At 62.7% G+C, this 222,934-nt stretch carries 220 protein-coding genes, 5 tRNA genes, 10 pseudogenes and 1 riboswitch (2 of these 236 running past the window's edge); of the genes and pseudogenes, 108 read left to right on the top strand and 127 right to left on the bottom strand.

Features of this window, described 5'->3' with window-relative positions:
- The 6 genes from ACHMW7_RS18435 to gcvP all read left to right on the top strand — a co-directional run.
- Positions 1-461, top strand: the 3' portion of a protein-coding gene (locus tag ACHMW7_RS18435) for a DUF1345 domain-containing protein (RefSeq protein WP_395447002.1). 202 nt of this gene lie to the left of the window's left edge; the window shows 461 of its 663 coding nt (coding positions 203-663); its start codon lies beyond the left edge, outside the window; it ends in the stop codon at positions 459-461.
- 138 nt (positions 462-599) lie between these two features.
- Positions 600-1,457 carry a cytochrome b/b6 domain-containing protein gene (locus ACHMW7_RS18440; RefSeq protein ID WP_395447003.1) on the top strand — a complete coding sequence of 286 codons (858 nt, stop codon included), beginning with the start codon at positions 600-602 and terminating at the stop codon, positions 1,455-1,457.
- A 1-nt stretch (position 1,458) separates the two neighbouring features.
- Positions 1,459-2,250 (top strand): molybdopterin-binding protein, encoded by a 792-nt coding sequence (locus ACHMW7_RS18445; protein WP_395447004.1) that lies wholly within the window; start codon positions 1,459-1,461, stop codon positions 2,248-2,250.
- A 146-nt stretch (positions 2,251-2,396) separates the two neighbouring features.
- Positions 2,397-2,483, top strand: a riboswitch (glycine riboswitch).
- Between the two features lie 149 nt (positions 2,484-2,632).
- On the top strand, positions 2,633-3,733 hold the full coding sequence (gene gcvT / locus ACHMW7_RS18450; RefSeq protein ID WP_395447005.1) for a glycine cleavage system aminomethyltransferase GcvT: 1,101 nt from the start codon (positions 2,633-2,635) through the stop codon (positions 3,731-3,733).
- 5 nt (positions 3,734-3,738) lie between these two features.
- Positions 3,739-4,107 carry a glycine cleavage system protein GcvH gene (gene gcvH, locus ACHMW7_RS18455; protein WP_395447006.1) on the top strand — a complete coding sequence of 123 codons (369 nt, stop codon included), beginning with the start codon at positions 3,739-3,741 and terminating at the stop codon, positions 4,105-4,107.
- A 14-nt stretch (positions 4,108-4,121) separates the two neighbouring features.
- Entirely contained in the window at positions 4,122-6,932 is a 2,811-nt protein-coding gene (gcvP, locus tag ACHMW7_RS18460) for an aminomethyl-transferring glycine dehydrogenase (protein ID WP_395447007.1), read from the top strand.
- 112 nt (positions 6,933-7,044) lie between these two features.
- On the opposite strand, the gene ACHMW7_RS18465 is transcribed toward gcvP, so the two are convergent.
- Positions 7,045-8,217 (bottom strand): diguanylate cyclase, encoded by a 1,173-nt coding sequence (locus ACHMW7_RS18465; protein ID WP_395447008.1) that lies wholly within the window; start codon positions 8,215-8,217, stop codon positions 7,045-7,047.
- Between the two features lie 258 nt (positions 8,218-8,475).
- Between ACHMW7_RS18465 and parE the strand changes: the two genes are divergently transcribed.
- The gene (gene parE / locus ACHMW7_RS18470; protein ID WP_395451360.1) at positions 8,476-10,536 is read left to right on the top strand and encodes a DNA topoisomerase IV subunit B; all 2,061 of its coding nucleotides are present in this window, start codon (positions 8,476-8,478) and stop codon (positions 10,534-10,536) included.
- Between the two features lie 117 nt (positions 10,537-10,653).
- Here parE and ACHMW7_RS18475 read toward each other — a convergent pair whose 3' ends face one another.
- Positions 10,654-11,775, bottom strand: coding sequence for a DUF2336 domain-containing protein (locus ACHMW7_RS18475; RefSeq protein ID WP_395451361.1), 1,122 nt, complete (start codon positions 11,773-11,775; stop codon positions 10,654-10,656).
- Positions 11,776-11,924: 149 nt separating this feature from the next.
- Here ACHMW7_RS18475 and ACHMW7_RS18480 point away from each other — a divergent pair.
- Together ACHMW7_RS18480 and ACHMW7_RS18485 are read left to right on the top strand one after the other, a co-directional pair.
- Positions 11,925-12,378, top strand: a pseudogene (locus ACHMW7_RS18480) (MaoC family dehydratase).
- Entirely contained in the window at positions 12,378-13,259 is an 882-nt protein-coding gene (locus ACHMW7_RS18485) for an HpcH/HpaI aldolase/citrate lyase family protein (RefSeq protein ID WP_395447009.1), read from the top strand. Before ACHMW7_RS18480 ends, ACHMW7_RS18485 begins: the two are co-directional and overlap by 1 nt.
- 3 nt (positions 13,260-13,262) lie before the next feature.
- On the opposite strand, the gene ACHMW7_RS18490 is transcribed toward ACHMW7_RS18485, so the two are convergent.
- Genes ACHMW7_RS18490 through ACHMW7_RS18500 form a run of 3 tightly spaced genes read right to left on the bottom strand, consistent with a single transcriptional unit; the run spans position 13,263 to position 14,820 of the window.
- A complete protein-coding gene (locus ACHMW7_RS18490) occupies positions 13,263-13,868 on the bottom strand; it encodes a flavin reductase family protein (protein ID WP_395447010.1) in 606 nt (201 codons plus the stop codon).
- A gap of 5 nt (positions 13,869-13,873) precedes the next feature.
- Positions 13,874-14,458 carry a nitroreductase gene (locus ACHMW7_RS18495; protein ID WP_395447011.1) on the bottom strand — a complete coding sequence of 195 codons (585 nt, stop codon included), beginning with the start codon at positions 14,456-14,458 and terminating at the stop codon, positions 13,874-13,876.
- A gap of 14 nt (positions 14,459-14,472) precedes the next feature.
- Positions 14,473-14,820, bottom strand: a complete 348-nt coding sequence (locus ACHMW7_RS18500) for a hypothetical protein (RefSeq protein ID WP_395451484.1) — start codon at positions 14,818-14,820, stop codon at positions 14,473-14,475.
- Here ACHMW7_RS18500 and ACHMW7_RS18505 point away from each other — a divergent pair.
- Positions 14,705-15,566 (top strand): annotated as a pseudogene (locus ACHMW7_RS18505) (hypothetical protein). The gene ACHMW7_RS18500 and the pseudogene ACHMW7_RS18505 sit on opposite strands and share 116 nt — an antisense overlap.
- A complete protein-coding gene (locus tag ACHMW7_RS18510) occupies positions 15,532-15,744 on the top strand; it encodes a hypothetical protein (RefSeq protein ID WP_395447012.1) in 213 nt (70 codons plus the stop codon). The pseudogene ACHMW7_RS18505 and the gene ACHMW7_RS18510 overlap by 35 nt, the downstream one beginning before the upstream one ends.
- Positions 15,745-15,830: 86 nt before the next feature.
- Here the strand turns inward: ACHMW7_RS18510 and thrS are convergent, their stop codons facing one another.
- From thrS to yidD, 3 genes are all read right to left on the bottom strand, one after another.
- Entirely contained in the window at positions 15,831-17,807 is a 1,977-nt protein-coding gene (gene thrS / locus ACHMW7_RS18515) for a threonine--tRNA ligase (RefSeq protein WP_395447013.1), read from the bottom strand.
- A gap of 163 nt (positions 17,808-17,970) precedes the next feature.
- A complete protein-coding gene (blaOXA, locus tag ACHMW7_RS18520; RefSeq protein WP_395451362.1) occupies positions 17,971-18,768 on the bottom strand; it encodes a class D beta-lactamase in 798 nt (265 codons plus the stop codon).
- Between the two features lie 215 nt (positions 18,769-18,983).
- The gene (gene yidD / locus ACHMW7_RS18525) at positions 18,984-19,364 is read right to left on the bottom strand and encodes a membrane protein insertion efficiency factor YidD (protein ID WP_395447014.1); all 381 of its coding nucleotides are present in this window, start codon (positions 19,362-19,364) and stop codon (positions 18,984-18,986) included.
- Positions 19,365-19,695: 331 nt separating this feature from the next.
- Here yidD and ACHMW7_RS18530 point away from each other — a divergent pair, with 331 nt between their 5' ends.
- Positions 19,696-20,610, top strand: a complete 915-nt coding sequence (locus ACHMW7_RS18530) for a LysR substrate-binding domain-containing protein (protein WP_395447015.1) — start codon at positions 19,696-19,698, stop codon at positions 20,608-20,610.
- Here ACHMW7_RS18530 and ACHMW7_RS18535 read toward each other — a convergent pair.
- Complete coding sequence (locus tag ACHMW7_RS18535; RefSeq protein ID WP_395447016.1) at positions 20,607-21,047, bottom strand: iron-sulfur cluster assembly scaffold protein; 441 nt, start codon at positions 21,045-21,047, stop codon at positions 20,607-20,609. The genes ACHMW7_RS18530 and ACHMW7_RS18535 overlap by 4 nt on opposite strands.
- Before the next feature lie 235 nt (positions 21,048-21,282).
- On the opposite strand from ACHMW7_RS18535, the gene folE reads away from it, so the two are divergent.
- From folE to ACHMW7_RS18550, 3 genes are all read left to right on the top strand, one after another.
- Positions 21,283-21,921 (top strand): GTP cyclohydrolase I FolE, encoded by a 639-nt coding sequence (folE, locus tag ACHMW7_RS18540; protein WP_395447017.1) that lies wholly within the window; start codon positions 21,283-21,285, stop codon positions 21,919-21,921.
- Between the two features lie 37 nt (positions 21,922-21,958).
- Complete coding sequence (gene hisI, locus ACHMW7_RS18545; protein ID WP_395447018.1) at positions 21,959-22,414, top strand: phosphoribosyl-AMP cyclohydrolase; 456 nt, start codon at positions 21,959-21,961, stop codon at positions 22,412-22,414.
- A gap of 84 nt (positions 22,415-22,498) precedes the next feature.
- Positions 22,499-23,464 carry a patatin family protein gene (locus ACHMW7_RS18550; protein WP_395447019.1) on the top strand — a complete coding sequence of 322 codons (966 nt, stop codon included), beginning with the start codon at positions 22,499-22,501 and terminating at the stop codon, positions 23,462-23,464.
- Positions 23,465-23,562: 98 nt separating this feature from the next.
- Here ACHMW7_RS18550 and recJ read toward each other — a convergent pair whose 3' ends face one another.
- From recJ to ACHMW7_RS18575, 5 genes are all read right to left on the bottom strand, one after another.
- On the bottom strand, positions 23,563-25,353 hold the full coding sequence (gene recJ, locus ACHMW7_RS18555) for a single-stranded-DNA-specific exonuclease RecJ (RefSeq protein ID WP_395447020.1): 1,791 nt from the start codon (positions 25,351-25,353) through the stop codon (positions 23,563-23,565).
- A gap of 56 nt (positions 25,354-25,409) precedes the next feature.
- Entirely contained in the window at positions 25,410-26,384 is a 975-nt protein-coding gene (gene glpX, locus ACHMW7_RS18560) for a class II fructose-bisphosphatase (RefSeq protein ID WP_395447021.1), read from the bottom strand.
- Positions 26,385-26,575: 191 nt separating this feature from the next.
- Complete coding sequence (locus tag ACHMW7_RS18565; protein WP_395447022.1) at positions 26,576-27,892, bottom strand: homoserine dehydrogenase; 1,317 nt, start codon at positions 27,890-27,892, stop codon at positions 26,576-26,578.
- Between the two features lie 52 nt (positions 27,893-27,944).
- On the bottom strand, positions 27,945-29,162 hold the full coding sequence (locus ACHMW7_RS18570; RefSeq protein ID WP_395447023.1) for an LL-diaminopimelate aminotransferase: 1,218 nt from the start codon (positions 29,160-29,162) through the stop codon (positions 27,945-27,947).
- 48 nt (positions 29,163-29,210) lie between these two features.
- Positions 29,211-29,534, bottom strand: coding sequence for a hypothetical protein (locus ACHMW7_RS18575; protein WP_395447024.1), 324 nt, complete (start codon positions 29,532-29,534; stop codon positions 29,211-29,213).
- 167 nt (positions 29,535-29,701) lie between these two features.
- Here ACHMW7_RS18575 and ACHMW7_RS18580 point away from each other — a divergent pair.
- The 3 genes and pseudogenes from ACHMW7_RS18580 (at position 29,702) to ACHMW7_RS18590 (ending at position 33,090) form a co-directional block, all read left to right on the top strand.
- Positions 29,702-31,530, top strand: a pseudogene (locus ACHMW7_RS18580) (PHA/PHB synthase family protein).
- A 215-nt stretch (positions 31,531-31,745) separates the two neighbouring features.
- Positions 31,746-32,936 (top strand): D-Ala-D-Ala carboxypeptidase family metallohydrolase, encoded by a 1,191-nt coding sequence (locus tag ACHMW7_RS18585; RefSeq protein WP_395447025.1) that lies wholly within the window; start codon positions 31,746-31,748, stop codon positions 32,934-32,936.
- Positions 32,937-33,015: 79 nt separating this feature from the next.
- A tRNA-Glu gene (locus tag ACHMW7_RS18590) sits at positions 33,016-33,090 on the top strand.
- Positions 33,091-33,551: 461 nt separating this feature from the next.
- On the opposite strand, the gene ACHMW7_RS18595 is transcribed toward ACHMW7_RS18590, so the two are convergent.
- Positions 33,552-34,484 carry an ABC transporter permease gene (locus tag ACHMW7_RS18595; protein ID WP_395447026.1) on the bottom strand — a complete coding sequence of 311 codons (933 nt, stop codon included), beginning with the start codon at positions 34,482-34,484 and terminating at the stop codon, positions 33,552-33,554.
- Positions 34,477-35,199, bottom strand: a complete 723-nt coding sequence (locus ACHMW7_RS18600) for a hypothetical protein (RefSeq protein WP_395447027.1) — start codon at positions 35,197-35,199, stop codon at positions 34,477-34,479. The genes ACHMW7_RS18595 and ACHMW7_RS18600 overlap by 8 nt, the downstream gene beginning before the upstream one ends.
- A 134-nt stretch (positions 35,200-35,333) precedes the next feature.
- On the opposite strand from ACHMW7_RS18600, the gene ACHMW7_RS18605 reads away from it, so the two are divergent.
- Positions 35,334-35,507, top strand: coding sequence for a hypothetical protein (locus tag ACHMW7_RS18605; RefSeq protein WP_395447028.1), 174 nt, complete (start codon positions 35,334-35,336; stop codon positions 35,505-35,507).
- A gap of 49 nt (positions 35,508-35,556) precedes the next feature.
- Here ACHMW7_RS18605 and ACHMW7_RS18610 read toward each other — a convergent pair whose 3' ends face one another.
- The 11 genes from ACHMW7_RS18610 to ACHMW7_RS18660 all read right to left on the bottom strand — a co-directional run bounded on the left by ACHMW7_RS18610 (position 35,557) and on the right by ACHMW7_RS18660 (position 48,591).
- Positions 35,557-37,098 (bottom strand): ABC transporter ATP-binding protein, encoded by a 1,542-nt coding sequence (locus ACHMW7_RS18610; protein ID WP_395451363.1) that lies wholly within the window; start codon positions 37,096-37,098, stop codon positions 35,557-35,559.
- A 14-nt stretch (positions 37,099-37,112) separates the two neighbouring features.
- Positions 37,113-38,132, bottom strand: coding sequence for a BMP family protein (locus ACHMW7_RS18615; protein ID WP_395447029.1), 1,020 nt, complete (start codon positions 38,130-38,132; stop codon positions 37,113-37,115).
- Between the two features lie 235 nt (positions 38,133-38,367).
- The gene (locus ACHMW7_RS18620; RefSeq protein WP_395451364.1) at positions 38,368-39,237 is read right to left on the bottom strand and encodes an aromatic ring-hydroxylating dioxygenase subunit alpha; all 870 of its coding nucleotides are present in this window, start codon (positions 39,235-39,237) and stop codon (positions 38,368-38,370) included.
- Positions 39,238-39,544: 307 nt separating this feature from the next.
- Positions 39,545-40,336 carry a helix-turn-helix transcriptional regulator gene (locus ACHMW7_RS18625; RefSeq protein WP_395447030.1) on the bottom strand — a complete coding sequence of 264 codons (792 nt, stop codon included), beginning with the start codon at positions 40,334-40,336 and terminating at the stop codon, positions 39,545-39,547.
- Positions 40,337-40,462: 126 nt separating this feature from the next.
- Positions 40,463-41,503 carry a porin gene (locus ACHMW7_RS18630; RefSeq protein WP_395447031.1) on the bottom strand — a complete coding sequence of 347 codons (1,041 nt, stop codon included), beginning with the start codon at positions 41,501-41,503 and terminating at the stop codon, positions 40,463-40,465.
- A 330-nt stretch (positions 41,504-41,833) separates the two neighbouring features.
- Positions 41,834-43,108 (bottom strand): serine hydroxymethyltransferase, encoded by a 1,275-nt coding sequence (gene glyA / locus ACHMW7_RS18635; protein WP_395447032.1) that lies wholly within the window; start codon positions 43,106-43,108, stop codon positions 41,834-41,836.
- A gap of 77 nt (positions 43,109-43,185) precedes the next feature.
- Entirely contained in the window at positions 43,186-44,148 is a 963-nt protein-coding gene (locus tag ACHMW7_RS18640) for a 2-hydroxyacid dehydrogenase (protein WP_395447033.1), read from the bottom strand.
- Positions 44,149-44,154: 6 nt separating this feature from the next.
- Entirely contained in the window at positions 44,155-45,360 is a 1,206-nt protein-coding gene (locus ACHMW7_RS18645; protein ID WP_395447034.1) for an aminotransferase class V-fold PLP-dependent enzyme, read from the bottom strand.
- Positions 45,361-45,466: 106 nt separating this feature from the next.
- On the bottom strand, positions 45,467-46,330 hold the full coding sequence (purU, locus tag ACHMW7_RS18650) for a formyltetrahydrofolate deformylase (protein WP_395447035.1): 864 nt from the start codon (positions 46,328-46,330) through the stop codon (positions 45,467-45,469).
- On the bottom strand, positions 46,327-47,214 hold the full coding sequence (locus ACHMW7_RS18655; protein WP_395447036.1) for a methylenetetrahydrofolate reductase: 888 nt from the start codon (positions 47,212-47,214) through the stop codon (positions 46,327-46,329). The genes purU and ACHMW7_RS18655 overlap by 4 nt, the downstream gene beginning before the upstream one ends.
- A gap of 120 nt (positions 47,215-47,334) precedes the next feature.
- The gene (locus ACHMW7_RS18660) at positions 47,335-48,591 is read right to left on the bottom strand and encodes an aminomethyltransferase family protein (RefSeq protein WP_395447037.1); all 1,257 of its coding nucleotides are present in this window, start codon (positions 48,589-48,591) and stop codon (positions 47,335-47,337) included.
- Between the two features lie 43 nt (positions 48,592-48,634).
- Between ACHMW7_RS18660 and ACHMW7_RS18665 the strand changes: the two genes are divergently transcribed.
- The 5 genes from ACHMW7_RS18665 (at position 48,635) to radC (ending at position 52,028) form a co-directional block, all read left to right on the top strand.
- Entirely contained in the window at positions 48,635-48,781 is a 147-nt protein-coding gene (locus ACHMW7_RS18665; RefSeq protein ID WP_395447038.1) for a hypothetical protein, read from the top strand.
- Between the two features lie 485 nt (positions 48,782-49,266).
- Positions 49,267-49,488: an alkylphosphonate utilization protein gene (locus ACHMW7_RS18670; RefSeq protein WP_280223190.1), complete on the top strand. Its 222-nt coding sequence runs from the start codon at positions 49,267-49,269 to the stop codon at positions 49,486-49,488.
- A 72-nt stretch (positions 49,489-49,560) separates the two neighbouring features.
- The gene (locus tag ACHMW7_RS18675) at positions 49,561-50,241 is read left to right on the top strand and encodes an SH3 domain-containing protein (protein ID WP_395447039.1); all 681 of its coding nucleotides are present in this window, start codon (positions 49,561-49,563) and stop codon (positions 50,239-50,241) included.
- A 159-nt stretch (positions 50,242-50,400) separates the two neighbouring features.
- Entirely contained in the window at positions 50,401-51,228 is an 828-nt protein-coding gene (gene map, locus ACHMW7_RS18680; RefSeq protein ID WP_395447040.1) for a type I methionyl aminopeptidase, read from the top strand.
- Positions 51,229-51,275: 47 nt separating this feature from the next.
- A complete protein-coding gene (gene radC, locus ACHMW7_RS18685) occupies positions 51,276-52,028 on the top strand; it encodes a DNA repair protein RadC (protein ID WP_395447041.1) in 753 nt (250 codons plus the stop codon).
- A 91-nt stretch (positions 52,029-52,119) separates the two neighbouring features.
- Here radC and tig read toward each other — a convergent pair whose 3' ends face one another.
- Positions 52,120-53,580 (bottom strand): trigger factor, encoded by a 1,461-nt coding sequence (tig, locus tag ACHMW7_RS18690; protein WP_395451365.1) that lies wholly within the window; start codon positions 53,578-53,580, stop codon positions 52,120-52,122.
- 342 nt (positions 53,581-53,922) lie between these two features.
- On the opposite strand from tig, the gene ACHMW7_RS18695 reads away from it, so the two are divergent.
- The 3 genes from ACHMW7_RS18695 (at position 53,923) to ACHMW7_RS18705 (ending at position 56,961) form a co-directional block, all read left to right on the top strand.
- Positions 53,923-54,008 (top strand) — tRNA-Leu (locus ACHMW7_RS18695).
- Between the two features lie 51 nt (positions 54,009-54,059).
- Positions 54,060-55,304 carry a glycosyltransferase family 4 protein gene (locus tag ACHMW7_RS18700; RefSeq protein WP_395447042.1) on the top strand — a complete coding sequence of 415 codons (1,245 nt, stop codon included), beginning with the start codon at positions 54,060-54,062 and terminating at the stop codon, positions 55,302-55,304.
- A gap of 91 nt (positions 55,305-55,395) precedes the next feature.
- Positions 55,396-56,961 carry a glycosyltransferase gene (locus ACHMW7_RS18705; RefSeq protein WP_395447043.1) on the top strand — a complete coding sequence of 522 codons (1,566 nt, stop codon included), beginning with the start codon at positions 55,396-55,398 and terminating at the stop codon, positions 56,959-56,961.
- Positions 56,962-56,973: 12 nt separating this feature from the next.
- Here ACHMW7_RS18705 and ACHMW7_RS18710 read toward each other — a convergent pair whose 3' ends face one another.
- Positions 56,974-57,582 carry a GDYXXLXY domain-containing protein gene (locus tag ACHMW7_RS18710; protein ID WP_395447044.1) on the bottom strand — a complete coding sequence of 203 codons (609 nt, stop codon included), beginning with the start codon at positions 57,580-57,582 and terminating at the stop codon, positions 56,974-56,976.
- Positions 57,579-58,682: a DUF2157 domain-containing protein gene (locus ACHMW7_RS18715; protein ID WP_395447045.1), complete on the bottom strand. Its 1,104-nt coding sequence runs from the start codon at positions 58,680-58,682 to the stop codon at positions 57,579-57,581. The genes ACHMW7_RS18710 and ACHMW7_RS18715 overlap by 4 nt, the downstream gene beginning before the upstream one ends.
- A 223-nt stretch (positions 58,683-58,905) precedes the next feature.
- On the opposite strand from ACHMW7_RS18715, the gene ACHMW7_RS18720 reads away from it, so the two are divergent.
- The 3 genes from ACHMW7_RS18720 to ACHMW7_RS18730 all read left to right on the top strand — a co-directional run bounded on the left by ACHMW7_RS18720 (position 58,906) and on the right by ACHMW7_RS18730 (position 60,132).
- Positions 58,906-59,046, top strand: a complete 141-nt coding sequence (locus ACHMW7_RS18720; RefSeq protein WP_082496386.1) for a DUF1127 domain-containing protein — start codon at positions 58,906-58,908, stop codon at positions 59,044-59,046.
- Between the two features lie 50 nt (positions 59,047-59,096).
- Entirely contained in the window at positions 59,097-59,237 is a 141-nt protein-coding gene (locus ACHMW7_RS18725; RefSeq protein ID WP_018427695.1) for a DUF1127 domain-containing protein, read from the top strand.
- 619 nt (positions 59,238-59,856) lie between these two features.
- Entirely contained in the window at positions 59,857-60,132 is a 276-nt protein-coding gene (locus ACHMW7_RS18730) for a hypothetical protein (RefSeq protein ID WP_395447046.1), read from the top strand.
- 82 nt (positions 60,133-60,214) lie between these two features.
- On the opposite strand, the gene ACHMW7_RS18735 is transcribed toward ACHMW7_RS18730, so the two are convergent.
- Positions 60,215-60,811, bottom strand: a complete 597-nt coding sequence (locus ACHMW7_RS18735) for a hypothetical protein (RefSeq protein WP_395447047.1) — start codon at positions 60,809-60,811, stop codon at positions 60,215-60,217.
- A 90-nt stretch (positions 60,812-60,901) separates the two neighbouring features.
- On the opposite strand from ACHMW7_RS18735, the gene trmFO reads away from it, so the two are divergent.
- Positions 60,902-62,311, top strand: a complete 1,410-nt coding sequence (gene trmFO / locus ACHMW7_RS18740; RefSeq protein ID WP_395447048.1) for a methylenetetrahydrofolate--tRNA-(uracil(54)-C(5))-methyltransferase (FADH(2)-oxidizing) TrmFO — start codon at positions 60,902-60,904, stop codon at positions 62,309-62,311.
- A 13-nt stretch (positions 62,312-62,324) separates the two neighbouring features.
- The gene (locus ACHMW7_RS18745) at positions 62,325-62,843 is read left to right on the top strand and encodes a GNAT family N-acetyltransferase (RefSeq protein ID WP_395447049.1); all 519 of its coding nucleotides are present in this window, start codon (positions 62,325-62,327) and stop codon (positions 62,841-62,843) included.
- Positions 62,844-62,858: 15 nt separating this feature from the next.
- Here ACHMW7_RS18745 and ACHMW7_RS18750 read toward each other — a convergent pair whose 3' ends face one another.
- The 6 genes from ACHMW7_RS18750 to yajC all read right to left on the bottom strand — a co-directional run bounded on the left by ACHMW7_RS18750 (position 62,859) and on the right by yajC (position 68,505).
- Complete coding sequence (locus ACHMW7_RS18750) at positions 62,859-63,809, bottom strand: sterol desaturase family protein (protein ID WP_395447050.1); 951 nt, start codon at positions 63,807-63,809, stop codon at positions 62,859-62,861.
- Complete coding sequence (locus ACHMW7_RS18755; RefSeq protein WP_395447051.1) at positions 63,809-64,246, bottom strand: hypothetical protein; 438 nt, start codon at positions 64,244-64,246, stop codon at positions 63,809-63,811. The genes ACHMW7_RS18750 and ACHMW7_RS18755 overlap by 1 nt, the downstream gene beginning before the upstream one ends.
- An 83-nt stretch (positions 64,247-64,329) precedes the next feature.
- Positions 64,330-65,130 carry a phytoene/squalene synthase family protein gene (locus ACHMW7_RS18760; RefSeq protein WP_395451366.1) on the bottom strand — a complete coding sequence of 267 codons (801 nt, stop codon included), beginning with the start codon at positions 65,128-65,130 and terminating at the stop codon, positions 64,330-64,332.
- Between the two features lie 34 nt (positions 65,131-65,164).
- Entirely contained in the window at positions 65,165-65,554 is a 390-nt protein-coding gene (locus ACHMW7_RS18765; protein WP_395447052.1) for an Mth938-like domain-containing protein, read from the bottom strand.
- Positions 65,551-68,115 (bottom strand): protein translocase subunit SecDF, encoded by a 2,565-nt coding sequence (gene secDF, locus ACHMW7_RS18770; protein ID WP_395447053.1) that lies wholly within the window; start codon positions 68,113-68,115, stop codon positions 65,551-65,553. Before secDF ends, ACHMW7_RS18765 begins: the two co-directional genes overlap by 4 nt.
- A 51-nt stretch (positions 68,116-68,166) precedes the next feature.
- Positions 68,167-68,505, bottom strand: coding sequence for a preprotein translocase subunit YajC (gene yajC / locus ACHMW7_RS18775; protein WP_395447054.1), 339 nt, complete (start codon positions 68,503-68,505; stop codon positions 68,167-68,169).
- Between the two features lie 181 nt (positions 68,506-68,686).
- Between yajC and ACHMW7_RS18780 the strand changes: the two genes are divergently transcribed.
- Positions 68,687-69,559, top strand: a complete 873-nt coding sequence (locus ACHMW7_RS18780) for an ATP-binding protein (protein WP_395447055.1) — start codon at positions 68,687-68,689, stop codon at positions 69,557-69,559.
- 142 nt (positions 69,560-69,701) lie between these two features.
- On the opposite strand, the gene ACHMW7_RS18785 is transcribed toward ACHMW7_RS18780, so the two are convergent.
- The 14 genes from ACHMW7_RS18785 to ACHMW7_RS18850 form a co-directional block, all read right to left on the bottom strand.
- Positions 69,702-70,991, bottom strand: a complete 1,290-nt coding sequence (locus ACHMW7_RS18785) for a peptidoglycan DD-metalloendopeptidase family protein (protein WP_395447056.1) — start codon at positions 70,989-70,991, stop codon at positions 69,702-69,704.
- 176 nt (positions 70,992-71,167) lie between these two features.
- Positions 71,168-71,821, bottom strand: coding sequence for a protein-L-isoaspartate(D-aspartate) O-methyltransferase (locus ACHMW7_RS18790; RefSeq protein ID WP_395447057.1), 654 nt, complete (start codon positions 71,819-71,821; stop codon positions 71,168-71,170).
- Positions 71,818-72,576 (bottom strand): 5'/3'-nucleotidase SurE, encoded by a 759-nt coding sequence (surE, locus tag ACHMW7_RS18795; protein WP_395447058.1) that lies wholly within the window; start codon positions 72,574-72,576, stop codon positions 71,818-71,820. Before surE ends, ACHMW7_RS18790 begins: the two co-directional genes overlap by 4 nt.
- Position 72,577: 1 nt before the next feature.
- Positions 72,578-73,882 (bottom strand): serine--tRNA ligase, encoded by a 1,305-nt coding sequence (gene serS, locus ACHMW7_RS18800; RefSeq protein ID WP_395447059.1) that lies wholly within the window; start codon positions 73,880-73,882, stop codon positions 72,578-72,580.
- Complete coding sequence (gene tatC / locus ACHMW7_RS18805) at positions 73,875-74,828, bottom strand: twin-arginine translocase subunit TatC (RefSeq protein ID WP_395447060.1); 954 nt, start codon at positions 74,826-74,828, stop codon at positions 73,875-73,877. The genes serS and tatC overlap by 8 nt, the downstream gene beginning before the upstream one ends.
- A complete protein-coding gene (gene tatB / locus ACHMW7_RS18810; protein ID WP_395447061.1) occupies positions 74,825-75,511 on the bottom strand; it encodes a Sec-independent protein translocase protein TatB in 687 nt (228 codons plus the stop codon). Before tatB ends, tatC begins: the two co-directional genes overlap by 4 nt.
- Before the next feature lie 137 nt (positions 75,512-75,648).
- The gene (locus tag ACHMW7_RS18815) at positions 75,649-75,867 is read right to left on the bottom strand and encodes a twin-arginine translocase TatA/TatE family subunit (RefSeq protein ID WP_115732237.1); all 219 of its coding nucleotides are present in this window, start codon (positions 75,865-75,867) and stop codon (positions 75,649-75,651) included.
- A gap of 35 nt (positions 75,868-75,902) precedes the next feature.
- Positions 75,903-77,006, bottom strand: coding sequence for an ABC transporter ATP-binding protein (locus tag ACHMW7_RS18820; protein ID WP_395447062.1), 1,104 nt, complete (start codon positions 77,004-77,006; stop codon positions 75,903-75,905).
- A 39-nt stretch (positions 77,007-77,045) separates the two neighbouring features.
- Positions 77,046-77,780, bottom strand: a complete 735-nt coding sequence (scpB, locus tag ACHMW7_RS18825) for an SMC-Scp complex subunit ScpB (RefSeq protein WP_395447063.1) — start codon at positions 77,778-77,780, stop codon at positions 77,046-77,048.
- A complete protein-coding gene (locus ACHMW7_RS18830) occupies positions 77,777-78,577 on the bottom strand; it encodes a segregation and condensation protein A (protein WP_395451367.1) in 801 nt (266 codons plus the stop codon). Before ACHMW7_RS18830 ends, scpB begins: the two co-directional genes overlap by 4 nt.
- 368 nt (positions 78,578-78,945) lie before the next feature.
- Entirely contained in the window at positions 78,946-80,787 is a 1,842-nt protein-coding gene (locus ACHMW7_RS18835; protein ID WP_395451368.1) for an SPOR domain-containing protein, read from the bottom strand.
- A gap of 10 nt (positions 80,788-80,797) precedes the next feature.
- The gene (locus ACHMW7_RS18840) at positions 80,798-82,138 is read right to left on the bottom strand and encodes a hypothetical protein (protein ID WP_395447064.1); all 1,341 of its coding nucleotides are present in this window, start codon (positions 82,136-82,138) and stop codon (positions 80,798-80,800) included.
- 106 nt (positions 82,139-82,244) lie between these two features.
- Positions 82,245-84,002: an arginine--tRNA ligase gene (gene argS, locus ACHMW7_RS18845; RefSeq protein WP_395447065.1), complete on the bottom strand. Its 1,758-nt coding sequence runs from the start codon at positions 84,000-84,002 to the stop codon at positions 82,245-82,247.
- A gap of 62 nt (positions 84,003-84,064) precedes the next feature.
- A complete protein-coding gene (locus ACHMW7_RS18850) occupies positions 84,065-85,285 on the bottom strand; it encodes a deoxyguanosinetriphosphate triphosphohydrolase (RefSeq protein ID WP_395447066.1) in 1,221 nt (406 codons plus the stop codon).
- 71 nt (positions 85,286-85,356) lie between these two features.
- On the opposite strand from ACHMW7_RS18850, the gene erpA reads away from it, so the two are divergent.
- The 3 genes from erpA (at position 85,357) to ACHMW7_RS18865 (ending at position 87,084) form a co-directional block, all read left to right on the top strand.
- Entirely contained in the window at positions 85,357-85,704 is a 348-nt protein-coding gene (erpA, locus tag ACHMW7_RS18855) for an iron-sulfur cluster insertion protein ErpA (RefSeq protein WP_395447067.1), read from the top strand.
- 2 nt (positions 85,705-85,706) lie between these two features.
- Positions 85,707-86,084: a VOC family protein gene (locus ACHMW7_RS18860; RefSeq protein WP_395447068.1), complete on the top strand. Its 378-nt coding sequence runs from the start codon at positions 85,707-85,709 to the stop codon at positions 86,082-86,084.
- Positions 86,085-86,178: 94 nt separating this feature from the next.
- Positions 86,179-87,084, top strand: a complete 906-nt coding sequence (locus ACHMW7_RS18865) for a DMT family transporter (RefSeq protein ID WP_395447069.1) — start codon at positions 86,179-86,181, stop codon at positions 87,082-87,084.
- A gap of 45 nt (positions 87,085-87,129) precedes the next feature.
- On the opposite strand, the gene ACHMW7_RS18870 is transcribed toward ACHMW7_RS18865, so the two are convergent.
- Positions 87,130-88,614 (bottom strand): nucleobase:cation symporter-2 family protein, encoded by a 1,485-nt coding sequence (locus ACHMW7_RS18870; protein ID WP_395447070.1) that lies wholly within the window; start codon positions 88,612-88,614, stop codon positions 87,130-87,132.
- 138 nt (positions 88,615-88,752) lie between these two features.
- On the opposite strand from ACHMW7_RS18870, the gene xth reads away from it, so the two are divergent.
- The gene (xth, locus tag ACHMW7_RS18875) at positions 88,753-89,544 is read left to right on the top strand and encodes an exodeoxyribonuclease III (RefSeq protein ID WP_395451369.1); all 792 of its coding nucleotides are present in this window, start codon (positions 88,753-88,755) and stop codon (positions 89,542-89,544) included.
- A gap of 61 nt (positions 89,545-89,605) precedes the next feature.
- Here the strand turns inward: xth and ACHMW7_RS18880 are convergent, their stop codons facing one another.
- The 10 genes and pseudogenes from ACHMW7_RS18880 to ACHMW7_RS18925 form a co-directional block, all read right to left on the bottom strand.
- Positions 89,606-90,058 carry a hypothetical protein gene (locus ACHMW7_RS18880; RefSeq protein WP_395447071.1) on the bottom strand — a complete coding sequence of 151 codons (453 nt, stop codon included), beginning with the start codon at positions 90,056-90,058 and terminating at the stop codon, positions 89,606-89,608.
- Positions 90,059-90,133: 75 nt separating this feature from the next.
- Positions 90,134-90,951: pseudogene (locus tag ACHMW7_RS18885) on the bottom strand (tetratricopeptide repeat protein).
- The gene (locus ACHMW7_RS18890; RefSeq protein WP_395447072.1) at positions 90,938-91,369 is read right to left on the bottom strand and encodes a hypothetical protein; all 432 of its coding nucleotides are present in this window, start codon (positions 91,367-91,369) and stop codon (positions 90,938-90,940) included. The pseudogene ACHMW7_RS18885 and the gene ACHMW7_RS18890 overlap by 14 nt, the downstream one beginning before the upstream one ends.
- Positions 91,370-91,660: 291 nt before the next feature.
- Positions 91,661-92,797, bottom strand: a complete 1,137-nt coding sequence (locus tag ACHMW7_RS18895; protein WP_395447073.1) for an outer membrane protein transport protein — start codon at positions 92,795-92,797, stop codon at positions 91,661-91,663.
- 367 nt (positions 92,798-93,164) lie between these two features.
- Positions 93,165-95,948: a valine--tRNA ligase gene (locus tag ACHMW7_RS18900; RefSeq protein WP_395447074.1), complete on the bottom strand. Its 2,784-nt coding sequence runs from the start codon at positions 95,946-95,948 to the stop codon at positions 93,165-93,167.
- A 140-nt stretch (positions 95,949-96,088) separates the two neighbouring features.
- A complete protein-coding gene (locus ACHMW7_RS18905) occupies positions 96,089-96,853 on the bottom strand; it encodes a DUF2497 domain-containing protein (protein WP_395447075.1) in 765 nt (254 codons plus the stop codon).
- 228 nt (positions 96,854-97,081) lie between these two features.
- The gene (locus tag ACHMW7_RS18910) at positions 97,082-98,461 is read right to left on the bottom strand and encodes a TolC family outer membrane protein (protein ID WP_395447076.1); all 1,380 of its coding nucleotides are present in this window, start codon (positions 98,459-98,461) and stop codon (positions 97,082-97,084) included.
- Between the two features lie 165 nt (positions 98,462-98,626).
- Complete coding sequence (locus ACHMW7_RS18915) at positions 98,627-99,301, bottom strand: protein-L-isoaspartate O-methyltransferase (RefSeq protein WP_395451370.1); 675 nt, start codon at positions 99,299-99,301, stop codon at positions 98,627-98,629.
- Positions 99,302-99,385: 84 nt separating this feature from the next.
- Positions 99,386-99,459, bottom strand: a tRNA-Cys gene (locus ACHMW7_RS18920).
- 251 nt (positions 99,460-99,710) lie between these two features.
- The gene (locus tag ACHMW7_RS18925; protein WP_395447077.1) at positions 99,711-99,974 is read right to left on the bottom strand and encodes a hypothetical protein; all 264 of its coding nucleotides are present in this window, start codon (positions 99,972-99,974) and stop codon (positions 99,711-99,713) included.
- Between the two features lie 199 nt (positions 99,975-100,173).
- Between ACHMW7_RS18925 and ACHMW7_RS18930 the strand changes: the two genes are divergently transcribed.
- The 3 genes from ACHMW7_RS18930 (at position 100,174) to ACHMW7_RS18940 (ending at position 101,868) form a co-directional block, all read left to right on the top strand.
- Positions 100,174-100,248, top strand: a tRNA-Asn gene (locus ACHMW7_RS18930).
- A gap of 539 nt (positions 100,249-100,787) precedes the next feature.
- Complete coding sequence (locus tag ACHMW7_RS18935; protein ID WP_395447078.1) at positions 100,788-101,027, top strand: hypothetical protein; 240 nt, start codon at positions 100,788-100,790, stop codon at positions 101,025-101,027.
- 61 nt (positions 101,028-101,088) lie between these two features.
- Complete coding sequence (locus ACHMW7_RS18940; protein ID WP_395447079.1) at positions 101,089-101,868, top strand: hypothetical protein; 780 nt, start codon at positions 101,089-101,091, stop codon at positions 101,866-101,868.
- A 47-nt stretch (positions 101,869-101,915) separates the two neighbouring features.
- Here the strand turns inward: ACHMW7_RS18940 and ACHMW7_RS18945 are convergent, their stop codons facing one another.
- Entirely contained in the window at positions 101,916-102,848 is a 933-nt protein-coding gene (locus tag ACHMW7_RS18945) for a glutaminase (RefSeq protein WP_395447080.1), read from the bottom strand.
- Between the two features lie 317 nt (positions 102,849-103,165).
- Between ACHMW7_RS18945 and ACHMW7_RS18950 the strand changes: the two genes are divergently transcribed.
- The 4 genes from ACHMW7_RS18950 to ACHMW7_RS18965 all read left to right on the top strand — a co-directional run bounded on the left by ACHMW7_RS18950 (position 103,166) and on the right by ACHMW7_RS18965 (position 108,166).
- Entirely contained in the window at positions 103,166-103,309 is a 144-nt protein-coding gene (locus ACHMW7_RS18950; RefSeq protein WP_395447081.1) for a hypothetical protein, read from the top strand.
- Between the two features lie 380 nt (positions 103,310-103,689).
- Positions 103,690-105,477, top strand: a complete 1,788-nt coding sequence (locus tag ACHMW7_RS18955) for an SARP family transcriptional regulator (RefSeq protein ID WP_395447082.1) — start codon at positions 103,690-103,692, stop codon at positions 105,475-105,477.
- 48 nt (positions 105,478-105,525) lie between these two features.
- Positions 105,526-106,485, top strand: coding sequence for a phospholipid phosphatase (locus ACHMW7_RS18960; RefSeq protein WP_395447083.1), 960 nt, complete (start codon positions 105,526-105,528; stop codon positions 106,483-106,485).
- A gap of 10 nt (positions 106,486-106,495) precedes the next feature.
- Positions 106,496-108,166 carry a S8 family serine peptidase gene (locus tag ACHMW7_RS18965; RefSeq protein ID WP_395447084.1) on the top strand — a complete coding sequence of 557 codons (1,671 nt, stop codon included), beginning with the start codon at positions 106,496-106,498 and terminating at the stop codon, positions 108,164-108,166.
- 128 nt (positions 108,167-108,294) lie between these two features.
- Here the strand turns inward: ACHMW7_RS18965 and ACHMW7_RS18970 are convergent, their stop codons facing one another.
- Entirely contained in the window at positions 108,295-109,443 is a 1,149-nt protein-coding gene (locus tag ACHMW7_RS18970) for a pyridoxal phosphate-dependent aminotransferase (protein ID WP_395447085.1), read from the bottom strand.
- Between the two features lie 136 nt (positions 109,444-109,579).
- Here ACHMW7_RS18970 and ACHMW7_RS18975 point away from each other — a divergent pair, with 136 nt between their 5' ends.
- The 6 genes from ACHMW7_RS18975 (at position 109,580) to aat (ending at position 114,906) form a co-directional block, all read left to right on the top strand.
- Entirely contained in the window at positions 109,580-110,980 is a 1,401-nt protein-coding gene (locus ACHMW7_RS18975) for a M48 family metalloprotease (RefSeq protein WP_395447086.1), read from the top strand.
- Between the two features lie 53 nt (positions 110,981-111,033).
- Positions 111,034-111,852, top strand: a complete 819-nt coding sequence (locus ACHMW7_RS18980) for a DsbA family protein (protein ID WP_395447087.1) — start codon at positions 111,034-111,036, stop codon at positions 111,850-111,852.
- A 131-nt stretch (positions 111,853-111,983) separates the two neighbouring features.
- Positions 111,984-112,418: a type II 3-dehydroquinate dehydratase gene (gene aroQ, locus ACHMW7_RS18985; RefSeq protein WP_395447088.1), complete on the top strand. Its 435-nt coding sequence runs from the start codon at positions 111,984-111,986 to the stop codon at positions 112,416-112,418.
- 29 nt (positions 112,419-112,447) lie between these two features.
- On the top strand, positions 112,448-112,915 hold the full coding sequence (gene accB, locus ACHMW7_RS18990; RefSeq protein ID WP_395447089.1) for an acetyl-CoA carboxylase biotin carboxyl carrier protein: 468 nt from the start codon (positions 112,448-112,450) through the stop codon (positions 112,913-112,915).
- A gap of 17 nt (positions 112,916-112,932) precedes the next feature.
- A complete protein-coding gene (accC, locus tag ACHMW7_RS18995; protein ID WP_395447090.1) occupies positions 112,933-114,276 on the top strand; it encodes an acetyl-CoA carboxylase biotin carboxylase subunit in 1,344 nt (447 codons plus the stop codon).
- A gap of 12 nt (positions 114,277-114,288) precedes the next feature.
- A complete protein-coding gene (aat, locus tag ACHMW7_RS19000) occupies positions 114,289-114,906 on the top strand; it encodes a leucyl/phenylalanyl-tRNA--protein transferase (protein ID WP_395447091.1) in 618 nt (205 codons plus the stop codon).
- A gap of 9 nt (positions 114,907-114,915) precedes the next feature.
- On the opposite strand, the gene ACHMW7_RS19005 is transcribed toward aat, so the two are convergent.
- The 3 genes from ACHMW7_RS19005 to ACHMW7_RS19015 all read right to left on the bottom strand — a co-directional run bounded on the left by ACHMW7_RS19005 (position 114,916) and on the right by ACHMW7_RS19015 (position 116,436).
- Complete coding sequence (locus ACHMW7_RS19005; protein ID WP_395447092.1) at positions 114,916-115,290, bottom strand: hypothetical protein; 375 nt, start codon at positions 115,288-115,290, stop codon at positions 114,916-114,918.
- Positions 115,291-115,359: 69 nt separating this feature from the next.
- Positions 115,360-115,770: a DUF2155 domain-containing protein gene (locus ACHMW7_RS19010; protein WP_395451371.1), complete on the bottom strand. Its 411-nt coding sequence runs from the start codon at positions 115,768-115,770 to the stop codon at positions 115,360-115,362.
- 267 nt (positions 115,771-116,037) lie between these two features.
- Entirely contained in the window at positions 116,038-116,436 is a 399-nt protein-coding gene (locus tag ACHMW7_RS19015) for an NADH:ubiquinone oxidoreductase subunit NDUFA12 (RefSeq protein WP_395447093.1), read from the bottom strand.
- Positions 116,437-116,593: 157 nt separating this feature from the next.
- Between ACHMW7_RS19015 and ACHMW7_RS19020 the strand changes: the two genes are divergently transcribed.
- From ACHMW7_RS19020 to panC, 3 genes are all read left to right on the top strand, one after another.
- Positions 116,594-117,076 (top strand): hypothetical protein, encoded by a 483-nt coding sequence (locus ACHMW7_RS19020; RefSeq protein WP_395447094.1) that lies wholly within the window; start codon positions 116,594-116,596, stop codon positions 117,074-117,076.
- A 132-nt stretch (positions 117,077-117,208) separates the two neighbouring features.
- Complete coding sequence (gene panB / locus ACHMW7_RS19025; protein ID WP_395447095.1) at positions 117,209-118,045, top strand: 3-methyl-2-oxobutanoate hydroxymethyltransferase; 837 nt, start codon at positions 117,209-117,211, stop codon at positions 118,043-118,045.
- Entirely contained in the window at positions 118,042-118,887 is an 846-nt protein-coding gene (gene panC / locus ACHMW7_RS19030) for a pantoate--beta-alanine ligase (RefSeq protein ID WP_395447096.1), read from the top strand. The genes panB and panC overlap by 4 nt, the downstream gene beginning before the upstream one ends.
- A 12-nt stretch (positions 118,888-118,899) precedes the next feature.
- On the opposite strand, the pseudogene ACHMW7_RS19035 reads toward panC, so the two are convergent.
- The 5 genes and pseudogenes from ACHMW7_RS19035 to ACHMW7_RS19055 all read right to left on the bottom strand — a co-directional run bounded on the left by ACHMW7_RS19035 (position 118,900) and on the right by ACHMW7_RS19055 (position 123,136).
- Positions 118,900-119,392: pseudogene (locus tag ACHMW7_RS19035) on the bottom strand (GNAT family N-acetyltransferase).
- 4 nt (positions 119,393-119,396) lie between these two features.
- On the bottom strand, positions 119,397-120,899 hold the full coding sequence (gatB, locus tag ACHMW7_RS19040; RefSeq protein WP_395447097.1) for an Asp-tRNA(Asn)/Glu-tRNA(Gln) amidotransferase subunit GatB: 1,503 nt from the start codon (positions 120,897-120,899) through the stop codon (positions 119,397-119,399).
- A gap of 160 nt (positions 120,900-121,059) precedes the next feature.
- Positions 121,060-121,326 (bottom strand): sensor histidine kinase, encoded by a 267-nt coding sequence (locus ACHMW7_RS19045; protein WP_395447098.1) that lies wholly within the window; start codon positions 121,324-121,326, stop codon positions 121,060-121,062.
- On the bottom strand, positions 121,320-122,390 hold the full coding sequence (locus tag ACHMW7_RS19050; RefSeq protein ID WP_395447099.1) for a histidine kinase dimerization/phospho-acceptor domain-containing protein: 1,071 nt from the start codon (positions 122,388-122,390) through the stop codon (positions 121,320-121,322). Before ACHMW7_RS19050 ends, ACHMW7_RS19045 begins: the two co-directional genes overlap by 7 nt.
- Entirely contained in the window at positions 122,387-123,136 is a 750-nt protein-coding gene (locus ACHMW7_RS19055) for a MipA/OmpV family protein (RefSeq protein ID WP_395447100.1), read from the bottom strand. Before ACHMW7_RS19055 ends, ACHMW7_RS19050 begins: the two co-directional genes overlap by 4 nt.
- 447 nt (positions 123,137-123,583) lie before the next feature.
- On the opposite strand from ACHMW7_RS19055, the gene ACHMW7_RS19060 reads away from it, so the two are divergent.
- Positions 123,584-123,841, top strand: a complete 258-nt coding sequence (locus ACHMW7_RS19060) for a YjhX family toxin (RefSeq protein WP_395447101.1) — start codon at positions 123,584-123,586, stop codon at positions 123,839-123,841.
- A gap of 50 nt (positions 123,842-123,891) precedes the next feature.
- Here the strand turns inward: ACHMW7_RS19060 and ACHMW7_RS19065 are convergent, their stop codons facing one another.
- Positions 123,892-124,323, bottom strand: a complete 432-nt coding sequence (locus ACHMW7_RS19065) for a CBS domain-containing protein (protein ID WP_395447102.1) — start codon at positions 124,321-124,323, stop codon at positions 123,892-123,894.
- Positions 124,324-124,425: 102 nt separating this feature from the next.
- Positions 124,426-125,160, bottom strand: coding sequence for a rhomboid family intramembrane serine protease (locus ACHMW7_RS19070; RefSeq protein WP_395447103.1), 735 nt, complete (start codon positions 125,158-125,160; stop codon positions 124,426-124,428).
- A gap of 381 nt (positions 125,161-125,541) precedes the next feature.
- On the opposite strand from ACHMW7_RS19070, the gene ACHMW7_RS19075 reads away from it, so the two are divergent.
- The 3 genes from ACHMW7_RS19075 to ACHMW7_RS19085 all read left to right on the top strand — a co-directional run bounded on the left by ACHMW7_RS19075 (position 125,542) and on the right by ACHMW7_RS19085 (position 128,058).
- A complete protein-coding gene (locus tag ACHMW7_RS19075) occupies positions 125,542-126,180 on the top strand; it encodes a PAS domain-containing protein (protein ID WP_395447104.1) in 639 nt (212 codons plus the stop codon).
- Positions 126,181-126,297: 117 nt separating this feature from the next.
- Positions 126,298-126,915 carry a PilZ domain-containing protein gene (locus ACHMW7_RS19080; RefSeq protein WP_395447105.1) on the top strand — a complete coding sequence of 206 codons (618 nt, stop codon included), beginning with the start codon at positions 126,298-126,300 and terminating at the stop codon, positions 126,913-126,915.
- 537 nt (positions 126,916-127,452) lie between these two features.
- A complete protein-coding gene (locus tag ACHMW7_RS19085) occupies positions 127,453-128,058 on the top strand; it encodes a transglutaminase-like cysteine peptidase (protein WP_395447106.1) in 606 nt (201 codons plus the stop codon).
- 217 nt (positions 128,059-128,275) lie between these two features.
- Here the strand turns inward: ACHMW7_RS19085 and ACHMW7_RS19090 are convergent, their stop codons facing one another.
- A complete protein-coding gene (locus tag ACHMW7_RS19090) occupies positions 128,276-128,809 on the bottom strand; it encodes a gamma carbonic anhydrase family protein (RefSeq protein WP_395447107.1) in 534 nt (177 codons plus the stop codon).
- Positions 128,810-129,019: 210 nt separating this feature from the next.
- On the opposite strand from ACHMW7_RS19090, the gene ACHMW7_RS19095 reads away from it, so the two are divergent.
- Complete coding sequence (locus tag ACHMW7_RS19095) at positions 129,020-129,745, top strand: hypothetical protein (protein ID WP_395447108.1); 726 nt, start codon at positions 129,020-129,022, stop codon at positions 129,743-129,745.
- 45 nt (positions 129,746-129,790) lie between these two features.
- On the opposite strand, the gene ACHMW7_RS19100 is transcribed toward ACHMW7_RS19095, so the two are convergent.
- Positions 129,791-129,994: a DUF3126 family protein gene (locus tag ACHMW7_RS19100; protein WP_055970710.1), complete on the bottom strand. Its 204-nt coding sequence runs from the start codon at positions 129,992-129,994 to the stop codon at positions 129,791-129,793.
- A 133-nt stretch (positions 129,995-130,127) separates the two neighbouring features.
- On the bottom strand, positions 130,128-130,976 hold the full coding sequence (gene cysE / locus ACHMW7_RS19105) for a serine O-acetyltransferase (RefSeq protein ID WP_395447109.1): 849 nt from the start codon (positions 130,974-130,976) through the stop codon (positions 130,128-130,130).
- A 129-nt stretch (positions 130,977-131,105) separates the two neighbouring features.
- Between cysE and ACHMW7_RS19110 the strand changes: the two genes are divergently transcribed.
- Both ACHMW7_RS19110 and ACHMW7_RS19115 read left to right on the top strand, forming a co-directional pair.
- The gene (locus tag ACHMW7_RS19110; RefSeq protein ID WP_395447110.1) at positions 131,106-131,888 is read left to right on the top strand and encodes an enoyl-CoA hydratase-related protein; all 783 of its coding nucleotides are present in this window, start codon (positions 131,106-131,108) and stop codon (positions 131,886-131,888) included.
- A gap of 1 nt (position 131,889) precedes the next feature.
- Positions 131,890-132,480, top strand: coding sequence for a hypothetical protein (locus ACHMW7_RS19115; protein WP_395447111.1), 591 nt, complete (start codon positions 131,890-131,892; stop codon positions 132,478-132,480).
- Here ACHMW7_RS19115 and ACHMW7_RS19120 read toward each other — a convergent pair.
- Genes ACHMW7_RS19120 through ACHMW7_RS19135 form a run of 4 tightly spaced genes read right to left on the bottom strand, consistent with a single transcriptional unit; the run spans position 132,477 to position 134,951 of the window.
- Positions 132,477-132,965, bottom strand: a complete 489-nt coding sequence (locus tag ACHMW7_RS19120; protein ID WP_395447112.1) for a hypothetical protein — start codon at positions 132,963-132,965, stop codon at positions 132,477-132,479. The two genes, ACHMW7_RS19115 and ACHMW7_RS19120, sit on opposite strands and share 4 nt — an antisense overlap.
- A gap of 33 nt (positions 132,966-132,998) precedes the next feature.
- Positions 132,999-133,775, bottom strand: a complete 777-nt coding sequence (locus tag ACHMW7_RS19125; RefSeq protein WP_395447113.1) for an alpha/beta fold hydrolase — start codon at positions 133,773-133,775, stop codon at positions 132,999-133,001.
- Positions 133,776-133,811: 36 nt separating this feature from the next.
- Positions 133,812-134,330 carry a DUF192 domain-containing protein gene (locus tag ACHMW7_RS19130; RefSeq protein WP_395447114.1) on the bottom strand — a complete coding sequence of 173 codons (519 nt, stop codon included), beginning with the start codon at positions 134,328-134,330 and terminating at the stop codon, positions 133,812-133,814.
- 24 nt (positions 134,331-134,354) lie between these two features.
- A complete protein-coding gene (locus tag ACHMW7_RS19135) occupies positions 134,355-134,951 on the bottom strand; it encodes a cold-shock protein (RefSeq protein ID WP_395447115.1) in 597 nt (198 codons plus the stop codon).
- 218 nt (positions 134,952-135,169) lie between these two features.
- Here ACHMW7_RS19135 and gloA point away from each other — a divergent pair, with 218 nt between their 5' ends.
- Positions 135,170-135,610, top strand: coding sequence for a lactoylglutathione lyase (gene gloA / locus ACHMW7_RS19140; protein WP_395447116.1), 441 nt, complete (start codon positions 135,170-135,172; stop codon positions 135,608-135,610).
- Positions 135,611-135,667: 57 nt separating this feature from the next.
- Here gloA and ACHMW7_RS19145 read toward each other — a convergent pair whose 3' ends face one another.
- Together ACHMW7_RS19145 and ilvA are read right to left on the bottom strand one after the other, a co-directional pair.
- The gene (locus ACHMW7_RS19145) at positions 135,668-136,207 is read right to left on the bottom strand and encodes a DUF1697 domain-containing protein (protein WP_395447117.1); all 540 of its coding nucleotides are present in this window, start codon (positions 136,205-136,207) and stop codon (positions 135,668-135,670) included.
- A pseudogene (ilvA, locus tag ACHMW7_RS19150) lies at positions 136,204-137,459 on the bottom strand (threonine ammonia-lyase IlvA). The gene ACHMW7_RS19145 and the pseudogene ilvA overlap by 4 nt, the downstream one beginning before the upstream one ends.
- Positions 137,460-137,612: 153 nt before the next feature.
- Between ilvA and ACHMW7_RS19155 the strand changes: the two are divergent.
- A complete protein-coding gene (locus ACHMW7_RS19155; RefSeq protein WP_395447118.1) occupies positions 137,613-139,070 on the top strand; it encodes a TrkH family potassium uptake protein in 1,458 nt (485 codons plus the stop codon).
- 181 nt (positions 139,071-139,251) lie between these two features.
- Complete coding sequence (locus ACHMW7_RS19160; protein ID WP_395447119.1) at positions 139,252-140,328, top strand: alpha/beta hydrolase; 1,077 nt, start codon at positions 139,252-139,254, stop codon at positions 140,326-140,328.
- A 76-nt stretch (positions 140,329-140,404) separates the two neighbouring features.
- Here the strand turns inward: ACHMW7_RS19160 and ade are convergent, their stop codons facing one another.
- Complete coding sequence (gene ade / locus ACHMW7_RS19165; RefSeq protein WP_395447120.1) at positions 140,405-142,216, bottom strand: adenine deaminase; 1,812 nt, start codon at positions 142,214-142,216, stop codon at positions 140,405-140,407.
- 123 nt (positions 142,217-142,339) lie between these two features.
- On the opposite strand from ade, the gene ACHMW7_RS19170 reads away from it, so the two are divergent.
- From ACHMW7_RS19170 to ACHMW7_RS19200, 7 genes are all read left to right on the top strand, one after another.
- Entirely contained in the window at positions 142,340-144,184 is a 1,845-nt protein-coding gene (locus tag ACHMW7_RS19170) for an ATP-binding protein (protein WP_395447121.1), read from the top strand.
- The gene (locus ACHMW7_RS19175) at positions 144,181-145,542 is read left to right on the top strand and encodes a sigma-54-dependent transcriptional regulator (protein WP_395447122.1); all 1,362 of its coding nucleotides are present in this window, start codon (positions 144,181-144,183) and stop codon (positions 145,540-145,542) included. Before ACHMW7_RS19170 ends, ACHMW7_RS19175 begins: the two co-directional genes overlap by 4 nt.
- 211 nt (positions 145,543-145,753) lie before the next feature.
- Positions 145,754-146,731 (top strand): tripartite tricarboxylate transporter substrate-binding protein, encoded by a 978-nt coding sequence (locus tag ACHMW7_RS19180; RefSeq protein ID WP_395447123.1) that lies wholly within the window; start codon positions 145,754-145,756, stop codon positions 146,729-146,731.
- 213 nt (positions 146,732-146,944) lie between these two features.
- Complete coding sequence (locus ACHMW7_RS19185) at positions 146,945-147,406, top strand: tripartite tricarboxylate transporter TctB family protein (protein ID WP_395447124.1); 462 nt, start codon at positions 146,945-146,947, stop codon at positions 147,404-147,406.
- Positions 147,407-147,416: 10 nt separating this feature from the next.
- Positions 147,417-148,928 (top strand): tripartite tricarboxylate transporter permease, encoded by a 1,512-nt coding sequence (locus tag ACHMW7_RS19190; RefSeq protein ID WP_395447125.1) that lies wholly within the window; start codon positions 147,417-147,419, stop codon positions 148,926-148,928.
- A 104-nt stretch (positions 148,929-149,032) separates the two neighbouring features.
- Complete coding sequence (locus ACHMW7_RS19195; RefSeq protein WP_395447126.1) at positions 149,033-149,884, top strand: alpha/beta fold hydrolase; 852 nt, start codon at positions 149,033-149,035, stop codon at positions 149,882-149,884.
- 19 nt (positions 149,885-149,903) lie between these two features.
- Complete coding sequence (locus ACHMW7_RS19200) at positions 149,904-150,602, top strand: hypothetical protein (protein WP_395447127.1); 699 nt, start codon at positions 149,904-149,906, stop codon at positions 150,600-150,602.
- Between the two features lie 75 nt (positions 150,603-150,677).
- Here the strand turns inward: ACHMW7_RS19200 and ACHMW7_RS19205 are convergent, their stop codons facing one another.
- On the bottom strand, positions 150,678-150,971 hold the full coding sequence (locus ACHMW7_RS19205) for a hypothetical protein (protein WP_395447128.1): 294 nt from the start codon (positions 150,969-150,971) through the stop codon (positions 150,678-150,680).
- Between the two features lie 236 nt (positions 150,972-151,207).
- On the opposite strand from ACHMW7_RS19205, the gene ACHMW7_RS19210 reads away from it, so the two are divergent.
- From ACHMW7_RS19210 to ACHMW7_RS19225, 4 genes are all read left to right on the top strand, one after another.
- Positions 151,208-151,405: a hypothetical protein gene (locus tag ACHMW7_RS19210; RefSeq protein WP_395447129.1), complete on the top strand. Its 198-nt coding sequence runs from the start codon at positions 151,208-151,210 to the stop codon at positions 151,403-151,405.
- Positions 151,406-151,463: 58 nt separating this feature from the next.
- Positions 151,464-151,548: transfer RNA gene (locus tag ACHMW7_RS19215), tRNA-Leu, on the top strand.
- Positions 151,549-152,202: 654 nt separating this feature from the next.
- Positions 152,203-152,442, top strand: a complete 240-nt coding sequence (locus ACHMW7_RS19220; protein WP_395447130.1) for a DUF2188 domain-containing protein — start codon at positions 152,203-152,205, stop codon at positions 152,440-152,442.
- 105 nt (positions 152,443-152,547) lie between these two features.
- A complete protein-coding gene (locus ACHMW7_RS19225) occupies positions 152,548-152,901 on the top strand; it encodes an SH3 domain-containing protein (RefSeq protein WP_395447131.1) in 354 nt (117 codons plus the stop codon).
- A gap of 85 nt (positions 152,902-152,986) precedes the next feature.
- Here the strand turns inward: ACHMW7_RS19225 and ACHMW7_RS19230 are convergent, their stop codons facing one another.
- The gene (locus ACHMW7_RS19230; protein WP_395447132.1) at positions 152,987-153,979 is read right to left on the bottom strand and encodes an alpha/beta fold hydrolase; all 993 of its coding nucleotides are present in this window, start codon (positions 153,977-153,979) and stop codon (positions 152,987-152,989) included.
- 121 nt (positions 153,980-154,100) lie between these two features.
- Complete coding sequence (gene wrbA, locus ACHMW7_RS19235) at positions 154,101-154,730, bottom strand: NAD(P)H:quinone oxidoreductase type IV (RefSeq protein WP_395447133.1); 630 nt, start codon at positions 154,728-154,730, stop codon at positions 154,101-154,103.
- A 190-nt stretch (positions 154,731-154,920) separates the two neighbouring features.
- Here wrbA and ACHMW7_RS19240 point away from each other — a divergent pair, with 190 nt between their 5' ends.
- From ACHMW7_RS19240 to ACHMW7_RS19265, 6 genes are all read left to right on the top strand, one after another.
- The gene (locus ACHMW7_RS19240) at positions 154,921-155,661 is read left to right on the top strand and encodes a competence/damage-inducible protein A (RefSeq protein WP_395447134.1); all 741 of its coding nucleotides are present in this window, start codon (positions 154,921-154,923) and stop codon (positions 155,659-155,661) included.
- A 126-nt stretch (positions 155,662-155,787) separates the two neighbouring features.
- The gene (locus tag ACHMW7_RS19245) at positions 155,788-156,627 is read left to right on the top strand and encodes a universal stress protein (protein ID WP_395447135.1); all 840 of its coding nucleotides are present in this window, start codon (positions 155,788-155,790) and stop codon (positions 156,625-156,627) included.
- Positions 156,628-156,758: 131 nt separating this feature from the next.
- Positions 156,759-157,256 carry a xanthine phosphoribosyltransferase gene (gpt, locus tag ACHMW7_RS19250; RefSeq protein ID WP_184769017.1) on the top strand — a complete coding sequence of 166 codons (498 nt, stop codon included), beginning with the start codon at positions 156,759-156,761 and terminating at the stop codon, positions 157,254-157,256.
- A 248-nt stretch (positions 157,257-157,504) separates the two neighbouring features.
- A complete protein-coding gene (locus ACHMW7_RS19255) occupies positions 157,505-157,996 on the top strand; it encodes an NUDIX hydrolase (protein WP_395447136.1) in 492 nt (163 codons plus the stop codon).
- A gap of 641 nt (positions 157,997-158,637) precedes the next feature.
- Complete coding sequence (locus ACHMW7_RS19260) at positions 158,638-162,426, top strand: vitamin B12-dependent ribonucleotide reductase (protein WP_395447137.1); 3,789 nt, start codon at positions 158,638-158,640, stop codon at positions 162,424-162,426.
- Positions 162,427-162,440: 14 nt separating this feature from the next.
- Positions 162,441-164,126 carry an AIPR family protein gene (locus ACHMW7_RS19265; RefSeq protein ID WP_395447138.1) on the top strand — a complete coding sequence of 562 codons (1,686 nt, stop codon included), beginning with the start codon at positions 162,441-162,443 and terminating at the stop codon, positions 164,124-164,126.
- A gap of 43 nt (positions 164,127-164,169) precedes the next feature.
- On the opposite strand, the gene ACHMW7_RS19270 is transcribed toward ACHMW7_RS19265, so the two are convergent.
- Positions 164,170-164,352 (bottom strand): Rid family hydrolase, encoded by a 183-nt coding sequence (locus ACHMW7_RS19270; protein ID WP_395447139.1) that lies wholly within the window; start codon positions 164,350-164,352, stop codon positions 164,170-164,172.
- Between ACHMW7_RS19270 and ACHMW7_RS19275 the strand changes: the two genes are divergently transcribed.
- Positions 164,330-164,542, top strand: a complete 213-nt coding sequence (locus ACHMW7_RS19275; RefSeq protein ID WP_395451485.1) for a hypothetical protein — start codon at positions 164,330-164,332, stop codon at positions 164,540-164,542. The two genes, ACHMW7_RS19270 and ACHMW7_RS19275, sit on opposite strands and share 23 nt — an antisense overlap.
- Positions 164,543-165,116: 574 nt before the next feature.
- Here ACHMW7_RS19275 and ACHMW7_RS19280 read toward each other — a convergent pair.
- The 7 genes and pseudogenes from ACHMW7_RS19280 to ACHMW7_RS19310 form a co-directional block, all read right to left on the bottom strand.
- The gene (locus ACHMW7_RS19280) at positions 165,117-165,656 is read right to left on the bottom strand and encodes a chromate transporter (protein ID WP_395447140.1); all 540 of its coding nucleotides are present in this window, start codon (positions 165,654-165,656) and stop codon (positions 165,117-165,119) included.
- Entirely contained in the window at positions 165,629-166,243 is a 615-nt protein-coding gene (locus tag ACHMW7_RS19285) for a chromate transporter (RefSeq protein WP_395447141.1), read from the bottom strand. Before ACHMW7_RS19285 ends, ACHMW7_RS19280 begins: the two co-directional genes overlap by 28 nt.
- Before the next feature lies 1 nt (position 166,244).
- A complete protein-coding gene (locus tag ACHMW7_RS19290; RefSeq protein WP_395447142.1) occupies positions 166,245-167,879 on the bottom strand; it encodes an ABC transporter ATP-binding protein in 1,635 nt (544 codons plus the stop codon).
- A 2-nt stretch (positions 167,880-167,881) separates the two neighbouring features.
- Positions 167,882-168,817, bottom strand: coding sequence for an ABC transporter permease (locus ACHMW7_RS19295; RefSeq protein ID WP_395447143.1), 936 nt, complete (start codon positions 168,815-168,817; stop codon positions 167,882-167,884).
- Positions 168,783-169,700 (bottom strand): ABC transporter permease, encoded by a 918-nt coding sequence (locus tag ACHMW7_RS19300; protein ID WP_395447144.1) that lies wholly within the window; start codon positions 169,698-169,700, stop codon positions 168,783-168,785. The genes ACHMW7_RS19295 and ACHMW7_RS19300 overlap by 35 nt, the downstream gene beginning before the upstream one ends.
- 76 nt (positions 169,701-169,776) lie before the next feature.
- Positions 169,777-170,883, bottom strand: coding sequence for an ABC transporter substrate-binding protein (locus ACHMW7_RS19305; RefSeq protein ID WP_395447145.1), 1,107 nt, complete (start codon positions 170,881-170,883; stop codon positions 169,777-169,779).
- Positions 170,884-170,995: 112 nt separating this feature from the next.
- Positions 170,996-171,247, bottom strand: a pseudogene (locus ACHMW7_RS19310) (ABC transporter substrate-binding protein); the annotation flags it as partial.
- Between ACHMW7_RS19310 and ACHMW7_RS19315 the strand changes: the two are divergent.
- The gene (locus ACHMW7_RS19315) at positions 171,150-171,383 is read left to right on the top strand and encodes a hypothetical protein (RefSeq protein ID WP_395447146.1); all 234 of its coding nucleotides are present in this window, start codon (positions 171,150-171,152) and stop codon (positions 171,381-171,383) included. The pseudogene ACHMW7_RS19310 and the gene ACHMW7_RS19315 sit on opposite strands and share 98 nt — an antisense overlap.
- On the opposite strand, the gene ACHMW7_RS19320 is transcribed toward ACHMW7_RS19315, so the two are convergent.
- The gene (locus ACHMW7_RS19320; RefSeq protein ID WP_395447147.1) at positions 171,352-171,978 is read right to left on the bottom strand and encodes an RraA family protein; all 627 of its coding nucleotides are present in this window, start codon (positions 171,976-171,978) and stop codon (positions 171,352-171,354) included. The two genes, ACHMW7_RS19315 and ACHMW7_RS19320, sit on opposite strands and share 32 nt — an antisense overlap.
- A 130-nt stretch (positions 171,979-172,108) precedes the next feature.
- Between ACHMW7_RS19320 and ACHMW7_RS19325 the strand changes: the two genes are divergently transcribed.
- Both ACHMW7_RS19325 and ACHMW7_RS19330 read left to right on the top strand, forming a co-directional pair.
- Entirely contained in the window at positions 172,109-172,999 is an 891-nt protein-coding gene (locus tag ACHMW7_RS19325) for a LysR family transcriptional regulator (protein ID WP_395447148.1), read from the top strand.
- Between the two features lie 396 nt (positions 173,000-173,395).
- Positions 173,396-174,355, top strand: coding sequence for an aspartyl/asparaginyl beta-hydroxylase domain-containing protein (locus tag ACHMW7_RS19330; RefSeq protein ID WP_395447149.1), 960 nt, complete (start codon positions 173,396-173,398; stop codon positions 174,353-174,355).
- Between the two features lie 119 nt (positions 174,356-174,474).
- Here the strand turns inward: ACHMW7_RS19330 and ACHMW7_RS19335 are convergent, their stop codons facing one another.
- Together ACHMW7_RS19335 and ACHMW7_RS19340 are read right to left on the bottom strand one after the other, a co-directional pair.
- Positions 174,475-174,924, bottom strand: a complete 450-nt coding sequence (locus tag ACHMW7_RS19335) for a hypothetical protein (RefSeq protein WP_395447150.1) — start codon at positions 174,922-174,924, stop codon at positions 174,475-174,477.
- A 248-nt stretch (positions 174,925-175,172) separates the two neighbouring features.
- A complete protein-coding gene (locus tag ACHMW7_RS19340) occupies positions 175,173-175,664 on the bottom strand; it encodes an acyl-CoA thioesterase (protein WP_395447151.1) in 492 nt (163 codons plus the stop codon).
- 439 nt (positions 175,665-176,103) lie between these two features.
- Here ACHMW7_RS19340 and ACHMW7_RS19345 point away from each other — a divergent pair.
- Positions 176,104-176,569: pseudogene (locus ACHMW7_RS19345) on the top strand (hypothetical protein).
- Between the two features lie 38 nt (positions 176,570-176,607).
- Positions 176,608-176,991, top strand: coding sequence for a VOC family protein (locus ACHMW7_RS19350; RefSeq protein ID WP_395447152.1), 384 nt, complete (start codon positions 176,608-176,610; stop codon positions 176,989-176,991).
- Between the two features lie 44 nt (positions 176,992-177,035).
- Here ACHMW7_RS19350 and minE read toward each other — a convergent pair whose 3' ends face one another.
- From minE to ACHMW7_RS19370, 4 genes are all read right to left on the bottom strand, one after another.
- Entirely contained in the window at positions 177,036-177,305 is a 270-nt protein-coding gene (gene minE, locus ACHMW7_RS19355) for a cell division topological specificity factor MinE (RefSeq protein WP_395447153.1), read from the bottom strand.
- On the bottom strand, positions 177,302-178,117 hold the full coding sequence (gene minD / locus ACHMW7_RS19360) for a septum site-determining protein MinD (RefSeq protein WP_395447154.1): 816 nt from the start codon (positions 178,115-178,117) through the stop codon (positions 177,302-177,304). Before minD ends, minE begins: the two co-directional genes overlap by 4 nt.
- A gap of 17 nt (positions 178,118-178,134) precedes the next feature.
- A complete protein-coding gene (minC, locus tag ACHMW7_RS19365) occupies positions 178,135-178,830 on the bottom strand; it encodes a septum site-determining protein MinC (RefSeq protein ID WP_395447155.1) in 696 nt (231 codons plus the stop codon).
- A gap of 179 nt (positions 178,831-179,009) precedes the next feature.
- Positions 179,010-179,912 carry a LysR family transcriptional regulator gene (locus tag ACHMW7_RS19370; RefSeq protein WP_395447156.1) on the bottom strand — a complete coding sequence of 301 codons (903 nt, stop codon included), beginning with the start codon at positions 179,910-179,912 and terminating at the stop codon, positions 179,010-179,012.
- 103 nt (positions 179,913-180,015) lie between these two features.
- Between ACHMW7_RS19370 and ACHMW7_RS19375 the strand changes: the two genes are divergently transcribed.
- The 3 genes from ACHMW7_RS19375 (at position 180,016) to ACHMW7_RS19385 (ending at position 183,456) form a co-directional block, all read left to right on the top strand.
- Positions 180,016-181,125 carry an epoxide hydrolase family protein gene (locus ACHMW7_RS19375; protein ID WP_395447157.1) on the top strand — a complete coding sequence of 370 codons (1,110 nt, stop codon included), beginning with the start codon at positions 180,016-180,018 and terminating at the stop codon, positions 181,123-181,125.
- 221 nt (positions 181,126-181,346) lie between these two features.
- On the top strand, positions 181,347-182,051 hold the full coding sequence (locus tag ACHMW7_RS19380) for a lysoplasmalogenase (RefSeq protein ID WP_395447158.1): 705 nt from the start codon (positions 181,347-181,349) through the stop codon (positions 182,049-182,051).
- Complete coding sequence (locus ACHMW7_RS19385) at positions 182,032-183,456, top strand: coniferyl aldehyde dehydrogenase (protein ID WP_395447159.1); 1,425 nt, start codon at positions 182,032-182,034, stop codon at positions 183,454-183,456. The genes ACHMW7_RS19380 and ACHMW7_RS19385 overlap by 20 nt, the downstream gene beginning before the upstream one ends.
- Before the next feature lie 9 nt (positions 183,457-183,465).
- Here ACHMW7_RS19385 and ACHMW7_RS19390 read toward each other — a convergent pair whose 3' ends face one another.
- Together ACHMW7_RS19390 and ACHMW7_RS19395 are read right to left on the bottom strand one after the other, a co-directional pair.
- Positions 183,466-183,918 (bottom strand): DUF1801 domain-containing protein, encoded by a 453-nt coding sequence (locus ACHMW7_RS19390; RefSeq protein WP_395447160.1) that lies wholly within the window; start codon positions 183,916-183,918, stop codon positions 183,466-183,468.
- Positions 183,919-184,022: 104 nt separating this feature from the next.
- Positions 184,023-184,916, bottom strand: a complete 894-nt coding sequence (locus ACHMW7_RS19395; protein ID WP_395447161.1) for a DMT family transporter — start codon at positions 184,914-184,916, stop codon at positions 184,023-184,025.
- Between the two features lie 168 nt (positions 184,917-185,084).
- Here ACHMW7_RS19395 and ACHMW7_RS19400 point away from each other — a divergent pair, with 168 nt between their 5' ends.
- Both ACHMW7_RS19400 and ACHMW7_RS19405 read left to right on the top strand, forming a co-directional pair.
- Positions 185,085-186,155, top strand: coding sequence for a YeiH family protein (locus ACHMW7_RS19400; RefSeq protein ID WP_395447162.1), 1,071 nt, complete (start codon positions 185,085-185,087; stop codon positions 186,153-186,155).
- 16 nt (positions 186,156-186,171) lie between these two features.
- The gene (locus ACHMW7_RS19405) at positions 186,172-187,071 is read left to right on the top strand and encodes a LysR family transcriptional regulator (RefSeq protein WP_395447163.1); all 900 of its coding nucleotides are present in this window, start codon (positions 186,172-186,174) and stop codon (positions 187,069-187,071) included.
- Positions 187,072-187,078: 7 nt separating this feature from the next.
- On the opposite strand, the pseudogene ACHMW7_RS19410 reads toward ACHMW7_RS19405, so the two are convergent.
- The 3 genes and pseudogenes from ACHMW7_RS19410 to ACHMW7_RS19420 form a co-directional block, all read right to left on the bottom strand.
- Positions 187,079-187,841 (bottom strand): annotated as a pseudogene (locus ACHMW7_RS19410) (slipin family protein).
- Positions 187,838-189,220, bottom strand: coding sequence for a nodulation protein NfeD (locus tag ACHMW7_RS19415; RefSeq protein WP_395447164.1), 1,383 nt, complete (start codon positions 189,218-189,220; stop codon positions 187,838-187,840). Before ACHMW7_RS19415 ends, ACHMW7_RS19410 begins: the two are co-directional and overlap by 4 nt.
- 70 nt (positions 189,221-189,290) lie before the next feature.
- Positions 189,291-189,773 carry a GNAT family N-acetyltransferase gene (locus ACHMW7_RS19420; RefSeq protein ID WP_395447165.1) on the bottom strand — a complete coding sequence of 161 codons (483 nt, stop codon included), beginning with the start codon at positions 189,771-189,773 and terminating at the stop codon, positions 189,291-189,293.
- Positions 189,774-190,288: 515 nt separating this feature from the next.
- Between ACHMW7_RS19420 and ACHMW7_RS19425 the strand changes: the two genes are divergently transcribed.
- On the top strand, positions 190,289-190,552 hold the full coding sequence (locus ACHMW7_RS19425; protein WP_395447166.1) for a hypothetical protein: 264 nt from the start codon (positions 190,289-190,291) through the stop codon (positions 190,550-190,552).
- 187 nt (positions 190,553-190,739) lie between these two features.
- Here the strand turns inward: ACHMW7_RS19425 and ACHMW7_RS19430 are convergent, their stop codons facing one another.
- Complete coding sequence (locus ACHMW7_RS19430; RefSeq protein ID WP_395447167.1) at positions 190,740-194,036, bottom strand: autotransporter domain-containing protein; 3,297 nt, start codon at positions 194,034-194,036, stop codon at positions 190,740-190,742.
- 241 nt (positions 194,037-194,277) lie between these two features.
- On the opposite strand from ACHMW7_RS19430, the gene ACHMW7_RS19435 reads away from it, so the two are divergent.
- On the top strand, positions 194,278-195,069 hold the full coding sequence (locus ACHMW7_RS19435) for a DeoR/GlpR family DNA-binding transcription regulator (RefSeq protein WP_395447168.1): 792 nt from the start codon (positions 194,278-194,280) through the stop codon (positions 195,067-195,069).
- Positions 195,070-195,144: 75 nt separating this feature from the next.
- Here ACHMW7_RS19435 and ACHMW7_RS19440 read toward each other — a convergent pair whose 3' ends face one another.
- The 7 genes from ACHMW7_RS19440 to ACHMW7_RS19470 form a co-directional block, all read right to left on the bottom strand.
- Positions 195,145-195,540, bottom strand: a complete 396-nt coding sequence (locus ACHMW7_RS19440; protein ID WP_395451372.1) for a GFA family protein — start codon at positions 195,538-195,540, stop codon at positions 195,145-195,147.
- Between the two features lie 127 nt (positions 195,541-195,667).
- A complete protein-coding gene (locus ACHMW7_RS19445) occupies positions 195,668-195,895 on the bottom strand; it encodes a hypothetical protein (RefSeq protein ID WP_280223407.1) in 228 nt (75 codons plus the stop codon).
- Positions 195,896-196,146: 251 nt separating this feature from the next.
- The gene (locus ACHMW7_RS19450) at positions 196,147-196,611 is read right to left on the bottom strand and encodes an aminoacyl-tRNA deacylase (RefSeq protein WP_395447169.1); all 465 of its coding nucleotides are present in this window, start codon (positions 196,609-196,611) and stop codon (positions 196,147-196,149) included.
- Between the two features lie 242 nt (positions 196,612-196,853).
- Positions 196,854-197,786 (bottom strand): alpha/beta fold hydrolase, encoded by a 933-nt coding sequence (locus ACHMW7_RS19455; RefSeq protein WP_395447170.1) that lies wholly within the window; start codon positions 197,784-197,786, stop codon positions 196,854-196,856.
- 552 nt (positions 197,787-198,338) lie between these two features.
- Positions 198,339-198,806: an SRPBCC family protein gene (locus ACHMW7_RS19460; RefSeq protein ID WP_395447171.1), complete on the bottom strand. Its 468-nt coding sequence runs from the start codon at positions 198,804-198,806 to the stop codon at positions 198,339-198,341.
- 87 nt (positions 198,807-198,893) lie between these two features.
- Positions 198,894-199,142 (bottom strand): ParB N-terminal domain-containing protein, encoded by a 249-nt coding sequence (locus ACHMW7_RS19465; protein ID WP_395447172.1) that lies wholly within the window; start codon positions 199,140-199,142, stop codon positions 198,894-198,896.
- A gap of 102 nt (positions 199,143-199,244) precedes the next feature.
- Positions 199,245-199,751, bottom strand: coding sequence for a hypothetical protein (locus tag ACHMW7_RS19470; protein ID WP_395447173.1), 507 nt, complete (start codon positions 199,749-199,751; stop codon positions 199,245-199,247).
- 340 nt (positions 199,752-200,091) lie between these two features.
- On the opposite strand from ACHMW7_RS19470, the gene ACHMW7_RS19475 reads away from it, so the two are divergent.
- The 3 genes from ACHMW7_RS19475 (at position 200,092) to ACHMW7_RS19485 (ending at position 201,370) form a co-directional block, all read left to right on the top strand.
- Positions 200,092-200,262: a hypothetical protein gene (locus ACHMW7_RS19475; RefSeq protein ID WP_154383983.1), complete on the top strand. Its 171-nt coding sequence runs from the start codon at positions 200,092-200,094 to the stop codon at positions 200,260-200,262.
- Between the two features lie 66 nt (positions 200,263-200,328).
- Complete coding sequence (locus ACHMW7_RS19480; protein WP_395447174.1) at positions 200,329-200,913, top strand: hypothetical protein; 585 nt, start codon at positions 200,329-200,331, stop codon at positions 200,911-200,913.
- Positions 200,849-201,370 (top strand): DUF1176 domain-containing protein, encoded by a 522-nt coding sequence (locus ACHMW7_RS19485; RefSeq protein ID WP_395447175.1) that lies wholly within the window; start codon positions 200,849-200,851, stop codon positions 201,368-201,370. Before ACHMW7_RS19480 ends, ACHMW7_RS19485 begins: the two co-directional genes overlap by 65 nt.
- Before the next feature lie 3 nt (positions 201,371-201,373).
- Here the strand turns inward: ACHMW7_RS19485 and ACHMW7_RS19490 are convergent, their stop codons facing one another.
- From ACHMW7_RS19490 to ACHMW7_RS19520, 7 genes are all read right to left on the bottom strand, one after another.
- Positions 201,374-202,213 carry an alpha/beta hydrolase family protein gene (locus ACHMW7_RS19490; RefSeq protein ID WP_395447176.1) on the bottom strand — a complete coding sequence of 280 codons (840 nt, stop codon included), beginning with the start codon at positions 202,211-202,213 and terminating at the stop codon, positions 201,374-201,376.
- Positions 202,214-202,464: 251 nt separating this feature from the next.
- Positions 202,465-204,075 carry an NTP transferase domain-containing protein gene (locus ACHMW7_RS19495; protein WP_395447177.1) on the bottom strand — a complete coding sequence of 537 codons (1,611 nt, stop codon included), beginning with the start codon at positions 204,073-204,075 and terminating at the stop codon, positions 202,465-202,467.
- Positions 204,072-204,782 (bottom strand): XdhC family protein, encoded by a 711-nt coding sequence (locus ACHMW7_RS19500; protein ID WP_395447178.1) that lies wholly within the window; start codon positions 204,780-204,782, stop codon positions 204,072-204,074. The genes ACHMW7_RS19495 and ACHMW7_RS19500 overlap by 4 nt, the downstream gene beginning before the upstream one ends.
- Before the next feature lie 4 nt (positions 204,783-204,786).
- Positions 204,787-205,122: an XdhC family protein gene (locus ACHMW7_RS19505; protein WP_395447179.1), complete on the bottom strand. Its 336-nt coding sequence runs from the start codon at positions 205,120-205,122 to the stop codon at positions 204,787-204,789.
- A gap of 19 nt (positions 205,123-205,141) precedes the next feature.
- Positions 205,142-206,389 (bottom strand): VWA domain-containing protein, encoded by a 1,248-nt coding sequence (locus ACHMW7_RS19510; protein WP_395447180.1) that lies wholly within the window; start codon positions 206,387-206,389, stop codon positions 205,142-205,144.
- A gap of 155 nt (positions 206,390-206,544) precedes the next feature.
- Positions 206,545-207,474, bottom strand: a complete 930-nt coding sequence (locus ACHMW7_RS19515) for an AAA family ATPase (RefSeq protein WP_395447181.1) — start codon at positions 207,472-207,474, stop codon at positions 206,545-206,547.
- 20 nt (positions 207,475-207,494) lie between these two features.
- Positions 207,495-207,989 carry a flavin reductase family protein gene (locus ACHMW7_RS19520; RefSeq protein WP_395447182.1) on the bottom strand — a complete coding sequence of 165 codons (495 nt, stop codon included), beginning with the start codon at positions 207,987-207,989 and terminating at the stop codon, positions 207,495-207,497.
- A 153-nt stretch (positions 207,990-208,142) separates the two neighbouring features.
- Here ACHMW7_RS19520 and ACHMW7_RS19525 point away from each other — a divergent pair, with 153 nt between their 5' ends.
- From ACHMW7_RS19525 to purB, 5 genes are all read left to right on the top strand, one after another.
- Positions 208,143-209,210, top strand: a complete 1,068-nt coding sequence (locus ACHMW7_RS19525; RefSeq protein WP_395447183.1) for a branched-chain amino acid ABC transporter substrate-binding protein — start codon at positions 208,143-208,145, stop codon at positions 209,208-209,210.
- Entirely contained in the window at positions 209,210-210,220 is a 1,011-nt protein-coding gene (locus ACHMW7_RS19530; protein WP_395447184.1) for a P1 family peptidase, read from the top strand. Before ACHMW7_RS19525 ends, ACHMW7_RS19530 begins: the two co-directional genes overlap by 1 nt.
- Positions 210,221-210,303: 83 nt before the next feature.
- Entirely contained in the window at positions 210,304-211,014 is a 711-nt protein-coding gene (locus tag ACHMW7_RS19535) for a DUF2259 domain-containing protein (protein ID WP_395447185.1), read from the top strand.
- 41 nt (positions 211,015-211,055) lie between these two features.
- On the top strand, positions 211,056-211,550 hold the full coding sequence (locus ACHMW7_RS19540; protein ID WP_395447186.1) for a hypothetical protein: 495 nt from the start codon (positions 211,056-211,058) through the stop codon (positions 211,548-211,550).
- Between the two features lie 60 nt (positions 211,551-211,610).
- On the top strand, positions 211,611-212,912 hold the full coding sequence (gene purB, locus ACHMW7_RS19545) for an adenylosuccinate lyase (protein ID WP_395447187.1): 1,302 nt from the start codon (positions 211,611-211,613) through the stop codon (positions 212,910-212,912).
- Between the two features lie 101 nt (positions 212,913-213,013).
- Here purB and ACHMW7_RS19550 read toward each other — a convergent pair whose 3' ends face one another.
- The gene (locus tag ACHMW7_RS19550; RefSeq protein ID WP_395447188.1) at positions 213,014-213,304 is read right to left on the bottom strand and encodes a putative quinol monooxygenase; all 291 of its coding nucleotides are present in this window, start codon (positions 213,302-213,304) and stop codon (positions 213,014-213,016) included.
- 99 nt (positions 213,305-213,403) lie between these two features.
- The gene (locus ACHMW7_RS19555) at positions 213,404-214,306 is read right to left on the bottom strand and encodes a VOC family protein (protein WP_395447189.1); all 903 of its coding nucleotides are present in this window, start codon (positions 214,304-214,306) and stop codon (positions 213,404-213,406) included.
- 155 nt (positions 214,307-214,461) lie between these two features.
- On the opposite strand from ACHMW7_RS19555, the gene ACHMW7_RS19560 reads away from it, so the two are divergent.
- The gene (locus ACHMW7_RS19560) at positions 214,462-215,016 is read left to right on the top strand and encodes an RBBP9/YdeN family alpha/beta hydrolase (protein WP_395447190.1); all 555 of its coding nucleotides are present in this window, start codon (positions 214,462-214,464) and stop codon (positions 215,014-215,016) included.
- A gap of 51 nt (positions 215,017-215,067) precedes the next feature.
- Here the strand turns inward: ACHMW7_RS19560 and ACHMW7_RS19565 are convergent, their stop codons facing one another.
- Entirely contained in the window at positions 215,068-215,838 is a 771-nt protein-coding gene (locus ACHMW7_RS19565) for an HpcH/HpaI aldolase/citrate lyase family protein (protein ID WP_395447191.1), read from the bottom strand.
- 220 nt (positions 215,839-216,058) lie between these two features.
- The gene (locus tag ACHMW7_RS19570; RefSeq protein WP_184768969.1) at positions 216,059-216,379 is read right to left on the bottom strand and encodes a DUF1476 domain-containing protein; all 321 of its coding nucleotides are present in this window, start codon (positions 216,377-216,379) and stop codon (positions 216,059-216,061) included.
- 286 nt (positions 216,380-216,665) lie between these two features.
- Between ACHMW7_RS19570 and purC the strand changes: the two genes are divergently transcribed.
- The 4 genes from purC to ACHMW7_RS19590 all read left to right on the top strand — a co-directional run bounded on the left by purC (position 216,666) and on the right by ACHMW7_RS19590 (position 218,900).
- On the top strand, positions 216,666-217,433 hold the full coding sequence (purC, locus tag ACHMW7_RS19575; protein WP_108607864.1) for a phosphoribosylaminoimidazolesuccinocarboxamide synthase: 768 nt from the start codon (positions 216,666-216,668) through the stop codon (positions 217,431-217,433).
- 66 nt (positions 217,434-217,499) lie between these two features.
- On the top strand, positions 217,500-217,742 hold the full coding sequence (purS, locus tag ACHMW7_RS19580; RefSeq protein ID WP_395451373.1) for a phosphoribosylformylglycinamidine synthase subunit PurS: 243 nt from the start codon (positions 217,500-217,502) through the stop codon (positions 217,740-217,742).
- A gap of 1 nt (position 217,743) precedes the next feature.
- On the top strand, positions 217,744-218,418 hold the full coding sequence (purQ, locus tag ACHMW7_RS19585) for a phosphoribosylformylglycinamidine synthase subunit PurQ (protein WP_395447192.1): 675 nt from the start codon (positions 217,744-217,746) through the stop codon (positions 218,416-218,418).
- 74 nt (positions 218,419-218,492) lie between these two features.
- A complete protein-coding gene (locus ACHMW7_RS19590; protein ID WP_395447193.1) occupies positions 218,493-218,900 on the top strand; it encodes a hypothetical protein in 408 nt (135 codons plus the stop codon).
- A gap of 111 nt (positions 218,901-219,011) precedes the next feature.
- Here the strand turns inward: ACHMW7_RS19590 and ACHMW7_RS19595 are convergent, their stop codons facing one another.
- Positions 219,012-219,248 carry a DUF1127 domain-containing protein gene (locus tag ACHMW7_RS19595; protein WP_395447194.1) on the bottom strand — a complete coding sequence of 79 codons (237 nt, stop codon included), beginning with the start codon at positions 219,246-219,248 and terminating at the stop codon, positions 219,012-219,014.
- Between the two features lie 83 nt (positions 219,249-219,331).
- Between ACHMW7_RS19595 and ACHMW7_RS19600 the strand changes: the two are divergent.
- Together ACHMW7_RS19600 and purL are read left to right on the top strand one after the other, a co-directional pair.
- Positions 219,332-220,748, top strand: a pseudogene (locus tag ACHMW7_RS19600) (PLP-dependent aminotransferase family protein).
- Between the two features lie 134 nt (positions 220,749-220,882).
- Positions 220,883-222,934 carry the 5' portion of a phosphoribosylformylglycinamidine synthase subunit PurL gene (purL, locus tag ACHMW7_RS19605; protein ID WP_395447195.1) on the top strand. Its footprint extends 174 nt past the window's final position, so only the first 2,052 of its 2,226 coding nucleotides appear in the window; it begins with the start codon at positions 220,883-220,885; its stop codon lies beyond the right edge, outside the window.

A 222,934-nucleotide genomic window follows, 5' to 3' on the forward strand; every position in this document is an offset into this window, starting at 1 on the left:
AGGCCGACGAACCGATCTGGATCATCTTCCTGGTCACCATCGGCATCGTCGTGGTCGCCGTCGGCTCGCTGTTCGTCCTGATGAACGCAAAACAGGTCCCGCATCCGTACTGGCTGGCGTTTTCGCTGCTGTCGCTGCCGCTCGGCTGGCTGACCATTCATGCCATGGCCGCACTGCACTACGCCCGCCTGTACTGGAAAGGCGACAGCAAGGCCGTTGCGGCCTCGACGCGCAGCAGCAAACCGGTCGGCGGATTGATCTTTCCCGGCACGGAACGCCCATGTGGCTGGGACTTCCTCTATTTCGCGGTGGTTATCGGCATGACGGCACAGACAGCCGACACCAACATTTCGTCGACGCACATGCGCCAGGCGGCATTGGTCCATTCGATCCTGTCGTTCTTCTTCAACACCATCCTTGTCGCTGCCGCGGTCAACCTGGTTGTCTCGCTCGCCAGTTGAACCGGCTCACGCGAATATCATCGCGGCAACGAAACAATTCCCCATCTCCAAGCGTAATCATCTGCAAAGGGGCGTAAAATGTCGTCCCGCAATGGCTGATGCCATGGGAGATCAGGTGCGATGGAAAGCCAGGCACGCATGGCACAAGCTGCAGATGAGCGGCCTGCGCCAGCCTCCGACGATGGGCTCGTCTATCGCCAAACCCGCTGGACGCGCCTCACCCATTGGCTCTGGGCGCTGTCGTTGTTCTTCCTGCTGCTGAGCGGGCTGCAGATCTTCAACGCTCACCCGGCGCTCTATATCGGCAAGCAATCAGGGTTTTCGTTCAGCAATGACGTTCTAGTCATCGGCGCGGACGATAGTGCAACAGGAACAGTTGGTTACACGACAATCCTCGGGAATCGATTCAACACGACCGGTGTCCTCGGCCTGTCGGGACCGACCGACAATCCAAGTGCCCGCGCCTTCCCAGCCTGGGCGACGATCCCTTCCGGGCAGGACCTGGCCACCGGCCGTGTGGTGCATTTCTTCTTCGCCTGGTTGTTGTCAGGCACGTTGCTCGTCTGGTTGGTTGCCAGTGCCATCAACGGCCATTTGCGCCGCGACCTTGCGCCCGGTGTCGACGATCTGCGCCGGCTGCCCAAGGACATCGCCGACCACGCCAGGCTGAGGTTTCACCATAGCCGCGACTACAACACGTTGCAGAAACTGGCCTATGGCGGCGTGCTGTTCGTGCTGTTGCCACTGATGATCGTCACCGGTCTCGCCATGTCGCCGAGCATGAACGCCGCCGTGCCGTTCCTTGCCGACCTGCTCGGCGGACGTCAGACCGCGCGCACCATCCACTTCGTCACCATGGTGCTGCTTGTCGGCTTCTTCATTGTCCACATGCTGATGATCCTGGCTGCCGGTCCGATCAACGAACTGCGCTCGATCATCACCGGCTGGTATCTCACCGATCCACCTGCGAACGATCACCCGGAAGGGAGCGCCTGAGATGGCAAAGTTTCAGCTCACCCGTAGGCGCTTCCTCACTGCCGCAACGCTTGGGGCATCGACTGTCGCGTTATCGGGCTGCGATGCCTTCGACTTCCTGCAAGACCGCGACAGCAAAGTGCGCGACTTCCTCACCGGTGCCAACGACCTGACCTATCGCGCCCAGCGGCTGTTCGCTGGCCGCTCATCCCTCGCCCAGGAGTTCACCGAGGCCGACATCCGCCAGCCCCAGCGACCCAATGGCATCACCGCCCCCAATGACAGTGTCTACAAGGGACTGCAGGCAGGCGACTTCGTCGACTGGCGGCTCGAGGTCGTCGGCCTTGTCGAAAGGCCACTGTCGCTGACACGGCAGCAACTGATGGACATGCCCTCGCGCACCCAGATCACCCGCCACGACTGCGTCGAAGGCTGGAGCTGCATCGCCAAATGGACCGGTGTGCCGATGGCGCTTGTCCTCGATCAGGCCGTGGTCAAGCCACAGGCGCGCTATGTGGTGTTTCATTGCCTCGACACGATCGAGCAAAGCCTATCGGGGGTAGTCAAATATTACGGCTCGATCGACCTGATCGACGCGCGCCACCCGCAAACCATCCTCGCCTATGGCATGAACGGCATGCCGCTGCCGGTGGAGAACGGCGCGCCGCTGCGCGTGCGGGTCGAGCGCCAGCTCGGCTACAAAATGCCGAAATACCTGCAAAAGATCGAACTGGTCGATAGCTTCGGCGCCATGGGCCTCGGCAAGGGTGGCTATTGGGAAGACCGTGGCTACGACTGGTATGGCGGCATCTGACGGCGTCCGCTCGTTGGCGCCCGGGCGCGTCGGCTACCCGGAAGTATTGGATGGGACTATCCTACCGGTGAATAAGCACTGCGCCTCTAGGTGACAAAGTGTCGTGCTTGGGATATTGACGACTCGTCGAGGGCCCTCGCGGGCTCTACCTGTTTGCGGGAGAGAACAGCGAAAGCTGTCGCCGAAGGGGAAATCGCCCGAAATCTCTCAGGCAAAAGAACCGTAGACGGGAAAGACACTCTGGAAAGTCGGGACTTTGCTCCCGCGCCGAAGGTGTAAGCGCTGCCGACAGAGTTCCGGAGCGCGAGTTCTCTCAGGCTTCAGACAGAGGGGCACGGAATGGCCGCCACAGCGGCTGGACACGTGCGACTCTGGAGAAGACATGACGGGCGACCATACAAACCAACTACCCCTTGCAGACCTGCATTCCGCTGCCGGTGCGCGCTTTGGCGCCTTCGCCGGCTGGAACATGCCGCTGACCTACCCTGCCGGCGTGATGAAGGAGCACCTTCACACCCGCGAGCATGTCGGCCTGTTCGACATCTCCCACATGAAGCTGTTCGTGGTCAGCGGCCCCGGTGCCGCCGGCCTGCTCAACCGCGCCTGCCCGCTCGACTCCGCGGCACTCGAGCTCAAGCAGTCGAAATACACCTTCTTCCTCACCGAGACGGCCGGCATCATCGACGACCTGATCGTCACCCGCCTCGGCGAAGACCGCTTCATGGTCGTTGCCAATGCCGGCAACGCCGCGACCGACGAAGCGCATCTGCGCGCGCTGGCCAAGGATTTCGACGCCAAGGTCGAACCGCTTGACCGCGTCTTCATCGCGATCCAGGGACCGGAAGCCGCAACGGTGCTCGAAAAGGCCGGAATCGCCACCGATCACCTGTTTTTCATGCAGGGCTTCGAGCCGCGCGCCAACTGGTTCATGAGCCGCTCGGGCTACACCGGCGAGGACGGGTTCGAGATCGGCCTGCCGGAAGCCGACGCCCGCGAACTGCTTGCCAAGCTGCTCGGCGACGAGCGCGTCATGTGGATCGGCCTTGCCGCCCGCGACAGCCTGCGCCTTGAAGCCGGGCTTTGCCTGCACGGCAACGACATCACCCCCGACACCGATCCGGCAAGTGCCGGCCTGATGTGGGCGATCCCCAAGGATCTGCGCGCCGGCGGCAAGTTTATCGGCCAAGCCGCACTCGCCAAAATCCTCGCCGACGGTGCTGCGGAAAAGCGCGTCGGTCTCAAGCCCGAGGGACGCCAGCCGGTGCGCGCGGGTGCTGAACTGTTCGACGCCGACGGCAACCTTGTCGGCCGCGTCAATTCGGGCGGCTTCGGCCCTTCGGCCGGCTTCCCCGTTGCCATGGGCTACGTCTCGACAGCGCTCGCCAAGGCCGGAACCCGTGTCTTCGCCGACGTGCGCGGCACTAAGGTGCCTGTCGACGTCCATTCTCTTCCCTTCACGCAGCATCGCTATCGCAAAGGATGATTTCCATGACCAAGACCTATTACACCGAAGACCACGAGTGGCTGCGCGTCGAAGGCGACATCGCAACGGTCGGCATTACCGACTACGCCCAAGAGCAGCTTGGCGACCTCGTTTTCGTCGAACTGCCTGAGACCGGCCGCAAAGTTGCCAAGGGCGACGTCGCGGTCGTCGTCGAATCCGTCAAGGCGGCCTCCGACGTCTATGCACCGCTCGACGGCGAGATCATCGACGCCAACGCAACGCTCTCTTCAGATCCGGCACTCGTCAACTCTGCTGCCACCGGCGACGGCTGGCTGTGGAAGATGAAGATCGCCAATGCGGGCCAGCTCGAAGGCCTGATGGATGAAGCGGGCTACAAAGCCCATATCGGTTGACAGGATCGCCTGAGATGACCACTGCACCTTATCCCTTTTCGGCTCGCCACATCGGGCCCGGCCCAAAACAAACCCGCGCCATGCTCGCCGCCATCGGCGTACCCTCCGTGGAAACGCTGATTTCGCAAGCGGTGCCGAAGTCGATCCGGCTCGACCGCGCGCTCAACCTGCCTGCACCGGCAAGCGAACATGAAGCACTCGCCGAGCTCAGCGAGAAGATGGGCCGCAACAAGGTGCTGAAGAGCTTCATTGGTGCCGGCTATCACGGCGTCAATGTGCCTCCGGTCATCCAGCGCAACCTGTTTGAGAACCCTGCCTGGTACACCGCCTACACGCCTTACCAGGCCGAGATCAGCCAGGGCCGCCTGGAGCTTTTGTTCCACTTCCAGACGCTGGTCGCCGAACTGACCGGTCTGCCGGTTGCTTCCGCTTCGCTGCTCGACGAAGCGACCGCCGTCGCCGAAGCTGTCGGCATCGCGCTGCGCCATCACCGCGACAAGCGCAGCCGCGTCGCCCTTGCCGGTGCGGCGCATCCGCAGGTCCTCGACGTCGTTCGCACCCGCGCTGAGCCGCTCGGCACCGAGATTGATGGCGCGACCATCGACGACAACACCGCAGCGCTGATCGTTTCCTGGCCCGACACCAACGGTGTCTATGGCGATCACAAGGCTGCGATCGAAAAGGCCAAGGCCGTCGGCGCGATCGTCATTTTCGTCTCCGATCCACTCAGCCTGACCGTCACCGAAACCCCTGCCAGCCTCGGCGCCGACATTGCCACCGGGTCGATGCAGCGTTTTGGCGTGCCGATGGGCTTTGGCGGCCCGCACGCCGCCTATTGCGCCGTTTCTGACAAGCTGACCCGCCTGATGCCGGGCCGCCTCGTTGGCCAGTCGGTCGACAGCAAGGGCCGTCCCGGCTATCGCCTGGCGCTGCAGACGCGCGAGCAGCATATCCGCCGCGACAAGGCGACGTCGAACATCTGCACCGCGCAGGCCCTGCTCGCCAACATGGCGGCGTCCTACGCCATCTGGCACGGCCCGTCCGGCCTGCAGGCGATCTCCGAGCGCATCCACGCGCTGGCCAGCCGCCTCGCCGAAGGCCTGAAGGGCGCCGGCCTGTCGGTGCTCGGCGACGAGCGTTTCGACACTGTCACCATCGAAGCCAAGGGCAAGGCTGAAGCCTTCGCTGCTGAAGCCGAAAAGACCGGCCGCCTGCTGCGTGTCATCGATGCCGACCATGTCTCGGTCGCCTTCGACGAGACCTCGACCGCTGCCGATCTCGAGGCGATCGCCGCCCTGTTCGGCGCCAAGGTTCCGGCCGAGGCCAAGCGCTCGCTGCCGGGCAAGCCGCGCGGCAAGGAGTTCCTGACCCAGCCGGTGTTCCACCAGAACCGTTCGGAAACCGACATGATGCGCTTCCTGCGCCGGCTGGCCGACAAGGATCTGGCGCTCGACCGCGCGATGATCCCGCTCGGCTCCTGCACCATGAAGCTCAACGCCGCCGCCGAGATGATGCCGGTCAGCTGGCCTTCGGTCGCCAACCTGCATCCGTTCGCGCCGACCAGCCATTCGCTCGGCTACCGCGCGATGACCGACGATCTCGAAGCCTGGCTTTGCGAAATCACCGGCTTCGACGCGGTCAGCCTGCAGCCGAACGCCGGCAGCCAGGGCGAATATGCCGGCCTGCTGGCGATCCGCCGCTATCACCATTCGCGTGGCGAGACGCAGCGTAACATCTGCCTGATCCCGTCTTCGGCGCATGGCACCAATCCGGCAAGTGCGGCGATGGCCGGAATGGACGTGGTTGTCGTGCACTGCCTTGACGATGGCGACATCGATGTCACCGACCTCAAGGTCAAGGCGGAGCAGCATGCCGACAAGCTCGCAGCACTGATGTTCACCTACCCCTCGACGCATGGCGTGTTCGAGGAAGGTGCGCGCGACATCTGCGAGATCGTCCATGCCCATGGTGGACAGGTCTATTTCGACGGCGCCAACCTGAACGCGATGGTCGCACTTTCGCGTCCAGCCGACATCGGCGCCGACGTTTGCCACATGAACCTGCACAAGACCTTCTGCATTCCGCATGGCGGCGGCGGCCCCGGCATCGGCCCGATCGGCGTCAAGTCGCACCTGGCGCCGTTCCTGCCCGGCCATGTCGAAATCGGCAGCGCGCATGCGGTCTCGGCAGCCCCCTTCGGCAGCGCCTCGATCCTGCCTATCACCTGGATGTACATCCGGATGATGGGTGCTTCGGGCCTCAAGCAGGCGACGGAAACGGCGATCCTCAATGCCAACTACATCGTCAGCAAGCTCGAGGCGCACTATCCCGTGCTGTTCAAAGGCCGCAACGGTCGTGTGGCGCATGAGTGCATCCTCGACACCCGCGTGCTCAAGGAGCGCGCCGGCATATCGGTCGAGGACATCGCCAAGCGGCTGATCGACTACGGCTTCCATGCACCGACCATGTCGTGGCCTGTTGCCGGGACGCTGATGGTCGAGCCGACCGAGTCCGAGCCCAAGCACGAGATCGATCGTTTCTGCGAAGCGATGATCGCCATCGCCAACGAAGCGGCGAAGGTCGAAAAAGGCGAGTGGCCGAAGGATGACAATCCGCTGGTCAACGCGCCGCACACGGCAACCGAGACGCTGGCGGGCGAGTGGAAGCATCCCTACTCGCGCCTCGAAGCAGCCTATCCCGGTGGCGATCCCGACACTGTGGCCAAGTACTGGCCGCCCGTGTCGCGCATCGACAACGTCGCCGGCGACCGTAACCTGGTCTGCGCCTGCCCGCCGCTGAGCGAATATCTCGGCGCCGCGGAGTGACCTGACCGGCAGGCATCCTGATCGGCGGCGCACCTGACACGGGCGCCGCCGATTTGATTCTGAGAATAGATTCAATTGTTTGGAAGTCGCGCTTCAGGCGGGGTCGACGTTATCAGGCGAACAGCAGTTCCTCACGATAGGTCTCGCTGCTTGCGGTCTCGGCGGTGACGACGCGGTTGCGCCCAGCCCGCTTGGCCGCATAGAGGGCCGCGTCGGCCCCGAGCAGCATCTGCTCGACCGTCATGGCCTGCTCGTCCCCGAAGCATACCCCGACGCTGACTGTGCTGCGCAGCGGCCCGAGCTTGGTGGCAACGACTTCGGCACCAAAGGAAACACCGATCTTGCGCAGAACTTCGTAGGCCTCCACCACGGGAACGTCTGAGATGACGATAGCGAACTCCTCACCGCCGAGGCGGAAGCCCTCGACACCGTGCCGGGACTGCCGCCTCACAATGTCCGCAAACCGCTGCAGCACCCGATCGCCCACGGCATGACCGAAGACGTCGTTGGTGCGCTTGAAATGATCGAGGTCGACCATGGCCAGCGCCATGCGCGGTCCGAAGTGTGTGCGGCCGTGCAAGGAGTTGAGTGCCCGCCGGTTCATCAGCCCTGTCAGAGGATCGGTGAGGGTTTCTTCGGTCAACCGGCTCTGGGTACGCAAATGGTGGAAAGAGATGGTCAACGCGCCGAGTGCGGTCATGCAGGCAACGACGACCACCGTATTGACGTCCTCTGCCCAATTGCTGGGCACGCTTCCCAGTACCCACTGCTTCTTCTGGACGATGACGAACGCGCACAGCGCGAAGGACACGGCACTGCTGCCGGTGAGTAGCGAGACCGGGGCCAGCACGCGGCGGTCGACGTTCTTGCTGGTCCAGAACGCGGTAGCGATCATCACCAGTATCCCGGTGACCGCAGAATAAGCGATGACGAAGCCGAGGCCGTCGAAACCAGCTGCTGTCACCACCACCGTTAGCGCGATGATGGCGGCGACCGGCAGGGCTGCCGACCTCGACCAGCCGCGCTCGATATACTGGTCGGCGGAGGTGAAGACGACGAAGAAGCCGGCGACGAGCAGCGCCAGCATTGCCTGCCCCAGCCACGGCGAGGCATGACGGCCATAAAGCCAAAAGGCGATGACATGGGCGGCGAGAAGTAGTATCCCCACCGCCATCGTGAGAACGAAACGGGACTGACGCGCCGTCAGCCAGATCGCGACGAGCGTTCCGCTCAGGCACGCGCCCGACAGGGCCGTGGCGAGCAACAAGGAACCGAAGTCAAGCACGGGGGCGCGGCCTTCCTGATGTCCGAATGTTCGGGCAGCAGTTATTGGACATTCCGGCCTAGCCGCAACCTTGCATAGCCGCCGCGATCGCCACCGGGGTGCTGCGATTTCGGATAGCGTTTACGAATGGTTGCGCCAACCCCGCCAATTCGGGCATATCGAACTGGCGGTGTACGAACAGATCAGGAACTGTTGCCGGACCGGCAAAACTGGCAAACTCGACAAAGTGATTCGCAGCGCGGAAAAACCGTATTGAGCATGGACGACAACAGCGACCTTTTCGGCAATCTCGGCGCCCAGCCCGCACGCCCCGTCTCCCGACCTGCGGATCCTTTGGTGCAGGCGGCAGCGGCCAAGCGCCCGGCGCCGGCCGTCAAGGATGGCAGCGAAGGTTATGACGCCAGCCACATCGAGGTGCTGGAAGGGCTGGAGCCCGTGCGTCGCCGTCCAGGCATGTATATCGGCGGAACCGACGAAAAGGCGCTGCACCACCTGTTCGCCGAAGTCATCGACAACTCGATGGACGAGGCCGTCGCCGGTCATGCCACCTTCATCGAAGTCGAACTCGGCGCCGACGGCTATCTGACCGTGACCGACAACGGGCGCGGCATCCCGGTCGACCCGCATCCCAAATTCAAGGACAAGTCGGCACTTGAAGTGATCATGACGACGCTGCATGCCGGCGGCAAATTCGACTCCAAGGTCTACGAGACCTCGGGCGGCCTGCACGGCGTCGGCGTGTCGGTGGTCAATGCGCTTTCGGATGACCTCGAAGTCGAGGTCGCGCGCGGGCGTAAGCTCTACCGCCAGCGCTTTTCGCGCGGTGTCCCGCAGGGCGGGCTCGAACTGCTCGGCGACGTGCAGAACCGGCGCGGCACGCGGACCCGTTTCCATCCCGATCCCGACATTTTCGGCAAGGGCGCGCATTTCGAGCCGGCCCGCATCTGCAAGATGGCGCGCTCGAAGGCCTATCTGTTCGGCGGCGTCGAAATCCGCTGGAGCTGCGATCCGGCGCTGCTCAAGGAAAAAGACGAAACGCCTGTCAAGGCGGTGTTCCATTTCCCCGGCGGCCTCGGTGACTATCTCAAGGCTTCCCTCGGCGACGAGATGCAGGTCACCCGCGAAATCTTCTCGGGCAAGAGCGAGAAGCAGGGCGGCCACGGCTCTATGGAATGGGCCGTCACCTGGTATGGCGGCGACGGCTTCATCAACTCCTATTGCAACACCATTCCGACCGGCGACGGCGGCACCCATGAGATGGGCTTCCGCAACGTGCTGACGCGCGGCCTGCGTGCCTATGCCGATCTCGTCGGCAACAAGCGCGCCTCGATCATGACCAGCGAAGACGTCATGATCTCGGCAGCTGGCATGCTGTCGGTGTTCATCCGCGAGCCGGAGTTCGTCGGCCAGACCAAGGACAAGCTGGCGACCGTCGAAGCCATGCGCATCGTCGAGACCGCGATCCGCGATCCGTTCGACCATTGGCTCGCCGACAACCCGCAGGAAGCTTCCAAGCTGCTCGACTGGGTCATCGCGCGCGCCGACGAACGCGTGCGCCGACGCCAGGAAAAGGAAGTTTCGCGCAAGAGCGCCGTGCGCAAGCTGCGCCTGCCCGGCAAGCTCGCCGACTGCACGCAGAACGCCGCCGCCGGTGCCGAACTGTTCATCGTCGAGGGCGACTCGGCCGGTGGTTCGGCCAAGCAGGCGCGCGACCGCTCGATGCAGGCGATCCTGCCGCTGCGTGGCAAGATCCTCAACGTCGCAAGTGCCGGCCACGACAAGCTGACCGCCAACCAGCAGATCGCCGACCTGATCCAGGCGCTAGGCTGTGGCACCCGCTCGAAATACCGCGACGAAGACCTTCGCTACGACCGCGTCATCATCATGACTGACGCAGACGTCGACGGCGCCCACATCGCGTCGCTGCTCATCACCTTCTTCTACCAGGAGATGCCGCAGCTTATCCGCGACGGCCATCTCTACATGGCCGTGCCGCCGCTCTACAGCCTGCGCCAGGGCGGCAAGGTCGGCTACGCCCGCGACGACGCCCACAAGGAAGAGCTTTTGCGCACCGAGTTCAACGGCCGCGGCAAGGTCGAGATCGGCCGCTTCAAGGGCCTTGGCGAGATGATGGCGAGTCAGCTCAAGGAAACGACGATGGACCCGAGGAAGCGCACCCTTCTCAGGGTCGACGTGATCGATGCCGAAGACGTCACCAAATCGGCAGTCGATGCGCTGATGGGCACGAAGCCGGAAGCCCGCTTCCGCTTCATCCAGGATCGCGCCGAGTTCGCGCAGACAGACGTGCTGGACATCTAAGCGACGCCAGTTGCTTGGAATACGGCGCGCCCGGATGGACGCACAAAGGACACCCTGGATCTTGGAATCCACGCATCGTGCCTTCCGAAAATCGGTTCCGATTTTCGGGTAGGTCCGCTAGGCAGCCGCTATGGCCAGGGCATGGCTGCGCGCGTTTTCACGCAGGGCTTCGAGGTGGATCGACTTGACCAGCCCGGCCATTTCGCCTTCTGCGGCCTGACCGCCCAATTCCTTGAGCATCTGCCAGCTGACCTCCTGGGCGCCGGCCACACGGCGACCGTTGGCCACCTCGCGCCAGATCTTCAAGGCCCGCAGGATGATCGCATGCGTCGCTTCAGCCAGCCCGGCAGAGCGGAACAGCGCGGTTAGCGCGACATCCTGGCCTGCAGACAGCAGTGCCCTCACCCGCGGCTCATCACGGCCGGTCAGGACGACCAAAGCCGCGCCGAAGAAGTCAACCTTGCCATGGGCAAGGATGCGGATGATGAAGCTCGTGGTCAGATCCCCGCGCAAGCGCAGATGCTCGACCAATGCCATGTGCTCGTTGGCGCGGGTGCCTTCGATAAGCGTCAGCGAGGCCTTGACGCAGGCATCGCGGGTCACCTTTTCGGCGCGTGCGGCTCCCATCAAGGCCATGACAAACGGTGACGCCTTCAAGGCTTCGCCGAGCTTGACCAGCAGCAGGTGCCGGCAATCGGATGGCAAACGCCTATCGGCAACCAGAGCCTCGCGCACGCGCGCATCATGGCCGAAGCGTTCGGCCATCCGGCGAAAGCTCAGCGAGGCGATGTCGGCGCCGTAGTTCTGCAGCAGGACGACACAAGCCTCCGCCTCGCCGACTTCGGCGATCGCAGCCGCAAGCGACATCGAAACGACGGGCCGGTCAGCGACAAGTTTCTGGATGGCGGTCGAGCCCGATGCAACCCGGTCGATGAGATCGGCGTCGGTCAGCAGCGGCGAACGCGCAAGCACCATGGCCGCGACGTCGGGCTGATCGGACGCAAGTGCTGCAATGATCTGAAGCGGCGCATGCACGCTGATCGAAAGCGCTTCTGCCAATGCCTGGCGCACCTTCGACGACGGGTCATCGAGCAGCAGCGTCAGTGCTGCTTCGGCGGCACAACGGTCCTCGAACGGCATCTCGCGATTGACGTAGGCACTCGCCAATGCAGCTGCTGCCGCTACCCGCTCGCTCACCTTGGCGGTGTCTATCCATTTCAGGAAATGCGAGACCACCATTTGTTTTTTCACGCCCCCGGCAACCCGTGCCAAACCCCTGCGGCGACCCTAGGAAAAAAAGGTTTACGAACGGTTCACCATATCCGTTAACCCGCTTGCCGGGCAGCGAGGCAGCGCCTATCAAATCGGCACAACAGGAGGAACTGCCGATGGCCGGACTTTATCTTGAGGAATTCGTTGTCGGCCAGGTGATCCGGCATCAGCTCACCAAGACGGTCACCGAGAGCGACAACATGTTCTTCTCGACCATGACGCTGAACCCGCAGCCGCTGCATATCGATTTCGATTTTGCCACCAGGAGCGAATGGGGCAAGCCGCTGGTCAATTCGCTGTTCACACTCGGGCTGATGATCGGCATTTCGGTGCATGACACCACGCTCGGCACCACCATCGGCAATCTCGGCATGACCGAAACCACCTTCCCGCACCCGGTCTTTCATGGCGACACCATCCGTGTCGAGACGGAGGTGCTTTCGGTCCGCGAATTCGAAGTCGAAGACGGATCGTGGCATCGTCGAGTTCCTGCATTGCGCCTATAATCAGGACGGCGTGCTTGTCGCCAAATGCCAGCGCCAGGCGATGATGAAGAAGAAGACGGCCTGATGCGCTCCCTGCTGTTTGTTCCAGGCGATTCGGAAAAGAAGCTCGAACGCGGCTTTTCGTCCGGCGCCGACGTGGTCATCGTTGACCTCGAGGATTCGGTCGCCCCCGACAACAAGGCTCATGCGCGTGGCGTGTCGGCCGATTTCATCGCCAAGCGGCGCAACGAAACGCGGGCCGCAATTTACGTCCGCGTCAATGATCTGTCGACCGGGCTCACCGACGACGACCTCAGGGCGATCGTGCCGATCGCGCCCGATGGCATCATGTTGCCCAAGTCGAATTCCGGCGCCGACGTCCAGCATCTGTCGACCAAGCTGCGTGTGCACGAGGCGGAAAACGGCCTGCCGGACGGTGCCATCAGGATCATCCCGATCATCACGGAAACCGCAGCCGGCGTGCTGGCAACCGCAAGCTACGTCGGCGCAAGCGCCCGCGTCGCCGGGCTGACCTGGGGCGCGGAAGACCTGTCAGCGGCCATCGCTGCACGTGCGGCGCGCGACAGCGACGGCCGCTACACCGATGTGTTCCGGCTTGCCCGGACGATGACTGTCCTGGGAGCAGCAGCAGCCGACGTTGCCGCAATCGACACCGTCTTCGTCAACTTCAGGGATGGCGAAGGTCTGCGCGCCGAGTGTCTTGAGGCCGAACGCGACGGCTTCACCGCCAAGATGGCGATCCACCCGGACCAGGTCGCTGTCATCAACGAGGCGTTCACGCCGACCGCCGAGGCGGTGGCCCGCGCGGCTGCAGTCGTTGCGGCCTTCGAAGAGGCGGGCAATCCGGGCGTCGTCGGCATCAACGGCAAGATGTACGACCGGCCACACCTCAGGCTCGCCCTGCGTCTGCTGGCGCGCGCGCGCGCTGCCGGCGTCGTTGCCTGAGGCTCAGTCTTGCCAGCGCGGCCGGCGCATCGAGAAGATGGCATCGACCGTGGAATAATCCATGTAGCCGAGGCGCGAGACATTGCCGGCCTTGACGACATCGAACAGCCCGTCGGTCAGATATGCCTCGTCGATATGGACGCCGACGACCTCGCCGATGACGACGATGGCGCCAGTCTCCCGCCCATCGAGGCCCTTGGGTCGGAAGATGTCGGTGACCTTGCATTCCAGCGCTGCCGGCGCCTCGGCGACGCGCGGCGGCGCGACCAGCCGCGACGGCGCCGGCGTCAGCCCGGCATAGTCGAACTCGTTGACACCGCGCGGCGCGTTGACGGAACTCTTGTTCATCCTCTCGGCCAGATCCCGCCCGACCATATTGGCGACGAACTCTCTGGTTTCGCCCGCGAAGGTCGCGCTGTCTTTTTGCCCCTCTGACGAGAACCAGACCAGCGGCGGTTTGCCCGACAAGGCATTGAAGAAGGAATAGGGCGCGAGGTTCAGCGCCCCGTCCTTGCTTACAGTCGAAATCCAGCCAATCGGCCGCGGCGACACCAGCGCCTTGAACGGATCATGCGGCAGGCCGTGGCCTTTCGACGGTTCGTAGAACATTGCGCCTAGCCTTCCCAGGGGCCGGAATAGTCGCTGTAGAGCTTTGCCACGTCAGGGCGCGGACGCTCCTGCCCCGCACCTTCATAGGAGCCGATGTGGATGAAACCGATGACACGCTCATTTGGCGCAAGGCCCAGAAGCGCGCGGCCTTCCTCGACGTCCGAGTACCAGTTGCTGATCAGGTTGGTGCCATAGCCCAGCGCATTGGCAGCGGTGATCAGGTTCATCGCAGCCATGCCCCCGGACAGGAACATTTCCCACTGCGGGATCTTGGGGTGATCCTTGGGGCTCGAGACGACGCCGATGACCAGCGGCGCCCGCGAAAAGCGGCTGAGCTCCTGGTTGCGGCGACCTTCCGGCAGCGGCCCTTCCCGGCGCTCGGCAAGCTCGGCCAGCTTCTGGCCAATCTCGATTCGCGCATCGCCGCGATAAAGAATGAAGCGCCAGGGCTCCAGGCGGCCATGGTCAGGCACACGCGTTGCGGCGCGCAGCATCGTTTCTATGTCGGCGTCCGACGGCGCTGGCGCGCGCAGTTCGGGGATGGGGGCGGAATTGCGGTTCAGCAAAAAGTCGATGATCGGCGATGGCACGGCGCGGGCACTCCTTAGGTGTTGGGCTGAAGCGCCTGCCCGAAACGGCGGCTACTCTGGCAGCGGCGCATTGCGATTGAGAATCCATCGCGCCGAATAGCCTTGAAATTGCCACCGCCTTGCGCTTCAAACAAGGCATGTCTAGGGGACACTTCCGACTTTTCGTACCGATTCTCGGGTGCCGCACTGTCTACGGTGCTGCCTTGGGCGGCTTTTGCGCAGGACGGCGCATCGGCAATCGACGGATTGAGCCTTCCCGGCATATCGAGCTTTGCCTCGCCGCGCGGCGACGAATCCCTGGCAACCGGCACGCTCGGCGAAATCACGCTTACCGCGCAGCTGACCGACAAGGGTGGCGACATCAGCCGCGGCCTGGTCTGGCGCGTGTTTCCGCCCCGAGGCCGGCCCGGACGGCAAGCTGCCCCTGGTCGCCTCAGCTCAGGGCGGTACCAGCATGTTCCAGCTGCCGCCCGGCAGCTATCTGGTCCATGCCTCCTACGGTCGCGCCGGTGCCACTAAGCGCATCACCGTCGGCAAGCAAGGCAAGCGCGAGAGCCTTGTGCTCGATGCCGGCGGCCTCAAGCTGGACGCTGTTTTGTCCGGCGGCGTGCGCATCCCGCCGGCCAAGCTCAAATTCTCGATCTTCGAGGCCGACGCCGGCAGCGACGGCGAGCGTGCGCTGATCATCCCCAATGTCGCGCCCAACTCGGTGGTGCGTCTCAATTCCGGCACCTACCACGTCGTGTCGACCTATGGCAGCGTCAACGCCGTTATCCGCTCCGACATCCGCGTCGAAGCCGGCAAGCTAACCGAGGCGACCGTCGAGCACCGCGCTGCCGACGTTACCTTCAAGCTGGTGCGCGAGGCTGGCGGCGAGGCCATCGCCGATACGTCGTGGTCGGTGCTGACGGAATCCGGTGACCCGCTGCGCGAAGCCGTCGGCGCCTTCGCCTCGATGGTGCTGTCGGAAGGCGACTACACCATCATCGCCAAGAACCGCGACCGCATCTACCAGCGCGACTTCACCGTCGTTGCCGGCCGCAACCAGGACGTCGAAGTCGTCGCTTCGGAAGATGCCGCGATCGACCCCAACGAAGGCGCCGACTGAGCTCCTTCTGACGGTCGGCGGCACCAGCGCAACGTCAGCGGCGGATCAATTCACCTATATTGCAGCACCAACCGCCGGCAATGTCGGCGCCACCGCAGCCTACAACAACACCAACAATCCGATCGCGCTCAGCATAGTTGGTGGTGCGCCGACAAGCGTGGCGGTTGCGGCAAGCTGAGGTTCAACAAGTCGTTTTGATCGCAGAATCGCGGATATGAAAAAGGGCGGCATCACTGCCGCCCTTTTTTGCATCTCGTTGGCTGATCAGCCCTGTGCCGCGCGACGGCGATCGGGTGCGGTCGCTTCGTCACGCAGCGAGGCGATAGCCTCGTCGAGCCCCATCGACACCTTGTCGCGCGATCCGAGGCGACGCACATTGACGGTCGCCTCCTCCGCCTCGCGCTTGCCACAGACGAGAATGACCGGAACCTTGGCCAGCGAATGCTCGCGGACCTTGTAGTTGATCTTCTCGTTGCGCAGGTCGGCCTCGGCCGACAGGCCCGCCGCCTTCAACTTGGCAACCACCGAACGGGCATAGTCGTCGGCATCCGACGTGATTGTCGTTACCACCACCTGTTGCGGTGCGAACCACAGCGGGAAATGACCCGAATAGTTCTCGATCAGGATGCCGAGGAAACGCTCCATCGAACCGCAGATGGCGCGATGGACCATAACTGGCTGCTTCTTTTCCGAATCCGAGCCGATGTAGAAGGCACCGAAACGTTCAGGCAGATTGAAGTCGACCTGGGTCGTGCCGCACTGCCATTCGCGGCCGATGGCGTCACGCAGCACATATTCGAACTTGGGGCCGTAGAAGGCGCCCTCGCCCGGATTGATCGACGTCTTGATGCGATTGCCCGACTGCGCCTGGATGGTCTTGAGCACATTGCCCATGATTTCCTCGGCATGGTCCCAAGCCTCGTCCGAACCGACGCGCTTGTCCGGCCGGGTCGACAGCTTGACGCTGATCTCGTCGAAGCCGAAGTCGGCATAGGTCGACAGGATCAGGTCGTTGATGCGCAGGCATTCGGCGGCGAGCTGTTCTTCGGTGCAGAAGATATGCGCGTCGTCCTGGGTGAAGCCGCGCACGCGCATCAGCCCGTGCAGCGCGCCCGACGGCTCATAGCGGTGCACGTTGCCGAATTCGGCAAGCTTGACCGGCAGATCGCGATAAGACTTCAGGCCATGCTTGAAGATCTGGACGTGGCCCGGGCAGTTCATCGGCTTCAACGCAAAGACGCGGTCATCGTCGGTATCGTCGCCGGCTACCGTCACCTTGAACATCGCGTCGCGATACCAGCCCCAGTGACCCGAGGTCTCCCACAGCGACTTGTCGAGGACTTGCGGCGCGTTGACTTCCTGGTAGCCCTGCTGGTCGAGCCGGCGGCGCATGTAGCTGACGAGGTTCTGGAACATCTTCCAGCCCTTGGCATGCCAGAACACCACACCCGGTCCCTCTTCCTGGAAATGGAACAGGTCCATCTCACGGCCGAGCCGGCGGTGGTCACGCTTCTCCGCCTCTTCTAGCATATGCAGATACTGGTCGAGCTGCGTCTGGTCGGCCCAGGCCGTGCCGTAGATGCGCGTCAGCATCGGATTGTTGGAATCGCCGCGCCAATAGGCACCGGCAACCTTCATCAGCTTGAAGGCGCTGCCGATTTGCCCGGTCGAGGCCATGTGCGGACCACGGCACAGGTCGAACCACTCGCCCTGCGCGTAGATGTTGAGGTTCTGATCCTCGGGAATTGCGTCGATCAGCTCGAGTTTGTAGGCCTCGCCCTTATCGCGGAACACCTGCTTGGCCTTGTCGCGCGACCAGACCTCTTTGGTGAACGGCTTGTTGCGGCCAATGATCTCGCGCATCTTCTTTTCGATCGCCGGGAAATCCTCGGGCGTGAAAGGTTCGTTGCGGGCGAAATCGTAGTAGAAGCCGTTGTCGATGACCGGACCGATGGTCACCTGGGTTCCCGGCCACAGTTCCTGCACAGCCTCGGCCAGCACGTGCGCGGTATCATGGCGAATCAGCTCGAGCGCGCGCGGGTCGTCGCGGGTGACGATCTCGACCTTGCCGGACTTGCCGAGCGGGTCGGACAGGTCACGCACAGTGCCGTCAACGACGTAGGCTACCGCTTTCTTGGCGAGCGACTTCGAGATCGACTCGGCCAGCGCAGCACCTGATATCGCCGCGTCGTATTCGCGGACGGAACCATCGGGAAATGTCAGGGAAACGGAATTCGACAACGTTCTTCTCCTATCCAGTCCCGCAAACGAGCGCGGGTGGTTAAAAACCGGAAGCGTCCGGCACGAGCGGTCTTTTAGGGGGAGTTTTCATGCTCGTAAAGCCAGACAGCGGCGCTTTCGAGCTCCGCTGTCGTCTGTTGCATGGAGGCATGGAGCATCGAGTCTAGTTGGCCGATTCCATCAGTCCTGGCAGTTCTGCCAGGAAATTGGCGCGTACCTTTGGCCCGAGGAGCACTGAGCTCTTGCCGCTGTTGACGAACAGGTTGGCAAACACGATCTTTCGGCCGTTCTTTTCGGCCCAGCCGACGAACCAGCCGAATGGCCTGTTGCGGTCGGTTGCGCCGGCCTTGTTGGTCAGCCAGCCGGTTCCCGTCTTGCCCTTGACCTGCCAGTCGCCGGCCTGGAATGGCGGCAGTATGGTCTCGGTCATTTCGAACGCCTTGGCCGAAACCGGGAGATTGCGGTCGAGAATACGCCTGATGAAGACAGCCTGCTCATCTGGCGAAATCTTCAGCGACGAGCTCAGCCAGGAATGGGTCAGGCCATCCTTCTTGCCCGGATTGCCTGCTATGTCGCCGTTTCCGTAACCAAAGCTGCCGACGTAGCCTCCAAAACGCTCATAACCGAGCTTGCGGGTAATCTGCTGCGAGTACCAGACCACCGAATCCTTCTCCCATATGGTTGGGTCGACAGGCTTGTGGTCGCGCTTCACGGCGTTGAATTCCGGCTTGTAGTCCCAGCGCGGCGAGTGACCGTCGACGAGAACGCCGGCATCGTAGCCCATTAGCGCCAATGGCACCTTGAACGTCGACGCCGGGCTGACGCGCCGGTCGCAGGTGCCGTCGCGCCGCAGCGCGGCGCCGCTTTGGGCGTCGACAATCAGCGTGCATTGGAACACCGGCTTCAACTCAGCCGATTCGGCTGACGCCGGCTTTGGTATGAGGGAAACGGAGGCACACAGCGAAAGGACTGCGTAGAACGAAGACCGGCGAATTGTAGCAAGCACTGTCGTGACATCCTCTGTCGATTGGCGACAAAGTACTATGGGCGGCTATTGTCTCGAATATGACTTAACTTGGACTGAGCTGTCTTAGCCTGATCAAATCGTAAATCGCTCAATATTGGCATTAACTGATATGACGGCGATGCGCAGCACGGATCGCGCATCTGCCCGGCTCATTGCTCATGCGCCCGCCGACCGACCAGCCAATAGCGCCACGGCGCGTACCAGGCATAGGGCGCGCCAAGGCTCTCCGGCACCCGATCGATGCCATGCGTGCCCCATGGACCGCAACGCAGCACGCGAAACAGTCCCATCCACACGCCGGGCCACAGCCCATGACGCGCAATCGCTTCATGGGCGTATTCCGAACAGGTCGGCATATGCCGGCACGAATTGCCGATGAAGCCCGAAAGCGTCAGCTGGTAAAGCCGCACCAGCGCCGTGCCAAGCACACGGCCCGGCGTCCTGCGCCAGGGCCCGGCCCAGTTGCGGCCGCGTGCGGCGATGCCATGTCTATGGTCGTGGTCCATCGTCTCTGCCAATCGGAACGTCATCACCTATAAATGTCCATTCCGACATGCAGGCGCAATGTTTGCCATATAGGACCTCGCCGTTGCGGCGCCGTGTCACGCAAGCCAGCTAAACTTCGTCCTGCGGTGGGGGCACCGCCGGTGCGGAGCATCGAGTTGAAGCCGATCGGCGTCGCAGCGCTTCGCGCCATGTGCTGTATGGTCGGCCTGGAATGTCGCGATGCGGAACATCTCTGCGTAAGCGTTGAAGAGCGTTGGCATGGTCTTGCCTCCTTGATTGGGAGGATTAGACCGCCTCTAGCCGCCCGCTTCAAACGAGTATAACGTCCATCTTGGATAACCTGAGATTATGCGAATGAACCGCGGGCGGCTTCCGCTGACGGCATTGAGAAGTTTCGAGGCGGCCGGCCGGCACCTGAGTTTCAGCCGTGCGGCAGAAGAGCTTTTTGTCACCCAGGCCGCCATCAGCCGCCAGATACGCGAGCTGGAGACCTTCCTGCGCCAGCCGCTGTTCGTGCGCTACCACCGCCGGGTCGAACTGACCGAATCGGGCCAGAAGCTGTTGCAGCAGCTCATCAAAAGCTTCGACGAAATCGACCAGCGGCTTTCGCAACTGGCAACCAGACCCTTGCTTTCCGTCGTCAGCGTCAGTGTCGAACCGTCACTGGCCGCGAGCTGGCTTGTGCCGCGGCTCAACCGGTTTCGCGAAATGCGGCCCGATATCGACATCGCACTCGACGTCGATCCGCGCCTGATCGACTTCCGCAGCGACCAGGCCGAACTCGCCTTGCGCTTCAGCGCGCACAATACGTCATGGCCACGCAGCGAGGCGGAGCTATTGGCACCCGTCACCGATTCGCCGGTCCTTTCGCCGTTGCTGCTGGCTTCCGGCCCGGCGCTGGAATGTCCGGCCGACCTGCGCCGCTACACCCTGCTGCATGAAGAAAACCGCACGGGATGGGTGCGCTGGTTCGAAGCAGCAGGCGCCACCGAAGCGCCCGTCCCGGAGCGCGGGCCGCTGCTTGCCGATGCCGCATTGTCGAAACAGGCGGCGATGCTCGGCCACGGCGTGGCCTTGGGCGACCTGCTATTGGTGCATGAGGAACTCAAGGCAGGAACGCTGGTCAAGCCGTTCAAGACAAATGTCATCTGCGGCGGCTACTGGCTGGTGGCAAAAAGCTTGCGCAAGCTCTCCGAGCCTGCCCAATCCTTTGCCGACTGGATTCGGGCCGAATTCGCCGACAGTCTGCGCCTTATCGAGGATTGCTAAGCGGCAGCCTGCTTACGCTCGATCTGGCCGATGGCGTCGACCACCGCATCGAAGGTCAGCATCGTCGAGGCGTGGCGCGCCTTGTAGTCGCGCACCGGCTCGAGATACTTCAGGTCGCCGAAGCGGCCCTCCGGCGGCGTCCCGCCTTCCTTGAGCATGCGCAGCATCGTTTCGCGTACGGCGCGCAGTTCATCGGCACTGGCGCCTACGACATGTTCGGCCATGATCGACGACGACGCCTGGCCGAGCGCACAGGCCTTCACCTCATGGGCAAAGTCGGTGACCACCCCATCCTTCATCGCCAGATCGATCGTGACAGTCGATCCACACAGCTTCGAATGCGCCGTCGCTGTCGCATCGGGATGATCGAGCCGACCAAGCCGGCCGATATTGCCGGCAAAACCGAGAATTTTCGTGTTGTAGATGTCGTCGATCAACTTTTTTCACTCTGAGTGCGTGTTATGCGTAACTCTTGTCGCGGTCGCATCTTTCAATCGTCGTCTGCACCCATATATAATGGTGGCGCTCGCCTCCCGACAAGGCAGCAGAAACAGCATCGGGAGGAGAGCACGATGAGCAGCTTTGGGTACGGCACTATTTCGGTGGTCCCTAAAGTGGCTGTGTCCGTTCAACTCGTCCCTGCTTTGACAGGGACTACTGGAGACGCCTGATATGGATGCCGTTGCCAAGAAGCTGATGCCGCAATCAGTCTATATGGATAAGCCTGCGACCGACCGCCCGACGGAGGCGGAGGTTGAAGCCGCAGTGAAGGTGCTTTTGCGCTGGACCGGCGACAATCCGCAACGCGAAGGCCTGATCGATACGCCCAAGCGCGTGACCAAGGCTTTTCGCGAAATGTTCAATGGTTACGACATGTGCCCGGCCGACGAGCTTGGCCGTACCTTCGAGGAGGTGGCTGGTTATGACGACCTGGTCATCGTTCGCGACATAAAATTCCATTCGCATTGCGAGCACCACATGGTGCCGATCATCGGCAAGGCGCATGTCGGCTATCTGCCGGATGGCAAGGTTGTCGGGCTCTCCAAGATCGCCCGCGTCGTCGACATCTTCGCCCACCGCCTGCAGACGCAGGAAGCGATGACGGCGCAGATTGCCGGTGTCATCCAGGACGTGCTAAATCCGCGCGGCGTCGCCGTGATGATCGAGGCCGAGCATATGTGCATGGCCATGCGCGGCATCCGCAAGCAGGGTTCAACGACCCTGACCTCCACCTTTACCGGCGTTTTCCGGGACACCCCCGAAGAACAGGTCCGGTTCGTGACCATGGTGCGAGCCGGCGGCGGGATCTGATCGCCATTGCCGGTGCCCTCGACTTAGGACCCCGGCGATGACCCTGCAATTTCCCCAGGCTTCCAATGACAAGCTCGCCCTCGAAGAGGGCGAAGCGTTCACGCCGCGTTTCGACGCCAATGGCCTCGTCACCGCCGTCGTCACCGACGCGACCGACGGCGCGCTGCTGATGGTCGCGCACATGAATGCCGAAGCGTTGGCGCTGACCATCGAGACCGGCATCGCTCACTACTGGTCACGTTCGCGCGGCTCGTTGTGGAAGAAAGGCGAGACTTCGGGCAACTTCCAGCACGTCGTCGAAATCCGCACCGATTGCGACCAGGATGCCGTGTGGCTGCGCGTAAATGTTACCGGCCACGAAGCAACCTGCCACACCGGCCGGCGTTCCTGTTTCTATCGGGCGGTGGGGCACAAGGACGGCATAGCCACTCTCAGCGCGGACGGCAGCGCTCCCCTGTTCGATGCAGACGCGACCTACCACAAGAAAACGTGAACCGGCTTGCTGTTCCAGAACACATAGATTCACGATTTTAATACGGGTCGGGAGTAGTCTGTATCAGGGACAAGGGAGATTTTGATGCTCGAGTGGGCGTCATTTCATGCACGCGAAAACGTCCGGGAAGCCAGCGGCTTTTCTTCCGGCACGAGTTCGAACGCTCCCGAAACAGCCAAACAGAACGGCATTTCACTGGCGCTTGGCGGCGGTGCCGCGCGCGGCTGGGCCCATATCGGCGTGCTGCGTGCACTCGATGAAGCTGGCATTCGCATCAACATGATCGCAGGCACCTCGATCGGCGCGCTGGTCGGCGGATGTTATCTCGCCGGCAGGCTCGACGAGCTCGAGGAATTCGCCCGCAGCCTGACCAAGCGCCGGATCTTCGGCCTGTTTGACTTCAAGCTTGGCGGCAGCGGCCTGTTCGGCGGCATGAAGCTTGATGCCCGCATGCAGCATCACATGGGCAGCGTGAGCTTCGAAGATTTACCAAAGCCGTTCGTCTGCGTCGCCACCGAGATTCGCACCGGCCATGAGATCTGGCTGTCGAGCGGCTCGCTGATCAAGGCGATGCGCGCATCCTACGCCTTGCCTGGCGTGTTCGAGCCGGTTACCTGCAACGGCCGCGTGCTTGTCGACGGCGCCCTGGTCAATCCGGTTCCGGTTTCGGTCTGCCGCGCCAACGAACAGCCGTTGGTGGTGGCGGTCAACTTGCACTACGACCTGTTCGGGCGTGCCGCCGTCATCAAGCACAGCGCCGGCGAACTGGTGGTCGAACGCCCGGCGAGGCCCGGTGAGAGCCCCGCGTACAGCGATCGCGAAGCGCGGCTTGGCATCACCGGCGTGATGGTCGAGGCCTTCAACATCATCCAGGATCGCATTTCCCGCGCACGTCTCGCCGGCGATCCGCCAGACCTGTCGATCCAGCCCAAGCTCGGCCTGATCGGCCTGTCGGAGTTCCACCGCGCCGATGAAGCCATCCGCCTCGGCTATGAAGCTACCAAGGCGCAGATGGAAGAGATTCTCCGACTACAGGCGGTACTGGGTTAGAGCAGATCCCGAAAATGGGGCACTGATTTTCGGATAAGATCATGCTCAAAACAAGAACCTAGCGCCTCCACCCCGTTTCCATCGAGACGGGACAGGCCCTAAGGCCCTGCCAAAGCCGCGTCGATGATCCTGAACTGGGCGGTGCGGCTGCCATTCCAGTGATTGACCGAAATCGAGCCGGCGACATGGATCGCGCGATCGCGATTCCTGAACAGGAAGTCGCCGAGCGGCGTCTCCGCCGCCCTGAACGCCATCGCCTGCACCTTGCCGCCACTCTCGGAACGCAGATCGATGCGGATATGCGCCGTGCCGACAAGCCGCGCGTCGGCGATGCGGTGGCGCGGCAGAACAAAGACCGGCGGAACATGACCTGCCCCGAACGGCCCGGCCTTCTCCAGCGCATCGACAAGGTTCAGCGTCGCGCCTTCGGCAGCCAAGGCGCCGTCGATCTTGAGGCTCTCTTCGTCCTGGAGCCGGAACACGTCGGCCGCGGCGCGCTGCTCGAAAAAGGCCCGCAATTCGCCGAGCTTGGCGCGCTCGACGGTGATGCCGGCAGCCATGGCGTGGCCACCGCCCTTGACCAGCAAGCCGGCCTCCACGGCCTCGCGCACCAGGCGTCCAAGATCGAAGCCGGAAACCGAGCGACCCGATCCGGTACCCACGCCATTCGGATTAAAGGCGATGGCGAAGGCCGGGCGGCGGGCATGGTCCTTGAGCCGCGAGGCGAGCAGACCAACGATGCCGGGATGCCATGTGGTGCTCGCCGTGACCAGCACCGCCGGGCCAGGCCCGGCGCCAATCTCGGCATCGGCCTCGGCGCGCGCCTCGGCCAGCATTTCGGTTTCCATCGCCTGGCGCTCCTGGTTCAGGCGGTCGAGTGTTTCGGCGATCGTTCCGGCCTCGACCGGATCGTCGGTGGCGAGCAGCTTGCTGCCCAGGGCCGCGTCGCCGATGCGCCCACCGGCATTGATGCGCGGGCCAAGCAGGAAAGCGAGATGAAAGTTGCTGAGCGGTTCGCCGATGCGGGCAACACGGGCGAGTGCCGTCAGCCCGGGATTGTTCTGCTGGCGCATCGCCTGCAGCCCCTTGACGACAAAGGCGCGATTGACCCCGGTCAACGGCACGACGTCGCAGACCGTCGCCAGTGCCACGAGGTCGAGCAGCGACAACAGGTCCGGGCGCGGTGCATCCGGCAGCTTCGCGCGCAGCACCTTGGCGGTCTGGACCAGCGCCAGGAAGGTCACGCCGGCGGCGCAGAGATGACCCTGCCCTGAAAGGTCGTCATCGCGGTTCGGATTGACCACCGCACGCGCATGGGGCAGCGGACCGCCAAGCTGATGGTGGTCGAGCACGACGACATCGGCACCGGCTTCATTGGCCGCGTCGATGGAGGCAGCACTGTTGGTGCCGCAGTCGACGGTGATGATCAGGCTGGCGCCGCGGCCAATCAATTCGCGCATCGCATCGGGGTTGGGGCCGTAACCTTCGAAGATGCGGTCGGGGATATAGATCTCGGACTCGACGTCGAAATGCGTGAGGAAGCGGCTCATCAGCGCCGAAGACGACGCGCCGTCGACGTCATAGTCGCCGAAGATCGCAACCCTTTCCTGGCGCAGCACCGCATCGGCGATGCGCTCGGCCGCCTTGTCCATGTCGGTCAAGGATGCCGGATCGGGCAGCAGGTCGCGGATCGTCGGATCGAGAAAGCGCTCGGTGTCTTCGGGCGACACGCCCCGCCCGGCAAGCACGCGGGCGACGATGTCTGGCACGCCATGCCCCTGGGCAATGGCCAGCGCCAGCATGTCCTGGCGTTCGGTCAGCCGATGCTCCCATGAGACACCGGTGGCCGAACGCCGGACACCGAGAAAATTACGCTTTTCAGTCGCCATTCAGTTGAGGTCCACCCGCGTCGGATCGACCATAGGCGACCGGAACAAGCGCGTAATCAGAATTTTTCCAGATCCTGGTGGCGCGCCTTGATCTCACGCACCGTCTTGGAAGACGAGCGCAGCACGATGGTGTGGGTGGTGATCGAATCGCGGCCAAATTTGACCCCGGCAAGCATGTTGCCGTCGGTGACGCCGGTTGCGGCAAACAGCACATCGCCGCGTGCCATTTCCTCGATGCGGTAGACCTTCTTGGGGTCGGTAATGCCCATGGTTGCGGCACGGGCGACCTTTTCGGGCGAATCGAGCAGTAGGCGGCCGAGCATCTGGCCGCCGGTGCAGCGCAATGCGGCGGCGGCCAGCACGCCCTCGGGCGCGCCGCCAGTGCCGAGATAGATGTCGATGCCGGTTTCTTCAGGATCGGTCGTATGGATGACGCCGGCGACGTCGCCATCGCCGATCAGGCGGATGGCGGCACCGGTCGCACGCACGGCTTCGATCAGCTTGGCATGACGCGGGCGGTCAAGAATGCAGGCGGTGATCTCTTCGACCGGAACGCCCTTGGCCTTGGCGACGCTGGCGATGTTGTCGGCCGGCGAAGCATCGATGTCGATGACGCCCTCGGGATAGCCCGGGCCAACGGCGATCTTGTCCATGTAGACGTCGGGCGCGAACAGCAGGCTGCCCTTTTCGGCGATGGCGATGACCGCCAGGGCGTTGGGCAGGTTCTTGGCGCAGATGGTGGTGCCTTCAAGCGGGTCGAGCGCGATGTCGACATCCGGGCCGCCCGAGCCGACTTCCTCGCCGATGTAGAGCATCGGGGCTTCGTCGCGTTCGCCTTCGCCGATGACGACAGTGCCCTTGATGGCGAGGCGGTTCAATTCCTGGCGCATGGCGTCGACGGCGACCTGGTCGGCGGCCTTCTCGTCGCCGCGTCCGCGCAGCCTTGCTGCGGCAACAGCAGCGCGCTCGGTGACGCGCACGAGTTCCATGGTGAGAATCCGGTCGAGGCCGGCTACAACGCTTTTCGCCATAATGCTGGGTCCTGAAGTCGATGGGTTCGGAGCGCCCAAACCGGGCCGGCTCTTATTGTCAAACCCGCATGACAACGGCAAGACCTGTTGCCCGCTTTATCGAAAGCGAAACAATATCAATCGATTGAAAGGTAATGGCGCTTGACTTCCTGGCCGGGGGCACATTTGCGCCCCCGTGCCTCGACACCCGCCTAGCCGGCGCGCTCGATGCGGATGACCTGCGGCTTGTCGGTCAGGTGACCGTCCTTGGTCACGCCGTCGACAGCCTTGCGCACGGCAGCTTCTGTCGTTTCGTGTGTCACCAGGATGACAGTCTTCTGGGCAATGCCGCCCTCGGTGCCATTGGCGTGCTGGACAATAAATTCCAGCGAAATGTCGTTGTCGGCCATGCGCTTGGCGATCGCTGCGAAGACGCCAATACGATCATGCACGGTCAAGCGGATGAAGTAGCCGCCGGCATGGCTGCGCATCTGCGCCTTCTTGTAGGGTTTCAGTTCCTTGGCCGGACGGCCGAACACCGGGCCGTGCTGGAAGCCTGGCCGGCTCTTGGCGATGTCGGCGATGTCGCCGACAACGGCCGAGGCCGTTGCGTTGCCGCCGGCGCCAGGACCGGACAGCAGCAGTTCGCCGAGGATATCGGTCTCGATCGCCACCGCGTTGGTGACGCCATGAACCTGGGCGATGACCGAAGCGGTCGGCACCATCGTCGGGTGCACGCGCTGCTCGATGCCGCTTTCGGTGCGCTGGGCAACGCCGAGCAGCTTGATGCGGTAGCCGAGTTCAGCCGCCGCGCGGATGTCGGCCTGGGTGATGTTGGAGATGCCTTCGAGATAGATATCGTCGGCAGCGATCTTCGAGCCGAAAGCCAGGCTGGTCAGGATGGCGAGCTTGTGAGCCGTGTCATTGCCCTCGATGTCGAAGGTCGGGTCGGCTTCGGCGTAGCCCAGGCGCTGGGCGTCGGCGAGGCAGGCCTCGAAGGTCAGGCCTTCGGCTTCCATACGCGTCAGGATGTAGTTGCAGGTACCGTTGAGAATGCCGAAGACACGCGTGACGCTGTTGCCGGCCATCGCCTCGCGCATCGTCTTGATGACCGGGATGCCGCCGGCGACCGCCGCTTCGTAGTTGAGCAGCACGCCCTTTTTCTCGGCGATCTCGGCCAGTGCCACGCCGTGCTTGGCGAGTAGCGCCTTGTTGGCGGTCACGACATGGCGACCGGCATCCAAGGCGGCACGCACGCAAGCGCGAGCTGCACCCTCGTCACCGCCGATCAACTCGATGAAGACGTCGATATCGGCTTTCTCAGCCAGTTCGATCGGGTCGTCGAACCATTTGGCATTGCTCAGGTCGACACCGCGATCGCGCGTACGATCGCGTGCGGAGACGGCGGTGACGACGATTTCGCGGCCGCACTGGCGGGTGAGTTCGGCGCCCTTGTCGCGCAGCACACGCGCCACCGCAGCGCCGACCGTGCCGAGACCGGCAATTCCAACACGCAATGCTTCAGCCATGGTCGCGGCGCCTCTTACTTCAGTAGTTCTGGGAATGTGGTCGTGATGCCGCTCAGCGATGGGCTGCGAGCGGAACCACGTTGTTGGGATGTTTGGCGGTGGTTTGCAGGAAGCGCTTGATGCTGCGCGCTGCCTGGCGGATGCGGTGCTCGTTCTCAACCAGCGCAAGACGCACATAGTCGTCGCCGTGCTCGCCGAAACCGACGCCCGGAGCCACTGCCACATCGGCATGCTCGATCAAGAGCTTGGAGAATTCGAGCGAACCAAGGTGCTTGAACGGCTCGGGGATCGGCGCCCAGGCAAACATCGTCGCTGCCGGCGCCGGGATTTCCCAGCCCGCACGGGTGAACGAGTCGACCATCACGTCGCGGCGCTTGTGGTAGACCTCGCGCACTTCCGCGATGTCGGTGCCGTCGCCATTCAGTGCGGCGGTCGCCGCCACCTGGATCGGCGTGAACGCACCATAATCGAGATACGATTTCACCCGCGTCAGTGCGGCGATCAGGCGCTCGTTGCCGACGGCAAAACCCATGCGCCAGCCCGGCATCGAAAACGTCTTCGACATCGAGGTGAACTCGACGGTGACATCGATCGCGCCCGGCACCTGCAGCACCGAAGGCGGCGGATTGCCGTCGAAGTAGATCTCCGAATAGGCAAGGTCGGACAGGATGATGATGTCGTGCTTCTTCGCGAAGGCCACGACGTCCTTGTAGAAGTCGAGCGAAGCGACGAATGCCGTCGGGTTCGACGGGTAGTTGAGGATCAGCGCCAGCGGCTTGGGGATCGAATGGCGCACGCCACGCTCGAGTGCCGGGATGAAGCCGTCATTCGGTTCGGCCTGCAGCGAACGGATGACGCCGCCCGACATGATGAAGCCGAAAGCGTGGATCGGATAGGTCGGATCGGGACACAGCACCACGTCGCCGGGTGCGGTGATCGCCTGCGCCATGTTGGCGAAGCCTTCCTTCGAGCCCAGTGTCGCGACCACCTGGGTATCGGGATCGAGCTTCACGCCAAAGCGGCGGGCATAATAGTTGGCCTGGGCGCGGCGCAGGCCGGGAATGCCGCGCGACGACGAATAGCGATGGGTGCGCGGGTCGCGCACCACTTCGCACAGCTTGTCGACGATGGCAGTCGGCGTCGGCAGGTCCGGATTGCCCATGCCGAGGTCGATGATGTCGGCGCCGCGCGAACGGGCCGAGGCCTTCAGCCGGTTGACCTGCTCGAAGACATAGGGCGGAAGGCGGCGGACCTTGTGAAATTCTTCCATGTCAATTCCAGGTAATCGGGGGCTGCGCGATGCGTGCGCGATATACACTCATTTGCAGGCAGGGTCGATAGTCTCGCACTTGCCTTCGATGGCCTTAAGCGTGTCATCGCCGTGCTTTCTGGCCAGCGCGGTCATCGCCGCCGAGTTACCCCCGCCCGCACCCGCCTTGGCACCCTGGCGCTGTTGCGCGGCATGGAGTTCAGCAAGCTTGGCGGCCTTCTGCTCCTCGGTGAACTGTGCGGCGGCGACCTTCGGCGGAATATTGAGATTGGGGTAGGTTCCGGTGTCCTGCGCGCCGTGGCCGGTAGCCGGCGCAGCACTGCCGGCGGTCGTAGTGGTTGTGCTGGTGCAGCCGCTGGCGGCAACAGCCACTGCCAGCGCACCGGCTGACAACATCACGCGGGCGCAGAAAAAACATTCCGACCAACACTATATGTCATAAAGTTTCCCCGACAGGCGCGGTAGAGCGCGTTGGACCCGGTAAGACGTCACATGATACTATGTCAACAATGGGCGCTTTGGGAGGACCTGCAAGAACCATGGCGAAGGTAGACGATTCGGACAAGCCGAGTGGCGATTCCCCCTCCTCCGTCGAGCAATACCTCGTCAAAGATCCCGAGCGCTTTGCGCTGAACATGGCCCGCGTGATCGAGCAGGCCGGCAAGGCAGCTTCCGCCTGGGCCGAACCGCGCGAAAAAGGCGAACTCCGCGACACCGTCGCCGAGCCGATGGCCGACATGGTCAAGACCTTCTCCAAGCTCACCGAATACTGGCTGTCGGATCCGCAACGTGCGCTTGAGGCCCAGACCCGGCTGTTTTCCGGCTATCTCGACGTCTGGAGCAAGTCGATCCAACGGATGGGCGGCGAAGAGGTCGACGACGCGGTCAAGCCCGATCGTACCGACAAGCGCTTCCTCGATCCCGAATGGGGCCGCAACGCCTTCTTCGATTTCCTCAAGCAGGCCTATCTGGTGACTGCGCGCTGGGCCGGTGACCTTGTCGATCATGCCGACGGCCTCGACGAGCACACCCGTCACAAGGCCGGCTTCTACGTCAAGCAGGTCGCCAACGCGATCTCGCCGTCCAATTTCATCCTGACCAACCCGGAGCTGTTTCGCGAAACCGTCGCCAGCAATGGTGAAAACCTCGTGCGCGGCATGAAGATGTTCGCCGAGGACATTTTGGCCGGCAAGGGCGACCTCAAGCTCAGGCAGGCCGACTATACCGGTTTCGAGATCGGCAAGAACATCGCCACCACGCCGGGCAAGGTCGTCGGCCGCAGCGACGTCGCCGAAATCATCCAGTATGCGCCGACCACCGACAAGGTGCTGAAGCGGCCGCTGCTGATCTGCCCGCCATGGATCAACAAGTTCTACATCCTCGACCTCAACCCGCAGAAATCCTTCATCCGCTGGGCGGTCGAACAGGGCCATACAGTGTTCGTCATCTCGTGGATCAATCCCGACCAGCGTCATGGTCTCAAGGACTGGGAGGCCTATATTCGCGAGGGCCTGCAATACGGTCTCGACACGGTCGAGCAGGCAACGGGCGAGCGCGAGGTCAATGCCATCGGCTATTGCGTCGGCGGCACGCTGCTGGCGGCGGCCCTGGCGCTGTTGGCGCAAGAGGGCGACCACCGCATCCAGTCGGTCACCTTCTTCACCACTCAGGTCGATTTCACCTATGCCGGCGACCTCAAGGTCTTCGTCGACGAGGATCAGATCAAGGCGCTGGAAGGGGCGATGAAAGACAAGGGCTATCTCGACGGCACCAAGATGGCGACGGCCTTCAACATGCTGCGCTCGGGCGACCTGATCTGGCCCTATGTCATCAACAACTACATGCGCGGCAAGGAGCCGACGCCCTTCGACCTGCTTTACTGGAATGCCGATTCGACGCGCATGGCGGCCGCCAACCACTCCTTTTACCTGCGCAACTGCTATCTCGAGAACAACCTGTCGCAAGGCCGGATGGAACTTGCCGGCCGAACCATCTCGCTCGCCGACGTCACCATACCTGTCTACAACCTCGCCGCGCGCGAGGACCACATCGCCCCTGCCCGCTCGGTGTTCCTCGGCTGCCAGTATTTCGGTGGCGATGTCGATTATGTCGTCGGCGGCTCGGGCCATATAGCCGGCGTGGTCAACCCGCCTGCCACGGGCAAGTACCAGTTCTGGTCGAACGGCAAGCCATCAGGGGATTTCGATGCCTGGCTCAAGGGTGCGGCCGAGACACCCGGCTCGTGGTGGCCGCACTGGCAGCGCTGGATCGAAGCCAAGGACGATGCCCGGGTTGCGGCGCGCAAGCCTGGCATAAGCGGACGGGTGCTGAGGATGCCCCCGGCAGCTATGTGAAGGTACGCGTGTAACCAGCTGTCACAGGCAGTGAATTGACGCCCTTTACCAAGAGGGCGAAAACATGGCGCCTATCATGATCTCGCCTTAATTGGCGCCTAGCCCGCTATTTGGGGATCTTCGCCATAAGACTGGGTACCGCTTCTTGTTCAGAAGCGTGGTTGCGTAAACGTTCGATTTCAATCGCCAAGCGTGATCGTTGGCCTGCAGTGCATGAGAGGGGACCGGTTTGACGTCAGGACGACTGCAATTCGCAGACCGGAGATGTGGCGTTGCGCTGACCGTGCTGGTTTCGCTGCTTGCAGTGTCCTGTTCCTCGACGGGCGAACCGAATTTCGACCTGACAAATCCCGCAGCCAACGCCGCAACGACCACCGAAACAACCACGGCTCAATCGGCAACCGCCGCCGGCGCCCCCGCCATAGCCCAGGCGACGATGGGCCAAGCAGGCGACACCGCCCTTCCCGACCAGGTCGGTTATGTTCCGCTGGTCAAGCCCGGCAGCGAGAGCGCGGCGGAAGTTGCCCTCGCCAGTGCCGAGCAACCGCAGCAGCCTGCGACAGCGGAGCAGCCGAAGGCGGAAGCTGAGGCTTCCCAGACCGCGGACGCGAAAACGGCCAAACAGCCTGTGCAGCAGGACACCGGCTTCATACTGACCAACGGCCCGGCAGCCGAACCCGAAGCGCCCAAGAAGAAAGGGCTGTTTGCTTCGTTGTTCGGCTCGTCATCCGCCAAGGCAGCACCTGCGCCCGCCGAACAAAAGGCCAAACCGCTGATCGCCATGGGCGAAGAACCGGGCGACGCGAAGCCGAAAGCCGAGGCAGAAAAGGCCAAGCCGATCATCACGTTGGCCTCGGCGAAAGCCGACGCAAAGCCGGTGGAGCTTGCTTCGCTGGGCAGCTCGTCAGGCGGCGATTCGAACTGGGCGCTGCCCGGCGTGCGCACCACCGACCTGTTCGAGATCAAGCGCAAGTCTGGCCTCAATGACGACAGCGACGTCGACCTGCACGAGGACGAGGACCCGGGCCTGGAGCTCGCCTCAGCCGCCGGCATGGCGCGACTCGCCCCCAACGGCCTGCTCAAGCAGACCGAAAGCGTCGACGTCGCCTGCCTCAAGCCTTCGCTGGTTCGCATTCTCAAGGCAGCCGAGCAGCACTACGGCAAGAAAATGGTCGTGACGTCGGGCTACCGCAATCCGGAGCGCAATCGTCGCGCGCGCGGCGCCAAGAACTCGCAGCACATGTATTGCGCTGCCGCCGACATCCAGATTCCCGGCGTCGGCAAGTGGGAACTGGCGACGTATCTGCGCGCCATGCCCGGCCGCGGCGGCGTCGGCACCTATTGCCACACCAATTCCGTCCACATCGATGTCGGTCCGGAGCGTGACTGGAACTGGCGTTGCGGACGTCGCCGTGGATAAGCCAAAAAAATTTGGCGACGCAGCAAAAAGACGGGTTGCCTGTCGCGAACAAGCCAACTATACACCGCCTCACCTGAGCGCGCCCATCGTCTAGCGGTTAGGACACCGCCCTTTCACGGCGGTAACAGGGGTTCGATTCCCCTTGGGCGTACCAGGTTTTTCAATCACTTAGCTGAGACACTGCCAACTTCGGCAAATAACGGTCGATGGGCGCGCTCTGCATCCCCTGAAGTGACCCGGCAGTCCTCGCTTATCTGGACGCGTCGCTTTCCCCCTACTTGCATACGCCGGTTGGTGACTCTCGTAGGGGGCTAGGTCGGACATTGATCAGCCGTCGCCCATGCAGCGACGTGACGGCAACTGTGCTGCAAGGTCAGCGCTGGCCACACGCATCGAACGGCTTTCCGCCCTGCTCTACCTCATAGCCTGCAGATCACGGTGACGATTCTCGGCACCGCTGGCGGAGCCCCTCCGGCCGGCAGCCTGGCCGCCATTGCAAGCGAGAGACATCGCAGGATCAGATCCCCCATACCTGCCGCCCAACGACAGCAAAGCCCGGTCGAGCTCTCGCTTGACCGGGCTTGTGCATGTCGCTGCGATACAACTCCTTTGTCGCTACTCGCGGCTGTAGGGCACGCCAAGCGCTTCCGGCTGATGGGTGCGCGATCTGAGGCCGGCGAGCAGGACGAGCGAGGCGACATAGGGCAGGATCAGGAAGAAGTGGTGCGGGATCGACACGCCGACCACCTGCGCATGGATCGCCACCGCCTCAAGCAGGGCGAAGATGAAGATCGCGCCGACCACACGGAACGGCATCCAGTTGCCGGCGATGATGGCGACGACGACCAGCCAGCCACGACCGGCAATGAGATCGGGAACGAAGCGATCGGAGTAGCCCAGCATGAGGAAGGCACCGCCGAATCCCGACATCATGCTGCCGAACATGATCGCCAGGCACTGGCGCCAGCCGACACTCAAGCCCTTGACGTCGAGCGCCTTGGGGTTTTCGCCAACGCAACGGATCTCCAGGCCGTATTTGGTGCGGTAGAGGAAGAACCACACCGCGACCGGCAACAAGAAGGCGACATAGGTCAACAGCCGTTGCGAGAACAGGACCGGGCCGAGGAACGGAATATCCGACAGGATCGGAATATCGACCTGATCGAAACCGGCGAACTTCGGCGGCTCGCGGCCGATGACGTAGGTCTGGAACCAGAACAAGGTGAGTCCGGACGCCAGCAGGTTGAGCGCCAGGCCCGCGACGAACTGCTCCGCCTTCAGGACGATCGTGACGAACGACATGATCAGGCTGATCAGGGCACAAGCGAGCACCGCTGCAAGCAGCGCGAGCCAGGGCGAACCGGTGGTCGAAGCGACGACATAGGCGACCACGGCGCCGAGCAACATCGTACCTTCGACCGAGATGTTCCAGATGCCGGCGCGCTGGGTGACCAGTTCACCCATGGCCGAGAACAAAAGCGGCGTCGCGATCCGGACCATGCCGGCCAGGATGCTGATCAGCAGCGGACCTTGCAGCAGCTCAAGCATGGACTTTCTCCTCGATGCGCACCAGCTGAAGTTTTGTCGCGACCGCGGCGCACAGGAAAAACAGCAGCACCAGCCCTTCCATCGCCGAGACCAGGCCGGCGGGGGTTCCGCTTTTCAATCGCATGTAGATGGCGCCGCTCTTCAGCGCGCCGAAGAACAGGGCTGCGAGCATCACACCGCTGGGGCGAAGACCGCCGACCATGGCGACGACGATGCCCGAGCTGCCGATGCCAAGCAGCGTCTCGGCGCGAAGGCGATGCGATGCGCCGAACAGTTCGCCGGCGCCGGCGAGACCGGCAAGCGCACCCGACATCAGCATCACCACCAAAAGCAGGCGCCGGATGTTGGTGCCGCGGAAACGCAGCGCCGTCGGATTGGAGCCAAAGGCGCGGATCTCGTAGCCGAGCGAGGTGCGCTCCAGAAGGACGGCGCAGAAGGCCGCCGCAGCAAGCGCCAGGATAAAGCCGATATGCATCTTGCCGGAGCCCTGGCCAAGCAGGATCGGCCATTCGAGCAGCGGATTGACCGGCGACGACTGGTGATAGGCAACGGTCAGGCCGCTCTCCATCCACGGACCGCCATCAAGGAGATAGGCAAGGATGTAGATGACGATGTAGTTCAACATGACGGTCGAGATGACCTCGCTGGTGCCGAAACGGACTTTGAGGTAGCCGGCCAGCAGGCCGAGCACGCCACCGCCGACGAGTTCCGGCAATCGCAATCAGCAACCACGCCAGCCAGTACGGCAGCGGCGCCACCCACAGGCTCATCCAGTAGGCTGCCATCGCACCCGCAAAGACCTGCCCCTCCTGGCCGATGTTCCAGATCTTGGCCCGGAAGGCGATGACCGTGCCGAGCCCGACAAGCAGCAGCGGTGTTGCCTTGGCCAGCGAACCGTACAGGGCGTTCTGGCTGCCGAAGGCGCCAGTCAGCAGCGCCGAGAAGGCCTTCGCAGGATCGCCGCCCGAAAAGGCCAGCAAGACCGCCGACGTCAGGAAGGCGCATAGCATCGCCGCCGAATAGCAGGCGACATTCCAGCTCAGGCTGCTGCCCGAGCGTCGTTGAATTGAAATCATTGGACTGTCCGTTCAGGCTCTTTGGCGTCTCCCGCCATCATCATTCCAAGGTCGAGTAGCGACGTCTCTTCCGGGCGCACGATGCCCATGATCTTGCCCTTGAAGATCACGGCGACGCGGTCACAGAGGCGCAGCAGGTCATCGAGTTCCTCCGAGGCCAAAAGCACGGCGAAACCGGCCGCGCGCTTTTCCAGGATCTTCTCGTAGACGAACTCGGAAGCCGCGACGTCGAGCCCGCGTGTTGGCTGGTTGGCAAGCAGCAGCCCGCGCGCATGCAGGAACTCGCGCGCCAGGATGACGCGCTGCGCGTTGCCGCCCGACAGCCTTTCGACCGGCAGCTCGACTGATGCGGTCACCACCTTGAACTCCTCGATCTTGTTGCGAGCGAGCAGACCGAGCTTGCGCCGGTCGAGGAACGGCCCACGGCGATATTCGGGTGTGCGCTGCCAGCCGAGCACCAAATTCTCGGCGGTCCCGAATTCCGGGATCAGCCCTTCGAGAAAGCGGTCGTCAGGCACGAAGCCGACGCCACGGTCGAGCATCTCGCGCGAGCTTGGCGCGACGATCGCCTCGCCGTCGAGCGAAAAGCCTCCCGAGCTTGCTGCACGCACGCCCATCAGCACCTCGAACAACTCCTTCTGGCCGTTGCCGGCAACGCCGGCCAGACCAAGGACTTCATGCTTGGCGATGTCAAAACTGACATCCTTGAGCACGTCCTCGCCCCAGTCGCCCTTGGCGCAGACATTGTGCACGGACAAGAAATCGCCGGCCGGCGTTACCGAGCGGTCGCGGACATGCTTGGTCACCTTATGCCCGACCATCAGCGCGGTGATCGCCTCGGCTGTGCTGCCGGCCGTTTCGACTGTCGCCACGACCTTGCCCTTGCGCAGGATGGTGACGCGGTCGGACTGCATCACCTCGCGCAGCTTGTGGCTGATCAGGATGATCGACAGGCCGCGGCTGCGCATGCCGGAGATGATCCGGAACAACTGGTCCGACTGCTGCGGCGTCAAAACCGCAGTCGGCTCGTCAAGGATCAGCAATTCGGCGCCGAAATAGAGCGCCTTGAGGATCTCGACCCATTGCTGCTCGCCGACCGACAACTGCCAGATCTCGCGGTCAAGATCGATGTCGATACCGCACTCCGCACAGAGCGCTGACACCTTGCGGCGCGCTTCCGACTTGTTGAGGAAAACCCCGACATCGGAGCTGCCGACGATGATGTTTTCGAGAACGGTGAAGTTGGAGACGAGCACGAAATGCTGGTGCACCATGCCAATGCCGAGGCGAAGCGCATCGGCCGGCGAGTTCAGCTCGGCGGTCTTGCCCTTGAACACGATCTCGCCGCTGTCAGCGCGATAGTAGCCGTAGAGGCAGGCCGACAAAGTCGACTTGCCGGCACCGTTCTCACCGAAAAGGCAGTGTATCTCACCCTTGCGCACGTCGAGGCTGACGCCATCATTGGCGGCGACCGTGCCGAAACGCTTGGTGAGATTCTGGACCCTGAGCAGTTCTTCCGCCACCACAGGCCGCACCATTTGCGCCACGCAGTTCACTTCACTTCCGCCGTGTTCACCGCAACGACGAACTCGCGCGACAGGATCTTCTGCCGGGTCGCTGCAATTTCCAGCTTCACGGCTTCAGGCAGCTTGGCATCGAACTCATGGTAGGGTGCGATGTCGGTGCCGCCCTCGGCCATGGAAAACCACTTCGGCTCCACGTTGCCGCTAAACTGGCCACCTGCCTTGTGCTTCTGCCATTCGTCGACAAGCCACCTGAGATCGGGCTCCCAGTTGATCACCGCGCTGGAAGCAAGCGCTGTCGGTGCATTCTTGCTCTGATCGCTGATGTTGGCGAAGCACATTATGTTGTGCTCCACGCAGGGCTTGAAGTTGTCGGTCAGCATGAACACGACGTCGGCGCCGGAAGCGATCTGCACATTGGCATGTTCGGCCGCCAGCGCATTGTCGGACCAGGAGCCGATGAACGAAACGCGATGCTGGATGTCGGGACGGACGGAGCGCGCGCCGTCGAGATAGGCGTTGATCTGGTCGTTGACGTCGTCGGCGGCAAAGGTGCCGACCAGCCCGATGACACCGGACTTGGTCGTGCGGCCGGCGAGCATGCCGAGTAAATAGGACGGCTCGTGCAGGCGCTTGTAGAGCCAATACTGGTTGGCGCCGATCGGCACATTGCCGGAGCCGGCGACCACGAACATGATGTCGGGGAATTCGGCGTTCAGCTTCTTGATCTGGTCGGAATAGCGGCCATGACCCCAGATGATGTCGTACTCGCCACTTTCGGCGTAGAGGCGCATCGCATTCTCGGCGTCCTCGTTCCACAGTGGGTCGGTGTATTCCCAGGACAGGTCGACGGTCGGCGCGATCTCGCTTTTGATCTTGTTCAGGGAGTCGAGGAGCGTGCTGCACCAGCCGACATCGACGCTGCTCTCCATGATGATGACCATCTTCAATTTGGTCGGCTCTGCCGCAAAAGAATGGGCAAAGCCCGCCAGCAGGATTGCTCCCGCTGAGCCGAGAAGTGCCGTGCGACGGGTGATGTTCGGTGCCATGTTGGTTCCTCCATTCCGGCTCGAAAACTGTCCCATTCCGCCGGCTGCTCGCGTGTGGCCTGCATCGGGCCCGCAAAGCGGCGGAATTCCTGCACCAACGACGTTCCCCTTGGTCTTATCTGTCGTCGGTTTTCGGTCCTGCAACCATTAGCCCAAGCTTTCATGCCGGCCAGGGTGCAACAATGGCTGCTATTTCAGTCGGGCATATCCCTGATTAAACCCATTGGCTGCAAGTTCATGCGGCTCGACTGGCGTTGCCCAAGATGACGCCGTAGCGAAGGCCGCGATCGCGAAGCCAGCGGCGATAGGCAGCCGAAGCCGCGTCCGCCCGGATCGGCACTTCCGCTCGTGTGTCGAGCGGCAAGCGCTTCGGCACCTGGTTTTCCAGGATCGGCTTGTCCTGGCCGAGGATGGTCTGATGGAAGCTGCGCATCGCTGCGAGGTCGGTCACGTCGTCGACAAGGCAGATGACGATATGGACCAGCACGCATTCTTCGCTGACCGGCTGGCCAAACAAGGCAATGACGTCGCGGCGGTCGGCATCCGTCGAGCCGGTCTTGTAGAGCACTGCGCAAAACGGATGCGGGATGCGGTAAACATACTCCGTGTCCACGCCGCTGTCAGAACCGGCATTGGCCTGCGGCTGGTAGAACTCGCATTCGGTGACCAGGATTTCCGGCGGCTCCGGATAGACGGTGACCTTGTAGGGCTTGACCTCGGTGTGCGGCTCCTCGCCGAGGATGCCGGTATGGACGAATGGAAAATGGCCCATGTCAAGGAAGTTCTCGACCGCGCGTGGTGCCGACACGGCGACACGCGTGACACCCTGGACGATGATGCTGCGGTCGGTTTCGTTGAACTCTGCGATTTCGAACAGGTCACGTGGCGGATTGCCAAGCGTCGTCCATAGATAGCCAAAGCGCTCGATCATCGGCAGCGCCTCGTCGCCCCGCCATACGCCGAGCACGTCACCACGCCGCCCAACCTGGATCGCCTGGCCGAGCAGGATCGTCGAGATCGTCGCCTGAGCAGGCAACTCGTCGAGGGAGGCCACGACATGCCACTCGTCGAGAGCGATCGGATCTATCGAAGCGAGGTTTCCCATACTGGCCATCCGCAATACTCGTTCAGCACATAGCGGCCCTGAAACAGGCCGCAGGCGATAGTCGTTCGGTTCAGCGATTTCGGAGCGATTGCGGGCAGTGTTTGCCCGGCGCCGTAGCCGGCGGGCACCTGGGTGCCAATGTACAGTCGATCCTCCGCTGCCGGTCTGGCTGGTGTCTTCGGCGACAGCTCCGATCGGCAAGTGAAGAATTCCACGAATGACGCTCAAATCGCCATGCACGCGGTTGGCATTTGCATATCGCCAGTTCACCCGGCGGAAGAGATGCGCCGGTTAACCGAGCCGACGCCTAGGCGCCGCGCGCCTGCTCGCGCAGCTCCGTCGGCGAACAGTCGAACGCCAGCTTCACCTGGCGCGAGAAATGGTAGGGGTTCTTGTAGCCGACCTTGTAGGCGATCTCGCTGATCGACAGTCCGGTCCGCTGCAGCAGGTGGGCGCCATAGTCGACGCGGCAGCGCCAGAGATAACGTGCCGGCGTCATGCCCATATGTTTCTTGAAGGCCGAGACCAGATATTGCGGGCTGACCCGTACCTGTTCGGCAACATGTTCGATGGTGAGGTCGCCGGCAAAGTGCTCATCGAGGTAGCGTCTGGCGCGCAGGATCGTCTGCGGCACAGGCTTTTCCGCGGCAAGAACCCCGGCCTCGTAGATGTAGGCGCTGAGCAGCGCGTTGGTCAGCGCCTCGCGCAGCCCGCTGCGGCTGTCGCGGTCGCCGATGCCGAGGTCGACGCCAAGTTGCATGAGCGTCTGGACCTGGGGTGTCGCGTCGATGAACGGCGCGATCTTGCCGGCTTCCTGGTACAGCCAGCCGGCGTTCTGCGGCCGCCCGTCGCACCAGCTGACATGCGAGAATACACCCTCCTGCGCGATGTAGTTGTAGCGCTCGTGCGTCAGCGAGAAGGCGCATTGTCCGGCCTCAAGCCGGGTGATCCTGTCGTCGGCCTCGATCGTGGCGCTGCCGATATGGACGACGATGAAGGCGAGGTAGTCGCCCATGATCGGCCCGTACTGGCCGCCGGTCTCATAGGTCAGCTCCCCGAAGGTGTTTTCACGACTGAGATCGATCGGGGGCAGACGCATTCTGATCTTTCGCAAATGGGCGCGGGCCAAGGCTCGCCCCGGCCCGAATGCTTGGTGCGCATGATCATCGGAGCATTGCTCCGCCGGCGCAAGCCGGCGGAGCCGCGTCTGCCGGAACGGCTAGCGCTAGAACGATGCTTCCATGCGCACGAAGCCGCCTATCATGTCGGCGCCGTCGACGGCAAAATTGTCGTAGAAACCGATCTCCGGCGTGACCATCAGATCCGGAACGACCTGGTATGCAACATTGGCGACCGCAGCAAAATTCTCGTCTTCGTCATAAGATAGCTGGAAATTGACGGAGGCCTTGTCGGAAGCCTTGATCGTCGCGCCGCCCCACACCGCCCATCTGCCGCCCCAGATGCCATAGAACTGCGAATAGGGTGCACTGTCGTCGCTCTTGAGACCTGCCATCGCGAACGCGGAAACCGTGTCGCTGAAGGTCGCATCGAGGCGCAGCTTGCCTGACCACTCCTCCGACACCGAGTCGTATGCCGCGACCAGGGCGACCCCACCCCAGGATTGCGTATAGGACAGGCCAGCCACGACATGCGGCATGTCGCTGTCGACGACGAACGGGTCGTAGCCGGTTTCGAGCGAGAGAGCCGCGGTGAAGCCGTTTTCGTTCTTATAGGTGTAGGCGATCTGCGGTGTGGCGAACGGGCCATATCCGATCACGTCGTCCTTGGAGACATAACCCGCATAGTTGACGAAGGTGATGAACAGCGAGTCGTTCACGCCGATGCGCAAGCCGCCCAGTTCGATGATGGCGCTTTCGATCTCCATCGCCTGGTGGCCACCGTCCGAGTCGATGTCATGCTGGAAGTTGATGTGCATGTAGCGGCGGAACGTGCCGAGTTCGGTCTCTGAGCGGGCATCAATCTTCAACGCCGCGCGGGCACGCTTGAAGTAGGTGTCGCCACGGCCGTCGTCGTCGCGGTCGGCACCAAACAGGTCGCCCACGCCGATCTCGTAGCGAATGTAGCCGCCGACGCGCAGGCAGGTTTCAGTCCCCGGCAGATAGTAGAAGCCGGCGCCGTAGGTATCGCAGATCCTGACATAGCCGATCGGCTCCGGTTCGGCTGCGACCGCGGCATCCGCCGACTGAGCGCCATGGGGCGCGCCGATTGCCAGCACGCAGCCAAGCATGACTTTCCTGTAGTTCATTGTCCCGGTTCCCTCCCGTTTCGTAGCTGTTCTGGTTTTCATGCCGGGGCGGACATCCCCGAATGCAGGTGCAATCGCCATGGCTCCAGGACGTCCTCCCCGTCAGCGTCAGGCAGCACGCGTCATCCCCCGTCGCTTGACGGAGGTGCATGCTGCTTGCCGGTGATCGGCCAGCCTGGATGTTGGTGTGTGCGCCGATTGCGTTGTGACGTTAGGACAGGCTCGGCACTGTCCGAATGGCCGAGATACGCAAATCCATATCTGCAGGTAATGCACAAGAACCGATGCAGCAGCGACCAGGCTGCTGCATCGGCAGTCGGCTACCCAAGGTCAGATTGGGCGGCCTTCGTAGATCGGGAACTCCGCGCAGAGCCATTCAACAGCAGCGTGAACCGACTGCTCCTGCTCGGCGGCGCGCCCGGTGCCAACGGCGTCGAGCACGTTGGCTATCAGCGTGCCGACCTGGGCGAATTCGGCCTCGCGGAAACCGCGCGTCGTTGCCGCCGGCGTGCCAAGCCGGATGCCCGAGGTGACAGCAGGTGGCGCCGGATCGAACGGGATGCCGTTCTTGTTGCAGGTCAGTCCTGCTCGTCCGAGTGCTGCTTCCGCGTCCTTGCCGGAGATGCCCTTGCTGCGCAGGTCGACCAGCAGCAGATGCGTGTCGGTGCCGCCTGAAACGATGTCAAAACCGCGCGCCGAAAGTGTCGTGGCAAGCGTGCGCGCATTGGCAACCATCTGCCTGGCATAGTCCTTGAAACCGTCCTCGAGCGCTTCACCCAAAGCGACAGCCTTGGCGGCGATGACATGCATCAGCGGACCGCCCTGCAAACCAGGGAAGACCGCCGAATTCAGCTTCTTGGCGATGTCGGCATTGTTGGTCAGGATCATGCCGCCGCGCGGGCCACGCAACGTCTTGTGCGTGGTCGTGGTCACGATGTCGGCGACTTCCAACGGGTTGGGATGCACGCCACCGGCAACCAGTCCGGCAAAATGCGCCATGTCGACCATCATCAGCGCACCGACACTGTCGGCGATTGCCCGGATGCGCTGGAAGTCGATGATACGCGGATAGGCCGAACCGCCTGCTATGATCAGCTTCGGCCGCGTTTCAAGTGCCTTGGCCTCCAGCTCCTCGTAGTCGATGAGGCAGTCATCCTGGCGCACACCATACTGGACGGCGTTAAACCACTTGCCCGACAGCGTCGGCCTGGCGCCGTGGGTCAGGTGCCCGCCGGCGGCAAGTGACAAGCCCATGAAGGTGTCGCCGGGCTTGAGCATGGCGAGCATGACCGCGCCATTGGCCTGGGCGCCGGAATGCGGCTGCACGTTGACATGGGCCGCGCCGAACAGCCGGCTGGCTCGCTCGATCGCGGCGGCTTCGGCCAGGTCGACATACTGGCAGCCGCCATAATAGCGGTGGCCGGGATAGCCCTCGGCATATTTGTTGGTCATCACCGAGCCCTGCGCTTCGAGCACGGCGGGCGAGACGATGTTTTCGGAGGCGATCAGTTCGATTTCCGTCCTCTGGCGGCCGGTTTCGCGTGCGATCGCATCGGCGATCACCGGATCCTGGCGCTTGAGGTCGCGTTGGAAAAAGCCGGACATGCGTTCTTGTCTCCTGGCTACGAGATCGGCGGACGCGATTGAGCGCCCGCCATTGCTTGGTGTTGCGAAGTAAAGGGCTAGTTGACAGCGTCCGGCGGCGAGCGGCCTTCGAAGAAGGCGGTCAGGTTGTCGATCACCCGCATGCCCATGGCGATACGCGTCTCGTTGGTGGCACTGCCGAGATGCGGCAGCAGCACGACGTCGTCGCGTTCGGTCAGCGAGCGCGGCACCACCGGCTCGGTTTCGAACACATCGAGCCCGGCACCGGCGATGCGCCCTTCGTCGAGCGCATTGACCAGGGCGCGTTCGTCGATCACGTCGCCGCGGGCGGTGTTGATCAAGAATGCCGACTTCTTCATGCAGTTGAGGCGGCGGCTGTTGATCAGGTAGTGGTTTTCGCCACCGCCCGGACAATGCAACGACACGAAGTCGGCAGCCGCCAGCACGTCATCGACAGTCGCCAACTGGCGCGCCGGCATGCCCGGATCGGCAACCGGCTGGCTGTCGTAGAAGACGACGTCCATGCCAAAGCCATGATGGCAGCGCCGGGCCATGGCCTGGCCGATGCGGCCCATGCCAATGATGCCGATGGTCTTGCCGGTGACCTGGGTGCCGCACAGATGGGTCGGCCGCCAGCCGGTCCATTTGCCTGAGCGCAGCTCGCGCTCGCCTTCACGGGCGCGGCGGGCACACATCAACAGCAGCGTCATGGCAAGATCGGCGGTGGCGTCGGTCAGCACTGCCGGCGTGTTGGTGACGACAACGCCAGCGGTCTTCGCCGCCGCGATATCGATGTGGTTGTAGCCAACGCCGAAATTACCGAGGATCTTCGCCTGAACGTTTCCGGCAAACAGCTCGGCGCCGAGCCTGTCCGACACGGTCGGCAGCACGGCGTCGGCTTCCTGCAGCGCCAGGCGCAGCTCGCTCCTGTTGTATGGGCGGTCGGTTTCGTTGAGCCTGACGTCGAACTGGCTGGCCAGCCGCTCCTCGACTTCGAGAGGCCAGCGGCGTGTGACGATTACCTTCGGTCTGGTCATCATATCACCTCAAGCCGCGCGGTCTTGCTGCGGCTGCAGGTTGCCGGCGATCTCGGCGCGGTACCATTCCTGGGCAGCGGCAACGCCGGAACCGGCCTCGACCTTGGCGCCGGCATCGCGCAAAGACATTTCCGCTGACGCCAATGCCGCCAGGCACATCACCTCGTTGAGATCGCCGAGGTGGCCGATGCGGAAGACGCGGCCCGCGACCTTGCTCAACCCAGCACCGAATGAGGTGCGATACCTGGAATAGCCATTGGCGATGACATGCCGGGCGTCGATGTCGTCGGGCACGACGATCGCCGAAACCGTGTTCGACCACCACTTCTCTTCCTTGGCGCAGAGCCTCAGGCCCCAGGCATGCACGCCGCGGCGCACGCCTTCGGCGAGGCGATGATGGCGGGCGATGATGTTGTCGAGCCCTTCGGCAAAGATCAGGTCGAGCGACGCACGCAAGCCATGCAGCAACTGGGTCGGCGGGGTGTAGGGGAAGAAGCCAGTCGCAGACGACGCCTTCATGTCTTCGAAACTGAAATAGCAGCGCTCCATGCGAGATTGCTTGTGCGCCTCGATCGCCTTTTCACTGACGGCGAGGATACCGAGCCCAGCCGGCAGCATCAGGCCCTTCTGCGAGCCGGTGACGGCGAGATCGACGCCCCATTCGTCCATGCGGAAATCAATCGAGCCGATCGAGCTCACGCCATCGACAAACAACAGCGCGCCGTGGCCAGCAGCGTCGAGCGCCTTGCGTACGCCTGCGACGTCGGAGGTCACGCCTGTGGCCGTCTCGTTGTGGGTCGCGAACACCGCCTTGATGCGGCCTTGCCTGTCGTCGCTCAGGCGGCGCTGGTATTCCTCGACCGGCACGCCCTCGCCCCATTCGACCTCGATGCAGTCGACCTCAAGTCCGAGCCGCTGGGCCATGTCGACCCACAGATGCGAGAACTGGCCAAAGCGCGACATCAGCACGCGATCGCCGCGGTTCAGCGTGTTGGAGATGGCCGCTTCCCAGGCACCGGTGCCCGAACCGGGGTAGATGAAGACGGTGCCGGTTTCGGTCTTGAAGACCCGCTTCAAATCGGCAAACAGCGGCAGCGTCAGTTCCGGATAATCCGGCGCCCGCATATCCTGCATCGAAACGTTCATCGCCCGCCGGACAGCGTCGGGGATATTGGTCGGTCCGGGCACGAAAAGATGCGTGGTTCCATTCTTCATCGGATGTTCCTCCTGTTTGATAGTGACGCGCGACAAGCTGCGATCGCCGCTGGCGTCGGCGCCCGATTGGCGGGCTTGCATGCACTGGTTTTGGCGAGCCCCGCGACTAGGCGAACACCACCGTCTTGCGTCCGTTCAGCATGACGCGGCCTTCGATGTGCCGTTTGACGGCGCGCGCGAGCACGCGGCTCTCGATGTCGCGACCGGTGGCGACGAAGTCTTCGGCGCTCATCGAATGCGTCACCCGCTCGGTTTCCTGTTCGATGATCGGGCCTTCATCGAGATCGGCGGTGACATAATGGGCGGTCGCCCCGATCAACTTCACGCCATGCGCGTGGGCCTGGTGATAGGGCTTGGCGCCCTTGAAGCTCGGCAGGAACGAATGGTGGATATTGATCACCTTGCCAAACAGCTTGCCGGCGAGATCGTCGGAGAACACCTGCATGTAGCGCGCCAGCACGACCAGGTCGGCGCCGGTGTCTTCGACGACCGAGGCAATGCTCGCCTCCTGCTGCCGCTTGGTGTCCTGGCTGACCGGCAGCAGGTGATAGGGCACGCCCGCCCATTCCGCCGTCTCGCGGCTGGCGTCATGGTTGGAGAGGATCGCCACCACCTCGGCATCGAGCCAGCCGACGCGGATCTGGTAGAGCAAATGCAGCAGCGCGTGGTCGAACTTTGAAACCAGAATCACCAGCTTCGGCCGGCGCCCGCGATCGAGCAGCGCCGTTTCCATCGCAAAACGCTCGACCGCCTGTTTCAGCCCATCCTCGATGTTCTCCGTCGTCGTAAACGCGGCAGCGAAGGCGATGCGCATGAAAAAGCGGTTGGAGGTCTTGTCCCAGTATTGGCTGCTCTCGGTGATATTGGTGCCGAGATCGGCGAGCCGGCTCGTCACCGCAGCGACGATGCCTGGCCGGTCCTCGCATGACAGCCTGAGTACGAAAGATTGATGGACGGCGACCCGGCTCATCGCGCATCGAACCTCGGCCGACGGGCAGCCTGATATTCGCTGTACCAGGCAAGCGTCTTGTCCCAGCCGCCGAAGGGGAAGAAATGCAGGTGCAGCGGCCCCTTCGGCTCGGGATAGCTGGACGCGATGGCTTCGATGACGTCAGCCGGATTGCGGTCGGCGATGACGTTGAAGATGCCGCTGGCCGACCGCTTCAGCGCAGCAACGGAAGCGCCGACGCCGCACATCATGGCAAATTTGATCAGCTTGGCCAGGCTGGTCACACCGGCCAGTCCGACATGCACCGGAAGCTCCGGATACTGTTCATGCAGTCGGCAAGCCCATGCCCCCATCGCAGCGCCGTCGAAAGCAAACTGCGAGACCACCCTGGCATCGATGGAGCGGGCGTCGCAGATTTCGAGCTTGCGCCAAAGTGCATCCGTAATCTCTGCATCGGTGATGGCCGGATGCCCCTCGGGGTAGCCGGCGACGAAGGCGGTGCGGATCGTGCTGTTGCCAAGCACGGGATGCGCCAGCAACTGAGCCGCCTCGCTCATCGGGCCAGGGAAAAGTGCCGGATTGCCGCCAAGAAACAGCGCTTCGGTAATGCCGTTGCGGCTGTGCGCGGCGACGAGGTCGACATAGTCCTTCTCGGTCTTGAAGTTGCGCGCACCGAAATGTGGCACTGCGACATACCCCATTTCCCTGATGCGCAGCGCTGCTTCCACCTGCATCGCCTCGGGTTTTCCAGTAAGGTGAGTCAGGAACACGCGCGAGCCCAGTGGGAACTGCGACGCCTCGGGCGCAAAGCTGCGCGCCTGCTCAGGCGCAAGCTCGATCGACATGCCGGGCCCAGCAGCACGGGTTGATGGCCTGTCGGCAATGGCTTCACTTGTAACGGTCATGGTCTGCCCTTGGTCACTTGCGACCAGCCTGAGGCGTTCGCCGCCAAGGCAGCGCCACCAATTGTCCGGTTACCGGGCGAAACAAGCCGCCCGGCGGTTCATCGGGGAGGATGCGACGCGTCAGCCGTTGGCGCGCTTTAGCGACAGGAACGGCAACTCGGTGACACGCGCGGTGACGTCGATGATGTCGCCGTCCTTGTTCCAGCGCAGCGTTAATTGCGAGCCAACTTCCGCCGCCTTGCCGCGCAGATGTCCGAAGCCGATCATCTTGCCGATTGACGGTGCCCAGGCGACGCTTGAGGCATGCCCGACCTCAGCCCCATCGTGGAAGGCCGGCACCGGGTACCAGCGCACGCGCCGCAGGTTGCCAGGCGTGCCACCATCAAGGCCCTTGCCGCCGGCGGCTTGCGACCAGTCAATGTCGAGACCGACGAGTTGACGGTGATCGCCGGCTTCCGACATCCGCTGCAATGCGGCCTTGCCGACGAAATCGGACTTGCGCAGATCGACCAGACGGCCGAGGCCGAGATCGTATGGCGAAGCGCGGAACTTGCCGGCTGCCTGGATGCCGGCGCCGCCGTGGTCGGGGCCGGCGCTGGTGTAGTCGTAGCCGACGATCAGCAAGCCGGCTTCAAGCCGGGCCAGGTCGAGTGCCCAGGCGCCTGCGGGCAGGATGCCGAACGGCTCGCCCGCTTCCTGGACCGCATCCCACACGGCTGGGCCGTCGGCGGCCTTGACCCAGAGTTCATAGCCATGCTCGCCGGTGAAACCCTGGCGCAGGATTTCGACCTGCCGGCCGGCGATCGTCACGAAGCCGAGGCGTGAGAACGGCAATTCGTCAAAGGCATTGCCCGTCGCGGCTCTTAATACTTCACGCGAACGCGGCCCCTGCAGGGTGAGGATGCCGTAGTCGTCTGTGATATCGGTCACCTCGACGTCGAGGCCCTCGGCATGGCTCTTCCACCAAGTGAAACCGGGATCGGCCGAGACGCGGAAGGTGGTCTCGTCCATGCGGAAGACAAGGCCATCGCCGACGACATGGCCGTTCTCGTCGCACCACGGCGCATAGTAGATCTGGCCAACCTTGAGCTTGGTGATGTCACGCGGGATCAGGCTGTCCATCAGCTTTTCGGCGTCGGGGCCAGCGATGACATATTTCGACAGCGGCGACATGTCGCCCATGGCGACACGGTTGCGGATCGCAGCCAACTCCTCGACCATGTCGGAATAGGCGTCGACGACCATGTTCCTGTCCCAGCGCATCCACAGAGCGTTCTGGTTCAGCGGCGCCGTGCGCTCGACGAACGGGGTGCCGCGGAACGCGACCCTGGCATCGGCCGTGGCGCTCAGGCCAGTGATGAATTTGACGTCGTCCATCGAAGTTTTCCTCCAGGCCCCGACAACGGGGCAGCAATTACCGATGTCGGTGCGCATCGGTTTCCCCGACACGATCAAATTCACCTTAGCCATCGAAGAATTGGCGCTGGCATATGCCAGGCACTATTCCGTCATTGCTTTGGCGATGGCCCTTTCAATGAGCCGTTTTGATCGCGTCTATTGCTGTTGAGATTTTCATGGAGGAGCAAAATTCGGAATGCCCGGAGTTGCCGGACGCATACCTGAGATTCAAGTATGGGCGGCGCTGCCGCCGAAGCCCGCACCGATGTCGTGACGACGCCTTGCTGAACTTTCATCCACTGCCATCGTGGTGGTGGCACGGACTTTACGCTACGGTGCCGGACGCTCGCCTGCGCCGGGGCGATGCGCTCGAGCAGCCCAACCAGATGTGAACAATGCCCGCCATGAGAACCACCATCGCTCTGCTCGCCTGCCTGACGTTGACGGCCTGCGGCATGGCGAAAGCAGTGACAACCACCGGACAGACATTCGACAAATACGGGTGCCTGGCACGGGACTTCAAAGGTCAGCCGCCTTGCGATCCCGATGAGGCCGCCACGCCCAAGCCGTAAATACGGCCCGGCTCCCTTTACGGCGCCGCTTTGACCACCTATTCCGGCCGAAAGCATCGACGCGGCAGCGGAAGGAGGAACAATGTCCGACATCACAGTCAAAGACAGCAATGGCGCCCAGCTCAACGAGGGCGATTCTGTAACCCTGATCAAGGATCTGAAGGTCAAGGGAACCTCCGAGACCATCAAGCGCGGCACGCTGGTCAAGAACATCCGCCTCACCGGCAATGCCGGCGAGATCGAATGCAACACCAAGCAGGTCAAGGGCCTGGTGCTGAAGACCGAGTTTTTGAAGAAGGCGTAGTCCGTCAGGCTAGCGCCATCCGGAGGCGCCAGCGTCAACCCGGTTTTAAACTCTGAAGTCCAGACTCACACCATGTCTGGATTCGCCCTTCCCAAGTTGAGATGGCTGGTGCTCGGCGCGCTCGCGGCGGGCGGCTGGGCGATGACGCAGGATTTGCCCAGCAAGGTGCGATTCGACGACCGGCCGGCGAGAACCGCAAACAAGCCCAAGGCAGAGACCGCGCCGCGCAAGGAAGCGACGGTCCCCCGGCCGAAGGTCAATGTCGCGCCGCGCCCGCAAACAGATGTGGTGCGTCCCAAGGCCGACGTGGAGCCAAGCAAGCTGGCTGCCACGCCGAAGCCAAAGATGGACGTCGCATCCCAGAAGACCGCAGCGCCAGCCCGGCCCAAGGTGGACAGGCCACGCAAGCCGCTGGCAGAGATCGAAACCGCCTCGATCACACGCCCGCCGACACCCTTGCCGCGCCCAAAATCAACAGCCAAGGAAACGGCCGCGAAATCCGACAACACCAGCGCTGCCAGCCTCAACGTGCTGTACACAAGCACTTCGGTCTACCTGCGCCAGCGCCCCAACATGACCTCGCCCGTCACCTCCAGCCTGAAACAGGGCGAAAGCGTCAGGGTGTTCGCCCGCGACGGCAAATGGACACTTGTATCGGCCTCCGGCCGCAAGGGTTGGGTGCATGGCGACAATCTGCGGCCGGCCGATCCTGGCGCCCCTCGCCCCAAACAGACGCTCGGCCAGGCTCGCTAAGGCCAACACGCAGACTGAAGCGGCTGATTTCGTCGCTTAAACGGCGCATATCGCAGCGGTTCGGCCTTTGCGGGTTGAAACCGAACGCATCCGGTGCCAAATCTGCGGCAACGTTTCGCAAGTCGTTGCGAGCACCCAGGACATACCCGGCAGAGGTCAATGGTCAGCTATCTCGACGCCGCCACGGCGCCCCTCAGGAACACCGGCCAGATCCGTCTTTACGGAGCGGAGGCCTTTGAAGGCATGCGCAAGGCATGCGCGCTAACGGCCCAATGCCTCGACGAACTGGTCGATCGTGTCGCGCCCGGCGTCACCACCGACGCCATCGACCGTTTCGTCTTCGAGTTCGGCATGGATCATGGTGCGATGCCGGCCACATTGAACTACCGCGGCTACACCAAGTCGTCCTGCACCTCGATCAATCACGTCGTTTGCCACGGCATTCCCGACAACAAGCCGCTCAAGGATGGTGACATCGTCAACATCGACGTCACCTACATCCTCGACGGCTGGCACGGCGATTCGAGCCGCATGTACCCGGTGGGCAGCATCAAGCGCGCCGCCGAGCGCCTGCTTGAGGTCACCCATGAGTGCCTGATGCGCGGCATCGCCGCCGTCCGACCAGGTGCACGCACCGGCGCGATCGGCGCGGCCATCCAGACCTACGCCGAAGCCGAGCGCTGCTCGGTGGTGCGCGACTTCTGTGGCCATGGCGTTGGTGCGCTGTTCCACGACGCGCCCAACATCCTGCACTATGGCAACGTCAACGAAGGCGTCGAAATGCGCCAGGGCATGATCTTCACCATCGAGCCGATGATCAATCTCGGCCGCCCACATGTGAAGGTGCTGTCCGACGGCTGGACAGCGGTCACCCGCGACCGCTCCTTGTCGGCGCAGTACGAGCACACGATCGGCGTAACGGCGACGGGTTGCGAGATCTTCACCCTGTCGGCCAAGGGGCTCGACCGGCCGGGCCTGCCCGCATAATATCGCTTCACCGGCGCTAAAAGCTCGGCGGGGGCGACATACTGGGCATGGCGGGCGACGAGCACGACGAGCGTGGTTTCTTCGGCGAGCGGCCGCTTCCGCAAACCAAACGCGACGCCGTAGGGGAAAAACCTCATTATCTCGGCCACCGCGAGCGGCTGCGCGAGCGTTTCTCAGCGACCGGCGGCGACAGCCTCGCCGACTACGAGCTGCTTGAGCTTTTGCTGTTCAGGCTGATCCCGCGCGCCGACACCAAGCCTGTGGCCAAGGCCCTGCTTGCCCGCTTCGGCACGCTGGCCGAAGTGCTGGGCGCATCCGCCAACCTGCTGCAGGAAGTCAAAGGCGTTGGTCCGGCCGTCGCGCTCGACCTCAAGATCGTTACCGCCACGGCAAAACGCATGGTGCGTGGCGAGATCAGCGGTCGCGAAGTGCTGTCGTCATGGAACCAGGTGCTCGACTATTGCCGGGCCGCCATGGCGTTTGAACAGCGCGAGCAGTTCCGTATCCTGTTCCTCGACAAGAAGAACGTGCTGATTGCCGACGAGGTGCAGCAGCAGGGCACGATCGACCATACCCCGGTCTATCCGCGCGAGGTCATCAAACGGGCGCTGGAGCTGTCGGCGACAGCCATTATCCTGGTCCACAACCATCCCTCGGGCGACCCGACACCGTCGCGTGCCGACATCGACATGACCAAGACCATCATCGATATCGCCAAGCCACTCGGCATCTCGGTGCATGACCACATCATCATCGGCAAGAAGGGCTTTGCCAGCATGAAGGGCCTGCTGCTGATCTAGGTGGCAGCCGGAACACCCAAACAACCACCCAGAATCAAAAAGGCCGCCGGATCAACCAGCGGCCTTTTCGTTTCATGCCAGTAGCGTCGCCTTATTCGGCGTCGGCTTCCTTGGCCTTCTTCTTCGGAGCGGCCTTCTTCTTGGGCTCTTCGCCCTCGGCCTTGTCAGCCTTCTTGGCCGAAGCCTTCTTGGCCGGCTTGTCGGAAGCCTCGTCTTCGTCGTCGGCGAGCAGCTCTTCCTTGCTCACCTTCTTGTCGGTGACCGAAATCTGCGACAGCAGATGATCGACGACCTTTTCCTCGAACAGCGGCGCGCGCAGGTTGACCAGCGCGGACGGATTGTTGCGGTAGAAATCGAACACTTCCTGCTGCTGGCTGCCCGGGTAGCGGCGAACCGTGTCGAACAGGCCGCGCTGCAGCTCTTCGTCGGAAACCGTCACACCGGCCTTTTCGCCGATTTCGGCGAGAACCAGGCCAAGGCGCACGCGGCGCTCGGCCAGGCGCTGGTATTCGGCGCGGGCTTCTTCTTCCGTCGTCTCTTCATCGGCGAAGCTGCGGCCGGCGATTTCGAGATCGCGGGTGACCTGGCTCCAGATGTTGTTGAACTCGGCTTCGACGAGCTTGGAGGGCGCCTCGAACTGGTAGGCACCGTCGAGCTGATCAAGCAGCTGGCGCTTGACCTTCTGGCGGGTCATGGCGCCGAACTGGTTTTCGATCTGGCCGCGAACGATGTCACGCAGCTTCTCGAGCGACTCGAGGCCGAGGTTCTTGGCGGTCTCGTCATTGACCTCAAGCTTGCCGGGGGCTGCGATTTCCTTGACGGTGACGTCGAAGGTGGCTTCCTTGCCGGCGAGATGAGCAGCCTGGTAGTTCTCCGGGAAGGTCACGGTGACGAGCTTTTCGTCGCCGGCCTTGGCGCCGATCAGCTGGTCTTCGAAGCCGGGGATGAATTCCTTCGAGCCGAGCACCAGCGGCTGGTCCCCACCCGTGCCGCCGTCAAAGGCAACGCCGTCGATCTTGCCGACATAGTCGATGGTGACGCGGTCGCCATCAGCGGCCTTGCCGGTCTTCGGCTCGTAGGAGCGGGCCGATTCGGCGACGCGGTTGACCTGCTCGTCGATCTCGCTTTCCGGCACGTCATAGACCGGGCGCGACACCTTGATGTCAGTGAAATCCTTGATCTCGATCGCCGGGATGACTTCGTAGCTCAGCGAGAACTCGAAATCGGCGCCGCCGGCGAGGATCTTCTCGGCTTCCTTCTCGTCTTCGGTCATCACCACGTCCGGCTGCATCGCAGCCTTTTCGCCGCGGTCGGAGATGATCGTGCGGGTCGAGTCGGTGAGGATCTCGTTGACGACTTCGGCCATGAAGGACTTGCCGTAGACCTTGCGCAGGTGCTGCATCGGCACCTTGCCCGGACGGAATCCGTTGATGCGGACCTTGTCCTTGGCAGCCGAAAGCCGCTTCTCGAGACGGGCTTCCATGTCGCCGGCAGGAACCGAGACTTTGATCTCGCGCTTGAGGCCGGAGTTGAGCGTTTCGGTGACCTGCATCATCAAACCTTTGTTTTCACGTATGGCGCGGCGTAGACGGCGTCCTGCCGTTCAGCCTGCCGGAATTCGTTTGCCGGGGGTGGCTTCAAGTTCGCAAATCGGCATCCAGGCTCGCCGTTGCGGTCCGTTTGGTTCCGCCGTCTTCCAAAAGTGCGATAAGTTATTGTTTTTCCGACTTCTTATCGCGTCTTTCAGAGACGGTCCTTTGCGTCCCATCCTATTTGACAGGCCTTTTGTCACAGGCGGGGCCAATTTTCAACTATCTTCGCGGTTTCTCCCGGCTCGGGTCGTTTCGGCTCCGAGATTGACAGAATGATGGCGGCATGGGATTGGCGTTCGCATGCGGATGTGGCGGAACTGGTAGACGCCCTGGATTTAGGTTCCAGTGCCGAGAGGCGTGTAGGTTCGAACTCCTATCATCCGCACCATAGACGCTCTGCCCGGCGGACTTAAAACCTCTGAACGAGAGTGATCCAGCCGTGCACGTACAGACAAATCCCACAACTGCTGCTTCAACAATCGATGGAAACAGCCTGGCGCCTTCACGACGCACCCTGCTCGTTGCCTCTGACGCCGTATGGCCGCCCGTTTCAGGCGGGGACCTGCGCAATTGGCAGAATGCCCAGGCACTGGCAAAGCTTGGCGACGTCCTGGCGACGTCGGTCCACGCACCATCTGTACCCACCGAACTCGACGACACCCGCATCAGGACGCTGGCCCTTGCCAATGCCGCCGAGGCTGCGACCTCGCCGCGCCTGGCCAAGCGCCTGACACCCATCGACACGCGCATCCCGCAGATAGCGCTTTCGCGTCTGTTGGCGGCGGCGCGCGACTTCAAGCCTGACACCATCATTGTCGAAGGCATCCCGCTGTTCCCCCTCATCGCGCATCTTCGCGCCCTCGCGCCGACACTCGTGCTCGACATGCACAACATCGAGTCCGACCTTGCCCGGCAGATGATGCCGGAGACGGGTTGGCTGGCTGGACTGTTTTCGAAAAAAACCCGCCATATCAGGCGCATGCGCGACATGGAGTTGGGGTCGCTGCGCCTAGTGGACAAGGTCTGGGTCTGTTCCGAACAAGATCGCGACAGGCTGCGCAGCCTTTCCGGCGGCCGAGCCCTTGCCGATGTCATTCCGAATGGCGTTCCCCGGTTTGAGCTCATCCCCGAACAGTTGGTCGACCAGCCTGAGATGGCCAACGGCAAACCGACCCTGCTGTTCATCGGGCATCTCAATTATCCGCCGAACCTCGAAGCGGCGCGTCGGCTGGCGACGCAGATCCTGCCAAGGCTGCAAGCCAACCTTGGTGGCGCAAAGCTGATCATTGCCGGGCGCAGCCCTCACCACTCGCTCGCCAACGTCGCCGCCCTGCCCGATGTCGAACTCATCGCCAATCCCGACGATCTGGCGGAGCTTTATCGCCGCGCGCATCTGGCCATCGTGCCGCTTGTCAGCGGCGGCGGTACGCGCCTGAAGATATTGGAAGCGATGGCCTGGGGGCTGCCTGTCGTCGCCACGCGGCTGGCCGCAGAGGGCCTGGACCTCGTTGACGGGGTCGACATCGACTTTGCCGAAACTGACGACGAGCTCGCCGCACGCGCGGTCGCCCTGTGCGCCGACCCCGACTGGCTTCAGGTGCGACGCCTTCGTGCCCGCGAAACTGTCGCGCGACGCTTTGGCCCACAGGCCATCTCGGCCGCCGTAAGAGCCAGCCTCCTGTAAGCCCAGGGAGCGTCAATCGCAGCTTGATAAGGCTCGCCTAATAATGCCATGACTTCAGGTAACGCGCATCGAGGGGTTTGATTGGCATTGAATGACAATTCCCAGAATTCTGCACCAGACGTGGAAAACCGACAGCATTCCCGAGCAATTCCTCGCCTGGTCGAAGAGTTGGGAAATACATAATCCTAGCTGGCGGCGCATCTTGTGGAGCGACAGGATGCTGCTCGACTTCGTTGCCCAATATTATCCGGATCTTCTGTCGACCTATTGCAGCTACAAGGTCGGGGTTCAGCGCGCCGACGCTGCGCGTTACATGCTGCTGCACCATTTTGGTGGCGTCTATGCCGACCTCGATTGCGAATGCGTCGCACCGTTCGACGACATGCTGGATGAGAACCGCATTGTCTTGTGCAAGGAACCTGAGCGTCATTCGGACGCCCAAACGAAGCTTCGCAATCTGCCCTATCTTCTATTCAACGGAACGATGGCCAGCCCCAAGGGCCACCCGTTCTGGCAGCACCTGCTCGCCTATCTGCCCGTCGTCAAGGATGCGCAGGATGTCCTCGACGCCACGGGTCCATGCCTGTTGACGGCGGCGCAACTGAGCTTCTCTGACCAGGCGGCATTTGCGATCCACCCGAATTCGCTTTTCAGCCCGACGGATCGCCACGGAGCATCCGCCGAAGCCACCTCGTCGACGCTGTCCATTCATCACTGGGCCGGCACATGGTGGATCAAACCCAAGCCACCGTCGTTGCTGGCGCGCTTGCGGCGGAGCTATTACCAACTTCGCCACGAACTGACCAAGGGCGCGCAGCTCGACGTGGCCGCGGCACAAGCGGCAGTGGATACAACGGTCATCAATCGCCCCCCACCTTCGGGAAACAACATCGCCATATTGGTGCCGTTGAGCGATGCCGCCGACCATATCGCTCCGTTTTTCGCCGCCTTGGCCCTGATCGAACACCCGAAGGACTGTATCAAGCTGGTGTTTTGCGAAGGCGACAGCAGCGACGGCAGTTGGGAAAGACTGAGTGAAGCGACCGCTTCGCTCAACGGATACCGCGACATCGTGCTGCTCAAGAAGGACCTTGGCATCAAGATGGAAAGAACGAAGCGTTGGAAACTCAAGCTTCAACGCAAACGCCGCTCAGCGATCGCCGCCGTGCGCAACCATCTCATCAGCCACGGCATCGATGCCAGTGACGACTGGGCGTTGTGGATCGACATCGACGTCTGGCGCTATCCGTCCGATGTCGCAACGCGCCTGATCGGTTCAGGCAGCAGGATCGTTGTTCCGAATTGCACGGTCGTGCCGGGCGGCGGCAGTTTCGACCTGAACAGCTTCGCTACCATCCGCAGACAGAAAGACTATCGCTATTATCGGGCCATCCGCGACGGGCTCTATCAGCCGCCGGCGAAGGAAAACAGCCGGCTCTATCTGAGCGACCTGCGGCACCTGGACAGGGTGAACCTCGACGGCGTCGGCGGTACGATGCTGCTCGTCGACGCAGCGCTGCATCGCGGCGGCCTCAATTTTCCCGAGATACCCTACAAGTTCCTGCTCGAGACCGAGGGCTTTGCCGCCCTTGCCAACGATCTCGGCATCGTTCCGCTCGGCCTGCCCAAGATCGAGGTGCTGCACGTTCCCTGGTAAAGGGTCAGCACTTCAATAAAGCGGCTCCTCAAACAGCATCTGATCGCCGTCCATCAGCGCCTTGATCTGGCCGCTGCCGTCCTTGGCCACCGCAACCTTGATGCCGAAGCTGCGCAATTCGGGCTCCGCGCCGGAGTTGCGCTTGCGCATCTCCTCCTCGATCGCCAGCCCCTCGCCTTCTGGCACGTAGAACCGTTCGATGCCGTAGTCGACACTGATGGTCGAACCTGGCGTCAGGCTCCACCCGTTGGAGACCTGGCCAAGCAGATCGACCTCATCATTTGGCGCGGGCGACGCTGCGGCTCCCAGCCAGGCCGACGTCGCCCGCCAAAAGCCGTCGGCATCCTTCTTCAGGCGCACGACGATTGGCCCTTCCGCAGTCGCAGCTTCGCCCTGCGGCAAGTTGGCGACCTTCTCCACCTCTATGCGCGAGATGTCATAGCCCAGCCGGACATAATCGCCGCGCAGCAGGTCGCGCGGATCGACCGGCTCGACCTTGAGCAGGACTTCCTTGCCGTCGCGCAGGATGGCCGCGCGACCAACGATCATCCAGCCGAGGAAACCGATCTGGACCAGGGCGAGTACAATGGCAGCAATGACGAGCTTGTAGCGGGACATCATGCTGCTCCTTGGACCGGCTGTGATTTCATGCGCCTTTCAATACGGATAATCGCATAGGCGAGACCGGCGAGAATTATTGCAGCTGCGAAAAAGAAGCCCGCAGTGCCGAGCATGGAGCCGACGGTCACCATGTAGATGACGGCCAGCTCGAAGGCGAAGCCGACATAGGCGATCCAGCGCAAGCCGCGGCTCTCGCGGCCGAGGAAGACGATCACAGCTGCAATGACCGCCAGCGCCACAGCAGCAGCAATGACAAAGCCTCCGTCATCGATCTGGTCGAGTTGAACCATGCCCATGCCGGAAAGAAAGCCGAGCAGCGCATGCAGCGGTAGCCGCCCGCCAAGCTGGGCAATGCGTTCCGAAGCCGCAGGCGCGAGCGCTGCAACGGCGAGAAGGGCTGCCGAGACCAATGCAAGCACCAGCCCGACCTCCAGCGACTCGTAGTGAAAGCCGAGCAGCACTGCATAAAGAATGACCGACAGCGCGATCAGATGCCGGGCAGCGCGGCTCTGCGTCCAGAACGACAGCGCCCAGAACGCGGCCATGAATGCAATGAAAAGATGCGGGAACTCCGAGCGGCGGAACAGCTCGAAGCCCTTCGTCACCAGCCATGCATCGGCGATGCCGACTGCCGCGACCGTCAACGCGTTCGAGCGCAGCGCTGCCGCGGCGATGGCTGTACCTATCGACCAGGTGACGATTGCCGCCGTCTCGTCACCGGAGAAATGATACATCTGGCCGATCAGCGCGATGGAACCGCCAAAGGCAGCGGCTCCGATCAACCACAAGGCTTCGGCAATGCCACTATTGCCGCGCTGCTTGAGCAGGGCTCCACCGACATAGCCCGCGAAGATCACGGCGAACAACGCACATACCCGCCCCGCGCGCGGTATCGCTTCCCAGTTGGCGGCGACGAGGATCAGGATCGCTGCCGCAAACAGCAATGCCGCCATCATGGCGAGGATCGAACCAAAGTTGAGCCCATTGCGCTCATTGGCCTCGACATCGCGAACAAGCGCGTCGCCGGTTGCTCGGTCAACGAGCCCGCTGTCGACCCAGCGGCCGATGTCATTCTTCACCTTGGTGGCATAGCTCGCCATATGTCGCTTCCCCCTGCCCCGGCGGCCATATCAAGGCCAAGCCGTTGTCATCATGGCGAATTTCAGATTCGGTCACAATTATGACCGAAGGCTTAACGCCCATTAATGTTGCAATGCACAAAACGCATTGCTGCCATGCGAGCATAGCGCTTCAATTTTAGGCAAGGGCATCCTATCTACGCCCCGTACACAGAAGAGAAAAGAAGACGAACGGAAAACGAAGATGAACCTGATCCGCAATTACCGCAACTGGCGCCGCTACCGTGACACTGTCTCCGAGCTGAGCCGCCTGTCGAACCGTGAACTGACCGACCTCGGCATCACCCGCAGCGACATCCACTTCGTCGCTCGCAAGGCGATCTGACCGAAGCCGATCTACCCGACCTACCTGTCCGAACCGAAAAGAGAACTAAAATGAACTTGCTCCGCACTTACCGTAACTGGCGCGCTTATCGCGAGACGGTGAACGAGCTTGGCCGTCTGTCGAACCGCCAGCTTGCCGATCTCGGCATCAATCGTGGCGAGATCCAGTCGATCGCCCGCCGCGCTATCTAATTCAGAGCTTCCGTCAGGGTCGACCTCCTCCCCGACCCGGACGGATCAGGTCAGCTTTTTCCTCCCGATAAGCTGACCACCTTAACACACCCGCCAGACCTCCTCCCCTGGCGGGTGTAGTTAGCCAGAGAGTTTCGCCCTCTTTGATTGGCGAACAGAATTCAGCCTGCGTCGACCTCCTCCCCGACAAAGGCGAATAGGTCAGCTTCTTCCTCCCGATAAGCTGACCACCAAAAACGACACCTGCCGGTCCTCCCCCGGCAGGTGTTGTTACCAGGTGCATGCCCCCGAAGATCGAAATCGATTTTCGGAAAGGATCATGCACAAGCATACGTGCCAAAGCGTCCTTTGCGCGTCCGAACGCGCAGCGCTGTAGAGAGCTTCGCCCTCTTTGACTGGCGAACAGAATTCAGCCTGCGCCGACCTCCTCCCCGGCAAAGGCGAATAGGTCAGCTTCTTCCTCCCGATAAGCTGACCACCAAACACGACACCCGCCGGTCCTCCCCCGGCGGGTGTTGTCGTTTTGGAGCCTGTCAGGCCTTTGCCACCATTAGGTACTCAGCTGCCTAGGCCTACCACGACCTCTTTTGCTTTGGCATCTTGTGCCTAGCCGTAGCGCTTGATCGCAAATCCGCCTTTTGCGATGGGCGCGGATGACAAGGACCGGTTGGACAATTGCGAACAATGCGTCGGCGTCGGGGCCATACATGTACAAGCGGCATTCACCTCCGCCGTATTCATCACCGTCGAACTCGCCAACGGATTCCTTCTTGATAACGCGGTCCAGTTCATCGCCAAGTGCGTTAAGCACTTGCCGCTCTCGCTCGGATTCAAAAGGAACGTCAGTGAGCGGGATATGAACGATAACTGCCTGTTCTTCAGCCATCGTCTTTGAGGTGTTCACTACCGTCGCTAGCGCGGTGACCGCGAGCACAACGACGGTAGCTTTCCAACTGGACATCCCGCCCTCCCAATACCTAGTTCAGCGCGCCGCTTTCCAGCACGCCGCGTGACTTCCAGTCGCCGAGCCGAATGATGTCGGGCGCGCCACCCATCGGCGCATACCAGGAATCGACCACCCATCTTACGCCGTCGGGTGCCCGGATCACCGCCGTCCAGTGGGGATAACGACCATCAAGCAGGAAACCCCTGGAGTCCCTTGCCACAACCTCATGGTGCTTGAGCAGGCCTCGACCTGCGAGATAGCGCAACAGCGCATCGGTGTTGGTCGATTCATCGACGCAATCCATTTGCCCTTTCACCTTCGAAGCGCCGAACTCCGAGCGTGGCAGGTCGCGCACGCCGGTCACCTGCTGGGCCCGTTTCTCGAAATAGCTGACCGCCCTGGCGATCGCCTTGCGCTCGGCTTCTGGTGAGGCGCGGCCAGCTGCCAGGAGCGCTGCGAATTTGCTGTCGTCGCCGGGGCCGAAAACGAGTCGGGATCGAAATGCACAGCCATAGCCATGACAGATGTCGATGGACCTTGCCGGCGCAGCAGCGGCACGGTCCGTGACTAGACCGCCAACCATGATGCAAACGAGGCCGGCAAACAGGGTGATCGAACGTCTCGTCATGGCTACATCCTAGTGACTGTCCCGCATCTGTCGCAACCCGCAAGCTGCCCAATCGTTGCATTCCCCTGGCCAAGGGATTATTCCGGCGCGATGAGCACAAAACCTATTCACATCGTCGGCGGCGGCCTCGCCGGATCGGAAGCAGCATGGCAGGTGGCTTCGGCCGGCGTGCCGGTCATCCTGCATGAAATGCGCGGGGTACGCGGCACCGACGCGCACAAGACCGACAGCCTGGCAGAGCTTGTCTGTTCCAACTCATTCCGTTCGGACGACGCCGAAACCAACGCGGTCGGCCTGCTGCACGCCGAGATGCGGCTGGCCGGTTCGCTGATCATGAGTGCGGGCGACGCCAACCAGGTTCCGGCCGGCGGCGCGCTCGCTGTCGACCGCGACGGTTTTTCCAACGCCGTCACCGCCAGGCTCGAGGCCCATCCGCTGATCACTATCGTCCGCGAGGAGGTCACCGGCCTGCCGCCTGAGGACTGGGACCAGGCGATCATCGCCACCGGCCCACTCACCGCACCTTCACTGGCCGACGCCATCGCCGCCAGCACCGGTGCCGACGCGCTCGCCTTCTTCGACGCGATCGCCCCGATCATCCATTTCGACAGCATCGACATGAATGTCTGCTGGTTCCAGTCGCGCTACGACAAGGTCGGCCCAGGCGGCACCGGCAAGGACTACATCAACTGCCCGATGGACAAGGAGCAGTACGACAGCTTCGTCCAGGCGCTGCTCGACGGCCAGAAGACCGAGTTCAAGCAATGGGAAGGCACGCCCTATTTCGACGGCTGCCTGCCGATCGAGGTGATGGCCGAGCGTGGCCGCGAGACCTTGCGCCACGGCCCGATGAAGCCGATGGGCCTGACCAACGCCCATAATCCGACGGTGAAAGCCTATGCGGTTGTCCAGCTGCGTCAGGACAATGCACTTGGCACGCTCTACAACATGGTCGGATTCCAGACCAAGCTGAAGCATGGCGAGCAGGTTGACGTGCTGCGCATGATTCCCGGCCTCGAGAACGCCGAGTTTGCCCGCCTCGGCGGCTTGCACCGCAACACCTACCTCAATTCGCCGACACTGCTCGACCCGACGCTACAGCTCAAGACGCGGCCGGGCCTGCGTTTCGCCGGCCAGATCACCGGTTGCGAGGGTTATGTCGAAAGTGCCGCCATCGGCCTGCTTGCCGGCCGCTTCGCCGCTGCCGAGCGCCTCGGCCAGGCGATCAGCGCGCCGCCGGTGACCACCGCCTTCGGCGCTTTGCTCAATCACATTACGGGCGGCCACATCGTTTCCGACGATGAGCCGGGCAAACGCTCGTTCCAGCCGATGAACGTCAATTTCGGCCTGTTTCCGATCATGGAAGCCCCCAAGGTCGAAGGCAAACGCCTGCGCGGCAAGGAAAAGACAGTCGCCAAGAAAAAGGCGATGACGGCACGCGCGCTTGTCGATTGCCGCGCCTGGCTCGGCATCGCCGAAGCGGCACAAGCGGCGGAATAGAACAGGGCAGAAGATGGCTCCTCCCGAGACCGAGCGTCTGATCTTGAGGGAGATGCAACCGGAGGATTCGGCGGCGATCCTGGCGATCTTCGCCGACGACTATGCCCGACGCTTCTATCCTGAGATGACGACCGAAAGTGCTGCGGGCGAATGGATCGCAAGGAACTGTGACCGGTACCAGCGCGACGGATTCGGGCTGTGGGCAATCATCGACAAGGCGAGCGGTGCGCTGATCGGCGATTGCGGTCCGACCTGGCAGGATATCGGCGGCCCTCGGGCGCTCGAAATCGGCTATCATGTTGCACCGGCCTGGCGCGGCCGCGGCATCGCGCTTGAAGCCGCGCGCGCGGCGATTGCGTTCGGTTTTGCCGCAACGGACGAAAAGGAAATCGGCTCGATCGTCGCGCCGGACAATGTCGCCTCGGCAAGCGTTGCTCGACGGCTGCATCGCGACATGCGCTCCTACGTCAACGCCCGCGGCCTAGAGCGCTTTTTCTTCTTCACCCGACGCGACCAACACGCATCCACATAACACCTGCCAGCGAACTCATTCGCCCGGAATGGGCTGCCCCCCTGGCAGCCCAGGCTTGCCCGCTTCGCCAGGATTGCGCCTGACATAGGCGGCCTTCAGGCTCGCCGAGGTCTCGCGCGAACCGTCATGGCTCCAGCCCGGCGGCATGAACAGATAGCCCAGGCGCTGGCGGACGCTGAGCCCAGGCGCCAGCGCATCCCTGAACATGCCGATCCATTCGTGGAAGGCGACGCGAAGTGGATTGAAGGTGCCGATATTGTGGACGATGCCGTAGCGCGGCAGGTCCTCTTCGCGCTCCTCGACGAAGGTGCCGAATATGCGGTCCCAGATGATCAGCGTGCCGGCAAAATTGGCATCGAGATAGCGCGGGTTGGTGGCGTGATGCACCCGGTGATGCGACGGCGTGTTGAAGATGAACTCGACCCAGCGCCACATCCTGCCGATTGTCTCGGTGTGGATCCAGAATTGCCAGACGAGATTGAAGCCGTAGACGAAAGCGATGACGGCGGGATGGAAGCCGAGCAGCACCAGCGGCACCTGCAGGATGAACATGCCGGTGAACAGCCCGGTCCAACTCTGCCGCAACGCGGTGGACAGGTTGTAGTGCTGGCTGGAATGGTGGTTTATGTGCTCCGCCCAGACCCAGCGCACGCGGTGGGCGATGCGATGATACCAGTAGTAGCGCAGGTCATCGAGCAGGAAGGCCGTCACGAAGACCCAGATCGACAAGCCGAGATCAAAGAACCTGTATTGCCAGACCCAGAGCAGCGCCCAATAAGACAGCACCCCGAGCAATAGCCCGGCGACGACATTCCCGGTACCCATCATCAGGCTGGTCAGCGTGTCGCGCGTTTCGAAAGCGCCTTTGGCGCGGCCGGTTCGGACCAGCCAAAGCTCGATCAGGATCGCGACCACGAAGAACGGAATCGCAAGTTCCGTGACCTTGGGAAAATCATAGCTCTCCATCAGGCTTGCCTCCTAGCGCCTATGGCGCCCCCATTTCCTGAAAGCGTCGCCGCAAGGACACCCGCCGCCTCGTCGCCGGTAAAGCGGAAATCGCCGCCCTTCCAGGTGAAGTCGTGCAGCCTGAGCGACAAGGTTCGTTCATCGGGGGCATGCAGGGCCATGACATCAGCACTGGCAACGATGCGGGTCAGGAACTTGTCACCGATGCCGTGCACGACGCCGACAGCTCCATCGCCGAGCAGCAGGAAGGCCGTGCCTTTGTCTTCGGTCACGAATACCGTGCGGACCGTCGCTTCCGGATAGTCGGTGGCAAATCGCTGGCGCGCCTGGTCGGTTCCAGGTAATCGCGCCTGTGCGCTGCCGCCGCTGAGATGTACGGCGGCGACCACAGCCGATATGCCGATGACGACCATCGCCAGCAGAACTGGCAGGCTCATGATAACAAATGTCCTCCCGAAACCGCCCACTGGGGCGATTTCTTCGGCAGACTAGCATCGTTGACGTTTACGTCAACGACAGTCTAGCGCCACCCGCGGGAAGCGGTCGCGACCATGGTAAGATGCTTGCGCAGCGAGGACATGCCATCCTTGCCGCGCTCGACCCGGTCGAGATAGGCAGGCGTAAGCGACACCGGCAGGAAGGCCGGCCGCAAGGATTGCGGCAACGCCTTGGCGTGCCGCTCGAAGGCGCCGAGATGTTCGCGCGCCAGGGCAATCATCGCCTGAACCGCAACCGCTGATCTCGCATCTCCGCCGCCGGCGACAAATTCTTCCGGCGTCAGGCCAGCAGCAGCCAGGATGTCCTTCGGCACGTAGCATTGGCCGCGCGCACGATGCTTCGGTAGCAGGCGCAGCAATCCCGATATCGCCTGGGCGCAGCCGGCATGACCGGAAAGCTCGGCGTGTTTCGGCGCCTCTGGCGCATCGAGCACAAGTGCCGCCAGCTGGATCAGGGCAGAGGCGGTCTCGCCGCAATAACCCTCGAGATCGGTGCGCGACGGCATCGGGTCGTCATAGAGGTCGAAGATGCGAGCCTCGAGATAGTTGTCGAAAGCCGCGACCGGCAAACGGTAGGTCTCGATCGCCGCCATCAAGGCAGTGGCGACAGGATGCCCGGCGCCAGCTTCCCTGTCCCCTGAAGCGATAACATCGCGCCACCATTGTAGCCTGATCTCACCGGGCATCGGTTCGCTGACGCGATCGCGGATGGCCGATATCTCGGCATTGAAGGCGTAGAGCGCAAGAAGTGCCGGGCGTTTGTCGTCCGGCGCATAGAGTGCGGCGAGATAGCGGTCGCGGTCGGCAACACGCACCGCATCCATCAGGGCCTTCGCCGGGTCGCTGCTCGTGCGCACGTCAGTCGACAGCGATGAAGGCTGCCGCAACAGCGCGGTCTTCGGCGAGCAAAACGTTGTAGGTACGCACAGCCGCCCCCGTCGACATCGGGTCGGCCGAAATCCTGGCCGCCTTAAGCGCTGTGCGCAGTCCTTCCGGCAACCGGCGCAATTCCTTGCCCATGCCAACGAGCAGAATCTCCACGTCGCCGGCCTCGGCGAACAACCGGTCGAAATCCGCAGGCTGAAGCGCCAGCGGGTCAACAGGCTGCCAACCATAGATGCCCGATGGCAGGCACAGGATCGATCCGCGATGCGACATGTCAGCGAAGCGGAAGCCGCCGTCACCATAAGCGTCGACGGGCGCCCGTCCGGGGAAATGCGCCTCGCGAATGACCAGTCCTGCCATCACTTGCGACTGGACGGCTGGGCGCCAGTCGGCACCGCCAGCTTGCCCTTGTCCTCGGACTCGAAACCTTCAGGCCGCAGCCTGAACAGGATGAGCAGCGGACCAGCGACGAAGATCGACGAATAGGTGCCGACCACGATGCCGAAGATCATTGCCAGCGTGAACGACTGGATGACCTCGCCACCAAACAGGTAGAGCGAAATCAAAGCGAGCAGCGTCGTCACGCCGGTCAGCACGGTACGCGACAGCGTCTGGTTCATCGACAGATCGAGCAATTGCTCGATCGGCATCTTCTTGTACTTGCGCAGATTTTCCCGGACGCGGTCGTAGACGACGACGGTATCGTTGATCGAGTAACCGACGATTGTCAGGATCGCTGCGATACTGGTCAGGTTGAACTCGATGCCCGTGATGACATAGAGGCCGATCATCATGGTCACGTCGTGAATGGTGGCCAGGATCGCGCCGATGCCGAACTGCCACTCGAAGCGGAACCAGATGTAGATCAGCATCGCCAGCATGGCTGACACCACACCGAGCGTTCCGTAGAAGGCGAGTTCGCTCGATACCGTCGGTCCGACCGATTCGACACGGCGGAAATCGTAATCGTTGGCGAGTTCGCCGCGCACCTTCTCAACCACGCTCTGCTCGGCATTGTCGCCGGCCTTCTGGCCCTCAACCCGGATCAGCAAGGTGTTTGCCGCACCGAACTCCTGGACCTGAACGTCGCCGATATTGAGTTCGCTCAACCGTGCACGCACTTCGGACGAGCTTGCCTCGCCGCTCTTGGCCTGGACTTCCAGGCTGGTGCCGCCCTTGAAGTCGATGCCGTAGTTCATCTCGACGGTGAAAAACAAGGTCATTGCCGCAACCGACGCCGCTGCAGACAGCGTGAATGCGTAGCGGCGCAAGGCCATGAACGAGTATTTGGTGTTGTCGGGAACAAAGCGGATCAAACCCTTGGGCAGTTCCTTGGGCTTGGCGCGGCGCAGCCAGATCGAAACCAGCCAGCGGGTCAGCGTGAAGGCGGTGAACACCGTCGTCACGATACCGATGGCGAGCGTCACGGCAAAGCCGCGGACCGGGCCCGAGCCAAGAAAGAACAGGATGATCGCGGCGATGAAGGTGGTGAAGTTGGCGTCGACGATGGTCGCCAGCGCTCGCGAGAAGCCTGAATCGAGCGACTGCACGAGCGAGCGGCCAAGTTGCCGCTCTTCACGCACGCGTTCGTAGATGATGACGTTGGAGTCCACGGCCATGCCGACGGTCAAGACGATGCCGGCGATGCCGGGCATCGTCAGCGTCGCACCGAGTATGGAGAGGATGGCGATGATCAGCGCCACGTTTGCGGCCAGCGCGATATTGGCGATGATGCCAAGCGTGCCATATGCGACCAGCATGAAGCCAACGACGAGGATACCAGCGATCAGCGAGGCGAACTTGCCGGCGGCGATCGAGTCGGCGCCAAGGCTTGGGCCAACGGTACGCTCTTCAACGATGGTCAGATCCGCAGGCAGTGCGCCGGCGCGCAGCAGCACGGCAAGATCGTTGGCACTTTCGGCGGTGAAGCTGCCGGAAATCTGGCCCGAACCGCCAAGGATCGGCTCGTTGATCCGCGGTGCCGAAATCACCTGGTTGTCGAGGATGATGGCAAACAGCCGCCCGACGCCCTGCTGGGTCGCCTGGCCGAAGCGCGATGCGCCCTTGCCGTCAAAACGGAAGGAAACGACCGCTTCGCTGGTGCGCTGGTCAAAGGTCGCCTGAGCATCGGTGAGGTTTTCACCCGACACGATGACGCGGTTTTCGATCAGGTAGGGAACCGGCGGATCGTCCTGCGAATACATGATGGTCGAGCCTGCCGGCGGGCGGCCCTGCAAGGCCTCTTGCGGCGACATCGACTGGTCGACCATCTGGAAGGTCAGCTTGGCGGTCTTGCCAAGGATCTCCTTGAGACGGGTCGGGTCCTGAAGACCCGGAACCTGGACGAGGATACGGTCGGCGCCGGCGCGCTGGATGATTGGCTCGGTGGTGCCAAGTTCGTTGACGCGGCGGCCGATGACTTCAATCGACTGGGTGACCGCGTTGTTGACGCGGTAGTCAATGCCGGCATCGGTCAGCGTGTAGCGCAGAAGCCCGACCTCGGGCTCCTCCAGTGCGAGTTCGCTCACCGAACCGGTGCCGAACATGCTCGAGGAGATCGGCGACACGAGTGCGGCGAGCGCCTTTTTGGCTGCCTCCAGCTCGTTCGGATCGGTGATGCGGACCTGTATTGTGGTGCCCGTGCCGGTGAGACCGGTGTAGCCGATCTTGGCGTCGCGCAGCAGGGTGCGGATGTCGTCGCGGGTCGCCTGCAGCCGCTCGTCGACGAGGTCCTGCCTGTCGATCGAAAGCAGGATGTGCGAACCGCCCTGCAGGTCGAGGCCAAGCGTCAGCGCGCGCTTGGGAAACCATCCCGGAAGGGAATCGAGCTGAGACTGGGTCAGCATGTTCGGGATGGTGAAGATCACCCCGAGGAGCACGACGGCCCAGATCGAGAGTGTCTTCCAGCGCGAGAAATAGAGCATATGGCCTCGTCCGTTAAGGCTTGAAAGCGGTGCGTTTGGCCTCGCCTACGGTTATTTCTTGGCGTTCTGGTTGGCGATCGGCTCGCCCTTGACCCGAACATCGGAAATCGTCGCACGCAGCGCCGTCACCTTGAGACCGTTGCCCAGATCGATCTCGAGTTCATGGTCGTCGATGACCTTGCTCACCTTGCCGACGAAGCCACCGCCGGTGACGACCGTATCGCCGCGGCGGATCGCCGACAGCATCTCGCCACGCTTCTTGAGCTGGGTGCGCTGCGGACGAATGATCAGAAAATACATGACCACGAAGATCAGCACAAACGGCAAAATGCTGACGAGAACGTCGGGCGTTGCTCCGGTGGCCTGTGCGTATGCCGGCGTGACGAACATGAATGTCTCCTGAGAAAGTATCGGGATACCGCACATCGGGACCCCGGAAATGTGCGCGGAATATAGTCGCTCATACCACCAATGCAACTACGCTTGGCCCAAGCAGCGGCGCTTTTCCGCGCAATTTGAGCGTGTTACAGCGTCGCGCACAGCTAATATCTAGAGACTGACGGGATTGGCCATGGAAAAGACCATCGAAGCGCTCAACTCCAAACTGGATCTTCTGATCGCTGCGGTCGCCAGGCTTGCGCCGCCGTCCGCGCCTGAAACCGATATCGACAGCGCCGACTGCTATGTCTGGGCGGCGGATCCCGGCTTTCTTGAGCCCGTTCACCGGGTCAACCGCGTTGACATCGGCCTGATCAAGGGCGTCGACCGGGTCCGCGACATCCTCGTCGACAACACCGAGCGGTTCGCTTCCGGCCTGCCGGCCAACAACGTCTTGTTGTGGGGCGCACGCGGCATGGGCAAGTCGTCGCTGGTCAAGGCTGCCCACGCCACGATCAATGCCTCGGCCAAGACGACAACGCCGCTCAAGCTGATCGAGATCCACCGCGAGGATATCGACACGCTGCCGAAACTGATGAACCTGCTCAAGGCAGCGCCTTATCGCTTCATCCTGTTTTGCGACGACCTGTCGTTCGACCATGACGACACCTCCTACAAGTCGCTCAAGGCAGCGCTCGAAGGCGGCGTCGAAGGCCGGCCAGGCAATGTCATCTTCTACGCAACGTCGAACCGCAGGCACCTTTTGCCGCGCGACATGATCGACAATGAGCGCTCGACCGCCATCAACCCGTCCGAGGCGGTCGAGGAAAAGGTCTCCTTGTCCGACCGTTTCGGCCTGTGGCTCGGCTTCCACAAATGCTCGCAGGACGAATATCTCGACATGGTCAACGGCTATGCCCGCTACCATGGCTTCGATGGAGATGCCGAAACCTTGCGTGCCGAGGCACTGGAATGGGCAACGACGCGCGGCAGCCGCTCGGGCCGGGTCGCCTGGCAGTTCATCCAGGACCTTGCGGGCCGCCTCGGCAAGCCGCTCAAAGACTGAGCACCCGCCAAAACGAAAACGCCCGCCCCTGGTCGGGACGGGCTGATATGGCGGGGCTGGTGGAGGTCAGATGACCCGCTGCCGCATCGGCCCGAAAATCCCATTCGATTTTCGGAAAGCACGATGCGCAAACTAAAATCGACTATTCCAGATAGCCGCTCGGATCGACCGGCGTGGAATTCTTGCGCACTTCGAAGTGCAGCTTCGGTGCATCGGTGGAACCGCTCATGCCCGACAGCGCGATCTCGTCGCCACGCTTGACCTTCTGGCCGCGCTGGACCTTGAGTGAGCTGGCGTGACCATAGACGGTGACGAGGCCATTCTCATGGCGCACCAGAACGGTGTTGCCGAATTCCTTGAGCCCGTCGCCGGCATAGATGACGACGCCGTTTTCGGCGGCCTTCACCGGCGTGCCTTCCGGCACCGAAATGTCGATGCCATCGTTCGATTTACCGCCGCCCTTGCCGTAGTTGGCAACGACCCGGCCGCGCACCGGCCAGCGCATGCGGTCGATGCCGGTGGCATTCGGCGCGGCTTCAGCCGTTTCCTCGGCCTGCTGTACCAGCTTGTCCTTCTTCGGTGGCGTGTAAGCCGCGACAGCGGGCGCGTCGGCAGCAGGCTTGGCTGCTCCAGCACTGGGCTTCGGTGCGGCAGTGGCAGCCGTCGCGGTCACCACCGGATCGACAGCCGGAGCCGCCTTGGCAACCGTCGAGGTCGCACCTGCACCAGGTACCTTCAAAGACTGGCCGATGCGGATGCGGCCGTCCTGCAGGCCGTTGGCTTCCTTGAGCGCCGCGGTCGTGACACCGAGCTTCTTGGCGATGCGGTTGAGCGTATCGCCTTCGACGACCTTGTAGCCGCCGCCGGCACCCGCCGGCTTGGCATTGCTGTCAGTCGGCGAACCGAGCTGCGCGCTTGCGGTTTCCTTGGTCTTGGGCTGCTGCGGCAGCACCGCGACCTTGTCACTCGGCAAGGTCGCAGGCAGCTGCTTCTTGCCGGGCAGCTTGAGCGTGTTCTGATCTGCCGTCACCGGCTGAGCAACCGTTCCGGTCGTGGTGCGGTCGACAGCAGGTGCCAGCGCGGGAGCTTGCGCCGTCTGGACAGGTGCCGGAGCAAGCGCCGGAGCCTGAGCGACAGGTGCAGGCAGAGGCTGCGACGACACCGGCTGAAGACTGCCGCGACTGACCGAACCGGCATTGGCCGAGGCGACTGGCGCAGCCATCTGGGCATCACCAGGGAACGGCTGCTGCTGTGGCTGCTGATTGATGATTGATCGCTGGTTCGGCGTCGATGCGGTGAAGATGTCGTCGACACCACCGCCGCCGAAACGTGACACTCCGGAACTGCACCCTGCTGCCATGCCGGCAACCAGCAGAACGGCGCCGCCGCGCGCCAGAGAGCGATTATTAGCCTTCAAAATACTGAAACGCATCGCACTGACCCGCGCTTTACCCGATACCAACTAGGCTTGATTAAAGCGCGTTAATGTTACTGGTCGGTTAAGAGGATCAAATAAATCAAACGCTTCGCCAGCCAAGCCGACGCGTCCGCCGAGGCAGGCAAAAACCCCGGCTCGCGCAAGTTGCTGTGACAGTTTGTGAGACTGGCCTAGATGACGGCCGCAACGCCGCGGGCAAGCGGCTGTAGGCGCACGACGCCAATGTCTTCGCGTTCGAAGCGGCTGCCGATCTTGGTCAGCTTGCACAGCACCTGCTCGCCCTCTTCCGGTCCGATTGGCGCGATCATCGTACCGCCGCTCGACAACTGGTCGACGAACATGCGCGGATAGCTGTCGAAGGCAGCCCAGACCACGATGCGGTCAAACGGCCCTTCGCCCGGCAACCCGTTCGAACCGTCAGCCTGGCGGACATGCGCATTGCCAAGGCCGAGCATCTCGAAGCGCTGGCGCGCCTGCTCGGTCAGCGTCTTGAACCGCTCGACGGTGACGACGCGGCCGGCGAGCCGTGCCATGACGGCCGCCGTGTAGCCAGAACCGGTGCCGACTTCGAGCACGCGGTTGCCCGCCTCGATGTTGAGCGCCGAGATGACGGCCGCCTGGAGATCGGCTCCCTCGATCGCCTCGCCGCACTCGATCGGCAGCATGCGGTCCGACCAGGCGATGGAATGGAACTGGCCGGCGATGAAATCACGCCTGGGCGTCGCCTCGAAGGCGGCGATCAGGTTTTTCGGAACGATGCCGCGCCCACGCAGGCGAAGAAGAAAGGCGGCGAAGCCTTCACGGTCGTCCGGCATCATGTTCATGCAATTGCCTTGGCCAATTGGTCGCGCAGTTCATGCGCTGTCATGTCGAGCTTGAGCGGTGTGACTGAAATCTGCTTGTTGCGCACGGCGTGCAGATCGGTGCCCGGCTTCACCACCGGCTCGTCGCGACCGAAGCGCAGCCAGTAGTACGGCAGGCTGCGGCCATCGCGGCGTTCCTCGACCCAGATGCCGTAGGCCAGCTTGCCCTGGCTCGCCACGACAGGTCCGGTGACCTCTTCCGGCGGGCAATTGGGGAAGTTGACATTGAGCAAAACGCCGATCGGCAATTCGGTTGCGATCAGCTTGCGCAGCAGCGCGGGTGCCAACGCTTCGGCCGTTTGGTAAGGCACGATGCGCTCGTCATTTTCATAAATGTAGGCCTGGCTGAGCGCGATCGAACGGATGCCGATCAGCGCTCCTTCCATCGCACCGGCCACGGTTCCCGAATAGGTCACGTCGTCGGCGACATTCAGCCCGGAATTGATCCCCGAAAGAATCAGATCAGGTGGCTCCGGCAGGATCTTGCGTGCGCCCATGATGACACAGTCGGTCGGCGTGCCATTCACCGCGTAGTGTTTTTCACTGATCTTGCGCAGCCTGAGCGGCTCGGAGATCGACAGCGAGTGCGCATAGCCAGACTGGTCCGTCTCCGGCGCCACAACCCAGACATCGTCCGAAAGCTGGTTGGCGATCCGCTCCAGGACAGCAAGGCCTTCGGCGTGGATGCCGTCGTCGTTGGTCAGCAGAATGCGCATGTCACTTCGCTTCGATCTTGGTCAGGCCACCCATGTAAGGCAGCAGCGCTTCAGGAATCGTTACGCTGCCATCCTCGTTCTGGTAATTCTCGATGACTGCGATCAGCGCGCGGCCGACGGCGACGCCCGAGCCGTTGAGTGTGTGCACGAAACGCGTGCCCTTCTCTTCCTTCGGGCGGTAGCGGGCGTCCATGCGGCGCGCCTGGAAGTCGCCGCAGACCGAGCAGGACGAAATCTCGCGATAGGTGTTCTGGCCAGGCAGCCAGACTTCGATGTCGTGCGTCTTGCGCGCGCCAAAGCCCATGTCGCCGGTGCACAGCACCATGGTGCGGAACGGCAGGCCCAGGCGCTTGAGCACCTCTTCCGCGCATTCGGTCATACGGTCATGCTCGGCAAGCGCGCTTTCGGCATCAACGATCGAAACCAGCTCGACCTTGTAGAACTGATGCTGGCGCAGCATGCCGCGCGTATCGCGCCCGGCGGAACCTGCTTCCGAACGGAAGCACGGCGTGAGCGCCGTCATGCGCAGCGGCAACTGCTCATTCGGCAGGATCTCCTCGCGCACCAGATTGGTCAGCGGCACCTCGGCGGTCGGGATCAGGCCGAGCCGGCTGTCGCCATGCGGCACGAAGAACAGGTCTTCCTCAAACTTGGGCAGCTGGTTGGTACCGAACAGCACTTCGTCGCGCACCAGAAGCGGCGGCTGCACTTCGGTGTAGCCGTGTTCTGCCGTGTGCAGGTCGAGCATGAACTGGCCAAGCGCGCGCTCGAGCCGGGCAAGCTGACCCTTGAGAACGGTGAAGCGAGATCCGGAGAGCTTGGCGGCACGCTCGAAATCCATCAGGCCGAGCGCCTCGCCGATTTCGAAATGCTCCTTCACCCAGTTCGGGCGCGGCAGCACCTTGCCAACCGTACGCAGCACGACATTGTCGTTTTCGTCCTTGCCGACGGGTACGTCTTCAAGCGGCACGTTCGGGATCACGGCAAGGGCTGCGTCGAGTGCCTTGTCGAGTTCGCGCTCGCGACCCTCGCCGTCCTGGATGAAACCCTTGATCTCAGCGACTTCGGTTTTCAGCTTCTCGGCGAGCGCAGAATCACCATTGCGCATAGCGTTGCCGATTTCCTTGGATGCGGCGTTGCGGCGCTCCTGCGCCTCCTGCAGCTTCGAGACATGGGCGCGCCGCGCTTCGTCCTTTGCGATCAGATCGTCAACGGTGGCCCTCGCCGCCTCAGCCGACTGCCCGCGCTTGCCAAGTGCGTCGGCAAGGGCTCCAGGGTTCTCGCGAATCCATTTGATATCAAGCATTTAAAAGTTTCCGGTCGCGGCGGTTGTCAAAACGACCGCGACGGCGGATCGGGCTGTCAGCTGGCGTTCGTGCCGCTGCCTGTGCCTTCGAGCGGGGTCGATGTTGCTTGCGATTGCTCTTCTGCGGCGCTTTCGTCCGCATCCTGCTCTCGCTCGCCACTCGGTCCTGCTCGCGCTTTCTTTCGATCATCCGGGCGGTCCAGATGGAAATCTCGTAAAGAAGGATCGTGGGAAGGGCAAGGCCGATCTGGCTGACCGGATCGGGCGGTGTCAGCACCGCGGCCACCACGAAGGCAATGACGATCGCCCATTTACGCTTGTCGGCCAAGCCTTGCGAGGTGACCATTCCAACCCGCGCCATCAGCGTCGTCACGACAGGCAGCTGGAAAACCAGGCCGAACGAGAAGATCAGCGTCATGATCAGGCTGAGATATTCGGACACCTTGGGCAGCAGCGAAATCTGCACCTGATCGTCGGTACCGGCCTGCTGCATGGCGAGGAAGAACCACATCACCATCGGGGTGAAGAAGAAGTAGACCAGCGATGCGCCCATCAAAAACAGCACCGGCGAAGCGATCAGGAACGGCAGGAAGGCAGCACGCTCGTTCTTGTAGAGGCCGGGCGCCACGAACTTGTAGATCTGCGCTGCGATGACAGGAAACGCGATGACCAGCCCGCCGAACATGGCCAGCTTGATCTGGGTGAAGAAGAACTCCTGCGGCGCTGTGTAGATCAGCTCTACCTTGTGCGGATCGAGACCGGCCCATTTCGTCGCCCATTTGAACGGGATGACCAGCAGGTTGAACAGCTGCTTGGCAAAAAAGAAGCAGACCAGGAAAGCGACGAAGAAGCCGCCGATAGACCACATCAGCCGCGTGCGCAGCTCGATGAGGTGCTCCATCAGCGGGGCCGAGGACTTTTCGATCTCGTCGTCTTCGGCGCTCACGATGCTTTTCCTGCTTTGGTCGCCGTCTTGGCGTCGGTCTTCTTGGCGACGGTCTTCTTGGGCGCAGCAGCCTTGGCCGCGGTGGCCTTCGCTGCTGCAACCTTGGCCGGTGCGGCAGTCGCCTTGACGGCGGGTTTGGCTTCCGGCGCTGTCTTGGGCTTCGCTGCGGTTTTTGCCTTTGCGCCCGGCTTCAGCTTTTTCGCCTCGGCAGCAACAGGTGGCACCGGTGTCGCTCTGACCTCGGCAGCCGGGAACAGCGGCGCCGCTGCGGGCATCGCGTCCGGTCCGGCCACACCCGGCATGGCGGTTGCGCCGTTCTTCAGGGGCTCAGCCGGATGCGTCACGTCAGACGCAGGCTCGGTGGCTGCGGCAGGTTTCGGCTTCATCGCCGTATCGAGGCCGGCGCGCACATCGGCGGCTGCCTTTTCAAACGGATTGAGCTGCTTCCTGATCTCGTTCGCCGGATTGAGGCCCCGGAGCTCGTCGACCGACTTCTTGACGTCGTCGAGTTCGGCCTCTTTCAGGGCATCGTTGAACTGGCGTTGAAAATCGCCGGCCATGGACCGTGCCTTGGTCATCATCCGCCCCATGGTGCGGAGCATCTTGGGCAAATCCTTGGGGCCGACAACTACGATCATGACGACCGCGATCACCAGCATTTCGGTCCAGCCGATTTCAAACATGTCGATGCGATCCGGCTAGTGCATGCCCGCCAAAACCGTTGCCGATTTTCGCAAGGGATCAGGCACAGATTCAAGAAGCTCACAGCGTACCTTGCGCGTCCAGATGGACGCGCGGCGCTGTATCAGGAATGAGGGCCTCAGCTCTTGCTGGCCTTTTCCTTGGTCGAATTAACGGTCTCGTCGTTGCGATGCTCGACCGTCTTGGAGTCATCGGCTTCGTCGTCCGACATACCCTTCTTGAAGCTCTTGATGCCCTTGGCCATGTCGCCCATCAACTCTGGGATCTTGCCACGACCAAACAGCAGCAGCACGACGACCAGGACGATCAGCCAGTGCCAGATTGAAAACGAACCCATTGAACTCTCTCTTGAACAGTTTCCCTGCGATTGATCTAGGCTCTTTCGCTTCCGGATTCAAACACTAGAACATCCGCTTTCCGAAGCGACAGCCATATATCACGTGCTTTTGCGGACAAAGCGCCGCAGCGTATGCGCGCCCTTACCGGTGTCTCCGCGCCTGGCACCGCCAGCTCGAGCAATTCGACGACGCCGAGATAGCGCCTGGAAACGATGCGTGCCTGGGTTTCGCCTGACGTTTCGCTGACGTCGATGCCGGTCAGGCGGACCGCCACCGAGACCTGCGCGCCGTTGGCAATATCGGTTTCAACCTCGCCGACCGGCGTGTCGGCATAACCATCGACAACCCTTGAGGAAAAGACGTTGAGTTCGGAGAAGAAGCCAGCGACGAACAGATTCGCCGGGCGCAGGTACAGGTCGTCCGCCCTGCCCGACTGTACCAGCTTTCCATCCTTCAGCAGTGCGATGCGGTCGCCCATGCGCATGGCTTCTTCGGCATCGTGGGTGACGACGATCGCCGTTGCCCGGCTTTCGCGCAGGATTGCCAGCGTCTCGGCCCGTACCGAATCCTTGAGGCGCGAATCGAGGCCGGAGAATGGCTCGTCCATCAGCAATACCGCAGGGCGCGGCGCCAGCGCGCGCGCAAGCGCCACGCGCTGCTGTTCGCCACCGGAGAGCGCATGCGGATAGTTGTCGGCATAATGTGCGAGCCCGACGCGGGCGAGCGCGATCACCGCCTCGCGCTTGCCCTCCTCGCGCGACAGCGCGGTCAGGCCAAAACGCACATTGTCGAGAATCGTCAGGTGCGGAAACAGCGCAAAATCCTGGAAAACCAGGCCGATCGAGCGCTGCTCAGGCGGCAAGAACACCTGGGGACCAGCGATTTCCTTGCCATTCAGCAGCACCCTGCCCGATGCCTGCGCCTCGATGCCGGCAGCGATCCTGAGCAGCGTCGTCTTGCCCGACCCCGACGGGCCGAGCAGGCACAAGACCTCGCCCGGCTCGGCGGCAAGGCTGACGTCGCGCAATGTTTCCGCACCATTGGCGAAGGAATGGCGGATGTTCTCAAAGGCCAGACGCGCGGCAAAAGTCACGCCCGCGGTCACGCGGGATGCCGTCTTGGCTTGAATGGTCGTCACAGGATGGACCTCCGGGTGCCGGTTCCACACCGGCGCCGGTCAATCATCTGTGACGCGGGGTGTCAACAGACCAAGCTCTTCGAGGTCGATGTCGGTGAGCGGATCCTCGTCATCGGTGAGCAGGTCCGGATCGGACGGTGGCAGCGGCACCGAGAAGCCCGGCGGCATGCGCGACGACAACAGCCCTGCCCCCTTGAGTTCTTCCATGCCAGGCAGGTCACGCACCTCCTCCAGCCCGAAATGATCGAGGAACTTGTCAGTGGTGCCGTAGGTGACAGGCCGGCCCGGCGTCTTGCGGCGGCCGCGCATGCGCACCCATTCGGTTTCCATCAGCGTGTCGAGCGTGCCCTTGGAGGTCTCGACGCCACGGATATCCTCGATCTCGGCGCGGGTTACCGGCTGGTGGTAGGCAATCACCGACAGCACTTCGAGGGCGGCGCGCGACAGCTTCTTCTGCTGGATGGTGTCGCGGCTCATCAAGAAAGCGAGGTCGCCGGCGGTGCGGAAGGCCCATGAATCCGCGACCTTGACGAGATTGACGCCACGGCGCTCGTAGATGCGCTGCAGTTCGGCCATCGCGGCGGGAACATCGATACCTTCGGGCAGGCGCGACACCAGTTGCCGCTCGCTTACCGGCTCGGCGCTGGCAAAAACGATCGCTTCCGCCATGCGCACCGCTTCGGCCAGATGCAGCCGGGCCGCCGGGTTGCGTTCGACGCTCTCGCCATCCTCGTCGTCAAGGGAAAATGGGACGACGTTTGATCCTTCGGTCATGGCACACCTTCGGTCTGCAGGGCCGCGGGCTGGCGTTCACGCAGGTAGATCGGCGCGAACGGCGCGTGTTGGCGGATTTCGACACTTCCGTCGCGGACCATTTCCAGGCTCGCGGCAAATGAACTGGCAATCGCCGTTGCGCGCTCTTCCGGGCCGGTCATGTAGCGCAGCAGGAAATGATCGAGCGCGGTCCAGTCCTTCAATTCGCCGACCATGCGGGTCAGGATGTCGCGTGCCTGTTTGAGCGACCAGACGCCGCGCTTGGCGATTTGCACGTTGGTGATGGCCTGGCGCTGGCGCTGGCCGGCATAGGCGCTCAATAGGTCAAACAACGATGCCGAATACTCGTTGCGCTTGTCGATGATGACCAGTTCCGGCGCGCCGCGCTGGAAAACATCTCGGCCGAGCCGGTTGCGGTTGACCAGCCGCGAAGCAGCATCGCGCATCGCTTCCAGCCGCTTCAGCCGGAACTGCAGCACGGCGGCCAGTTCTTCGCCGCTCTCGCCCTCGTCGCCCGGCAGCTTGGGGATCAGGAGCTTCGACTTGAGGAAAGCGAGCCATGCCGCCATGACCAGATAGTCGGCGGCGAGCTCCAGCCTCAGCGCCCGCGCCTGCGACACGAAAATCAGGTACTGCTCGACAAGCGCCAGGATCGAAATGCGGGACAGGTCGACGCGCTGGCTGCGGGCGAGATGCAGCAGGAGATCAAGCGGGCCTTCGAAGCCGGCAACGTCAACGACCAGCGAGGGATCGTCGGTCATGCGGTCGTCAGCGTTCTCCGCCCACAGACGGTCCATCGGTGCTGGCTTTTGCGCCTTGCTTTCCAATGCTTCCGCCAAATCCGTGCCTTCTCCTTGAGAGGCTATGCAACTGCCTCGAAATAGTGTCCGAATTCCGCCTGCAACGCCTTCTCGGCACGCTCCCGCGACGTGCCGGCAGCTCTATCGCAATGAAGGACAAGATCGGTACCCGCCGCAAGGATTGCCGCAGCCTTTGCCCGGTAATCCCCAGAAAGCCTCGCATTCAAGGTGTCAGGCGGTGATTCGGTCATGTGCGGTAGCTTAGCGCCTTTTGGCCCGCGATAGAATCGGCCCGCTTTCCAGGACCTACAAACGACAACGGCGCAGCCAGGCTGCGCCGTTTTCTGAACCTGGAGCTTGATGGCTTACTTCGAAACGAAGCAGTTGCCACCGGCTGCCTTGTAGCTTTCGCACAGGCTGACCGCATCGTTGCGGGTGCCAGCCGGCACGCGAACGCGCCAGAACGTGCCCTTGCCGGCGATCTCGGCCTTGACGATGCTGACCTCGCGACCGTTGAGCACGCTGCCATAGCGGCGGGAGAGATCCGCATAGGTCGACTTTGCAGCGGCTTCGCTCGGCTGCGAGGCAATCTGCATTGCCCAGGCACCGGAAGCCACGGCCGTTGTCGGTGCCGACGGGGCGACGGCAGCCACCTGGTCGGGCTTGACCTCGCCGACGACATCGACCGGCTGTTCGGACGGGCGCTGTGGCGCGATCGGCGCCATGGACGGCGTGTTGGCCGACTGGACCGGCTTGGCGACAGGCGCAAGCGCCGGCTGGGCCGGCACGGTGCCAGTGGCTTCGCTTGCCGGCTCGGCAACGCGCTGCGGTGCCGGATCGGTAGGCTCGGCAGCGGCAACGGCAGCGGGAGCCGGCTCTTCACGCGGCACCAGCGTGCCATCAGGCCTCACCACCATGGTGCGAACCTTGCGCGGCGCAACGGCAGCCGTCTCGGTGCTGGCGTCGGGCTGGTCGGCCTGGGCCGTCTGCGCGACGCGCTCTTCCGACTTTGCAGTCGGTTCGGCGGCGACGTCGTCTTCGTTGAGCGGCAGGTTTTCGGGAACGTTCGCCTCGGCATCCTGTGCAGCCAGGTCGACCGGTTCCTCGGCATTGGTGACAAGCTTGTCTTGTGCGGGGGCACCATTGGTGGCGCCACCTGCGACACGGTCATAGACCTTGCTGTCCTGGTTCGGCACGGTCATGCCGCCGGGGTTTTCCGGCTTGATCTTGATCGGGCTATCGTCGGCCTTGACGATGACAGGCGCGCCAGCGCCCTCGTCGCCGCCAAACGACAGCGCAAAGGCACCGAGACCACCGACAATCGCGACCGTACCAACGATCGCTGCGATCATCATGCCGCGACGCGCTGGGCGGGGAGCCTGCGAACCGGGCAGCGCTTCCATCGCTTCATCGAAATCGGGGTCAAAATCGAACTCGTCATCCTGCTGGCGCGGCGCGTTGGCCTGGCCGTGCTGCGTGGCGCCGAGATCGAAGCCACCCAGGTCACCTTGCTGCTGGCGGACGGCATACATCGCAGCCGCACCCGCTGCGGCAGCGCCTGCCAATTCGATTGGCTGCGACGCGTCGCCATCGCGCAAGGTCTTGCGATCGAAGCCGGTGGCGTAGGGGTTCGCGGCGTAGCTCGACGAAGCGGCCTGCTTGCTGGCATCAGGCGCATTCATCTCGTTCATCAGGTTCGAGAAGTCGCCATCGAGATCGTCATAGGCTGGCGCCGGCGGCGCGTCGTCCTCGAACGACAGCTCGGGAATGTCGAGATCGTCGGCCAGAGCGACGGCCTTTTCCGGCACATCGACAGTCTCGATGTCGGGCGCGTCGTCAAAGGAGGAAACGGCCGCGAAAAGCTCGGCTTCCAGATCGTCCGGGTCGACAACAGGCTCCGTCGCATGCACATACGCTTCAGGCTCGGCCTGCGCATAAGCTTCAGGCACATAGGCCTCAGGCTCGGCTTGCGCGACATAGGTCGGGGCGACCGGGACATAGGCTTCCGGCTTGTGGATCGTTTCCGGCTGATAGCTCGACTGCGTTTCGACGGCTGCACGCGGCGCGACCGGGGTGCCCAGGCCCCAGTTGCGAGCCTGCTCATAACGCGAGGCGGCCAGCGGGCGCATCGGAGCGGCAGCAGCGACTGCTGTGACAGGCGCAATGACTTCGGCGACCTCAGTTACAGCACTACGCTCCAGAGCCATATCGAAGGCGTCATCGTCGAAGCTGACGTCGATGTCGGCCTGGTGGTCGTAGCTCGGCTCGGAATAGCCGGCTTCCGCCTGGATTGGAGCTGAATTCTTCGACAGCTGCGAATTCCTCGACCTGATGCGCGTCGTAGGACGGCGCATAGTCGGTGTCGTCATACGCTTGCGCCGCATCCTCGGCGGGCTGCTCGGGTGCCCACAGCGAGCTGGCAAACGCTGGCTCAGGCTCGGCCGCAACCGGCTCTACGACACGAAGCGGCGTCGGCTCCGACAGTGCCTTGGCCTGGCTGCTCATAGTGCCAAGCAGCGCATTCAGTTCATCTTCGAGGCTGTTGTCTTCAACCGCGGCCACCGGGGCAGCAACTTGAGCGACCTCGGGTTCATGGGCGGGCGCTTCGACGACCGGCTCGACGGCCGGCGCCGCATAAGCGACCGCTGGCGCATAGGTCGGCTCTTCATCACGAAGCGCATCCTGCAGGCGGCGCTCGAACTCATCGTAGTCCTGAGCCTGCGCGACGGGTGCTGCAACCGCTTGCGGCTCCTCGACCAGATCGGCATGCGAGAATTCAATCTCGGGCTCGGTTGCCTGATATTCGCCCAGCGTCAGCTGGTCGTCGGCAACGGCCTCGAGGCTGTCGTTCGCGTCATCAATGGCTGCGAAATCCATGTCGACATCGGCAAGAGCGACGTCGAATTCCGCATCGAGATCGACCTCGACTGGAGCTGCGTAAGAAACCGGAGCTGCGACCGGCTCGACAGGCTCTTCGGCCGCTAGCAACTCGTCTTCCATCGCAAAATCCTGCTCGAACGACGCTGCGACCGCATCGTCGAAATCGGCTTCAGGCGCGAAGGCGGGCTCCGGGGCAAAATTGACTTCAGGCGCAGGCTCATAGGCCGGAGCTGCGGCATAGACCGGCTCTTCCGGGCGAAGCAGTTCGTCTTCGAGCGAAAAATCTTCGAAGCTCGCCGCAACCGCGTCATCGAACGAGGCTTCGGAGGCGAACTCCGGCTCACGAGCGCGCTCGAAGGCAGGCTCTTCAGCCGGCGCATAGGCTACCGGTGCTTCGACCGGTGCATAAGCGACCGGTTCATCTGCCTGCGCATAGGCAACCTGCTCCGGCTCTGCGACGAGATCGTCGCCGGCCAGTTCGCCAAGCAGTTCCTTTTCCAGATCAATGCCGAAGTCGTCATCAACAGTCGGCTCGACACGGCCAGCGGGCGCACCAACATCCTGGCGCACCACGGGCTGGCGCGGATCGAAGCCCATGATCCTCGTCAATTCGGCGAAGGGATCTTCGTCGGCGAAATCATTCTTGTCTGCGATCTTCAGCTGGGTTCTGTCTGCCATTCTTTTTTCCCGAACTCTCGCACTTTTTTCGGACGCAATGAACGTCGCGTAAGGTTGGCCCTTACCAGCGCAATGTGGGCAAAAGGTGACATTCAGCTCCGGAAACCTAGCGCATTTCGGTCGGCGCATCCGCTCCGATCAACGCCAGGCCTGACGTCAAAACGTCCGAAACAGCCTGCACCAGCCCGAGTCTGGCATAGGTCAATTCTGGATCGTTAACCTTAACAAACCGTAAGTCGGGGTTGTCGGTGCCGCGATTCCAGTGTCCGTGGAAGGTGCTGGCAAGGTCATAGAGGTAGAAAGCCAACCGGTGCGGCTCCATCGACTGGGAAGCCGATTCGATCAGGCGCGGATACTCGGCAAGCTTCTTGACGAGCGCGATTTCGCCTTCGTCGGCCAGCCGTTCGACAGCGCCGATCAGGCCGGCACGCGCGAACTCCGCCCGGCCGAGCTGTTCCCTGGCCTGCCTGAACACCGAGTGGCAGCGCGCCGAAGCGTACTGCACATAAAACACCGGATTGTCCTTGGATTGCTCGGTCACCTTGGCGAAATCGAAGTCGAGCGGTGCATCGCTCTTGCGGTAGAGCATCATGAAGCGGATGGCGTCGCGGCCAACCTCCTCGACGACCTCGCGCAAGGTGATGAATTCCCCTGCCCGCTTCGACATGCGCACCGGCTCGCCGTCGCGGAACAGCTTGACCAGCTGGCACAAAAGCACGTCGAGCTTGACCGCACCGTCGGTGACGGCGCGCGCCAAGGCTTCCATGCGTTTGACGTAGCCGCCATGGTCGGCGCCCAGCACGAACACCAGTTCGTCGAAGCCGCGGTCGACCTTGTCCTTGAGATAGGCGACGTCGGCGGCGAAATAGGTGAAGGCGCCATCGGACTTGACCAGCGGCCGGTCCATATCGTCGCCGACCTCGGTCGAGCGGAACAGGGTTTGCTCGCGATCTTCCCAGTCGTCCGGCTTCTCGCCCTTGGGCGGCGGCAGCTTGCCCTTGTAGATGTGGCCCTTCAGCGTCAGGTCGCTGATCGCCGAGCGGATCGCCTTGGCATTGTCGGCGTGCAGCGTGCGCTCGGAGAAGAACACCTCGTGGCGCACGTTGAGCAGCGCCAGATCCTCGCGGATCATCACCATCATCGCATCGATGGTGCGATCCTTGATGATCGACAGCGCCTCGTCTTCCGGCTTCTGCAGCAGGTCGCGGCCGAATTCCTTGGCCAGCGCCTGGCCGACCGGTACGAGGTAGTCGCCCGGGTAGAGGCCGGCAGGGATCTCGCCGATCTCATCGCCCAGCGCTTCGCGATAACGCAGCATCACCGAGCGGCCGAGCACGTCGATCTGCACACCGGCATCGTTGATGTAATATTCCTTGGTCACGTCGTAGCCGGCGAAGCCGAGGATGTTGGCAAGCGCGTCGCCGACAACCGCACCGCGGCAATGGCCGACATGCATCGGCCCGGTCGGATTGGCCGAGACATATTCGACATTGACGCGCTTCTTGTTGCCAAAGCCGGAACGGCCATAGTCGGTGCCGCGCGACAAAAGATCGGCCAGATGCTTGTGCCAGAAACCGTCGTGAAGCTTGAGGTTGACGAAACCGGGCCCGGCAACCTCGGCCTTGGCCACATCGGCGTCCTTGGCAAGCTCGGCCACGAGGCGTTCGGCCAGCGCGCGCGGGTTCTGCCCGGTGGGCTTGGCCAGCACCATTGCCGCGTTGGTCGCGAGATCGCCATGAGTTGCATCGCGCGGCGGCTCGACGGCAATGCGCGTGAGATCGAGCACGCCGCCATCTTTAGGAGTCAATTCAAGCGCTTCGACGGCTTTGGTAATCCGCTCGCTGAAATCGGCGAAAATGTTCATGTGCTCGGCTCTGGCTGGCATTGCATGGCAACCGGCAAAATATGCCGGAAATTGCGCTCGGCCTAACTCAAATCGGGCGTATGGTCAAACAAGCGTCGGTGTTCCTTAACCGCGTAGGTATCGGTCATGCCGGCCAGGAAATCGGCAACGGCGCGTGCCTTGATGCGATCCTCTGCCCTGTCGAGGCCCTCGCGCCAGCCCTCGGGCATGGCACGTGGATCCGCGTAATAGGCGTCGAACAGGTCGCGCACTATGCGGTCGGCATCAGCCCGCACCCGCATCACGTCTGAATGGCGATACATGTTGCGGTAGAGAAAGGTCTTCAGCTCCTTCTCCGACGCTGCGATCTCCTCCGAGAAGGTCACCATCGCCTCGCCCGCCGCCCTCACCTCGTCAGCACTCTGCGGCGCCAGACGGGCGATGCGCGCGGCGGCGGTGGAAATCACGTCCTCGACGAAGATGGTGATCTGCCGGCGCATCAGTTCATGGCCGGTGCGCATCGCGTCGAGCGCCGGATAGCGCGCGCGTACGCCGCGCAAAATCTGTGCCGGCAGGCCGACGCCGTCGAGCATGTCGAGTGTCAAAAGGCCAGCGCGCAACCCGTCGTCGATGTCATGGGTGTTGTAGGCGATGTCGTCGGCAATGGCTGCACACTGCGCCTCAAGGCTGGCGAAACGGTCGAGTTCGAGGTCATGCAGTTCCGAATAGTCGCGGATCGCCTGCGGCACCGGCCCCTTCAGCCCCTTGCCGCTGGCGTCGGTCAGCGGACCATTGTGCTTGACCAGCCCCTCCAGCGTTTCCCAGGTCAGGTTGAGCCCGTCGAACTCGGCATAGCGGCTCTCGAGCCGCGTCACTACGCGCAACGACTGGGCGTTGTGGTCGAAGCCGCCCCAGGCCGCCATCTTGTCGTTCAGCGCATCCTCGCCGGTATGGCCGAACGGCGTGTGGCCGAAATCATGGACCAGGGCGATCGCTTCGGCGAGATCCTCGTCGCAGCGCAGCGCGCGCGCCAGAGCACGGGCAATCTGGGCGACTTCGATCGTATGCGTCAGCCGCGTGCGAAAATGATCACCTTCATGGGCGACAAACACTTGCGTCTTGTGCTTGAGCCGACGGAAGGCTGTCGAATGGATGATGCGGTCACGGTCGCGCTGGAACGGCGTGCGCGTCGGGCTCTCGACCTCGTCAAACAAGCGCCCGCGCGAATGCGCGGGGTCGCAGGCATGGGCAGCGCGCGGCCGGTAGCCGAAGCCGATATCGCCAAGTTGCCGTTCGCCTGCCATACTCCCCACCTGTTGACTTGCTACAGGTGGCTTCATACCTATCATAAGAAACCGAAAGCAAGGTGACGCCGATGGGCGCTGATGCCAAGACTGCCATGAAGGTCGACATGACCGAAGCCGCGGCCAAGCGGATAGCCAAGATCGTCGCCGGCGATCCCGGCAAGATCGCGCTGCGAATCTCGGTTGAAGGTGGCGGCTGTTCCGGTTTTTCCTACAAATTCGACCTCGTCGAAGGCCGCAATGACGACGACGTCGCCATCGAGCGCGATGGCGCGACGTTGCTCGTCGACGACATGTCGCTGATCTACATGGGCGGCTCAGTCGTCGATTTCGTCGACGACCTGATGGGCCAGTCGTTCCAGATCAAGAACCCCAACGCGGTCGCCGGCTGCGGCTGCGGCACCAGTTTCTCCGTCTAGCCATGCGCCGGCCGCAAGCGCTCCGTCAGGTGGCGCTTTCGGCCGGTCGCGACATCGACGCAACGCTCGCCTTCTGGCTCGACGTCTTCGGCCTTCCCGTTCATGCCCGCTACGACCCGCCCGGCATCGCCTTCATCATCGTCGGCGGCATCAGGCTGTTCTTCACCGGCGGCATACCGCAAGCGACAGTCTATCTCGACATGGACGACCTCGACGCCTTCTACGAAACCGCCTCCGACAACGGCGTCGCCTTCACCACGGCGCCGACGCTTGTCCACCGCGATGCGGCCGGTGAATTCGGCCCCGCCGGCGAATCCGAATGGATGGCCTTCCTGAAGGACCCGGCTGGCAATACGATCGGGCTGGTCGAGCGAAAGTAGGGGATGATTTTCACCCTGACACTTCGACAGCGATCGAAACATCGCATGAAGAGTCCGCGCTAGAACGGCCTGGTTCAATCCATCGGGACGCGCCATGCCAGCCAAGACCAACACGACCACTGAACTTGCCCTGCTTTTGTTGCTGGCAACGCTGTGGGGCGCCTCCTACACCTTCATCAAGATCGGTGTGGAGACCATTCCGCCGATTACCCTGATCGCTGTGCGCACGCTGATTGCCGGCTTGATTCTCTTGGTGGTCATCCGCTGGCGCGGCTTGCACCTACCGAAGGATGCCGCGACCTGGGGAAAGTTCCTGTTCCAAGCCTGCCTGAACAGCGCGATTCCGTTCACGCTGATTGCCTGGGCCGAACGCAGCATCGATGCCGGGCTCGCGGCGATCTTGAACTCGATGACACCGATCTTCGCATTCCTGCTCACCGTACTGATCACCCGCCACGAGCTGGTGACAGCGCGCAAGCTGTTCGGCGTGATCGCTGGCCTCGCAGGCACCTGCCTGATCATCGGCATGCAGGCCCTGGGCGGGCTCGGCGACCAGTTGTGGGCGCAGCTTGCCGTTGTCGCCGCAACCATCTGCTATGCCGGTGCAGCGATCTTCGGCAAGAGCTTCAAGGGGCTCGATCCGATGCTGCCGGCTGCCGGTTCGCTGATCTGCGGTGCGGTGATCCTGCTGCCTGTCAGCATCATCGTCGACCGGCCATGGACACTCAGCCCCTCGACTGACTCGACGCTGGCTTTGCTCGCGCTTTCGGTGTTTTCGACCGCACTCGCCTTCGCGATCTACTTCAGGCTGATCCACACGCTTGGCTCGGTTGGTACGACGGCACAGGCTTACATCCGCGTGCCGATCGGGGTGGCGATCGGGGTCGTCTTCCTCGGCGAGACCGTCACCACAACCGCTGGCATCGGCCTGATCTGTGTCATATCAGGCGTGATCGCGATGACGTTGCCAGGCAAAAAGCGCGCAGCCGCTGCTACGTGAAAAGTGGAGAAAGGGCCATTTTCCGGCCCCTTCTCTTTAGCAAGCTCACGCTTCCGACGCCATCGCCGCTTCGCGGATCTCGGCCTCATTGACCTTGGTGCCGTTGAAGAAGGCGTTCAGCACCACCGCCGAAACCGACGCCAGCAGAATGCCCGACTCGATCAGCGGGTGGATGTCGTGCGGCATCCACATCTTGAAGTCGGGGGCGACGAGCGGGATCATGCCGAAGCCGATGGAAACAGCGACCACGAACAAATTGTTGCGGTTGGTCTTGAAGTCGACATTGGACAGGATGCGGATACCGGTCGCCGCCACCATGCCGAACATCACCAGCCCCGCACCGCCCAGCACCACCGTCGGCAGCGCCTCGACCAGCGCGCCCATCTTGGGCACCAGTCCCAGGATCAGCAGAATCGCGCCGCCGGCAACGCAGACGAAGCGGCTCTTGACGCCGGTGACGCCGACGAGGCCGACATTCTGCGAGAAGGAGGTGTAGGGAAAGGTGTTGAACAGGCCACCGATGATGGTGCCCAGGCCATCGGTGCGCAGGCCCGCCGACAGCATCGGCTGGTTCACCTTGCGGCCGGTCATGTCGCCAAGCGCCAGGAACATGCCCGTCGATTCGATCATGACGACGATCATCACCAGCACCATCGTGATGATCAGGATCGGGTCGAAGATCGGCATGCCGAAACGCAGCGGCGTGATCAGCTCGAACCACTCAGCCGAAGCGACCTTGTCGAAATGCATCATGCCGAGTGAAGCGGTAAGCACACCGCCGATGAGGATGCCGAGCAGCACGGCGATGTTGGCGACAAACCCCTTGCCAAACTTGGCGATGACCAGGATCGACAGCAGCACGACCGCCGAGATGCCGACATTGACCAGCGGCGCATAGGCGGCGTTTGGCGCAGTTGCGGCGAGCGCCAGCTTGGCCGGGATCGGCGGTATAGTCGAGCCGGTGGCAGCCGCCATCTCGGTCACGGTCTTCAGCCATTCGGCATGCTCGGGCGCCACCAGCCGGGGCGCCGTCGGGCCGACCGGGTTGCCGAAGATCCAGTTGATGCCGATGCGCATCAGGGACGCGCCGATGACGACGATGATGGTCCCGGTGACGACGGGCGGAAAGAATCTCAACATGCGGCTGACCAGCGGCGCGATCAGGAACGCCACGATGCCGGCGCCGATGATGGCGCCGAAGATCATGCGGGCGCCGTCGGGGCCTTGGTTGGCGTTGGCCATGGCGACCATCGGGCCGACGGCAGCGAAGGTCACGCCCATCATGACCGGCAGCTTGATGCCGAACCACTGGGTCGCGCCGAAGGACTGGATGATGGTGACGAGGCCGCAGACGAAAAGATCGGCGGAGATCAGGAACGCGACCTGCTCCGGATCGAGCTTGAGGGCTCGTCCGATGATGAGAGGCACCGCGATTGCACCGGCATACATGACCAGCACGTGCTGGATACCGAGCGCAGCTAGGCGAGGCGCTGGAAGCACCTCGTCCACAGGATGAGTACTGTTGGACATGGCATTTGTTCCCCTTTTGCCAGCCGGTCCGAAGAATGCCGAAGAGGACCGGTTCCCTTCTCCCAAGGGATGGTGCAGGATCGTCTGGAACCGCCGTGCAGGCTATCAAGAATTGTTTGAAATCATCGCGTGAAATTCATGAAGATCGTCACCTGGAACATCAACGGTGTCCGCGCCCGTATCGAGAACCTTGTGCATTGGCTCAAGGAAAGCGATCCGGACATTGTCTGCCTGCAGGAAATCAAGACGGTCGACGAAGGCTTTCCACGCTTCGAGATCGAGGCGCTCGGCTACAATGTCGAAACCCACGGCCAAAAGGGCTTCAACGGCGTCGCCATCTTGTCCAAGCTGCGCTTCGACGAGGTCAATCGCGGCCTGCCGGGCGATGATGCCGACGAGCAGGCGCGCTTCATCGAAGGCGTGTTTTCGACCGACAAGGGCGTTTTGCGCGTGGTGTCGCTCTATCTGCCCAACGGCAATCCCGTCGGCACAGAGAAGTTCCCCTACAAGCTGTCATGGATGGCGCGGCTGGAGCGCTGGGCGGCAGAGCGGCTGGCACTGGAAGAGGCGCTCGTGCTTGCCGGCGACTACAACGTCATTCCCGAAGCCATCGACGCCCGCAACATCGAGATGTGGCTGGGCGATGCGCTGTACCAGCCCGAGACGCGGCAGGCTTTCCGCCGGCTGGTGAATCTCGGCTTCACCGAAGCGGTGCGCTCGGTCACCGACCAGCGCGACGTCTACACGTTCTGGGACTACCAGGCCGGTGCTTGGCAGAAGAACAACGGCATTCGCATCGATCATCTGCTGCTGTCGCCGGAAGCCGCCAACCGCTTCGCCTCGGCCTCGATCGAAAAGCATGTACGTGCCTGGGAAAAGCCGTCCGACCACGTGCCGGTGGCGATCGACCTCAGCCTTCAGGCGGCGTGAGAGGCCCGTCACCTGAATCTAGACGTCTAGTCGAGATGGGTGCCGACCGACTTGAGGCCATCTATGTCGGGTCGGATTCGGCAGTCCAACCTGCCAACAGCCGTTCGACCAGGAGTGCATCGTTCCAGACGCCGCGGATTGGCATCTGGCGTTGCTCTGTCGTGATCTCGCCGACAGCCCATTCGGTCGTTCCGTCCCAGAACCACCATACCCGAACCTTGCCCGTTGCCGGATCAACAACGCCCGTACGAAAGACAGGGAAAGTTGCGAGCTTGGCTGGCAACGGCACTGTCCCAACGACTGATACGAGCTTTCTGGCAACAGCAGCGCCAAGTGGAAAGAAGCACGAGAACTGGACGTCATGCGCCAAAATCTCGGCGGCATCGCTGGGGCGATCTTCATGAATTTTCCCCAGAACCCGAATGAGCGGGCCATATTGAGCATGCTTATGGGTAAGAACGGCATAGGCCGTTCCCTGAAGCGTTCCAATTTCTACTATGTCGCCAATCTTCAACCGCCCCATAAATCGACCTCTGGAAGCCCACCCAGTCGTGATGTGAGACGATCTTAACCTCGCCGGAAAGGCAAGCTACTGGTTGCCCTTGGTCAGGATGTCTTCGGCAAGCGAGATCGCCGTACGGCGATCGGATTCGTCGGCCAAGGCAAATGCCTCTTCCTGCATGCCGCGGATCCAGGGCTGGTCGGAGGGCTGGGCGCGCTCGAGCGCGGCCGTCATCATGGCGAGGCCGCGAACGACCTTACCGCTCTGGAACAACAGGTTGCCAAGCGTCGCCTGCGCGCCGGCATGGCCCTTTCCGCCGCCAGTTGCAGCCAGCGGCCGGCCTGCTTGACCGAAGCCTTCACGCCGCCGTCGCCCTTGAGGAACATCTTGCCCATCTCGTACTGGGCATTGGCATTGCGGTAGTTGGCGGCGGCGCGCATGTAATATTCCTGCGCGGCGACGGGGTTGGCCGAGACCGGGCTGCCCGGAATGCCTTCCTTCATGTAGCCACCGAGTGCCACCAGCGCGTCGGAGACGTAGCTCTCCTCAGGCGAGCCGGGCTCGACGTCCTGCTCGGCGATCTCGGTGAAGAACTTGAAGGCCTCGTAATCGTCCTGGGCGACGCCGTCGCCTTCGGCATACATGCGCGCGAGCTTCCAGGTGGCGCCGATCTGGCCGTTTTCGGCAGCGTAACGATAGGCCTCGACGGCCTGGTCCTTGTGACCGCTCTTGTAGGCGGAGAAGCCGAACTGGAACACAGCCCACGGGTTCGATTCCGGCTTCACGCCGGTCTTGTCGTCAAACACCTTGTCGTCGAACGCCAGCGCCTCGCCTGCGGCGCCCAACAGGGAGACCGCGACAAGCGCCGAAAAGGCTGATGCTCTTACCAACTCAGATATGCGCATACCAGTACGTTTCTTCCGCCCACCTTGGTGGGTGACCGTGGCCTCGCCCTGCGGCTTGGACACAATTCCAGATCGTGCCCGGCTTTTCGGCCGGGCCCGGATTCCACTCTTTTGCCCTCTCCACGCTTTCGCTGTCGGACCGCGCCAGGCAAGCCTCTGCAGCCATCTGCGCCAGGTCCACGACATCGATCACATCAAGATGCGCGTTGTTTTCGACCAAACTACGGCCAAGGCGTTGCAAGAAATCGTGATCGGCCGCCAACTGCGCAGGCGCGCCAGCGGAGTGTTTGGCAGCGCCAATACTTCCCCCGGCAGCGCGAACACTCGGAGCACGGCAGGAAAAGCGGCGCCCAAAGGCCGATGCGGCCGTCTTTCGACGGCTGGGCAGCTTGGCCATGAAGGTCGCCTTGGCGTTCATTTCTGTTCCTGCCGCGCAACCGCGGCCTTGCTGATGGTTTCCATTGCCAACGTCCCGAAACCGGGCGCTGGTCCGAAGACCTATTCGAGGTGCGCCGGGTTTATGGCGGGAAATTGGCAATGTCCCCGTCATGTTCCTTAGCCGATAGCTTGATTAAAAAGTGTTGCCGAATCGTCACAACTGTTGCCGACTTGCCGCGCCATGGTTTCTAAAACGGAAACGCGCGGGTCGGTGACGGCGCACAAAAAAGCCGGGCACGAGGCCCGGCTTTTCTTGATCAGATTGTGAAGCTTACCACTTCACGCTGTAGCCAGCAGAGACGGCGACGGACCAGTCGTTGCCGACGGCACGATTGAAGCCAAATGCCGGGTTGTTGGCCGGCACAGCAAGGCTGTACTTATCTTCGGTAGCGGCAGTCAGATAAGACAGACCGAGGCCGGCGCGCAGTTCGCCGCCGATCTTGTCCTTCATCGAAACACCAGCGCCGACCGTATAGGTGTCGCTCTGAAGATCCCAGCCGGTGCCGACACCACGATCCCAGGTCGCAAAGACCGTGCCGGAGATCGCATCGGTGAAGGCGTGGCCGATACCGCCCGTGACCGTCCAGCCGTCCTGCCAATTATAGGTATTAACCCGAGTGGTGGGGCCGGGATTGAACTTGTTTAGAACAAGCAAAAGTCGCTCATTCACCGACCAGTCTGTCCACTTCACACTACCGTATGCGAGCCAACCTGGAGCGATGCCGGACTGAACCTTCAACTCAACGCTCTGGGGAAGCTCCGCAAAGCCCTGCGCAACTGGCGCTCCGTTGGTCGTACCCTCTGCTGCCACATCGGTACCGGAGCGGTACATCAATTGAGCCCGCAGTGCGATTTCCGGAATTTCGTATGCAAGTCCAGCGCGCCAACCGATATCGTTGTCCTTCAGCTTAACTGAAACGGTACCGCTGCCGCCAAGCAGAGTGTAGTCAACGTTTTCGACAAAAAGCCCGCCGAGAAACGATAGGCTTCCCTTGCCCAACTCATACTTGAACGCGCAGGTGGCGCCGTATTCCGTGACCGTAAAATCTTCTTCGAGCTTCGCCAGCGTTCCATTGCCCGGGAAGCGATAGGTCACGCCGCCGCCATACGGCTGGCTCACTGTTCCTGCGCAGGACAGCTGGTCGAAAAACTTAAACTTCACAGCCGCCGACGGGACAACATAGGTGTCTGCAAAGTTATAGCGGGTACCGTCGGCGTAACCGTTGACGGTGAATTCGCGGTGCGGCTTGACCACGACAACGCTGGTACGCAGGTTAAAGTTGCCCTGCTCAAACAGGATGTCCGTATCGGCCGTGCCGCGCGAAAAGCCGCCGGCCTGGGCTGCGCCTGCCGCAACGATCGTCAGCGCCGTTGCCCCCAGCAGCGCTTTGAGACGCGAAATGTTCATGGTGGTCCTCTCCCGAATGCCTCGTGACGAGAATTGAACGAATTCAGCCTGCTCACGCAACATTGATTTTTTGCAAACGATGGCCGCCCCATGGCGGTGGCATGACGAGGGTCATCAGCTTCCGCTTACGCAAACGTCAATTTTAGCCAAATCCGCATCAATCAACCCTGAATCTCCAAGGAAATCCGGAACCGGAATGCAAAAACAGCCCGAAATCGGGCTGTTTTGGAGGCTTGTTACATTATGGCAACAATCGGGCGCAAAATAGTTACATTGGCCACAATTTACGCAGCGGCATGCCGTTTCTGGCAGCACAAGCAAAACCTGCCGCCACGTCATCGCGCGGCAGGTTTTGACCTTCGAATCGTCAGCCGGCGTCGCGGACGCGGGACAATGCGGTGTCGAGTTTTTCCTGCGTCCGGCGGTAGTCCTCGAGCTTCTCGCGCTCGGCGGCGACGATCTCTTCGGGCGCGGAAGCAACGAACTTCTCGTTCGACAGCTTCTTGTGCAGCCGGGCGATCTCTTCCGTCGTCTTGGCAAGCTCTTTCTGCAGGCGCGCGGCTTCGGCGCTGAGATCGATCAGGCTGCCGAGCGGCAGGCAGGCGGTGGCTTCGCCGGCAACGATCTGGGCAGCGCCCTTGGGCGCTGTCGCCTCATGCGTGATCTCGCCGACACGGGCCAGCCGGGCGATAGCCGACTGGTGCCGCTTCAGACGCTCCAGCGTCACGTCATTGGCACCAACGAAGACCAGCGGCGCGATTGCCGCCGGCGGCACGTTCATCTCCGAACGCACCGAGCGGATGCCGCTGACTAGGTCGACGAGCCAATTGATCTCAGCTGCTGCGCCCACGTCCTCGAAGTCGGGCGCGGGCCATGCAGCGTGGCACAGCAGCGACGTGCGCTCCTTGCCCTCGCCTGCTGTATGCGCCCACAGTTCCTCGGTCATGAACGGCATCATCGGATGCAGCATCTTGTAGATCTCGTCGAGCACGAAGGCCGCGACCGCCTGGCTTTCGGCCTTGGCGGCCTCGTCGTCGCCCATGAAGATCGGCTTGAGCAGTTCGAGATACCAGTCGCAGAAGGTGTTCCAGACGAAGCGGTAGGCCGCGCCCGCCGCCTCGTTGAAGCGGTAGGTGGTGATGGCCGCCGTCACCTCGCGCGTGGCGCGGGTCAGTTCGGTCAGGATCCAGCGGTTGACGGTGACTTTGGCGTCGTTGAGCCAGAATTCATCGTTGCGCGCGACGCCGTTCATCTCGGCAAAACGCGTGGCGTTCCACAGCTTGGTGCCGAAGTTGCGGTAGCCAGCGATGCGGGCAGGATCCAGCTTCACGTCGCGGCCTTGCGCCGCCATGATCGCCAGCGTGAAGCGCAGCGCGTCGGCGCCATACTCGTCGATCAGTTCGAGCGGGTCGATGACGTTGCCCTTCGACTTCGACATCTTCTGGCCGTTCTTGTCACGAACCAGCGCATGCACATAGACCGTATGGAACGGCTCTTCCTCCATGAAATGCAGGCCCATCATCATCATCCGGGCGACCCAGAAGAAGATGATGTCGAAGCCGGTCACCAGCACGTCGGTCTGGTAGTAGGTGTCGAGTTCCGGCGTCTTGTCGGGCCAGCCGAGTGTCGAGAACGGCCACAGCGCTGACGAGAACCAGGTATCGAGCACGTCCTCGTCGCGGGTCAGGATCTTACCCGGCTCGAAATTTTCGAGCTGCTCCTCGACCCAAGCCTTCCACGGTCCTTCAAGCGCCAGATAGTGCTGGATGGCCGCGTCGAGCGCCTCTTCCTCAGTACGTTCGACGAAGACCTGGCCGTCGGGGCCATACCAGGCAGGGATCTGATGGCCCCACCACAGTTGGCGCGACACGCACCAGGGCTGGATGTTTTCCATCCAGTCGAAATAGGTCTTTTCCCAGTTCTTCGGCACGAAGTTGGTGCGGCCCTCGCGCACCGAGCGCAGCGCAGGCTTGGCCATCTCGGCGGCGTTGACATACCACTGGTCGGTCAGGAACGGCTCGATCGGAACGCCGCCGCGGTCGCCATGCGGCACCATGTGCTTGTGCGGCTCGATCTTGTCGAGGAAACCGCCCTCTTCCATGATCTGGACGACGAGCTTGCGCGCCGCGAAACGGTCGAGGCCATGCAACTGGGCCCACACAGCATCGCGCATCTCGGTGCGTTCGACGCCTTCGAGGAACTCCTCGTTGTCGACGATGTTGATGTTGGCTTCGACAGTCAGGATGTTGATCTGCGGCAGGTTGTGGCGCTTGCCGACCTCGAAATCGTTGAAGTCGTGCGCAGGCGTGATCTTGACCGCGCCCGAACCCTTTTCCGGATCGGAATATTCGTCGGCGACGATCGGGATCTTGCGGCCGACGATCGGCAGGATGACGTGTCTGCCGACCAGCGCGGCATAACGTTCGTCGCCGGGGTGAACGGCAACCGCGGTGTCGCCGAGCATCGTCTCGGGCCGCGTGGTCGCGACCGTGATGTATGTAGCAGGGTTCTCCGGATCGTAGACCTCGCCTTCGACCGGATAGCGGAAGTGCCAGAGATTGCCGTTGATCTCATGCTGCTCGACCTCGAGATCGGAGATCGCGGTCAGAAGCTTCGGATCCCAGTTCACAAGGCGCTTGTCCTTGTAGATCAGGCCCTGCTTGTGCAGCGTGACAAACACCTCGACGACGGCCTTGGACAGGCCCTCGTCCATGGTGAAACGCTCACGCGACCAGTCGCAGGATGCACCCAGCCGCTTCAGCTGGTTGAAGATCATGCCACCGGATTCGTCCTTCCACTCCCAGACCTTGTCGACGAACTGCTCGCGGGTCAGGTCACGGCGATGGATCTGCTTTTCCATCAGCTTGCGTTCGACGACCATCTGGGTGGCGATGCCGGCATGGTCCATGCCCGGCTGCCACAGCACGTTCTTGCCGCGCATGCGCTCGAAGCGGACGAGAATGTCCTGCAGCGTGTTGTTGAGCGCGTGGCCCATGTGCAGCGAACCGGTGACGTTGGGCGGCGGGATGACGATGGTGAACGGCTCGGCACCTTCCGGCGCGCCGGCACCCGCCTTGAAGGCATCGGCATCTTCCCAGGCCTTGGCAATCCTGGGTTCGACTGATTTGGCGTCGTAGGTCTTCTCAAGCATCGGAATTGGTTCCGTTTTGGTCCGGATTTGTTGGTCCGGTGTAAATCGGATGGGTGCGGCCAAGTCAACAGTACGGCCAGCCGCAGCCAGAAACGAAAACGCCGCCCGAAGGCGGCGCTTTGATGTCGGCAAGGCCGAAATTACTGCGCGCCGCGCGCCACGCGTTCGATCTCTTCGCGTACCAGCCGCTCGACCAGCGTCGGCAGGTTGTTGTCCAGCCAGTCCTGCAGCATCGGCCGCATCATTTCGGTGGCAATGTCGTCGAACGACTTGCGGCTGCGCGCCGCATAAGCGTCGTTCAGTTCGCCAAAGGCCGCCGACACCTGGCGGCCTGCCTGCTCCGAGATGATCGCGGCCTTGGGCGCCAGCGACTCTTCGACAATCACGGGTTCCACAGGCGCCGCCACAAGCTGTGGCTCGGCTTTTTCGGCCTCGCGTGCAGGACCAGCCAGGCGCTCCATCTGCTCGACCGCCACGGTCGACTGCGGTGCCCAGCTTGCCGCAGACATGCGCGGTACCGCCGGCGCTTCGACAACAGGAGCCGGCGCAGGCGTTTCGGCGACGGGCGCTCGCGAAGGCATTGCAGTGGCTACCGTCGCCTTCGGCTCTGCCGACGGCCAGCGCGCGGAAGCGGCCTCGTCACGCCGGACCGTTTCGAGCTTTGCAGTCGCGGGCGTCACGTCAAGCGGCTTCGCCTCGACGGGCTTCGGCGCTTGAAACTCGGCACGAAATGCCTCGACTTCGATGATGTTGCGTTCGCCGCGGTCGTCGTCCTGCTCCGGGCGCATCTGCTCGAAGTCGACAGCCGGACGGCGTCCAGTGTCATTGTCTTCGATGATCCTGCGGATGGAAGCGAGAATCTCTTCCATCGAGGGTTCGCGCTGAGCGCTGCTAGCCTGGGCCATCGTCACATCCGCCGCCTTTGTGACAGGATACAAAACCGCCCGTCGAAACGGGCTTCGAATCAGAGCCCAAGCGTAGCTGACTGATTCCCCTTAGAGAATCCCCAATCGGGCACCCCCCGCCGATTTCAACAGAATACAGTGTTCCGGCAACTTGGTCGGCGAAATGAAAACGGGCGCCGGCTCCATTGGAGCAGGCGCCCGCCTGATTGGTTAGCTGGCTGCTGAAGGTCAGCGGCCGTCCGGCGTCCTCAGACCGATCCACTTGTCCTTGACGGCGTTGTAGTGCTCTTCCGGCTTGTACTTGGTGACCTGAAGGTTGAGCCGCTCGACCGAGAGATTGCCGGCGGCCGACAGGATTGCGTAGCTCGCCACCACGACGTCGCGTTCGGCGGTCGCCAGGTTGATCTGGGCGTCGATGACGTCGCGCTGCGAATTGAGCACGTCGAGTGTCGTGCGCTGACCGACATTACGCTCTTCGATGACGCCGTTGAGCGCCAGCTGAGCTGCCGAGATCACTTCGCGGTTCGCCGCCACCGCTTCACGCGCCGCGGTGTACTGCGTCCAGGCGGAGGTTACCGCCTGGCGGACCAGGTCACGGTTGACATCGATCTCGATGCGGGCCTGGCCCAGCTGTTCCTTGGACTGACGCACGGTCGCCGAGGCGCGGCCGCCCTGGTAGATCGGCACAACCAGCGTCGCGCCAATGTTGGCCGAAGTCGTCCAGCCGTCCGGCGAGGTGATGCTGTTGGGCGCATTGTCGCGATGCGTCTGGGAAATCCCCGCCGACGCCGAGACCTGAGGCAGCAGTGCACCCTCGGCCGATTTCACCGAAAAGCCGGCAGCGTCGGCCAGATGCTCGGTGGCCTGGATCGCCGGATGCTGTTCAGCCGCCAGGGCTGCCGCGCTATCGAGGCTCCTAGGCAGAAGCTTGGCGAGCGGCGATGCGGCCTTCAGATTCTTCGGCTCCTCGCCGACGAGCTTGCGATAAGTTGCAGCGCTGGACAAGGCAGCAGCGCGGGCCGCAGCCAATTGTGCCAAAGCCGCCGAACGCGAGGCATCTGCCTGCGCCACGTCAGTGCGGGTGCCCTCCCCCACGTCGAAGCGCGAGCGCGCGGCGCGGACCTGCTCGCCGAGGAACTGCAGATTGCGCTCTCTCAGAGCGGCGATCTGGCGATCGCGGATCACGTCCATGTAGGCGCTGGCCGCATCGAACAGGATGTTCTGCTCGGTATTGCGCAGGCTCTGATTCTGGGCACGCACACGCGCCTCGGCAGCGGCGACATTGTTCTTGGTCTGGAAACCATCGAACAACGACTGCTTGATCTCGATGCCGAACGAGCCGGTCGTCAGATGGCTCGTGGAGTCGCGCCGCGTCGTCGAATAGTCGATGCTGGCCGAGCCATTGATCGTCGGGCGCCAGCCGGACTTGGCGATCGCCACGCCTTCATCGGTGACGCGCACGCCGGCGCGGGCCGAATTGAGCGTCGAATTGTTCTGATAGGCCTTTGCCAAAGCTCCGAGGATCGTTTCCGCGGAGGCCGACAGCGGCGAAAGCGCCGTCGCGGAGACCAAGGCTACGGCAAACACACTTTTACGGAAAAACGACACGCGCGTCCCTCATTCATTCTGCGGCGAGCTGCCAGAAAGCAGCTGAAATGCCCCTCGCCGAAATCGACCTAAAGCACTGATTGTAGACTATTACAGTCCGGAATCAGTCCCCTCGTCCTCTGCTTAGATCATCACGACGCATGGCGCGCTGCAAGAAAAAGGAGATCAGAACTCAAATTCGCGTGTGCGATTGAAGCCGGGTAGTGGCTTAACTGCCGCATTGAAAGCACGGCGGGCCGTAACTACGTCGCCTGCCTTGAGGAAGACGCTGGCCACACCGGCATTGCCGCGCCCCTCGACGACCACCAGTCGCCCACCCTCCTTGAGCTGGGCAAGCAACACCTCAGGCACCTGTTCGACGCTGCCGCCGACAAAGATGACGTCGTATGGCGCCTCGGACGCGTAGCCCGCAGCAAGACCCCCGGAAACGACAACCACGTTGTCGTAGCCGAGCGACGAAAGCCTGGAGGTTGCCTTTGCCGCAAGCGTTGTGTCGCTTTCCAGCGCAATCACCGAACTGGCTAGGCGCGACAGCACAGCAGAGGAATAGCCCGTGCCGCAGCCGACATCGAGAACGAAATCGCTTGGCAGGATTTCGGCCAGCTGTGCCAGCTTGGCGAAGGGCGACGGCTCCATCAGATAACGCGGCTGATCGGCATCGGCGGTTACGCCGTAGCGCAGGTCCTCATCGATGTAAGCGAGCTCGCGCTGGCCATTATCGACAAATTCCTCGCGCGGCACCGACAGCATGGCGGACAGGATGGCGGCGTCGGTCACATCAGTGGTGCGGACCTGGCCGTCCACCATCTTCACGCGACGTTCGGAAAAATCAGCGTTCATGTTCAACCGGGCCCGCCTTCGGCGCGTGATGCGCAAAATATGACTGTACCCGAATGGGTCCCCGGCGGCGGTTGCCGAGGAAGCTGGAGGCCTCGCCCGGAATCGAACCGGGGTGCAAGGATTTGCAGTCCTCTGCGTAACCACTCCGCCACGAGGCCTCGCCGCTTCGGGCGTCTACACGGCTCCAATAGGTTGCCAGGATTCCGCCGTCAAGCGGGGAAGAATCTTTCCCGAAGGTTTTGACCCAAGGCAGTTACGGGAATCGATACCACAGGCTGCGGTCCGATCGGCGCCCTGCCCCTGAAACAAAAAGCACCGGCAACTTCAGGCAGGTATGGCCGAATCCTGAAAGCTTGGCTCCTGGCGACATTCGGACCCGCTTTGCGAATCCTCGAGGCGTCGCCGAGCGCTAGCTGGCGGGACGCTTGCGCCGCTCCCACCAGATGATCAGCTTGCGGCGCACACGGCGCACGACATGGAATTCGTGCGAGAGAATCAGCAGGCCGAGCGGGATCATCCAGAAGCCAAGCACCGGCAGGAAGCCGAGCAATCCCAGGAAGCAAAGCGCGACACCGATACCGATGCGCACCCCACGCGACCGCGGCATGGCGAATTCGCGGCCGAAGACAGAAATCTTGCGCTTTTGAGGTTGCTGAGGTTTTGGGCTGGTCATTGTCCCTGCATATCCGGTGATCCGTGTGCGCCCGAATGCCGCGCCAAGCCGACGAAGGCCCTTGCAAAGCCGTCATATGAGCCTGCGTTGGAGCGATTACCAGAAATGCTTCCGGGAAAAACACGCAAAAAGTTCGATTACCGCTTTGCAAATCGGATTACCGTTGCTATACGCCGCCTCGTTCACACCAGAGCGCTGTTCCCCGGTAGCTCAGTGGTAGAGCAACCGGCTGTTAACCGGTTGGTCGCTGGTTCGAATCCGGCCCGGGGAGCCACTTCATTCCTGAATGCGTTGAAGTTTCAAAAGCCAACTTCGCTTTGGCGAGGTTGCTCGCGGCTGTTTGCACCGCAGCGCAATCCCTCCCGCATGCTTGCAAACCTTGCGGTGCAAGGGCTGTGACTGCATGCTTCCATCTGGATGTGCCGCTAATCTCAGTATTGACGGGCCTCACACAATGTTTCAGCTCCAGCCGCTTGCCCAAAATGCGGCATCGCAACTAATTGCGCCTGCTGGTTTAAGCAACTTGCAATATGTTCGCGTTAGATATGCAACCATATCTACAGTCATTCCTATCGGGCGCAGAATGATACGCTTCCTTTCTCTGGACATTTTTTTCTCTGCTGGTGCCCGGATGCTCGGACAGCGATTCGCCACCGCAGGGTAATCCTGCTGATTCTTTGAAAACGGACCGCGTCGGCTACAAGGTCAGCTCGGGCGTGATTGTCGGCAAAAACAATTCGCTCAGTTGGCTCAAGGCTGTCGTCGCGGGCTACGCGCCCGTTGAGGGCGAGCGTCCAGCCAGGATCGGCTGGCTTGCAGCCGCTACGTCGAAATCCCGCTCATCTGAATGACGGCGATGACAAGTCGATCATGCCCGACAGCTGGGTTTCGCAACGGACGAAATATTACGACGCCATCGCCAAGGGCTGCGCCAAGATCCGCGCGCAGAACAAGAACTGCGCTGTCATGTCGGTGGCCATCAGCTCGACGCCACAGCGAGGCAGTTCGGCGATCAAGGTGAACGCCGGCGCACGATACGCTATCCTGCAGTGACAGGGTTGCCGGCACTGCTATCTGGCATGGCAGCCGCGCTCCCTCCGCTGCCCAGCTCCCCTTGACGAAACGGTACGCACCGTTTAGTCAAATTCATATAAAACGGACCGTTTCGTTTTATATGAAGAGGAGTAACTGCATGAATCTCGCCCAATTCGCAGGCATTGCCATCGCCGCGCTGCTGCCAATCGCGCTTCTTCAGCTCTCTCCAGCCATCGCCGGAAGTGAGACTGCTGCGAGCAAAGGCCTGCCCGCGGGAATGTCGGCGGCCGATACCGCAGCTTTTGCCGCCGGCGTCCTCGCAGCCCTGCCTGTCCCCACCGGCTATTCGAACATCGAACAGGGGCACGTCGGGGTCGATGGCGAAAGCGCCCTGCTCATCCGCATGGAGCGCAAGGACGGGCGCAATGCGGGCCTGGGCGGCGAACATTTCAGTGCCGTGGTCACCACCTCCGGCAAGCTCAAGGGGTTCACCCGAATGGACCTTGCCCTCCGCAACGGTGCCCTGCCCGACCAGGACGAAGCGCACGAGATCGCCATGCGCTTCCTGTCCGATCATGCCGCCGACCTGCTTCCAAGGCATGAGATCAGCTTCATCGCGCCGCATGACGAAGTGATCCGCGCCAATGGCGAGAGCACTGCGCTGACAGGCATGAAAGTGAAAATGCGGAACCGGGCGGACGGCCGCTGGTTCTGGGTCATCGTCGGTTCGGACCGTGAGGTCATGGCGTTCGAGCGCGACATTGTCTGGGCAAACCTGAAAGGTCGCCGTCAAACGGAAAAATGGCTGCATGACAGCTGGCTGGCTGAGCAACGCACCGGCAAGCGCAATGGCGCCTGACTGGCCGGCCATGCCGGCCAACAGCCTTGGCCCGCACGGGAGGCGCCTTAGCGCGAGGCGAATATCGACCAGTTCATCCGCTTGGTCAGCCGTTCCAATGCGATCGAGCCGAGCATCGAATTGCCGCGCGCGTTGAGCCCCGGCGACCACACGGCGATCGACGCCACGCCGGGCACGATCGCCAATATGCCGCCGCCGACACCGCTCTTGCCGGGAATGCCGACGCGGAAGGCAAATTCGCCCGAGCCGTCATAATGGCCGCAGGTCAGCATCAGCGCGTTGATGCGGCGGGCACGCTCGCTCGACACGATTGAATGCCCCGACGATTCGATCCGTCCGGCGTTGGCCAGGAATCGCCCGGCATTCGCCAACTGCAGGCAGCTCATGGCGACCGCACAGTGGTGGAAATAGACCCCCAGAGTCATTTCCGGAGCGTGGTTCAGGTTGCCGAAGCCCTTGAGATAATTCGCCAGCGCAAAATTTCGGAAACCGGTGGCACGCTCGGAATTGGCCACGTCACGATCAATGATGACCGAGTCGTCGTCGGCCACGGTGCGCATGAAGCTCAGCACCTCGCCGATCGCCTCGCGCGGCTGATGTCCGGAGAGCAGCACGTCAGAAACGACGATCGCGCCAGCATTGATGAAGGGATTACGTGGAATGCCGTGCTCAAGCTCGAGTTGGACGATGGAGTTGAAGGCCGTACCCGAGGGTTCGCGGCCGACGCGGTTCCACAGCTGATCGCCGACACGGCCAAGCGCCAGCGCAAGCGTGAACACCTTCGAGATGCTCTGGATCGAAAACGGCTCGTTGGCGTCGCCCGCCGCAGCTACCTCGCCGTCGTTCCCGACGACGGCAATGGCGAACTTGGCCGGATCGACCTTGCCGAGTTCGGGAATGTAGGACGCGACCTCGCCGCGCTGCGTCTGCGCAGCCATCTCGGCAACGATCTCGTTCAGCGTATCCTGGAGGCTGGGCATGGCACTTCCTGCAAGCTCTTCAACCGGCTCCAACCGGAACGCCGTTCTACATCAAGTCGCGCGCGCCGCCACCCGTACCACGCTTCATTGGCCAATCAGCATGTGCCCATGGTACCGCTCGTGCCGCGGCCATGGCGCAATCGTCAAAGAAGTGCCCGAACTGAAACTTTTGTAGCCTCGATTCACGTATCCCTCACGTTGCGTCAACACGGCGCTGTTACAAGCAGTCTCTAATGTTCGTTCAACCCATCACATGGAGAAGTAGCGACATGCGATTTTCAGATGTGCGTGAGAACCTGCGGAGCATCGGGGTTGTCATGAGCAAACGCGGAGAAACCATCCGGCTCAACTATTTCGGCGGCCTCGAAGAGACGGCGAAATATGCAACCGACCTGCAGGAAGCGCTTGCGCTTGGCAAAGAGCTCGCCGGCCCCCGCCGCCACAAATCATCGGGACGCTGAAGCGTCACGGACTGGCGACGCGACCGGGGCATGACCTGCCCGTCGCGATCGCCAGGGCGATTGTCGAGCCATTTGGCGCGTGGAGCAGGCAGTCGATGGCCCGTCACAACAGCATTTTACGGCTGCTTTGACGTTTCACTCACGCCGCAATCACCCCACCTCCCTAACGTCCTACCGAAATCAGGCCGGAATCACCTCCGGCAAGAGTGGTGAGGAACGCTGGAATGCTGCAGGTCTTGCCCGGTGCCAGAAGCATACAAGCACGCGCACTTGCCGGAATGTCGTTGTATGATCCCGATGCAAGTTGCGAGGGCCACAGGCGATTCGACCTGTGGTACCCTTTTCGGGAGCATGGACGACCTGCAGCGAAGGTCCGCACGATGGCTGGTGACGACGCCAGTACACTTTGCAATATCTATCTGTTCGGGGCGCTGGCCGTCACCGATGCCGGCGGCGCTACGTGTACGCCCAAAGCGCAGAAGTCGCGCGCGCTTGTGGCCATGCTGGCGCTTGCTCCACGCGGCGCCCGCTCACGCATCTGGCTTCGCGACAAGCTGTGGAGCGACCGAGGCGAGGAACAGGCCGCCGCGAGCCTGAGACAGGCGCTCGTCGACGTACGCAAGTCATTGGGCCCAATCGCCGACAGCATCATCATTTCGGACAACCATACGATCTCGCTCGATCTCAATCGGGTATCGGTCGATGCGCTGCAACTGCTCGATCCGTCGCGCCAGTCGGTGCCGAGCGAGGCCGAGCTCGAATCCTGGCCGGAACTGCTCGAAGGCCTCGACATCGGCGACCCCGAGTTCGAGGAATGGCTGATGCTCGAGCGGCAGGTCTGGCAAGGCCGGCTCGAAAGCGCGCTCGGACAGCGCGACGTCAGCCCCAAGGACAGGCGCAGCAACGGCCTCATCCCGGCACAGGGCCAGAAGCCCGGGCCGGATTCCTCCGATGGCGGAAACCGCAAATCCTTGCCGCTGAACGGCGGCCGGACCGGCTGGTCGGTGGCGCTTTTGCCGCCGGCTATATCGGGCGATGCCTTCGAGGCGGAATCGCTGCCCGACATGTTCGCCGAACTGCTGGTAAGGTCACTGCTCGAAGGCGGCGAACTCACCGTCTCCGACCTGTCGCGACCGGATCTCTCGCCGGGGCACGAACCGGATGCGACTTTCGATTCGGTGGCGCTGGCCATTCAGGTCCGCTATCGCTTCTCGGCCCACCAGGCCTACATCAGCGTCAGCGTCCATCGCACCGCCGATCGCAGCCTGCTGTGGATGGGCGGCGCCACCCTCGAACGGCGCGCGGTCGAGGCGGGCGAAACCTCGGCAGCGCACCAGCTCATCAACGAGGCGATGGACGAGTTGCGCAAATACTTCATTGCGCGCTCGGAACAGACCGACGACGCCATGGAAGCCGAGAGCCTCTATGCCGCCGTCAATGCCATGTTCCGGCTGTCGCGCAACGACCTCGTCATGTCCGAGGCGTCGCTTCGACGCATCATTGCCCAACGGCCGTCGTCACAGGCCTATGCATGGCTCGCCTTCCTGATGACTTTCCAGGTCGGCCAGCGGTTCTCCGACTCCGCCGTGGCCATCGAGCAGGCCCAGCACTACGCCCGCAAGGCGCTGGAGCTCGATTCCAGTAATTCGGTCACCCTGGCCCTCGTCGGCCATGTGCATTCGTTCCTGTTCGGCGAATACGATTACGCGTCGGGCCTGTTCGAGCGCGCCATCCGCGCCAACCCGACCCAGGTGCTCGGCTGGGACCTCTATTCGATGCTGCATGCCTATGCCGGCCAGCCGGACAAGGGCCTCAGCCTTGCCAACTGGGCACGCCATCTCGGCGCCTACAGCCCCTACCGCTATTATTTCGACACGTCGCGGCTGATCAACGCGACGCTGGCCGGCAATCACCGTGTGGCCATCGAAGCCGGTGAGCAGGCGCTGCGCGAGCGGCCCGATTTCAATTCGCTGCTGCGTTACCTCGTGGCGAGCCACGCCCAGCTCGGCGACGTCCGCGCTGCCCGCACGCTGCTCGACCGCCTGAACATCGTCGAACCCAATTTTTCGATCAGTTCGCTGATCGACGCCCGTTATCCGATCATGCGCACCGAGGGCGGCGCCAATCTGATCTCCGGCCTGATCAAGGCCGGCGTCAAAAAAACATGACCGGCGCGCCGAGCACCGCAAAATTCGATCAAATCAATGGGGAATTCAGTGTCTGGCAACGACAGTATCGCGCCTGTTGAGGGCGGTTTTTCACACTTTCTGGATCAGTATCGCTTCAAGATCGCCGGCGACGACGTGCTGCCTTGCGCGGCCACGGACCGGCCTCCAATCGTGCTGGAAACGAAGTTGGCATCCGGCGCCGAGGCGATGGTGATGGCGGCAGGCGTCGCTAGTGCCGTCATGAGCGCCGGCGTGCTGAACAAGGCCTCGCTCAACAAGAACAAAAACAAGAATAAAAACAAGAATAAGGGCGGCGCTGTTCATTCGGGTTCGGGCAGCGGTTCTCAGAGCAGTCTCATCCCGGCCTTCGAACTCAGGCGCCTGCACACATCGCCTTCTCCGCACGCGTTCACGGCGGCGCGCAAGTTTACCTGGGAGCAGCTCGACATCCCCCTGCCGCCCGGCCCCGATGTCACGCGGCTCGAAACCACTGTGATGCTTTCGCTCCAGGCCCGCGACCGCGAACGCTCACGCCGCAAGGAGGACATCGAGCGCGAAGCGACCCTCGATGTCTCGGACTTCACCAAGCCACTGGGCATCGACGGGATCAGCGGCTTCGACCAGACCGAGGGCCTGTTCCAGTCGATCCTGACGGCCTGCGAATATGTCGGGCTGATCTACAAGGCCAAGTTCAACCGCACGCGGCCCAACCAGGTCGAACCGCGCCTGCGGCTGATGCTGCCAAATCCGGCGCATCAGGCCTATCCGAGCAACCACTCGTTCCAATGCCATTCGATCGCCTTTGCCTTCAACGCCATCCTGCCGGAACATCCAGCGACGGAGGAGCTGTCGCGCATCGCCCGCAAGGTCGCGGAAAACCGCGAATGGGCCGGTCTTCACTATCCGAGCGACACCAATGGCGGCCGGGCGCTGGCGCAGCGCTTCCAGCCCTATCTGCGTGACGCCTTTATGGCGAACTATCTCGCTGCACAGCGCGAATGGCTCTGAGGGGGCGACCATGGCAAACGGCAATCAGCAGTTCTCCTTCCAGCATCCTCAGTCCTACTACTATCTCTGGCACCTTGCGGCGCTTGGCGTGCTCGATGCCACCTTCGGTCCGCTGACCCAGGGCGGCGAGGTCGACTTCTCCTCGCCGACCATCAACGGTACCGTCTGGGACACCATCAACGAGGCCTTCCCGGCGGCGACCGCTCCGGCGACAGTCGCGCTGATCGACGTGGGTGTCAGCCGCAGCCATCCCAACCTCAAGAGCCGGCTGGACGCGGTCAAGTCCATCGATCTGGTGAGCCATCCTTACGGCGCGAAATATGTCGCCGCGCCCGCCGCCAGCCCTTACGATCCGGAGGTCAAGGCCGCCTTCTTCACCGGCCTTTCGACAGCGGGCCTCGGCGCGCTCAATCTGACCGGCCCTGAAACGGCCTATCTCGGCAGCCTGTTGGCCGAACTGGTAGCGTCCGAAGGCGTCCTGCACACGCTGATCGAGGGCGACGAAACCTTTGGCAGCCACGGCACGGCTGTCGCGGGCCTTGTCGTTGGCGAACCTGCGGCAACCGTTGCGCCTGCGATTGCCCTGCCCGACGTACTGATCGCCGACGATGGCAGCGCTGTGCCGAACCCGAACCGCAACACGCTGCCCTATTTCGGCGTCGACCCGTTGTCGCGGCTGATCTCGATCAGGACCGGCTTCGAGCAACAGCCGGACCAGTTCATCGCCGCTTTCCTCTATGCTTTCGCCAACGGCGCCGACGTGATCCTGTTGCCGCGCGGCATTCCGGATCCGGTGCGCGGCGCCCTGAACGCCAAACCCGAGCTGTCGCAGGATCTCGACGACCGCACCAACTGGGAGCGTGCCGACCTGTTCGCGCGTCTCGAAGAGGCGACGCCGCCGGCGAGCGAAATCAGGCCGCATGCTGTCGGCAAGACCGCCAACCGAGATGTCGCCTGGAACATCCTGGCCAAGCTCATCGTCGCGATCAGCCGCAAGGTGCCGGTCGTCTGCGCGGCCGGCAATGACGGCGAAAGCCAGGTGATCTACCCGGCCAGCCTCGCAGCCGCCAACAACGGCATCATTGCCGTCGGAGCAGTGACACCCAACGGCTATCGCTCAGGCTACAGCAATTATGGCGCGAAGCTGACGCTCGTCGCACCGTCCGACGATTTCGAGATCTACAACCGGCACCAGCTGCGCGTCGACCGCACCGACCCGATGGTCGACCAGCACTACTACCATCCGGGCAAAGGCAAGGTCATTCCGCACAGCCACTTCTCGCTGCTGACCACCGACCTGCCCGGTACTTTCGGCTATGCCGGCGGCTCGGATCCCTACTCGTCGATCCTGCCGCCGCTCGACAACCAGGGCATAGGTGGCGGCTACTATACGGCCTTCGGCGGAACATCAGGTGCTGCCGCTCTTGTCGCTGGCGTCGCCGCTCTGACAGCACGCGCACACAAAGCCAAGCATGGCCCAGCGGCCAGGCTCGACGGCATGGCGTCCAAGGCCAACCTCATCGCCGCCTGCGATCAGAACGCTTCGGTGAAGCCGGGGACAACGCAGCTCACGCCAGACCCGATGAACGCCGACAACGAACCAGCGAAGGGCAAGGCATATTTCTTCGGCGCCGGCCTGCTCGATGCTGGCAAAGCGGTCGCAGCCGTGCTTGGCCCCTGACCCGGCACCCATAGCCTGTCGGAATGCGTACTGTGGGGGCTACGGCATTCCGGCACTCAGGTGGCAGAGCCCATCCTCCCCTTTGCCCCTGTCCGCCCCGTCGGTCCGACCGACGGGGCGGTTGCAGTTCAGCGCAGCCAGCGTTCGATGCGGTCCATCGCCTCGATCATCTCGTCATGGCTGCCGGCATAGGAGAACCGCATGAAGCGATGCCCTTCCCGCGGATCGAAATCCCTGCCCGGCGTTGCCGCGACATGGGCTTCGGCCAGCATGCGGCCCGCGAATTCCATGCTGTCATTGGTCAGCCGCGAGACGTCGCAGAAGGCATAGAAGGCGCCGTCCATCGGTGCTGCGAAGCTGAATCCCAGCTCCGGCAACCGTTTGGCCAGCAACTCGCGGTTCCAGGCGTAGCGCGCCTTGATGGCTTCGAGTTCGTCGGTGACGTTGAACGCCTCGATAGCGGCGACCTGCGACAGCTCGGGCGCGGAGATGTAGAGCGACTGCGCAATGCGCTCGACCGGCCGCACCAGCCGCTCGGGCAGCACCATCCAGCCGATACGCCAGCCGGTCATGCAGTAATATTTGGAAAACGAGTTGATGACGGTGACATCAGTGTCATAGGCGAGCGCCGTCACATCGGGCGCGCCATAAGCGAGCCGGTGGTAGATTTCGTCAGAAATCACAGCGATGCCGAGTTCGCGGGCAGCGTCGACCAGCGCCTTGAGGTCGCCGGCCGGCACGACAGCACCGGTCGGATTGGCCGGGCTGGCAAACAGCACGCCTTTCAGCGGCCTTTGCGCGTGCGCGGCGCGCAGGTGCTCGGCATGGAGGTAAGCCGCGCCCTCCAGTTCGATCTCGACCACGTCGAGGCCAAGCGCGCCCATGATGTTGCGGTAGGCCGGGTAACCCGGGGCGGCGATCGCGACGCGGTCGCCGACATCGAACATCGCAAGGAACGCCAGGTTGAAGGCTGCCGACGAGCCGGTGGTGACGGCGATTCGCGAAACCGGCACATCGATGCGGTAATGTTTGGCGTAATGCGCTGATATCGCCTTGCGCAAATCAGCGAGACCGAGCGCGTCGGTATAGCCGATGCGGCCAACCTTGAGAGCGGCCGCCGCGGCATCGCGCACCCGCTGCGGCGCCGGATCGGAGGGCTGCCCGACGGCCATCGAAATGACCGGCGCGCCCAAGGCCTTGAGCCTGTTGGCCTCCGCCAGAATGTCCATCGCATGGAATGGCTCGACTTCGCCGCGCCGTGAAATCGCAACCGCCATCTTCGTCCACTTTCTACTGTCGCTCGTCAGGCAATGTGCCGCACAAATGCCTGATTGATATGGGGATCACAAGTTGATGAGTTTTTTGAACCAGCCTTTTCACAGCCCGACGGCTCGTTTACGAGTGTTCCCCGCTATGCAGAGCATCACAAGTCTTTCGCGTTTCGTCGCAAGATCAACACGCGCGGTCACCGCACTTGCTATGTCGGCCGGGCTTGCGCTCGGCTCGACCGGTGCTGCCCATGCGCAGAACGTGCCGATCGTTCGCGACGCCGAGATCGAAGCGCTGGTGCGCGATTACGCCCGGCCGATCCTCAAGGCGGCGGGGCTTGCCAATTCGAACATCAACATCGTGCTCGTCAACGACCCGGCTTTCAACGCCTTCGTTGCCGGCCGGCGCATGTTCATCAACACCGGCGCGCTGATGACGGCGGAAACGCCGAACGAGATCATCGGCGTCATCGCGCACGAGGCCGGCCATATCGCCGGCGGCCACCAGGAACGTCTGCGCGACCAGCTGGCGCGTGCCCAGACCATGGCGATCGTCGCCGCCCTGCTTGGTGCGGGCGCGATGGTTGCCGGAGCCGCGACCGACACCAGCGGCCTTGGTGCTGCAGGTGCCGGCGTCGTCGCCGGCGGTTCGGAAATGGCGCGGCGCAGCCTGCTCGGCTACCAGCGCTCGGAAGAAACCACCGCCGATCGCTCGGCGATGACCTATCTCAATGCCACCGGCCAGTCGGCGCAAGGCATGCTGAAGACCTTCCAGCGCTTCCAGACCGCGCTGTCGCTATCGGGCGCGCGGGTCGATCCCTATCAGGTCAGCCACCCGATGCCGCGCGAGCGCATCGCCAATCTCGAGACGCTGGCGCGCGAGAGCCCCTTTTTCGACAAGAAGGACTCCGAGGCGCTGCAGCAGCGGCATGACATGATGCGGGTGAAGATCGCCGCCTACACCCAGGGCCAGGCAGCTGCCTCGCGGCTGCTGCGCAGCACCGACGGGCTCGCCTCGCGTTACGGCGACGCCCAGTCGACCTATCTGTTCGGCGACCTGCGCTCGGCGCTGACCAAGACCGATGCGCTGATCAAATCGCAGCCCAAGAACGCCTATTTCCACGAATTGCGTGGCGACATCCTGATGAAGTCGAACAAGCCGGCGGCGGCGGCGGAAGCCTATGCCGCGGCGGTCCGGCTCGATACGGCGAAGTCAGGCATCCTGCCGATCGCGCTCGGCCAGACCTATCTCGCCATGGGCACGCCTGACGCGCTGAAGAAGGCCGTCGTTGAAATTCGCAAAGGACTCGACCGCGACCGTGAGAACGCCTCGGGCTACCGCTACCTCGCCCAGGCCTATGGCATGCTCGGCGACGTCGCCGATGCCGACCTTGCCACCGCCGACGGCCATTATTACAGCGGTGCCTACCAGGACGCCAAGATTTTTGCGATGCGGGCGCAGATGAAGCTTCAGCGCGGTTCGCCGGGCTGGGTGCGTGCCCAGGACATCATCAACTACAAAGCGCCGAGCAAGAAAAAGAAGTGAACCTTCTTTCGGCTGGCAGAGACAGAGCCGAAACGGCTGGAGACTCAGGGATCATGAAAAAAGCACTTCTTCTCGGCACGACCGGCATCGCTGTCGCCTTCGCCATGCTGGCCTTCGGCTATCTCGCCGGTTCGCCAAACGCCGCTCATGCGGAAACAGCAGCTGCCCAGCCTTCCGTCACGGCCGCTGGCAGCCTCGACAAGAAGCAGGTCGAGACCATCGTGCGCGACTACCTGCTCAACAACCCTGAACTGCTGCTCGAAATGCAGGGCGCGCTCGAAGCCAAGCAGAAGGAAGAGCAGCGCATCGCCAGCCTTGACGTGATCAAGCAGAGCAAGGACGAGATTTTCAATTCGAAGTTCGACGGCATCGTCGGCAACCCTGACGGCAAGGTCACCATCGTCGAGTTCTACGACTACAATTGCGGCTACTGCAAACGCGCCCAGGCCGACATGAACGCGCTCGTCAAGACCAACCCCGACCTGCGCTTCGTGCTCAAGGAATTCCCGATCCTCGGACCGGATTCGCAGAAGGCCCATGTCGTGTCGATGGCCTTCCGCAAGCTGATGCCGGAGAAGTACGGCGAGTTCCACGACAAGCTGCTCGGCGGCGAAGGCCGCGCCGGTGAGGACAGCGCCATCAAGCTCGCGCTTGAGCTCGGTGCCGACGACGCGAAGCTGCGCGAAGCGATGAAGGACCCCAAGATCGGCGAAGCCTTCAACCGCACCTACGACCTTGCCAACAAGCTGCAGATCAGCGGCACTCCGTCCTATGTCGTCGGCAACGAGGTTGTCTTCGGTGCGCTCGGCCAGGATGTGCTGGCAGAAAAGATCGCCGCAGCGGCCGCTTGCCAGGCAAATTCGACCTGCTGATCAGGGATTGTTCAGCGCGAGCCGTTGTGGACAGCGCAAGAAGTCGCTTGCGCTCTTTTCGCGACGGCTTATGCCGATTATAGAGGGTCCGCCGCGCCAGAGAGGATCTGGCGGGTGGAAAGGTCTGTAGATTGAAAACGGTTTTCGTCCTCAACGGTCCGAACCTTAATATGCTGGGCAAACGTGAGCCCGGGATTTATGGCGGCAAGACCCTGGCCGACATCGAGGCCGACTGCCATGCGGCAGGCGCTTCGCTTGGGCTTGCGGTCGACTTCCGCCAATCGAACCACGAGGGCGATCTGGTGGACTGGATCCACGAGGCTGGCGAGAAAGCCGCCGGCATCGTCTTGAATGCAGGCGCCTATACCCACACCTCGATCGCGCTGCAGGACGCCATTCGTGCCGTCTCGCCATTGCCGGTCGCCGAGGTGCACCTTTCCAACATCCACGCCCGCGAACCGTTCCGCCATAAATCATTGGTGGCACCGGTGGCTGTGGGCATGATCTGCGGCTTCGGGCCGCTCGGATACACGCTGGCGCTTCAGGCGCTGGCCGCCCGGCTCTGACCGGAAACAGGAAGAGAAAAGGCTAGAACATGGCGACGAAGAAGACCGATGGTGTTGACCAGCAGCTCGTCCGCGACCTCGCAGGAATCCTGAACGATACCAACCTGACCGAGATCGAAGTCGAGCTCGGCGATCTCAAGGTGCGCGTGTCGCGCCAGACGCAGGCCGTGCATGCGGTCGCTGCCCCCATGATGGCGGCATCTGCTGCGGTCAACTCGACGCCGGTTGCGGCCGTCGCAGCACCTGCGGTGGTCGACATTTCCAAGAACGCCGTGCCCTCGCCGATGGTCGGCACCGCCTACCTGGCCCCCTCGCCCGACGCCAAGCCCTTCATCGAAGTCGGCTCGGTGGTCAAGGAAGGCCAGACGCTGCTGATCATCGAAGCGATGAAGACGATGAACCAAATTCCCGCGCCGCGCTCCGGCACGGTCACAGCTATCCTGATCGAAGACGCGCAGCCTGTCGAATACGGCATGCCGCTCGTCGTGGTCGAGTAAGCCGGAAGGCTGCGCGCATGTTTCAGAAAATCCTGATCGCCAATCGCGGCGAAATCGCCCTCAGAGTGCTGCGCGCGGCCAAGGAGCTCGGCATCCAGACGGTTGCCGTCCACTCCACCGCCGACGCCGACGCCATGCATGTGCGCCTCGCCGACGAGAGCGTCTGCATCGGCCCGCCGCCATCACGCGACAGCTATCTGAACATCCATCAGATCGTCGCGGCCTGCGAGATCACCGGTGCGGACGCCGTCCACCCCGGCTACGGCTTCCTGTCGGAGAACGCCAAGTTCGCCGACATCCTGGCCGCCCATAACATCACCTTCATTGGTCCCTCGGGCGACCACATCCGCATCATGGGCGACAAGATCGAAGCCAAGCGTACCGCAAAGCGCCTGGGCATTCCGGTCGTTCCGGGTTCGGAAGGTGCTGTCAGCGACGAGAAGGAAGCCAAGCGCGTGGCCGCCGAGATCGGTTATCCGGTCATCATCAAGGCCTCCGCCGGCGGCGGTGGCCGCGGCATGAAGGTTGCGCTGAGCGAAGCTGATCTCGAAATGGCACTGGCCACAGCCCGTTCGGAAGCCGGCGCGGCGTTCGGCGACGATGCCGTCTACATCGAGAAGTACCTGCAGAAGCCGCGCCATATCGAAGTGCAGATCTTCGGCGACGGCGCTGGCAAGGGCGTGCACCTCGGCGAGCGCGACTGCTCGTTGCAGCGGCGCCACCAGAAGGTCTGGGAAGAAGCCAATTCGCCCGCCCTCAACGCCGAAGAGCGCGCGCGCATCGGCGACATCTGCGCCAAGGCGGTGGCCAATCTCGGCTACTCCGGCGCTGGCACGATCGAGTTCCTCTACGAGAACGGCGAGTTCTACTTCATCGAGATGAACACCCGCCTTCAGGTCGAGCATACGATCACCGAAGCGATCACCGGCATCGACCTCGTCCACGAGCAGATCCGTGTCGCGTCAGGCGGCGGCCTGTCGGTCACCCAGAACGACATCCGCTTCCACGGCCATGCCATCGAATGCCGTATCAACGCCGAGGACCCGCGCACATTCGTGCCTTCGCCCGGCACGATCACGCATTTCCACACCCCTGGCGGCCTGGGCATCCGCGTCGATTCGGGCGTCTATTCCGGCTACCGGATCCCGCCCTACTACGACAGCCTGATCGGCAAGCTGATCGTGCACGGCCGCAACCGCGTCGAATGCATGATGCGTCTGCGCCGCGCGCTCGACGAATTCGTGGTAGATGGTATTAAGACGACGTTGCCGTTGTTCCGTGAGCTTGTCGGCAACCCCGACATCGCAAATGGCGACTACGACATCCACTGGCTGGAAAAACATCTCGCGAAAGGCGAGTAGAATGAGGGTCGCATGACCCGACCTTATGCGCCCGGCTACAGCATACCCACGGACCTTCTGCTGAAGGCCTATGCGTCGGGCGTATTTCCCATGGCCGAGAGTGCGTCGGATCCGGAGGTTTTCTGGGTCCGGCCAGAGACGCGCGGCATCATCCCCTTCGACGCCTTCCATGTGCCGCACAAGCTTGCCAAGACGATCCGGCAAGGCCATTTCGAAATCCGCTTCGACAGCGATTTCGAAGGCGTCATCGACGCTTGCGCCGAACGCCGGGCCGGTCGGCTATCGACCTGGATCAACGCACCGATCCGTGAAGCCTACACTCACCTCCACCGCATCGGAAACGCCCATTCGGTCGAGGCATGGCGCGACGGCAATCTCGTCGGCGGGCTTTATGGCGTCTCGCTGGGCCGCGCCTTCTTCGGCGAGAGCATGTTTTCGCGCGAAACCGATGCCTCGAAGGTCTGCCTCGTCCACCTCGTCGAACGGCTCAAGCAGCGCGGTTTCCTGCTGCTCGACACGCAATTCACCACCGATCACCTGAAGCGTTTCGGCGCGGTCGACGTGCCGCGCGACAAATATGAAAAGATGCTGGCCAAGGCACTCATCGGCGAAGCCACCTTCATGCCCTGAGGGGCTAGGCTAGCTCTTCTTCTGTGCGACGTTCGTTATCGGCGTCTGGGCATGGAACATCATCTTCCAGCCCTGCAGGCGATGGACATAGCCGGTACTGACCAGCGCCTGATAGGGCTCGCCATTGTCGCGGATCGCCTTGGCCTCATAGGTCAGCATGACGATGTCGCTGCCCGGCTCGACGATGCCTTGCAGCTTCATCTCGAGGTTGCGCCAGCGATTCGGCGTCTTGGCTGTCGCGGCCAGATCGGCGTTGCTCATCACGCCGGCCATGTCGGGAAAGGCGACAAGACATTCCCTGTCGGCGTTTTCGGCAAAGAACTCCTGATTGCCGGTCCAGAATTCCCGTTCAAGTTCGAGAAGTTCGTCACGGTTGACGGTCACGGCGCGATCCTCCGGCTGCGTTGTTCACAACGACAAACGTCAAGGACCCGATGCAGTTCCGAAAAAGGATCAGTTGGTCTTGGCAGCTTCCGGCGCCGGCACGTCCGACTTCTGCTTGCAGGCCTTCAGCCAGACGTCATAGACGGCGTGCTCGACAGCGTTGAGGCCCGGGCTTTCGGCAAACATCCAGCCGGTGAAGATGCGCCTGATCTTGCGGTCGAGCGTGATCTCGTCGACCTCGACGAAGGAATCCGTCTTCGGCTCTTCGTTTTCCGGCCTGGAGTAGCAGACGCGTGGCGTGACCTGCAGCGCGCCGAACTGCACGGTCTCGTCGACATAGACGTCGAAGGTGATGATGCGGCCGGTGATCTTGTCGATGCCGGCAAACTCGGCGATCGGGTTCTTGATGCGCTGGGGCTGCGCTGCGGCCTGCGGCTGCGCCTGCTGGGTCTCCGGCTGCGGCTGGGCGTCGGGCTGGATCTGGATGTCAGGCAAAGGCTGGGTTTCGACCTGCGCCAAAGCCTGACCAGCGCCGGCGCACAAAGCAGCGGCCACAAGCAAGGCTTTCGCCTTCGATCGTCCGCTCGACGGAAACCGGCCAGGAAGTGTCATTCAGTCGTTACCGCCGTTGCGCCCGGAGTGTGTCCCACTCGCTGATTCCCACGCGCCAAAGCTAATCGCCTGACGCCAATGGGCAAGGAGTTAGCCGCCAATTGTGGCGACAAATGTCCGCGCCGTTGAGCTGTCTTATGCGCCGGGCGTCCAGGCGTCGTAGTCGCCGGTAACCTGCGGGCGATGCGTGTTGCCCAGCACCGAGCCCTTCGGGCGGTAGGCGCCGCCAGTACCGGTCAGGTTCGGCTGATGCGCCTTCTGCCAGTCGCGCGGAATGTAGTTGTCGCTCGGCGGTGCCACATCGACGCGATGGTGCATCCAGCCGTGCCAGCCGGGCGGAATCATCGAAGCTTCCGAATAGCCCTTGTAGATCACCCAGCGGCGGGTACGTCCCTCGGAGTCCTTGCCGCCTTCGTAATAGACGTTGCCGAATTCGTCCTGGCCCACCTTGGTGCCTTTGCGCCAGGTGTGGAAACGCGTGCCAAGGGTCTGGCCGTTCCACCAAGTGAAAAACTGGACAAGGAATTTCTTCATCGGATCCTCGCGGCAGGCGCGTCGAAAGTCTCCTGCTTATGGCGTCAGGCTGGCGCGAAGGCAAGAGTTTAGAAGGCGCAACTTGCCACCTGCGACGATTGGCAGACGATCAATCAACACCTACTGTTCGCCGTGAGCGTCAAATCGGACCGCAACCATGTCCTTCATGCAAATCCTTGAAATGCTGAGCATGCTGGTGACGATCTTCGGCTTGCCGCTCGCCATCTTCTTTTTCGTCTTCGAACAGCGCAAGGAGCGCGTAAACGAGGAAGAAGAAATCTACCAGATGCTCTCCGACGGCTACACCGACTTCCTCAAGCTGTCGCTCGGCCACTCCGACCTCAGGCTCCAGTCACAGGATGCGACCGTCAATCTCACCGGCGAGCAGCGCGACCGCCTGCTGGCGATGTTTGCCATCCTGATTGCCCTGTTCGAGCGCGCCTATCTCGTCGCCTATGAGCCCGACATGCCCGAACGCAAGCGCCGCCGCTGGGCCTCTTGGGAGGATTTCATGCGCGAATGGTGCCGGCGCGCGGATTTTCGCAACGCCCTGCCCCAGCTTCTGCCCGGCGAAGACCCGGAGTTTGCCGTCTACATCAGGCGTCTGGCGCAGGAAGAGGCACCGCACCACTCGTCCTGATGGACGATGCCATCTCGCATCTGCTCACGCCTTCATCTCGCACTTGCAAAATGTTTGGCCGGTCCGTAATGGAATCCGGCCCGTTGGGCTCTCGGACCGGCTTTGGCTGGAACCGTCGAGGGAGGAAAAGACATGGCTTCTGACGCGCCTGCGGCTGCCGGCCGCATCACGCCCGCCGATCTGTTGGCCCGCAAGGGCGGCGAGCCCATCGTCTGTCTCACCGCCTACACCTATCCCATCGCCCGTCTGCTCGACCCGCATGTCGATCTTCTGCTCGTCGGCGACAGCGTCGCCATGGTGCTGCACGGTCATGCAAATACACTCGGCGCGACGATGGACATGATGGTCGCCCACGGCCAGGCGGTGATGCGCGGCTCGTGCCGTGCCTGCGTCGTCGTCGACATGCCCGCCGGCAGCTACGAGGACAATGTCGAAAACGCCGTCACTTCTGCCAGCCGCATCATGCGCGAAACCGGCTGCGATGCGGTCAAGCTCGAAGGCGGTGTCGCCATCGCCGCGCAGATCGCTGCCATCGTTGCATCAGGCATTCCCGTCATGGGCCATATCGGGCTGTTGCCGCAGTCGGTCGAAAAGGAAGGCGGCTACAAGATCAAGGGCCGCTCGGAGGCCAACGCCGAGGCGCTTTACGCCGACGCCAGGGCCGTCGAAGCATCAGGTGCGTTTTCGGTCGTCATCGAAGGCACTGTCGAGCCGGTGGCAGCCGAAATCACCCGGCGCATTTCGATCCCGACTGTCGGTATCGGCGCCAGTGCCGCCTGCGACGGCCAGATCCTCGTCATCGACGACGCCATCGGCCTGACCGTCGATCGGGTGCCAAAATTCGTCAAGGAATACGCCGTGCTGCGTGACCTCGTTTCCAACGCCGCGGCGGCCTACGCCAGGGACGTCCGCAGCCGCGCCTTCCCCGCCCCCGAGCATCTGTTTTCCTTGAGCAAGGACAAGGCATGACCATTGTCGTCGAAACCATCGCCGCCCTCCGTGCGCAGGTACGGGCATGGCGTGCCGAAGGCCTCAAGGTCGCGCTGGTGCCGACAATGGGCGCGCTGCATGACGGCCATGTCTCGCTGATGCGCGCAGCGCTCAAGCGGGCCGACCGCTGCGTCGTGTCGATCTTCGTCAACCCGCGCCAGTTCGCGCCGACGGAAGACCTCGACCAGTATCCGCGCCAGTTGGCGCTTGACCTCGACAGGCTGGAAAAGGCCGGCGTCCACCTCGCCTTCACACCCGGCGTAGATGAGGTCTACCCGCAAGGCTTTGCCACCTCGATCTCTGTCGGCGGCCCGTCCGCTGGCCTCGAAACCGCCTTCCGCCCGGCCTTCTTCGACGGTGTCGCCACTGTCGTTGGCAAGCTCTTCATCCAGGCCGCGCCTGACCTCGCCGTCTTCGGCGAGAAGGATTACCAGCAGCTTTGCGTCGTCAAGAAGCTGTGCCGCGACCTCGACCTGGCTGTCGAGGTGCTGGGTTCGCCGACGATCCGCGACGCCGAGGGCCTCGCCATGTCGTCGCGCAATGCCTATCTCAGCGCAACTGAACTGGCGGTCGCGCAACAGCTCAACAAGGTGGTGCGCAAGGCCGCTTCCGCCCTTCAGTCAGGCGCCGACGAACAGGCGACGATGACAGCGGCGCGCCAGCAGATCCTCAATGCCGGTTTCGATGTCGTCGACTATGTCGAGGCACGGCAAAGCGACACGTTGGCGCCATGGCAAAGAGACCGCGACGGCCGCGTGCTCGTTGCGGCCCGCCTCGGCAAGACGCGGCTCATCGACAATGTCGAGATTACAGCCAGCTAGGTTTGGCCTGATCTAGCCCAGCTTCTTTTCGAAGATCAGCGCCGGAATGCCGGATTGGTCGGCACCGCAATTGGCGGTCTCGCCGGCACGCGCGAAGCCGCTGGCGGCATAAAAGGCCAGCGCCGGCGCATTGGCCTCTTCAACTTCGACACGCATTGTCCGTGCTTCGGGGAAAACTCTGCTCGATCTCGTCGAGCAACAGCCTACCGATCCCCGCGCGCTGGTTCCCGGGGCGAACGTAGATCTGATGCAGCACCAGCACCTTGCCGTCGCTGGTCGCAGCGGCAAAAACCATGCCGGCAATCTTCTTGCCGTCGTCGGCAACCAGGAACTCGGAATTCGGCCTCGTCAGCCTCGCCTTGAGCGCTGCCACCGAATGCCATTCGGTGGTGATCTCATTGACCCGCTCGACGCCGTAGATGGTGTCGTAGGTCGCGTGCCACGTCTCGACGAGCAGCGCCTTGATCGTCTCAAGGTCGCGCTCGCTCGCCGTGCGGACAAACATCGGCCTATTCCTCGATGCCGAGCTTGGCCTTGACCAGGTCGTTGACCGCCTGCGGGTTGGCCTTGCCGCCCGTCATCTTCATCACCTGGCCGACGAACCAGCCGGCCATTGTCGGCTTGGCCCGCGCCTGCTCGGCCTTGTCAGGGTTGGCGGCGATGACGTCGTCGACGGCCTTTTCGATGGCGCCAGTATCGGTCACCTGCTTCATGCCGCGGCTTTCGACCAGTTCACGCGGGTCGCCACCCTCGTTCCAGACGATTTCGAACAGGTCCTTGGCGATCTTGCCGGAGATCGTGCCTTCCTTGATCAGGTCGATCACGGCACCCAGCTGATCAGGAGAAACCGGCGCGTTTTCAATATCCTTGCCGGCCTTGTTCAAGGCGCCGAGCAGGTCGTTGATGACCCAGTTGGCGGCAAGCTTGCCGTCGCGGCCAGCGGCCACCTTCTCGAAATAGTCGGCAATCGCCTTTTCCGAGACCAGGATCGAGGCGTCATAGACCGACAGGCCGAGGCTGGTGACCAGCCGCGCCTTCTTGTCGTCTGGCAATTCCGGCAGGTCCTTGGCGAGGTCATCGACATAGGCCTGGTCGAATTCGAGCGGCAGAAGGTCCGGATCGGGGAAGTAGCGATAGTCGTGTGCCTCTTCCTTCGAGCGCATCGCGCGCGTCTCGCCCTTGTTGGGGTCGAACAGCCGCGTCTCCTGGTCGATCTTGCCGCCATCCTCGAGAATGGCGATCTGGCGCCGCGCCTCGTATTCGATGGCCTGGCCAACGAAGCGGATCGAGTTGACGTTCTTGATCTCGCAGCGCGTGCCGAACTCGCCGCCGGGACGGCGCACCGACACGTTGACGTCGGCGCGCATCGAGCCTTCATCCATGTTGCCGTCGCAGGTGCCGAGATAACGCACGATGGTGCGCAGCTTAGTGACATAGGCCTTGGCCTCATCCGACGAGCGCATGTCGGGCTTGGAGACGATCTCCATCAGCGCCACGCCAGAGCGGTTGAGGTCGACATATGACATCGTCGGATGCTGGTCATGGATCGACTTGCCGGCGTCCTGCTCGAGATGCAGGCGCTCGATGCCGATCTCGATGTCCTCGAACTCGCCCTTGCGGTCAGGCCCGACCGAAATGATCATCTTGCCCTCGCCGACGATCGGCTGCTTGAACTGCGAGATCTGGTAGCCCTGCGGCAGATCGGGATAGAAGTAGTTCTTCCGGTCGAACACGGACTTGTGGTTGATCTGCGCCTTGAGGCCGAGGCCGGTGCGGATCGCCTGCTTGACGCATTCCTCGTTGATGACGGGCAGCATGCCGGGCATCGCTGCATCGACAAGGCTGACATTGGCATTGGGCTCGGCGCCGAACGCCGTCGAAGCACCCGAAAACAGCTTTGCGTTCGACGTCACCTGGGCATGGACCTCCAGGCCGATGATGACTTCCCAGTCACCAGTGGCACCGGGAATGAAGCGCTTGGCGTCGGGCGTGCGGGTATCGATGAGGGTCATGGCGGCCTGCGTCATTGGATCGAGAAGATGCGGATCGAGAAGGTACGAAACGCATAGTTTAGTGTGCGCCTTCGCTAGTGCAAACAGCCAAGCGAGGCAAGCGTTGCCTGCTTGGCCGACGCTCAGCCCTGCGTTTCCAACCCATCATTGAGCGAATTGCCTAGGCCGCGACAAGGCCTCTCGGCAGGTCGACCTTGACCACAAGTCCGGTCGGCCTGTTTTCATCGAGCACGATCTTGCCGCCATGGCCATGCACGATGTCTGCGACGATCGACAGGCCAAGACCGAAGCCACGCTTGGCGTTCGCCCCGCGTGATGCGTCGACCTTGTAGAAGGGTTCGAAGACGCGCGCCCGCACGGTTTCGGGGATGCCCGGCCCGTTGTCATTGACCTTGATGAAAGCCGCCTCGTCGGTCGCGGTCAGCACGACCTCGACATTGGGTGCGAATTTGACGCCGTTGTCGCAGAGGTGGTGATCGCACGCGCCAAAGCGTTCGGCTTGCACCAGCCGGGCAGCCGGTCGGGCCCGGTGTAGGAAACTGAAAACCCGACATCGGAGAATTCGGCGCACACTGTCTGCAATACGCTGGCGATATCGGCGCGCTGCAATTCCTCCGTCGAGACATCGTTGCGCAGATAGGTCAGCGTCTCGTCGATCAACCCTTCGATATGGTTGATGTCGGACAGCATGGCGCCGCGCAGCACACTGTCGTCCATACGCTCGGCGCGCAGGCGCAGGCGTGTCAGCGGTGTGCGCAGGTCGTGGCTGACGCTGCGCAGCATGCGCGTGCGATTGTCGATCATGGTGCGAATGCGCGCCCGCATCTTGTTCAGCGCACGCGCCAGGCCGACCATTTCGATCGAACCGCGCTCGACGAACAGCTCGTCGCCATTGTCGATCTCCGCCGACGCCACCGCAGCCGAAATCCGTTTCAACGGATCGGTCACCGCCCACACGGCGAAGAACGAAAACAAGACAAACAGTACGACCAATGCCAGCAGGTAATAGGTGGCGGGGCCGACGAATTGTGACGTCAGCACGGTATCGGGTGCGCCGAATAGTGCCGCCGCCGTCTGGTGGTCCAGCTCGAAGACAAGCGCCGGCTGGCCTGCGACCAGCAGCCAGCGACCGCCGAGCGGCGGCGCCCTGTCGGGAGGAAACAGCACTGCGATGATGCGCCCGAGCGCCGTACGCTGCTGCGGCGAAGACGTGCGGTCGACCTGCTCGCGGCTCAACAACTGGAAATCCAGCCCGGCATCGTTCGCGCCCTTGAGAACTGCGCCTCTTTCATCAGGCGGCGCCTGGCGCAACATGGCCGCGACCACGCCGGCACGTTCGGCGATGATCTCCATGTCGGGCACGTAGTCGGAATTGGTGATCCTCTCGAAGGCCGAGCCGATGACGATAACGACGAGCATCGCCACCATGATGATCGCCATCAGCTGGCCGCGCAGCGATGGCGGAACCAAGCGGCGATGCACCGCTTTCATGCCTCTTCCACCGTGGCGGTGAACAAGCCGCCGAGCCGCACCGTCTTGAGCAGAACCGGGTCACGCGCGTCCTTCTCGATCTTCTGGCGCAGCCGGCTGACATGGACGTCGATGCTGCGTTCGGCACTGGCATCGTACCGCGCCAGCCCCGAACGTGTCGCCTGTTCGGCGCTGACGCCGAAATAGGCCTGCATGTGGTTCTCGTCGGCAACCACTGCGGAGGCCGAAGCGCCAAGAATGAGCCTTTCCGAAACCGGCTGCGTCACCTCGAGCCCGACCCTGCCGACAAGGCCTTCGCTGCCGCCAATGGTCTTGTCGAGCAGCGCAAAAAGCTCGACCGAACCGAACTGAACGGCAGCTTTTGCCCCAACGGCGGCGCCAAAATCGATATCGCCCATGCCCCTGAGATGGTCGGAGTCGTCTTCCTGCCGGCCCAGTTCGTAGCCAAGCCGCGCGCTGAGCTTGAAGGCATCGCGCTCGAAGAGCTCCAGCGTCGCACCGGTGGGGTCAATGGTCAGCGTGTCGAACAACGTCGCCGAGACGAAGGGCACCGGTGTGATCTTGAACTCGTCGGACCCCTCATATTCCGGCTGGATCATTGCACCGCCGCCGACAACGACATGCCATTCCGCCAGCTTCTCGCCGATGCGCCCGAAGCGGCTGGAATTGGGGACGGCGGCCAGTTGCCCCTCGGATGCCGCATCGGCGGCAGGCGCTGCGGAAAATCCCCAAGAGCCGAAAGCCATGGCCAACGATGTCCTGAAGACAATCGTTGCAAAACCCATTTTCGCGAACATGCACACTCCAAAGCCGTGAGATGTGAGCGCCCCTCGCCCGCCAGGCGACGACCCCAGCGGCATCACTCATCCCAGTTCGAGACAGCGGCCGGTGTGAAGTAATGTTAAGTTTTTGTTGCTGGCCCTGGAGCCGTCGCGGTGTGGCCGCCATGCAACGCGCGCGAGCGTCTGCCTCCGCGGGCTGGCACTTCGCCAGGTTGCTCGCTATATCGGAACCATCCCGATGGAGTGTGGATGTTTAACTTGTCTGAGTCCCGCTAAAGCCCCGACCTTCTCCTGAAGGCGGGGCGTGAAAACCAGAAACCCCGTGCCGCGAGCAATCGTGGCGGCGGCTTTTTGTTTTGGCTGCTTCAACGCGTTGCTGTTGCAGTCAGGTTTTCCAGGACTCATCCACCCATGAACATATCGCGCATAGAGCAGCGCATCCTGCACCTGCTCGCCCAGGGCGGGCGGATCGAAATCGAAAAAGACGACAACAACAAGATCGAAGCGGTCATCTGCCTCACCCGCGACGGCTGGCAATATCCGGATTTCGATCTCGATCTTTTCAGGAAGCTGAGGCGAAAAAAGGCAGTCGCCTCGTCGCAAGGCGGGCCCTACCGCATCACCAGGGTCGGGCTGAAACTGGTCCGCCCGGAACTCGACAATAGATAACGAACAACGCCGGGTCCGTTTGTACGGGTCCGGCGTCTCAACTCACTGTGTCAGGCTGTGGCGATGTATGCCTTGATCTCTTCCGCCTCGCGCTCGACATCCTCGATGCGGCGCTTGACGACGTCACCGATCGACACGATGCCGTAGAGATAGCCGTCGCGCTCGACCGGCAAATGGCGGAAGCGGCCGACGGTCATGATCTCCATGACCTGATTGACCGTATGGTTCTCGTTGCAGATCTTGACCTTGGGGGTCATCACCTCGCGCACAGTCTTTTCAAGGGCGGCGCCGCCTTCCTTGCCGATGATGCGAACGACGTCGCGCTCGGACAGGATGCCGACAATCTTGCGGTCGCCATTGGTCACGACAAGCGCACCGATGCGATGTTCGGCAAGAATGCGAACTGCTTCCGACAGCTGTACATTGGGCCCAATGGTAAAAACGTCGTGGCCCTTCTTTTCGAGAATTGCCTTCACAGTCATTGTGGCCTCCTGCTGCTGTCGATCAGTCAAATCACTCCATGCGGGCCCATCGGGCCAACTGCATCGTGCGCTGCATTGGGCAGCTTTTCAAGTAAAACGCGCTCAGGCGAATTGGGCTCTGCGGTCGAAAAACCTGATCCCCAGAAAGCCTGCCAGAAAGCCGCCAATATGGGCTTCCCAGGCGATCTGGTTATCGACGCCAGGGGTAAAACCGACAAGTCCGGTGACTAGGTTGATGACCATCCACACCCCCAGGAACGTTATCGCCGTACGTGAGCGGAAAACGTCGCGGATCGGCAGCGGCGCACCTGAGAAAGCCGGCTTGCCCTGCGACCGGTCGATCTGGAAGCTGAAGCGCGCAGCAGCACCCATCATGCCTGAAATCGCACCGGAAGCTCCGACCAGCGGCGCCTGGTCCATCGAATGAAGTACATAATGCAGCGCCACCGCCGCCAGCGACGTGACGGCAAAGAAGGTCGAGAAGCGCGCGATCCCGAGGCGGTTGGCGAGCGGCGAACCAAACGCTGCAAGCCACACCATATTGATGATCAGATGGGCGAAACCGCCATGCAGGAAGGCGTAGGTCAGCGGGCTGGTGAAGGCCCAGACGTCGAGATCGTATTGCCCGGAGTAGCGGATCGGGATGAATGCAGCCCGCACGAGCAGGGCAAAATCCTGGCTCGGGCTGAGCAGGTAGACGCGGATGAGGTGAACCACAACGCATGCAGCGATAACCGCAATGACGATGCCAGGCAGATTGAATATCGGCTCGCGCCGCTCGGGCACCGCCTCGACGAGGTCGTTGGTATTGTCGATGGGGCTAGCAGGTTCGCTCATGCGCTTCTGGTCCGGTTTTTGGTCCGGCATGCGCCAGCCTCGCCCCATCTAGAACAGCCAGGGCGAAAGCGCAAAAAAGAAAGCCGCCCAGGGTTTCCCCCGGACGGCTGGTCGAGCCCCCTTGCCCGCCCCCAAAAACTCTTGACTGAAGTGCTGCCGACCGCGCCTGCCGCGGCCACTTCATTGAGTGAATTGAACGTGCCACGGATCCCCCCGACACGGCAACGTAAACCCTTTGTTAACCTTAACGATCCCGACCCGTTAACAACTGTTACTGAGACTGGCACGCGTCCTGCTCCGCGCCTCATGTAGTCCTCAAGATTGAAGCGATTCTGTCCAACGATGGCACATCAGGCGCAGAAACGCTCGGAGCGGAGCAATATGAAACAGAAAGGATCGCTGGCACTGTTCCAATATTGGAACCGCCTTCGCGACGGCAGGCCCGCGCCCAAGCGCACCGAAGTCGAACCAGCCGACATCAAGGCCCTGCTTGCCGATACTTTCATCCTCGAGCGCGACGCGCGCGGCGAAGCCGTCTTCCGCCTCGCCGGCACCCGGCTGTGCGCCACCTTCGGTCGCGAGCTCAAGGGCTTTTCGTTTCCCTCGCTGTGGCGCCAGAAGGACCAGCGGCTGATGGCCCGCCTTGCCTATGGCGTGTTCCAGCAGAAATCGGTGGTTGTCATCAATTTCGAAGGCTTCACCTCGAGCCTGCGCGCGACAACCTTCGAGATGCTGCTTTTGCCGCTCGACGGGGGCATCGAAAACCCACGCAGCCTGGGCGTGCTGTCGAGCGTCGACCGACCGTTCTGGCTCGGTTCCGATCCGCTCACCGACGCCTCCATCGAGAGCGTGCGCGTTGTCGACCCAGATCTCGAGCCGATGTTCCTCAGGAACCGGCCAGCGGTCTCGGTGCCGTCGCTGGCGCCAAGCGACGCAGCGCTGGAAGGCGAGCCCAACCCACTCGACGGCGCGCGTCGTATACGCCATTTGTTCGTCCTCGAAGGCGGGCGCGAAGAATAGTGCCCGCAGGCCTTGCGTAACGGTTGCCGCTAGGCGTTTTATTAACCTGTTTGGCGGTAGTTTCCCGCAATGGCTCCCCGATGCGGTTCGGTGGGAGTTTGCAAATATGAGGGTAACATGAGGCCAGCGGCGATTGACTACGCGCCGTCACGGGCGGAGCGGCGCAACTTCCAGCGCGTCCGCGTCAAGATCTATGGCCGCTTCATGCTTGAGGATCGTACCGAGCATGCCGGCCAGGTCGTCGACATGTCGCCCGGCAACGTCGCCTTCCGCACCGATCGTTCGGGCGCTGCCGGCGAAAAGGTCATCGCCTATATCGACCATATCGGCCGTGTCGAAGGCGTCATCACCCGCACCTTGCCGGATGGCTTCGCAATGACGGTCATCGCGTCGGACCGCAAGAAAGACAAGCTCGCCGCACAGCTGACCTGGCTTGCCAACAAGCACGAGCTCGACCTGCCGGAAGACCGCCGTCACGAGCGTGTCGCGCCGCGCAACCCGGTCAGCGCGCTGCAACTCATGGATGGCAGGCAGTATCCCTGCCGCATCATCGACCTGTCGCTTTCGGGTGCCGCCATCGAGATCGAGGTCAAGCCGGCGATCGGCGTCCAGGTCACACTCGGCACCATGCGCGGCCAGATCGTGCGCCATTTCGAAGATGGCGTCGCCATCGAATTCGCCGTCATCCAGCGCCCGGAATCGCTCGACACCGAGTTCAACCGCCCGCGCACCTGAGGGCAGCCCATAGCTCCACACAACAAGCTTTTGCCTGACCTCCCTTGGAGGTCGGGGCGCTTGCGTCCGCGTTCGATGAAACATGCTCCCATCTCGGTCCCTCTGGCCGGCTGGCCGGTGCCTTGCACGGCAAAGTGCCAGCGGCACCGGGCATTTCCGCTTGATTGAAGCGCCCGAACATCGAAACACCAAAACAAGACAGATCCCGGTTTAGGCACCTGGCCGCTGCTCCATTCCGGCACACCCGACATGGACCGTGGCGGTCACACATCGGGCGGCCGAAAACAACTGCCCACGCCAAAGCACCTGAAAACACCAATCCGCTCACCGACAGTCACTGCCCGACGCTCCCCAACGGACACGCACAGTGACCGCGCCATTTCGATAAAATTGTAATCAAATTTTCCGCAAGTTTTATTCTTATTATATTCTTTGTTTATGCGAGTTCTCTCTTGTTTTTACTCAACATCTACTTCGCAGTTTTGCGTCAAATAAATCCGAGCCTGTCATTGTCACCTCAAACGGGGAGACAAGAAAATGAACATGCGTCGGGGATGGCTGCTGCTTCTGGCCACGACAATTCAGGCAGGCGCCATGAGCGCCGCGCTTGCGGCACCTGCCGTCATGCAGACCAACGGCCGCACCACCCAGCCGGTCGGACACTATGAATTGTGCAAGCGCTCGCCGATCGAGTGCAGCGAAAAGACCGCCAGCAAGGCCCCGGTCGAACTGACCCGCAGCCTGTGGAAGGCGATGATCGCCATCAACGACAAGGTCAACACTGCCGTTGCGCCGCGTACCGACATGGAAATGTGGGGCCAGGAAGAAGTCTGGTCCTATCCTGACAGCGGTGCGGGCGACTGCGAAGACTATGCGCTGGAAAAGCGCCGCCAGCTGATGGAGCTGGGTGTGGCCGCCGGCAACCTGCTGATCACGGTGGTGCGTCAGCCCAATGGCGAAGGCCATGCGGTGCTGACCGTGCGGACCAGCCTCGGCGAATATATCCTCGACAATCTCGACACCAGGGTACTGGCCTGGAACGAGACCGAATACACCTATCTGAAGCGTCAGTCGGAGCGGAATTCAGGCGTCTGGATCGCGATCAATGACGGCCGCGCCGACGCCGTCGCGTCGGTTCGCTGAGCTCTACAGCGCCGCGCGCCGCTTAGGCGCGCAATGGACGCTGTAGCACTTTGGTGCGGTGCATGATCCTTTTCGAAAATCATTCCGATTTTTCGGAGTTCATGCACAGGCGAGAAAACCCGGTCGCGTCCCCACCCTCCCCGTCCCCAACGACCGGGTCTAGGAGCCGGCCCAAGTCCCCGGGCCGGCTCCGCCTTTTCTGGCGGAAGCCTTGTTGTCAGTCCGCGACCCTCTTGAGCCCGGCACCGAAGCGCCGCTGGTTCGCGACATAGTCCTCGGCCGACTTGCGCAGCCGCTCTGCGGCAGCATCGTCGAGCGTGCGGATCACCTTGGCGGGCGAGCCGACAATCAGCGAATTGTCGGGAAATTCCTTGCCTTCGGTCACCAGCGCTCCGGCACCAACCAGGCAGTTCCGGCCGATCCTGGCACCATTGAGCACGATCGCGCCCATACCGATCAGCGAATTGTCGCCGACCGTGCAGCCATGCAGGATAGCCCTGTGGCCGATGGTGCAGCCCTCGCCGATAACAAGCGGAAATCCTGGATCGGTGTGCATCACCGTATGCTCCTGGACATTGGAGCCAGCGCCGATGGTGATCGGTTCGCGGTCGCCACGGATGGCAGAGCCGAACCAGATGCCGACATCGCGCCCGATCCTGACATCGCCGACCACAGCAGCGTCCGGTGCGATCCAGCTGCTGGCGCGGTCCTCGAACTGCGGCTCGACCCCGTCGAGAGCATAAAGTGGCATGGTCAAATTCCCTTCTTTGGTGCGCGCAAACTATGTAGCGCGCCACGACAAGGCAAGCGCACGGCACACCCTTAACGCGCCATTAACCATGCCCGCGCAATGTCGGTCGGATATCGGCTCCTGAACGCATGGACGCGAACGCCACCGACGCAGCAAATGGCCCGATGCCAGACGCAAAACACGAGCCGCCGGCGACCCTGGAGACATCTCATGAAGCAAGAGGCGACCGAAAGCTCCGGTTTCGAGGTTCTCGATTCGACGCTGATGATGAAGGTGTTTTACGGCTTGGCCGTGCTTGCCGTGCTCTCGGTGGCGATCAGCTTCGGCGGCCGCTGGTTCGGCCACACCATCGCCATGGCCGGCTACACCGACGACATCACACGACGCGAGGTCGTCATCGGCAACGATGTCATTTCGGCGCCGTCGAACATGATCCGTTTCGAAAAGGCCCGCCGCGACGGCATTGCCGCCCGCCTCGACCTCTATATGCGCTGGCCCGAGATGGACGGTTACAGCGAGGCCGCACGGCCGGCCTTCAACAATCTCGACGGTCAAAAGCGTATCGTCTTCCTCAGCCTCGAACCACGCATGATGACGCGCGACATGAGCGGCCGCCTTGCGCCGATTTACAACGCGCTCACCGTCAAGCCGGGCGTGCCTGGCCCCGAGGGCATGACGCTGTTCGGCTTCACGGAAAATTCGGGCTACCTCAACGAGGTGCTGGCGGTTGCTTCGCGCAGCGGCGAGCCGGCATTCGTCGCGCGCTGCCTGAGCGGTGCCGAGGCCGAGGAATCGCTGGCACCTTGCGAGCGCGACGTTTTCGTCGGCAAGGAGCTGAGCCTGACCTACAGATTTCCGCGGGAGCTTTTGGGAGAGTGGCGTGCGCTTGACCGGGCGGTTGTCGCCAAGACGAATGCCATGCTGCACGTGAAGTGACGGCCGCGCGATTCTTGCCGCGCGGCGTCGGGATTGACCGACAGATCAGGCCAGATCGATGTCGAGAATCGCCATCGAGAAATTGTAGTCGCCGTCGTCTTCGTCCTTGAAAACGATGCCAAGGAATTCGTCACCGATATAGACTTCGGCCGAGTCGTCCTTGCGAGGACGCGCCTTGACCTGAAGCGTGGGGTTCTGGAACTGGCGCTTGAAATAGGCGTCGAGTTTTCTGATTTCTTCCGGCTTCAACGGGCTTCTCCGGCTTGTCATTAAGAGACGCGCTTCTGACACGCCAAGCATGGCCATGTAAAGGCGACGCGCAGTTTTACCCCGCGCAAATCGCGCCCGACGCCCGCATCACGGGCGCCGGCGGTTTCATGCTTCAGATATCGAAGCTGACGACGTGATCCATGGTCTGCGACGGCAGCAACTGGTCCATCTGGCTCGATGGCCGGTCGCAGCCGGTTTCGCCAACGACACGTGCCGGAACACCTGCCACCGTCTTGTTGTGCGGCACGGGCGACAGCACCACCGAACCGGCGGCGATCTTCGAGCAATGGCCGACCTCGATATTGCCGAGGATCTTGGCGCCGGCGCCGATCAGCACGCCGTAGCGGATCTTGGGGTGGCGGTCGCCGCCCGACTTGCCGGTACCGCCGAGCGTCACGCCATGCAGGATCGAGACGTCGTCTTCGATGACGGCGGTTTCGCCGACGACAAGGCCGGTGGCATGGTCGATGAAGATGCCCTTGCCCATGCGCGCGGCCGGATTGATGTCGGTCTGGAACACCGAGGATGAGCGGCTCTGAAGATAGAGCGCGAAATCCTTGCGGCCACGGTTCCACAGCCAGTGCGCCAGGCGGTGCGTCTGGATGGCGTGGAAGCCTTTGAAATACAGCACCGGCATCAAATAGCGGTCGCAGGCAGGATCCCGGTCGTAATAGGCCTGGATATCGGTGCGCACGGTGTCGCTCCAGTCCGGCCGGTCTTCGAGCATGGCGTAGAAAGTCTGCCGGATGAGGTCGGCACCGAGATCCTGATGCGCCAGCCGCTCGGCCAGGCGATGGATCACCGCCTCTTCAAGCGTATCCTGGTTGAGGATCGTTGCGTACAGAAATGCCGCCAGCAGCGGGTCGCCCGCTACTGCATCCGTCGCCTCGTCGCGCACCGATCTCCAAATCGGATCGACCGGCTTCACTGAGCTGGGGCGCGCAGCGGATATGGTGTTCATCGACGTCTCCGTTCACTGCCGGCTTGTGCAATCCCGCGCGGGACATATAAGCCAGATGCTAGCACGATTGAACTCAATTTTCCTTAGTGCTCGTTCAAGTGGATTTGGTTCGCGGATATTCAAGGCGTCATGGAAACTGAACCCTTGCTGGTCACAGCAAACGATGGTGTCGCCACAATCGTCATCAACCGCCCGGCGCGCAAGAACGCCATCACCCAGGCAATGTGGGTGGAGCTCGCCAGCCACATCAACCGGCTTTCGTCCGGACCCGACGTCCGCGTCATCGTTCTGCGCGGTGCCGGCCAGGATTTTTCCGCCGGTGCCGACATCTCCGAGTTCGACACCTTGCGCGGCGACCCGACAAGCGCGCGCGCCTATGAGGCGACCAATTCGGCGGCTTTCGCCGCGCTTCGCAACGCCGCCGTCCCTGTGATTGCGGCGATCCGCGGCATCTGCTTCGGCGGCGGCTTTGGCCTCGCCGCCGCCTGCGACCTGCGCATCGCGACGCCGGAGGCGCAATTCGCCGTGCCCGCCGCGCGCCTCGGTCTCGCCTACCCGCAAGACGCCATGGGCGACATCGTCTGGGCCGCCGGGCCGCAGATGGCGCGCTATCTCACTTATACCGCCGGCCGCATCGACGCACAGGCAGCGCTTTCGGCAGGCTTCCTGCTCGAAATCGCCGACGCCGAACGCTTCGATGTCCGCGTCGGCGAGGTTGCCCGCACAATCGCCGAAAATGCGCCGCTGTCGGTGCGCGCCTCCAAAGCTGCGATCCGCTCGGCCCTGAGCCACGATCCCGGCGAAGCCGCCCTTGCACAGGCGCTCGGCGACGCCACCTTCCTCAGCGACGACTATGCCGAGGGCCGCGCCGCCTTTGCCGGCCGGCGCACACCTGCATTCAAGGGGCAGTGACATGTCTTTGATAAACGACGCCATCAGGGCGGAACTGACTGCCCTCTATCTCGCCGAAGACCGCCACTACCACGGCATAAGGCACATCGAGGCGCTTTTGCGCCTGCTAGCGGAATACCGCGCCCAGTTCGCCGACCCGGAAGCGATCGAGGCTGCCATCTGGTTCCATGACGCCATCTATGACAGCCGCCGCAAGGACAATGAGACGCAAAGTGCTGCGCTCGCCGCCGACAAGCTGAGCGGAAAAGTCGACGCCCTTCGCCTTGGCCGGATTGTCACGATGATCGAGGCAACCGCCACCCACGAGGTCCCTGCCTTCGACGACGCGGCAGCGAAGAACGACGCCGCCCTGTTGCTCGACATGGATCTGTCGATCCTCGGCGCCCCGGCAGACATCTTCGACACCTATGAAGACGCAGTCAGGCGCGAATATGGCTGGGTCAGCGACGGCGACTGGCGCGCCGGACGCGGTGCCGTGCTCAGCAATTTCCTTGCCCGGCCGCGTATCTTCCACACCGATGTTTTCGTGACGCGCTTTGAGGCCCTGGCCCGGGTCAACATGGAGCGCTCGCTGGCAAAGCTGGGCGGCTAACGAATGGTCAATCCGGAAAGCTTTCGATGCGCTGCAAATATGGCCTGAAGCCAGCGCGCCGATATGTCGATTGCGCGCCAGGATGATCGTTGGTGTCGGTGCGCAGCCAAACACGGCACGGAACCTGCAACCAGATTGATCCGCAAGGAATGATCGAGCAGGTACGGCCCAAGCCTCTTGCCCTGGAATTCCGAGATCAGACCAAAATTGGTCAACTCCACCTCAGCCTCGCCGACTCCGACGAATTCGCAAAGGCCAACTGCTCGGTCATTTGCCCGCAGGACATGGACATATGTTGCGTTGTCGCCAAGCAAGTGCCGCAACGCGCCGTGAGACATACCCAGTCTCTGGTCCCATTGAAGCGGTTCGCCAACGGCCCGATAGAGTGCGAGATAGTCGGATAGGCCGGGATGCTCCCTTACGATCCGAGCACCAGCGACCGGAGCCGCAAACGGCTCGCCGTCTGGCGATTCCGTCATTTCCATGTGGTGACGAGAAGGTCGACCACGAACTGACGCTCAGATCGGATGTTCGGCAAAAAACTCGAGCACCCGCTTCTTGAACGTCCTGTCGCCGACGGCCAGCATGTGGTCGCGGCCTTCGATGTCGAAACTCTCGCCATGCGGCATCAGGCGCGCCAGTTCCTCAGGAGAACCGGCAATATCGTCCTTGGTGCCGACGGCGACCAAACTCGGCTGCATGATCCGCCTGATGTCGTTGTCGGTCACCAGTTCGCGCGAGGTTGAGATGCAGGCGGCGAGTGCCTTCCTGTCGCTGCGTGTCTGATCGGCGAAGGCGCGGAACATCTTGGCCCGTGGCTGCGAGATCGTCGCGGGATCCTCGGCCAGGAGCGCGGCCGCAATCGGATCCCAGTCGCCGACACCGTCGACCATGCCGATGCCGAGGCCGCCAAACACCAGCGTCGCCACCCGCTCGGGCGCTTCCAGCGCCATGAATGCCGACACGCGAGCGCCCATCGAATAGCCCATGACATGGGCCCGCTCGATTCCGAGATGGTCGAGCAACGCGACCGCATCGCCGGCCATCTTGCTCGGCGTGTAGTCGGCCTCGTCATAGCTCTTGGTCGAGCCACCATGGCCGCGATGGTCGAAGGCAATGGCGCGGTATCCCGCTTCGGTCAGCGTCTTGAACCAGCCCGGCGACACCCAGTTGACGAAGTGACTGGAGGCAAAGCCATGGATCATCAGCACCGGCTCGCCACTGCCCGCGCCTGTCGGCGGCAAGTCGAGGAACGCCAGGTCGAAACCTTCATGGGAAAAGTGATCGATAGCCATCGTTGCTCCGAATGGTCTTTGGCAGAGGGTCCAGCCTCAGCCGGGATTGCCGGCAGCCGCCGCGATCGCGCGATGCTTGAGCATGACGCCGTCGGCGATACCGGTCCTAGCGGCCGTGCCGGCCTTGAGTTCGAGCACGAAGCGCGCCGGCTCGTCAGGTGCGATGACGGCTTCGGAAAACGGCGTGCCGGGCAAAACGTCGAGCACCTTGCCGTCGGGGCCGACAAAAACCAGGTCGAGCGGCAACGGGGTGTTCTTCATCCAGAAGCCGACCGGCTGGGTCTGCTCGAACACGAACAGCATGCCCTGGTCATCGGCGAGATCCTTGCGGAACATCAGCCCCATCGAGCGTTCGCCCGGTTCGTCGGCAATCTCGATACGGAAGGGCACATCGCCCTTGGCGGTCACGGCGATCAGCGGCTCGGCATCGACTGGCAGGGCCATCGCTTCTTGCGCGATGCTTGGCCCGGTTATGGCAAGCGAAACGACAAAAGCCGGCGCCGCAAGCAAAGCAGCGCCGAGCACTCCGGCCATCAGATATTTACGTGAGGTCATAAGCTCCCCTGCGGCGGTCTCGACCTAGTGCGAAACCGGCAAGGTCCCTAGATCGGGGTGAATTTCGGCGGCCATAAGGCCTTTGTCACCCTTGCCGAAACGAACCAGCACCACCTGCCCGGGCCGAAGCTCGGTGACGCCGAAGCGGCGCAGCGTTTCCATGTGGACGAAAATGTCCTCGGTGCCTTCGCCGCGCGTCAGGAAGCCAAACCCCTTGGTGCGGTTGAACCACTTGACCAGCGCGCGCTCGAGCCCGCTTTCAGGCGTGACCGAGACATGGGTGCGCTGCTCCTGCATCTCGGCAGGGTGCACGGCGGTCGAATTGTCGATGGAGAGCACGCGGAAGGCCTGCAGGCCGCGGTCACCCTGCTTAACCAGGCAAACGACGCGAGCGCCTTCAAGCGCTGTCTGGAAGCCATCGCGGCGCAGGCAGGTTACGTGCAGCAGAACATCGCTGCCAACACCGCTGTCGGGAAGAATGAAACCGTAGCCCTTGGCCACGTCGAACCATTTGATGGCGCCTGAAAGCTCGACCAGACCGACACCGTCGGTGCTGTCGTCAAGCTCGAAAGCGTCACGGCCAGTGCCGTTCTGCACCACGAGAGAGGCCTTTTCCCCCATCAGAACGCCCCCTTTCCTTGCAAACGCCAATACTGATTCTTGAGATAAGATTAACACTTCCACTTTGGACTTACGCAAGGGCCGACCTGCCATTTTTCGACTTGCCCCCCGGATAGACACAAGCTTCGCTCCAGTTCCCCGGAAAACGCGACGCCACGGTTGCCGAGCGTGCCGGCCCCGCCCTATGTATCGGCCGAACCCCAACCCAAGGAACAGCGATGCGCTATCTCCACACCATGGTCCGCGTCAAAGACGTCGACGCCTCTTTGGATTTCTACTGCAACAAGTTCGGCATGAAGGAGGTCCGTCGCTCCACCAACGAGAAGGGCCGCTATACGCTGATCTTCCTCGCCGCCTCCGAGGACGAGGGTTCAGGCACTGCGCGCCAGGCGCCGCTGCTCGAACTGACCTACAATTGGGATACGGAAGACTATCAGGGCGGCCGCAATTTCGGCCACCTCGCCTATGAGGTCGACGACATCTATGCCGCCTGCCAGGACCTGATGAACAAGGGCGTCACCATCAACCGCCCGCCGCGCGATGGCAACATGGCCTTCATCAAGTCGCCCGACGGCATTTCGATCGAGCTTTTGCAGAAGGGCGAGCGCAAGGCGCCGGCGGAACCCTGGCTGTCGATGCCGAACACCGGCAGCTGGTAACCGCGTCGGCACGAAACCGGATCGGTTTCGGAAAACACGATGCGTGGGGAAAAGCCCTCAGGCCTTCTGGGCCATCTCGAGCAAGGTCAGCACGGTGCGCCAGTTGCGCATCGTGCCCGGCACCTTCAGCGTTCGCGGCAGGATTTCGGCGAATTTCGATTTACCCAGGCCATCGGGCGCATGAAGGTAAAGCACGTCGCCCTTGACCTCGAAGCTTTCAGGACCGGTGCAGCGCTCGGCCAGCCGCGCGATTTCCTCCGACGTCGGCGCGCGCTCCAGTGCACTCGCATGCAGCTTGGTCGGATCCCCGGCCACTTCCGGATAGGGATTGCTGGCCACCAGCGCCTCGAGCCAGCAGAGGTCGCGCACCATGATGCGCGAGCGGAAGCCCCAGCGCTTTTCGAATGCGGCCTCGATCTGCTCAGCCAGGGCACCAGCGTCGGCAGCCTCGGCCTTGAACACCACGTTGCCGCTCTGGATGTAGCTTGCGACATCGGCAAAGCCGAGTGCGTCGAAGAACGCCTTCAATTCGGCCATCTTGACGATGCGGTTGCCGCCGACATTGATGCCGGAAAACAGCGCGATGAAGACGCTCATATGATGAAGCCGCCCAGCGTCTCGTTGTCGGTGATGTCCTGATACTGCACGCCCTCGACATCGAAGCGCGCCTTGAGCAGGTCGAAGTTGCGCCGGTCCTTGGTCTCGATGCCGATCAGCACCGAACCGAAATTGCGCGCCGACTTCTTGAGATACTCGAAGCGCGTGATGTCGTCGTCCGGGCCCATGAGCTCGAGGAAGTCCCGCAACGCACCCGGCCGCTGCGGGAAGCGGATGATGAAGTACTTTTTCAAGCCTTCGAAGCGCAAGGCGCGCTCCTTGACGTCGGGTAGGCGCTCGAAGTCGAAATTACCGCCCGACACCACCGCAACCACGGTCTTGCCTTTCAGCTCCTTCTTGGAAAAATCCTTGAGCACGTCGATCGCCAAGGCACCCGCCGGTTCCAGCACCACGCCCTCGACATTGAGCATTTCGATCATCGTCGCGCACAGCCGGTTTTCCGGCACCAGCTTGACGGTGTCGGCGGCGAAATCCTTGAGCAGGCGCAGCGGTTCGCGGCCGATCTCGGCGACGGCCGCGCCATCGACGAAATTGTCGACCTTGGCGAGCTTCACCCGCTTGCCGGTGACCAGGCTGTCGCGAAGGCTGGGCGCGCCAGCCGGTTCACAGAAGACAAAACGCGGTGAGCCGCCAGTTTCGGCAAAGTAGCGCGTCACACCAGCCGACAGTCCACCGCCGCCGACCGGCAAAAGCACGATGTCGGGCATGCGGCCGTTCGGCATCTGCGCCATGATCTCAAGGGCGACCGTCGCCTGGCCCTCGATGATGTCCTTGTGATCGAAAGGCGGAACCATGTGGCCGCCGGAGCTTTCGGCGAACTCCAGCGCGGCGCGATAGCAATCGTCGAAGAAGTCGCCGACAAGCTTGATCTCGACGAACTCGCCGCCGAACAGCCTAGTCTTGTCGATCTTCTGCTGCGGCGTCGTCACCGGCATGAACACCACGCCCTTCTTGCCGAAGTGGCGGCAGACGAAGGCAAAACCCTGGGCGTGGTTGCCGGCCGAGGCGCAGACGAACAACTCCGCCTTGTTGCCGGCGGCAAGCGTCTTGCGGAAGAAGTTCAACGCGCCGCGAATCTGTAGGAGCGCACCGGCGTCAGGTCTTCGCGCTTCAACAGCACGCGCGCACCAGTCTTGCGCGAGAGATAGTCGTTCTCCTGCAGCGGTGTCTCAGGAAACAGTTGCCTCACCGCCGCAGCTGCCAGCGAAACCCTTTCGGCAAAACTGGTCATGGCTTGGGCACTCCTGAAATCGACCGGGCAAATGCTGTGGCCCGCGCTCCCGCGCTATTGCATATTCGGCGTTGCGAAGCCACTGTCCGGCTCCTGCCGTCAGGTACAAACCGGCTCATTGGCTCGCCGCGATAGATTTGGGGATACGTCTCGGTGAACAGAATTGCCGTCCGCGCCGCGATCCATGTCGCGGCCGTCTTTGCCATCTACCTGTCCGTGGCAATGCTCATTCCGGCCGCCGTCGACCTCTATTACGGCAACGACGACTGGCGCTCCTTCGCCTTCACCGCGATGTTCATGGGCGGCCTCGCCTTGGCGATAGCGCTCGCCACGCAAGGGCGCGTGCCTCCGGCCAACACCCGCTTCGGCTTTCTTCTGGTCAATTTTCTCTGGATCACGCTGGCGATCGCCGGTGCGGTGCCATTCATGACCTCGTCGCTGCATCTTGGCATTACCGACGCCTTCTTCGAATCCGTGTCAGGCGTCACCACGACAGGCTCCACCGTCATCAACGGCCTCGACAGCGCGCCACCCGGCATCCTCATCTGGCGCTCGCTGCTCAGCTTCATGGGCGGCCTCGGCGTCATCGCGCTCGGTCTGTTCCTGCTGCCGTTCCTCAACATCGGTGGCGTGTCCTACTTCAAGATCGAGTCCTCCGACATCGAGGATCGTCCATTCGAACGCTTCCAGACCTTCACCGTCTCGTTGATCGGCATCTACACGGTGCTGGTCGTCGCCTGCACCATCTCCTACGTCGCCGCCGGCATGGACGGCTTCCATGCCATCAACCACGCGATGTCGACAGTGGCGACCGGGGGCTTTTCCACCCACGACACCTCGTTCCTGCGCTATGCCGACAATCCCGCCATCCTGTGGACCGGCATCGTCTTCATGTTCATCGGCGGCCTGCCGTTTTCGATCATGATCCTGTTTGCCGTGCGCGGACGGCTCGACGCGCTGCGCGACCCGCAGATCCGCGTCTATGCCGGCTACTGCATCGTCTTCGCCATCGCAGTTGCCATCTACCTGCGCGTCAACATGGGCATGCCGTTCTTCACGGCGCTTACCCATTCGACATTCAACCTGATGTCGATCATCACCACCGCCGGCTTTGCCAGCGACGACTACAGCCTGTGGGGGCCGTTCGCCATCGGCTGCATCTTCGTCGCCACCTTCTTGGGCGGCTGCTCCGGCTCGACCACCGGCGGCATCAAGGCCTACCGCTTCCTCATCCTGTTCGAACTGCTGTCGAACGGTCTGCGCCGGCTGATCTATCCCAACACGGTGACGCCCGTGCGCTATGGCGACCGCACCGTCGCCCCTGAGATGCAGAGTGCCGTGGTCCTGTTCATCGCCTCGTTCATGGTCCTGTGGGCGATCACCATCGTCCTGTTGAGTGCCACTGGCCTCGACTTCATCACCGCCGTTACCGGTTCGCTGACGTCGCTCACCAATGTCGGTCCCGGCCTCGGCCCGATCATCGGCCCGGTTGGCAATTTCTCGTCGCTGCCCGATGCCGCCAAGTGGATCTGCTCGGCGGCAATGCTACTCGGGCGTCTCGAAATCCTGGCCGTTCTGGTGATCTTCACGCCAACTTTCTGGGGTCGCTAAGTCAGTGAACTGGGATGCGGAAGTCCTTGTTTCCGCCACAATTTCGGCAATCCGGCAACACTCGGCAGGCGATGTCCTCTTGAGCTGATCTTTTCGGCTGGACGCGACTTACTTCCGCCACTATCAGGCCGTCCCGAGGGTGGCACGCTGAACGCCTTGCCCGTCAGAGAGATCATCAAAAGTGTCGCCGTCCAAGTATTGCATCGCCATCGCCGCCCTCCTGCTGTCCGGTTGCATCGGGCAGCCGTCCGGCGCGCTTTTGACCGGCGCCGTCGTCAATGTTCCCGTCTCGGAGATTGCTGGCAACCATGCGATTTTCGTCGCCTCGACGCGCCAGCACGCGGCCGACGACAAGCAGGTCTTCGATCGCGATCGTTCGGCGACGCTCAATTTCGCGCGCGTCGACGTCACCGTGCCGAAGATTCACAAGACCGGCCAGATCGAGTTGCGCAACCGCAAGGACCCCGATCCGACCAAGTATTTCACTGCCACCAATGCGAGCGGCTATGCCACCCAGCCCGAATTTTCGAAGGCGCTGAGCGCAGACATCGCCGCGCGTGGCGGCCGCGCCATGCTGTTCGTCCACGGCTACAACACCTCGTTTGACGCCGGCGTCTATCGCGCCACCCAGATCGCGCACGACTCGGGCTACACCGGCACGCCGGTGCTGTTTTCCTGGGCCTCAGGCGGCAACACGACCGACTATGTCTATGACAGGGAAAGTGCGGCGGCCGCGCGCGACCAGCTCGAAGTGACGCTGCGCATGCTTGCCCAGTCGGGCGCACGTCGTATCGACATCGTGGCGCATTCGATGGGCACCTGGGTGACCATGGAAGCGCTGCGCCAGCTGGCGCTGACCGGCGACCGCGACCTCGGCGGCAAGCTCGGCGACGTCGTTCTGGCTTCGCCCGACATCGATGTCGACGTGTTCAAGAGCCAGATGCGCCGCTACGGCAAGCCGACCAAGCCGTTCTTCCTGATGCTGTCGGGCGACGACCGCGCGCTCAAGCTGTCTGGTCTGCTTGCCGGCTCCAAGCCGCGTCTCGGCGACTACAAGAACTCAGCCGATCTCGCCGAATATGGCGTCGTCGTCGTCGACCTGTCCGACGCCAAGAGCGGCGATGCCTTCAACCACACCAAATTCGCCGACAATCCGGAGATGGTGAAGCTGCTTGGCCAGCGCCTGCGTGCCGACGACGGCTTTGCCAGCGACCGCGAGGTGACCGACCGCATCAACATGCTCGGCGGATTGCAGTAAGGCCTTGCTCGCAGGAACAAAAAAGGGCGCCTCAGGCGCCCTTTTTTTTCGCCAGACGTCAGCTTGGTGGCCTAGCTCAAAGAAACAAATCGACCTTCTCGAAGGTCGTCACATCGACCAGCCCGACATCGGAAATCCGGAGTTCCGGAATGACCACCAGCGCCAGCAGCGAATGCTGCATGTAGGCATTGTTGAGGCTGCAGCCCATGTCGCGCATCGCCTGGACCAGCTTGTCGGCCTTGGCGGCGACGATCTCGGCACGCTCGTCCGACATCAGGCCGGCGATCGGCATCTCGACCAACGCCAGTTCCTTGCCTTCTGAGAACAGCACCACGCCGCCGCCCACCTGCCCGAGCCGGTTGGCGGCCAGCGCCATGTCGGCCTTGTTGGTGCCGACGACGATCATGTGGTGGCTGTCATGTGCAACCGTCGAGGCGAGCGCGCAGTCCTTCATGTAGCCGAAGCCGGAAACGAAAGCGTTGGTCACCGTGCCGGTGGCGCGATGACGCTCGACGAGTGCGATCTGACAGACGTCGTTGCGGCGGTCCATGGCAACCAGCCCGTCCTCGACGCTGAGATCGGCCTCCAGCGCGCGTGTCGGCGCCTGGTTCTCGATCACGCCGATCACCCGCACCCGGACCTCGTTGGCGCCCTCCGGAGCCTTGATGTCGAAGTCGACGGCATTCAGCTTCTTGCCCAGCTTCACAGTTTTCTTGGCCTCCGCCGGATAGGCATAGGCTGATATGTCGACGTCGAGCTTGCCGGCCTTGGCCACACGCACGCCGCGCGCATAGACCTCGTCGATCTTGAGTTCCGCCAGATCCGAGACGATCAGCACGTCGGCGAGCCGGCCCGGCGTGATCGAGCCCAGTTCGCGCTCGAGGCGGAAATGCTGGGCGGTGTTGATCGTCGCCATCTGGATCGCCGTCACCGGCTTCAGCCCCTGCTGGATGGCGTGGCGCACGACGCGGTCCATATGCCCCTCATGCACCAGCGTGCCGGAATGGCTGTCGTCGGTGCACAGGATGAAGTTGCGCGGGTCGATGCCCTGCTCCGTCACCGCCTTGATCTGGCTTGCGACATCGTACCAGGCCGAGCCGAGCCTCAGCATCGCCTTCATGCCCTGACGCACCCGCGCGATCGCGTCTTCGGCGCGCGTACCCTCGTGGTCGTCCTCGGGGCCGCCGGCGACATAGCCATGGAACGGCAGGCCGAGATCGCGCGAAGCGTAGTGCCCGCCGACCGTCTTGCCAGCCTTCACCGTCTCGGCGATCTCGCCCGACATGACCGGGTTGTTGGCGGCGACCCCGGGGAAGTTCATCACTTCGCCCAGGCCGATGATGTTCTCCCAGGTCATCGCCTCGGCAACGTCTTCGACGGTCAGTGCCGCACCGGCATTCTCCAGCCCAGGGGCCGACGGCACGCAGGACGGCATCTGCACATGCACGTTGATCGGCATGGCAAGGGCCTCGTCATGCATCAGCCTGACGCCGGGCAGCCCAAGCACGTTGGCGATCTCGTGCGGGTCGATGAACATCGAGGTCGTGCCATGCGGGATCACCGCGCGGCAGAACTCGGTCACCGTCACCATGCCGCTTTCGACATGCATGTGCGCATCGCACAGCCCCGGCACCAGATAACGCCCGCCGGCGTCGACGACCTTGGTGCCCTGGCCGATGGCGTGGCTGGCGTTCGGCCCGCAATAGGCGAAGCGCCCGGCAACGATGGCAACGTCGGTGCCCGGGATGATCTCGCCAGAATGCACGTTCACCCAGCGGCCGTTGCGGATGACGAGGTCGGCCGGCTTGCGGCCCATCGCGACATCGACGAGAAGCGGTGCGGTCTCGGTCCAGGGGCGCGGCTTGGCGAAGGCGGGCTTATTGGGCATTGCTGGGGAATCCTGTGTGCTTTGCCCGACTGTAACGAAAGCCGGGCCGGAAAACAGGGGCTTGGTTGTTTGAGCACCGCCGACCGCTATACTCGGCAACATCAATCAGGTTCGGGCGCATCGATGCCGCAGTTTCTCGAAGGACGACGTTGGCTATGGCCGGGTCTCGCCGTGGCGGCCCTGGCTACGGCAATCGTGTTCTTTGGCGGCGCATTTGCCAACCGCGTCTATCTCGACGAGGCGGCGGCGCGCGGCCAGACCACGCTCCGGCTCGCCGTCGCCGCACTTGCCGGCCAGATGAACCGCTTCGAACCGTTGCCCGAACTGATCGCCGACCACGAGGACATCAAGGAACTCGTCAGCGATCCGGACAATCCGGTCCTGCGCGCGCGCGCCAACGATTACCTCAAGGAAATCAACGCGCTGCTGAAGTCGTCCGACATTTACGTTTTGACCCCCGGCGGTGACACGATCGCCGCCTCCAACCATGACCTGCCGATCAGCTTTGTCGGCGAGAACTTCTCCTACCGGCCCTACTACCAGGATGCCATTCGCGGCAATCTCGGGCGTTTCTTCGCGCTCGGCACGACCTCGCTCAAGCGCGGCTACTATTTCTCCTCGCCGATCCGCGTCGGCATGGAAATCCGCGGCGTGGTCGTGTTCAAGGTCGACATCGACGCCATCGAGGCCTCGTGGAAAGGCGGCGACCTCGAGATCATCGTCACCGACCCGGAAGGCATCATCTTCATGAGCGGCCGGCCCGACTGGCTCTATGCCAGCCTCACGCCGCTGACCGACGAACGGCGCGCCCGCACCGAAACGTCGCGCCGCTATGCCGATGCCATGCTGCGCGAACTGCCGGTGACAAGAAGTGCTACCGACGATGGCCAGCCGTTGTTGCGCATCACGGAGGACAGCAAGTCGCGCGAATTCCTCGAACTGGCTGAAGAGATGCCCGAGGCTCGCTGGACCGTGCGCGTCCTGGCGGACACCGCGTCTGCCCATGCGCAGGCGCTGACGGCGGTCATTTCGGCGCTGCTGGCGCTCGGCCTCGCAGCACTCGGCAGCGCCATCATCCTGCAGCGGCGCGCCCGGTTGGCCGAGCGGCTGTTGCTTCAGCAGACAGCCCAGGTCGAACTCGAACGCCGGGTCGAAGAGCGCACCGCCGACCTCGCTCTGGTCAATAGCCGGCTGGAGACGGAAGTCGCCGAACGCCGCACCGCCGAACAGCAGCTGCGCCAGACCCAGGCCGACCTGATCCAGGCCGGCAAGCTCGCGGCCCTTGGCCAGATGTCGGCGGCTTTGTCGCACGAGTTCAACCAACCGCTGGCGGCGGTGAAGACCTATGCCGACAACGCCGCAACCCTGATCGACCGCGATCGCGTCGCCGAAGCGCGCGACAACGTCTCGCGCATCTCCAGCCTCGCTGACCGCATGGCCTCGATCAGCCGACACCTCCGAAATTTCGCCCGCAAACCGAACGAGAAGCTCAGGCCGGTCGATCTTGCCGAGGTGGTGCACGATACCCAGGAAATCGTCGCCTGGCGCCTCAAGGCGGCGGACGCTGCGCTCATTGTCGACCTCGGTCCGGCCCCGCTTGCGGTCAAGGCAGGTTCGGTGCGGCTGCAGCAGGTGCTGGTCAACATCATCACCAACGCCGCCGACGCCGTCGAAGGCTTGACCGACCGACGCATCGAGCTTGCCGCGCGGCGCAAGGGTTCCAAGGTCACCATATCAGTCCGCGACCATGGCCCGGGCGTGCCGGCCGCGATCGCCGAGCGTATCTTCGATCCATTCTTCTCGACCAAGGGTGTCGGCAAGGGGCTAGGCCTGGGCCTTTCCATTTCCTATAATATCGTCAAGGACTTCGGCGGGAGTCTTGGCATCTTGAATCATCCAGAAGGCGGCGCCTTGTTCACCATCGAGCTCGATGCGGCACGTGCTGCGGTCCGCGAGGCGGCTGAATGAAGCCGCCGATCGTTCTTCTTGTCGACGATGAGGACGAACTCAGGCGCTCGACCGCCCAGTCGCTCGATCTTGCCGGCTTCGCCGTCGAGGACGCCTCCTCGGCCGAGCGCGCACTCGACTTCATCACCCAAGGCTTCAACGGCGTCGTCATCACCGACGTACGCATGCCCGGCATGGACGGCATGACGCTGATGGGCCGTATCCGTGAGATCGACGCCGACATTCCGGTGATCCTGGTCACCGGCCATGGCGACGTGCAACTGGCCGTGCGCGCCATGCGCGAAGGCGCATACGACTTCCTGGAAAAACCTTTCGTCACCCAGCATCTCATCGAGATGGCCGCGCGTGCCATCGACCGCCGCAGCCTGGTCCTGGAAAACCGCGAATTGCGCGCCGTTGCCGGCAAGCGCGACGACATCGAGGCGCGCCTGCCCGGCCGCAGCCAGACGATGGTCGACCTGCGCTACAAGCTGCGCGCCGTTGCCGCCACCGATGCCGACGTGCTGATCATCGGCGACACCGGCACCGGCAAGGAAGTCACCGCGCGCGCCCTGCACGACATCAGCGGCCGTGCCACAAAACCCTTTGTCGCCATCAATTGCGCCGCCCTGCCTGAAACCTTGATCGAGAGCGAGCTGTTCGGCCATGAGGTCGGTGCCTTTGCCGGTGCGCTGCGTCCGCGCTTCGGCAAGTTCGAGCATGCGCGCGGCGGCACGGTGCTACTCGACGAGATCGGCTCGATGCCCGCCGACCTGCAGGTCAAGCTGCTGCGCGTCATCCAGGAGCGTGTCATCACCCGCCTCGGTTCCAACGAGCCGATCGCGCTCGATGTCCGCTTCATCGCCACCAGCAAGGTCGACCTCGACGCCGAAGTCGCCGCCGGCCGCTTCCGCGCCGATCTGCTCTACCGGCTCAATGTCGTGACACTGCGCATGCCTGCCCTTTCGGCTCGGCGCGAGGACGTGCCGCTGCTCTTCCTGCAGCTGGCGCGCGAGGCCGCCGCGCGCTACCGACGCGACGACGTCGAGGTGCCGCCGCAGGCCATCGCCGAGGTCGCCCGTCGCGATTGGCCGGGCAATGTGCGCGAACTGCGCAACGCCGCCGACCGTTTCGTGCTCGGCCTCGGACTGCAACTGCCCGACGCTGCAGCAGAGATCAACGGCAGCGCCGACCGCCTCGCCGATCGTGTCGCCGAATTCGAGAAGAATGCAATTTCGGCTGTCCTGCTCGCCCATGGCGGCAGCCTCAAGCCGGTCTACGAGCAGCTCGGAATCTCGCGCAAGACGCTCTACGAAAAGATGCAGCGCTACGGCCTCGACAAGAATCGCCTGGGCGCCACCGAGACTGCCGACGACTGATTTTGGTTGCCATGTGTGGAAATGCACACATGGCAAAGCCACGATGTCACCTTTTCCACCCATTCGCGAAACGGGCCGGCGAAAAATAGCGCCGCCGAGCGATCCGCGCATTGCGGTGCGCAGACTCCACCGGTCCTATGGCTGCATCCACCGCCGGCGCAGGGAGGCACCAGGCGCGGGTGGAAACACAAAACAATTCCGGGAGGATTCCATGAAGAGACTGCTCGCCTCGCTGACCGCTGCCGCAACGCTTGCCGTGTTCCCGCTCGCCGCCAATGCGCAGACTTATCCCGAGCGCACCATCACCGTCGTCGTGCCCTTCGCCGCCGGCGGTCCGACCGACACGGTCACCCGCCTCGTTGCTGAATCGATGTCGAAGGACCTCGGCCAGCAGGTCATCGTCGAAAACGTCGGCGGTGCCGGCGGCACGCTCGGTGCCGGCCGCGTCGCTGCCGCCGACCCGGATGGCTACACGCTGCTGCTGCACCACATCGGCATGGCCACCAGCGCCACGCTGTACCGCAAGCTCGCCTACGACACGCTGAACGCCTTCGAATATGTCGGCCTGGTCACCGAAGTGCCGATGACCATCATCGCCAAGAAGGACCTGGCGCCGACCGACCTCAAGGGCCTCGTCGAATACGCCAAGGCCAACAAGGACACCGTCACCGTAGCCAACGCCGGCATCGGCGCCGCCTCGCATCTGTGCGGCATGCTGTTCATGAGCGCCATCGGCACGCCGCTTGTCACCGTTCCCTACAAGGGTACCGGCCCTGCCATGACCGACCTGCTCGGCGGCCAGGTCGACATCATGTGCGACCAGACCACCAACACCACCAAGCAGATCCAGGGCGGCACCATCAAGGCCTACGCGGTCACCTCGCCGGCCCGCCTTGCCGTCCTGCCTGATGTGCCGACCACCAAGGAAGGCGGTCTTGATGGCATGGAAGTCGGCATCTGGCACGGCGTCTACGCGCCCAAGGGCACGCCGGCCGAGGTGACCGAGCGCCTGTCCAAGTCGCTGCAGAAGGCCCTCAAGGACCCCAACGTCGTCGCCCGCTTCGCCGAGCTCGGCACCATCCCGTCGTCGGAAGCCGACGCCACGCCGGCTGCGCTGAAGGCCAAGCTCGAAGGCGAGATCGCGCGTTGGAAGCCGATCATCGAGTCTGCCGGCCAGTTCGCCGACTGACCTTGCGCAGTTGAGCCGATTGGGGGCGACCGCCCCCTTTCGGACCTCCGCTTTTCTCGGCCACGCTCTTGTCCCCATCCGGGAACAGAGATCGGCAGCGCCTCAGACCTGATCTTCCTCCTGTGGCCTGATCTTCCTCCTGGCGGGAAGACGATGGCCGCTTGCGGCCGGACGGCAGGGATAGGCATATTTGGTATCCTCGGGAGGGAAGCCATGAAAAAACTCGCCATCGATCCCACCAACGGCGCTTGTGGAGCGATCTTTGCCGCCACCGGCGCCTTCTTCGCCATCCAGTCGCTCGGCCTCGACCTCGGCACCACCTTCCGCATGGGACCGGGCTATTTTCCGCTCGCCCTCGCCCTGGTGCTGATCCTGCTCGGGCTCGTCGTCATCGTTCAGGCCACAAAGGTAGCGGGCGAACCGCTTGGTCCGATCGCCTGGCGCGGCATGGCTTTCATCCTTCCGGCGCCGGTCTTTTTCGGCCTCACCGTACGTGGGCTCGGCTTCGTGCCGTCGATCTTCCTGACCTGCCTGATCGCCGCCTTCGCTTCCACCCGGATGAAGCCGCTTGCCGCCGTCATCCTCGCCGCCGGGGTCACGCTGTTTTCGGTGATCGTGTTCAGCTATGCGCTGGGCCTGCCATTCCAGCGCTTCGGCCCCTGGCTGCCGTTCTGAGGGGGATGAGATGGAACTCTTCGACAATCTGGCACTCGGCTTTTCCACCGCAACGACACTTGCCAATCTCGGCTTCTGTCTGATCGGCGTCCTGCTCGGCACGCTGATCGGCGTGCTGCCCGGCATCGGCGCCACCGCCACCATCGCCATGCTGTTGCCGATCACCTTCCAGATCGGCGATCCGGTGTCGTCGCTGATCATGCTCGCCGGCATCTATTACGGCGCGCAATATGGCGGCTCGACCACGGCGATCCTGATCAACATGCCGGGTGAATCCTCGTCGGCCGTGACCGCCATCGACGGCTACCAGATGGCGCGCAAAGGCCGCGCCGGCGCAGCCCTCGCGATCGCCGCGATCGGCTCGTTCTTCGCCGGCACGGTTTCGACCTTCCTCGTCGCCATCTTCGCGCCACCGCTGACGGCAATCGCCTTGCAGTTCGGTGCCGCCGAATATTTCTCGCTGATGGTCGTCGGCCTCGTCTCGTCCATCGCGCTCGCGCATGGCTCGATCGTCAAGGCGTTGGCGATGGTCGTGCTCGGGCTTCTGCTCGGGCTCGTCGGCACCGACATCTACACCGGCACGCCGCGCTTCACCCTTGGCATCCGCGAATATGCCGACGGGCTCAACTTCGTCGCCGTGGCTGTCGGTGTCTTTGGCATTGCTGAAATCCTGCGCAACCTCGAAAGCGAAAAGACCCGCGAAGTGCTGATGGCCAAGGTTTCGGGCCTGATGCCGACGCGCCAGGATTTCCGCGAGATGGCAGCGCCCATCCTGCGCGGCACGGCGATCGGCTCGGCACTCGGCATCCTGCCCGGCGGCGGCGCGATCCTTGCGGCGTTTGCCTCCTACACCGTCGAAAAGCGTGTCTCCAAGCACCCTGAAGAATTCGGCAAGGGTGCCGTCGCTGGCGTCGCCGGTCCGGAATCGGCCAACAATGCCGGCGCCCAGACTTCGTTCATCCCGATGCTGACGCTCGGCATTCCGGCCAACCCTGTGATGGCGCTGATGATCGGCGCGATGATCATCCAGGGCATCGTACCCGGCCCGAACGTCGCGACCGAACAGCCAGCACTTTTCTGGGGCATCATCGCCTCGATGTGGATCGGCAATTTGATGCTGATCATCCTCAACCTGCCGCTGATCGGGCTGTGGGTGAAGCTGCTGACAGTGCCCTATTACGTGCTGTTCCCGATCATCATGGCGTTCTGTGCCATCGGCGTTTACAGCGTCAACTCCAACGTCTTCGACCTCTATGCCGTCGCCTTCTTTGGTTTCATCGGCTACGTGCTGGTCAAGCTGCGTTGCGAGCCGGCGCCGCTGCTGCTCGGCTTCGTGCTCGGGCCGCTGCTCGAGGAAAACCTGCGCCGCGCCATGATCCTGTCGCGTGGCGATCCGACCACCTTCGTCACCCGTCCGATCAGCGCCATTCTTCTGGCACTGGCCGCCGGTGTGCTGATCGTCGTCCTGTTGCCCGCAGTGCGCAAGAAGCGCGACGAGGTCTTCGTCGAAGAAGAAGGCTGATCTCGGCAACAACGCCCAGCAAAACCAACGGCCGGATTTTCCGGCCGTTGACTTTTCCGGCACAATAGCAGTCTCTTGACCGCTCAAGACAAGCGGAGGCGGGCATGCGTTCTTTCTGGACTGCTATGGTTGTTGCTTTTGTTTCATTGTTATCCATTGGCGTGGCAAGTGCCGAAGAACGCTGGCAAACGCTGCCGGAGCCGGCGGCGATGCCCAAGGCCGACGAAAGCGGCTATGCCAAGGTCAACGGCATCGACATGTATTATGCCGTCTACGGTACCGGCGATCCGGTGCTGCTGATTCATGGCGGCCTCGGCCACGCCGATATCTGGGCAAGCCAGGTGACTGAACTGTCCAAGACCCACAAGGTCATCGTTGCCGACAGTCGCGGCCATGGCCGCTCGAGCCGCGACGCACAGCCTTTTGCCTACGACCTGATGGCGTCCGACTATCTGGCGCTGCTCGACCATCTCAAGGTCGACAAGACGGCAATCGTCGGCTGGAGCGACGGCGGCATCATCGGCCTCGACATCGCCATGAAGCACCCCGAACGCCTGACAAGGCTCTACGCGCAGGCCGCCAACGTCACCACCGACGGCGTCGATCCCGGCGTCGAGACCAACAAGACCTTCGGCGCCTATATCGAGCGCTCCGGCCAGAACTATGCGAAGATGTCCAAGACGCCGGACCAGTACGAAGCCTTCGTCGGCCAGATCAGCGAGATGTGGAAGACGCAGCCGAACTGGACCAAGGAGCAACTGGCAAAGATCACCGTGCCGACGGCGATCGTGCTTGGCGATCATGACGAGGCGGTCAAGCGCGACCATACCGACTACATGGCCTCCGTCATATCAGGCGCCGAGCTGATCATCCTGCCCAACACCAGCCATTTCGCCATGCTGCAGGCACCGAACGAGTACAACAGATCGGTGCTGGAGTTCATCGACCGGAAGTGAGCGGACTGGAAAGGTGGTCATGGACCAGATCAACGGCCTCGCCGCCGAGCCGTGGGACGAGAGGCCACGCGACGTTTTTCTCGGCGCATGCGCAAGTGTTGCCGCCGGACTGGCTGCCGACGGCTTCAGCTATGCGCGCAGCGGACCGCGCGCGACGCGGCGCGACGGCCCGTGGAAATTCGCACTCTGGTTCCAATCAGGCCGGATCGGAACCTACTTTGCGATCCACTACTTGGTCCACAACAAGGATTTCCTTGCTTGGCGAAAGCAGTTTGCGGCCCGCGCTGGGCAACCCGACTTGGTAGTCAGCATGAACTTGGGGTTTCTGTCCCCAATTCGGAACTGGTTGGACTTCGACGTTGCCGAACCTGCATCGCGTCAAGACACGATCGACCTCGCCTTGGCCAACATACGCGATCATGCGCTGCCATTCTTTGATCTCTTCAGGGATCCCCCCGCGTTGGCTCAAGAGCTGACGATCAGGCGGCATCCAGGCTTCTTCCTTGAGCAGCAAGCTGTCGAGTTCGTGGCGTGGACATTGGGCACCGAGGCAGCCGAGCAGTGTGTCGCGACACACCTCGACGCACTCGCTCAATGCAATGGAGAAGCATTAGACCTGTTCCGCCAAGGCCGTGACGACAAGCCACACGCACAGGCAAATGTGGCCGTATTTCTGGGGCAATGCGCGCGCCGATTAGGTTTGGGCGCAAACCTCTAGCTTGGCCCTCGGCTGCGTGGCAGTCGCATTCCCGCTCTTTGGCCATGCCAAGTACGATCAAGGCTGAGCACGTGGCTATGGCGTTTGCCGCTCAGCGTTTTCCCAGTGCGATGCCAGCCCTTTGCAGTTGGCGATAATTGCCTCGGCGATGGCCGTGTTCCCGCCGGACAATGTCTCGTAATCGGCCTCGCACAATTGGCAGAACAGGTGCTGGTGGGCTACAGCCATGTAGTAGTCGACCGGCGGTGCCTCCTGCTGCTCGCCAAAGGCAGCTCGTAGCTGCAACGCGACAGTCTGGTTCGCTTCCACGACCGCCTCTTGAATCCTGGCCAGCATCGCGCCCGTTGCGTCGGAAAAGATCGCGATCATCTCGGCTTCTTCGGCAGTGGGTCGGGCACGCCATTTCCGCCTCTGACTTTTCCATCAAACACTGCTCCATTCACTCGTCGTCAGCGCCATAATAGGAGCAATTTCCTACTTCAAGCCATCCCGGACACTTCCCCGTGCACGAACAGCAAGCCTCTCCGCCCCTGGGCCGTCAAATCGTGTATGGAGAACCAAAGCCGCCGACTCGCGGCGCCACGACGCAACGGCGGACCCACATCATGGCAATCAAATTCACCGAAAAGGCGACATCAGTCGCGGCGAAACCAGCGCCCGCCAAGGCGGCCCCACAAACTGCGACTCCGCAGGACGCGGCGAAGGAAGTTGCGAAAAAGCCCGCCAAGAAGGCACCCCGCAAGGCGCCGAAGCCGGACGTGGTAACAGAATCCCCATTGCTTGATTTCAACGAAACGAAGTAGCCGCAAGCGCTTGCCGGGACTTGCAATATCGCCCGGCTGCTTTACCAGTTCCGCCCGAGCGGACGTGGCGAAACTGGTAGACGCAAGGGACTTAAAATCCCTCAGCCTCGGCTATGCGGGTTCGAGCCCCGCCGTCCGCACCAGGCAGAAAACCTCCTGTTATCCCCGCACCACCGAATCGGCCCTCGCCGAGACACAGCGCGCGGCATATTAGCGTGACATAATTGCCACTCTCGCGTGTTTTCGCTACGGCCGAACCACACCGGAAAATTGCAGATTATTTCAGAGTGAAATACAACTTCACCGCGTGGGGCAGTGAGTGGGGAGTTGAGTACATGCACTACAACTGGGAACGTGCACCATATTTCTGGGAAAAACACCGTAGCGCCTGCCTCGGACTTGCCGCCGCCGTTTGCGGCGCCTGGGGTCGTCTTTTCCATCGTCCCTCTCTGAACCAGACCAGATAGCGCCGCTTCGCGGCATGCAACCATTTGCGCCCGGCAACGTTTGAGCGGGCATGGTCGCATATGAATCCATTGCGCGCCCTGCATCTGTTGCGCCTCCGCTCCAGACGACCGTTCGCTGTCGCCTGACAGCCACCACTGGCGACGCTCTTGCGCGCCCGGCACTAGGTCGCCAACCGCACGCCATCTTCGCCACCTCCACCAGGCAGGAGGGCACCAGACAGGAGGGCCATGAGGCCTCCTCACTGCGGCGCGGCACATTGCTTGCGGCAGCACAGCGCAGCGAGGCGCCAATGCATAACGACATCGCACCGTCACCAAGCGAGGAAACCAATGGCTAAGCTCGTCTATGAAGTCGTCCAGCACGATGGTGGCTGGGCCTACAAGGTCGGCGATACCTTCTCCGAGACCTTCCCAACCCATGAACACGCGCTGCGCGCTGCCGAGACCGCGGCGGCCGAACAGCGCGTCACTGGTTCGACCGACGGCATCCAGTATGAAGATGCGGAGGGCCGCTGGCATGACGAACTGGCCAAGGGCGACGACAGGCCCGACACCGAGGTTTCCGATTAGCCGTTCCCCGAGAGAAAACAGGCCGCGCGTCTGAACCTTTTGCCGTGGTGGCGACACTCATCAGCAACCCGGCCAAACGCCGGACAGCTCAGCGGAGGCCAAACGATGTCGCTCAAATCAGTGTTTGCGAACAAATCAGCATCTTTAGCCAAGGCTGCGCTTTCGGCGGCGGCGTTCGTCACCGTCGCGGCAACGCTGCAGATCGGCATCGCAACCCCGGTCCAGGCGCAATATTGCGAAGGCACCGTGCATGGGCTGTCGCGCAGCTACAACCTTGCGCGCGGCACCGGCTTCCTCGCCGTGCGCGCCGGCCCAAGTGCCTCGGCACCGATGGTCCACCAGTTGTTCACCGGTGACACCGTCGAGATCACCGATCGGCGCGGCAACTGGTATTTCGTCGGCGGCGACGGTTTCGAGGGCTGGGCCCACCGCAACTGGATGAGCAATTCCTGCGGCTAAAAAAGGGTGCAGCGGTTTTCCATCCGGAATTGCATAAAAACAAGACGATGGAGTTTTCCGCGATTCGACGAAGAGCGGAGACACTCTATCCGGCCAGCCTGTCAGCCGGCGCGGCAAAGGCTCGTGCTGCGACGCGCCGGATCAATGCGGCAACCCGCTTCGGCTCGACGAATTGCGGCATGTGGCCGAGACCCTCGACCAGATCGAGTTCCAGGTCCTTGATCCCGCCAGCCAGCGGTTCGCCATGCAGCCGGTAGTCGAGCACGCGGTCGGCGGTGCCGAACATCACGCCGACTGGCAGGTCCAGTTCTTTGTAGCGTGCCTCGATCGCCCCGAGGTCCCGCTCGATCGCCACCATGTCGGCCGATGTCGCGTAGAAATGGCTTGGCCTGAGCCCGGCAAAACCGCCGCCCGCCGTGCCGTAGTCCTTTGGCGCCTGCTGCGGCGAAAACAGGAAAGCCAGCGTCTGCGGCGCGTATTTCAGGCTTGCGGGTATGGCCAGCGTTTCGGCTATCAGGCGGCGCTTCAGCGGCGACTTGATGTAGAGCGAGCGGAATTCGGGCCGCAGCTCGTCTTCCAGATGCGTCAGCGGCGACAGCAGCACCAGCCCCGACACAGCCTGCGGATGGTTTTCCGCCAGCGCCAGTGCAAAGGCACCGCCGAGCGAATGGCCGACGACCAGCGGCCGCTCGAGCCCAAGCTCGGCGATGAACCGCGCGATCAGTTCGGCCTGTTCGGTGAGACTGCCGGAAAAGCCAAATGGTCGCCCGGAATAGCCGGAGCCCGGCCGGTCGAGTGCTATGAGGCGAAAATCGGTGAGCTCGGGAAACAGCGGCTGGCGGAAATGATGCAATTGCGCGCCGAGGCCGTGGATGAACAGGATCGGGCGGCCCTGCCCTTCGTCGACATAATGGATGCGGTGACGGCCGAGTTGCAAAAACTTGCCGCTTGCCGGCACGGCGCGTTCGGCCTGGGCCGAGATCCTGCGCGTCGCCAGCACGAAGTGGCCGCCGACCAGGGCCAGCGCCAGGAAGCCTATGCTGGCAACCCAGCCGAGTATCGTCACCGCCGTTGCCATCGAACCTCCACCGTGCATCTGCCACAGCTTAGCCGGACCAGCTGCCCGGACAAACCCGGCATATGCAAAACGGGCGGCCTTGCGACCGCCCGTTCACCAAAATCACAACAATCCGAAGCTGTTATGCAACTTCCTTGACAGCGTTCGAACCCTTTCCATGCAGGCGGATGGCGATCTCGGCCACGCGCTTGCCCTGGAAGTGGGCGCCTTCGAGCTCCTGCGCCGAAGGCTGACGCGAACCGTCACCGTCCGAAGTGGTGGTCATGCCGTAAGGCGCGCCGCCACGGACCACGTCGTTACCCATCTGGCCCTGGTAGGCATAAGACAGCGGCACGATGACCATGCCGTGGTGCTGCAGGTGGATCTGGGCGTTGATCAGCGCCAGCTCGGCGCCGCCATGCTGGGTCGCGGTCGAAACCATCACCGAGCCGACCTTGTCGAGCAAGGCGCCCTTGGCCCAGAGCGGGCCGGTCTGGTCGAGGAAGTTCTTCATCTGCGAGGCCATGGTGCCATAACGGGTGGCGGTGCCGATGATGATGCCGTCATAGTCGGCCAGTTCGAGCGGATCGGCGATCGGCGCTTCCTGGTCGAGCTTGTAGTAGGCGGCCTTGGCGACAGCCTCGGGCACCAGTTCGGGAACGCGCTTGAGGGTCACCTCGGCGCCACCGGCACGCGCGCCTTCGGCAGCGGCCTTGGCCATCTGCTCCATGTGGCCCCAGCTCGAATAGTAGAGAACAAGAATCTTAGCCATTTCATCGCTCCAACGGAAATCTCGGGAAATCTCGCGACACCATCTTGGGTTGGCGTCTGGGGAGAGATGTAATGGATCGCCCGTTCAATGAAAGCGGCCCAAGACGTGACGCATCGTTCACAGATTGGCGACTATTGCCCGCTTGTCCCGACGGCTGTATCTCACTGTGGCCTGCAATGGAGCTTTCGAAATGGCCGACATCGTCACCGCAGCAATGGTCGTCATCGGCGACGAAATCCTGTCCGGCCGCACCAAGGACAAGAACATCGGCCACCTCGCCGACATGATGACGGCCGTGGGCATCGACCTCAGGGAAGTGCGCATCGTCGCCGACGACGAGGATGAGATCGTCGCCGCGGTCAACGCCGTGCGCGCGCGTTACGACTACGTCTTCACCACCGGCGGCATCGGTCCGACCCATGACGACATCACCGCCGAATCGATTTCCAAGGCGTTCGGCGTGCCGTGTGAATACGAGCCGCGCGCCTATGCCATGCTGGAGGCCAACTACGCCTCGCGCGGCATCGAATTCTCCGAGGCGCGCAAGCGTATGGCCCGCATGCCGCGCGGTGCCGATCTGATCGTGAACCCGGTGTCGGTGGCACCGGGTTTCCGCATCGGCAACGTCCATGTCATGGCCGGCGTGCCGTCGATCTTCCAGGCGATGCTCGACAATGTCATGCCGACGCTCAGGACAGGCGCCAAGCTGTTGTCGACAACCGTCCAGTGTCCGTATGGCGAAGGTACCATCGGCGGGCCGCTCGGCGAGATCCAGAAGGCGCATCCCGACACCATCATCGGCTCCTACCCGAAATATCTCGACGGCACGTTCTGGACAGAGCTCGTCGTCCGCTCGCGTTCACAAGCAGCCATGGACGCCGCGCGCATCGCGATCGAGACGATGCTCGCCGACATCGCAAAAGCCGCCTGAACGGCCACGAGCACTTGATCCCAAAGACTTGATCCCAAACACTTGATCTAAGTCACATGGGAACAACTACGGGCATGTTAGTGTTTCTTTGCAGGGCAGATTTCAGCTCATGCGAAGGAGGGTGCCATGCCGTTCAAGACAATCGTCGCCATCATCCAGAGCGAACGCGACGCCGCCCGCGTTCTCGACGTGGCGATCCCGTTTGCCGACCGGCACGAAAGCCACCTGATCGGCGTTCATGCCGAGGCGCTGGCGATGCCCTACACCACCGCCGTCGGTTTCCCCGACACCGAGTTCATCCAGGCCAATGCCGATCTGTGCAAGGAGCGCGCCGAGAAGGTGCAGAAGGCTTTTCTGGCGCGCATCGAGACATCGGGCCTGTCGTTCGAATGGCGCAGCTTCGAGAGCTTTTCCGGCGACAGCGCCCTGTCAGGCGTCGAAAGCGCGCGCTGCGCCGACATCGTCATCGTCGCCCAGGCAGCGCCAGACGCCAGGGATTCGGTGGCAGCTGACATCGACTCGCTGATCTACGAGGCCGGCCGGCCGGTTCTGGTGGTGCCGCATTCGGCACCGCTGATCTCGACCTTCCGCCGCATCCTGGTTGCCTGGAACGGCAGCCGCGAGGCAGCACGCGCCGCCTTCGATGCCTTGCCCTTCATCCTCGAGGCGGATTCGACCGAGATCCTCGTCATCGACCCCATCGAGACGGCAGCCCAGAGCGTCGATGCCGCCGGTGCCGAAATCGCCTCGGCCTTTGCCCGCCATGGCGCCAAGGTTTCGGTCAGCGTTGAAGCGTCCCGCGGCCACACCGTCGACGCGGTCATCCACAACAAGATGGTCGAAACAGGTGCTGACCTTCTGGTCATGGGCGCCTACAGCCATTCGTGGATCCGCGAATTCCTGTTCGGCGGCGTCACCCGCAACGTCCTGCAGGCCGGCGACACCGCCATCCTTTTGTCGCGGTAAGATTGCCCCACCCAAGATTACCGGCCGACTTAGCCGCCCCGCCCTTGCCAAGCACGGGGCTTTCCGGCTAATTCCGCCTGCATTCCCCTATTTCCGCGCCATCTGGCGCGCCGAGCCGGAGTGCGCGTCACATGTCCCTTCCCGAAAAAGCCTTTCCCGTATCCTGGGATCAGTTTCACCGCGATGCGCGCGCGCTCGCCTGGCGTCTCGCCGGCGTCAACCCGCAGTGGAAGGCGATCGTCTGCATCACCCGTGGCGGCCTGGTGCCGGCGGCGATCATCTCGCGCGAACTCGGCATCCGGCTGATCGAAACGATCTGCATCGCCTCCTATCACGACTACACCTCGCAGGGTCAGTTGCAGGTGCTCAAGGAGATCACGCCGACCCTGCTCGAAGGCGAAGGTGAAAACGTGCTGATCGTCGACGACCTGACCGACACCGGCAAGACGGCCGCGATCGTTCGGGCGATGATGCCCAAGGCGCATTTCGCCACCGTCTACGCCAAGCCCAAGGGCCGGCCGCTCGTCGACACCTTCGTCACCGAGGTGTCGCAGGACACCTGGATCTATTTCCCCTGGGATCTCGGCTTCACCTATCAGAAGCCGATCGCCGAAGACCACATGGGCTGACCTTCCGTCCCACAGCTTCAGTCACCCTCAACGCCCGGCTATTGGAGCGCCGCGCGTCCCATTCGGACGCGTAAAGGACGCTCTGACAAATCCAGATGGCGCATCGTGCTTTGCGACAATCGATTTCGATTTTCGGGCCGAAGCGTGCCGGGCGTTTTCGTTATCAATCTATTTACTTTTGTTACGGAGGATTAACCCTACAATTCGTGATGCGGCGCATGATTCTACAGGTCAGGTAGGGGCTGCCGATGCTGATGAAACCTGTCTATCACAGCCATCTCGTCGAGCGCATACGCCGGCTGTTCGGCGCGCCCGCCTGCCGGCTCCAGGTCGCCGCCCTGCCCTGGCACCGCACCTCCACTGGTATCGAGATCATGCTCATCACCAGCCGCGACACCGGTCGCTGGGTCCTGCCCAAGGGTTGGCCGGAAGCGGCCGAACGGCTGTGCGAGACCGCGGCGCGCGAGGCAAGCGAAGAAGCCGGCCTCAGCGGCTCGGTCGATACCCATGAAGCCGGCCGCTATTTCTATCTCAAGGAACTTGCCAGCGGCGAACAGGTCGCTTGCGAGGTGCTCGTCTATCCGCTCGAAGTGCGCAAGGTCGCGGAAAAGTGGAAAGAGCGGCGCCAGCGCACGCGCAAGTGGGTCTCGCCCAGCGAGGCCTCGCGCATGGTCAACGAACCCGATCTTTGCCGGCTGATTTCGTCGTTTGGCGCGGCACATGGAAAATTCGCCGCCTGAGGCACCTCAACCCTCGTTGTCAGGCGGCTTTCGGCAGGCATTTTTTTGGCCTTTGCCGTTGTTGCGCCGGCTTCGCTTGCGAAGCAGGTTCTCCCCGTTATCCACATTAGTGACACACAAGATGTTGGGGTCACAAAATCTACAAGAACGACTCCTTGACGTTGGCTGCCGAGTCGCCTTTTATGACTCAAGCGCGCTTGTTGAGTGTGCGGCCGGATTGTTAAGAGCCCGGTCTTTTTCCCAGATTTTGTGCGTAGCTGCTCGCATTTGACCCCCGCCCTGCGGGGCGCCGAAGCGTGCGGTTTCTGGATGTCCAAGGGGTTGGATGATAAAGATGTGGGACTGGCGGAAATCTTCTGTTAACACTATATTTAGTGTTTGCAGGCAGCCTAACCGCTAGATAATGTGAGTAGCCCTCCATGAGGGAATCGCAGAAAAAGTTTCAGTTTCAAGGACCCGCAACGGTCCGCAGGTTGACGGGAACAGGCTCCGACAGGGGTTTTCCAGGTCAGGCGGCGGGATAGGCGGGATAGGGCAACCGGCTGTCCAGGCCGCCGGTTCATACGGGCTTGCGTCTTTCGCATCAGCAACGGGAAATTTCCCGCGAAAGACGCTATATATAGACAAAAGGAAATCGACCGATGCGCATCGAGCGGCGTTTCACCAAGGATGGACAATCGGCCTACGCGGAGATCGAGTTCCGCAAAGCCCTTTCCGAGATCAAGAATCCGGATGGCTCGGTGGTCTTCCGGCTCGACGACATCGATGTGCCGGCGCAGTTCTCCCAGGTCGCCGCCGACATCCTGGCACAGAAATATTTCCGCAAGGCCGGCGTGCCCGCCCGGCTGAAGAAGGTCGAGGAAAACGACGTTCCCTCCTTCCTGTGGCGCTCGGTTCCCGACGAGGCCGAACTTGCCAAGCTGCCCGAAAACGAACGCTACGGCTCCGAGATCGACGCCCGTCAGGTCTTTGACCGTCTCGCCGGCACCTGGACCTACTGGGGCTGGAAGGGCGGCTACTTCAAGTCCGAAGACGACGCCCGCGCCTTCAAGGACGACCTTTCCTACATGCTGGCCACCCAGCGCGTCGCACCCAACTCGCCGCAGTGGTTCAATACCGGCCTGCACTGGGCCTATGGCATCGACGGTCCCGGCCAGGGCCATTTCTATGTCGACCCCTTCACCGGCAAGCTGACCAAGTCGAAGTCGTCCTACGAACACCCGCAGCCGCACGCCTGCTTCATCCAGTCGGTCGCCGACGACCTCGTCAACGAGGGCGGCATCATGGATCTGTGGGTGCGTGAAGCGCGCCTGTTCAAATACGGTTCGGGCACCGGCTCGAATTTCTCGCATCTGCGTGGCGAAGGCGAAAAGCTCTCGGGCGGCGGCCGTTCGTCGGGCCTGATGAGCTTCCTCAAGATCGGTGACCGTGCAGCCGGTGCCATCAAGTCGGGCGGCACCACCCGCCGCGCGGCCAAGATGGTCGTCGTCGACGCCGACCATCCCGACATCGAGGCCTATATCGACTGGAAGGTGAAGGAAGAGCAGAAGGTCGCAGCACTCGTCACCGGCTCCAAGATCGTCAAGCAGCACCTCGCCAAGATCATGGCCGCTTGCGTCAACTGCGAAGGCCAGGACGACGATTGCTTCGATCCGCTGATCAACACCGCGCTCAAGCGCGAGATCAAGGCCGCCAAGAAGAACTCGGTGCCGGAGAACTACATCTACCGTGTCATCCAGTTCGCCAAGCAGGGCTACACCTCGATCGACTTCAAGACCTATGACACCGATTGGGATTCGGAGGCCTACCTCACCGTTTCCGGCCAGAACTCCAACAATTCGGTCTCGCTCAAGGACGATTTCCTGCGCGCCGTCGAGGACGACAGCGACTGGCACCTGACCGCCCGCAAGGACGGCAAGGTCATGAAGACGCTCAAGGCACGCGACCTGTGGGAAAAGATCGGCTACGCCGCCTGGGCGTCGGCTGATCCAGGCCTGCACTTCAACACCACGATGAACGACTGGCACACCTGCGCCTCGGCGGGCGCCATCCGGGCGTCGAACCCGTGCTCGGAGTACATGTTCCTCGACGACACCGCCTGCAACCTGGCGTCGATCAACCTCCTGCCCTACCGCAACACCGACGGCACCATCGACATCGCGGCCTACGAGCACACCGTGCGCCTGTGGACCGTCGTGCTCGAAATCTCGGTGATGATGGCGCAGTTCCCCTCCAAGGAAATCGCCAAGCTGTCCTACGAATACCGCACGCTCGGCCTCGGCTACGCCAATATCGGCGGCCTGCTGATGACCTCGGGCATTCCTTATGACTCCGACGAAGGCCGCGCCATCGGCGGCGCGCTGACCGCGATCATGACCGGCGTCGCCTATGCCACCTCGGCCGAGATGGCCTCCGAGCTCGGCGCCTTCCCCGACTACGACCGCAATGCGTCGAACATGCTGCGTGTCATGCGCAACCACCGCCGTGCCGCCTATGGCGACAAGGACGGCTACGAGAAGCTGTCGGTCCACCCCGTGCCGTTGGTCGCTTCCGACCTCAAGCAGCAGGAACTGGTGACGCACGCCCGCGTCGCATGGGACCGCGCCATCGAGCTCGGCGAGGAGCATGGCTACCGCAACGCCCAGGCTACTGTCATCGCGCCGACCGGCACGATCGGCCTGGTCATGGATTGCGACACGACCGGCATCGAGCCCGACTTCGCGCTGGTCAAGTTCAAGAAGCTTGCCGGCGGCGGCTACTTCAAGATCATCAACCGTGCCGTGCCAGAAGCGCTGCGCACGCTTGGCTACACCGAGGCCCAGATCGCCGAGATCGAGGCCTATGCCGTTGGCCACGGCAACCTCAACCAGGCACCCGGCATCAACCCCGGCTCGCTCAGGTCGAAGGGTTTTAGCGACGAGAAGATCGAGGCGTTGAACGCCGCGCTCAAGAGCGCCTTCGACATCAAGTTCGTCTTCAACAAGTGGATGCTCGGCGAAGACTTCTGCAAGGACGTGCTCGGGCTGACCGAGGCGCAGCTCAACGACTTCTCGTTCGAGATCCTGCCGGCGATCGGCTTCTCCAAGCGCGAGATCGAAGCCGCCAACATCCATGTCTGCGGCGCGATGACGCTCGAGGGCGCACCATTCCTCAAGGACGAACACCTGCCCGTGTTCGACTGCGCCAATCCGTGCGGCAAGATCGGCAAGCGCTACCTCTCGGTCGAAAGCCACATCCGCATGATGGCGGCCGCCCAGCCCTTCATCTCGGGCGCCATCTCCAAGACCATCAACATGCCCAACGAGGCGACGGTCGAGGACTGCAAGAGCGCCTACATGCTGTCGTGGAAGCTGGCGCTCAAGGCCAACGCGCTCTACCGCGACGGATCCAAGCTGTCGCAGCCGCTCAACGCTTCGCTGATCGCTGATGAGGACGAGGACGAAGACGAGGCCGTCGAGGCGCTGATCGCCGCCCCTGCCGCCGCCAAGGCGGTGCAGGTCACCGAAAAGATCGTCGAGCGTGTCATCGAGCGCCTCTACCGCGAGCGCGAAAAGCTGCCGAACCGCCGCAAGGGCTACACACAGAAGGCCGTCGTCGGCGGCCACAAGGTCTACCTGCGCACCGGCGAGTTCGACGACGGCCGTCTCGGCGAGATCTTCATCGACATGCACAAGGAAGGTGCCGCCTTCCGCGCGATGATGAACAACTTTGCCATCTCGATCTCGCTTGGCCTGCAATACGGCGTGCCGCTCGACGAATATGTCGAGGCCTTCACCTTCACCAAGTTCGAGCCGGCCGGCATGGTTATCGGCAACGATGCCATCAAGAACGCCACCTCGATCCTCGACTATGTCTTCCGCGAGCTCGCCGTCAGCTACCTCAGCCGCCACGACCTCGCCCATGTCGACCAGTCGGATTTCGACAAGACGGCACTCGGCAAAGGCATCACCGAAGGCAAGGCCCTGCCTTTCTCCAAGGGCCTGACCCGCGGCGCTTCCCCGCTCAAGGTCGTCTCCGGCGTCGCCGGCAACGACCCCAAGGGCTCGGCGGCAGCTGCAAGCCCGGCACGTGTTACGCCGGTCACCGCCTTCTCCGGTTCCAACGTGCTGTCGCTGGCACCCAAGGCCGCGATCTCGGTGGAAGAATCCACCGCCTACAAGCGCGACTATGAGGAACGGGCCAAGGAACTGGTCGAGGAAATCACGATCGGGGAGACCACCGAGGAAACGTCGGTGACGACGTCGCTGTTCACCGACGCCGCCGCCCAGGAAGCCTCCGAGGCCAAAAAGCTTGCTGCCGACCGCCGCGCCAAGTCGCTGCTGCAGGGCTACACCGGCAATTCGTGCTCGGAGTGCCAGAACTTCACCATGGTACGCAACGGCACCTGCGAGAAGTGCGACACCTGCGGTTCGACGAGCGGCTGCAGCTGATGGAGTAGTTATAGTTGAGCCCAAAGGCCGTTCCAAAAACTGCACCAACAATCGTTGATTTTGGTGTTGTTGAAAGCGGGATACGCGAGCGTGAGACAGGGAATGTCTCACGCAATATTGCGTTTTCTGTGCTTGTCCTGGAAACGGTTTTTGGTGTGCCTCGGCCTGAAGTCAATGAATGCATTGTCGATGGTGGAGACGACCGTGGCATCGACATCGTCTACATCGACCATGAGAGTAGACGGATAAATATTGGCTCCTGCAAAACTGTCGTCTCCTTCAAAAACTCAAAGAGAAACTTCCCTGGCGACGAAATCGACAAGATTGTATCTTTTGTCGATGATCTGCTACTCTTCAGAGAAGAGCTCCTCAACAGCTGCAATGGAGCTCTCTGCGCAAAAGTACGAGAAATATGGGATATATTCTCAAACGAAGCGTACACAATTGGCGTACACCTTTTTTCAAATCAAACAACTTTATTTAGGGATGCTCGAGATAGACTAGTTACGGCACTGGAGCGCCACAGCATAGCTTTGTTTGAGTATGGCTTGTTCGAACTATCCCACGGCGTGGTTCGTGCCACAAAGCCCCGCTTTCAGAAAAGACTAGTACCGGCACCAGACACTGCGCTTTCCGTAAATGAGTCTGGAAAACGCGCCATCGTGATTCGAGTACCACTTGGAAATCTGAGCGACTTTTTAAGCACTCAGGATGGTGCATTTGACGAACGCCTAATATGGCAAAATGTTAGATATTTCCTAGGAATCGACAACGATGTAAATCGGGAGATCAAAGAGACCCTGCTCTCCGGAAACACTAGCGATTTTTGGTTTCTTAATTCTGGACTCACAATCGTTTGCGATCAAATACTGTCCATCGCAAACGGACGACACCCGATTACGATGGTTAACCCCCAAATTGTTAACGGTTGCCAGACTGCGTCAGTGATCCATACGGTTGCAACCAGCACCATGGCAGACCTAGGCGGGGGTTATGTTCCAGTCAAGATCATAGAAACTGACGACAAAGATTTCATAGAACGCGTTGCGCTAGCGAGTAATACGCAAAGCCGTATCCTCAGCCGCGACCTCCGCGCCAATGACCAATTCCAGCGGCAGTTAGTAGAATGTCTTCGACCACTGAACTACTTTTATGTCCGCAAGCGAGGTGAGAACCCACCACGAACCGGAATGAAGCACATCGACGCTGCACATGCTGGACAGCTTATGCTCTCTTACCTTTGCGGGGAGCCGACAAAAAGCAAGACTAACTCTAACGATATCTTTGGTGATTTATACGAAGAGGCATTTAATCCTCATGCCGTAACACCTGAAATAATTATCGCTGCGCACGAATGTTATTCGGTAATCGAACGTCGCAGGAAAGAAGCTCTTGCATGGCAGGCATCAGTTTCTCGAAATTCCTTCGAAGAATCTTGGCTTATCGAAGGGCATTTTCACCTGCTTTTTGTGGTTGGCGAGTTAATGAGGCGCTCTTCAATATCACTTGACCAGACCACGATTGCGATCGGACTTATCGAACAGGCGAGTGAGATTTTAAGGATTTATGTAGAAAACAACCCAAAGGTAGCTGGCTACCGGTTGTTTCGTCTTTCACGATCCAGAGACGAGATACTCAGGATAATCGACAATCAAGGCAAGCCAGACGATTCCTATCCCACGCAGATTGAGCTCTTCTAATGGGCTGCACATCTTCACCACCGCGGCGTTCCGGGCCCCTCTCCTAACGAGAGGCTACCGCCGTAATTTCAACGCCGAGATCAGGATAAGCGAGCCTGGATTCGACCGTCGCCCTCGCCGGCGCCTCGCCGGGAATGACCCACCTGTCCCACGCCTCGTTCATCTGGTCGAAGTTCGACATGTCGGCCAGATAGATCTGCACCATGGCGAGGTTCCTCTTCGTCACCCCAGCCTGCGCCAGAGTTCTCGTCGAGCAACTGGAGGACTTCCTCCGTCTGTTCGCGCACCGATTGACCTCGCGTCTTCTCGGCGGTGTGGCCAGCGACGAATATCAGGTTCCCAACGACAACCGCGTCACTCCACCGGGCATCGGGATTTATTCTTTCCTCTGTCGCGACTCCGCCGCACTGCTTTGAGCAATCCAGCCGACGACAGCCTATGTTTGATAGGCCGCCCAAGAGCAAGAGATGTTGGTCGTGGGCTGCTCCACACAGCACAGGCGCCGCGACTCTTCGCCTGCGTTCCGCTCAGTTCGCGGCGCAGTTCGGCTGTGCGATGGCGTCACCGGTCGATGTCGGTCGACGGCACGAAAGGCGGAATCCGCGTCGGACGGCCGTCCTCGTCCGCGGCCACCACCTATGAAGTAGCAGGAGTTGGTATGGTGCACCCCCGTCTCGAACTTCGGCCGGAATGGCCACGGGAGGGCAGTGCTCAAGCCGATCGGCTGCGCCCATTCACGACCCGACTCCAACCGCTCCATCAGACGAACAAGCTACATCAACCCATCCAATGAGCTAATTGTCTCAGTACCTCCGACGGGCGTAGATTCGAGCTTGGGAAGGTGGGGTAGTGCGCCGGCGCGGTGCCTTAAATCCTAGGTGTGAGTATTGCGTCGGCTGCCCCACCCCAACGCCCACCGCGCAATGCAGACGGCCCGACTTGGCTAAATCCAAGCGGGCCGCTCTTGCGAAGTCTCACTGCTTGAACCAATCATTCGCCCAGGCTGTACAGCGCCGATGTCGTGGCAGCACCCAGCACCAGAATTCCAAGCGTCGGAAACCTTGGCACCCAGGTCAGGATCGCCGCAGACACGACCGCGATCGCTGCCGCCACAAGGCCGCCGCCTGAAAGCCTGAAAATGGAAATCACACCCGCGATGACCAGCCCCACCCCGACAGGTGCAAGTCCCTCGCGCATCGCCTTGTGCCACCTCTTCGCCTTGTGGGCGTTAGACACCTTGATGACGCCGTAGCAGAGCAGCGACGACGGCAGGAACAAGGCCAGGGTTGCGGCGAGCGCCCCCCACCAGCCGGCAACCTTCCAGCCGATCAGCGTCGCAAGCATCGTGCCCGGCCCGGGCGCCGCACGTGAGATGGCAAACAGGTCGATGAACGCGCGGCTGGTAATCCAGCCATGGACGGCGACGGATTCGTGCTGGATGCCGGCAATGATCGCCGAGCCGCCGCCGATCGACAGCAGCGAAAACGGCACGAAAACCGCAATCAGGGTGACAAGATCGTCGTCGCGCATCTCAGCTCCGGCGCCAGGCAAGGGCAACGCTGATCGGCGCGATCACAAGGACCACCGGGATCAGCGGCAGCTTCAGCAGGCCAACGGTAACTGCGACGGCGGCGATGACGACAAGGCCCGGCGGGAACTTCGTCGCGCGCTGGAACTCCCTTGAGGCAGATCACCAGCAAAAGCCCGAGCGCGGCGTAGGCCACGCCGTTCGACGCCGCCTCCAGCATGGTGACGTCGGGTAGGCTGTCGAACAGGGCGCTAAGCGCGATTACGGCGAAGAACGGGCCGACCAGGAAACCCAGGACACAAGCGACGCTGCCGGCCAGACCGCGTAGTTCGTCGCCCATGCAGATGACCAGGTTGACGACATTGGCGCCGGGCAGCATCTGCGAAATCGCCAGCGAGCTGACGAAATCCTCGTCGCTGATCCAGCGGTTGCGCGAAACGAATTCCTGGTAGAGCCAGCCGGAAAGCCCGCCGCCAAAGCTCAGCAGGCCGATCTTCAGGCAGGTCAGGAACAGAGTGCCCAACCCTGGCGCAGGCCGCGCGGCGGTTAATACCGGCAGTTCGCCTGCGGGATCGGGAACCGACGCCATCTCAAGCCGCCAGCGCGCCTGGATGCACCTCGCTCGCCGCCAGCAGCCGCCTGGTGTAGTCGTGCTGCGGGTCGCCATAGACCTGTTCGGTCGGTCCCTGCTCGACGATCCGTCCCTGATACATCACCACCACCGAGGTGGCGAAATCCCGGACCAGCGCGAGGTCGTGGGCGATGAAGACATAAGACAGGCCCATCTCGCGGCGCAGCTCCTTGAGCAGGTCGATGATCTGCGCCTGGATGGAGACGTCGAGCGCCGACACCGCCTCGTCGCAGACGATCAGCTCCGGCTGCAGCGCCAGCGAACGGGCAATGGCGATGCGCTGCCGCTGCCCGCCCGAGAACTGGTGCGGGTAGCGCTCGGCATGCTCCGGCAGCAATCCGACCTTGTGCAGCAGTTCGGCCACGCGCTGGCTCCATTGCTGCTTCGGCAGCACGCCCGAATGGATCGCCCACGGCTCCGAGACGATCTGCTGGACGGTCATGCGCGGATTGAGCGAGGCGGTCGGGTCCTGGAACACGAACTGCATGCGCCGCCGGACCTTGAAGGTCTCGGCCGCCGACAGCTTGAGCAGATCCTTGCCGTCGAAGTCGATCGACCCCGCCGTCGGTGTGTCGAGCCCGAGCAGCATGCGCGCCAGCGTCGACTTGCCAGAGCCGGATTCACCGACGATACCGAGCGTCTCGCCCCTGGACAGAGTGAAGCTTGCGTCGTCGACAGCACGGACCTGCGGCTGCGGCGCGCTCGAAAACAGCTTGGGCCGGCCGAAATAGACCTTCGACACGTTGCGCACCGCAAGCAGCGGCGTTGGCCCGGCCTCGGCGGCCGTGTGGACGCTGAAGCCGTGGCGGCCCGGCACCGCATCGAGCAGGCGCTGTGTGTAGGGATGGCTGGGTTGTGACAGCACCTGAGCCACCGCGCCGGCCTCGACGATGCGGCCGGCCTGCATGACCACCACCTTGTCCGCCACCTTCTCGACCACGCCGAGATCATGGGTGATGATGACCATGCCCATGCCGCTCTCGCGCTGCAGCTCCTTCATCAGGTCGAGCACCTGTGCTTGCACGGTGACGTCGAGGGCGCTGGTCGGCTCGTCGGCGATCAGAAGGTCGGGCTGCAGCGCTATGGCCGAGGCGATCATGATGCGCTGGCGCTGGCCGCCCGAAAATTGGTGCGGATAGTCTTGAGCGCGACGCTCGGGGTCGGTTATGCCGACGCGGCCAAGCAGGTCGATGGCACGCCGCCGCGCGGTGTCGCCGTCGATGCCATGGACAAGCATCGTCTCGGCAATCTGCCAGCCGACCGGATAGACCGGATTGAGGGCAGCGAGCGGGTCCTGGAAGATCATCGAAATGTTCTTGCCGTTGACCAGCCGGCGTTCCTCCACGCTCGCCCGCAGCAGGTTGCGGCCACGAAACAGGACCTGTCCCGACGAGATGACCGCCGGCGGCGTGTCGATCAGGTTCATCACCGCCGAGCCGCTGACGCTTTTGCCCGAACCGCTCTCGCCGAGGATCGCGAGCGTCTCGCCTTGGTCGACCGACCAACTGACGTCGCTAACGGCATGGACGACGCCTTTGCGAGTCGGGAACTGGATGCTGAGGTTCTTGACCTCGAGAAGGCTGGGTTCTGACATTGTCATTCCGCCGAGGTTTGCAGGCGCCAGCGTTCGACAGGATCTGTCGCGACGCGGAGCCAGTTCGAGAACAGGTTGAGCGACATGGTGACAAGCATGATCGCCAGGCCCGGCCAGAACGCCACCCACCAGGCTGAGCCGATGTAGTTGCGTCCGTCTGAAACCATCAGCCCCCAGGTGATCTCGGGTGGCTGGATGCCGATGCCGAGGAAGCTCAGGCCGGATTCGACGAGCATGACGAAAGCCATTTCCAGCGCTGCGAGATTGATGACCGTCGGCAGCACCATTGGGGCGACATGGCGGAACAGGATGCGAGGGGTCGAGGCACCCATGGCACGGGCCGAGGTGACGAACAGGCGTTCCTTGAGCTCGAGCACTTCGGCGCGGACCGTGCGCAGGAAGATCGGCACACGCGAGATGGCGAGCACCAGGATGACATTGGCGACGCCAGGCTCGAACACGAACAGCACGATGACGGCCAGAAGCAGCGATGGAAAGCTCATGATGGCGTCCGCCAGGCGCAACAGGATCGCGCCGACGGCGCCGCCCTTGAAGCCGGCGACGAGGCCGAGCGCGCCGCCGACCACCAGCGAGGTGAGCACCGCGGTGCCAGCAATCAGCATGGTGTTCTGGCTGGCGACGATGATGCGGGCAAGCACGCTGCGCCCGAGCGCATCGGCGCCGAGGATGTAGAGCCAGGGACGGTCGAGCGAAAAGGGGGCAGCGTTGCGCTGCATCAGGTTCATGGCGCGGGCCTGGTCGGCGAGCAGCGCCGGGCCGACGGCGACGCAGACCATGACGACGACCAGGAACGCGGCGGAAACCAGGGCCACTTTGTCGCGCGCGAGGCTCGACGCGATGTCGCGGAATGCCGAGGGCGCTGCCTGTGCGGGCCTGGCCATCTCAGCTGTGCCGGATGCGTGGATCGACGAGCGCATAGGTGATGTCCACAACGATGTTGATGATGAAGACCGCAAGCGCGGTGACGAGGACTGCAGCCTGGATGACGGCGAAATCGCGCAGCAGCACGGAATCGATCATCAGCTTGCCGATGCCGGGGAAGCCGAACACGGTTTCGACGATGACTGCACCGTTGACGATGCCAGCTGCCTGATCGCTGGCAACAGTGATGACAGGCAGGAGTGCGTTGCGCAGCGCATGCACGAAGACGATGCCCCTGGAGCGCACGCCCTTGGCCCGCGCCGTCTTCACATAGGCCGACGACAGCGCCGTGATCATCGACGAACGCACCACCTGCACCAGCACACCTGTCGGCCTGAGGCACAAGACAGCGATCGGCAGAACCCAGTGCCATGGCGTGCCGGTCCCGGAGGTTGGCAACACCCGCAGCCAGACGGCGAAGACGATCACGCCGACGATCGCAATCCAGAAATTCGGCGTGCTCGCCCCGATCAGCGAGATCAGGCTGGCGATGCGATCGAACATGCCGCCCGGACGGAAAGCGGCGAGCGAGCCGGTGACGATGGCGACCGCGATCACGATCGGCATGGTGATTGCCGCCAGCATCAGGGTCGTCGGGAAGGCCTGGAGCACGACCTGGACGGCGGGCTTGGAGTACTGGATCGACGCGCCGAGATCGAACTGCAGCAGGCCGACAAGGAAGCGGCCGAACTGGACATAGACAGGATCGTCGAAACCGAAGCGCTGGTTGAACTGGTCGCGCATCTCCTCGGTGGCGTCGAGTGGCAGATAGAGGTCGGCGGGCGAGCCCGTCAGCCTGGCCAGGAAGAAGACGAGGATGATCAGCAGCGCCAGCGAAAGCAGGCTTTGCAGCGACCTCTTGTAGATGAAATTGCCCATGCTCCGCCTCCTCCGCCGGATACTGGTACGTGGAACGGAAGGTTGGCGCCGGCGACCGGCCGGCGCCGTTCCGATGCTACGAAGGCGACTTGACGACCAGCTTGGCAAGCTGCAGTTCGACAGCGTTGGCGATGGTCGGGGTGAAGTCGAGACGCTTGCCGACCCGCATGTAGTTGACCATGTGGAACAGCGGCGCGTCGGCGACCAGGTCCTCGTAGATGTAGCGGAAGGTCTCCTGGTAGAGCTTGGCGCGCTCCTCGCCTGAGGCCATGCCCGCGTCGGTGATCAGCTTGTCGACCTTGGCGTCGTGGATTTCGCTCTGGCGGCCGTCGCTGTGATACTTGAAGAACGCGGTGAACTGGGCATCGCCGCTGTTATTGTCGTGCATCGTCAGCAGCGCGTTCGCTTCGCGGTTGGCGGCGAAGGGTTTGTTTGCCGCCTCCAGCCACTGCGTCATTTCGAGATTGTCGAGCTTGATCTTGAAGCCGACGGCGCGAAGCATCTCGGCGGCGGCCTCGACGAACTCGTTGGAGTTGGCGAACATGCCGGGACGGCCGATCATGCGGATCTCGGTGTCGACTGGCACGCCCGCCGCCTTCGCCTCGGCGAGCAGCGCCTTGGCTTGTTCAGGGTCGTAGGGCCACGGCACCAGCTTGGCATTGTGGCCGAGCACGCTCGGTCCGACCTGCTGGGTGGCAAGTTCGGCCTTGTCGCTGATGACGCTGCCGAGGAACGCCTTGCGATCGATCGCCAGGTTGAAGGCCTTGCGCACGCGGATGTCGTTGAGCGGTGCAATGTCGGCGGACAGCCGGAACATGGCACTGTCGGAGTTCGGGTAGACCTTGTCCGTTTCCGGATTGGTCGCATCCTGCGGCGCGATCGAGAAGGCAAGATCGGCTTCCCCGGTCTCGACCATGGCCGCTGCGACAGACGATTCCGTGCGCCAGACATAGGTCGCCTCGGCGATCTTTGGTGCCTCGCCCCAATAGCCGTCGAAACGCTTGATCTTGACATTCTCGCCCTGGGTCCAGCTGACGAAGTCGTATGGCCCGGTACCGATCGGGTCGGCGGTGTAGTCGCCCTTCGGCGTCTTGGCCGAGGCGATCGCCAGCTGCGCCAGCAGCGTCGGCAGGATCGGCATCGGCGTCTTGGTCGTGAAGACGACGGTGTTGTCGTCGACCACCTTGGCGGTGATGTCGACGCCGCCGAAATATTTGGTGCGGGGTGATGCAGGTCAGCTTGGGATCAAGCGTGCGTTCGAGCGAGTAGACCACCGATGCCGCATCGAACGGCGTGCCGTCATGGAACTTGACGCCCTTGCGCAGGTTGAAGCGCCACTCCGTCGGCGACATCTGTTGCCAGCTTTCAGCCAGCCGCGGCACTGTGGTCTGCTTGGCATAGTCCAGCTCGACCAGCGTCTCAACGACGTTCTGCTTGATGATGCGGCCGATGACCGAGCGCGGCGTCTCGCACGGATCGAGACGGTCCGGCCCGCCCGGCAAGACGATGGTCACGGCATCGCCCGACTGGGCCATGGCCGCCGGCATCGGCGACAGAAACAGCGCCGTCGAAAGCCCCAGTGCGGTTTTCCTCAATGCGTTCATTTCAAACTCCTCCCGAGTTCTAGTTGATTTTGTGAAGTCCGTCGCTGCTAGACAGCGCGCAGGCGCGCACCCGACCTGAAGCCCTCCAGCTTCAGCCGTTCCTTCTCTTCCTGGGCACGGATGCCGGGCAGGATGTCGGCCGCCATCTTGGGTGACAGGGCGACGACGCCGTCCTCGTCGCCGACGATGAGGTCGCCCGGATGAACGACGAGGCCGCCGATCGCGACGTCGACATTGATGGCGCCGGGACCGTTCTTGTAGGGCCCACGATGAGTGACGCCGCGGGCATAACAAGGCAGCTTGCTGGCCCGGATCGCAGCCACGTCACGGATTGCCCCGTCGATGACGAAGCCGGCGACACCAAGGGATTCGGCATGGGCCAGGATGATCTCGCCGATCAGCGCCTGGCTGGTGTCGCCGCCGCCGTCGACGACGATGACGTCGCCGGGACGGGCAATGCGCAACGCGGCATGGATGGCGAGATTGTCGCCACGCCGCGTCCGCACCGTCAGCGCCGTGCCAACCAGCTGTCCGCCGGCATGATACGGCAGCAGACCCACCGCGCCCGGCAGCCGATCCAGATTGTCGCTGACGATCGACGTCGCGACATTGGCGTATTGCTTCAGCAGCTCATCTGAAACGGGCGCTGCGGACGGCAGTTCGGTGACGGTCATGATATCTCCTCCCTCGGCGACCGCGGACCAGCGGCCTCCAGTCATCAAAGGGATAGGAGTGTCACTTCCTGAAGAAAAGCGATATTAATGCATCAGAAGACATCGCTATTCTTCATATAAGGAGGAATTCATGTTCACGATCAAGCAGATGGAAGCCCTTTACTGGGTCAGTACGCTGGGCAGTTTCGAGGCCGCGGGCGATTATCTGAACATGGTCCAGTCGACAATCTCCAAGCGCATCGGCGAACTTGAGGCCAAGTTTTCGACGCCGTTGTTCCATCGCACCGGGCGCAAGCCGGTCCTGACGACGCAAGGCGAAGAGATACGCACCATCGCCGAGCAGATGCTGCGCCTGAACGACCGCCTCAACTCGCTGGCAAAGAAATCGGCGGTACCGTCGTTCCGCTTTCGCCTCGGTGTCACTGATCTCGTCGCGCTGTCATGGCTGCCAGAACTGCTGTCCGGCATCCTCGACCGCTATCCGATGATCACCCTCGAACCCGAGATCGACCTCACCGCATCCCTGCTGGAGCGCCTCGTCGACCGCCGTCTCGACTTCGTCATCTGCCCACGCGTCATCCAGGAGCCGCAGTTCGTCAGCACGCCGCTTGGCGCCATTGAACTTGTGTGGATGTGCAGCCCGAAGCTGTTGGGCGGCAAGGACAACGCGACACTGAACGACCTCACCAAACATCCGCTGCTGATTCAGACGACCGGCTCGATCCTGCGGCCGATCCTGCACAGCGTCATCGACAACCCCAACCTGCCGTTCAAGCGAACGATTTCGTGCAATAACATGGTGGCGCTGGCTCACCTGGCAGCCCACGGCATGGGCGTCACCATCCTGCCGCACGCCTTCTTCAGGAACATGGTTGCCGATGGCCGGCTCTGCGTCGTGCGCACCGAGATGGAACTGCCAAACCTCGAATACTTCGCAACGTTCCGCAACGACTACCACGTGCAGTTCTGCGAGGAAGTCGCGGCCATCAGTACGCAGATATGTGATTTCCGACTACAGTGACGAGCCATTCCGCCGGAGAAAAACCGGTGATAGCGTGCAACTCGCACGGGCGTCGGATCCGGCCCCGCGATGGCGAACGTCATTGCCGTTCCGACGACCTGCCGCTTCTGAACAACGCCCTCAGCACCGCCTCACCCCGCCCCGCCTCGCGCAGCGGCCGCCAGCGCTCGTCCACCACTGCCAGCCCGGTGTCCGCGTCTGATATGCAGGGACGGAGCAAGAGCAAAGCTCCGTCGCGAAGCCCCTGGAACCCAGGCCGGTCCACAATGCTCCCTCTTGTCTCCCGCGCCGAATGCCAAGGCCGATCGGAATCGCCGTATTGAAGCAAGGCGACGTAATGCTGTCGCAATGTCCCATCCCTACTTGGTCGCACGGAAGGATTGCAAAGGAGAACTTATGCAAGTTTCCGTGGTCATGCTGGCGCTTGTTGCCGCGAGTATCGTGTATGTCTACCGTTTCCGGGGCGAAGCCCGCTACAAAAGTCTGTCTGAATACATTCGCAAGGGCTGGCCGATCTTCACGCCGTTCAATTGCGTGCTCTTCATGACCACGCTGCGACGTGGATCAAAGGCCGTTCTCGACCCGGTCGAGTTCCCGGAAACTGACCTGCTACGTCAGAACTGGCAGACGATCCGGGACGAAGGGCTGGAGCTCGTGCGCCAGGGTTACTTTGACGCCACCAAGCGTCCGGGCACCGCAGGCTCCTACGATGTCGGCTTTCGGACGTTCTTCAAGTATGGCTGGAGCCGCTTCTACCTCAATTGGTACGGCTACACGCACCATTCCGCGAGGCGCCTCTGTCCCAGGACGGTCGAGATACTGCAGAAGGTGCCTGCGGTGCATGGAGCAATGTTCGCCTTGCTACCGGCGGGATCGCAACTCACGAGGCATGCCGACCCCATCGCCGTCTCTCTGCGCTACCACCTTGGCCTTGCAACACCCAACTCTGACGCCTGCTTCATCAACGTCGATGGCCACAATCAGAGCTGGCGCGATGGCGAGGTCCTCATGTTCGACGAGACCTACCTGCACTACGTCCGCAACGACACCGACTCTGATCGCCTCATCCTCATGTGCGACGTCAAGCGCCCGCTGAATCCAATCGGGGCGCTGTTCAACTTCTTCTACCAGGGGATAACGCGCGCCTCGGTCGTTCCAAACACTCCGGAAGACCATCGTGGCCTGGCCAACAGGGCCTTTGCCTGGCTTGCTCCTCTGCTGGCACGTAACAAGGCACTGAAGACGACCAACCGGCCGCTGTACTACGTCATCAAGCGGTCGGTGAACATCCTGCTCGTGCTGCTGTTGCTGGGGTTGGCAACCGGCGTCACTCAGTTGCTAGGTCGACTGGTCTGAAAGACCAGCGTAGCGCTGTTCGAGGCGAGCCATGCTTCAATCCACAAAATCGCGCATCGACAACGGCTCCGCATTCCGGTGCACGGCGCGAGCGAGGCGGCGAAAGGCCAGCATCGAGCTCAACACCGCCTCACCCCGCCCCGCCGCGCGCAGCGCTTCGGGCCGCCGGCGCTCTGATCCGCCACCGCCGGGCCTGCGTCCGCGTCAGTGATGCCGTAGCGCTTGTAGAATTCGGCATTGTCGCGTTCGATCTGCGCGCGCATCAGCTTGTCGTGGCGGATGATCATCGCGTCACGCGCGGCCCTGCCCGCCGTCGTGGTGACGAGGCTGCCGGCGCCCATGGGTATCATCGAGGCCGCGGCACCCGCCACTCCTTGCGCAGTGCCCAGGGCCGCCGCCTCCGCCATCATCTGCTTCTCCAGCTTGCGGGTGTCGTCGGAATAATCGGGGCCTTCAAAGCTCGACTCGGTGGCGGTGGTGCAGGCCATCAAGGTGAGCGACAGAACGAGCGCCTGCGCCGCCGAGAAAATCGAGCGAGCCCGCACTTGGTATCTTGTGTTGCCAGCCATTCGCCAACCTCCCCGCGAGAGCCGACAAATGTCGGCGGCCTGGCAGGCCCATCGGCCGCCAGCGCTCACCTCTACTTGCGATGGAGGGCCCCGTCTTGGACGCGGCGGAACGACCTATGCGCGAAAGGAACAAAGGAGCGACTGAACCGCGGGCAAAACGAGCCTCGATCCGTATCGGCAGTCCGCGCCAGAGCGGGCGGCAGCCCCGTGCCCGCCAGGCACCCCTCGATGGATAGGGTTCGGTTCCGTTACGTCTCGACAGCATTGGCAACCGCCCGGAAGCGCGCCTCGAACTCCCGCCGCAGTTCGCGGCGCAAGTCGGCTGCGCGATGGCGCCTGCGGTCGATGTCAGTCGACGGCACGAAAGCCGGGATCTCAGACGGGCGACCGTCTTCGTCCACTGCCACCATGGTGAAATAGCAGGAGTTGGTGTGGCGCCGCTGGCCGGAGCGGATGTTTTCGGCCTCGACGTGGATACCGATTTCCATCGAGGTGCGGCCGGCAAAATTGACCGACGCCCGGAAGGTGACCAGTTCGCCGACATTGATCGGCTCCCGAAACACCACCTGATCGACCGACAGCGTGACCGCGTATTTGTTGGAATAGCGCGACGCACATGAAAAGGCGACACGATCAAGCAGGTTGAGCAAGGCTCCGCCATGCACCTTGCCGCTGAAATTCGCCATCTCGGGCGTCATCAGCACGACCATTTCAAGCCGACGCGTGTCCCTGTCTTCCAATCGTGCCCCTCCCTGGCGATGTCAGCGTCGCATGTCGACGTCATGTGACGCTATCCAAGATGCGGCCAAAACACCAACCGCATCATCGAGTATCGGCGACACATGGCCTGAGAAAGCACCTGACCAACGCCGGGCAGCCGTAATAGCTGCCCTGCATGCTGACGGCGGCATCATCTCCGATGCCACATCGGCACAGTGTCGCTCTCGGAAAGCAACGCCTGGGTGGCGACAGACGCCAGCTGAGAAGCGGGCGTCATCTAATGGCGGCGTTCCGCCTTTCGGCACAATAACTTCTGCTGCCGCGCGAAAATTCCTGCAGCAAGTACAAGTTGTCTTCCGGAGAAATTATTTTCGTCACGACTGGGCCGAGTCAAAATTTCTTCACTGGACATCGGGTCTCCCTGGGGCAAACTGTCTCCAGGGGTGCGAAGGAGGAGATATGCGCGCAAGAACAGCTACCGTCGGAGACCTCGAGGTGGTCTTTCACGACCTGTCAAAGCGAATGTCCGACGAGTACGCCGCCGCAGGCAAGGACGCCAGGAGCGCCTATGACAACCTGATGATGAACCTGAAGGAAGGACGAGCACATGCGCTCGTCGAGGGGGGATCGCCCCGTGGCGATCATTGCCTGGCATGAGAATTCGGACGCAGCCGAAACACTGTTCGCCGCCCAGGACGAATTCTTCGCCGCCCCCACCGTGCGTTTTTGCAAGCGCCACATCCGCCGGATCCAGCAGCTCGCCGGCAACGTCCCCATCCGTTCGCGCGGCTGGCTCGATCGTCCCGAGGTCGCACGCTGGTTCCGCATCATCGGCTACATCGAACGTGGCCGGCAGCATGGCGCCCTGCTGTTCGAGCTACCCCCCAGCCTAGCCATCCGCCTTGGCGAGGACGCGTTGCCGTAGCAGACTGCCTCTGAGCGTACCCATCCCGGGAGGAACACATGCCATCTGACATGGTCAATGTCCGCTACCTCGTCGACGACGTCGAGGCCTCGATCGACTGGTACACGCGCCATCTCGGCTTCGCGGTCCTCACCAACTACGCCCCCGCCTTTGCCGACGTTTCGCGCGGATCGCTACGCCTGTTGCTCAGCGGCCCGGCCAGCTCGGCGGCACGGCCGATGTCCGACGGCACCCAGCCGCGCGCCGGCGGCTGGAACCGCATCCACCTGATCGTCGAAGATCTTGCGGCGGAGGTCGCGCGATTGAAGGCCGAGGGTGCGCAGTTCCGCAACGACATGGTCAAGGGTCCCGGCGGCTCGCAGGTGCTGCTTGTCGACCCTTCGGGCAATCTCGTCGAGCTGTTCCAGCCGGCCAATCGCTGAATGGGCGAGCGGGCGCGGCACCTCACGGCGCCGCGCATCTTCGTTCAGATCGCCGCCGACGCCTTGATGCCGGTGTTGGGGATGTGGATGTCGATTTCCAGCGTCGAGGTGGTAGCACCCCGGTCCATGGTGATCTTGACGTCGTCCTGATTGATCTGGACGTGCTTGGCGATCACCGCGATGATCTCCTCGCGCAGCACGGCGACAAGGTCGGGTTGGTTGCGGTTGTTGCGCTCATAAGCGAGCAGCACCTGCAGGCGCTCGCGCGCCACCGGTGCGCTGCCGCCACGCTTGAAGAAATCGAGAAGCTTCATGCGACCCTCCTTCCCAGAAGACGGTTAAGGAGACCTTTCTTCTCGACCGGCGTGACCATCGGCACGTCTTCGCCCTGCAGCCGCTTGGCTGCGTCGGCATAGGCGCGGGCGGCGGCGTTGGTCGGCTCGTTGAGCGTCACCGGCGAGCCGATATTGGAAGCGCGCAGCACGCCCTGGCTCTCGGGGATGATGCCGAGCAGCGGCACCGATAGGATTTCCAACACGTCGGCGATGCTGAGCATCTCGCCGCGCGCGGCGCGACCCGCGTCATAGCGGGTGACCAGAACGTGCTTGGTGACGGTTTCGCCCTGCTCGGCCTTCAAGGTCTTGGAATCGAGCAGGCCGATGATGCGGTCGGAATCGCGGACCGAGCTCACCTCCGGATTGGTGACGATGACCGCCTCGTCGGCGAAGCGCATGGCCAGCTGGGCGCCGCGCTCGATGCCGGCCGGGCTGTCGCACAGCACGTAGTCAAACTTTTCGCGCAGAGCCGAAATCACACTGGCGACGCCCTCTTCGGTCAGCGCATCCTTGTCGCGGGTCTGCGACGCCGGCAGCAGAAACAGCGATTCGACACGCTTGTCGCGGATCAGCGCCTGGGACAGCTTGGCCTGGCCCTGGGTGACGTTGACGAGGTCGAAGACCACACGGCGCTCGGCACCCATCACCAGGTCGAGATTGCGCAGGCCGACGTCGAAATCGATCAGCACCACCCTCTTGCCGGACTGGGCGAGCACGGCGCCGAGGGCAGCCGTCGAGGTCGTCTTGCCGACGCCGCCCTTGCCAGATGTGACGACCACTACCTTGCCCATAATGCTGTCTCCGTTTGTCAATTGAGGGGCGCGACCTGAATGGCATTGTCGTCCAGGTGAACCTGGATCGCCTTGCCGCGCATCGACGGCTCCATGTCCTCGGCGGTGCGGTACCAGCCGTCGACCGCCAGCAATTCGGCTTCGTTCCTGCGGCAGAAGATGCGTGCTGTGCGGTCGCCCCAGGCGCCGGCAAAGGCGCGGCCGCGCAGCGTGCCATAGACGTGGATGGAGCCGCCGGCGAGGATTTCGGAGCCGAAGCTGGCCGAGCCCATGACGATCACGTCGCCATGGGGATGGACGATCGACTGGCCCGAGCGCACCGGCTGATCGACGATCAGCGTCTTCGACGCCGTCTGCGAGGGCTGTTCGGCCTTTGCCAGCGATTCGGCGTCGGCTTGTTCTTCCTCGATCATCGTCTTTCTGGCGCCGGCAAGCATCGGCGGCAGATCGTGACCGAGCGAATCGATATGGTCGGCCTCGATCGCATAGGTCCTGATGCCCCGGTCGGCGATCAGCGCCACCAGGGCGCCGATTTCGCTGGCCTGCGGCTTCAGCGTGTTGAGGTCGAGCACCACCGGCCGGCCCTTGAAAAAGCCGGGAGAATTCTCGATCCAACGGTCGAGATCCTGCAGCCACTGCTCCAGCGGCCCCTCCGGCACAAGCGCGAAGGCGACGAACGAACGGGCGCGAAAACGGATGGATTTGTTCTGCATCTGGGGCGCAAATCACCGGCGGGGCTTCAGGGAGGTCGCGGTGTAGGCGATGGTGAACGAAACGTAAACTGCAATTCGCCTTACAGCCTGCAATACGCCCGACGTGTTTCTTTTGCGCGACGGCACCGTGCCTGCGGCCTCGGCAATGCGAAAAGCTCCGCCCGCCAACCGGCGCACTTTCACCCGACGTCTGATCCGCCCTCGAGGAAGCTTTCCAGCCCCATTGCCAGCGCGTCGAAGACGGTCCGGTGGCGTGTCGTGGATCGCATGTCCTGGTGCATTGCAATCCAGCATTCGACTTGGGGTTTGAAGACATCGGGCAGAACACGTTTCAGTCCCGAGCGCTCCGCGATCGCCTGGTGGCAGACACCGATGCCGCATCCCGACCTGATCGCGGCGAGCTGCGCCATATCGCTGTCGCTGCGAACTGCAAACCGGTCGCGCGTCACGGCAACCCCGTCGATTGCAAAGGTCTTGGTATAGACCAGGGGCGTGTCGAACCCGACCAATGCGTGATCGAACAGCTCGGCGGCCGTGCCGGGCGCGGGCAAGTCTTCGAGATAGCGGGGGTGGGCGTAGAGCCCCAGTTCGCTGCGGCCCACCAGCTTGGCAACCAGCCCGGTTTGAACAGGGCGAGTCATCCTGACGGCAATGTCCGCCTCGCGGCGCAAGAGATCGTTGATCCGGTTGGAAACCGCGACCTCCAGAACAAGGCCGGGGTGGCCCCCGCGAAGTCCAGCGAGGGTCGGTCCGATAAACTCGGCCGCGACCACCTCGCTCGCGGCGATACGAACCGTGCCGACGTTGTGCGCCAGCGGACCGGATGCCGCTCGAAACAGGGCATCGGCAGCCGACGCCAGCGCCTCCGCCTCTTCTCTCATCGCCATCGCTTCATCAGTCGGAAGCAACCCGTCCGGCGAGCGGGTGAAAAGGGTAAGGCCGAGTGCTTCTTCCAACGCAAGGATGTGGCGGCTGAGCGTCGGCTGGCTGAGGCCGATGGAGCGAGCCGCCGCCGACAGCGAGCCCTCTCTCAAGACGGCGCAGAATGAACGGTAGAGGGACCAATCGGGCGCGGCTTTCATTCAAAACTGAATAGCAGCTCTTCGCCTTTATGCAATTTCAAGATCGGAACCGATGGCTCATACCGTCCAGGCAACCCACTCAAATGCCGGACGACAGCCAACCATGACACCCAACAGCCCAGTCCCTTTCCAGATCTCGGTGCCTGACGACGTCCTCGCCGATCTCCATCGCCGGCTCGATCAGGCGCGGCTTGCCGACGTATCAGACGACTGCACATGGGCATCCGGCATGCCACAATCCGAATTGCGAACGGTGCTGCACCATTGGCGCCACGTCGATTGGCGAAAGGCAGAAGCGGAACTCAATGACATTCCGGCTTACCGAATGGAAATCGACGGCATCGGGGTCCATTTTGTCCACGTCCGCGGCCAGGGTGAGCGACGAATTCCGATCGTACTGACAAATGGCTGGCCAAGCTGCTTCGTCGAACTTCTGCCGCTCATTCCGCTGCTGACCGTGGAGCAGGACGGCTTGTCGTTCGATGTCGTGATCCCGTCCATTCCCGGCTACGGCTTCTCGGACCGACCGATGTCATCAGGAATGAACATCACCAGGATCGCCGACCTCTGGGCAGAGCTCATGGCAAACCTTGGCTACGAGCAATTCCTCGCCCATGGCAGCGACATGGGTGCCGGCGTTGTCGAGCGGCTGCGGGCCAATCATCCTGCCCGGCTGCTTGGCATCCACATGGTCAATGTATTCTCCGGATATACTGCTGCTTCCGACCTCGACGACGAAGAGCGCGCATTTCAGGACGTTGTCCCACAGTGGCGAATGACTGAGGGCGCATATGCGATGCTGCATGCCACCAAGCCGCGCACCATCGCCGCCGCTCTCAACGACTCGCCCGCGGGGCTGGCCGCCTGGATTGCGGAAAAATTCCACAATTGGACGGATGACCGGAAGGTTTCGAACGATGTTCTCAGCACGATCCTGACCATCTATTGGGTCACGGAAACGATCGGTTCGTCGCAATGGCTCTATCGCGAAGCCTTTAGCGACGTGGGCGCGATGTCGCCGCCGCCCAAGAGCGGGGTTCCGGTGGCCGTCGCCATCTTTCCACGCGACATTCTTACTGCCCCGCAAAGCTGGGGCGAGCGCTGGTTCGACATCGAACAATGGACGGTGATGCCTTCAGGCGGGCATTTCCCGGCGCTGGAACAGCCCGAATTGCTGGCGGCCGACATCAGGGCATTTGCCGCTCGCCTGTGAGTGGCGTCGGCCACGCCCTCAACGGCTCCTTGCGGAATGACGCCCGGCGATGTGTTGGCGCGCTTGACGGAAAGGCAAGGCCAATCCTGGTTCCGTATTCCAGCCCATTCATCCACGCGGCCCAACCGCCCTCTTCCCGCACCTTACGTTCCGGTAACTGGACAAACCGTCGAAAACATTGGCTTATCCTGACAGTGGCAGCACGAGGGGGAGCGCGCGGCATGGGCACAATGCATTCGACATCGCGTAACACGGCGCTCTATTGGCTGTTCGCCATCTGCGCGGTACTGGCCATTCTTGGCAGCCTGATCGCGCCCGACGACAGCTCGCCCTGGCGCTGGCTGCACTACATTACCAAACCGACGGCGACGCTTCTGCTGCTCATCGCCGTGCTGCGCGGCGTGGGTTCGCGCGCCTATGGCCTGCCGATTGCCATGGGTCTCGGCTTCGCTGCCGCCGGCGATTTCTTCCTGATGCTGCCGGGCGACTATTTCCTCGCCGGCCTCGTCTGCTTCCTGGTCACCCACTGCGCCTACATCTGGGCGCTGACCCGCGATAGCAGGTTCGGCGGCCATGTCGCCATCTTCGCGCTCTTCGCAGTCATCGCAGCTGCCGTCTTCGCCGGTCTCTGGTCACACCTGCCAGACCCCATGCGCATTCCGGTCGCGATCTACGCCCTTGTGCTCGCTGCCATGGCAGCCCAGGCGCTGTCGCGCGACCGCCAGCTTGCCGGCACGCCAGCGCAGCGAGCGGCACGCCTTGCCGCGCTCGGCGGCCTGTTCTTCATGGTTAGCGACACGGTGCTTGCTTATGGCCGCTTCCGCTGGAACATTCCCTACAATGCCATCTGGGTGCTCGGCACCTATTATGCCGCCCAGTATCTCTTCGCCCGCTCGACGGAAAACGATGCTGAAGCTCAACGATAGCCAGCCTGGTCTCCACGGCACTTTCGAGACGCTGCGTGCAGCCTGGCTCGAAACGCGCCCGTCCTACGCCCAGCGCCTCGACGACCTCAAGCGGTTGCAGCGCGCCTTCAGCCAGCGCCTGGACGAGATGGTCGAGGCCGTCAGCGCCGATTTCGGCCACCGCTCCCGCCATGAAAGCCTGCTCGGCGAAGGCAGCGTCGTTTTGTCGGAGATCAAACACACGCTGCGCAAGCTGAAGTCCTGGATGAAGCCCGAGCGCCGCTCGGCCGGCTGGAAGCTTTTGCCGGCCAGCGCCGAAATCCGCCACGTGCCGCTCGGCGTCGTCGGCATCATTGCGCCGTGGAACTATCCGGTGAACCTGGCGCTGGCACCGCTGGTCGCGGCCATCGCCGCCGGCAACCACGTCTTCCTCAAGCCGTCGGAGCACACGCCGCGCACAGCCGCCTTCCTGCAGTCGCTGCTGGCCGATGTCTTTCCTGCGTCACGCGTAGCGGTGGCACAAGGCGGCGCCGAGTTGTCGGCGGCCTTCTCCGAACTGCCGTTCGACCACCTGTTCTTCACCGGTTCGACCGCGGTCGGCCGCAAGGTCATGGCCGCCGCCGCCCGCAACCTGACGCCTGTCACGCTCGAGCTCGGCGGCAAGTCGCCCGCCATCGTCGCCCCCAGCGCCCATCTCGAACGCGCGGCACGGCGCATCGCCACCGGCAAATTCTTCAATGCCGGCCAGACCTGCATCGCGCCCGACTATGTGCTCGTGCCCAAGGACAAGCGCGACGAACTCGTCCGCCTGCTCGAACGAGAGGTCAGCGCCCGCTACAACGCGCGCCAAGGCTTCGACGACTACACCTCTGTTGTCAATGACGGCCAGTTCGCCCGCCTGAACAGCCTGCTCGACGACGCTGCGGCGCGTGGCTTCGAGCGGGTTCCTCTGCTTGACACAGCCGCACTGCCAGCCGGGCGCGACCGGCTGCTTGCACCGACGGTGGTTCTGGACCCCACCCCCGACAGCGCCGTCATGCGCGACGAGATCTTCGGGCCTATCCTGCCGGTCATCGGCTACGGCTCACTCGACGAGGCCACCGTCTATGTGCTGGAGCGTGACCGGCCACTGGCGCTCTATTGCTTCGGCGACGACAAGGCAGAGATCGAGACAATGCTGTCGCGCATCGTCGCCGGCGGCGTCTGCGTCAACGACACGCTGTACCAGTTCGCCTGCGCCGACCTGCCCTTCGGCGGCGTCGGCGCCTCGGGCATGGGTCACTACCATGGCCGCGACGGCTTCCTCACCTTTTCCAAGGCGATGCCAGTGCTGCGCAAGTACCAGCCCTCGGCCAGCGACCTGATCCGACCGCCCTACAAGGGCCTGACCGACTGGCTGGTCAGGCTCGTCACAAAACTGCACTGACCGTTGCACTCATCGCGACCGCTGGTGATAGGTCAGCGCCATCGCCAGGCAGATCGCCAGCGGTGCCGCGGGCAGCGGGCCTGAAACATCGAGCAAGATCGCCCGGCTGCCCTGATAGGCGAAGGCATCGCCGAAATGCGCGCGGAAATGCTCGACCAGTGTGGTGCGGCAGTTGAACAGTACGGCACATGTTTCGCCCCCCGGTTTCGGCCAGCCGAGCCGGATGGTGGTGCCGCTTCCAGTCGCTTCGGTCAGGTAGGCGGGTTCGCCCCATTTCAGCGTTTCGGTCAGCGGACCGACACCGACGGTCTGGGCCGCCGTGGCAAGGATCAGCGCTCGTACCTCGAGCAGCCGCGCCCGCACCGGCGACGGAAACGCGTCGAAGGCGGCAGCGACCGCGTCGGGCATGGTTGGCCGTGTCAGTTCGCGCTTCACGAAACCCTCGCCAAGAGCATGGAGCATGGCTGCACCTGCGTCTCTTCAGCCTTGCCACGGAGCGGTGCGAACAATGGCACGAACTGATTTGACAAATCCTGCTGAAAACCGCGCGCTCACGCCCGCCCGCATCATTTCATGAACAGCAGCGCCATGCCCGCGACCACCAGTGCAGCACCCGCCCAGGCGCCGCCGGCCGGGCGCTCGCCGGTCCTCGCCCATAGCATGGGCAGGATGATGACAGGCGAAGTCGCCGAAAGCGTCGAGACGATGCCGACCTTGCCGCCCGACAGCGCAAACAACAGCAGCGTCATGCCGATGCCGAGCGCGATGAAGCCGGTCAGCGCCGTCAGTGCCGCCACCTTCCAGGTCAACGGTCCCTTTGGCTTCACCGCAGGGATCGGCAGCTGCAGCAACACGCTCAGGCAGAAGGCGGCAATGCCGACACGCAGCATCGACGCGAGGAACGGGTCGATGCCCGTCGCCATGACGGGCCGCGCGATGATCGAGCCGATCGCCTGGCCAGTCGCCGCCCCGAGCCCGAGCGCCACGCCGATCCACAGCGGCCCCTTCACAATTTCCCAGGCGTGCAGCTGGTCGCGGCGCTTGCCAAACAGGATCGCCAGCAACACGCCGGCGACCGTCAGCCCGATGCCGGCGGCAGCCTTGGCGGAAAGATCCTCACCCAGCATCAACCAGCCAAGCACGGCGGCAATCGGGGCGTTCAGGGCAAACAGGATGCCGGAGCGGCGCGGGCCGAGCCGGTTCAACGCCGCAAACAGCAGCGTGTCGCCGGCGAAGATGCCGATCAGGCCCGACAGCAGCAGCGGCCCGGCAACGCTGGCGTCGAGTTCGCGCCAGCTGCCTGTCGCCAGCACATAGATCGCCAGCAGCCCGGTGACGAAAAGCTGACGCAGGCGGTTGAACGCCGGCGCGCCGAGATGGCCGGCCGGCCCCGCCGAGATCAATCCGGTGATGGCCCAGCATGTCGCCGCACCCAGTGCTGCAAGCTCGTAAACAGGCATTGGCGACTCGGTTGGCAAGAGGTCTGAAAACGAAGAGATAGCAGAGACGAGACTGGCGTGAAACGCACCCGATCAATCGCCCAGGGCGAACGATTCAAGCGAAATTACGCGTTGGATTGATGAGAAGCCGGCGAATAGCTTGCCCCTGAAATTGACAGGTCCAAGCCCATGAACACTCTTGCCCAAACCGAAACGGTCATCGCCACAGGCCTCAACCAGACGGGGCGCCACGCGGCGCGCGGCCTTGGCAACGGGGCCAGGCTGCTGCCTGGGCTGCTGCTCGCTGCCGGCATCGCCGCCCTCGCCTTTGCGCTGCGGCACCTGCCCGGCGTCTCCAGCTTCAGCCCGATGATCATTGCCATCGTCTTGGGCATCGCCTTTCACAATCTTGTCGGCACGCCTGCGACAGCCAGGCCTGGCGTGGCGTTTTCGATGCGCAAGGTGCTGCGTTTCGCCATCATCCTGCTTGGGTTGCAGCTGACCGCAAGCCAGGTTGCCGAAGTTGGTGCCATGGGCATCGCTATCATCGCGACCACGCTTGTCGCCACCTTCGCCTTCACCGTGTGGCTGGGCAGGTTGGTCGGCGTCGACGCCAGGCTTGCCGAACTGATCGCCGCCGGCACCTCAATCTGCGGTGCCTCGGCGGTCATCGCCACCAACACGGTGACCAAGGCGCCCGACGAGGATGTCGCTTATGCGGTCGCCTGCGTCACTGTGTTCGGCTCCATTGCGATGTTTGTCTATCCACTGCTGCCCGGGCTGCTTCAGCTTGGTCCCCATGCCTATGGGCTGTGGGCAGGCAGTTCGATCCACGAGATCGCCCAGGTCGTCGCGGCAAGCTTCCAGGACGGCCAGCAGGCAGGCGAGTTCGGCACGGTGGCAAAACTCACCCGCGTCATGATGCTGGCGCCGATGGTGATCGCGCTCGGCGTGGCGGCCCGCCAGCGCGCGAAGTCGTCACGCGAGGCCCACAGCAGCACCGCCGCCCCGATACCCTGGTTCGTACTCGGCTTTGTCGCCATGGTCGGCATCAACAGCCTCGTCGACATTCCCGCCGAGGCACAGGCGTGGATCGTCACATCAACCACCTTCCTGCTCACCATGGCACTCGCCGCCATGGGGCTTGAAACCGACATAGGCAAGCTCAGGGCCAAGGGGCTCCGTCCATTCTTTCTTGGCCTTGCCGCGTTCCTTTTCATCGCGACTTTCTCTCTAATGCTGGTCAAGCTTCTGGGCTGAGACCGAAAGGAAAGCCGTGACCCTCGAACAGCTCCGGATCTTCGTTGCGGTCGCCGAACGCGAACATGTCACCCAGGCCGCCCAGGCGCTGAACCTGACACAATCGGCGACGAGTGCGGCGGTGTCGGCACTGGAGGCGCGCTACCAGACCAAACTGTTCGACCGTGTCGGCCGCCGCATCGTGCTCACCGACGCCGGCCGCATCTTCCTGTCCGAGGCACGCGCCGTGCTCGCCCGGGCGGGCTCCGCCGAAGTGGTGCTCGCCGATCTCGCCGGGCTGAAGCGTGGCTCGCTCAAGCTCGCCGGCAGCCAGACGGTCGCCAATTACTGGCTGCCCGCCATTGCCCATCGTTTCCAGTCGCGCTTTCCCGGCATCGCGCTCGCCATCACCATCGGCAACACCGAAACGGTCGCGGCGCAGATCCACGACGGCTCGGCCGATCTCGGTTTTGTCGAGGGCGAGGTCGACGATCCCGCGCTCGCCATCGAACCGGTCGCCGAAGATGAATTGGTGCTCGTCGCTGCAGCAGGCCATCCATGGACCATCACGCCGCCGTCAACTTCGGGCGACCTCAAATCGGAGCGCTGGATCGTCCGCGAGCAGGGCTCGGGCACGCGTGCCCATTTCGAAGCGATAAGGGCGTTGCGCGGTGTTGAAACCGGCAGCCTCGACATCGCGCTCGAACTGCCATCGAACGAATCCGTGCGCGCGGCGGTGGAAGCAGGTGCCGGCGTCGCGATCATGTCGCGCCTCGTCGCCCACGCTTCGCTCAAGGCCGGCACGCTCGTCGCCATCGACTTCGCTTTGCCCAAGCGCAGCTTCTTCGTTCTGCGCCACAAGGAGCGTTATGCCACCCGGGCCGCGCGCGAATTCCTCGCTCTGGTCAAGGGCGATGCGCAAAGCTTCGGCGTCTAACTCGGTTTCACTTGCCCTCGCTGGCCTGCTTGAACAGACCCAGCAGGTCGATCGGCAGCGGAAACACCACCGTCGACGAGCGTTCACCTGAGATGTCGTGCAGCGCCTCGAAATAGCGCAACTGCATCGCCTGCGGCTCCTTGGCCAGCATCCTGCCGGCCTCGACAAGTTTTTGCGCCGCCTGCTGTTCGCCTTCGGCATTGATCACCTTGGCGCGGCGCAGCCGTTCGGCCTCGGCCTGCTTGGCAATCGCGCGGATCATGCTCTCATTGAGGTCGACATGCTTGATCTCGACATTTGTCACCTTGATGCCCCAGGCGTCGGTCTGCTGGTCGAGGATTTCCTGGATAGCGGCATTCAGCTTGTCACGTTCGGCCAGCATCTCGTCGAGTTCATGCTTGCCGAGCACCGAGCGCACCGTGGTCTGCGCCAGTTGGCTGGTCGCGGCCATGTAATCCTCGACCTTGATGATCGCGCGCTCGGGATCAACGATGCGGAAATACAGCACCGCATTGACCTTTACCGAGACATTATCGCGCGAAATCACGTCCTGCGGCGGCACGTCCTGCACCACCACACGCAGGTCGACCCGCACCATCTGCTGGACGAAGGGGATGAGGATGATCAACCCCGGCCCCTTGATGCCGGTGAAGCGACCAAGCGTGAAAACCACGCCGCGCTCATATTCCCTCAGAAATCTTGATGGCCGCCGACAGGAACATGACCACGACAAGCGCGAGTATCAGATAGGCGATATAGCCGATCATCATTGCGGTTCTCCATCGCTTGGCCTTTGCGCGTTCCGACGCCGGAGCGTCAGCACAAGGTCCTCGACCCCGGTGACTTCGGCGCTATCGCCAGGTGCAAGCGGCTCGTCCGCTCTTGCCCGCCAGCGTTCGCCCTGGGCGAAGACATGACCCTCGCCCGCCGACCAGTCGATGATCTCGACCGGCAGTCCGTTCATCGCCTTGGCGCCGACGCGCGAAGGCCTGTGGCGCGCCGCCCAGACATAGCTGCCGGTGAGCAGCGCGAGACCGAGTGTCAGTGCGGCGGCGGTGCCGATCAGAAGCCACGATATCTCGAAGCCGGGACCTTGCACCTTGAGCAGCATCGCTGCGCCCAGCAGGAAGGCCACCAAGCCACCCAACCCCAGCACCACCGTCGGGTTGAACGCCTCCATGACCAGGAAGGCGAGGCCAAGCAACATCAGGGCGAGGCCGGCATAGTTGATCGGCAAGAGGTCGAGCGCATAAAGCCCAAGCAGCAGCGCCATGGTGCCAATGACACCCGGCGCCACCATGCCGGGGCTCGAAAACTCGAAGACGAGGCCATAGAAACCGACCAGAAGCAGGATCACGGTAACGTTCGGATCGGTGATGATGGCGAGCAAACGGATCAGCCAGCCTGGCTCGATCACCTCGACCGGAAGGTCGTTCGTCACTAACACTTCCTTCTTGCCGCCCACGTCAACCGTGCGGCCATCTGCCTGCCGCAGCAGGTCGGTTCGATCGCGGGCAACGAGGTCGATGACATGTTCCTGCAAGGCCGCATTGGCTGAAAGGCTGGCGGCATCGCGCACCGCTTTTTCGCCCCAGTCGGCATTGCGTCCGCGCAGTTCGGCCAGCGAGCGGATGAGAGCCACCGCGTCATTGGTGACCTTGGCCATCATCGGGTCGGCCGCAGGCTGGGCCGACTTCTGGTCCTTGTCGCCGCCGGGCGACGGCAAGGACGGCATGCCGCCGAGCTCGACGGGTGTCGCAGCGCCCAGATTGGTACCCGGCGCCATCGCCGCCATATGGGTGGCATAAAGGATGTAGGTGCCGGCACTTGCCGCGTGGCCGCCTGATGGCGCGACATAACCGATGACGGGAATGGGCGAGGCCAGAATGTCGGCGATCATCTCGCGCATCGAGGTGACCAGCCCGCCCGGCGTGTTCATCTCGAGGATGACGACTTCGGCATTGCGCTTGACCGCCGTCTCAAGGCCTTCCTTGAGCTGCCGCGCGCTGGCCGGACCGATGGCGCCATCGATGACGATGGTCAACGCCACCTTCGCCCGGCCGCTGTCTTCTCCGATCGAGGAAGAGGCAGCAAAGGCCGCAGCGGCGAACAACGCCACGACGAAAAGGGCCAAACGCGCGAGTTTCACGCTCAAAGCTCCATGCCTTAAGATATGGGCACGCTTTGCGCGAAGTCCAATCAGCGCGTTTGGCCTGCCGTCAGCTGAACTTCAGCACGGCCTCGACTTCGTCGTCATAGCTTTCGCCGGTCGCGGCAAATCCCAGGCGCTTGTAGAAGCCTTCCGGGCTCGCCTCGCCCAGGCCATAGCTGGTGAAGAGCTCCGTGAAGCCGCGTGCCTTCATCTCGCGGACAACGAGCACGATCGCCTGCTCACCAAATCCCATACGCTGGAACGGCCCCGCGATCATGAACCGCCAGAGGAAGGCGCCGGGACAGTCGATGACGTCGTAGTCGGAACCGATATGCAGCATGATGAAGCCGATCGGCGTGTCGTCGGCATAGACGGCACGAAACCAGGCGTTTTCGGAAAAATGCGCCTCGGCGATCGACATGGCGTTGTCGGCGACCTTGTTGCGCTGGGCCTCGCTCAACGTCTCGCTGAGATCGCAGACGTCGGAGACGGTCTGCGCGGTGATGCGGCGCAACGAGACTTCGGCGGCCGAATTTATCTGATCGGTCATGGCAATTTCCATGCTGGGATGTCTGACCCGGCACATGCCGGCGCGGTTCGTGTCGTCCGCCAACGGGTCGGGCTGTTGCCCGGAGCGCACATAATTTCGGATTTCCGGGGCGTCAAGCAACGCGCAGTGAAAATTATGTATTGCACCAGATATGCAAACAACAGTATGAGCCGCACCCCGACGCAAGAACCATTTTCTTCGGCGAACACAGCAACATGTCATGAATATATCCCGATATCACTAATTTATTGTCCTGGAATGGAGGGTCGAATGGCGCGCATCGCAACAATCATGATCGAGATCGACACACCCACCATCTCAACAGGATATCTGCTCCGTGAAAACACGCACAGAAAACTACATCGATAGCGCCATCATCTGGGCTATCTCCCAGCTCGGCAATGAAGACTACTGCTTCCGCTGCCTCGCCTTCGTCGAGGACGCCTACGAAGAGAGCAACGCCATCGAAATCTTCGGCGGCGACAGCGCCGAGGAATTCGGCGGACGAATATGGCGTGACCGGCATTCCGGCCGGCGAGCCGCCGCGCGGCAGCTTCGTCTTCTTCGACATGACCGGCGAACTGTTCGACGTCAGGACCAACTACGGCCATGTCGGGCTTTGCCTTGGCGACGGCCGGATCGTCCATGCCTGGGATGAGGTACGCATCGACGACATCCGCGCCGTCGAGGCACTGGAGCCCGCCGAAGGCTGGACCCAGCCGCGCTACATCGGCTGGGCACCCGTCGAGCGCATCTTGCAGGGACACCAAGTCAGGTAAGACAGGCATCCGCGGCCACGGCCCCATGGCCGCGGATGCTTCGCCCAGACGCCGATTGATAACTCGCCCTGCCGGGACATATGGCGTGGTTTTCGACAACCGGAGCGCAGCGGACATTTTGGTCCATGAGCACCGGAAGCGATAAAACCGCGTCAGATGGCCGGCAGGGTAGAGTTGGCAACAGCGTCTAGAAGCTGACCGCCAGCTTGGCGTCTATGCCGTGGTCGGAGGCACCGTTGCTCACCTGGCCGGTGTAGCTGATGCCGAGTTTTGCCTTCGGCGCGATGTCGAAGTCGATGCCGGCGCCAAGAACCGCCGCGTTCCTGGCGATCGGCGCGCCCGCCACCTCGAAGCCGTCGGAGCCGGCAAAGGCAACGGACGAGACCGGCGAGACGTCGCCGAAGGCATGGCGCCAGCCGATTGTGCCGCGTACCGTGGCATTCACCGCACCGAGCGCGACATCGGTCGAGCCGCGAACGCCAAACGTGGTGAAGGTCACGTCATTGCTCGTTGCCTGGCTCGACAGCGCCGCTGCCCCGCCCGTCTCGGTGAAGGCATCTGTGCGCAAGTTGACATAGGACAGGTTGGAGAAGCCCTCGACGGCGAAGCGTCCGGCATCGACCTTGTAGCTCGCCTCGCCGAACAGCTGCGCGGTGCCGCCGTCATACTTGGCCGAAAGCCCGTCCGAGAAGCCCGTAAACGCAACCGAGCGCGCGGTGTCGAAGCGGTGCCAGCTGTAGGTTGCACCGGCCGTGAGGCCGAAGGCGCCAACCCGCGTGCCGGCGTTGATGCCGACATGGTAGTTGTCGCTGCTGCCGTTGGAAGTGCCGTTCGCCGCATCGAAGGACGAGCGGCTGTAGCCGGCCAGCACGCCGACCCGCCAGCTGTCGCCGACCATCGCGTCGGCGCCGCCGACTAGGCCGCCGCTGCTGCGGTCGAAGCCCATGGCGTTGCCATCGCCGTCGGTGCTGCCCCACGAGCCGAAGGCGCGGGTCCAAAGCGCGAAGCGGTCGGTGTCGGCAGGCGCCAGTTCGAGGCCATCATCGCCATAAGCCATCACAGGCATGCTGGCTGCGGTCGCATCGCCAAATGCCTGGTCGATGCGGCTGGTGGCGGCATCGAGCAGCACGCCGCCGTCCTGCATCATCACCCCTTGCGTCGACGCATGCACCTCGCCCGACAGCTGGCCAAATGCCTGCTGCGCTGTGGCCTCGTCGAGATTGACGACAGCCGCATAGGCCGCATTGCCGAAACCGGTGCTTTCGAGTGCAGCAGCGGCCGCCTTCTGGTTTGCCGTCGTGCCGACATCGGCAAAGGTGATGTCATTGCGGTTGAGCGTCAGCGTCACATCGTTGGCGCCATAGGCCAGCGACGGGTCGAGGAAGGCAAGGTTCGAGCTGACGTCGGCAAACGAGCCGGTCACACCGCCGTCGGCGGAGACGATCTTGTAAAGCGTCTGCGGCGCATAGTTGTTGCCGGTTGCCAGCGTCAGCACCGAGCCGCCCTTCAGGATCGCCTTGCCTGATGCTGCGACCTTGTCGCTCTCGCCCTTGTCGTTGGCCTCGACCTCGAATTTCGATCCCGCCTCGAAAGTGATGTCGCCTGCAACCTTGAGGGTACCGATCGAATTGCCCGGTGCCAGCACACCGCCCGAAGCGATCACCGTGTTGCCGAGCGTGCCGATGCCACCGACCAAGCCGCCGGTACCGACAGTCGTCAGCTTCGACGCAGCGATCGAGCCCTGCAGCGACAGCGTGCCTGCCTTGACGATGGTCTCGCCGGTGTAGCTGTGGGTGCCATCGAGCAGCAGCGTGCCAAGCCCGAGCTTGGTCAAATTGCCGACGCCCGAAATCTGCTTGTTGATGCCCAAGACATTGCTGGCAGCGGCGATGTCGAGCGAGCCGCCGCCCGCCTCCAGCACGACATTGCGTCCCAGCACATGCATGTCGGTGCCAGCGATCCTGAGGCTGCCGCCGTCGAGCCTGAGCTTTGCCTGTTCGCCGCCGAGGGCCGCGTCCTCCTCGACGATGACAGTGCCGCCATCGGCGACCCTGGTTTCGCCGATGAAGCTGTGGTCGTCGATGCAATAGTCGCGGATCGCCTGCTGGAAGCGCGCATCGGTGCTCTTGCAGTCGAGCAGCGTCTTCTTTTCGGCATCCGTCAGCCCGGTCAGGATCGGCATGCCGTTGGCGTCGGAGATCTGGCCGAGATAGACGTCGTTGCGCATATTGTTGCGCGAGAGGAAGAATTCCTGGCCCTTCTCGCCGAAGGTCGAGGCATCCTTGCCCCACACCAGCCGCGTCTTGGCCGTGCCGTTGTCGTCATAGGTCTCGAGCTGCGGCCCGACCCAGCGCAACGTGTGCGCCACCGGCTCGTGGTCGGACATTGGCGTCTTGGAACCATCCGGATTGGTCACGTAGGAGACATCACGGATGACACCGAGATAGGGATCGGCCGGATTGTCATTGATCACCCACCATTTGCCGAACGGCCGCGAGGCGAGGAAATGGTCGATCTTCACCCGGTGCCAGCTCGCCCAGATGTTGGTCGCATCCTCGCCATGCGACGGCCAAGTGACCGAACCGTCATTCAGCGCATGCGGCGAAAACTGCTCGCGCTCGTTGGGCAGCTGCAGCAGCTGGTACTGCTTCTTCAGGATGTTCATCGTCTGCGGCAGATTGCCGGTAACAGGGTACGTCTCGTCGGCGAACAGATCCGCCGGGATCTGGGCCGCGTTGATCTCGGCCGCCGTCTTGCCCTTCCATTGCGTAATGAAGGCGTCCAGCTGCGTCTGGTTCTTCGCGTACTGCTTCAACAGATCGAGATAAAAGGCATTGCTCGGGCTCTTGAGGTAGGTCCTGAGCAACAAATGCTGCTGGCTTACCGAATGCAGCCCGCGCTCGGACACGTCGCCGGCGTTGAAGTCGCCGGTCAGGATCACAGGGCCCTGCTCCTTGGCCCAGTTGTTCAGCGCCTTGGCCTGGCCGATGCGATTGGTCGAGGGATCGAAATAATTGAGATGGGTGGTTGCAACGATCGTCTGCGGCTTGCTCACCGTCGCATCGAGCTTGGTGTAGGTGGCGATCACGCCCTGGGTGACGGCGCCGAACGTGCCCGGCAGGCGCGAAAACACGCCGACGTCATTGTCCTGGCGCGTGCCATAGGTGCCAAGCCCGGCGGCCTGCATCAGGCCGGGCAAATCGCGGGCATAGGTGCTGTTGGCGCGGAACTCCTGGAAGGTCAGGACGTCGTAATTGCCCTTGATGAAGAAGTCCGCCGCCACAGCAGGGTTGGGCTTGAAGCGGTCGAGCCAGGTGTTCAGCGTCAGGATCCTGATCGAATCCTCCGCCGCCTGTGCAGCCATGGCCGACACGGCCAGTGTCGTGCCGCACAGGAGTGCCGCAGCAAGCGCGCGCAAGCGTCTTTGGTGCTGGCCGGATGTGCCGGCCAGCTGTTCGGCCATGCCGTTGTGGATCGTCGTCATCGCGTAACTCCGTTTTTGCGATGCGACCGCGCATTGTCACAAAACCGCCAGGGCCAGCGTGCGAATGACATGTTGCGGTCACTGAAAAGTACGAAAACGGACATTAATGATGCTAGATGTCACTTTTACAACATTCCGGGAAATGGATACGATTTCCACGATGCGCCGCAAGGCGACCGAGATGCCGGGGTGAATCCGGCTCATGGATTTGCTAGCAAGGATTGTGAAGACAGGATCGCAGATGCCCCAGACCGACGGACCTGGCATGGACACGGACAACAAGAAGTCGGCCCGTCAGGCCCAGTTGCTCGGCTATCTCGAGCAGAACCACTATGTCTCGATCGAGGAGATCACCACGCTCTACGGGGTGACGACCCAGACGGCACGTCGCGACATCATGGCGCTCGAACAGGGCGGCAAGGTGCGGCGCCTGCATGGCGGGGCGACGATCTCGGCGCCGGTCGATCCGGCGGTGCTGCGCCAGCGCCGGATCGAAAACGCCGCCGCCAAGGAGCGCATCGGCAGCCTGACCGCCGAATTGGTGCCCGATGGTGCCGCCGTCTTCATCGACACCGGCACCACCTGCGAGGCGGTGGCGCGCGCGCTGGTCAAGCGCCGCGACCTGCGCGTCGTCACCTATTCGCTGCGCGTCGCAACAACCTTGAGCGAAAGCACCAATTTCGCCATCGCCGTGCCCGGCGGCTTCGTCCGCCAGGTCGATGGTGGCGTCTTCCGCGAGGAGACGTCCGAGTACATCAGGCGCTTCAAGTTCGACGTCGCCATCATCTCGGTCAGTGGCGTCGACCATGACGGCGATATCGGCGACGACGACCATGCCGAGGTCGCGGCCGTCTCCGCGGCCATGGGGCAGTCGGCGCGCACGATCATGGCCGTCGACAGCTCGAAATTCGGCCGCCGCGCGCTGGTGCGCCTCGGCTCGCTCTGCGACATCCACACACTGGTCACCGATACGCTGCCGGAAGAGCGCCTGCTCGCCAGGCTGCGCGACAGCGGCGTCGAGATTTGCGTTTAGAGCCTGATCCCGAACCGAAGGTCCGCGTAGCGAAAACTGGCCCCCGGTGTTCGGACAAGATCATGCGCAAGCGAACTAAGCCGGAGCCGCCTCGGCAAATTGCGGCAGGCCGTCGTCGAGCTTGAGCCAGGGCTGCTTCGACGAGACCCAGATATGCATGGTCGGCGCAAACAGGCCGGGATCGTCGAGCGAACCAGACGTCACGGCCAGCACGCCGGCCGACTCACGCCCCGACAGCACGGTCGTGCCGCATTCGGCGCAGAAGCCGCGCTTCACATCAGGCGACGAAAACGCGGTTTTCACCGGCCCGCTCATCGCTACCTGCTCGGCACGGAACATCAGCCGCGCGTTGAACGCGGCGCCCACCGCCCTCTGGCAGCTGCGGCAATGGCAGACACGTTCGTTCAGCGGTTCGGCGTCCACGACGTAGCGCACGGCCCCGCACATGCAGCCGCCTTCATATCGTTGCACCATGGCAAAACCCCTCACCCCAAATACCGCTGTTACTGGCATCAGGCATAAGGTGCAGCACTATCGATTGTCGATGAAAAAGGTGGGGTGACTGCCTCAGGCGGCAGTCACATCGCCTGATGCGGCTTCACGCGCAAAGCGACGTGCACGACGCGTTGGCCGTGCGGAAAGCGAGACGGTTCTGCCGGCGGGCGCTTGCCCGCGAAGATACGCTTTCCCATACCTGGGCGCCCGAGGTCGCATGGCGCGCCAGAAGACGGATGTCGTCGGGGCAATAGCCGTCGCGTTCCATGACCTTCAGGATGATCGGATCCTGCAGCAGGTCTTCGAGTGTCAGTTCATGCTGGTCGTCCATAGTCGCCTCCATCCGTGACCATTTCGACATTGCTCAACATAGCCCCGAACCATGACCGCCGAATGGCGGTTCCGTGACACGAAGCAGGTATTTTCCCGAACGGCGAAAAAACCTCTCGCTGGCGAATGAACGGTCCTTTCCGTGCATCCGCTCCGCCGCTTCGGCCCATCGGGTCAGGCAGCGATATGCATTGTCTGCCAATAACTTGCGCGCTAGGCGTGAACCGCCCTTTCACGCCTGTCGTATCGCAATCACCAGCTGATGCGGGCTTGCGGCATGCCATACATCAGCCGCGAAAACTCATCGCCGCTGACATGCACCAGCGTACGGTGGTCGCCGCCTTCGAAATAGACGTCGCTGCCGCGGCGCAATTGCTCGTCGATCACGCACGCCACCCGGTAAGGCACGCCGAGGATCGGCACCGCGCCCTCGTCGCAGTCGGGAAACAGCGAACTCGCCTCGTCTTCGGTCGCGAGCCTTACCTTGTCGCCGATGATCTCGCGCATCCGGGCCAGATCGACATGGCGGGTCGCCGGCAGCACGGCCAGCACGTAGCCGTCCTCCCATTTCAGCACCACGCCCTTGGCCAGCGCGCTGCCGGGCACATGGCTCGCTTCCGCCGTCATCATCGAGCAGCCGGTGCGTGCATGTTTGGCGGCATCGTAGCGGATGTGGTTGTCTTCGAGATATTCCTGCATCGTCAATGAGATAGCCATGACCACTTCCTTTCGTGGCATCATCGCGTCACTGCGGCCTGCATGTAGAAAGCGGCATCGAGTGCCGCGCGGCAAAACTGGCCGCATCATCGCCAGCTCATTTTCGATCAGTTTGCTGGCCGCATCTCCGACACCCCGCAAGGGGCCTTCTCAGCGTGCCTGGACGATACCATTCGAAGCCGTGGTCCGGCAAGGAAATTGGCCGGGCGCAGCCGATTTCCGGCGGGCGCCCGGCCATGAGCTTACTGCGATTCCTTGACCTGCTCGTCCCAGGTCTTCACCTTGGTCTCGCCATCGAGGAAGGGCAGCACGGTCGTTGCAAGTTCCGGTGCGAAGAACACGTCATAGTGGGTGCGGTTGGGAATGATCGCCAGCCGGTTTTGCGACATGTTCTCGCGCATCCAGCCGGCATCCTTCAGCCCGCCGCCGAGCAGCTGATAGAACTTCACGATGTGCTCGGGCCGGTACATGTCGCTGTCGCCATAGACCAGCATGACCGGCATTTTCAGCGTCTTGACGTCTTCGGCCCAGTCATAGGGCTGGCGCATGAACTCGCCCATCTTGTCGAGCAGTTTCGGGAAATCCTCGACCTTGGGCGCAACCGCCGCATAGGTCTGGTACATCGGCGTCTGCTTCATCATCTCGGCCATGCCGGCACCGACCTGCGCCTGCATCGGCAACATCTCGGGGTAGAAGCCGTCCTGGGCGTAGGCCGCCGACACCAGCGCCAGCCTGCGCACCATCTCGGGGTGCTGCACGGCAAGACGGAAAGCCACGCCAGAGCCGAAGGAATAGCCGAGCGCGTCGACCTTGGCGTAGCCGAGCTTCTTGAGTAGCCCGGCCATGTCGTCGCCCATGTCGATCATGCTCATCTTGCGATCGGTCAAGGCGGTGCGGCCGTGACCATAGAGGTCGACGGCGATCACCTGCCGGTTCTTCGACAGCGCCGGCAGCACCGGCCCGAACATGTCGATCGAGCCCAGGCCGCCATGCAGCAAAAGCAACGGCTCGCCCTCGCCGCGGATCTCATAATAGTAATTCACGCCGTTGACCTCGGCATGGCCAGCCTTGACGCCGGCTTCGGTGGTCTTCGTCGTCTCGGCCATGGCCGCCCCTCCTGTCACAATTGCAAATGCCGCCGCCGCCAGCATGGTGATGAAACTGCGCTTGTTCATGTCCTCGTCCTCTTTGTCCGAGCCTCGTGGCTCTTGCCTCTAGGACGAACGAGATGACCCCCTGCCGACAGTGCGGGAGAATTTTTCCACGGATCGAAGATTTTCTGCAAGGGACCCGGGCATGCGGCGGCGCCGGGAGATTGTAGTCGGGAAGCCTTCAACGCCGTGATCCTTCCCACCCCCTCTGGCCTGCCGGCCATCTCCCCCGCAAGGGGGGAGATTCGGTCTCGTCGCCTGACGCGCTCACCCCGCAACGTCATAAGGATAAGCATTGCGAAGGTTGCGCCTTGCGACGTTGGTGATTGGCTGCAGCGCCGATGAAGGCGTGATCTCCCTCCTTGTGGGGGAGATGGCCGGCAGGCCAGAGGGGGGCGAAGGATCGCTAAGGCGAAGGTTTGCTTCCTAGGGCACGACCAAACCCATCGTCATCCCAGAAAGCGAAACGCAGCGGAGGTTATCCGGGACCCATTGACTGGATCAACCTGCGCGCCCCCCAGAATCGAAAAAGGCCAGGTCCGCCGACCTGGCCTCTTACAGATTAGGCAAAAAACCTCAGATCGTCTTGGCGAGTGCCTCGAGCTGGTCGGCGCACTGGCCCCAGCCTTCGTGGAAGCCCATCTTTTCGTGCGCTTCGCGGTCCTCGACGCTCCAGTGACGGGCGGTGGCGGTGTATCGTGTCTTGCCGCCGCCGATGTCCTCGAAAGTCACGGTCGCTGCCATGAACGGCTTTTCGGACGGCTGCCAGGCTTCGGTGAAGGCGTCGGTGAACACCAGCTTCTCGTTCGGCACGACTTCGAGATAGACACCCGAACTCGGATAATCGACGCCTTCGGGGCTGCGCATGGTGACAGCGCTGGTGCCGCCGGCGCGCACGTCGAGCTTGGCGCTGGCGGTCGTCCAGGGCAGCGGGGCGAACCATTTCGGCAGCAGTTCGGCATCGGTCCAGCAGCGATAGAGCTTCTCGCGCGGCGCATCGATGATTCGGGTCAGGACCAGTTCGCGATCATTGGCAGCAGTCATTCGTTTTCTCCTCGTTGAAAATCAGCCTTCGGGCCAAGGACGAGCCACACCGAGCCAATCCGACAAGCCGCCGCGAAAAAAGTCGGGCTAGTGTTTCCGCGCCTGCACGAGATAGGAATCGATATCCGTCTCGCCCAGCCATCGTGCCGCCTCGAGCCGATGCAGTCCCTCGACCAGCACATAACGCTTGCCGTCGTGGCGCACCTGGATCGGCGTCTTCATGCCGTTTTCAACGATGTCTTCGGCGAGATGCCGCACGGTTTCGGGATGCAGTGTCTTCTTGCGCGCGGTCGGCACATAGATGTCGTTGAGCGGTATCTTTTGGACTCTGAGCATAAGGCCTCCCGGCTGTGGAGATGCAGCGTCTGGTAGATAGGATGTCTTGCTGCATTGGCCAAGCGGGTGCCGGCCGCCTCCGAGATCAGGCCTGGGGCGGGATCAGCTCTTCTTTCTCGCGGCGCGGCGCTTGGCGTCGTCGATCATCATGTTGGCGAGTTGCATGCGGACCATGGCGCGCTGACGCAAATGCGGCGCCACGCGGTCGGGATGGTTGGCGAGCGCGAAGATGCGGCGCAGCTTGGCGAGATCGGCAGCCTTGGCCTCGCCCAGCCCCAGCTCGGCGGCGATCGCCTCTGGGTCTATCGATGGCTGCTCGGGTGCCTCGGGTTCCGCAGGGACTGCAGCAGCATTGACCGCGTCGGCTACGGCCTTGGCCCTGACCATGTCGAGCAACGAGACGAACTCGTCCTCAAGAGCTTCGCCGGCCTCTCGGTAGCCGGCGGCTGCGGTCTCGCCGGCAACGCGGATGCGGCCGGAGTGCAGCTCCTCGGCAACTGCGAGATAGTCGAAGGGGATGGTCGGCGCGGGTGCAATTTCGGCGGGCTCCGAAGCGACAAAAAGGTCGTCGAGCAACGAAGCAAAGTCGCGATTGATCTCGGTGCCCATGCAAGGCCCTCCGCACGAAACCGCATGATACGGCAATAATTGCCCGGACCATACTCAGGCTCGGTTAAAAATCGTTTCGAAGCTTCGGCGGCATCTTCGAAAAAATTGTCGAAAAAAGATCGGGCCGCATGGGGGGTAAAATGCCGCCCGAGGTCGCCTTGCCGCGAGGAAAGCCGGCATTGCCGGCATTTGAGGTCCGTAACCAAGGGCAAGCTTGTTACGCCCTTCGCGAAAATTTTCGCAAAGGCAGCCTGCATGGCAGCCATGCTTATGCTGCACTGCACAAATCAGATGGAATCACCTATATCTCGCCACGGGAGGACCAACCGGAGCCTGAGTGATGGGTTTCTACACCGAATTGTTCGCCCGCCCTCGCCCCAAGGAACAGGTCCGCTACCGTGCGGCGCTTGCCTTGCTCAATGCGATGAACAGCGCCGACCGCGCTGATATCGGCATCAAGCCGGCCGATTTTCCCCGTATCGCCCGCGAAATGTCGACGCGCCAGGCGTGATGGTCCCGCGCGTCACTGCGCTGCCGCAATCGATGATGCATCATTGTGGCAGGCAGGAGATTCGCGATGAGGACTTTTTCGAAACGGGCAGCAGCCACCGTCGCTTTGACCACACTCTGGTCATTCCAGGCACTGGCCGCCGATCTGCCTTATCTCGATGATCGATCCGACGCGGCTGCCGTGGTGCGCTCGCTCTACAATGCGGTGAGCCGCAAGGAATACGCCCGTGCCTGGGACTATTTCGGCGAGACCAAGCCGGCCAAGGATTTTGAAGCCTTCGCCAAGGGCTACGAAGCAACCGAACGTGTCGACGTCGACACCGGCGCTGTAAGCTCGGAAGGTGCCGCCGGCTCGATCTTCTACAACATCCCCGTCGCCATCCGTGCTGTCGACAAGGACGGCACCGAGAAGGTCTTCGCCGGCTGCTACACCGCCCGCCAGGTCAACGGCGCCATCCAGGAGCCGCCTTTCACTCCGATCCAGCTCGAAAAAGGTGCACTCAAGCCAGCAGAAGGTGAGCTAGCGGATGCGCTGCCCAAGCAATGCGGCGACGCCCCGCCGGTTGAAACCGACGCGGTATTCGACCTTGCCGAAAAAGACCTTCGCGGCCAGCCACCAGGCGCAATGCGACACCGCCAAGGAAGGCGATGACGCAGCGCTGAGCTACAAGATCTCGTATCACAACAAGACCGACGCCGCCGACGCGCCGGCGAGCGAAGCCCGGTTGTTTCGCTTCTTTTGCCAGATGGGCGCCTACAACGAGACCCACGTTTATTATCTCTGGAACGAAGCCGACGGCCTCAACGAGCAGCATTTCGCCACGCCCGAACTCGACATCCACTATGAGGGCGACAATCCGGACGGCAAGCTCGAAAGCGTCAGTGTCATTGGCTATCGCTCCGAAAACGCGCTGGTCAACTCGTCCTTTGACGACAAGACAATGACGCTGTTGTCGCACGCGAAATGGCGCGGCGTCGGCGATGCCTCATCGGACGGTACCTGGATTTTCCGCGATGGTGCATTTTCGCTGATCAAATACGACGTCGATGCATCCTATGATGGCGAGATCAACCCGGAGACGGTGCTCGATTACAACACCGGGCCGTGAGGCTTACTTCGCAGCCAGCATCCAGTTGAGCGTCTCGCGCCAGTCTGTCATGCGGATCGGCGTGCCATGCGTGCCGGTCTCGAAACGCACGAAGCGCGCGGGATAGCTTGGTTTTTTGGCCAGGATCGCGCGGAAGAACGCTTCTTGCTTGTCGATCGGAAAGACCGGGTCCTTGCTGCCTTGGCCGAAGAAAACGGGCACCTTGGCCACATAGGCCGGCGACTTGAGGAAGCCGTCGTCCCACAACGAGCCGAGCAACATCAGCCCGCTCAACTTCTTGGCAGTCTTGGCGTCGCGCGCCAGCCCCCAGCACAGCTGACCGCCCGTCGAACCGCAGGCGACGACAATCTTGGCGGCAGGAGATTGCGCGGCATAGTGGTCAATCAGCGCCGCCACCTCTGAAACACCCTTGTCGCCAAAATCGGAAAAGTCAGGCGACAGATAGAGCCCGTCATTGTCGGCCATCAGGTTCTTGATGCGATTGAAGTTGCCACCGAAGGTGAAGTCGTCGACGCCCTGCTTACGGCTGCCGCCCTGGCCGTGGAGATAGAGCACGATGACCGAGGCGCCCTCGCTCTTGCCGACAGCAAAGTGCCTGACGTCGCCGGCGTCGGTCTTCAGCACCAGGTCCTGCTGCACCTTGCGGACACCAGTCGAGACATATTTGCCCTGAACCCGGCGCTCCGGCACCTGGTCGCGCTCATTGATGTCGCGCATCTCGCGATAGTCGACGACGCGGTAGGCCTCACCTTGCGACGATAGGATATCAGGATAGGCGAAGAGCTCGTCCTTGTAGGGGGCGAGGGCTTGGGCATGGGCCGACGAGGCAGCGAATGTGGCCACGACAAATGGCAAAACGAAGCGGCGTATGCTGACTTGCAACCAAGCGCTCGACGTTGCCCCCCTCTGTCCTGCCGGACATCTCCCCCTCAAGGGGGGAGATTGGCTGTCGCCGGCGTCGTCGCCAATTTGTAACGCAGCAAGCTGAGCGCCGCCGGCGCGACTGCTGATCTCCCCCCTTGAGGGAGGCGCGAAGGAATGCAGAGCTGAATCGAGCGACATGACCTAGGGTTGGCTAGCCAACAGGGCGTTTGTCAATCCTGCAAAACCCCACCCGCCGTTTCGAGCGCCTCGGGCGTGTCGACGTCGACGGCGGCACCTGCGCCGATCTCGATGTCGATGACGTCGACGCCTTCGCTCTCGATGAGATGCCGGGCGCCGGTGTCGCCTTCAAGATGGGCGACAGCGGGAAACAGCGAGCGCGGCAGAATGACGGGATTGCCGCGCTTGCCGTCATGGGTGGCGCGAACAACGGCGCGGCCTTCGGCGCGCTCGAAAGCGTCGATCAGCCGGTCGAGGTCGGACGGCAGCACCTCGGGCATGTCGCCGAGCACGATCAGCGCGCCAGCGGTATCTTCGGGCAACGCTGCGATGCCAGCCTTGAGCGAACTGGCGAGGCCGCTGGCAAAGTCGGCGTTGTGGGCGAGAGGGATATCGAGACCGGCGAGTGCGTTGCCGATGCGGCTGGCCTGATGACCAGTCACGACGACGGCGCCTTCGGCTTTCGAGGCCAGCACGCGCTCGGCGGTGCGTCGTACCAGCGGCTTGCCCTGGAACAGCGCCATTAGCTTGTTGGGCCCGCCCATGCGGCTGGAGCGACCGGCGGCGAGCAGCACGGCGTGGACCTTCGGGACGGGCGGAATGGCGGAGAGGTCGCGCGGCTGCGGACGCGTCGGGATTTCCATCAGTAAGCCGCCAACGCCCATGCCGGCAATGTCTGCCGCGGTCACTTCGAGCCCTGACATCAGCCGGTCGAGCACCCAGTCGAAACCGTTTTCCTTGGGGCTGCGGGCGCAGCCGGGCGCGCCGATCACCGCCGTGTTGCCGATATGGCCAAGCACCAGCAGGTTACCCGGATCTACCGGCATGCCGGAGCGGACAACGATGCCACCGGCGGCGCGGATCGCTGCGGGAATGACGTCGTCAAAGTCGCTCAGTGCCGAGGCGCCGAAGATCACCACCATGTCATGGTCGCGGGCGAGTGCCTTCGCGGCTTCCGCCACCGCTCCGGCTTCGTGGGGCGTGCGCCGCTCGGAGGTCAATCGGCTACCCGAGCGTGCCAATCGGTGCTCGGTCAGGCGGCTTGTCTTGTCGAGCACGCTCGGCTTGACGCTGGGCAGCACCGTCTGGATGACGCCGACGCGCTTCGCCACGAACGGATTGACGGCGAAAATCTCGCGGGCGGCGCACAGCTCGGTGGCCTGCCGCACCAATTGACCGGCAACGGCGAAGGGGATGATCTTCACCGTCGCGATCATCTGGCCTTTTTCGACGGTCGCATGCTGGGCAAGCGTGGCGGCGGTGATCGACGGGTCGATGGCGTTGATTTCATCGATGAGGGCAGTGTCGACAGTGAACACACCGGCCGCAAGGGCATGAAGATTGACCCGGCCCGTCGCCGCTGGTTTGACCTCGACATGGCGGTGACGCATGCTTGCCGTTATCGCCTCGGCGGCCTGGTCCTCGCCGAGGTCACCCGGCTCCAGAACAGCAACGACGATTTCGCTCAGGCCCGCAGCCTCAAGGATGGCGACGTCTTCGGCTGCAAGCACATGGCCTTTGCGGAGCCGATGGTCGCCGGCGCTGGTGGAATGCGCAAGCACCGCGCCCTTGGCCTGTGCGACAGGAATCCCGCCGAATTTCACGCCGCCTCGCCTTTCGCCTTGGCGCCAAGACCGCGCGAACGGAATGCGGCAATCACCTGCGCCAGCACCGCAACAGCGATCTCCGCCGGGCTGGCAGCACCAATGTCGAGGCCAATCGGCGCGTTGATGCGCTCGATCTGCTCTGGGCTGGCGCCCATGGCCAACAGCCGTTCGACGCGCTTGGCGTGCGTCTTGCGGCTGCCCAGAGCGCCGACATAGAAGCATTCGGCATCGAGCGCTGCCTTGAGCGCGAAATCGTCGATTTTGGGATCATGGGTCACCGCCGCGAGCGCGGCATAACGGTCGAGCGGGCAGTGCTTCAGCACATCCTCAGGCCATTCGGCGCTGAAGATGACATCGGGAAAACGGTCCTCGCTGGCAAACGCCGTGCGCGGGTCGATGATCTCGAGTGGAAAGCCAGCGATCTTGGCCATCGGCGCCAGTGCCTGGCTGATATGGACAGCGCCGATCACCACCAGCCGGGGTTGCGGCAGATGCACATTGAGGAAGAACTGGCGGCCCTCGGCCTCGGCCGTGCCGGAGAGGCCGGTGCGAAAGGCCTTGGTGATGGCCTGGCCGAGGTCGCCGGCAACGGCATCACCCTCCTTGACGACCCGGTCGCGGCCGTCGCCGAGATCGGTGACAAGGATCGCCGCGCGGCGCGCCCGGCGCTCGGCGTTCAGGGTCTTCAGTGCGAACGGATCCATCGCCTCACCCAAGCCGCTCGACATAGACCCGGATGCGGCCGCCGCAGGAAAGCCCGACCTGCCACGCCGTCTCGTCGGCAACGCCGAACTCCAGCATCCTGGGCTTGCCGTCGCCGATGACATCGAGCGCTTCGGAAATCACCGCGCCTTCGACGCAACCACCGGAGACCGAGCCGTGGAAGGTGCCTTCGGCGTCGATGACGAGATGGCTGCCGACAGGACGCGGCGCTGAACCCCAGGTCTCGACGACGGTGGCGATGGCGACATCCTTGCCGTCCTTCATCCAGCCTTCGGCGATGATCAGCGGATCGCGGGCTTCATCGAGAAACTTGCTTGGCATGGAACCTCCCTTCGCGACCTTACGCCGCCCGGCGCTGGCCGTCGATCATCCACAGTCTGGGGTCGCTTTGGCGCGATGCGGGCGCGCCAAGCGAGGCGCAGAGATCGCCGAGCGCATCGAGATTGTGCACCGGGCGAAACTCGTCGACATAAGGCAGCATGGCACGAACACCGCGGGCGCGGGCCTCGAAGCCGTCGAAACGCAGCAGCGGATTGAGCCAGATCAGCCGGCGACATGACTTCTTGAGCCGCTCCATCTCTTCGGAAAGGCCGGCGACATCGTCGCGCTCGAGCCCGTCGGTGATGAGCAGCACCACCGCGCCCTGCCCCAGCACGCGCCGCGACCACAGCCGGTTGAACTCGCCAAGCGTGTCGCCGATGCGGGTGCCGCCCGACCAGTCCTTGACCGCGGCGGAACAGTCGGCAAGGGCGGCATCGGGATCGCGGTGGCGCATCTGGCGGGTCAGGTTGGTCAGCCGGGTGCCGAAGACGAAGGTGTGGACCCGCCGCCGCTTTTCGGTCAGCGCATGCAGGAAATGCAAGAAAATGCGGGTGTACTGGCTCATCGAGCCAGAGATGTCGGCCAATACCACCAAAGGTGGATGAACCTCGCGGACCGAACGGAATTTCGGCAGAATCAGTTGGCCGCCGGTGCGGGCGGCCGCGCGCATCATGGCACGTGGATCGACCTTGGCGCCATGCGGATCGGGCTTGAAGCGGCGGGTGCGCACGGTGCCGAACGGCAGTTTGAGCGCTGCGATCTCCCGGCGCGCGTCCGATATCTCGCTGGCCGTCATCTGGGCAAAGTCCTTGCCGCGCAGCATCTCGTTGCCCGACACTGTGAAACGGGCGTCGACCTCGATCTCGGGGATTTCGCGCGGCGGCTGGCTGTTCTGGTGGCCCTCGAACATCGCCTGGCTGACACGATTTTCAGCAGTGCGCGGCTTCTGCTTCTCGCGCTGGTCAGGTGCGACCGGCGAAAACATCGCCAGCATCTTTTCGATCAGTTCGCGCGATTTCCAAAACAGCCGGAACGCCTCGTCGAAGGTGGCATGATCCTCGTGCCGGCTGACCAACACGGCATGCAGCGTCCAGTAGAAATCGTCGCGCGAGCCAATGCCCGAAGCCAGCACAGCTTCGATGGCATCCATGACCGAGGCCGGGCCGACCCGCATGCCGGCCTTGCGCAGCGCCCGGGCGAAATAGACGATGTTGTCGGCGATGCGGCCGTCGGGCTGAACAAGGTTGGATGGGTAAGACTTGGTCATACCCCCACCCCTAACCCCTCCCAACAAGGGGGGATTCCATCGGCGCCGTCGCGGCCAAGTTCATCGACAATTTACGCCAAGCGGGTCTACAGCAAAGTCCTCCCCCTTGTGGGGAGGGGTTAGGGGTGGGGCTCAAAAGCACAACTCCCATCAAACTACTCCGCCGCCGCAAGCTCGGCCTTCACCTCTTTGAGGATGCGGCGGCCTTCGCCCTGTTCGATGCGCGCAATGTCGTCCTGGTATTTGAGCAGCACGCCGATGGTGTCCGAGATGGTCTCGGGATCGAGTGCCACCTTGTCGAGTTCGGTGAGCGCGCTGGCCCAGTCGATGGTTTCAGCGACGCCCGGCACCTTGAACAGCTCGATCTCGCGCAGCTTCTGGATGAAACGCACGACCTCCGCCGACAGCCGCTGGTTGGCCTGCGGCACCTTGCGGCTGACAATCTCCAGCTCGCGCTCGGCATTGGGATAGTCGACCCAATGATAGAGGCAGCGGCGCTTCAGCGCGTCATGGATCTCGCGGGTGCGGTTGGTGGTGATGATGACGATCGGCGGCTCTTCGGCCTTGATCGTGCCGAGTTCGGGCACAGTCACCTGGTAGTCGGAAAGGATTTCGAGCAAAAATGCCTCGAACGCCTCGTCGGTGCGGTCGAGTTCGTCGATGAGGAACACTGGCGCAGCTCCGGCCTTGCCGGTCAGCGCGTCCAGCACCGGGCGCCGGATCAGGTACTTTTCGGAAAAGACGTTCTTTTCCATGTCGGAGCGGTCGACCTTGCCGACAGCCTCTTCCATGCGGATCTCGATCATCTGCGCCGCATAGTTCCATTCGTAGACGGCGGAGGAAACGTCGAGGCCTTCGTAGCATTGCAGCCGGATCAGGCGGCGCCCGAGTGCGCTCGCCAGAACCTTGGCGATTTCGGTCTTGCCGACGCCGGCCTCGCCTTCGAGGAACAGCGGCCGATTCATGCGCAAGGACAAAAACAGCACCGTCGCCAGTGCCCGGTCGGCGACATAGTCGGCACTGGCCAACATATCCAGCGTCTCGTCGATCGTTTGGGGGATGGGACGAGGCGCGCGGTCGGTCATGGCGTTTCCGGAAAGGCGGCCTACAGCACGTGGTAGCTGCGACCGTGATAAATCAGTGGTCGAAGGTTATCGCCGATGCGCAAGCCTGTCACCTTGCCAAACATGACACGATGGGTGGCCAGTTCCTTGGCGTCCACCAATTCGCAGTCGAACACAGCGACAGCGCCGATCAGCGCCGGCGCGCCTGTGGCCAGCACTTCCCAGTCGCCAAGCGCGAAACGCTGTTCGGGCGCAAGGCCGGTAACGCCGGAGAAGGCCACGGCCAGCGGCTCGTGTTTCGCGGCCAGCGTGTTGAGCGCGAAGTTGCCGTTCTTGACGAAAAGGTCGTTGTTGGGGTTCTCGTGGTTGACGCAGACAAGCACCATCGGCGGATTGTCCGATACCGAGCAGGCGGCGATGACGGTGGCGCCACGCTTTCCGGCCGGACCGTCGGTGGTCACCAGATGCACCGCGCCGGCAAAATGACTCATCGCATCCCGGTAGGCCTGCGGCCCGACTTCAAACTTCTTCAGCACCGGATTTTCCTGCCATGAACCATCCCCGCTATATATGGCCGCATAGTCCAGGTCACAAGCGAGCACGGCACAAGCACGTTGCGCTTGGCCGGGCCAGGCAGTAGGTCAGGTAAACCGCGCAAACTTGGGCGTACAGAGGATTTTTCGGAGCGAATGCGAGCCGCAACGGCCATCACCACCCTGTTTGCCGCATCGCTGACGGCGCTTGCCGCCCATGCAGAGCCGGTGGCGATCGGCGTGGCGGCTCCCCTGTCGGGCCCGTCAGCGATACTTGGCGAGCAGGTCAAGGCCGGTGCCGTCCTGGCCGCCGCGCGCAACGACGCCGCGCTGGTGGTTGCCGACGACCGCTGTACGGCGGAGGGCGGCGCGAAGGCGGCACAGAGTTTCGTCGACGCCAAAGTGTCGGTTGTCACAGGCTTTCTCTGCACCGAAGCGATCGAGGCCGCCCTGCCCGTTCTCAAGGCTTCACACATCCCGGTCATCACCGTCGGCGTACGCACTGACAGCCTGACCGAGCTGCACGACAAGACCGGCTGGTCGGTATTCCGTCTGGGGCCACGCGGCGACGGCGAGCGCAACGCCGCCGCGTCGATCCTGACGCGGCTTTGGAACGACGAGTTGTTTGCCATCGTCGATGACGGCACGATCTACGGCCGCGAACTGGCCGAGAGTTTTCGCGCCAGCGCCGAGCAGGCCGGCCTGAAGCCGGTATTCTTCGACACCTACAGGCCTCAGCTCGACAACCAGGTCGCGCTGATCGGCCGGCTGCGCAAGGCCGGCGCCACGCATGTGTTCGTCGGCGGCGACGGCGAAGACATCGCCGTGATGGGGCGCGACGCCGCCGCGCTTGGCATCGACATCGTCTTTGCCGGCGGTGAGACGCTGCGCAGCGCCGACCGCGCGGTGCCGCCGGCCGAAGGCACGCTGATGATCGCGCCGCCGGAATGGTCCGATACGGCGAGCCCCGAGGTGAGCGCGACATTCGAGGCCGCCAGGACCGTAACCGACGGCTACACCTTGCCGGCCTACGCCGCAGTCGAGATTGCCCGTGCAGCTGCCACATTTGCGGAGGGCAAGCCGGTCGCTGATGTTCTGACCGGACGGGACTTCGACACCGCCATCGGCAAGGTCCGCTTCGACGCCAAGGGCGACCTGAGCGCTAGCCCGTTTCGGCTGTTTCGCTTCGACGGAACCGACTACCTGCCTGTAGAGATCCAATAATGTTGAGAGCCGGACCGCTAAACCTGATTACCGACGTCGCTGGCCTGCGCGTCGGTAATGCCGCGGATGAAAAGGTGAAGTCGGGCGTCACGGTGGTTGTCTGCGACACACCGGCGACGGCTGCCGTGCAGGTGCTGGGCGGGGCGCCGGGAACGCGCGAGACCGACCTGCTCGAAGCACACAACACTGTCGAGACTATCAACGCGATCACCCTTTCCGGCGGCTCGGCCTTCGGCCTCGATGCTGCGTCGGGGGTGCAGGCGGCGTTGCGCGAACAGGGCATCGGCTTTGCCATACGCGACCAGGTGATCCCGATCGTGCCGGCAGCGATCCTGTTCGACATGCTGAACGGCGGCGACAAGGAGTGGGGGCGTTATCCGCCCTATCGCGAGCTTGGCTACGAGGCGGTCCAAGCTGCCGGCCGTCAATTTGTGCTCGGCACGGCGGGTGCCGGCACCGGCGCGTTGACGGCGGGGCTCAAGGGCGGGCTGGGCTCGGCCTCGACCGTATTGCCCAATGGCGTGACGGTGGGGGCGCTGGTGGCCGTCAATGCCACCGGTTCGGTGACGGTCGGGCGTTCCAGGCATTTCTGGGCGGCACCTTTCGAGCTTGGCGGCGAGTTCGACGGCCTTGGCTACCCCTCTCCGCTGCCGGACGATGCCGCCCGCGTGTTCAAGAAATACGAGGAAGAAAACAGCTCCGTCGCCAACACCACGATTGCGGTGATCGCCACCGATGCCGTGCTGACCAAGGCCGCCGCGAAGCGGCTGGCGATCTCGGCGCATGACGGTTTCACCCGCGCCATCTGGCCAGTGCACACGCCGTTCGACGGCGACCTGGTGTTCGCTCTGGCAACGGGCGCAAGTGGAGTTGAGATTGGGCAGGCTGAAATTGTCGACTTCTTCGCCGCCGCTGCGTCGACAATGGCGCGCGCGATTGCACGTGGCGTGCATGCGGCAACTGCCGTATCAGGCGACATTATGCCTGTGTGGTCGGCCCGCAAAGACTGAACAAAGCCCTTTATTGACGGTATGTTAGCCCCTTCGTTTGAAAAGCTGATTCAACTGGAAAGAGGGTCGCCGCCGTGAAAGTGATGAAGCTTCTTTGCCTGACGAGCATGTTTTTCGCCGTCTCACAGGCCGCGCTGGCAGGCGACACTGCCGAACTCAACGTGCTTGGCTTCAGCGCCGACGGCAAGGTTTTCGCTTTCGAGGAATACGGTATCCAGGACGGATCGGGTTTTGCCTATTCCCACCGCTTCTACATCGACACCACATCAGACAAGTTTCTGCCCAACACGCCGGTGCGCGTGCAGATGGAGGACGAGAGTGTCGGTCTGGATGCAGCGCGCGAGGAAGCGCGCAAGCGTGGCGACAAGATCATCAAGGACGAGGAGCTGGCGGCCAATCGCGGCCGTCTCGCCGGCTTCAACGCGGTCACCGAGACAAGTGCCGACCCGCACAGGATGACGGTCAATCCGCGCCCGGTGTTCCCGCCCATCGATCCGCAGCTTGAATTCAAGCTCGAGGAGATTTCGCTCGGTGAGATCGAACGCTGCCCCGGCATCGGCCCGGTGAAGGGCTTCAAGCTGGTCCGCGTCGGCGACGCCGGCAAGACCGAGGTGTTGCAGGAGGACAAGGACGTGCCGCTGAGCCGCGGCTGCCCGACCGGCTATCGCATCGGTGGCGTGCAGAGCTTTTTCGGTGAAGGCGGCACGATGACCTATGCCGTGCTGGTCACCGTCATTCGCCATGGCTTCGAGGGACCGGATCATCGCTGGATCGCGGTGACGGGGCGGATGTGAGCGACACCATTGCTGCCGGCGCGACCCGGACCACGAGACCGATGCGCATACGCAACAAGCTAGGCCAGGCCCTGCCATCGTTGCGGCTGGCCATCCTTGGCGCGGCTGTATGGGGTTTTGCCATGGGCGCCAGCGCATTCCTGACGCTTTTGCTCGACCATTGGGAAACCCCGGTGCGTGTCCGCACGGTCGTGCTGTTGTTCGCCCTCGGCGGTGCTGTCGCTTTCCCCGTCGGCTGGACGCTGGCAAAACTGCTTTCGAACGGACGCAGGTCTGAGACTGCGTTCGCCGCCGCCTTCGTGTCGCTCGGGGTGTTGACGATCGGCTTGACCGCCCTGCTCTACGCGCTGCAATATCGGACCTACTATGCCGAGTGGCACGCGCCGCCCTTTACCATCACCTGGGCATTCCAGTTCGTCTTCACCGGGCTTGTCGCGCTCTATCAATTCGCCGTTCTGGGCCTGCGACTGTACTTTCCCGGCGGATTTGTCGCCCTTTTCGCCGCAGCGCTGTGGTTTGCCTGCCGTTCGCGTTGAGCATTGCGCCCACCTCTGTTAGGGGAGCCGCAACGAAACCACAGCTGGACGAGCCCCGCCATGATCCCTCGCTATTCCCGGCCCGAGATGGTCGACATCTGGTCTCCCGAAACCCGGTTCCGGATCTGGTTCGAGATCGAGGCCCATGCCTGCGACGCGCTGGCCGAGATCGGCGTCATCCCCAAGGAAGCGGCAAAGACGATCTGGGAAAAGGGCGGCGCCGCCAAGTTCGACGTCGAGCGCATCGACGAGATCGAGCGCGTTACCAAGCATGACGTCATCGCGTTCCTCACCCATCTCGCCGAATTTGTCGGCCCGGATTCGCGCTTCATCCATCAGGGCATGACCTCGTCCGACGTGCTCGACACTTGCCTTTCCGTGCAGCTGGTGCGCGCCACCGACCTCCTACTTGCCGATATCGACGCGCTTTTGGCCGCCCTCAAGCGCCGCGCCTTCGAGCACAAGGACACCGTCACCATCGGCCGTAGCCACGGCATCCATGCCGAGCCGACGACATTCGGCGTCAAGCTGGCGCTGGCCTTCGCCGAATTCACCCGCTGCCGCGAGCGGCTTGTGCATGCGCGGGAAGACATCGCCACCTGCGCGATTTCGGGTGCAGTCGGCACCTTCGCCAATATCGACCCGCGCGTCGAGGAGCATGTCGCCGCCAAGCTCGGCCTCAAGCCGGAGCCGGTGTCGACGCAGGTCATCCCGCGTGATCGCCACGCCATGTTCTTTGCCACGCTTGGCGTCATCGCCTCGTCTATCGAGCGCGTCGCCACCGAAATCCGCCACCTGCAGCGCACCGAAGTGCTGGAAGCGGAAGAGTATTTCTCGCCGGGCCAGAAGGGCTCGTCGGCGATGCCGCACAAGCGCAACCCTGTCCTGACCGAAAACCTGACCGGCCTCGCCCGCATGGTCCGCTCCTATGCGGCACCCGCCATGGAGAACGTGGCTCTCTGGCACGAGCGCGACATCTCGCACTCGTCGGTCGAACGCATGATCGGCCCGGACGCGACCGTGACACTCGACTTTGCGCTGGCGCGCCTGACCAACGTCATCGACAAGCTCGTCGTCTATCCCGACAACATGCTCAAGAACATGAACAAGTTCCGCGGCCTGGTGCATTCGCAGCGCGTGCTGCTGGCACTGACGCAGGCCGGTGTCTCCCGCGAGGACGCCTATCGCCTGGTCCAGCGCAACGCCATGAAGGTCTGGGAAGAAGGCAAGGATTTCCTTGAGGAACTGCTCGCCGACAAGGAAGTGACGGCTGCCTTGCCCGAGAGCGAAATTCGCGAAAAGTTCGACCTCGGCTATCACACCAAGCATGTCGACACGATCTTCACCCGCGTGTTCGGCTAGGATTGAGCTGCAGGGCCTGTCGTAGGGTCCGCGCGATTGAAGGGGCCCTTATGGCAAATCGCCATGAGGGCCTTTTGTTTCTTGGGTCTGAGGATGAACCGTCAGGCCGCAAACGCGTCCATCAGAATGAAGGTCGCGTCCTGTCGCTGATGCCTGTTGATCAGCGGCACCAGCCGCGTGAAATGCTCGGTCTGGCAATGGATATCCAAAGCCGCGCGATCGGGCCATTGCTCGATGAAGACGAAGTGGCCGGGATCCTTCTGATCGACGTAGAGGTCATAGGCGATGCACAGTGGTTCGAGCTTGGTCTTCTCGACGAGCTCGGCATAAAGCGGCAGCACGATTTCGATGAACTCAGGCTTGATGAAATCCTGAGCGATGACCTTCAGCATGAACGCCCCCGATGATGCACGGCAATGAACGAACCTGCCGGTTCGGCAGGTTCGTTCCGCTTAGCACATGCCGCGGCCAGGCGATGTCAGGAGCAAAGCTCAGCCCGGCTGGCCAGGCAGCGCCCGGATGACGGTGCCCCACGGATCTTCGTAGGTCGAAGCCACCTTGGCGTCGGCCGAGCGCATCTCGACCCAGGCAAGGCCGGTCAGCGAGAGGTCACGCTTTCCGGCACCGGGGCTCTGCCAGGAATTGGCGCCGATGTGGTGATGATAGCCACCTGAAGACAGGAACACGGCGCTGTTGCCGTATTTCGCCACCGTGTCGAAGCCGAACTGTGTCTTCCACCATTCGGCAGCCGAAGCCGGATCGCCGACGCGCAAATGAACGTGGCCGACGATGCTGTTTTCCGGCATGCCCTGCCAGCCGGCGTCACCAGCGGGCACCTCGGCGACGATCGAGGGGATATCCAGTTGCTCGGTGGCCATGGCGACCTGCGAACCGGTCCATTTCCAGCTGTCATGCGGCCGGTCGCGGTAGATTTCGATGCCGTTGCCCTCGGGATCGGTCAGGTAGAGCGCCTCGCTGACAAGATGATCGGACGCGCCGTCGACGGGAGTGCGCCTGTCGATGGCATGCTTGATCCAGCGGCCGAGATCGGCGCGGCTGGGCAGCAGGAAGGCGGTGTGGAACAGGCCGGCGCTGCGGGGATCGTCTGGCTTCGCCGCCTTGTCGGCCTCGATGTCGAGCAAGGCGCGGCTGCCGGCGCCAAGCGTGATTGTCTCGCCGTCGCGCTTGAGCTCCTGCAGGCCGACGACATCGCGGTAGAAACTTGCCAGCGTGTTCGCATCGCGGGCCTTGAGGCCAACGCGGGATACGCTGATCGGGGTCGTCGCGGCAAAGGGAATGTTGCTCATCCTGGGCTCCGTGTGGCCGGCCCTAACTCCGCCACCCAATGCGAGGAGTGCCGCGCTGCCAACCAGTTTGCGTCGTGTCAGTTGCAAAATCCACTCTCCGGCCAACACGGCTGTTTGTCTCCGCCATAGATCGGCCGAGTGCATCGTTCACACAAGTCAGCAAAGACCGAACACCGCGTTCAACGATTGAACACGATCGACAGGGAGTTGCACCGGCGAGATCGGATCGCTACATCCCCGACATGAAGGTAAAAGACGCCGATATCATCATCGTTCCCGGATACACCAATTCGGGGCCATCCCACTGGCAGAGCCGCTGGGAGGAAAAACTGTCGACCGCGCGCCGCGTCGAGCAGGACGAGTGGTCGAAACCGGTGCGCGAGGATTGGACGGCCAAGGTTATCGCCGCCGTCAACGCGGCGGAACGCCCGGTTGTGCTTGTTGCGCACTCGCTCGGCATCCCGACAGCGATCCACGCCATTCCCGGCTTCAAGAAACATGTGGCGGGCGGTTTCTTCGTTGCGCCCCCAGACGTTTCCAATCCGGCGATCCGGCCCAAGCACCTGATGACGTTCGGCCCCTACCCGCGCGATCCGCTGCCGTTTCCGTCCGTCGTGGTCGCCAGCAGCAATGACCCCTATTGCAAGCTCGACGTCGCCGAAGACATCGCCGCCGCATGGGGCTCGCTGTTCGTCGAGGCCGGTGAAGCCGGCCACATCAATGCCGATTCAGGCTTTGGCCCCTGGCCCGAGGGGTCGATGGTGTTCGCGCAGTTCCTGTCGCGGCTGGAAGGCTGAAAGCCTCCGATCTGAGCTATCGGTCACGCGTCCAAGCGGACGCGTGACGTTTTAGCCCAGCGACTTGTTGAGATCGGCAAGCAGCCTGGCCGCGCCACTTGAAATCAGCTGGTGCTCGGATCCCGTCGCCAGCAACTGGTAGCCCATGTCGACGAACCGCCCTGCGATGGCAGGGTCGGTGACGTAGATACCGGCATGCTTGCCGGCAGCACGGGTCCGCCTGCCGACATCGGCGACGGTTTCCATCATGTCCTCGAGCGTCGAATTGATCGTCTCGCCCTTCGTCCAGGCGATCGAGAAATCGCCAGGCCCAAGGAAAATGCCGTCGATGCCGGGTGTTTCCAAAATACCGTCAAGCACAGCAACTGCGGCATGGGTCTCGACCATGGCGAACGAGACTGTGCGGGCGTTGCTCTCGCGCAGCCACTTGATCGAATCCTTGCTGCCGTGGCGGGGCGCAGCAAAGGTCGGGCCCCAGGAGCGTTCGCCCAGCGGCGGATATTTCATGGCGGCGGCAAAGCGCCTGGCGTCGTCGACAGAATTGACCATAGGGGCGATGACCGCCTCGGCGCCGAAATCGAGCGCACGGCTTGCCATATCGAATCGACCGACGGGAATCCGCACGATGGGGTGCTTGTCGGCCCGCAGCACAGGCGCGATCGAACGCAGCACGCTGTCTTCGTTGTGGCCGCCATGCTGCATGTCGAGGGTGACGGCACCGAAGCCCTGCCCGGCCAGGATTTCGACTGTCAACGCATCCGGCACACCAGACCATGCGGTGATGATGGTCTCGTTGGCGTGCAGTCTTTCGGCAAGCGACATGTTTCTCTCTCCCAGAGCCCTGTCCATTCCGATTGCATCGGAATGGGGCTCTATCTAGGTGTTGGAGCATGACCTGTCCGAAAACCGGTCCCGCCTTTACGGGGTCATGCTCCGAGCAGCGCTATTTCATCTGGAAGCAGCCTGAGGCGCAAACAAAAACCGCCCGGAATCCGGGCGGCTCGTTGGTCCAGAAAACTGGGGCCCAGCTTTGATCTCTGGATCAGGTGTTCTTGATCTGGTCGATCGCCTGCGCCATCAGTTCGTCCATGGTACGGCGGATCTGATGGTCGGACTGGTCGACGCCGGCCTTGTCGAAATCAGCGCGGATCTTGCGGAACACGTCATGATCGCCGGCTTCCTCGATGTCGGAAACAACGACTTCCTTGGCGTAGGCGTCGGCGTCAGCGCCCGACTTGCCAAGCTTTTCGGCAGCCCAGAGGCCGAGCGCCTTGTTGCGCCGCGCATTCGCCTTGAAACGCAGCTCCTCGTCAAAGACGAACTTGCGCTCAAAACCTTCTTCGCGGTCCTTCATGTTGCTCATGGCAATCCTCCAGGGAGTAGGAAATCGATTCGACTTCCGGTGCATATGATATCGACTTCCTCAAACCAAAAGCCCGGCGCCCGGTCAATATCTCTCTTTTGCACCGTTTGCGTGTGCGCTGCGGCATTTCCGTACCAAAAGGCGTTGATTGGCAGGAAATGATGATTGAGCAATGGGCCCGATTAAGATAGAGACCGGCCTTGAAACCCACAGCCGCCGCGGCTTTGCGGCGTGAGAAAGGGACCGGTAACTTGCCGTCCACCCTTCCAACCAGAGAAACATTCAGATGAAGAATCGCCGCCGCATCTACGAAGGCAAGGCCAAGATCCTTTATGAGGGCCCCGAGCCGGGCACCCTGATCCAGTTTTTCAAGGACGATGCCACCGCCTTCAACAAGAAGAAGCATGAGGTCGTCGACGGCAAGGGCGTGCTCAACAACCGCATTTCCGAGCACATCTTCAACCACCTGAACCGCATGGGCATTCCGACCCACTTCATCCGCCGGCTCAACATGCGCGAGCAGCTGATCAAGGAAGTCGAGATCATCCCGCTCGAAGTCGTGGTGCGCAACGTCGCCGCCGGTTCGCTGGCCAAGCGCCTGGGCATCGAGGAAGGCACCGTGCTGCCGCGCTCGATCATCGAATTCTACTACAAGGCCGATGCGCTCGACGATCCGATGGTCTCGGAAGAGCACATCACTGCCTTTGGCTGGGCAAGCCCGCAGGAAATCGACGACATCATGGCACTCGCCATCCGCGTCAACGACTTCCTCTCCGGCCTGTTCATGGGCGTCGGCATCCAGCTCGTGGACTTCAAGATCGAATGCGGCCGCCTGTTTGAAGGCGACATGATGCGCATCGTCGTTGCCGACGAGATCTCGCCCGACAGCTGCCGCCTGTGGGACGTCGCCACCCAGGACAAGCTCGACAAGGACCGTTTCCGCCGCGACATGGGCGGGCTGGTCGAGGCCTACCAGGAAGTGGCGCGCCGCCTCGGCATCATGAACGAAAACGAGACCCCGCGTCCGACCGGACCGGTTCTCGTCAAGCACTAACAGCAACGGGCGCGACCACAGTCGCGCCCGAAACATTTCCAGTCGACCTTTCGGAGTGAAATGCCCGTGATCAAGGCCCGTGTCACCGTCACCCTCAAAAACGGCGTCCTCGACCCGCAAGGCAAGGCGATCGAGCATGCGCTCGACGGCCTCGGCTTCGGCGGCGTCGGCTCGGTGCGCCAGGGCAAGGTCTTCGACGTCGAAATCGACGGCATCGACAAGGCCAAGGCCGCAGCCGACCTCAACGCCATGTGCGAGAAGCTTCTGGCGAACACGGTGATTGAGAATTACGCAGTGGAGATTGCCTGACGTGAAATCAGCCGTCGTCCTTCTCCCCGGCCTGAACCGCGACCGCGACATGATCGCGGCGCTGACCAAGATTTCGGGCAAGGCGCCCGTCACCGTCTGGCAGACCGACACGGAAATCCCCGATGTCGACCTGATTGCCATTCCCGGTGGCTTCTCCTTCGGCGACTATCTGCGCTGCGGTGCGATCGCGGCCCGCATGCCGGTGCTGCGCGCGGTGGCCGAGAAAGCCGCCAAGGGCGTGCAGGTCGTCGGCGTGTGCAACGGCTTCCAGATCCTGGTCGAGGCTGGCCTTTTGCCCGGCGCCTTGATGCGCAACAATTCGCTCAAGTTCGTCTGCCGCGAGGTAAAGCTCGAGATTGCCAACGCCAACACCGCCTTCACCCGCAACTACGCGGCCGGTCAGATCATCCGCTGCCCGGTGGCGCATCATGACGGAAACTATTTCGCCGATCCCGAGACGCTTGCGCGCATCGAGGGCGAAGGCCAGGTGGTGTTCCGCTACGCCGAGGGCACCAATCCGAACGGCTCGATCAACGACATTGCCGGCATCATCAATGACAAAGGCAACGTGCTTGGGCTGATGCCGCACCCGGAAAATCTGATCGAGGCAGCGCATGGCGGCAATGACGGCCGCGCGCTGTTCGAGAGCGCACTCGGGCTGCCCAAGGCAGCCTGAGCGGACGCCAGGAAATTTCCTTCACTTCATCCATCTGAACACTTCATCCATCTGAAAAAGGCGGACATCGGCGCATGAAGTCACTGCGGATTATGGCGGCAGCAGCCGCGGTCATTGGTCTCGCAGCCTGTAGTTCGAGCCCGAAGACGCCGGCGCCGTCGTCGTCCGGCAAGAGTGCCTCGCTGCGCTCGATGGAACAGGTGGCGATCGCAGCGCACAAATGCTGGTTCGCCAGCAAGGATCCGGCCTTCGCGAAATACCAGATGGCCAACGAGCTCAACAATTTCGGCGGCACGCCGCGCTTCCTGCTGGTCCCAGCCAAGCAATATGGCGCGCGACCGCTGCTCGTCGTGCAGGCGCAGGGCAATTCGAGTCAGGTCCAGGTGTTCGGCCCGCTGATGGACCAGGCACTCGGCGCCCGCATCGGCTCGGATATCACCCGCTGGCGCTCGGGCAACCCGTCCTGTACCGGCACCGCCTGACGCGCGGCCAACGGCCAATCTCGACTGAAGAAAGAGGTGGAGGCACCGGGGAGCGCCTCCACCAATGTCGAACTGCCCGTGGGTCGGGACAATCCGAAAAATCCGGGACCATCAGTCGTAGAAGGGGCGAAGCCCTTCGCGATAGGCATCGCACCGCGAGATGCCGATATCCGACAATTGATCATCCGTGAGCTCCAGCAAGGACATCCGGGTGCGGCGGCGCTCGATACAATGCGCCAGCCAGCGCATCAGCCGGTAGAGACCATTTGCTGGATTGCGGAGAATGCCACGCTTCGCCTGTGAAGATGCACCTGCGACGCCCCCGCCAATTGCATCTATTGTACTCATCTCGATGATCCAAATTGTATCTATTTCTGATGACAATTGCTATGAATTGACTCAGACATGATCGCAATATACGAATTGTCACCATGACAATTTGGCTTCCTGATCTCTCATCCGGTGCCGGGCCGCTTTACCTGCGGCTCGCCGAGCGTATCGAAAGCGACATCGATAGTGGTGTTCTGGCCTCCGGAACCAAGCTGCCGCCACAACGCAACCTCGCCTATGACATCGGCGTGACCATCGGCACGGTCGGGCGTGCCTATGCGCTGCTGCGCGAACGCGGGCTGGTCAGCGGCGAGGTCGGGCGCGGCACTTACATTCTGGCGCGACACAGTGAGCAGGTGGTGCCGAGTCCGGTCTCGACCCTGCCCCTCGAAGGTTCGCGCGCCGTCGAAGCGCCACCGGGAAAGTTGCATTTCGACAGCACCGCCGCCCCCAATGTCGGCCAGAGCAAGGCAATCGAGACAATCTTGGCGACGATCAGCCGGAACAATCCCGACGACGTGACGAGCTACACCAGGACCTTTCCGGAACACTGGTTCGAGGCGGGCAGCGCCTGGCTGTCGCGCAACGGCTTTCGTCCCGCCCCCCGATGCGATCGTGCCGACGCTCGGCGCCCATGCGGCGGTGATGGCAACCATCGCTGCAGTGACACAGCCGGGCGACCACATCCTGTTCGAACATGTGACCTACACCCAGATCGCGCGCAGCGCCGGGCTGATCGGCCGGCGCATGGCGCTGGTCAATTCCGACCAGCACGGCATCGTCCCCGACGACTTCGAGGCGGTCTGCGCACAAAAACACCCCAAGCTGGCGTTCCTGATGCCGACCGCCCAGAACCCCACGGGCGTGATCATGCCGGCCGAACGGCGCGCGGCGATTGCCGCGATTGCCCGCAAGTACAATGTGCTGCTGGTCGAGGACGACCTCTATGGCGCGTTGACGGACGACCGCACGCCTCTCTTGGCCGAGTTCGCGCCGGAACGCGTCTTCGTCGTCGGTGGCCTGTCGAAGTCGGTGGCGGCGGGCGTACGTGGCGGCTGGGTTTCGTGCCCGGCGCATTTCCGGCACAGCATTCGCGTCGCCCACAAGATGGTGACCGGCGGCATGCCGTTCCTTTTGGCCGAGCTCTGTGCGCAACTGGTGCTGTCAGGCGAGGCTACGGCAATCCGCGCCCGCGCGATTGCCGAGATCAATGCACGCCTGGGCGCTGTGCGCGCAGCACTGGAAGGCTACGATTTCAACATCACGGCCAACATCCCGTTCGTCTGGCTGGCGCTGCCGGAACCCTGGAATTCCGGCACGTTCAAGAATGCCGCTTATGGCCAGGGCGTGCTGATCGACGACGAGGACGAGTTCAAGGCGGGCCGCTCCGACCAGGTCTTCCACCGCGTCAGGATAGGCATTTCCGCGCCACGCACACGCGGTGACGTCGAAAAGGGGCTGGCCAAGGTCCGTCGCCTGCTCGACGAGGGCGATGCCGGCTACGACAGTTTCGGCTGAAGCGGGCGCCAGCCTGCGGCAGCTGGCTGTTTCCGTGCCATAAAGGGTGACTTTCTGGCCATTGACGGTATATCCCGGGCCAATCATGCGCTATGGAGCCACCAACGCTCCCCCAACGGATTCTGCGATCTACGATGACCATTCAGAATGACGTGAAGATCACCGGCGAACTCATCGCCGCGCACGGGCTCAAGCCGGACGAATACCAGCGTATCCTTGACCTTGTCGGACGCGAGCCGACCTTCACCGAACTCGGCATCTTCTCGGCGATGTGGAACGAGCACTGCTCGTACAAATCGTCGAAGAAGTGGCTGCGCACGCTGCCGACAAAGGGTGATGTCGTCATCCAGGGCCCGGGCGAGAATGCCGGCGTTGTCGATATCGGCGACGGCGACTGCGTGGTCTTCAAGATGGAGAGCCACAACCACCCGTCCTTCATCGAGCCCTATCAGGGTGCGGCGACGGGCGTTGGCGGCATCCTGCGCGACGTCTTCACCATGGGCGCGCGCCCGGTGGCTTCGATGAATGCGCTGCGTTTCGGCGCACCCGACCATCCCAAGACCCGCCATCTGGTTTCGGGCGTTGTTGCCGGTGTCGGCGGCTACGGCAACGCCTTCGGCGTTCCGACCGTCGGCGGTGAGGTCAATTTCGACGCCCGCTACAATGGCAACATCCTGGTCAACGCCTTTGCCGCCGGTCTCGCCAAGACCGATGGCATCTTCCTGTCGCAAGCCAAGGGTGTGGGCCTGCCGGTGGTCTATCTCGGCGCCAAGACCGGCCGTGACGGTGTCGGCGGCGCAACCATGGCTTCAGCCGAATTCGACGACAAGATCGACGAGAAGCGCCCGACCGTGCAGGTCGGCGACCCATTCACCGAAAAATGCCTGCTCGAGGCCTGCCTCGAACTGATGGCATCGGGCGCGGTCATCGCCATCCAGGACATGGGTGCCGCGGGTCTCACCTGCTCGGCCGTCGAGATGGGTGCCAAGGGCGATCTCGGCATCGAACTCGACCTCGACAAGGTGCCGGTGCGCGAAGAGCGCATGAGCGCCTACGAGATGATGCTGTCGGAGAGCCAAGAGCGCATGCTCATGGTGCTGCGCCCCGAAAAGGAAGAAGAAGCCGAGGCGATCTTCGTCAAGTGGGGCCTCGACTTCGCCATCGTCGGCAAGACCACCGACGACCTGCGTTTTCGCGTCCTCCACCAGGGTGTCGAAGTCGCCAACCTGCCGATCAAGGAACTCGGCGACGAAGCTCCCGAATATGATCGCCCTTGGATTGAACCGGCCAAGCGTGCGCCGCTTGCTACCGACGACGTTCCACAGGCCGATGTCGCCGACGCGCTGCTCAAGATGCTCGACGGGCCCGACCTGTCGTCGCGCCGCTGGGTGTGGGAGCAGTACGATACGATGATCCAGGGCAACTCGTTGCAGCGCCCGGGCGGCGACGCCGGTGTCGTCCGTGTCGAGGGCCATGCCACCAAGGCGCTGGCATTTTCGTCGGACGTCACGCCGCGCTATTGCGAGGCAGATCCCTATGAGGGCGGCAAGCAGGCCGTCGCCGAATGCTGGCGTAACCTGACCGCCACCGGCGCCCTGCCCCTGGCAGCGACCGACAACCTCAATTTCGGCAACCCCGAGCGGCCTGAGATCATGGGCCAGTTCGTGCGTGCCGTGACCGGCATCGGCGACGCCTGCCGCGCGCTCGGCTTCCCGATCGTCTCGGGCAACGTCTCGCTCTACAACGAGACCAATGGCCAGGGCATCTTGCCGACACCGACAATCGGCGGCGTCGGCCTGATCGACGACTGGTCGAAGATGGCCAAGGCCTGCTTCGCCAAGGACGGCGAAGTCATCCTGCTGGTCGGCGGACCAGCCCAGTGGGGCAGCCACCTCGCCCAGTCCATATACATGCGCGACGTTCACGGCCGCACCGACGGCCCGCCACCGGCAGTCGACCTCGAGCACGAAAAGAAGGTTGGCGACTTCGTCCGCAAGCTGATCCGCAACGGCCAGGCTACCGCCGTGCACGACCTGTCCGACGGCGGCCTTGCGGTTGCGCTCGCCGAAATGGCGATGGCCTCAGGCATCGGCGCCACGGTTCCCGGCCTGAGCGGCACCAACCCGATTCCGGTGTTCTTCGGCGAAGACCAGGGCCGATACCTAGTGACCGTCAAGCTTGAACCG

Origin of the sequence: Aminobacter sp. UC22_36 (assembly GCF_044056035.1) — a bacterium.
Taxonomy (GTDB): domain Bacteria; phylum Pseudomonadota; class Alphaproteobacteria; order Rhizobiales; family Rhizobiaceae; genus Aminobacter.

Bases quoted from the DNA above. Each gene is read 5' to 3' on its own strand.
- recJ (WP_395447020.1), bottom strand. From the start codon at position 25,353: ATGGCGACTGAAAAGCGTAATTTTCTCGGTGTCCGGCGTTCGGCCACC.
- ACHMW7_RS19175 (WP_395447122.1), top strand. From the start codon at position 144,181: ATGAAGCCGCCGATCGTTCTTCTTGTCGACGATGAGGACGAACTCAGG.
- folE (WP_395447017.1), top strand. From the start codon at position 21,283: ATGGATGCCGTTGCCAAGAAGCTGATGCCGCAATCAGTCTATATGGAT.
- ACHMW7_RS18830 (WP_395451367.1), bottom strand. From the start codon at position 78,577: ATGGACCGTCTGTGGGCGGAGAACGCTGACGACCGCATGACCGACGAT.
- ACHMW7_RS19350 (WP_395447152.1), top strand. From the start codon at position 176,608: ATGCCATCTGACATGGTCAATGTCCGCTACCTCGTCGACGACGTCGAG.
- gloA (WP_395447116.1), top strand. From the start codon at position 135,170: ATGCGCTATCTCCACACCATGGTCCGCGTCAAAGACGTCGACGCCTCT.
- ACHMW7_RS19060 (WP_395447101.1), top strand. From the start codon at position 123,584: ATGAACATATCGCGCATAGAGCAGCGCATCCTGCACCTGCTCGCCCAG.
- ACHMW7_RS18565 (WP_395447022.1), bottom strand. From the start codon at position 27,892: ATGGCTGAAGCATTGCGTGTTGGAATTGCCGGTCTCGGCACGGTCGGC.
- aat (WP_395447091.1), top strand. From the start codon at position 114,289: ATGACCCGACCTTATGCGCCCGGCTACAGCATACCCACGGACCTTCTG.
- trmFO (WP_395447048.1), top strand. From the start codon at position 60,902: ATGAGCACAAAACCTATTCACATCGTCGGCGGCGGCCTCGCCGGATCG.
- ACHMW7_RS19445 (WP_280223407.1), bottom strand. From the start codon at position 195,895: ATGGACGACCAGCATGAACTGACACTCGAAGACCTGCTGCAGGATCCG.
- ACHMW7_RS19320 (WP_395447147.1), bottom strand. From the start codon at position 171,978: ATGACCGTCACCGAACTGCCGTCCGCAGCGCCCGTTTCAGATGAGCTG.
- ACHMW7_RS19120 (WP_395447112.1), bottom strand. From the start codon at position 132,965: ATGGAAATGACGGAATCGCCAGACGGCGAGCCGTTTGCGGCTCCGGTC.
- ACHMW7_RS18595 (WP_395447026.1), bottom strand. From the start codon at position 34,484: ATGCTTGAGCTGCTGCAAGGTCCGCTGCTGATCAGCATCCTGGCCGGC.
- ACHMW7_RS18835 (WP_395451368.1), bottom strand. From the start codon at position 80,787: ATGGCTCTGGAGCGTAGTGCTGTAACTGAGGTCGCCGAAGTCATTGCG.
- ACHMW7_RS19020 (WP_395447094.1), top strand. From the start codon at position 116,594: ATGTCCTTCATGCAAATCCTTGAAATGCTGAGCATGCTGGTGACGATC.
- ACHMW7_RS18755 (WP_395447051.1), bottom strand. From the start codon at position 64,246: ATGAGCCTGCCAGTTCTGCTGGCGATGGTCGTCATCGGCATATCGGCT.
- ACHMW7_RS19595 (WP_395447194.1), bottom strand. From the start codon at position 219,248: ATGAGTACAATAGATGCAATTGGCGGGGGCGTCGCAGGTGCATCTTCA.
- erpA (WP_395447067.1), top strand. From the start codon at position 85,357: ATGGGCGCTGATGCCAAGACTGCCATGAAGGTCGACATGACCGAAGCC.
- wrbA (WP_395447133.1), bottom strand. From the start codon at position 154,730: ATGGCTAAGATTCTTGTTCTCTACTATTCGAGCTGGGGCCACATGGAG.
- ACHMW7_RS19015 (WP_395447093.1), bottom strand. From the start codon at position 116,436: ATGAAGAAATTCCTTGTCCAGTTTTTCACTTGGTGGAACGGCCAGACC.
- ACHMW7_RS19130 (WP_395447114.1), bottom strand. From the start codon at position 134,330: ATGACCTCACGTAAATATCTGATGGCCGGAGTGCTCGGCGCTGCTTTG.
- ACHMW7_RS18645 (WP_395447034.1), bottom strand. From the start codon at position 45,360: ATGAAGAATGGAACCACGCATCTTTTCGTGCCCGGACCGACCAATATC.
- glpX (WP_395447021.1), bottom strand. From the start codon at position 26,384: ATGGCGAAAAGCGTTGTAGCCGGCCTCGACCGGATTCTCACCATGGAA.
- ACHMW7_RS19395 (WP_395447161.1), bottom strand. From the start codon at position 184,916: ATGCCTGTTTACGAGCTTGCAGCACTGGGTGCGGCGACATGCTGGGCC.
- ade (WP_395447120.1), bottom strand. From the start codon at position 142,216: ATGCCCAATAAGCCCGCCTTCGCCAAGCCGCGCCCCTGGACCGAGACC.
- ACHMW7_RS19070 (WP_395447103.1), bottom strand. From the start codon at position 125,160: ATGAGCGAACCTGCTAGCCCCATCGACAATACCAACGACCTCGTCGAG.
- xth (WP_395451369.1), top strand. From the start codon at position 88,753: ATGAAGATCGTCACCTGGAACATCAACGGTGTCCGCGCCCGTATCGAG.
- serS (WP_395447059.1), bottom strand. From the start codon at position 73,882: ATGCTTGATATCAAATGGATTCGCGAGAACCCTGGAGCCCTTGCCGAC.
- ACHMW7_RS18840 (WP_395447064.1), bottom strand. From the start codon at position 82,138: ATGGCAGACAGAACCCAGCTGAAGATCGCAGACAAGAATGATTTCGCC.
- ACHMW7_RS19260 (WP_395447137.1), top strand. From the start codon at position 158,638: ATGCGCATCGAGCGGCGTTTCACCAAGGATGGACAATCGGCCTACGCG.
- ACHMW7_RS19505 (WP_395447179.1), bottom strand. From the start codon at position 205,122: ATGCCAAGCAAGTTTCTCGATGAAGCCCGCGATCCGCTGATCATCGCC.
- tatB (WP_395447061.1), bottom strand. From the start codon at position 75,511: ATGTTTGAAATCGGCTGGACCGAAATGCTGGTGATCGCGGTCGTCATG.
- ACHMW7_RS19565 (WP_395447191.1), bottom strand. From the start codon at position 215,838: ATGTCGCTTGCCGAAAGACTGCACGCCAACGAGACCATCATCACCGCA.
- ACHMW7_RS18630 (WP_395447031.1), bottom strand. From the start codon at position 41,503: ATGAACTACAGGAAAGTCATGCTTGGCTGCGTGCTGGCAATCGGCGCG.
- gcvP (WP_395447007.1), top strand. From the start codon at position 4,122: ATGACCACTGCACCTTATCCCTTTTCGGCTCGCCACATCGGGCCCGGC.
- ACHMW7_RS19315 (WP_395447146.1), top strand. From the start codon at position 171,150: ATGACCGAGCGCGGCGTCTCGCACGGATCGAGACGGTCCGGCCCGCCC.
- ACHMW7_RS19295 (WP_395447143.1), bottom strand. From the start codon at position 168,817: ATGCGCTCGTCGATCCACGCATCCGGCACAGCTGAGATGGCCAGGCCC.
- gcvH (WP_395447006.1), top strand. From the start codon at position 3,739: ATGACCAAGACCTATTACACCGAAGACCACGAGTGGCTGCGCGTCGAA.
- ACHMW7_RS18445 (WP_395447004.1), top strand. From the start codon at position 1,459: ATGGCAAAGTTTCAGCTCACCCGTAGGCGCTTCCTCACTGCCGCAACG.
- ACHMW7_RS18490 (WP_395447010.1), bottom strand. From the start codon at position 13,868: ATGTTCTACGAACCGTCGAAAGGCCACGGCCTGCCGCATGATCCGTTC.
- ACHMW7_RS19330 (WP_395447149.1), top strand. From the start codon at position 173,396: ATGCAAGTTTCCGTGGTCATGCTGGCGCTTGTTGCCGCGAGTATCGTG.
- ACHMW7_RS19590 (WP_395447193.1), top strand. From the start codon at position 218,493: ATGAAGTCACTGCGGATTATGGCGGCAGCAGCCGCGGTCATTGGTCTC.
- ACHMW7_RS18980 (WP_395447087.1), top strand. From the start codon at position 111,034: ATGAAAAAAGCACTTCTTCTCGGCACGACCGGCATCGCTGTCGCCTTC.
- ACHMW7_RS19300 (WP_395447144.1), bottom strand. From the start codon at position 169,700: ATGGGCAATTTCATCTACAAGAGGTCGCTGCAAAGCCTGCTTTCGCTG.
- panC (WP_395447096.1), top strand. From the start codon at position 118,042: ATGACCATTGTCGTCGAAACCATCGCCGCCCTCCGTGCGCAGGTACGG.
- ACHMW7_RS18745 (WP_395447049.1), top strand. From the start codon at position 62,325: ATGGCTCCTCCCGAGACCGAGCGTCTGATCTTGAGGGAGATGCAACCG.
- argS (WP_395447065.1), bottom strand. From the start codon at position 84,002: ATGAACATTTTCGCCGATTTCAGCGAGCGGATTACCAAAGCCGTCGAA.
- accB (WP_395447089.1), top strand. From the start codon at position 112,448: ATGGCGACGAAGAAGACCGATGGTGTTGACCAGCAGCTCGTCCGCGAC.
- ACHMW7_RS19420 (WP_395447165.1), bottom strand. From the start codon at position 189,773: ATGACCGATCAGATAAATTCGGCCGCCGAAGTCTCGTTGCGCCGCATC.
- ACHMW7_RS19050 (WP_395447099.1), bottom strand. From the start codon at position 122,390: ATGAAAGCGGTGCATCGCCGCTTGGTTCCGCCATCGCTGCGCGGCCAG.
- ACHMW7_RS18625 (WP_395447030.1), bottom strand. From the start codon at position 40,336: ATGCGTCTGCCCCCGATCGATCTCAGTCGTGAAAACACCTTCGGGGAG.
- ACHMW7_RS19400 (WP_395447162.1), top strand. From the start codon at position 185,085: ATGAACACTCTTGCCCAAACCGAAACGGTCATCGCCACAGGCCTCAAC.
- ACHMW7_RS19190 (WP_395447125.1), top strand. From the start codon at position 147,417: ATGGAACTCTTCGACAATCTGGCACTCGGCTTTTCCACCGCAACGACA.
- minC (WP_395447155.1), bottom strand. From the start codon at position 178,830: ATGCAGAACAAATCCATCCGTTTTCGCGCCCGTTCGTTCGTCGCCTTC.
- ACHMW7_RS19115 (WP_395447111.1), top strand. From the start codon at position 131,890: ATGTCTTTGATAAACGACGCCATCAGGGCGGAACTGACTGCCCTCTAT.
- hisI (WP_395447018.1), top strand. From the start codon at position 21,959: ATGACCCTGCAATTTCCCCAGGCTTCCAATGACAAGCTCGCCCTCGAA.
- ACHMW7_RS19080 (WP_395447105.1), top strand. From the start codon at position 126,298: ATGAGGCCAGCGGCGATTGACTACGCGCCGTCACGGGCGGAGCGGCGC.
- ACHMW7_RS18790 (WP_395447057.1), bottom strand. From the start codon at position 71,821: ATGAACATGATGCCGGACGACCGTGAAGGCTTCGCCGCCTTTCTTCTT.
- cysE (WP_395447109.1), bottom strand. From the start codon at position 130,976: ATGAACACCATATCCGCTGCGCGCCCCAGCTCAGTGAAGCCGGTCGAT.
- glyA (WP_395447032.1), bottom strand. From the start codon at position 43,108: ATGTCCGGCTTTTTCCAACGCGACCTCAAGCGCCAGGATCCGGTGATC.
- ACHMW7_RS19535 (WP_395447185.1), top strand. From the start codon at position 210,304: ATGAAGCTTCTTTGCCTGACGAGCATGTTTTTCGCCGTCTCACAGGCC.
- ACHMW7_RS18970 (WP_395447085.1), bottom strand. From the start codon at position 109,443: ATGGCGGTTGCGATTTCACGGCGCGGCGAAGTCGAGCCATTCCATGCG.
- ACHMW7_RS19220 (WP_395447130.1), top strand. From the start codon at position 152,203: ATGGCTAAGCTCGTCTATGAAGTCGTCCAGCACGATGGTGGCTGGGCC.
- ACHMW7_RS19240 (WP_395447134.1), top strand. From the start codon at position 154,921: ATGGCCGACATCGTCACCGCAGCAATGGTCGTCATCGGCGACGAAATC.
- ACHMW7_RS19245 (WP_395447135.1), top strand. From the start codon at position 155,788: ATGCCGTTCAAGACAATCGTCGCCATCATCCAGAGCGAACGCGACGCC.
- ACHMW7_RS18905 (WP_395447075.1), bottom strand. From the start codon at position 96,853: ATGGCCCAGGCTAGCAGCGCTCAGCGCGAACCCTCGATGGAAGAGATT.
- ACHMW7_RS19205 (WP_395447128.1), bottom strand. From the start codon at position 150,971: ATGATCGCGATCTTTTCCGACGCAACGGGCGCGATGCTGGCCAGGATT.
- ACHMW7_RS19075 (WP_395447104.1), top strand. From the start codon at position 125,542: ATGAAACAGAAAGGATCGCTGGCACTGTTCCAATATTGGAACCGCCTT.
- ACHMW7_RS18510 (WP_395447012.1), top strand. From the start codon at position 15,532: ATGCCGCGATCGACCCCAACGAAGGCGCCGACTGAGCTCCTTCTGACG.
- ACHMW7_RS18550 (WP_395447019.1), top strand. From the start codon at position 22,499: ATGCTCGAGTGGGCGTCATTTCATGCACGCGAAAACGTCCGGGAAGCC.
- ACHMW7_RS19085 (WP_395447106.1), top strand. From the start codon at position 127,453: ATGAACATGCGTCGGGGATGGCTGCTGCTTCTGGCCACGACAATTCAG.
- ACHMW7_RS18610 (WP_395451363.1), bottom strand. From the start codon at position 37,098: ATGGTGCGGCCTGTGGTGGCGGAAGAACTGCTCAGGGTCCAGAATCTC.
- ACHMW7_RS19135 (WP_395447115.1), bottom strand. From the start codon at position 134,951: ATGGGGGAAAAGGCCTCTCTCGTGGTGCAGAACGGCACTGGCCGTGAC.
- ACHMW7_RS19055 (WP_395447100.1), bottom strand. From the start codon at position 123,136: ATGGCTTTCGGCTCTTGGGGATTTTCCGCAGCGCCTGCCGCCGATGCG.
- surE (WP_395447058.1), bottom strand. From the start codon at position 72,576: ATGCGCATTCTGCTGACCAACGACGACGGCATCCACGCCGAAGGCCTT.
- panB (WP_395447095.1), top strand. From the start codon at position 117,209: ATGGCTTCTGACGCGCCTGCGGCTGCCGGCCGCATCACGCCCGCCGAT.
- ACHMW7_RS18725 (WP_018427695.1), top strand. From the start codon at position 59,097: ATGAACTTGCTCCGCACTTACCGTAACTGGCGCGCTTATCGCGAGACG.
- ACHMW7_RS19375 (WP_395447157.1), top strand. From the start codon at position 180,016: ATGACACCCAACAGCCCAGTCCCTTTCCAGATCTCGGTGCCTGACGAC.
- ACHMW7_RS18720 (WP_082496386.1), top strand. From the start codon at position 58,906: ATGAACCTGATCCGCAATTACCGCAACTGGCGCCGCTACCGTGACACT.
- ACHMW7_RS19110 (WP_395447110.1), top strand. From the start codon at position 131,106: ATGGAAACTGAACCCTTGCTGGTCACAGCAAACGATGGTGTCGCCACA.
- ACHMW7_RS19185 (WP_395447124.1), top strand. From the start codon at position 146,945: ATGAAAAAACTCGCCATCGATCCCACCAACGGCGCTTGTGGAGCGATC.
- ACHMW7_RS19200 (WP_395447127.1), top strand. From the start codon at position 149,904: ATGGACCAGATCAACGGCCTCGCCGCCGAGCCGTGGGACGAGAGGCCA.
- ACHMW7_RS18950 (WP_395447081.1), top strand. From the start codon at position 103,166: ATGAGCAAACGCGGAGAAACCATCCGGCTCAACTATTTCGGCGGCCTC.
- ACHMW7_RS18705 (WP_395447043.1), top strand. From the start codon at position 55,396: ATGACAATTCCCAGAATTCTGCACCAGACGTGGAAAACCGACAGCATT.
- purB (WP_395447187.1), top strand. From the start codon at position 211,611: ATGATCCCTCGCTATTCCCGGCCCGAGATGGTCGACATCTGGTCTCCC.
- ACHMW7_RS19195 (WP_395447126.1), top strand. From the start codon at position 149,033: ATGCGTTCTTTCTGGACTGCTATGGTTGTTGCTTTTGTTTCATTGTTA.
- ACHMW7_RS19475 (WP_154383983.1), top strand. From the start codon at position 200,092: ATGGGTTTCTACACCGAATTGTTCGCCCGCCCTCGCCCCAAGGAACAG.
- ACHMW7_RS18670 (WP_280223190.1), top strand. From the start codon at position 49,267: ATGTCCGACATCACAGTCAAAGACAGCAATGGCGCCCAGCTCAACGAG.
- ACHMW7_RS18530 (WP_395447015.1), top strand. From the start codon at position 19,696: ATGAACCGCGGGCGGCTTCCGCTGACGGCATTGAGAAGTTTCGAGGCG.
- ACHMW7_RS19285 (WP_395447141.1), bottom strand. From the start codon at position 166,243: ATGGCGTCGGTTCCCGATCCCGCAGGCGAACTGCCGGTATTAACCGCC.
- ACHMW7_RS18760 (WP_395451366.1), bottom strand. From the start codon at position 65,130: ATGGATGCGGTGCGTGTTGCCGACCGCGACCGCTATCTCGCCGCACTC.
- ACHMW7_RS19525 (WP_395447183.1), top strand. From the start codon at position 208,143: ATGCGAGCCGCAACGGCCATCACCACCCTGTTTGCCGCATCGCTGACG.
- ACHMW7_RS18870 (WP_395447070.1), bottom strand. From the start codon at position 88,614: ATGTCCAACAGTACTCATCCTGTGGACGAGGTGCTTCCAGCGCCTCGC.
- ACHMW7_RS19380 (WP_395447158.1), top strand. From the start codon at position 181,347: ATGGGCACAATGCATTCGACATCGCGTAACACGGCGCTCTATTGGCTG.
- ACHMW7_RS19540 (WP_395447186.1), top strand. From the start codon at position 211,056: ATGCGCATACGCAACAAGCTAGGCCAGGCCCTGCCATCGTTGCGGCTG.
- ACHMW7_RS18895 (WP_395447073.1), bottom strand. From the start codon at position 92,797: ATGAACATTTCGCGTCTCAAAGCGCTGCTGGGGGCAACGGCGCTGACG.
- ACHMW7_RS19370 (WP_395447156.1), bottom strand. From the start codon at position 179,912: ATGAAAGCCGCGCCCGATTGGTCCCTCTACCGTTCATTCTGCGCCGTC.
- ACHMW7_RS19180 (WP_395447123.1), top strand. From the start codon at position 145,754: ATGAAGAGACTGCTCGCCTCGCTGACCGCTGCCGCAACGCTTGCCGTG.
- ACHMW7_RS18475 (WP_395451361.1), bottom strand. From the start codon at position 11,775: ATGGTGGTCTCGCATTTCCTGAAATGGATAGACACCGCCAAGGTGAGC.
- ACHMW7_RS18900 (WP_395447074.1), bottom strand. From the start codon at position 95,948: ATGCTTGAGAAGACCTACGACGCCAAATCAGTCGAACCCAGGATTGCC.
- ACHMW7_RS19515 (WP_395447181.1), bottom strand. From the start codon at position 207,474: ATGACCGACCGCGCGCCTCGTCCCATCCCCCAAACGATCGACGAGACG.
- ACHMW7_RS19430 (WP_395447167.1), bottom strand. From the start codon at position 194,036: ATGACGACGATCCACAACGGCATGGCCGAACAGCTGGCCGGCACATCC.
- ACHMW7_RS19225 (WP_395447131.1), top strand. From the start codon at position 152,548: ATGTCGCTCAAATCAGTGTTTGCGAACAAATCAGCATCTTTAGCCAAG.
- ACHMW7_RS18860 (WP_395447068.1), top strand. From the start codon at position 85,707: ATGCGCCGGCCGCAAGCGCTCCGTCAGGTGGCGCTTTCGGCCGGTCGC.
- ACHMW7_RS19145 (WP_395447117.1), bottom strand. From the start codon at position 136,207: ATGAGCGTCTTCATCGCGCTGTTTTCCGGCATCAATGTCGGCGGCAAC.
- ACHMW7_RS19480 (WP_395447174.1), top strand. From the start codon at position 200,329: ATGAGGACTTTTTCGAAACGGGCAGCAGCCACCGTCGCTTTGACCACA.
- ACHMW7_RS18865 (WP_395447069.1), top strand. From the start codon at position 86,179: ATGCCAGCCAAGACCAACACGACCACTGAACTTGCCCTGCTTTTGTTG.
- ACHMW7_RS19280 (WP_395447140.1), bottom strand. From the start codon at position 165,656: ATGCGCGACGACGATCTTGTCACCCTGATTGCGGTTTTCGTGCCGTTT.
- ACHMW7_RS18660 (WP_395447037.1), bottom strand. From the start codon at position 48,591: ATGGACGACGTCAAATTCATCACTGGCCTGAGCGCCACGGCCGATGCC.
- ACHMW7_RS19510 (WP_395447180.1), bottom strand. From the start codon at position 206,389: ATGACCAAGTCTTACCCATCCAACCTTGTTCAGCCCGACGGCCGCATC.
- parE (WP_395451360.1), top strand. From the start codon at position 8,476: ATGGACGACAACAGCGACCTTTTCGGCAATCTCGGCGCCCAGCCCGCA.
- yajC (WP_395447054.1), bottom strand. From the start codon at position 68,505: ATGTTCGTCACGCCGGCATACGCACAGGCCACCGGAGCAACGCCCGAC.
- purC (WP_108607864.1), top strand. From the start codon at position 216,666: ATGAAGAATCGCCGCCGCATCTACGAAGGCAAGGCCAAGATCCTTTAT.
- accC (WP_395447090.1), top strand. From the start codon at position 112,933: ATGTTTCAGAAAATCCTGATCGCCAATCGCGGCGAAATCGCCCTCAGA.
- ACHMW7_RS19460 (WP_395447171.1), bottom strand. From the start codon at position 198,806: ATGACTGCTGCCAATGATCGCGAACTGGTCCTGACCCGAATCATCGAT.
- ACHMW7_RS18500 (WP_395451484.1), bottom strand. From the start codon at position 14,820: ATGTCGCCACCCTTGTCGGTCAGCTGCGCGGTAAGCGTGATTTCGCCG.
- yidD (WP_395447014.1), bottom strand. From the start codon at position 19,364: ATGACGTTCCGATTGGCAGAGACGATGGACCACGACCATAGACATGGC.
- ACHMW7_RS19125 (WP_395447113.1), bottom strand. From the start codon at position 133,775: ATGGCTATCGATCACTTTTCCCATGAAGGTTTCGACCTGGCGTTCCTC.
- purU (WP_395447035.1), bottom strand. From the start codon at position 46,330: ATGAGCCGGGTCGCCGTCCATCAATCTTTCGTACTCAGGCTGTCATGC.
- ACHMW7_RS19570 (WP_184768969.1), bottom strand. From the start codon at position 216,379: ATGAGCAACATGAAGGACCGCGAAGAAGGTTTTGAGCGCAAGTTCGTC.
- ACHMW7_RS19335 (WP_395447150.1), bottom strand. From the start codon at position 174,924: ATGGCTGGCAACACAAGATACCAAGTGCGGGCTCGCTCGATTTTCTCG.
- ACHMW7_RS19455 (WP_395447170.1), bottom strand. From the start codon at position 197,786: ATGAACAAGCGCAGTTTCATCACCATGCTGGCGGCGGCGGCATTTGCA.
- map (WP_395447040.1), top strand. From the start codon at position 50,401: ATGGTCAGCTATCTCGACGCCGCCACGGCGCCCCTCAGGAACACCGGC.
- ACHMW7_RS19470 (WP_395447173.1), bottom strand. From the start codon at position 199,751: ATGGGCACCGAGATCAATCGCGACTTTGCTTCGTTGCTCGACGACCTT.
- ACHMW7_RS18485 (WP_395447009.1), top strand. From the start codon at position 12,378: ATGCGCTCCCTGCTGTTTGTTCCAGGCGATTCGGAAAAGAAGCTCGAA.
- gpt (WP_184769017.1), top strand. From the start codon at position 156,759: ATGTCCCTTCCCGAAAAAGCCTTTCCCGTATCCTGGGATCAGTTTCAC.
- ACHMW7_RS19095 (WP_395447108.1), top strand. From the start codon at position 129,020: ATGAAGCAAGAGGCGACCGAAAGCTCCGGTTTCGAGGTTCTCGATTCG.
- ACHMW7_RS18955 (WP_395447082.1), top strand. From the start codon at position 103,690: ATGGCTGGTGACGACGCCAGTACACTTTGCAATATCTATCTGTTCGGG.
- ACHMW7_RS18925 (WP_395447077.1), bottom strand. From the start codon at position 99,974: ATGACCAGCCCAAAACCTCAGCAACCTCAAAAGCGCAAGATTTCTGTC.
- ACHMW7_RS18735 (WP_395447047.1), bottom strand. From the start codon at position 60,811: ATGACGAGACGTTCGATCACCCTGTTTGCCGGCCTCGTTTGCATCATG.
- gatB (WP_395447097.1), bottom strand. From the start codon at position 120,899: ATGACCCTCATCGATACCCGCACGCCCGACGCCAAGCGCTTCATTCCC.
- ACHMW7_RS19465 (WP_395447172.1), bottom strand. From the start codon at position 199,142: ATGCTCAGAGTCCAAAAGATACCGCTCAACGACATCTATGTGCCGACC.
- ACHMW7_RS18440 (WP_395447003.1), top strand. From the start codon at position 600: ATGGCACAAGCTGCAGATGAGCGGCCTGCGCCAGCCTCCGACGATGGG.
- ACHMW7_RS18665 (WP_395447038.1), top strand. From the start codon at position 48,635: ATGTCGGTGCGCATCGGTTTCCCCGACACGATCAAATTCACCTTAGCC.
- ACHMW7_RS18975 (WP_395447086.1), top strand. From the start codon at position 109,580: ATGCAGAGCATCACAAGTCTTTCGCGTTTCGTCGCAAGATCAACACGC.
- ACHMW7_RS19435 (WP_395447168.1), top strand. From the start codon at position 194,278: ATGCCCCAGACCGACGGACCTGGCATGGACACGGACAACAAGAAGTCG.
- ACHMW7_RS19255 (WP_395447136.1), top strand. From the start codon at position 157,505: ATGCTGATGAAACCTGTCTATCACAGCCATCTCGTCGAGCGCATACGC.
- ACHMW7_RS19530 (WP_395447184.1), top strand. From the start codon at position 209,210: ATGTTGAGAGCCGGACCGCTAAACCTGATTACCGACGTCGCTGGCCTG.
- ACHMW7_RS18615 (WP_395447029.1), bottom strand. From the start codon at position 38,132: ATGGCACCGAACATCACCCGTCGCACGGCACTTCTCGGCTCAGCGGGA.
- ACHMW7_RS19560 (WP_395447190.1), top strand. From the start codon at position 214,462: ATGAAGGTAAAAGACGCCGATATCATCATCGTTCCCGGATACACCAAT.
- ACHMW7_RS19290 (WP_395447142.1), bottom strand. From the start codon at position 167,879: ATGTCAGAACCCAGCCTTCTCGAGGTCAAGAACCTCAGCATCCAGTTC.
- ACHMW7_RS18655 (WP_395447036.1), bottom strand. From the start codon at position 47,214: ATGACCGTTACAAGTGAAGCCATTGCCGACAGGCCATCAACCCGTGCT.
- ACHMW7_RS19550 (WP_395447188.1), bottom strand. From the start codon at position 213,304: ATGCTGAAGGTCATCGCTCAGGATTTCATCAAGCCTGAGTTCATCGAA.
- ACHMW7_RS19450 (WP_395447169.1), bottom strand. From the start codon at position 196,611: ATGGCTATCTCATTGACGATGCAGGAATATCTCGAAGACAACCACATC.
- ACHMW7_RS18945 (WP_395447080.1), bottom strand. From the start codon at position 102,848: ATGCCCAGCCTCCAGGATACGCTGAACGAGATCGTTGCCGAGATGGCT.
- scpB (WP_395447063.1), bottom strand. From the start codon at position 77,780: ATGACCGAAGGATCAAACGTCGTCCCATTTTCCCTTGACGACGAGGAT.
- ACHMW7_RS18850 (WP_395447066.1), bottom strand. From the start codon at position 85,285: ATGGCAGGCGAACGGCAACTTGGCGATATCGGCTTCGGCTACCGGCCG.
- ACHMW7_RS18570 (WP_395447023.1), bottom strand. From the start codon at position 29,162: ATGGAAGAATTTCACAAGGTCCGCCGCCTTCCGCCCTATGTCTTCGAG.
- ACHMW7_RS19065 (WP_395447102.1), bottom strand. From the start codon at position 124,323: ATGACTGTGAAGGCAATTCTCGAAAAGAAGGGCCACGACGTTTTTACC.
- ACHMW7_RS18915 (WP_395451370.1), bottom strand. From the start codon at position 99,301: ATGAACGCTGATTTTTCCGAACGTCGCGTGAAGATGGTGGACGGCCAG.
- ACHMW7_RS19210 (WP_395447129.1), top strand. From the start codon at position 151,208: ATGGCAATCAAATTCACCGAAAAGGCGACATCAGTCGCGGCGAAACCA.
- ACHMW7_RS18890 (WP_395447072.1), bottom strand. From the start codon at position 91,369: ATGAACGCCAAGGCGACCTTCATGGCCAAGCTGCCCAGCCGTCGAAAG.
- ACHMW7_RS18780 (WP_395447055.1), top strand. From the start codon at position 68,687: ATGGAAAAGACCATCGAAGCGCTCAACTCCAAACTGGATCTTCTGATC.
- ACHMW7_RS18715 (WP_395447045.1), bottom strand. From the start codon at position 58,682: ATGGCGAGCTATGCCACCAAGGTGAAGAATGACATCGGCCGCTGGGTC.
- ACHMW7_RS19230 (WP_395447132.1), bottom strand. From the start codon at position 153,979: ATGGCAACGGCGGTGACGATACTCGGCTGGGTTGCCAGCATAGGCTTC.
- minE (WP_395447153.1), bottom strand. From the start codon at position 177,305: ATGAAGCTTCTCGATTTCTTCAAGCGTGGCGGCAGCGCACCGGTGGCG.
- ACHMW7_RS18785 (WP_395447056.1), bottom strand. From the start codon at position 70,991: ATGCGTTTCAGTATTTTGAAGGCTAATAATCGCTCTCTGGCGCGCGGC.
- ACHMW7_RS19170 (WP_395447121.1), top strand. From the start codon at position 142,340: ATGCCGCAGTTTCTCGAAGGACGACGTTGGCTATGGCCGGGTCTCGCC.
- radC (WP_395447041.1), top strand. From the start codon at position 51,276: ATGGCGGGCGACGAGCACGACGAGCGTGGTTTCTTCGGCGAGCGGCCG.
- ACHMW7_RS18710 (WP_395447044.1), bottom strand. From the start codon at position 57,582: ATGATGTCCCGCTACAAGCTCGTCATTGCTGCCATTGTACTCGCCCTG.
- ACHMW7_RS18750 (WP_395447050.1), bottom strand. From the start codon at position 63,809: ATGGAGAGCTATGATTTTCCCAAGGTCACGGAACTTGCGATTCCGTTC.
- tig (WP_395451365.1), bottom strand. From the start codon at position 53,580: ATGCAGGTCACCGAAACGCTCAACTCCGGCCTCAAGCGCGAGATCAAA.
- ACHMW7_RS18620 (WP_395451364.1), bottom strand. From the start codon at position 39,237: ATGGGAAACCTCGCTTCGATAGATCCGATCGCTCTCGACGAGTGGCAT.
- gcvT (WP_395447005.1), top strand. From the start codon at position 2,633: ATGACGGGCGACCATACAAACCAACTACCCCTTGCAGACCTGCATTCC.
- ACHMW7_RS18675 (WP_395447039.1), top strand. From the start codon at position 49,561: ATGTCTGGATTCGCCCTTCCCAAGTTGAGATGGCTGGTGCTCGGCGCG.
- ACHMW7_RS19385 (WP_395447159.1), top strand. From the start codon at position 182,032: ATGCTGAAGCTCAACGATAGCCAGCCTGGTCTCCACGGCACTTTCGAG.
- minD (WP_395447154.1), bottom strand. From the start codon at position 178,117: ATGGGCAAGGTAGTGGTCGTCACATCTGGCAAGGGCGGCGTCGGCAAG.
- secDF (WP_395447053.1), bottom strand. From the start codon at position 68,115: ATGCTCTATTTCTCGCGCTGGAAGACACTCTCGATCTGGGCCGTCGTG.
- ACHMW7_RS19090 (WP_395447107.1), bottom strand. From the start codon at position 128,809: ATGCCACTTTATGCTCTCGACGGGGTCGAGCCGCAGTTCGAGGACCGC.
- ACHMW7_RS18640 (WP_395447033.1), bottom strand. From the start codon at position 44,148: ATGATGACCAGACCGAAGGTAATCGTCACACGCCGCTGGCCTCTCGAA.
- ACHMW7_RS19500 (WP_395447178.1), bottom strand. From the start codon at position 204,782: ATGGATCCGTTCGCACTGAAGACCCTGAACGCCGAGCGCCGGGCGCGC.
- ACHMW7_RS19275 (WP_395451485.1), top strand. From the start codon at position 164,330: ATGGCGAGGTTCCTCTTCGTCACCCCAGCCTGCGCCAGAGTTCTCGTC.
- ACHMW7_RS18815 (WP_115732237.1), bottom strand. From the start codon at position 75,867: ATGGGTTCGTTTTCAATCTGGCACTGGCTGATCGTCCTGGTCGTCGTG.
- ACHMW7_RS18965 (WP_395447084.1), top strand. From the start codon at position 106,496: ATGGCAAACGGCAATCAGCAGTTCTCCTTCCAGCATCCTCAGTCCTAC.
- ACHMW7_RS19325 (WP_395447148.1), top strand. From the start codon at position 172,109: ATGTTCACGATCAAGCAGATGGAAGCCCTTTACTGGGTCAGTACGCTG.
- ACHMW7_RS19390 (WP_395447160.1), bottom strand. From the start codon at position 183,918: ATGCTCCATGCTCTTGGCGAGGGTTTCGTGAAGCGCGAACTGACACGG.